The organism is Gardnerella sp. c17Ua_118, from assembly GCF_055804255.1.
In genome coordinates this window covers 865,073-1,095,758 of sequence record NZ_JANUYT010000001.1, presented here as the reverse complement: position 1 = coordinate 1,095,758, position 230,686 = coordinate 865,073, and the positions used below count along the sequence as shown (strand labels likewise).

The following is a 230,686-nucleotide window of genomic DNA, read 5'->3' as shown; positions in this document are numbered from 1 at the left end:
TTACTTGCGACTTTTTATCGTGTTTTGATCGTGTTTTCAACACGCCGATGTTTTGGCTTTGTTTCAATGGTTTTTGCTTGTTGGCTTGTGTGTGATTTGCTTTTGGGCTTGCTTTGGTGTAAGTTTATCTCTTGCTGCTCAGCGCGGCTGGTTCTCCTCGGTTGAGGTTGATGAGCTGGCTGGTGTGGTGGTGGTTTGAGAACTCAAGAGCGTGTCTGTACTACTTATTAGTTAATTATTGCCAGTTCATTGTCAGCCTCACAGATTGTGGGGTGCCTGAGAGATGGTTAAATGATGGTGAGGTTTTTTGTTGGGATGTTCTTTCCTTAAAGAATGTCTCGTCTTTTTCTTTTATATTGGAGCCTTTTGTTGGCTCTTCATTGAAGTTTTTCGTGGAGGGTTCGATTCTGGCTCAGGATGAACGCTGGCGGCGTGCTTAACACATGCAAGTCGAACGGGATCTGACCAGCTTGCTGGTTGGTGAGAGTGGCGAACGGGTGAGTAATGCGTGACCAACCTGCCCCATGCTCCAGAATAGCTCTTGGAAACGGGTGGTAATGCTGGATGCTCCAACTTGACGCATGTCTTGTTGGGAAAGTGTTTAGTGGCATGGGATGGGGTCGCGTCCTATCAGCTTGTAGGCGGGGTAATGGCCCACCTAGGCTTCGACGGGTAGCCGGCCTGAGAGGGCGGACGGCCACATTGGGACTGAGATACGGCCCAGACTCCTACGGGAGGCAGCAGTGGGGAATATTGCGCAATGGGGGAAACCCTGACGCAGCGACGCCGCGTGCGGGATGAAGGCCTTCGGGTTGTAAACCGCTTTTGATTGGGAGCAAGCTTTCGGGTGAGTGTACCTTTCGAATAAGCGCCGGCTAACTACGTGCCAGCAGCCGCGGTAATACGTAGGGCGCAAGCGTTATCCGGAATTATTGGGCGTAAAGAGCTTGTAGGCGGTTCGTCGCGTCTGGTGTGAAAGCCCATCGCTTAACGGTGGGTTTGCGCCGGGTACGGGCGGGCTAGAGTGCAGTAGGGGAGACTGGAATTCCCGGTGTAACGGTGGAATGTGTAGATATCGGGAAGAACACCAATGGCGAAGGCAGGTCTCTGGGCTGTTACTGACGCTGAGAAGCGAAAGCGTGGGGAGCGAACAGGATTAGATACCCTGGTAGTCCACGCCGTAAACGGTGGACGCTGGATGTGGGGCCCATTCCACGGGTTCTGTGTCGGAGCTAACGCGTTAAGCGTCCCGCCTGGGGAGTACGGCCGCAAGGCTAAAACTCAAAGAAATTGACGGGGGCCCGCACAAGCGGCGGAGCATGCGGATTAATTCGATGCAACGCGAAGAACCTTACCTGGGCTTGACATGTGCCTGTCGACTGCAGAGATGTGGTTTCCCTTCGGGGCAGGTTCACAGGTGGTGCATGGTCGTCGTCAGCTCGTGTCGTGAGATGTTGGGTTAAGTCCCGCAACGAGCGCAACCCTCGCCCTGTGTTGCCAGCGGGTTATGCCGGGAACTCACGGGGGACCGCCGGGGTTAACTCGGAGGAAGGTGGGGATGACGTCAGATCATCATGCCCCTTACGTCCAGGGCTTCACGCATGCTACAATGGCCGGTACAACGGGATGCGACATGGTGACATGGAGCGGATCCCTTAAAACCGGTCTCAGTTCGGATCGTAGTCTGCAACTCGACTACGTGAAGGCGGAGTCGCTAGTAATCGCGAATCAGCAACGTCGCGGTGAATGCGTTCCCGGGCCTTGTACACACCGCCCGTCAAGTCATGAAAGTGGGCAGCACCCGAAGCCGGTGGCCTAACCCTTTTGGGATGGAGCCGTCTAAGGTGAGGCTCGTGATTGGGACTAAGTCGTAACAAGGTAGCCGTACCGGAAGGTGCGGCTGGATCACCTCCTTTCTACGGAGTTTTTGTGCACGCTCAGTTGAGTGTGGTTACTGGTGTGGAAAACAATAGTTAACGTTTTGTGAGTGTGTTGGGCATGCTTTTGGGTTCCCGGATTGCCACCCCCCTTTTGTTTGGGGTTGCGGTCCTAGCCCTTGGATTACAGGTTGAGGCTTTTTGGTTTTTGGCTTGTGTTCTTGGTGTTTGGTGGTTTGAGAACTGGATAGTGGACGCGAGTAAGAATAGTGAGACTATTTTTGGTTTTGCTTGTTTTTACTTTTATCAATTTCAACCGGCTCCATTTTGGTGGAGTCGCTTGATCGTTTTGTGATCGTTTAGTGTGATGATTTATTGTCTAGAGAGTTAAGCGATAGGCTTTTTACTGGTGTATCACTGGTAAGGGCGTATGGTGGATGCCTTGGTAGACAGGACCGATGAAGGACGTGACGGGCTGCGATATGCCTCGGGGAGCTGCCGAGTGGGCTTTGATCCGAGGATTTCCGAATGGGGAGACCCGGCCACTGTTATGGGTGGTCACCACAGTTTTTGTGGGGGGTACGCAGGGAAGTGAAACATCTCAGTACCTGCAGGAAAGGATACTCCGTGAGTAGTGGCGAGCGAAAGCGGATCAGGCTAAACCGAGTACGTGTGATAACCGTCAGGTGTTGCGTATTCGGGGTCGTGGGATTGACTGTTCAGCCTCTGACGGGGTTGAGGAGAGTGATAAAACATCGTGTTATGTGAATGGGATTGAATTCCCAGCCGTAGAGGGTGATGGCCCCGTAGCAGGTCGTGCGATGTCTCTTTATGTTTATTCCCAAGTAGCGCGGGCCTCGTGGAATCCCGCGTGAATCTGCCCAGACCGTTGGGTAAGCCTAAGTATTCCTGTCTGACCGATAGTGTACTAGTACCGTGAGGGAAAGGTGAAAAGCACCCCGGGAGGGGAGTGAAATAGTTCCTGAAACCGTGCGCTTACAATCCGTCGGAGCCTTCTTGTGGGGTGACGGCGTGCCTATCGAAAAATGAGTCTGCGAGTCAGTGGTATGTGGCGAGGCTAACCCGGGTGGGGGAGCCGTAGCGAAAGCGAGTTTTAAAAGGCGTTTTAGTCGCATGTCCTGGACCCGAAGCGGGATGATCTAGCCCTGAGCAGGTTGAAGCGCGGGTAAGACCGTGTGGAGGACCGAACCCACCTAGGTTGAAAACTGGGGGGATGACTTGGGGTTAGGGGTGAAAGGCCAATCAAATTCCGTGATAGCTGGTTCTCTCCGAAATGCATTTAGGTGCAGCGTCATGTTATTGCTTACAGGGGGTAGAGCTACTGGATGCTTGCGGGCCCATACCGGGTACTAATAGCAGCCAAACTCCGAATACCTGTTAGGTTTATCATGGCAGTGAGTCGGCGGGGGATAAGCTCCGTCGTCAAAAGGGAAACAGCCCTGATCGTCGTCTAAGGTCCCGAAGCGCGTGCTAAGTGGGAAAGGATGTGGAGTCGCATAGACAGCCAGGAGGTTGGCTCAGAAGCAGCCATCCTTGAAAGAGTGCGTAACAGCTCACTGGTCTAGTGGTTCCGCGCCGACAATGTAGCGGGGCTTAAGCACGCCACCGAAGACGCGGCTGCGTGATTTTTTCACGCGGGGTAGGAGAGCGTCCTGTATGGGGTGAAGCGGCAGTGTGAACTTGTCGTGGACTATACGGGAGTGAGAATGCAGACATGAGTAGCGAGAGACAGGTGTGAATCCTGTCCGCTGAATGACTAAGGGTTCCGGGGCCACGTTCGTCGTCCCCGGGTGAGTCGAGTCCTAAGGCGAGGCCGACAGGCGTAGTCGAATGGATGAACGGGTTGATATTCCCGTACCGGTGTTACACCGTTCGAACTGAATCTGAGAGTACTAACCTTCGTTATTCTGGTTGATTGCCTTTCGGGGTTTTCTTCTGGTTTAGTGTTGGGAGCGTATCGGTAGTAGGTTAGCGTGGGAGTGACGCAGGTAGGTAGCCGGCTGCGGAGGTGGTTTTCCGTGGCTAAGCGTGTGGGCTGTCCTCTAGGTAAATCCGGGGGATGTTTAAGCTGAGGCGTGATGGGTAGGCCGTATGGCTGATTCCGGTGATCCTGCTTGCCGAGAAAAGCTTCAACGTGAGGTGTGATTCCGCTCGTACCCTAAACCGACACTGGTGGTCTGGTAGAGTATACCGAAGCGATCGGGCGAATCCTGGCCAAGGAACTCGGCAAATTACTCCCGTGCCTTCGGCATAAGGGAGACCCTTGATGGTGATGTTTTTTACAAGCGGAGCTGTTGGGGGTGGCACAAGCTAGGGGGTAGCGACTGTTTACCAAAAACACAGGAGCGTGCGAAGGCGTAAGCCGCTGTATACGCTCTGACGCCTGCCCGGTGCCGGAAGGTTAAGAGGATCCGTTAGCTTTGGCGAAGCGGTGAATTTAAGCCCCGGTAAACGGCGGTGGTAACTATAACCATCCTAAGGTAGCGAAATTCCTTGTCGGGTAAGTTCCGACCTGCACGAATGGCGTAACGACTTCCCCACTGTCTCGGCCAGGAGCCCGGCGAAATTGCAGTACGAGTAAAGATGCTCGTTAAGCGCAGAAGGACGAAAAGACCCCGGGACCTTTACTATACCTTGGTATTGTCGTTAGGTGTGGATCGTGTAGCATAGGCGGGAGGCTGTGAAGCGTGGGCGCTAGCTTGCGTGGAGTCAATAAGTGAAATACCGCTCTTTCCATATCTGGCGTCTAACCTCGACACGTTATCCGTGTTAGGGACAGTGCCTGGCGGGTAGTTTAACTGGGGCGGTTGCCTCCTAAAGAGTAACGGAGGCGCTCAATGGTCCGCTCAGCCCGGTTGGCAATCGGGTGTTGAGTGTAATCGCACAAGCGGGCTTGACTGTGAGACTGACGGGTCGAGCAGGGACGAAAGTCGGAGATAGTGATCCGGTGCCGGCGTACGGACGTGGCATCGCTCAACGGATAAAAGGTACCCCGGGGATAACAGGCTGATCATTCCCAAGAGTCCATATCGACGGGATGGTTTGGCACCTCGATGTCGGCTCGTCGCATCCTGGGGCTGGAGCAGGTCCCAAGGGTTCGGCTGTTCGCCGATTAAAGCGGCACGCGAGCTGGGTTCAGAACGTCGTGAGACAGTTTGGTCTCTATCCTCTGCGCTCGTTGGAATGTTGAGGAGACCTGCCCATAGTACGAGAGGACCTGGGTGGACGAACCTCTGGTATGCCGGTCGTCACGCCAGTGGCGCTGCCGGTTAGCTACGTTTGGAAGGGATAACCGCTGAAAGCATCTAAGCGGGAAGCCTGCTCCAAGATTAGCATTCCTTGCACTTTGTGTGTGAGCCCCCATGTAGAACACGTGGTTGATAGGCTGGATGTGGAAGCCCTGTAAGGGGTGGAGCTGACCAGTACTAATGGGCGATTGTGATACTACTTGTATTGCTTATCGTTTAATTCTCTTAACATTAGGGAGTGTTAAGCGATCATGATTATGGTTAAGTTGTTGATTTTGATGATTGTTTCTTCTGTTTGCTCGCGTTCATGTCCGGTTCCCAAACCGCCAGCTTGCCACTCGCTTAATGCGAGTGTATAATCTAGTTTTGCGGTGGTCATGGCTCAGGTGAGACGCCCGGTCCCATTCCGAACCCGGAAGCTAAGGCCTGACACGGTGAGGGTACTGCACTCGATAGGGTGTGGGAGACTAACACGCTGCCGCATTATTCTTTCTAGCGGGGAGTTTCGACTCCCCGCTTTTTTATTACTTAAAACCAAGTCGTCGCGCGTAAATAACGTCATAACGAACATATATAGTCAAATATGGGTTCGGGGTGCGCATAAGCGCTGAGATTATACCCGTTGAACCTGATCTAGTTAGTACTAGCGAAGGGAAAATCATGACTACTGTGTCGTGCTCTAAAAATAGTGAATTCTCAACTAATGCTCGTTGCAAGCAATTCATGCAAGATGTACGTGAATGCATCGAAGCTTTACGCGCAAAAAATCCGCTAACACATTGCGTAACGAATAATGTTGTTCAAGAAATAACTGCAAACGTTCTGCTAGCTGCTGGAGCATCGCCAGCAATGGTCGTAGACGCAGAAGAAGCTGAAGTATTTGCTCAAATCGCATCTGGTGTATTAGTAAACATTGGAACCTACAGGCCAGTAGACAAAGAATCTATGGATGCTGCAATTCGCGGAGCTGTAAAAGCACACACTCCATGGGTTCTTGACCCAGTTGCAGTTGGCGGTTTAGCTCCACGCACGCAATACGCGCGCGAAATCGTTAAAAGTCATCCTACTGTAATTCGTGCAAACGCTTCCGAAATCTTAGGTTTAGCTGGAGAAGAAAGCGGCGGTAAGGGAGTAGATGCTGGAGATTCGGTTGATTCGGCAGTTGCAGCAGCTAAGAAGCTAGTTAAACTTTATGGCTCGGTAGTGGCTATTTCTGGCGAAAAAGACGCTATTTATGGTCACGGATGCTCGGCACGAGTCTCGGGCGGTCACGAGATAATGACGAAAGTAGTCGGAACGGGCTGCTCTCTTGGCGCATTGGTGGCAGCATACGTTGGAGCAAATCGAAATCGACCTTTTGCAGCAACAGTTGCCGCTCACGTGCACGCTGCTGCAGCAGGAACTTGGGCAGCACAACGCTCAACATCGCCAGGTACATTTAGAACATTATGGATGGATGCGCTTATGGATTTGAGCGCAGACGAGATGCTGAAACTAGCGAATATTGAATTTGAACTCGACCCTGTTGATTGGTCTTTATACTTTATAACAGACCCAAAGATGAGCAATCGAGCAGAAGAAGATATTGCAGTTGATTGCGTTAAAGGCGGAGCAAGCGTAGTTCAATTGCGCGATAAGTACGCAAATAGCGAAACTTTTAATAATAAAGCTCAAAGCTTTCGAGACAAAATGCTTGCTAATGGTTGCGGAAACGTGCCGATTTTTGTTGACGATCGTATAGATTGCGCTAAAAGCTTAGGACTCAACTTGCATGTTGGGCAAACAGATACGCCTTATATTGAAGCGCGTAAGTCTATTCCTGCAGAATGGATGGTTGGGCTTTCTATAGAAAAGTTAGAACAGTTAGATTACGTTTATAACGAATGTGCTAAAGAAAATGTGGCATTGCCTGATGTTATTGGAATAGGTCCGATTTGGCCTACTGCCACTAAGCCAGACGCTGCTCCTGCTTTAGGTGTTGAAGGAGTAGAAAAGATTGCTAAACGCGCTAAAGAACTCGGCATTAGTACGCTCGGAATTGGCGGCGTTAACGAAAATACGGTATTCCCTATTAAAAGCACTTCAATAGATGGTTTATGCGTAGTATCTGCTCTAATGCTTGCGCAAAATCCTTGCGAAGAAGCGCGCAAATTACGCGATGCTATTACGAAGGAATAAAAATAATGAATAATCAATTTTCGCAAGCTCAAGCACCTTTGCAATCAATTTCTAAATTATATGATTCAAGCCTAAGGCCATCTTCTTTGCCATCTTTAGAAGACCCGATTATTCCACGCGTACTAAGTATTGCTGGAACTGATCCAACAGGCGGAGCTGGAATCCAAGCTGATCTAAAGTCAATCACGGCATCACATGGATTTGGAATGTGTGTAACAACTAATTTGGTTGCTCAAAACACTTGCGGTGTGCGCGAAGTTTATACTCCTCCAACCGACTTTTTGCAAGCGCAACTAGAAGCAGTATTTGATGACGTAACTATTGATGCTGTAAAAATCGGCATGCTTGGAGACAAATCATATATTAGCCTAGTTCAAAATTGGCTTAAAAATCATCCTGTTCCTGTTGTTGTGTTAGATCCAGTTATGGTAGCAACTTCGGGAGATAGGCTGCTTGAAAAGTCTGCAGAAGATGCAATGCGCGAGTTTGCGCCTCTTGCGGATGTTATTACGCCAAACATACCTGAACTCGCAGTATTATGCGATAAACAGCCTGCATCCAATTTTGAAGAAGCTTATGCTCAAGCAAGCGAGTGGAGTGCAAAAAACAATACTATTGTTATTGTTAAAGGTGGCCACTTAACAAGCGAAGATGCTGGAAATACTGTTGTGTTCCCAGATGGTCACAGAGTGCACGTTCCTTGCCCTAGAGTTGATACAACAACAACGCATGGCACTGGCTGCTCGCTATCTTCCTCGCTCGCTACGCGCATAGGATTAGCGTTGCGAGAAGGAAAGAAGCTAAGCGATTACAGTACTGTAGCGAATGCTTTAGCGTGGTCGTCAAGATGGCTTAACGAAGCTATTGCTTGCGGTAAAGATTTGCATGTTGGAAAAGGTCATGGGCCTGTGAACCATGCGGCTCGTAATTATCGTTTGGAATTAGATTCTTCGTCAACTCCTTGGGAGCATATGCAAGCGAATGGCTTAGATGGATTAACTCCGCAAAGCGTAGTCATAAAAGCTCATAGCAAGGCTAGAAAGCCAAATGTGGAGCCGTGTGGTCCTTGGACTCAAGCGTTATGGGATGCTAGTGCAGATGTTGATAACAACATTATGAAAATGCCATTTATTGAGGCTTTAGGCAATGGAACGCTTGACTCTGACTTGTTTGCTTTCTACATAAGTCAAGATTCTGAATACTTGAAGCGTTATTCGCGCGCGCTAGCTGCTGTTGGAGCTAAAACGCCAGATAATGAGGCTAGAGTGCATTGGGCTACGGGCGCAGCTATGTGCATAGAAGCGGAATCGCAGTTGCACAGAGATTGGCTTGGAAGCAGAAATATAAGCATTGATGCGCCTTGCTCGCCAGTAACATTAGCTTACGTAAATCACTTACTTGCTTCTACAATGGCAGAAGACTACGTGATTGGAGCTGCATCCATATTGCCATGCTATTGGCTTTATGAAGAAGTGGGGCAAATTTTAGTCAAAAATAATACTCCTGAAAACCCATATCATGATTGGATTTCAATGTATTCTTCTCATGATTTTGAGTCAGGTGTAAGAATGGCGGTTAAATTTGTTGAGAGAGCTTTTGAAGAAGCTGGCCCACAGGCTCGAATTCTTGCTGCTCAAGCATATATGACTTCATGCATTTACGAGTATGAATTCTTTAATCAAGCTCATAGAGCATTGAGGTAGATGGTTTGATAGCTTGATAACTTGATAGCGCTGATGCGTTGACTTCGTCTTTATTAACAAAATCTAGAAGATTTGAAGACGTGTCAAAGCGTCAGCGCATTTTTGTAATACGCATGTCTATTACTGTGCTATGTCTGTTATTGTTGATTTTCTGAGTAGCGCAAATGTGCAGGCGATTTGCTTAAGACTTAAATCGTGAGTAGTAAAAAGTTACCTAAATTCGCTAGCACTATCTTCCTATTTTTTCTATCTTATTATCTTCCTATCTTGCAAAACCCAAAGTACTTTGGAAAATATCAGATAGAAGTGTGTGCATTGCGGTTATGGATCTATTCGATTTTTGCTTAACGAGGATAGCCTTAAGCGGTGATTTAATAGAGTGATATTAGATCTCTGAGCAAGTCAATCACTCAGTAACGTATAAACTCTATGCAAAATAGATTATTCTCTGGTATTACGCAAGCTTCAAGAATCATAAATAAAAATCATCATTTAGTATGATGCAAACTCTTTACGGCGATTATAAGCTATTAAGCAAAAGCTGAAATTCTAAATAAAGTGGTAATCAGAAAAGCGTTAATCGTAGCATTATCAAGCACTTTATTTATTTTGGATTAGTTTGAGAGGCTCGTTTCAACGCATTCTATGCGTTTACGAGTTTGGTGAGTAAGGAGCTTTGTGTTATGCGTAAGTTTACGAAAGTATTCTTGTTGGCTGCTCTGCCGGCGTGTTTGCTTACTGCGTGCGCTGGTAGAGCAGTTGATGATAGTCAACAGCAGGCATCACATGATTCAGTTCCACTTATTTCAGTCAAAAAACAGCCTTTAACACAAGTTGTGTCGGGTAAAGCAACAATAGAACAATCGTCTACCTTTGTTATCACTGCTGTAAGTAGAGGGAATTTTTCTCCATCGGTAAAAGCAGGAAGTGCTGTAAAAGCTGGAAGTATTTTAGGCTACAATGCTGGTAACAAAGTTATTGCTCCCGTAGACGCTAAAGTTGTGTCAGTAGCTGAATCATCTGCGGACATGCCTAAATCTTTCCCGCTATTCACTCTTAAATATGAAGGTTTTTCAATAAGTCTTAACGCAAAAGCTTTACTTCGTTCTGCAGATATTGCAGATGTTAAAGGTCGCTTCCAAGTTGAAGATGGTGTTGGGCCAACCAATTGTTTGCAAATAGTACAAAGCGGTGGAACTTCTACAGATGTTGCAGCCTCGGGTAGTAGCAAGAATGATAATGCTGATTCAACTCAAACAGATGAGTCGAGTGCGCAAAGTACACCCAGTGTATCGTCAAAAGTTTTAACGTGTTTAATAGATAAAAGCACAGAAGTAGAATCAGGCCAAAATGCGACTCTTGTTTTTAATGGCAAGCATAAACAATCGGTTCTAACTCTGCCTGTTAGTGCGGTTGCTGGAAGAGTCCAAAAAGGTTTAGTCTCATACAAGAAAGGCGATAAATGGGAGCGTAAAGAAGTTGGTCTTGGAATCAGTGACGGCGCTAATATTGAAATTACGTCTGGTTTGCATGAGGGTGATGTTGTAGCAGGTGTTTCTCCTGATCTCATTCCAGGAGTGCAATGATTATGGAGAACAATCCTGTTCCACTGGTTGAATTACAAGACGTGTCAGCGCGTGTAAAACTAGGCAATGGCGAATGGCTTACCACTGTCAACTCTGTTTCTATGCTACTTAACCAAGGTGAAACATATGCGGTAGTTGGCAGGTCTGGATCTGGCAAAACGAGTCTTATTTCTATTATTGGATTTTTGAATAAAAATTTTACTGGAAAATACTATTATTCTGGCAAGTCAATCCAAAAGTGTAGTGATAGTACAGTATCGCATATGCGCGCTAGAAATATTGGTTTTGTTTTTCAAAACTATTCGCTTATTAAGCATTTAAGCATTAGAGAAAATGTTGAGTTGCCGCTTTTATACGCAGGACTACAACAAAGCAAGCAGACAAGAAGAAAAACGATAGAAGAAGCATTATGTGCTGTTGGATTGCAAGATAAACTAAACGAATACCCTGGAAGGCTATCAGGCGGTGAACAGCAGAGAGTCGCGATAGCGCGTGCCTTAGTTACTAATCCCGAATTACTTATTTGCGATGAGCCAACTGGCGCGCTCGATAGTAGTACGGGAGAAAAAGTGCTTCAAGTGTTGCATGATCGTGTTCAAGAATCTGGAACAACATTACTATTAGTCACTCATGATATGAAAGTGGCTCGTTCTTGCTCTCACATTTTTACTATGGAAGGCGGTGTTCTTTATGATTATGCTGCTTAAAGATTTGCGCCTGTCTCCTATGAGATCCTTCCTCACAGGTTTTTCAATGTTTATTGGCATCATTGCCGTTATTGCGTCAGTGCTTATCGGCACGGTTGGTAAGGACTATCTTATTGCAACTAACGAACAGCTAAACGGTCGTAGACCAACATACGAGATTACTTTTTCAGCACAAAATTTTGACGAATATTCAGTATTTAACAAATTCTTAAATCGCATTGAATCCGCAAATCGTAACGCTAACGTTATGCTACAACCAAACACTGGACTACTGTTTAGCGCTTCTATGCCAGCCTCGAAGAGTGTAAAAATAAGCGAAGAATATAAGACCAGCAATCTTCAATATGTTGATGCTGTTTACACTACGGCAGGATACAACAAAGTTTATAACTTACCTATTGTAAGTGGAAGATGGTTTAGTAATAGCGCTAAAAACAACGCATTAGAAATGGTAGTAAACCAATCTGCTAACAAAAGATACAAGATTGGTGAAGTAGCATTTATTACTTCTCGCAAAACAACACGAATGAGTCCTATAAGGATTGTTGGAGTTGTGAATGATGGCGTAGACTCGGCAAAAGTATACGTGAATATTCTAGGCTTGTTACGTTATGCTCCAACTCTTTGGGAATATTCTCAAAAAGAAGCTCAAGGCTCAATCTACTGGTTAAATAAAGAAAATCGTTCTCAAAAATCAATTAAATCTTATGTTTCAGATGCTCTTTATGACTGTTGTGGTGGGCAAGTAAACGAAATTAGAAGACATGATAATAGTGATAATTACGAGAATGTGATAACAGTATTGCAATTAAGTTTTGCTATCGTAGCAGCATTATTGCTTTTTGTTTCCGCGTTAGGTTTAATCAATATTGGTTTAGCATCGTTGGAACAGCGCACACATGAACTGCTTATACGTAGAGCCTTGGGTGCTACTAGATGGTCGATTGCTTCACTCGTGTTAGGCAGTGCGATTATTTTAGCACTAATAGTTTCGATTGCTGCCGTCGCTGTTTCTTTTGGTCTTGTGTCTATAGCATCAAGTTTTTGGGATGCATCAAGTCCAGTTAGTCCGCCAGTTTACCCATATGAAGCTGCTATTGGAGCTGTTATTGCGGCTTTTATAACAGCACTTGCTGGAAGTGTGGTGCCGGCAATAAAAGCATCGCGTTTACAGCCAGCATTAGCATTGCGTTAATTTTCAAAAAATAAGAAAGAAGGAATAATGAATAATCATACTATTGGTAAAGCAACTCTTATTGTTGGTGTGCTTAGTGCGATTCTTATGTTTAATGCGTGTGGAGGAGTAGGCAACAATAATGCGAGCGGTATGGGTGGCGCGCGCTCGCAAAATAGTTCACCTAGAGAGACTGTTGATTTTGCTCATATAGAGAAGGAATATCAGGAGTCCGTTGCAAAGCTTAGTTGGCCTGAAAAATATAAAGCTCCTGCAAACTTGGTTGGAGAAGAAAAAGACGCTCAGTTCCAGAGTGGATATGGCGATACACAAGCATCTAATTATTATCAGTGTGCTTGGGAGCGGCAATGGCTAGACACGTATGCTAGTGATGAACAAGCGGCAAGTAAAGCTTTGCGTGAGCTCGAAAAAGTGCCTAGCATGCCGTTTATGGGTCCAGACCGTTGTGATGATGCAACGAGAAACTTTTTCAAAGAGCACATGCGTAAAGCAAAACTAGGAGATCCGTCAGGATTCCAACAGGATGTGCAAACTAATTGTCCTGTGATGTAATTGCATTTGTATAACTTCATTGTGCTGATTTTGTATGCAATGCCTATTTACTTAATTGATAAATAGGCATATACTTATGTGTGTGAAGCGAAAAGAGTTGGAGAAAAGACTTAATCAATGAGTGCTACTGAGCATGATGATGCAACGACTTGTTTACAAATGGTGACCGCTATAGCTCGCAGATGCGATGGCTGGTGGGCTATAGAAGTGTCAGAAATACCAGGATTATTTACTCAAGTACGTAGACTTGATCAGGTTGCAGCAATGGTAAAAGACGCTGCTGCAACTTTAAATGTTAAAGTCAATGGCGTGAAAGTAACTCCGAAACTTAGTGAGCAAGATGAGCTTATGCTTCAGCGCATGTTAGATGCAAAATCTGCAGCTATAAAAACTCAAGAAGAAGCGTCTATGCTTATGCGTGAAACGGTCCGCTTATTAAGGAATCAGGGATTGACGGTTCGTGATGTTGCAGAGCTTACGGGAGTTACTCCGCAGCGAATAAGTTCGCTTAAAGCTTAGTAACTTAATGCAATGTGGTTGGGGCTATGCGCAAGTCAATCACTCAGTAACATATAAACTCTATGCAAAACAAATCATTAACAGATAAATAATCAAAGGCCAAGTCGTAGGATACATTGCTATAGCTTGGCCTTTGAAAATTGTGATATGTTTTTATATTAAAATTCGTAGTCTAATGCTTTTATTTATTCTTGGCAATTCCAAGAGCTTTTGAACTTTCATCCTTATCAAGGCCTATAAATAAAAGCACGATTATGCCAATAATCAGCGGAACATAACCGTATCCAGATCCGTGGATCATGCCGAATATTTCCATAAGTCCATTTGCTATTACAGCTAGTGAGGATACGATAAAATATAGTTGCGCGCACCACGGTTTTTTAATGAGAAATATGGTTGCAAGACCAAATAATCCAGCGATAATTTGAGGCACTCCCCATAGATAATCATTACGCATTACAATCAGCGCAATTCCGCTAGCAAGAAATACGCCATTGGCTATTGTCCAAAATACGGACGGAATTTGTGCTTTTGTATCTTCTAAATTACTCATATTCTTCTCCTTCTAATACAAGAAAATAATTGTGTATATAAAACCTTTACAATTTATAAATTAATGTCGCGCTAAAAGGTAAACAATATCTTGTATATGAAAACCTTTACAAATAATTACTAATTAAAACTACTCAAGATTCATTAATCTTTTAAACTGAATCAGTAAAGTATACTATTTATACGGTTATGTTCATTTTTGAAAGGGATAACTGCATTACATTCCCAATACTTGCCAAAGGCTCGAAAATAAAGTGAACCGCCTAAATGCTTTAGGGTATCGCGATGAAGCAGAAGCCCTTTTTGAGATACTGCGCGAATCACATCTTTACTTTTCTTGCCCAAAAATCGAACATTGAACTGTTTTATAACAATTTGTTTTTCGCGTATCGAAATTCTGATGTAATAAACTAAAGAAGCATATTTTCGAATGTTCAAATATAGTTCTTCGATTAATTCAATAACTTCACAGATGATTTCATCGCTAATGTCTTCAGGAATATCGTTACTAGATATATTGCATATGGATCTTCCTTTTAATCCACATGATTCATTGATTGAGTCGTTCATTTGTAGCGTATCTTCAATGCGCTGAATGAACTCGCTTCGAGCATCATGCTTAGCAGTATTTCCACGTAGAATGTCGATAATATTATGACCTTCTTCAAAAGCCTGATCTGCCAAATCATTTATTTCTTCAATAGCTTCTCGTTGCTTTTTAGAAATAGACTTGTCAAGTAATGCTATTTTACTTTGTAGTGCAATATCTGCAATCTTATTAGTTAATTTATCGTGCATTCGCACAGCCAAATTAAGATTATTAATTGTTTGCCTATCTTTTTCATAAAGAACCATTTTTTGGTGATAAATGCGCAAAATAATACCAGTGCAAACGCAAAATATATTTATTAAAAGGTAAGCAATAAGATACTTGAAAGACAAAGTTGATAGGTATCGGTATGCAACGTAGTGTAATGCATCTATTACTAAGAATAAAGGTAGTGTAAATTGAATCGGATATAAATATGAAATAAAAACAAATGATATGATGAGCCCGAAAGTTACTGGTGGGAGATTCAGACTAGGAATAACAAGAATGCTGAGGTGCACAAAAATATAGCACATGCTCATAAAATGCGGGAGCAAGCAAAGGAACAGATTCATAGCAGCAAGAATCATGTAAACTATAACAAGTTGTATTGTGCCATTGTCGCTATTTGAGTAAATATATGCATCCATTGCGCTCGACAAACATCCCAATAGTAAAAATGTTTTATTGTCAATAAGCTTTTCTCGCAAACGACGCATTAAGAAAATAATCATTGTGTATCATTTCCTAAATATTCATCATGCAGCCATGTGGTAATAAGTTGTGAACGATTCGTCACATTCAACTTTTTGAACACGCGACGAAGGATAGTTTCCACAGTACAAGTTTCAACAAATAAACGTTTAGCGATTTGCGCATTAGTCATTCCTTTACTGCACAACTTTACAATTTCAGTCTCATGATCCGTTAAAGCAAGGCGTCCCTTTTTTGGCTTATTTTGCAAACGTTGAAATGCTGTCATCGTGTCGTCAAAATGAAGATTGCCTATTATTTGCGGCTTGAACGCGCCTTGGATAATACTGCTAAGCATAGCGCAAATAGTTTCTGGGTGGTTTTTCCCAACAATGCCTTGCGCGCCTGCTGCCGATGCTTTTAATGCATAATCGTTGATAGGAAATGAAGTTATAGCAATTATTATTGGGAGCGAGTGTCTTCTTCGCAATTCGTATAATATTTTAATTCCCGAAACCCCAGACATATACATGTCAATTAGCAGCACGTCTGGGCATCGATTTTGACAAAACTGAATTGCTTGATCGGCACATGTTGACAACCAGCAAATATTGCAGGACGGAACAACCTGTTCAATATATGTTTTTAGGCCGTGTAGACAAAAACAATCATCATCAACAATGCCAACAGTAATATGCTTTGCTATCATATTGCTCCTTTAGAAAAGCATTATTTAAGTAATAATAATACTTGAATTTGTATGATGAATATCTTGTCTAGGAAAACCTTTACAAAGGGAATCTTATAAAGGTAGGTGCTGAGAGCCTAGGGGAGTTACTCCGCAGCGAATAAGTTCGCTTAAAGCTTAGTGATTCAAAGCAATGTGGTTGAGGCTTGGCAATGGCTGAGTGAATAATGCCGTGTGCATTTGTATAGCTTTATTGCGCTGTCGCGCTAAATGGCTTGTTATATGCTTCTTTTTACCCATGTTGATGGTGTCCAATAATCTTTGGTAAGCATTGATGGGTATGTTTGTTTACGAGTTTGAATAATCCATAAGGCTATACCTGTTGAAACAAGTATTACGCCAGCTGCAATCATTATGAATAATGATGAATTTAGATTTCCCCATGCTAGTACGCTTGCATACCCTACGATAATGCCGCATTGCTCCATAATGGAAGTAAAAGTAGTAGTCGCGCCGAGAATGCGTGTTGGTATGCCGTCGAGAAGAGCTGTTTGCCCATAGACAATAGTGGCGTCAAAAATAATACCTGCAATGAAAGCAGAGCAAAGAAAAAGAGCAATCCAATTATTAAGTGCGAAAATAAGTAAAGGAATAGAGAGGAATCCAGGTAATAAAATAGAGTATAAAATCTCATAATGAAGCACAATATATTTGCATAATACTGAACCTACAATCATGCCAATGTTAAATATGCTGACTATTGTTCCCCACGTGGATGCCGAATGAAAAAGTGTGAGACAATGGTGTGCTCCCATTAGTCTGAATGCGGCAAGCCATGATCCAGATTGTAATGCTGATGCTACTCCTAAGACTATTAACCATGGTGTAGATTTCATATAGTGTAGAGAAGCTGCAAAACCAGCGGTTTTATTGCTTCCTGTTCCTGTTTTCGTATTGTTTGCGCTATTTTGTGCTTGCTGGTTTAGATTAACTAACAGCAGAGGTAGCGCCGCTAGTATCATCACAATAGCAATGCTCGTAAAGAAAATGAGAGGATTGCATATATCAACAAATATGCCAGTAATCGCAGGTGCGGCAAGCCTGCTGAGATTAATCCACATGCGCATGCTTGCTAAAAACTTGGTTTTTTCGCCAGTTGGTACACTATACGCCATCAATACTTTTTGATTAGGTGAAGAAAATGCAGTAAAGAACCCGAATATTATGCCAAGTAGCGTAACCATAATAGTAATAAGATTATGCTGTGCTACTAAAGCAAAACCATATCCAGTGCACAACAAGGCAAAGCAGAACGTTAGCGCTATAAACAATTTAGTTGGTGGATATTTATCTGCAATAATTCCGCCAAGCGGTGCTGCTATGCAGGTCATAAGCGCTACTGATACCGCGTTAAGCGCTGCGTGAGATAAGTCAACATGCATTAAAAGATATAGACTCACGCCAAATCTACAGCTTGTTAAAAGAAAAGCATTAAGCGATAAAACGGCAATAATAAGAGTTGTGCGAATCCGTGCCGAAGCGTTCATTTCCTTCTCTTTTTTCTTTCATGTTATGAATGTCTTTCATATTCTGAATGATATATGCCTCTTGATATACACCTTTTTATGGACTGTGAGTGAAATGAGTGTTATAGGCAGGGGTTGCGGCTACTGGCGATAGTAGGAGAGGAAGTTAGAAAGTTTGCCCATTGCGTCGCGAAGCGTTTGCAAGCGCGGCAAGTAGATAACGTGTAATTATTTTAAGGGATTGACGTTTGTTTAACAATGTAGTAAATTGATTTACAAGAGTTTAGCATTGCAGTTCAAAGGAGACTGAAATGGAAAGAATACCTAAAGGTAAAAAGTTCCAATTTAAGGCATTGCTTGATGACAAACAGTGGGCATTTAAAGATAATGTCTTCGGAGTTGGAGGGGAGGAGGTAGAAACAAGCGTGCATTTTTGATTTGGTGTCTGTGTGAACATGACATGTAGATTTATATGAGCCAGTGTTTGCGGCAATTAAAAAACTGTTTGCTTGTTATGTAGTCATACAACAAAGAATAAAAAAATTACTAGTTTGTTTTCTGATGCTTTAGAGAATAGTTCGTCACCCATTTTCTAAATGCAAAATGAGTGCAAGTTAACATATGCAGATAAAAAGAAGGTTACAATGAAGAAACTTACAAAAATATGTGCATTAATCGGTGCTGCTGCAATGATTATTAGCGCAGGTGCGTGTGGTAGTGCAAAATCATCCGACGCTAATGGCTCAACACAGCTTACCATTTGGCATTATTGGGATGGCGCTAATGCCGATACCTTTGATGCAATGGTGAAGGATTTTAATGCTTCGCATAAAAATATTAAGATTAAGACTGCGAGCGTTCCGAATTCTGATTTTATGACGAAGCTTCGTGCATCGGCTTCGTCGAAGAGTTTGCCAGATATTTCTATAAGTGATTTGGTATGGGTGCCACAGATTGCAAAAATGGGCAATTTGACTGATCTTTCTAAGGTTATCAGCTCGAAAACGCTCGATGATGTGACTCCTGCATTGATTGACTATGGTCATATTGACGGCAAACAAGTTTCTGTGCCAGTTACTGCCAATAATCTTGCGTACATGTACAACAAGGACGTTTATAAAGCAGCTGGGTTAGATCCTAACAAACCACCACAAACATGGGATGAGTTGAAGAAAGTTGCCGAGACAATCAAGGAAAAGACAGGCAAGCCAGGGTATGATTTGCTTACTCAAGCAGGAGATAACGGCGAAGGTTTAACTTGGAACTTCCAGGTCAACTTGTGGCAAGCTGGCGGCGAATTCTTGACAAAGGATAATTCTAAGGCTGCATTCAATACGCCAGAAGGCAAGAAGGCTATGAACTTCTGGATGGATCTTATAAAGAGCGGCGTGAGCCCATATGCTAAGTGGGGCGAATTTGAAAAGGGCAAGGGTGGTTCTGCTCAGGAAGGTAGCTGGATGGTTGGCATCTGGGCGCCAGATCCACCATTTGATTTCGGTGTAGCGAAAGCTCCTCATCCAAAGGATGGCAAGGAAGCGACTAATCTCGGTGGTGAACAAGCAATCGTCTTCCATAATTCTGACGCTCGTGCCAAGGCTGCTGGCGAATTCTTGAACTGGTTCTTGCAGCCAGAACAGGTGATCAAGTGGTCGCAAAAGACTGGCATGCTTCCTGTAACGAAGAGTGTTGCAAAGTCTGATAAGTATTTGGATTGGGTTAAGAAGGAACAGCCTCGTTTAATTCCGTTTGTGGAACAAATGGAGATTGCTCATACGCGTCCAAATACGCCATTGTATCCAAAGATTTCCTTTGAATTTGCAAAGGCTGTGGAGAAGGCTTTCGCTGGAGAGCAGAGTGTTGACGAAGCGCTTGCGAATGCTGAAAAGGCAGTAAACGACGTGATTGCCAAAGGCTGATTGCATAAATACTGTGCCGATAGCTGGGTCAAAGGAAATGAAGTTGACTCAGCTATCGGAGTTCTTTGCATCAAGGAGTATGTAATGAAAAAACGTCATTTTCTCAAGTCTGCGCACAGGCACTACCAGAAAGATCAAGTAATATGTGCTGCGGTATTCTTGTTGCCAGCAGTGCTTATTATTGGTGGTTTCGTGCTGTACCCTGTGTTGTCTGCTGTATATATTTCACTAACATCGTGGGATGGATTCTCTCCAGAAAAGAAATTTATTGGCTTGGGAAACTATGTTCGTCTTTTCCAAGATCCTGAGTTTTTCAATAGCTTAATGGTAACGGTTATTTATGCTGCTGGTGTATGTGTATTAAGTGTGCTGACTGGATTGTTGCTCGCGCTTTTGCTTGATGCGCCTATACGAGGTAGGAGTATTTATCGTAGTATTTACTTCCTTCCAGTGGTTACATCTTCTGTGGCTGCAGCCATTGTGTGGAAATATATGCTCGATCCTTCTGGATTCGTGAACAGTGTGTTGATGAAATTCAATATACACGGACCAGATTGGTTACAAAATCGTTGGCTTGCGCTTATTGCATTAATTCTTTTGACCGTGTGGAAAAATATTGGTTTTAACGCTATTTTGTATTTAACTGCGTTACAAGCATTGCCAAAAAGCGTGTATGAAGCGGCTGCATTAGATGGAGCTACTGGGTGGCAAAAATTATGGAAGATTACTTTCCCATTGCTATCTCCAATGACGTTTTTTGTAGTAGTTCAGGCATTAGTAACGAGCTTCCAATCCTTCGACCTTGCATACATGCTCACTGGTGGCGGTCCTCGCGGAGGTACGGAAGTGCTTGGCATGATGATGTATCGTGATGCGTTCAAGCTCGGTGATTTTGGCTATGGAACAGCAATAGCGTTCATTACGCTTGCGCTAGTGCTAGGCGTGACGATGATTCAATGGAAAGTTTCTGGAGCACAAGGAGAAGAATAATGAAATCATCATTATGGTCGCGTTTGGCGCGTCATGCGATTCTGATTTTAGGTTCGGCAACAGTAATCATTCCATTTTTGTGGATGTTCACTACTTCTTTGCAAATGCGTGCTGAAACATACACGAATACTTCAATTTTTCCTACATCATGGCATTGGGAAAACTATATTCACGCGTGGCAAGCGGCACCGTTTGCGCAATATTATTGGAATACGCTATTGATGACGGTAGGAATTGTTGTAGGACATTTAATATTTGATGCCTTTGCCGCCTACGCTTTTGCGCGCTTAGAATTTCCTTTGAAGAAAACAATATTCATTCTGCTGCTTTCTGCATTGATGATTCCTAATTTTGTGATTGTTATTCCGTCTTATGAGATAGTCGCTAATTTGGGATGGGTTGATACGCTGTATGCTTTGATTGTTCCTAGGCTTGCAGATGTGTTTGGCATTATTTTACTTCGCCAATATTTTGCAACAATTCCTCGAGAGCTTGATGAGGCAGCGCGCATTGACGGTTGTGGCAGGTTTGGAATATTCTTCAAAGTAATCGTTCCATTGTCGTCTCCAGCGTTTGCGACGCTTGGTATTTTTAGTTTTCTCTTTGCGTGGAATGATTTCCTTTGGCCGTTATTAGTTACGAATACGGATGAAACTCGTACAATTCAGATTGGTTTAGCATCCTTCGTAGGGCGTTACGGAACCTCTTGGAATTATTTGATGGCAGGAACTTTGACTGCAACAATACCAAGTATTATTGTGTTCCTTTTCTTCCAACGTGCGCTTGTTAGAGGAATTGCCAATACTGGTATGAAAGATTAGAAATTGTAGAAAAATTAAGGATGGGGTTTATTATGTCTATACCACAGTGGTTACCTGATGCAAGATTTTATCAGATTTTTCCTGATCGTTTCTATCGTTGTGAAGGCTACGGTATGCTAACTGAAGGTCATGTGCCGCTTGATCCATGGGATGCTGAGCCTACGCGTGAGAATTTCTTAGGTGGTAATATTGCTGGAATTACAGAAAAACTTGATTATATTCATGATTTAGGGTGCAATGCGCTCTATTTGAATCCAATTTTTTCTGCTGCAACAAATCATCGTTATGATGCAAACGATTATTTTAAAATCGATCCACTTTTAGGAACTCTTGAAGATTTCCATACATTGGTAGATGAAGCGCATAAGCGGAATATACGTATAGTACTAGATGCAGTTTTAAATCATTGTGGTAAAACTCATTGGATGTTTCAAGATGTTGTTAAAAATGAAGAGAATTCAGAATATGTTAATTATTTTTCAGTGAAAAACTTTCCAGTTAAGTCATTGCCTGTACCTAATTATAAAACCTGTTCTGGTTGTGAATATCTACCGAAGTGGAATGTGTTTAATCCAAAGGTGCGTGAGCATCATTTTAATGTTGCGAGATATTGGATTGATCAAGGTATCGACGGTTATCGTCTTGACGTTCCATATTTTATTTATCCAGAATTTTGGCAGGATTTTAGGCAAGTTGTTAAAGCAAAAAATTCAGAATTATGTTTGATAGCTGAAGAATGGAGAGACCCCGCTCAATGGCTGCAAGGAGACACTACCGATAGCACAATGAATTATACTCTGCGTGATTTAGTTTTAGGTTTTACTGCAACGAAGCGGTTCAATGCATACGATTTTGTTAACGGTATTAACCGTTTGCAGGAGCGCATACCGTATGGATATCACCATGGGATGATGAATTTGTTGGGTAGTCACGATACTGAGCGTGTTTTAACTGCGCATCAAAATAATACTGAGGATTGCATAGCTGCCTACTGTTGCATGTTTGCCTGCGAAGGTGCTCCGATGATTTATTACGGTGATGAACTTGGTATGGTTGGCGATAATGATCCTGGGTGCCGTTCTGGTATGCAGTGGGATAGTCTTGATACAAATGCTGAAATATTCCGTACAATTGTTCAATTAAATGCATTGCGGCGTGATCATATTGCGTTGCGAAGGGGTACGCAAAGTTGTTACGCTGTTGACGAAGATACTGTCATTATTTCGCGAGAGCATAAGGAAGAATCTCTTTTGATGATTATTTCACGTAATAATTTGGTAGAATATAATTCATCGAAGCTACCTCAACAATTGCAAAATCATAATTGGCGAATTATAAATGGTGTAACTGTTGGAGATAGTTGGCGCCCTAATAAAGATAATTCTATGATCGTATTGCAGGCTCAACAGTAAAAATAATGTAGAAGTAAGAAGTGTGAAGCATGGGAAAGAAAATTACAATGCAGGATATTGCTGATGCAGCGCGTGTCTCTAAATCTGCTGTCTCCTTTGCGTATAATACTCCTGATCGCTTATCGTCAGAAACTGTAGAACACATATTTTCAGTTGCAAAGGAACTAGGATATGTGCGTAATCCTGTTGCTTATATGCTGAGAACTCAAAAGACAAATAGTTTGGGATTGTTACTACCGCAGCAATTAGGGCGAGTGCTAGAAAATCCATACTATTCGGAATTTATTCAGGGTATTGGGCAAATCTGTGAGCGAGAGGGATTGACGCTTCTTTTAGTGCCTCCACTTCGTAATTCTATGTTAAAAGCAATTCCTTATGCTGCAGTTGACGGTTTTATAGTAACTGGTTTAGAAGAAGATCGTGGTGAAGTTGAAGCTCTTATGCAGCAAGGAAAGCCATTTGTGATTGTTGACAGTGAGGTACATAGCCAGGCTCCGAGTATCAATATTGATGAGTCGCGCGCTATGAAAGAATTAACTGAGCATCTTATTTCATTAGGTCATCGCAATTTTGTGGTGATTTCTCCAGAATCAGGCAATGATGATGGGTATCTTTCTTGGCATGGAACAATTCGTCGCCGTATTGATGGTGTGATTTCTGCTTTAGAAGAGAATGGAATAGCTCCACTGGTCGATAAGAAAAATGTTATTGAAGTGCCATGTACTCGTACTGGAGGAGAAGAAGCTTTTGCGCAAATAAAACAAAATAATTCTGTATTACCAACTGCATTCATCTGTTTTAGTGATGTTATTGCGTTTGGAGTAATGGACGCTGCTAGACAGTCTGGTTTGCAAATTCCACGTGATATTTCTGTTACAGGATTTGATGATATAGATGAGTCTGCATGTAGTAATCCACCGTTGACAACAGTTAAACAGCCTGTTACAGCTAAAGGACGTTTAGCTGCTGAATATATAGTAGAAACTTTGAATGCTGGGTATGAACGCGCATCATCCCGTCACGTATGTCTACCTATTACTGTGCTGCTGCGTGAGTCGATTGGCCCAGTAGCATCTATAAGATAACAGGTTGCTTAGTAAATACTTTGATTCCTTCCTCCTATGAAAAATATAGTGCCACGTTAAGTTTTTTTAGCGTGGCACTATATGCATAATTTCTTGAATAGGGTCAGAATTAATCGTAATTTTTTGTTTATGCAAAAATTATGATTTCTACTGGCGATAGTAGGAGAGGAAGCTGGAGAGTTTGCTCATTGCGTCACGAAGCGTTTGCAAGCGCGGCAAGTAGACTACGCGGAAGTAGCCTGGAGTCTGCCAATTAAAGCCTTTGCCGTGCACAATCAGCAACTTCTGATCGCGCAGCAAATCAAGCGCAAACTGTTCATCGTCGTGAATGTTGTAGCGAGCAGGATCGAGTTTTACAAACATGTAGAAAGCAGCATCTGGCCGCTCAACGCTTACACCATCCATCTCTTGAAGTGCGTTATAGCAATACTCGCGCTGCTCATACACGCGTCCGCCTGGCTCCAAATACTTTTCAACGCTCTGGTATCCGCCCAAAGCAGTCTGAATAATCGACTGCGCAGGAACGTTCGAGCACAAGCGCATATTAGACAGCATGTTAAGTCCCATAATGTAGTCGCGAGCCTTGGATTTATCTCCCGAAAGACTCATCCAACCAATACGGAAGCCAGCAATCATATGCGACTTAGAAAGTCCGCTGAAAGTTACGCAGAATACGTCTGGAGCAAGAGAAGCAATCGAAATATGCTTCTTGCCATCCATAACAAGACGGTCGTAAATCTCGTCCGCAAAAATAATCAGATTAAACTCGCGCGCAATCTTAACAATCTCTTCCAAAACTTCGCGACTATACAGCACACCCGTAGGATTATTCGGGTTAATAATCACGATTGCTTTAGTGCGAGGGGTGATTTTAGAGCGAATGTCGGCAATATCTGGGTACCAATGCGACTTTTCGTCACACATGTAGTGCACAGGAGTACCTCCAGCCAGGCTAGCGCACGCAGTCCACAGCGGATAGTCTGGGCTTGGAATAAGAATCTCGTCGCCGCAATCAAGCAGTGCTTGCATAGAAAGGTTAATCAGCTCGGAAACGCCGTTTCCAGTGTAAATATCTTCCATTTGTACGCCTGGAATGCCCTTAAGCTGATCGTATTGCATAATCGCCTTGCGCGCGGAGAAAAGTCCGCGACTATCCGAGTAGCCTTCGCAGTCAATAAGCTGCTGCTGCATGTCGTAAATTACTTCGTCTGGAGCGCGGAAACCAAAAGGAGCAGGATTCCCAATGTTGAGCTTTAGAATATGCGTTCCGTTTGCTTCCATGCGGTTTGCTTCTTCAACAACTGGGCCGCGAACATCGTAAAGCACGTGCTCAAGTTTGGTGGATTTGTTGAAAGATCTATGTTTGAGTGTTTGGGAAAGTTGTTCTTCTGTAAGCTGTGGCTGATTTAATTGTGATTCTTCTGCAGACTGGCAGTTTTGCGCGGTTTTTGCGCAAGAATGCCCACCTTTGATTCCGTCGCTGCTAATTCCAAGAATTTGTGCAAGCATATCTCGCACGTCTTTGCGTGGCTCAGTTTTTCCGCTTAAATATTGACTTAACTGGCTTTTGCCAAGTTTATGGCCATCTTTTGCTGCAAGCTCGATTACGTCAATCTGCTTATATCCCTTGATTTTCATGGCCTTTTTAAGGTCGTTTGCAAAATTCTGTGCCATAATCCGTCTTTCTTATAGAAGCTTATAAAATCAGCATTCTTAAATTGAACAAACTTACAACAAAGTTCAAAATAGAAGATATAAATTGAACTTTGAGGCGATTAAAAGACAATTTTACGCGCCAAAACTCATTTTGCAAGCATAAAGTTGAATTTATTTTGAATTTTGACCAAATTCTGGCTGAGCAATAATTAAGAATTGAACTAAAAAGACATTAAATTGAACTTATTTTGATTTGCTGGAATACGATTTTGCGCAAGCCGCAATCTTGTAGTGTGTTTGTATTAAAAAGTGCCTAAATTGGGTACAATCGCACTACATAAAGTTGCGAATCAACGCAGTTTATTGCGGTGATACTATGGGTTACATGTATTTCTTTACTCCGCGCAGATGTGAATCTACTCAAAAAATAATGTACGCCAACAAAGGGCAGGCTCTTATTGCAGCGGATAAAAGTTTTACAGAACGTGGAGCAAAGCTGTGGGTTTATAAATGCGATTATTGCGGAAGTTGGCATTTAACGCATTCAAATCCTGCGATTCGTAAGTATTGCGATATGCGCTCGCGGTTTGAAACAACAAAACCCAAGTCTAGAAAACGCGGATATAAACCGCGTATTCGCTAAATAATTAACGCTAAATGCTTAACGCTAAAAAATCAGCAAATCAGTGAATCAGCAAATCAGTACTTAAAAGTAAATCCTTGCGCATTAAGCTGCGATTCGCAACTATGGTTTTTGGCTCCAGAATCTACAGCAAGCTTTGTGATTTGCGCACTGAATGCGTCCACTGGCCTATCTGCATTACGCAAATCGTAGTATTTATGCACTCTTTCGTCGAAGTCTGCAAGTTTTTCAATCAAAACATCATCGCTGCTAGGGTATTCATTTTCAAAGAATTGCATACTCGAGTCCATGCGTGGCTTTAATTCTGGGCTTTGGTCTGGCTTGCCGATTGCAATCCCAAGAACGGGATACGTGTATTTTGGCAACTTCAAAAGTTCAATTAAATCTGGAATATTATTCAAAATTGAACCAAGGATTACGCAACCGAGTCCAAGCGATTCTGCGGCTGTTTCCATTGCGTGTAGTGCAAGAACAGCGTCGTTTTGCGATTGAGAGAATCTGTAGCCTGTTTTAAGAGTAAAATCGCTTCCGTCTGCATCAATGCCGTTTTTGCGCGCTATAGCAGCATTTCTGTGCTGGTCAATAATAAAAACGTACAAAAGTGGCGCTGTTGCTATGTAAGTTTGATTGCCAAGTTTAGAAAGTTTTTGTTTAAGATCTTTGCTTGTGATTTTGATTGCAGACCAGTCGTTCAAAAACTGACTGCAAGCTGCGCGCTGTGCTGCTGTTTCCAACGTTTTTGCAATATCTTCGCTAATCGGCTCGTTTTTAAAAGCGCGTATAGATCTGCGATTAAGAAGCGTTTGAATAGTTTGATTCGCATATGCATTTTGCGCGTTGTTTTGCGCATTATTTTGCTCGCTGTTCTGTGCGTTGTTTTTAGTTGACGTCATATTTTTATGTTAATGGTAACGAAATACCAATTAGAAATTGGCATGTAGAAGTGTTATAAAAGTGTTATAAATGTACGAGTGAGCAAGTTGGCAGCGAAGCCGCTTGATAAATGCTTGCGTTAATGCACCAAGCGCAAGCTAAAAATGGTGGTGCTAAGGCGGCGTTGGGTATGCTGAACGGTTTGAACAATATTGACATTAAAGTTAATGGCGATTTGTGCACAACGGATACAACAGATACAACGGATTCATACGCGATTCAAGATGTTCCAGCAACATGTTCGGGAGCGCCCGAAGGGCGACTAGTGCTTTTGCGTCACGGCCAAACTGCTTGGAGCGAATCTGGCCAGCATACGGGTAGAACCGATATTCCACTAACACAAGTTGGACGCAATCAAGCTATAAGCGCAGGCGCCAGGATTCGTCAAGCTTTTCCAAACGGTTTTAGCGAGGATTGCCAATTTGTAAGCCCGCTTATTCGTGCGCGTCTTACAGCTCAGTTAGCAGGATTTACGCATTGCACGCCGCTAGAATACGCTGCTGAGTGGGATTACGGCTGCGCAGAGGGGCGCACTCGAAAAGATGTGTCCGCGCTAAGCGGTGTTGAGTCGTGGGACGTTTGGAAGGATGGCCCTAAAGCTCTTCCAGATTTTATGTCGGATTCTTGCCAAGAGGTTCTTCCAAGTGGCGAAACAGTAAAAGTCGTGCGTACTAATGGCGAATCTTTACAAGAAGTTTCTAATCGTACTCAAAAAATAATCGACTCTGTTTTACCAAAACTTAAAAGCGGCAAGGATGTGATTATTGTAGCTCACGCGCACATTCTTAGGATTTTAGCAACCAGATGGCTTGGTGTTGATGCTTCTTACGCGCGCTTACTTCGACTAGACACCGCGCATTACAGCGCTCTTGGAACTTATAAGGGCGATCGTGTAATCGTTCGCTGGAATTGCTGATTTTTGCTTGCTTTAGATATACGACACGCCACCATATCAACGCTGCTATCGTTTGCAATATTTTTGCATTTGAGGCATAATAAAAAATGTCGAAAGGGCACCTAGGGGTGCGGCGGCCAAAAGTTGGGCCGACGGCATAGGAGAAAGGTTCGATGATGAATCGTACAATTAAGTCAACAATTGCGCTTGTAGCTTGCTCCGCAATGGCATTCGGTGCGCTCGCTGCATGCGGTTCTAGCTCTTCGGATTCTTCCGATAAGGGCAAGGTTTACTTCCTTAACTTTAAGCCAGAATCTGCTGATCAGTGGAAGGAAGTTGCTAAGGAATACACCAAGAAGACTGGCATTCCTGTAAAGGTTCAGAACGCTGCTTCTGGCACTTACGAGCAGTCCCTTAAGAGCGAAATCAGCAAGGGCAACGAAGCGCCTACACTGTTCCAGGTGAATGGTCCTGTTGGCTACGCAAGCTGGAAGGATTACACTGCAGATCTTAAGGATACCGAGCTTTACAAGCAGCTTCAAAACAAGGATATTGCTCTTAAGGATGGAGACAAGGTTGTTGGCGTTCCATACGCAATGGAAACTTACGGCTTGATTTACAACAAGGCTTTGTTAAAGAAGTACACGGAGCTTAAGGATGCTAAGGTAAAGTCTGCTGAAGAGATTAATTCCTTCGATAAGCTCAAGGCTGTTGCGGACGATATTCAGGCTCGTAAGGGTGAGCTTGGTGTTGATGGTGCATTCACTTCTGCTGGCTTCGATTCCAGCTCTGATTGGCGCTTTAAGACTCACCTTGCAAACATTCCTCTGTACTACGAGTTTAAGGCAGACAAGGTTACCAAGCAGCCAGCAAAGATTAAGGGCACGTTCCTTGATGGCTACAAGAAGATCTTCGATCTTTACATTACTGATTCCACAACTCCTGCAACTCAGCTCAGCTCTAAGACTGGCGAGGATGCAAACTCCGAGTTCTCGCTTGGTAAGGCTGTGTTCTATCAGAATGGTACTTGGGCTTGGACCGACTTGCAGAAGGCTGGCATGAAGGCCGAAGATCTTGGCATGCTCCCAATCTACATTGGTGCTAAGGGCGAAGAGAAGCAAGGCTTGGCTACTGGCTCCGAGAACTACTGGTGCATTAACGAGAAGACTTCGGATGCTAACAAGAAGGCAACCAAGGACTTCTTGAAGTGGGTTCTTACCTCTGATTACGGCAAGGAAGCTATGTCTAAGAAGATGGGCTTCACCACTCCGTTCAAGAGCTTTGCAGATATGAAGTCTGAGAATCCTTTGACTGCTGCTGCTGTTGAAGACGCTCAGTCTGGCAAGACTCCTGTAAGCTGGAACTTCACTATGATGCCATCTGACAACTGGAAGAACGATCTTGGCTCTGCTTTGCTTGAGTATGCTCAGGGCACTGGCAAGTGGGATAAGGTTAAGAGCGCCTTCGTTGACAATTGGGCTAAGGAAGTTGCTCAAGCTCACGAAGATCAGGACTAATCCGATTAATCCTAAGAATTGGGTTAAAACTGGATTATTAAATTCATAATTTAATATATGTCATTTTTGTAATTGCATTAGCACAGTGCATTAGTGACAAGTAAAAGAGCTTCAAGCCTAATGGTTTGAGGCTCTTTTTATTTTAAGAATTATCTTTAGTAAGTTGTGGCTTTAGTGAGATGCGTCTTGAGTTAGGTGTGGCTTGAGTGAGATATAGCTTGAGTTAGGTATGGATCGAGTTAGATATAGCTTTATTGGAAGAATGACCTTAGTCTAATAATTGTCTTAATTGTTTTCAAGTTGACTTGTGCTTGATCTAACTATAAGCTGTGCTGGAATGGTAATATATTTGCATTCTTCGCTTAAATAATCGCCATTAATCAGAGACAAAGTTATTTTGGCTGCGTCTACTGCCATTTCTGCAGGGTCTTGGCGAATAGTCGTAAGCCCTGTTTCTCTAGCGTAAAAACTATCGTCAAAACCAATAATCGAAACGTCTCCAGGTGTGCTGTATCCGCTTCTAGAAAGCTGGAACATAAGCGGAATTGCTATGCCGTCTTCTTGGCAAGCAATCGCCGTAGGAACATTTACGTTGCTTAAAAGCGAAGAGACAATTGAGCTTATTCTGTCTAATCCTTCGGGGGCAACGATTTCTGTAGGCGTAATGCCGTTGATTTTGCATTCGTCAATAAAAGAGTGGTAGCGCTGCAAAACGCTAAAATGCAGTGAGATATCGCGGTTTGTGCGAATGTAGGCAATGTTTTTGTGGCCTAGCCCAATAAGATGGCGTGCCATAAGTCGCGCGCCTTGATCGTCGTCTATGTTAATCGTTGCGTCAAAATCGCAATCCATAGGATTCAAGCAGTTTATACCTAAGACTGGCACGCCAGTGGCCTTTAAGGAAGCTACTTCCGATTTGTTTACGTCGAAGGAGCAAACGATTACAGCGTCTGCGTTTCGGCGAGTTGGCAGCATGCTAAAGAACTCTGCGCGCTCTTGGCTACTAGATATTTGGAAGATTGAAAGGTCGTAGCCTGCGGGGTGAAGAACTTGATTTAGGCCTTGTATAATCGATGCGCTAAACCATAGTCGAATGCTGTCGCTAAGAAGCAGTGCAACTCTTAGTGTTCTGCCAGATTTTAGTGCTGCTGCGGATCTAGATATTGAAAAGTTTAGTTTTTCTGCAATAGCTAATACTTTGTTGCGCGTTGCTGCGGAAACCAAGTTTGGGCGTGTAAAAGATCTAGAAACAGTAGATACAGATACATGCGCCTGATCGGCCACGTCTTGAATATTAGCTGGCATTTGAACTCCTTTATTCGCGCAGCAAAATGTTTACTCAATATCTTCATTAATATTGTTAAAACATATGCAACGCTAGTATATGAGCAGTGTTGCATATGAGAATTTTCACGTGCTTATTTGCGCTCATTACACAAACGTTTGCAATACGAACAATAATAGCAGGTTTTACCGCAAAATCGCCAAAAATCGGTATTTTTTTCACATTTGATTTTTGCCTTCTTAAGTGGCGACATGCAAAAAATGACAACGTTTGACATTGTGGTTGCATGTAGTAAGATAAAAGTATTGGTTCGAGCGCGGCCGCTCGCACAGGCGCGTACTCAAGGAGGAGAAAGTGACGAATCATGATTAATATGAGTGGAAAAGCAATACGCAAATGGTGGGCGCTATTCGCGCTGCCAACGTTTGCTGCATTTGTAATTGGCTTCTTAGTGCCATTTGTAATGGGCGTGTATCTTAGCTTTACTAAGTTCCATACTGTTACTGACGGAAAGTTTGTTGGAATCCGCAATTATCGCAAGGCTTTGCGCGACCCACACTTCCTTCATTCGCTAGTATTTACAACAGCTTTTACGGTTGTAACAACAATTGTTATTAATGTTATTGCATTCGCAATCGCTTACATGCTTACAAAAAAGTTTAAAGGCTCCAACCTATTCCGTACGGTATTCTTTATGCCGAATTTGATTGGTGGCATTGTTCTGGGCTACGTTTGGCAGGTAGTGCTTAATGGCATCTTGGGCTACTTTGGCCGTGCTATTACGTATTCTGCAACGTACGGATTCTGGGGCATGGTTCTTTTGATATGCTGGCAGCAAATCGGCTACATGATGATTATTTACATTGCTGGCTTACAAGCGCTTCCAGGAGACGTTATTGAGGCAGCTGCCGTTGATGGTGCAAGCCCAACGCAGACGCTGTTTAAGATTACAATCCCGCTTATGATGCCGTCTATTACGGTTTGCACGTTCTTAACGGTTACAAACGGATTCAAGCTATTCGATCAGAACATGGCGTTGACTAATGGTGCTCCTTCTAGAAAGTCGGAGATGCTTGCATTAAACATCTTCAACACATTCTATGGAAGACTCAATGGTGAAGGCGTCGGTCAGGCAAAGGCAGTCATATTCTTCATCATTGTGGCTGTAATTGCTTTGATTCAGAACAGGTTGACAACTTCTAAGGAGGTGGCAGCATGAACGAGAAGACTAAGCATCCTGCGCTTTGGACCACGCTTTTTGCTGTAGTGAGTTTGCTGTGGATTTTCCCAATCGCGTTAGTGTTTATGAACTCCTTTAAGTCAAAGGTGTATATTGCTAGCGAGCCATTTTCGCTTACTCCAAAGTCGTTTATTGGTTTTGATAACTACGTTCTTGGCATTAACCGCACGAATTTGTTGATGAGCTTCTGGTGGACAATTGTTGTAACGATTGGCGCTGTGGCTTTGATTCTGCTTTGCACTTCTATGTGTGCTTGGTGGATTGTGCGAGTTAACAATTGGGCTGCAAAGCTTCTTTACGTGTTGTTCTTGTTCAACATGATTGTGCCATTCCAAATGGTTATGTTCACGCTTTCCAACATCACTACAAAGCTTGGATTGAACACCCCTTGGGGCTTGTGGATTATCTACCTTGGATTCGGCGCAGGTTTGGCTGTGTTTATTTTCACAGGCGTTGTAAAGGGCATTCCTCAAGAGTTGGAAGAGTCTGCAATGATTGATGGCGCTTCTGTGCCACGCATATTCTTCCAGATTATTGTGCCGATTATGAGGCCTGCAATTATATCCGTTTCTATATTGCAAACAATGTGGATTTGGAACGACTTCCTTCTTCCTTACCTCACTTTGGATTTGAACAAGTACAAGACGGTTTCTATTGCAGTTCAATATTTGAAGGGCGGCTATGGCTCTGTTGAAATGGGTGCAATGATGGGCTGCCTGGTTATGGCAATTGTTCCAATAATAGTCTTCTACCTAATCTGCCAGAAGTACATAATTAAAGGTGTTATGGCAGGTGCAGTAAAGGGCTGAGGTTTTTTCTCCTTCGAATCTCAGCATGCATGATGGTGGTTGCAAGTGTTTGCAGCCACCATCATTTGTGTTTAAGCGTATCTTTGTGTTTAAGCGTATCTTTGTGTTTAAGCGTATCTTATAGTGTATTGTTATTTTAGATTTGTTTAAGTTTGCTTAATTAGGCGGGAGTAGTTGTAATGATCTCTTTTGGAAGCCCTGATTCTAAGTTCGCTCAAGGAATGGAATCGTTTGCAGATGCGGTCTGGCTTACTGTTCTAATGATTATTACCAGCATTCCGCTTGTAACGGTTGGAGCGTCTATTACGGCCGCTCACGAGACAGCTAGACGTATTGAGCGTGGCGAGGCGCATACAACAGCAATCTACTTTAAGTCGTTTAAGAATAATTTTGTTAAGGCAACTATTATTTGGGCTATTTTAGGGCCACTTTTAGTTGTAATTATATGGTCTTGGATTTTTTTGCAACTTACTCCGCTTTTAATAATAAAGTTTGCGATTAGCATATTGTGGATCCTGGTTGCGCAGTGGGTGTTTGCATTGCAAGCGCGCTTTGAAAACTCGATTGGCAGAACTCTTATTAATTCGCTGATTTTTGGCGTTAGCTACGCTAGCACAACGCTTATAATGTTTTTGCTTGATTGCGTATTCTTTGCGCTTTTGTACCTTTCGCTAAGGTATTTTTTGCAAGGATTACCGCTGTTGCTTTTGCTTGGGTGGGGGTCTTTAATTATGCTCCACACGCCGCTTTTGGAGCGCGTGTTTGCTAAGTACGTTGCGGCTAATACGCAGTGAGGCGAACATCGCCATAGATGCTCGCCTCACTTAGGACATCAAAAACATAGCGCGTAAGCCGTGTCTACAGGCGACCTACGCGCTATGCGAGAGAGAAAGAAGTTACTACATGAGTAACAATCAATATTTATTATACTCTTGATTCAAGTGTTTGCAAGTATTTTTAACCTTTCTTTTTACATTTTTTGGTGGTAATTTTACAGTTATTTGTGCTTGTTAGCTAATTTTTTCGCCTCGCATAATGGCGGCTATATTGAGTACGCGTTGAGACTTAAAAACGTCGCCTGTATGAACAACGTTTCCATCTTTATCTGCAAGAGGAATACGCCAATTTGGATACTCAGTACTGGTTCCAGGCTGATTTTGCGAACGCTTCTCTCCAACTGCATCAACAAGCGCCACTTGCAAAAGCAAAGATGGGGAAGTGCGCATAATCGCGTGCATGGCCTCTACGATCTCTTGCACATGGTCTTCAACGTGTTCGGCAGCTTCCTTGCTAATCCATCCGCCATCCAAAAGCATCTTCATCATGGCGTCTCGCTCTGCGCTAGCAGCCTTTTGGAAGCTTTCTACGGAATCGGTAAGCAAGTGCAGCTCTTCGCGAATCTTAACATGCTCAAACGCAAGATAGCCTGCTGTAGGAGGCATGTCGTGAGTAGTAACAGATGCCAAAGCGTATTCGCGGTATGTAGAAGGATTTGCAAATATGATTTCCTTCTTTCCAGCCTTTTTAGCGGCTTTTTCGGCTTCGTCATTGTGCGTAAACCATTCAACAACAGTTCCAAGAATGCCGTGCGAAGCAAGCACCTTGGAAACGTACGCTGGAACAGTGCCAAGGTCTTCGCCGATCACTAATCCGCCTGCGCGAGTGGCCTCAATACTAAGAACTGCAAGCATTGCGTCCACATTGTAGTAAACGTAAGCGCCGTTCTTTGCGCCTTGGCCGCGCGGAATCCACCACAAGCGGAAAAGACCAAGCACATGGTCAATGCGAACTGCGCCAGCATGCAAGAACACGTTGTGAACCATGTCTCGGTATGCGATGTAGCCAGTTTCGTCTAAGTAATTAGGGTCAAATGGCGGCTGACCCCAATCCTGACCCTGCTGGTTGTAGAAGTCTGGAGGCGCGCCAACGCTAACGCCATTAGCAAAGCGCTCTGGGCTCCACCACACGTCTGCGCCGTATCCGTGTACGCCAACAGCCATGTCTTGCATAAGTCCAATCGCCATTCCTGCGGCCTTAGCTTCTGCGTGAGCGGCGGCAACTTGCTCGTCTGCAATCCATTGCAACCAGCGGTGGAACTCAAGCAAATCAGCGTGCTCGCGTCTAAGCACGTCGATCTGAGGCGTGCCTTTGCCAGTTGTATCAAACCAAAGATTATCTCCCCAAGGAGCACCCCAAACTTCAAAAGCTACACACCAAGTAGCAAAAGCGTCTAAATCTTCTCCAGAGCGCGCCTTAAAGTCTGCGAAATCCTGCTCGCGTTCGGCGCTTCTAGGCTGCTTAAAAATAATCTTTAAGGCTGGAAGTTTTGCGTTCCACGCGGCGTTAATGTCCATTGGATTTGGATTATTATTAAGCGCTTCCACGCCCTCGTGCAAAATCTCCACCTCTTTGCGCTGGCTATCGCTAAGCTGCGCGTACTCTGGAATATCTTGCGGACGAATGTATGTAACGTTTAAGAACCTGCGCGATTCTGGCAAGTAAGGAGAAGGCTCCAAAGGTGCTACTGGTGCGCACGCATGAATTGGGTTTATAAGCATAAAGTCGGCTTTGCCAATGCTGCCAGCGTCTTTAAGCAGTCTGCGCAAATCGCCATAATCGCCAACGCCCCAAGATTCCTTTGAGCGAACGGAATAAAGCTGAGTCATGTATCCCCAACGATGCCGTTCTTGAACGCTTTGCGGAAGTGGTATTTTTGCTGGTGCGCAAATCAAAGTTGATTGCGCGTGCGCAACAGTTTTGCCATTTTTATCTTCTACTTTTGCAAGAAGAGTGTGGTATCCCATTGGCAAGTCTTGCGGAAGTTCAAGAGTTAATCCGTCTTCTTCGCTTGTTTCAAAGTTGTTAAGAGGCTCTTCGTATTCCGACCCATCTTCTAGCGTAAGTGTTATATGTATTTTTTCTGGGCTGCTTGTGACTTCTTCAGCATGAATAGGAACAATCGTTTTTGCGCCAATAAAGCATACCACGGTTGGCGGCAGCAGCTCGCTATCGTGCTTTTCTTGAACGCGTTTTAGTGAGTTTTCAATGTTTTCGCTTGTGGTTGCAGGGTAGCCCAGCGCGTCTAGAACGCCTACAAGCGCTTCGTCCGTAATTTCCGTATAGTCACCTAGTTGGTCTATGTAGAAAGTTGCGACTCCGCATGCTTTTGCAAGTTTAACTAGTGGACGAGCAAGCCTTTCTGCGCTTTCTTCTACGGGCACAGTCGTGGCAGCCTTTGTTTTGCCATTAGTTGTGCCATTGTTTGTTGTGCTCATGATGCTCCTTTGTTAATCGTGGCACATGTACGAGCATCGAATTGATTGCAAACGATGCTAAAGGGTGCGGTTCTCAACACATCGCTGGATTGAGGCACGCTCTAGCTAACCATTATATTAAGTATTGATATCGTTTGCAATATTGGCGATTTTTGTGGTATTTAACAAAAACCGCAGAAAGCTAAATGCTAACTGCGGTTTTGTTATTTGCGATTATTCGCGCATGTTTGCTGCTAGTTGCTACTTACTTGCGACGGATTCGCATAAAGTGCCAACCAGCGCCGATTGCTGCGATTCCAGCAGTGATGCTGCCAGCAACAGCTGCGATTAGCGTTGTGTTGTTGCCTGCGGCGTGCTCACCGTTGTTTGCGCCAGATGCCTGAGCGCTCTTATCGCTGCTCTTTGCGTCTTCGCTCTTGGAGTCTTCGTTCTTGGAGTCTTCGGATTCCTTCTGGCTTTCATCTTTTGCGGAATCGGTAGATGTGTTCTTGGACTCTTCGCTCTTTGTTGCGTTTGCGGAGCTTGCTGCAGGAGTAGCGGCAGTAGCAGCAGATGCAGGGGCTGCAGGAGCTGCAGCACGATGCGTGCGTGCAGGAGTCTGTGCGGTTGCTTGCGACATAGCAGTAGCGTTTTCTACGAGTTCTTCTGCAGCTTTTGCGGTATGCGCAGGCTCCGTTTGATTTGCTGGAGCAGCACTGTGCTTAGGTGCAGACTGTGGCTCAACAGGAGCAGGCGCCGATTCCTTTGCCTCTGGAACAGATGGAGCTGGCTCTTTTGGTTCTGGAGCAGAAGGAGCTGCTTCCATAGAGCCTGCGCCTGGAACAACATTCAAATTGCCGCCATTTTGCTTAGCGGTGCTTCCTGCAAAGTCTCCTTGAGCAGAGCTATCGCTATCTTGCGCTTTGTTTTCTGGCTTTGCACCGTTTTCTGGCTTCTGATCCTGTGGATTTGAAGCCGCTGGAGGCACTGGAGGAGTAGGAGTAGTTTGTTTCTCTGGCTCTGCAGGATTTTGTGGATTAGCCTGTGGAGTCTGCTGATTCCCTTGTGGAGCGTTCGGCGCTGGAGCTTGATTCTGCTCTTGCTGCTCTGGCTCTGATGGTGCAGGAGCTGGAGCAGCCTGCTGTTCCTGCTTTGGTGGAACTTGCTCTTGTGGCTGCTTTGCATCAGGCTCGTCGGCAGATGGGAGACTAGAGCTAAGTGCTTCCTCTGCTTTCTTAGCAGCTGCAGCAAGCGATTCTTTGCGGTTGTTAAGATTGATAGTGGCAGTACCTAAGTCTTGCAGATATTTAGTGAGTCCCCTTTGTATTATTGTGAATGGAACTTCTGAGGCTCCGTATTGGCCAAAATTATCTGGATACTTACTTCTAAGATCTGTAAGAATATTCCTAACAGTATTACTCATTTCTGAGATTTTACCTGTTGCATCGTCAACCTTGGATTCTGCATCTTGAATTTTTTTCTGAGCATCTTTTACTTTTTTAGCAGCTGCTTCAATCTGGCTCATAGCATTTGAAGCGTCTTTAGCTGTTCTTTCTAAATCCTGCCTTGAATTTTGCAAATTTTCTTCAATAGTTTTTCTATTTTCACCTTGAGCGTCTTTAAGCTCTTGAGTTCTAGCAGTTATATCTTTTTTTGCTTTTTCGATTCCAGCTACAGCTTGTGTTTTCTTTTCTATTGCGCTATTTACGCTCTGAATAGCTTCATCAGCTTCTTCTTGAGCCTTTTTTACTTCTTCGTTTGCTGAATTGTATATTTTTTGGGCTTCAAGCATAGATTGGTTTGCTGTAGCAAACTTCTCTTGCACCTCTGCAGGCGGTGTTTTAGAATCCTTGCCGTTATCTTGTGCAACAGTGCTGCCTTCGGAGCCCTGATCTTCTTTCTTTTCGCTAGTTTTGCCTTGTGCGCTTGCGCTAGGGTCGGAGCTTGTCTGGCTACCGCCTGCTTGACTTGCAGCGTCAGCAACAGCACCAGGATTGCCTTGAGTCTGATCTTGCTGTGGTTGGCCAGCAGCAGCGTTTTGAGTTTGATCTGCCTGAGTCTTTCCAGATTCATTACCAGCAACAGGCGAGTTAACGGTTTGTGGTGTAGAGCTTTGCGGATCTATAGTTACAACATTGCTAACAGCATTAAAACCAGTGTCGGATATGCTTTCAACACGTGCTGCTGGATGATTGGACGTATCGGTTGTAGTCGTGGCAGCGTTTGCTGCGTTTGCAATGCTTATGCTTCCAATAAGAGCCAAAGAGCTTGCTCCCAAAGAGATAGCGGCTGCAATCTTAGCGTTCATATTTACCTCATTCTTCAAATCATTTAGGTTTGGGGGTGGGGATATTTGTTTAATTATCAAGTTGTAAGATCAAAGCGCTGCCATGCAATGTGTGCTTTAATAGCGTCTCTGTCTTGTTACTGAACTTTCTCCTCTCCACCATCGCGAATATACGCAAGGGGGGTATAAAGTCTAAAAATGATTCTAGCAGAACAGCAGGAATAATTCGCACATTTTGGCAAGTTATAAGGAACAATTAAGGAAATTACAAGGTTTTGCCTTGAAATATTAGTATTCGACCAAATATTCGGCTAAGTATTTGAAAATATTAGTATTTAACTATAAACCCAAAAATAATCCCGACTTTGTTTCCAAATCACAAGAATAAGGGAACAAAATCGGGATAAAATGCGATTCGAGCGCTAAAAAAACTCGAGCAATCAAGCGCGCTTGTTGCTTAACACAACGAATGTACGCGGCGGAATATGAACCGCGCGCGGATCGCCATTATCGTCGCAAAGCATTGATGCGCGGCTGCCGGAAGCGCTGCCAATCCATCTATCAAAGTACTCGCTGGAGTCCAGCACACAGCGCCATTTTTTGCGGCTTGCGCAAGGCTCAGGCAAATCAACCGTTGCAGACGCATCTTTCATAGGATTAGCGCACACAATCAAGTCGCTTTCAATTTGCTCCGCAAGAACAGAATTATCGGATGCATTAAGACGAGTGTGCTGAGCATCGTAAAACTCCGCATTCTTAGCGCGAAGTTTTATAAGCGCGCTATACCAGTCTACAAGCGGTTGGAATCGCTTAGCTCTAGACCAATCAAGCTGGTTCATAGCAACTCCGCGATTATAGGAGTTATCGCAACCATGCTTAGTGCGGCCAAACTCTTCGCCGCCAAGCATAAATGGCATTCCAGCGGAGCACAAAATTATGCCAGCGCTAAGAATGTTAGCGCTGAAGATGTCTGCAACGCTGTTTGGATCGCTTGCGTCAAAATCGCAGTTAGACGCATTGTCGCGCATAGAAATGCACAGCTTATCCCACAAAGTCAAATCGTCGTGAGCAGAAACATACTGCACAATCTGGCCAACACTCTTACCAGCACAAGGCATACCACGCCAGCCATTAAACGCATTGCGCACAGGATCTGCCGTCCAGAACTCGTTGCTATTTACATAGCCGCGGTCTCGATGATCCATAACATTGCCCTTAATCGTGTCACGAGACTCATCACTAAACCAGCCGATTCTAGAATCAAGGAAGTCGCGCCCAGCTTTATCTCCCATAGGGCAGTCATCGCCAACAGCTGCAGCATCCGCACCCCACGGCTCGCCATACATAAGAATATCTTTGCCGCCATCAAGCTTATCTAGTTCGGCACGAATCATATTCAAAGTTTGCGCATCCGTTAAGCCCATAAGGTCAAACCTAAAACCATCCACATGGTAGCAGCGCGCCCAATGCAAAATAGACTCAATCATAAAACGCCTAAACATTGGGTGGTTGGAAGCCATTTCGTTGCCGCAGCCCGATCCGTTTGCAAATCCGCCATCTTCTTTACGTCTGCAGAAGTAGCCAGGAGCAACGCTTTCAAACGCGTTCGATGCTGCTTCAAACATGTGGTTATAAACAACATCCATCACTACGCGCATGCCATTCTTGTGCAAAGCGCCAATCATTGCCTTGCACTCGCGGATTCTTGCCGTTCCGTCATATGGGTTGCTGGAATACGCGCCTTCTGGCACGTTGTACGCGTGAGGATCGTAGCCCCAATTGTAAAGCGAATCAACACTTTTTCCATCTTTGCGTGCAGACGAAATCGCAACCTCATCCACAGTCGCAAAATCGTAGATTGGCATTAGTTGAACGTGAGTTACGCCAAGTTTTTTAAGATAGTCGATTCCAGTAGGGAAGTTGCTATCTGAATCTAAAGTTGTATGCGAATCTGTAAAAGCAAGATACTGACCGCGGTGTTCTGGCTTAAATCCGCCATTTGCATTGCTGCTAAAGTCTTCAACGTGCATCTCCCACACAACAGTTGCATGGCGCACAAATTCTGGCGATTTGTCTTTGTGCCACCCTGCAGGAGCCACGCGATCTTCGTCAATAACAAGGCTGCGCTCGCCATTTACGCCGCTAGCAACACCCCAAGGGTCGCTTGTGCGATTCACTTTTCCATCTGCAAAAGTCACAAGAAAGTCGTAGTAAACGCCATCTAGTCTTTGCAAGATTGACGTTCTCCATGCTCCGTCGCGCAATGGCTTCAAATCACGTGTTTTAAAAGGTTCGCTGTTGTTTCCTGTTTCAAAAAGTCGCAGTGTTACGCTCGATGCTGTTGGCGCCCAAAGCGTAAATGTGGTCGATCTTTCGTTAAGCGAGAATCCGAGCTGCCCCGAATAAACTGGCCATTGTGTTGAAGGTGGGAACGTCATGAATATATCCTTTTGTATTTTATTAAATTATTTAGCATAAAATACGAAGGCCGAAACGCTTTTAACGCTCGACCCCCATATTTCACCAAACTCTACAATTAATGCAGAGCTTACTATCCCTTAACAGAGCCAGACATCGACTCTTCGTAGAATCGTTGCATAACAATGAACAGGATTGCGATTGGAATGGAAACGCACACAGCTCCAGCGGAGAATCGTGCGAACCAGTGATTAATGTATTCTCTCTGCAACATTTGGTACAAGCCCAAAGCCACAGTGTAATTATCTTGAGTACGAGCAATCGTCTTAACAAGAACGAAGTCAAGCCATGGACCCAAGAAGCTAACAATAGCCTGGAACACAATCATAGGCTTGCATATTGGAAGAATAATCTTATAGAATACTTGCCAAGTTGTGCAACCATCCAAGTAGGCGGCCTCGTCCAAAGACTTTGGAATCGTATCCATGTAGCCCTTCATAACGTAGAAGCCCATGCCGCTACCGGCAGAGTATACGATAATCAAGGAGATAAGAACAACAGAGCCATTCGTTAATCCAAAAGCCTTCAAAATGAAGTAGATAGCGATAACTGCCATGATTCCTGGGAACATGCCAAGAATCAAAGCAATATTCATGAATGTCTTACGACCGCGGAAACGCAAGCGAGACATGCAGAACGCTACTACAAGCACGAAGAACAGAGAGATAATGCACACGAAAATAGACACAATCAAGGTGTTCAAGAACATTCGTGGGAAGTCAAGAACTTCTCGCTCAGTAAACAGCTGAATGTAGTTGTTAAACGTGTACTTAGTTGGGAAGAACGTTGTCTGGTATGGAGCGGTGTTTTGGTTAAAGCTTTCCAAGAACACCCATACGATTGGCGCGAGCCAAATAATAGACATAATAATCAGGAAGATATGAGTGATGATATCTCCGATTATGCGGCGCACGCGCTGATCGCGCCAGAATGGAACGCTGCGTGTACTATGCACAGTTTGTTCGCTTTGCATAAGATCCTTCTTATTACTCACCGGAATCCCTCCTCATTCTTGTAGGAGCCAGAGTTGCGGTATGTTATCAAAGCAACAATCGCAAGCACAATGAATGTCATAATGCCGATTACCGCGCCCATGCTGTAGTTATCTTTATCAACCGTAAGCTTGTACAGCCATGTGATGAGCAAATCAGTCTTACCTGCCGAAGAGCCGATTGGTGTTGGCTCGCCGCCAGACAAGAGGTAAATAACGTTGAAGTTGTTAACATTGCCAGTGAACGTTGTAATTAAGTATGGAGTCATAACAAAGAAGATGTATGGCATAGTAACGTTCATAAAGCGCTGCCACCAGCTTGCGCCATCAAGTTCTGCTGCTTCGTAAAGCTCTGCTGGAACATTTTGCAAAATACCAGTGATTTGCATGATTGTGTAAGGAATACCAACCCAAAGGTTGATGAGAATAACGGTAACCCTTGCCCATGTAGCGTCCTGGAAGAATGGCAGTGGGGAATGAATCCATCCAGAAGAGATGAGAAGACGGTTAATAGCGCCATCTCTTTGCAGCATGCTGTGCATAACAAGCAAAGACACAAACTGTGGAACTGCGATTGTAAGCGAGAAGCAGATGCGCCACAAGCTCTTAAGGCGAGTAGTGCGCCTGTTAATAATCATTGCCATAAACATGCCAAAGAAGAAGTTCAAGAATGTAGCGAAGAAGGCCCAAACAAGGGTCCAAATCAAAACATCGAAGAAGATTCCAGCATTAATGGTTCCAGTTGTGTTTCCAAGAATCTTAACAAAGTTGTCTAAGCCAACCCAGTGGAACAGGAGCGTGTGATCACGGTCGTAATTTGTAAACGCCATTGAAATCATGAATGCTAATGGCAATACCGTAAACAGAACAATTCCAGCGGTTGGAAGAGTCATAAAACCAACGTGTGCGTGGCGATCTAGCAAAGACTCAACATCTTTTACAAAGGTTATAGGCTTTTCTCCGCGCTTTACAAAAGATTGAGCCTTGTATGCGCTACGCAAAGCCAAAGTAGCTAAATAAACTAAAACAATGATTGCTGCAATGCTCATAACGCCATACAGCAAAATCTCAACAGAATTATCTCCAGCAACGTAATGCCAGAAGCCGTTAATCTTTACTCTGCCTTGTTTTCTAGTGCCGAGTGTACCGAATTTTGGTAAATATTCCGCACCAGTTGTGGCCAAGAAGGCAAGAACTCCAGCCTCGCATAGAAGAAATACGAGACCTTTCACGTACTGTTTGCGAACGAAGTTACCAAAACCAAAGATAATTATCGAAACCCAAGACAGTGCGTCTGCGTGCTTTGCAGCCTCCTGTAGTGAGTATTGCGAAGGGGCCACAAATTCATCGGCAGAAGGTGCCTTCTTTCGCTTCCCTCGCTTGGTGGATGTCGTGCCAGTCATGACATGCCTTTCCGTAAAATTGTGGGGCTTATACAAGCAAAGAACGCCCCGCCCCGATTTACTATTCTTAGGGGAGCGGGGCGTCCTTGCCGTGTTTTTCTAAATTTAAATTCTTGTAAAAGAAAATAATATTTAGAAAATAGTTTGTAAGTTAATACTTACTTCTTAAGAGCTTCCTCAAAGCCCTTCTGGAAGTCTGCAATCTTTGCAGCGGCGTTGCCGTCGTTGACTTCCTTGTTGGCCAATGCAGTACCGAAGGTCTTCATTGGATCCCAGAAGGCACCCATTTCTGGAACGGTTGGCTGCAAGACAGAAGTCTTAGCAATGGTGTTCATCTGAGCAACAGCGGCTGGGTTATCCTTAACGAGATCGCTCAAAGCCTTAGCAACTGGGATGTCGCCGTGAAGCTTGTACATCTGCTCCTGGGATTCCTTAGAACCGAGGAATGCAGCGAACTTAGCGGCCATCTCTGGAGCCTTGGAGTTAGGGTTGTAAGCAACAGCCTTAGAGCCAGCGAAGGACTTCATCTGGTGCTCGCCATCTTCGGACTTAAACTTTGGAAGCTGAGCAGCAGCGTAGTTGTCGCCCAAAGCCTTCTTTACGTCGCCAGCATCCCAAGAGCCAGAGAAGTAAGCGTCAACAGTGTGGTTCTTAATGCCAGACAAGCCAGCGCCGTCGCCATCCATTACAAAGTTCTTGTTCTGAATGAGCTTTGCAACATACTTAGTGATTTCGGCAGCCTTATCACCAATCTTGATGCCGGCCTTGCCATCGTTGCTCTTCTCGCCGAAGAGGGTCATGTTGCCATCAAGGTAGAAGCCTGGAAGGTACCAAGCGTTGCTAATATCGAAAGCAACCTTGCCCTTTTCGAGCATCTTATCGAGGGACTTAACGTCTTCGTCGGAGAACTTGGACTTATCGTAGTACATGAACCAAGTGTTGCCCATGTATGGAACGCCATAAAGCTTGCCATCTTGAGCGGTTACAGACTGGATGATGGTCTCATCGTTGTCTCCCTTAACCTGCTTTGCAGCATCGTCGCTCAACTCGCCAATTGCGTTTGCCTTTACCAAGTCGCCGAGCTGATCGTTAGGGAACAGGTAAACATCGGCAGCGGCCTTAGCATCCTGCTTAACTGTCTTAGCAGCATCTGGTGGTGCAACAACAGCGTTCTTAAAAGTAACTTCTGGGTGATCCTTCTGGAAGGCTTTCTCCATAGCCTGAATCCAGCCGCCAGCCTTCTGATCTTCGGAAGAAGACCATACGGTGAGCTTTACTGGGTTCGACTTGCTGCTGGAGCCAGCGTTGGTGCTAGAACCGCATGCAGCAAATCCAAACATAGTGGCGATTGCGAGGCCTGCGCCCAGCACTTTCTTCATATTCGTCATCCTTGACCTCCTATATCATGCCAGCTTGGCATGTTCTTTGGTGGCATAGTAACAAATTTCATGTGACGCAACTTCGACGTTTCTCTGCGTTTTTGCAGCGTCACATTTGTTGTTGAAATCTGTTTATAAGCAATGTGTAGTATACACGTATATATTGTAGTTGGCAAATCATGTTGCGCGCTATTGGAAAAATTTCCGCTAAAGTTGTTTATTTTTGATAAAAAGTTATATTTTATTTTGTAAATCAGTAAATTTATCGGAATTTTATTATTGATTGTTTGACGCGAAGACAGGTCATGTCGCTCGCGCGGCGAAGACGTTCGCGCGCTTAGACCGCGTGCGAGTCGACGATTTCGAGCTGCATAATGCGCGAGAAATCACCTCGACTCGCTGAGCCGCTTAGCGTAGAAGCACGGTGTGCTTCTACGGCGGCGAAGACGTGAGCGCAGTTAATCTGCGCGAACGACAACCTGCCTTCGCGCTACGCTTTAAGCACTCAGGCAGGTCGTCGCGCCCGAGAATGTACGTGATTTAGGTCAAATCTGGTACAAAACCCGGGAAAAGCAAGAATGTTAATAGTAAAATAAAAGATAAGTCACGCCAACAAAACCAACAAAACGGGGGAAATATGCAAAACGAACATGCGCAATGGCTGCGCGACGCCGTATTCTACGAAATCTACCCACAAAGCTTCTACGATTCAAACGGCGACGGAATCGGCGACATTCCAGGCATAATCGAAAAACTCGACTACGTAAAATCGCTTGGTTGCAACGCGATTTGGCTAAATCCTTGCTACGATTCGCCATTTAAGGATGCAGGCTACGACGTGCGCGACTACAAAAAAGTGGCAGCGCGCTACGGCACAAACGAGGATTTGCAACGTCTTTTTAGCGAAGCGCATAATCGCGGAATGCACATTTTGCTAGACCTTGTTCCAGGTCACACAAGCGAAGAGCACGAGTGGTTTAAGCAAAGCTCGCGCGCGCAAGAAAACGAGTTTAGCAAGCGATATATATGGACAGACAGCGCGTTCAGTGGCTATTCCATGCCGTTTATTGGCGGCGAAAGTGAGCGAGATGCAACGTATATTCTTAACTTCTTTAAATGCCAGCCAGCGCTAAATTACGGCTTTGCGCAAAGGGATCGCGCGTGGCAATCCGCGCCAGATTCCGCGGAGGCGGCTCAAACGCGCGCTGCAATGGTTGATGTTATGCGATTCTGGCTTTCGCTTGGCGCAGACGGATTCCGCGTAGACATGGCGGATTCGCTTGTAAAAAACGACGACAACAATGGCCCTGGAAGCCTTGGCAAAGACAACACGATTCGCGCATGGCAAGAAATGCTGGGCGCTGTAAAAGCCGAGTATCCGCAGGCTGCTTTTGTTTCGGAGTGGGGCAGGCCTCGTCAGGCGCTGACTGCTGGGTTCGACATGGACTTCTATTTGAATTGGCGCTGGGATGGGAATCCTAACGGTTACGCGCGCTTGGCTCGCGATGTGGATAATGCGCTAGACAGCAATCCCGAGCACGACCACAGCTACTTTAATGCGCGCGGCGGTGGCAGTATTTGCCCATTTTTAGACGATTATTGCCCACAGTATGAGGCCACTTGCAACGAGGGTTATTTTAGCTTTATAACGTGCAATCATGATACTCCACGCCTGGCTCCGCGATTAAGCGAGCGCGAAAGGCGGATTGCGTTTGTCATGATTCTTACAATGCCAGGTGTGCCGTTTGTTTATTACGGCGACGAAATCGGCATGAAATATCGCGATATTCCTACAAAAGAGGGCGGTTATGCGCGCACGGGTACGCGTACGCCAATGCAGTGGGATGATTCTAAGAATTTTGGATTCTCCACGGCCGCAAAGTCGAAGTTGTATTTGCCTGTTGAAGCGCGCGCGGATGGAAGGACTTGCGCAAACTCGCGCAAGCAGGCCGTGCAAAGTGGCGAAATTCCAACGGTTTTGAGGCAGGAGCAGGATGGCGATTCGCTGCTTAACTGGGTGCGCGCGCTGATTTCTTTGCGTCACGAGTGCGCGGCGTTGCACGCGGATGCTACTTGGCGAGTGTTGCACGCGCCTGTGGATGGTCGCAGTTTTGCGTACGAGCGATGCGCGGCTGTGTCGGATGAGTCGGATGGGTCTAATGGCGAATCCTCTACAGAACGAATCATTGTTGTTATGAATCCTGGATTAAACGAGGAGACGATTGCGCTTAGTGCGCTTGCAGGGCTTACGCCAGAGGCGATTTTGCAGCCGCGGCTTTCGATTGGGGCGGTTGCTTGCGATTCTTCCGCGCTTAAACTCGGCGGGCAATCCTTTGCCCTGTTTGTTTTATAATCCGTTTCATCGTTTGGTGTTTTTTAATACAAACGCACTACATAAACACGCAGAACTGTAGTGCGATTGTATTTGATTTTGGTGTTTTTCGGTACAAATGCACTACATAGATTTCGTGCCACATAGATTTAAGTTAGGGTTTGATACAATTGCAATGATTATGCAATGATTATGCAATGATGGCAAAAGCTATACGCACTTAACGTTATACGCACTTAACGCCACGCATGCTAGCAAGAGGTGAATTATGGACGCGCTAAAACCAAAGATCCGCGCAGATAAGAACATAAAAATGGGGATTACGCTCAAAAAGTTCAAGCTGCTCGGCGCTGTAATGATGATGCTCAGCGCGTTCGGCACAACCGTGATTCCGCACCTTTTTGGCGGCCTTTCCAACTCCAACATGTGGAGCCTCACCGCTGCCGTAGTGTGCGAAGTTATAAGCTGGTCGGCCCTGCCGTGGTACGCGTGGCTGCTTGTTCGCGGCTATCAAAACACGCATAACCTCAACCTTTACACGCTCCGTCTGCTTGTGCTGGCTCTTATTTGCGAGGTTCCGTACGACTTTACAACCTTTGGCTGCGCTTTCGATATGCGCTCGCAAAATCCAGTGTTTGGGCTTGTTATTGCGCTTTTTGTGCTTTCGGGAATCGACATGGTTCGCGCGCGTTTTAAGGGCGCGCAAAAAGTGGCGTCAATCGTAGTAATCCTGGTTGCAGGAATATTGTGGAATCTTTTCGGCAAAGTCGGCTTTAGGCAGAATATTTTTTGGGGCGGAGCTTTACTTTTAGGATTTGTTCTTATCTTTAGATTCCTAGAAAACCACGAGATTCGCATGGAGCTGATTGCAGGCGCTTTCGGCGCTATGTCGCTTTTGGCGCCTGGCGTTGGCGTGGCTGTGCTGCACTATCGCAGTCCGTACGGCGACGGCCCTAAGCAAACTAAGCAATTCCGCTGGCTTATGTATGCGTGGTATCCGCTTATGCTTGTAATCGCAAGCGTGTTCACGATTCTGCTTTAGGTGCAGCCGTAGAATTTCTTATAATAAGTTGCACTGGAGCTGTAAGATGTCTTCGCGCTACAGCTTTACCTTCTATAAGAGATATCGCAATGTTCCCAGCTTGTTCTGCCATTGTTTTAGGATTTTGACGGATTGTGGTTAATCCAGCCTCTTTTGCATAAGTGCCATTGTCGAATCCTATAATCGATAAATCTTCAGGCACGCGAATTCCTAGTTTTTGCAATCTAAACAGAAAGGGCATTGCTGTTGAATCCTGGTGGAAGCATATTGCAGTAGGCGGATTTTCTTGTGTAAAAAGTTCAGAAAGAGTGGCATCTATAGGGTCATCTTTTATGTCTATTGGCAGTACTTTCCCTTGCATTCCGTCAATATTGTTGCACACGTTTTCAAAGCTTGTTATTCTTCTTGACGAGCTAAAGCGGAAAGATGAACAAAAATGCTCATACACGTATAAAAGACGCTTATGCCCTAATGTTGCTAAGTGTCGAATCGCAAGTTTTATACCCAGAGCATCGTCGATTCCGATTGATGCAGAAAGCACTTTAGAAGCTGTGCAGTTTATTCCAACAATTGGTACGTTTATGCGTTGTAATTGTTCGGCCTCGTTGCTGCTTATGTCAAATGACGATACGATTATTGCGTCTGTGTTTGCGCGTAAAGGCAGCTCTTTAAAGAAGTTTTTCCTTTGTTCAACTCCCTCTAAAAGGTGTATTACAAGGTCGTAGCCGTTTTTGTTAAGTACGCTATTTAATCCTTCTATAATTGCTGCGCTAAACCATTCGATTTTACTGCTTCCGATTAGCAGCGTTATGCGATACGATTTGCCTGTTTTAAGCTCTCCAGCGGTTCTAGAAACAGTGAAATCCATTTGTTCGGCTGCGCGCATGACTTTGGCGCGTGTAGATGCGGAGACTTTTTCTGGATGCGCGAATGTTCTGGAGACGGTTGCAATCGACACTCCTGCCAGTGTTGCTACATCGCAAATACTAGTTTTTGACAAGTCGCACCCCTTTTAAGCGTTTTAGCTGCAGCGTTTTAACCGCATCTCTTGTAATCACCCTGCTTCCAGTTATCATAAATGAAAAGGTTTACATTTTTAGACACGCCGCCTAAAAAGTATTTATTCATGCAAAAATAGCCTAGTATTAAGGATTCAAAATGAAAACCTTTACATTTACATTTTTAATGTTTGACCGAGCTAAACGTAAAGCAATATTATAAAGTTACCCATCAATTTCACGAGGAAGTGGAGTAGTAATGAAAATTAAAAAAATATGCATATCCTGCATAGCAGTTTTAGGAATGATTTCTACGCTTGCCGCATGTGGGAATAGTGGTGCAGCAGGAGTAACCGATACAAAGAAAGACAAAGGCCTAGCTGTTATGGGTCAAGCTTTAAAGTATGACCCGAATCATTTAGTAAATCAAGGAAAGCCAATCCAACTCGAGTATTGGAGCTGGGGAGATGCATCCACCGATCCAATTTACGAAATGATTAAGGATTATCAAAAGATTTATCCAAATGTGAAGTTTAAGACTAAGAACGTTGCCTGGGATGATTATTGGACAAAGCTTCCACTTGCTCTAAAAGGAACAAAAGGCCCAGCTTTGTTTAATATTCACAATTCCAAAGATGAGCTTATTCGCCCATACGCTGCTGACTACAAGATTGACAAAGCTGCTATGGAATCGGATTACGCAACGGCGAGTGCGCATGAAGATGCTAAAGGTAATGTAAAGTACATTGATTCTGTAATCAACACGGGAAACATCTACTACAATAAGAAGCTTTGGAAGGAAGCTGGTTTAACTCAGGCAGACATTCCTACGACTTGGGATGAGTTGCGCGAAGTGGCAAAGAAACTCACTAAGTGGAATGGTTCCAAGATGGAACAGGCTGGATTCAACGTGAATGGCGATGCTTATGCTGCAATCAATCAAGGATTGAACTATCAGCGTGGTGAACTTGCTTTTGATGAAAGTGGCAAGAAGCCTAATTTTGACAACAAAGTCACGCGTGAAAACATGAAGTTCTTGAAGAATTTGTACGACAAAGACAAGGTTATTTCTACTGACTTTGGCACGGATTACACGCAAAGCTTTGGAAACGGCCAATCTGGAATGGTTTATGCCTGGGGATGGCTCGAAGGTGTGCTAAAAGAAAAGTACCCAAATATTGAATATGGAGTCTTCCCAACTCCAACATTCACAAAAGAAAAGCCATTTGCGTACGATCGCTACAATGGAGAATCCACTCCAGGAATTAACGCGCATCAGTCGAAAGAGCAGCAAGAGGTTGCTCAAGACTTTATTAAGTTCATTCTTGCTAACGACGCGTTTATTCGCTCGGCAGTAAAGCATTTGAACTCGTTCCCAGCAAAGAAGTCTTTGCAAAACGATCCTGAGATTCTAAAGGCTCCAGTAATGGCTGCGATTCAGCCGCGTGCAAATCGCCTAATCTGGCCAGGAATCACGCCTTCTACCGTGGAAACAAGTAGCAAGGCTGCTTTCCAGAACGTTATGCAAAATGGTGAGTCTATTGATGATGCAATCAAAGAGGCTCAGGCAACAATGGTCAAAGATATGAAGAATTCTAAGTTTACGTCTGCAGAAAGTAAGTATGAGTTCTTCAAAGAGCACAAGTAAAAACAAAGCAGACTAGTTAGCTAGTTGTAAATCGTAATCACTGTGCTCAGTAGGTAAGGCAAGGAAAATCATGGAACAAGTTAATCAGGATTCTCATTTGAGCAAAATGAGAAAACATAATGGTGGTATGTTAAAAATAAGCACTGCTCTTTCTCGAACCTTCTCCTTTCGGAATATAGCAGTAGTGTTTCTGATTGTTTATTTTGTGATTTTTCTTGCCTATCCAATATATAAGGCTTTTGCAGGCAGCTTCCATGAATGGAATCCGCTTGTTGGAACATACAATTGGGTTGGGCTGGATAATTTTAAGCAGATTTTAGTAGATAAGTTATTCTGGAAGTCCATTGCAAACACTGCAATCTTTACGTTTGTATCTGTTGTATTCCGCGTTATTCTTGGCATTGGTTTTGCAATGTTGTTAAGCTCCAAGCTTGTTAAGTGCAAAGATACTCTGCGAGGTCTTTTCTACATGCCAACAATTACGCCGTTGGTGGCAGTGAGCTTTGTGTGGATGTGGATGTTTGACCCGCAGTTTGGCATGATCGATAGGGTTACAGGCTTAAATATCAACTGGTTGCACAGTTCCACTTGGGCTATGCCAGCAATCATAATAATGACAATTTGGAAAGATTTTGGTTACGCAACGGTGCTTTATTTGGCTGGATTAATGAATTTGCCAAAAGATGTTTACGAAGCGGCGGAAATCGACGGCGCTAATAGCGTGCAAAAATTCTTTAGAATAACAGTTCCATTGCTAAAGCCAACAACACTTTTTATAGTAATCACATCTATGATTGGCTATATTCAAGCGTATGTTCAGATTCTTGTTATGACCAATGGCGGCCCAGGAACATCAACGTACACAATCAGCTATCTGATTTTTGATCAAGCGTTCCAAAAGTATAACTTTGGAATCGCATCTGCAATGAGCGTCATTCTGTTTATAATCACTGGAATCCTAACATTCATAATGTTTAAAGCGTCTAAGGATAGTGAGTTAGTATGAAAAAACAAAATCTTAAAAAGAGCATTATTGGATGGTTTCTAACAATATTCCTATTCTTATTGTCTTTCTTAACAATCGTGCCATTTATTTGGATGTTTGTATCTTCCTTTGCTCCAAACAGCGACATTGTGCGCATAGATGGTGGGTTGTTCCCAAAGCCGAGTACGTTTGGGAATTACGTTGGGATTCAAGAGAAATTCGACTTTTTGAGGCTATTCTTTAACTCATTGTTTATATCGGTAGTTAAAACGGTAATAGCCATTTACACGAGTGCCGTTCTTGGATATGTGTTTGCAAAAATGAGATTCCGTGGCAGAAATCTGCTTTTTGGAATAGTAATAAGCACGATGATGGTACCGTGGGCAGTAACAATTATTCCTCAATACGACATGATGACTAGCTTTGGTTGGCAAGACACGTATCGCGCGCTTATAGTTCCAGGCTTAATAAGCGCATTTGGAATCTTCTTATTCCGACAATCAATAAGCGGAATATCCGACGAATTGATTGAAGCAGCAAAACTAGATGGAGCTTCGGATTCTAGAATATTCCACAGAATAATTCTGCCAATGAGCCACAATACTATTGCTGCGCTCGCGATATTTACGTTCTTGTGGAATTGGGAAGACTATTTGTGGCCATTCCTTATGATTACAGACGAGAAAAAGCAGCTTCTTGCAGTTGGATTGAAGACGTTTAGCGGAAGATTTGGAACTGACTACGGCGGTTTGTTTGCTGCGGCATCGCTTGCTATTATTCCTGTAGTAGTAGTGTACTTGGTGTTCCAAAAACAGTTTATTGCTGGAATTTCAACTGGTAGTGGCAAGTAGAAGTGGTAAGTAGAGAAGTCGCAAGTAGATGTTGCAAGTAGATGTTGCAAGTAGAAAAGGGCAAACCGAATGACTTTACAAGACGCACGCGGTGTTAAAGACGCGCACATTTTTTACGATTACGCTAAAAATCCGCTGTCTAAGGCAAAAGAATCGCAGGTTATAAGCGGCAAAAATTGGCGAATCACGTTAATCACGGATTCGCTTGTGCGCCTTGAGTGGAGCGAAAACGGCGAATTTGTAGACGCGCCTACGCAAACAGTTGTAAGACGAAACTTCGAGGCTGGCACGCAGTTTGCCGCGGAAAAGTCGCAAGCAACCGAAGATGAAGCATCGCGCGCTTTTAATCAAAAATCTTCTAATCCAAAATATAGTGTAAAAAACTTGGAAAATGGCTGGATAGAAGTCGAAACCGAAAAACTGTTGATTACGTACAACCAGCAGCCGTTTAGTAAAGAGGGCTTGAGCATTGTTGTGCGCGGAGTGCCAGGCTCGCAATTCAACACATGGCATTACGGCGACGAATGCCACGGCAATTTGCTCGGCACGGCGCGAACAGTGGACGAGGCGGATGGTGCTGTAAAGCTTGGAATGGGCGTAATATCTCGCGATGGGTGGGCCGTGTTAGACGATTCGCGCTCGGCACAAATCGCGTACGCGGCTGCTGTTGATGGAAAAGAAAACCCATACGGGGCATGGGTGGAGCCGCGCGCAAAGGCGAATGGCAGTGGGCTTGGCGAATCTGCCGAATCACCTAAATCAAACTCTAAAGACTTATACTTCTTTGGCTACGGTCACAACTATATAGGCGCAATTCGCGACTTTTACAAGCTTACGGGCGCGCAGCCGCTTCTTCCGCGATTCGCGCTAAGCAACTGGTGGAGCAGGTACTACAGGTACAGTCAAGACGAATATTTGCAGCTGATGAGCCGATTTAAGCGCGAAGGCATACCGTTTTCTACTGCCGTAATCGATATGGATTGGCACGTAACGGATGTTGACCCAAAGTACGGTTCGGGATGGACTGGCTACACGTGGAACCGCGATTTGTTCCCAGATCATCGCGCGTTTTTGCGCCAACTTGCCAGCGAAGGGCTTACTGTAACGCTTAATTTGCATCCGCGAGACGGCGTGCGCGCGTTTGAAGAAGACTATGCGCAAGTTGCGAGCGATATGGGAATTGACCCTGCAAGCGGCAAGGCAGTTGAGTTTGACCTTACAAATCCGCGCTTTTTGCGAGCATACCTAAACATGCATCGGCGCATGGAGAACGAGGGCGTTGGGTTTTGGTGGATTGATTGGCAGCAGGGCGGAGTTACAAAGCAGGCTGGCTTGGATCCGCTTTGGATGCTTAACCACGTGCATTACCAGGATTCGGGGCGCGGCGGCGCGTGGCCGCTTACGTTCTCGCGCTATGCGGGGCCAGGCTCGCACCGCTACCCAGTGGGATTTTCGGGAGATAGCGTAACAACGTGGGATTCGCTGGCTTTTCAAACTTACTTTACTTCTACGGCCTCCAACATTGGCTACGGCTGGTGGAGCCACGATATTGGCGGACACATGCTTGGTGTGCGATGCGATGAGCTGGAGGCGCGCTGGTATGCGTTCGGAGCGTTTAGCCCGATTAATCGACTTCACTCCAGCTGCTCGCCGTTTGCAGGCAAGGAGCCGTGGAACTTCCCTGCCGAGACGCGAAATGCGATGGTTAAAATGCTGCGACTTCGCGCGCAAATGCTGCCTTATTTGTATACGATGAACTATCGCGCGGCGGTTTGCGGCAGGCCGATTGTAGAGCCAATGTATTGGCAGTCGCCAGAAACGCTTGCAGCGTACGAGATGCCGAACGAGTACCGTTTTGGCAGCCAGCTTGTTGTTGCGCCAATCGTTAGCAAGGGATGCGCGCAAGTTGAGCGCGGGTGCACTGCCGTTTGGCTTCCAGAAGGCGATTGGTACGATTTCTTTGACGGAAGGCGCTACGTTTCGCGCGGCGGTGCGGGTCGCAGATTTGAGGTTTGGCGAGGAATCGACCGCGTGCCAGCGTTTGCGCGCGCTGGGGCTATTGTGCCAATGCAAGTTTTGCCGAGTGAAGCGGATTGTGCAAGTAGCGAGCAGGCTGCGGCGCATGTTAATAGCGTTGAAAATCCGCGATCTTTGCGCATTCTTGCATTCCCAGGGGATTGCGGCGAGTTTGTTATGCGTGAAGATAATGGCCGCTTTGAAGACGCGTGCGCTGGGAAAACTGCCGATACGCGCATGGAGTTGATTTGGCGAGATGGCAATGGATCTACACAGTTTGTGATTGATGCAGCAAAAGGATGCGCTAGTGCCGTTTCTTCGCTGCCTTCCAATCGCGATTGGAGCGTTGTGTTTAAGGGCGTTGCTTGCCCAGACTTTTCGCGTGTTCGCGTTTTTGTTGGGGAAAATCAGCTTGAATCTAAAGCTGTAGAAGTTTTATATGAAGGCGAAGAGGGCGACTTAAGCCTTACTGTTTCTGTGCGCGATGTGCCTGTTGGCGATTGCGTGCGCGTGATTGTTGATGGCGGACTGTGCATTGCGCAAGACCCTAAGATTGGCGATTGCTACAGGTTGCTTTTACAAGCGCAAATGCCGTACCGCGGCAAGGAGATTGCTTTTGATGCGATTCGCCAAGCTGATGGCAGCGCGAGTGCTATAAGTGAACTTTGCGCGCTTGAGTACACTAGCGAGAGCGATTTTGACCGCTACCAGCAAAGCGTTGACTTGACTAACGCGCATGCGCCGCAGCATCCAGAGGTTGCTAAGTGGGCGCAATGGAAGTGCACGCTGCCTGATTCGGTTAAGCGCGCGCTTGAGGAGATTTTAATTCGCAGCGCGCTTTGACAGAGCTTTAACTGAGCTTTGACGCTCGAACGATTTTCCGCTTTTTGTACCAAATTTGACCAAAAATGGTACAAAAAGCGGAAAACAACTCCGTATTTTTGATCTAAAACACGTACAAACTCGGGAAAAACCCTCCGCACTTTGTACCATATTTGGCCTAAATCACGTACAAAAAGCGGAGAAAACTTCCGCACTTTGTACCAAATTTGACCTAAATTACGTACAAAATGCGGAAAAAGTTGATGCTTGCGGCGAATTCATAAGCGCGCTACAGAGGGTCTAGAAATGCGAGTTGTCTTATATACAAATGTTTAGATAATTAAGCTAAAAATGGCGTCTGGCGTGTTAAAATCGCAAGTGTTTTCTAAAAAATCATCTCGCAAAAACCCTTGAAATAAAAGGCCTGGGGGGGGGGGGGTATGTACCCCCAAGAGCTATAAACATTTGTTTATGTAGTGTCAAAAATATTCTCTAAATGTTATAATGACTTGTTAAAGATTGCTGCTTCTTTATAGTTGCACGCTATTGAAAATTAAATAACTACCTTTAGAACTTATGACTTTTTGTCACTCATGGTTAGAGCGTTCAAAACTTTTTGACTATTTGTTCTAATAGAAAGAAGAGGAAAATGACTACAAAATCTGGTAAGCACGCAAACAAGATTGCAAAGAATGCATTTGATTCTGCAACCAACAATGGTGTTACAAAGGCTGTTGACATGCGTAAGGTGGCCGCTCTTTCTGCTGGAGCTGCTGGCGTGATTGCTGGCGCGGCGATTGCTTTTGGCGCAACTCCTGCAATGGCGGCGGATACTACTTCTACGCCTGTTGATACTTCTACGTCTGCAAATGCGCAGGATTTAACTGCTAAGAAGTCTGATGAAAAGCAGAAGTCTGATGAAGAGCAGCAGGCTGATGAGGCTAATAAGAAGACTACAGATAGCACTCCAGCACCTGATAACACTACTTCGAAAGCTAGCACTTATGCAGCAAGTAACACTCCTGCAGAAGCTTCAGCTGGCCCAAATTATGGCCAGGTGCGTGAAGCTGACCCTGCGCCAGCTCCAAAAGTTAACAGCACAATCGAACTTTCACAAGATAAAAAAGACACGCTCCCAAACATGTACGCATGGGGCTCTTCCGACAATGTGTACATTGAAAAGGGGCAAAACCAATCCGTTACCTTTAAATTTGCAAAACCTTCTGACGGTAGCACCATTACCAAAGTAGCAATTTTCCCATCTGATGGTAATACTGTTGATAATACTAAAAGTAGAAAGTTCCTTGAATATTATTCCGATGCTGCTGCTGTAAACGAGCATCAGCCATATTCAGGTACATACGAATTTAAAGTAGACACTGATGGTACAGCTACGCTTACCATGACCAAGCTTTATAGAGATGGCAATCTTAAGAGTGGAGAAAGCTACTCTGCAAACCGTTGCATTTATGTGTACGGTACAGATAAAGACGGTAAAACAGTAGTGCTGTACAAAACAAACATTGTTCGTGCAGCAACACTTATTCCACCTAAAACAGCTGGCTCAATTGTGCTGAAGTATAACGAAGAACTTACCGCACAACAAATTCAAGATAAGCTAAAGGCTGCCTTAGATGCTCCTACAGAAGCAACTGGTAAAAAATCAATTCGCGATCAAATTACAGCTGCAAGTACATCTAGAGGCGTGGGTGGACGCACTGGAGAGAATGGCGCATTTGTTCAGACGCCAGATACTGCTGAAAACAAGGTAATTATTACAGACCAGAATGCTTATGATGCTAATCAGTTAGCTACCGTTATTAACAAGGTAACTTCAAAGACGGGCGAGCCAACAACATATGTGACGGGCGTGAATAACCTCAAGACCTACCTGGTCTCTGACCTCGGCTACAAGTCCGAGGCGCTCGCCCTTACCGTTGCGCGCTATGACACGCGTATCGAAAAGCCGATTGTTGAGGACCCGACTAATGTTTCGACTGAAGTTAAGGAAGAAATCGCAAAGAAGCTTGCTCAGCTAAATCATGTGCCGCAAGACAAGGTTACCTTCAACGATAAGGGCGAAGCTGTAATCAACTTCGACGGAGTGGATGCTGCGGACGCTCCTAAGATTCCTTTGCGCGATCTTGTGTTGAAGAAGCTTGAAGAAAAGGATGTTACTGTTCCAACTGGCGATAAGGCAGTCTTTGTTGCTAATCCACTTGGCTACTCCAATGCCGAACTTGACCGAATTAAAACAGCTATTTTTGAAGCTAATAAAGGCAATAAAGAGCTTGGTCTTACCAGCACAGATCAGATTTCGCTTTCGTACCTTACTGGCGATCTTACTGCATCTGGTGATGCTAATAAGGGTATCTCTAATGGTCAGGCGGAAAACAAGATTACCGTTAAGATCAAGACTGACAAGTCAGTTGCTGAGTTTACATCTAATGTAAAAGAGAGCAAGCTCACCAAGCTTCCAGACATCCGCAAGGATTACGACGTTACTTGGACTAAGACTAAGATTGATGGTCGCGATACCGACGAAGGTATTTCTTGGAGTAATGATCAGAAGACCACTATTATCTACCGTTACGATCCAACTAAAGCAGAAGAATTTGATACAACAAAGATTCTTGGTTTGCTGAAAGCTAAACCAAAGGATCCAAAGTCTGGTTTGCGCGACCTTACAGGCGGCGAGACGCTTGCCTATGAAGGTACAAGTAATCATTCGCGCAAGTCGCACATGAACTATGCGTTGCAAAATGAAGAGCCAACGGGCGAGCTTACGCTTGGCAATATGGGTGGCGCTTATTGGTCTGGGAATCAGAAAGTTTCTAATTCTGACGTAGACCTCGGTGATAATTTATCAGATGCTGGTTCGTATTCATGGGATACAGAGGCTGGCTCTGTAACGGTGGCTGCTAAAAAGGGCAAGATTTTCAAGGCGCGCCTGTTTGTTGAGCCGTATGCAATGACATACTATAAGCATGTTTATCTGGAGCAAGGCCGCAATCCAGGCAATACAGCAAAAGCAATTAACGTTATCTTTGTGCCGCAGACGAATCATAAGAAGGATGACCTTTCTAAGTCGATTGACGAGCACAAGCTTGCTGACGATAAGAAGACTCCAACCGAGGCTAAGTACTACAACGCGTCTGCTGATAAGAAAGATGCGTATGAAAAGGCATTAAAGACTGCAACAGACTTGCTTGCAACTGTTAAGGACAAGCAAGAAAAAGACCTTACCGAAGAGCAGAAGGCGCAAATCGATAACGCTACGATTAACCTTAACAAGGCACGCGCCGAGCTTGATGGTGCTGACACCAACAAGGATAAGCTGAACGCCTCGATTGATGCTAATGGTAAGGCTGCCGAAGGCGCTACTGCTGAAAAACCTGGCACTGTAACTACTGACAGGTATAAGAACGTTACTGATCAAGCATTCCAGACCGACGATGGAAAGCCTGATGCTAAGAAGAATGAGGCTGCCAAGAAAGCCAAGGAAGATTACGACAAGGCTCTCGAAGAAGCCAATAAGGTAAAGGAAGACAAGAACGCCACACAAAAGGCCGTTGACGAAGCCAAGGCTAAGCTGGACGCTGCGCGCGCAAAGCTTAACGACTTTACCACTAGCAAAGACAAGCTGAACGCTGCCATTGCTGAGCATGGTCAGGTAAACACGGGCGATGCGACTAAGCAAGGTGACGAAAAACTCAAGACCGCCGACCCAACCTACCAGAACTCTACTCCTGAACAGCGCAAAGCCTACGACGATGCCGTAGCAGCAGCAGATAAGGTCTCCAAAGATCCTAACGCTTCTCAAAAGGAAGTAAACAAGGCTATTGATGATCTTAAGAAAGCTAAGGCAGCACTTGATGCCAACGCAACCGACAAGTCTCCTCTTGCCGCTGCGGTGCAAAAGAGCTTCGATAATCCTGATCCAAACGATGCTACCAAGCAAAGTGTGTTCTACAAGAACGCTAAGGCTAAGACTAACGATCCTGCTGCTCAGCAAGTTGTCACAAATTATGACAACGCGCTAAAGAAAGCTAAAGACGTCCTCGCAGACAAAAACGCTACCAAGAAAGACGTTGAGGACGCCAAGAAAGCGCTTGAAGACGCTGAAGCAGCACTTCATGCTGACAAGTACTCTACGGATAAAACCGATCTTGGTAAAGCACTTGCGGACAACTTCAGTGGTTATCTGATGCCGGCCTACTTCAACGCCTTTGATAAAGCGCAAGCAGGCGACGAGCAGGCTAAGAAAGACTTCAAAGCCTATAACGACGCTTATCACGCTGCAAAAGACTTGATGGATGAATTAAATAAGCCTGGGAGCACCGTAGATCAGAAAAAGGTTGATGCGGTTAAAGAGCAGCTAATCGCTGCTCGCAAGATTATTGACACCTACGCAACCGACACCAGCAGACTTTCGGCTGCTGCGCTTAATGACTTTGCAATACAACACAGCCCAGCCTACGCGAATTTGAAAGAACTTGCCGAAAAGCAAAATCCTAGTGAAGAAGAAAAAGCTAAGGTAGAAGCTGCTAAAAAGGCTAAGGAAGCGTATGAAAAGGCAGCAGCGAAACTAACAGCTGCGCTTACTAACACGCTTCCGAAGGATCAAGCAAATGGTCATGATATTCCTGATAACATTATCCCAAAGGAAGATGGCGACCCTAACGATAAGGACTACCTGAAAGACATTCAGGCGCACAAAAACGGTGAGCCGCTGAACAGGGATGTTGACACAATCCTTAAGGAAATGAACGAAGCAGCGAAGGCGCTGGATAAGTTTGCGACTAAGACCGACGAGCTGATTAAGTCGATTAACGAGGACGCAACCACTCATCCAAGCCCTGCGTTTAAGAACGCGTCGCAGCCAAGCTTCCAAAAGCCTGATGGCTCGGGACCGGATGATGCCAAGAACGCTGCTGCTAAAGCGGCAGCAGATGCCTACGGCAAAGCACTCAACGAAGCCAAAGACTTGCTCAAGAAGCCTGATGCTACGCAAAAGGAAGTCAATGATGCGTTGAAGAAGCTTGACGACGCTCGCAAAGAGCTTGACAAGTACAACACCGACACCACCAAGCTTGCGGAAAGCGTAAAAAAGCACGGTTCTACAGAGGGTCCTGCGCCTACGGAAGGCACGCAAACTTCTGATGCGTATCGCAATGCGTCTGATCCTCACTTCTTAACTGCTGATGGCAAGCCTGATACTAAGAAAAATGATGATGCCAAAGCGGCTAAGAAGGAGTATGATGAAGCTTTAACAAAAGCTCAGGAGCTTTTGAAGAAGCATGATGATAAAGACACGCCACTAGACGCGCAGCCAACTCAAAAAGAAATCGACGACGCACTGAAGACTCTTGACGAAGCTCGCAAGAAGCTTGAGGATAACTATAAGACTGTTACTACTGGTCTTGAGACAGAAATTAACAAGTCTACTGCTGAACATGCTCCTGCTGTTACTGAAGGCGACTTCGAGAATACGCCAGAGTTCAAGAATGCTCAAGCTAAGACAAGCGATGGTAATGAAAATGCAGACGTTACTGCTTACAAGAATGCTCTTGCAAATGCTCGCAAGTTAGTAAGTGATGCAAAGGATACAAACAAGAAGAACGGCGAACGTCCAACGCAACAGCAGATTAACGATGCGTTCGATGCTCTTACTGCAGCTAAGAAGCAAATTACTGACAACTACAAGACGAATTTTGAAGCGTTGACTTCTGCCAAAGACTTTGCAGATGATGGCTTCAAGAAGACGCCTGAGTACAAGAATGCTCTTGCTAAGAAGACTGCTGGTGATCCAGGTGCTACAAATGACTTGGGTGAAGATGGCAAAGACACTGGCTTTGAGAATGTTCTCAATCAAATCAAGCAGAAGCTTAATGATGATAACTGGAAGAAGACAGCAACTCAGAAGTCTGTAAACAACTTGCTAAAGAAACTGCAAGCAGCTCAAGACAAGATTGCTAACAACTACAAGACTGATGCAAAGCTTCTTGAAAACGAAGTCGGCGATAAGGACGCACAGGGTCAACCTGTAACACCTCCGTTCGAGGCGTCGGTTGAGTACAAGAACGCGCTTGAACAGGCAAAGACGGAAGATCCTGCTACAACGGATGCTAACTCAGCAACCAAGAGGCTTGCTGCTTATGTCGAGAAGCTTGCTAAAGCAAACGAGCTTATTGAAAAGGTGAATCACCCTGATCCAAACGCGAAGCCAGAAGATCGTCCAACTCAGAAGCAGGTTGATGATGCTCTTGCGGCTTTGAAGAAGGCCAAGAAGGATATCGACGACAACTTCAAGACCAAAGTCGATAAGCTCCAAAATGAAGTTGACGACAAAAACGAGGATGGTACTGCGCGTACTCCAAAGTTCGAAGAATCAACTGAGTTTGCAAACTTTAAAGGAAAGACTAAGGATGGCAAAGAACCTGAGGATCTAACTGCCTATAAGCAAGCTTTGGCTAAGGCTAAGGAACTCATCGACAAGAACGATGGTAAGGTCACGAAGGATGGCCAGGAAGTTGACGTTCCAAAGGATCAGCTCCCAACTCAGCAAGAAGTTGACGAGGCTAAGAAGGCTCTTAAGGAGATTAAGGACAAGATTCTTGCTAACTACAAGACCAATCCTGTTGAGCTTCAAAAAGAAGTCGACAAGTCTAAGGACGGCGACGACGACCAGCGTGACACCACGTTTGAGAATACGCCTGAGTTCAAGAATGCCGATGCTAAGAAGGGTGAAGACGGCAAAGACAATGCAGATATGGCGGCCTACAAGAAAGCTCTTGGCGATGCCAAGAATCTCCTTGATAAGTTTGACCGTACTACTGGCAAGCCAAAGACTGATCTCCCAACAGGCGAAAAGGCTCCAACCCAACAGGAGCTTGATAAGGCTCTAGACGCCTTGAAAGCCGCCAAGAAGAAGATTACTGACGGCTACAAGACTGATCCTTCTAAGCTGAAGTCTGAAGCGGATGCTGATCCTGACTTCACCAAGACGCCTGAGTACGTAAACGCTCAAGCTAAGGGTGATGACGCATCTAAGAAGGATCTTGAGGCTTATAAGAAGGCGCTTGAGGATGCGAATAAGGTTCTTGGCGATAAGAATGCTACGCAGAAGCAAGTTGATGATGCTTTGAAGAAACTCCAGGATGCTAAGTCTAAGCTTACGGATGGCTACAAGACGGATAAGAGCAAGCTCTACCAAGAGAAGGACAATGACCCTGAATTCCGCAAGTCTATTCCGTTCTTGATTGCAGATGGCAAGGATATAGCTGAGTACAACAAGGCGCTGAACGAAGCAAATGCTGTGCTCGCGGATCCGAATGCTACCCAGGCGCAGGTTGATGAAGCGCTCAGAAAGTTACAACGCATAAAGCAGAAGATGATCGACTTATACAACTCGCTCGGTTCGAGTAGTGATGGCGATTCCGATGGCGGCAGCACAGGCGCAAACAACGCGAATGCTAATGCGGTTGATAAGTCTATGTTGCATGCCGAAGTGAATGGCGCGCTTGCGGATGTTGCCAATGGCGCGGGCGCTGCTGGCGCGGCGAATGGCGCTAAGGGTTCTAAGGGCGCACTTGTAGACGCAAGCGTGATTAAGGAGTTTAATGATGCTCTAGAAAACGCTCGCCGCGTGCTCGCTGACCCGAATGCTACACAGGAGCAGGTTGAAGCTGCGACTATGCGACTTCGTGCGGCTCGTGCTGCGCTTAATGCAGCAAAGGCAAACAAGGGCAGCAACTTGCGCGGAAACATGGGAGTGCAAACTGGCGTTGATTCCGCAACGTTAAGCGCGTTCGCTGCTGTGTTTGTTGGGCTGGCAGGACTTGGAGTGTCTGCTAAGCGCCGTAAGCACGCTAGGTAGTTGGCTGTGATGCGCGCTTGCGCTGATGTCTGTTAGTAGCTAATAACCGATATAGCACAAAATGGCTTGCGCTCCGACCTGCCTTTTCGCTTAAAGCGTAGCGCGAAAAGGCAATTCGGAGCGCTGAGCTTGCTCAAGGTTGAAAGCACTGTGTGCTTTCAACGCAAGCGAAGACGTGAGCGCGCTGTAACGCGCGAGCGATATCTCCTATTTGGTATTGCGCGAGGTTTGAGTATTTCTCTCCTCGCAGGCGCGCCAACCTGCCTGAGCGCTAAAGAGCGTAGCGCGCGAAGGCAATTTGGCGCGCTGAGCCGCTTAGCGTAGAAGCACAGTGTGCTTCTACGGCGGCGAAGACGTGAGCGCGGCTAATCCGCGCGAGCGAAACACCTTTACGGATATCTTATGAACGTTAATATTCTAAGGCTTCAGGTTGGCGCTATTTATTGCTCGTAGAGAAATACATCAAACCTTCTGAATGCCTAGAACTTTTGCGTATCTTTCATCACCGAGATTCTCGATTTTTCTTGCTCTCTCGGCGAGTCACCATCTAGCGACGCTGAGGCTCGCCTCGCTAGCGGCGAAAAATCTCGAATCTCTACCCAATTTGGCCTAATCCATGCAACCTATGTAGTGCGATTGTACCTGATTTACGGCGTGTCGTCATACAAACGCACTACATAAACACGCAAAACTGTAGTGTGATTGTACTGAATTTTGGTGTTTTTTGATACAAACGCACTACAAGAAAAATCTCGAATCTCCACCGTGCTCGGCGTAATTTATATAAATAGGTTAAAAAGTTGAGTGGGGGAGTGTTAAGTTTTTGCGAAACGCGCACAAAAATGCTTGACTTTAATAACTTGAGTGTGTTAGACTCAAGTTTTGTAAAAAGAAAAAGCGGCTAGTCGCAAGGCTGGCTGCCAAGAATTTGAGTACATAGATTAAAAGGTACATAGATAAGATAGCTAGGAGATATTATGGGACGCGCAGTAGGTATTGATTTAGGAACAACGAACTCCTGCATTGCAACGCTTGAAGGCGGCAGCCCAACAGTTATTGTTAACGCAGAAGGTGCGCGTACAACACCGTCCGTGGTGGCTTTCAGCAAGTCGGGAGAAATCTTGGTTGGCGAAGTCGCTAAGCGTCAGGCTGTAACAAACGTTGACCGCACGATTAGCTCCGTAAAGCGCCACATGGGCACGGATTGGTCCGTTGAGATTGATGGCAAGAAGTGGACTCCGCAAGAGATTTCTGCTCAGGTTTTGATGAAGTTGAAGCGCGATGCAGAAGCTTACCTTGGCGAGCCTGTAACCGATGCCGTTATTACATGCCCAGCATACTTCAACGATGCTCAGCGTCAGGCAACTAAGGATGCAGGTAAGATTGCAGGCTTGAACGTGCTGCGTATTATTAACGAACCAACTGCTGCTGCATTGGCTTATGGCCTCGAAAAAGGCAAGGAAGACGAGCGCATTTTGGTGTTCGACTTGGGTGGCGGTACTTTCGATGTGTCGCTTCTTGAGATTGGTAAGGATGACGACGGCTTCTCCACAATCCAGGTACAGGCCACTAATGGAGATAACCACTTGGGTGGCGATGACTGGGATCAGAAGATTATTGACTGGCTTGTTGGCGAAGTTAAGAACAAGTACGGCGTTGATTTGAGCAAGGATAAGATTGCTTTGCAGCGCTTGAAGGAAGCTGCTGAGCAGGCAAAGAAGGAGCTTAGCTCTTCTACTTCCACATCAATTTCTATGCAGTACTTGGCAATGACTCCAGACGGCACTCCAGTGCATTTGGATGAGACTTTGACTCGCGCTCACTTTGAGGAGATGACTTCCGACTTGCTCGGTCGCTGCCGTACGCCATTTAACAACGTGCTTTCCGACGCTGGCATCTCCGTAAGCCAGATTGATCACGTGGTGCTTGTTGGTGGTTCAACTCGTATGCCAGCCGTCAAGGAGCTTGTAAAGGAACTTACGGGCGGTAAGGAAGCTAACCAGTCCGTGAATCCAGATGAGGTTGTGGCTGTTGGTGCAGCTGTGCAGTCGGGCGTTATTAAGGGAGACCGTAAAGACGTTCTGCTTATTGACGTAACTCCACTTTCTTTGGGCATTGAAACCAAGGGTGGAATTATGACGAAGCTTATTGAGCGTAATACCGCAATCCCAACTAAGCGATCTGAGGTGTTCTCTACTGCAGAAGACAATCAGCCATCCGTGTTGATTCAGGTATACCAGGGCGAACGCGAGTTTGCGCGCGATAACAAGCCTCTTGGCACTTTTGAGCTGACGGGTATTGCTCCAGCTCCTCGTGGCGTTCCACAAATCGAAGTGACTTTCGACATTGATGCTAACGGCATTGTGCACGTTTCTGCTAAAGATAAGGGCACGGGCAAGGAACAGTCCATGACGATTACGGGCGGTTCTGGTTTGCCAAAGGACGAGATTGACCGCATGGTTAAAGAGGCGGAAGCTCACGAAGCGGAAGATAAGAAGCGCAAGGAAGAAGCGGATACTCGCAACCAGGCAGAATCCTTTGCTTACCAGACTGAAAAGCTTGTGAACGACAATAAGGATAAGCTTTCCGACGAAATCTCTAAGGAAGTTACCGAAAAGGTGAATGCTTTGAAGGAAGCTTTGAAGGGTGATGACGTTGAGAAGATTAAGAGTGCGCAAAGCGAGCTTATGACGTCTGCGCAAAAGATTGGTCAGCAGCTTTACGCTCAGCAGGGTGCGGCTGGCGCTGCAGGTGCTGCGGGAGCTCAGGCTGGCGCTGGTGCTGCTGGTGCTGCATCTGATGCAAATGCAGATGCCTCTAAGGATGACGACGTGGTTGACGCCGAAGTGGTGGACGACGACAAGGACGATAAGGATAACAAGTAATGTCCGAGTTTAACGCCAACGACTACTTGAGTGGTTTGGAAGACGTGCCTTCGGATTCTGGCGATTCGCGTGCGGCGTCTGCTAGCGCGGCCGATAATGCGGCCTATAGCGCTGCAGATGGCGCTGCGGCGCAGGGTGCAGTGCATGAGGAAGCTCATGAGGCAAAGCACGAAGCGAAGCACGCTGCAGCTGCTAGCGATGCGTCGGTGAATGACGCGGCGAGTGATGCGGCGGCGGATTGTGCTGCGGATTGTGCAACGCAAGACGCGGCCGCTAGCGCAGACGCCGCAACGGAAAAGTCGCAAGCAACCGCAGATGAATCTAACGCGCGTAAATCTAAAGAAAATAACAATTCTGCAGATACTCAAAGCAGCGAAGAAGATTCCTTAACGCCTCTTGGCAAAGCCAAAAAAGAGGCGGCGGAGTATTTGGAAGCGTTGCAACGCGAGCGAGCAGAGTTCATTAACTTCCGCAATCGCGCAGCCAAGGAGCAAGATCGGTTCAGGCAGCATGGAATAACAGACGTGCTTACGGCTTTATTGCCAGCTTTAGACGACATTGATAGGATTCGCGAACACGGCGCAATGGACGATTCGTTCAAAGCCGTGGCCGCAAAATTAGACAAGGCGTTTGAAAAGTTTGGCGTAGAAAAGTTTGGCGAAAAGGGCGAAGACTTTGACCCAACAAAGCACGATGCGATTCTACACAAGCCAGATGCAAATGCTACGAAGGAAACGGTTGACGTTGTTGTGGAGTCGGGCTACAGGATTGGCGATCGCGTTATACGCGCGGCGAGAGTCGTAGTGGCGTCTCCAAGCAATGCATAGCAGTGTGCGCAGAATGAAACATCGTGAAACAATGCGTGAAACATCGCTAATGTCAGCGCTTGTTTGGATTGTTTAGCTCACTCGCTGCAATCAAACGTCTACTTGCAAATCCCATGCCTACTCGTGTTGTCGGTTTAGATTCTAAACAGTCAGCGCGAGTAGGTTATTTAGATATAAGTTGTTTAGATAAATGCCAGTGGCTCAAAGAAAAAGGAGCTTAAATGGCTGAGAATGAATGGCTAGCCAAAGATTTTTACAAGATTCTCGGAGTCTCCAAAGACGTCGACGAAGCCACAATTACAAAAGCGTACAGAAAACTCGCTAGAAAATATCACCCAGACTTAAACAAAACTAAAGAAGCAGAAGAAAAATTCAAAGACGTATCCGAAGCGTACGACGTTTTGAAAGATAAGCAGATGCGCGCTCGCTACGATGCGATTCGCCAATTCGGCGCAGGCGGAGCAAGATTCGCTGGCGGAACGGGCGCAGGCGGATTCGACGCAAGCGGATTCAGCGACATTTTCTCATCAATGTTTGGCGGATCGCCAATGGGAGGCGGCTCACGAGTGCGATTCTCCACAAGCGGCGCGGGTCCAGACATGGGAAACATATTCTCCATGTTTACGGGCGGCGCTGGAGCGCAATCATCCGCAGGATTTGGCGGTGCAGACTACGGCCAGTATGGCCAGTATGCTCAATCTGCCCAATCTGCTCCACAAAACACGCCTGAACGCGGCGAAGACATTACAACGGCTATAAAACTAACCTTTAAGCAGGCGTTCAAAGGCGCTACTGTTTCGCTTCGATCGGGCGGAGAATCGTTCAAAACTCATATTCCTGCAGGCGTAAAAGATGGGCAAAAAATCCGCCTAAAGTCAAAGGGAAAGCCAGGAAAGTTTGGCGGCGCTTCTGGAGACATGTACTTGCAAGTGCAAGTGGAAAAGTCGGAGCAATTCTCGATTGAAGGATGCGATTTAGTGGCCACTTTGCCGCTCACTTTAAGCGAAGCTGTGCACGGAGCAAAAGTCACGCTTAAAAACGTAGACGGCGAGTCGATTGTGTTTAAGGTGCCATCTGGAACTTCGAGCGGCAGCAGAATACGCGTAGAAGGCGCAGGCGTGCCAGGCAAAAATGGCGCGTTTGTTGGAATTGCGCAAATACATGTTCCAAAAAAGCCAACAATGGCGGTAAAACATGCTGCAAAAGAGTTTGAAAAGGCGTGTGGCGAAGATTACGAGCAAGAAGTGAAGGATTTGCGCGCATAGCAACAAATCGCTTAGCGTTTGTGTTTGCGTATGCGATTGCTCGTAGTCGTAGCAATTGCTCGTGGGAATAGCGTTTGCGTGTAGAAAGGAAAGTAATGGCTAGGTTGGATCGCCAAATTAGGGCGCTGTATGAGATGTGTGCAGTGGCGCTAGTGCGCGGAAATGCAACGCTTGACGGCGCGGACGAAGTGGGCTTTAAAATCGACATGCCGATTTTTACCGTGAGTCACGTAGCCAACCTAACCGACACGCATCCGCAAACGCTTAGGCAATACGATAGATTGCGCTTGATTATGCCGCAGCGCACAGAAGGCGGAGCCAGAAGATACTCGCTTAGAGACATAGATAGGCTTGTGCAAACGCAAAAGCTGAGCCAAGAAAACGGCGTGAATCTTGCTGGGATTATGCGGATTTTGGAGCTTCAAGAAGAAAATCGCCAGCTTAAAAGGCAAGTGAGGCGCTTAGTTGACGAGGCGGCGAGTGCGGAGCGAAACATTTTTGCGGCGAGTGCAGACGGAAACATTGTAGAGGTTCAGCGCTCGCAGCGCGCAAAGGATTGGCGCCGAGATATTCGCGTGCCTCAGCGCGAGTTGCCGTCGTCTTATGCAAGAGGCAATAATGGCGATTCGCAATATAATGATTATGCGAGCAATGATTTAGAAGACGATAGGTCGATTGTTTTGTGGCGCGCGTTTGGGCTATAGCGACTACGCTAACAAGTGCCTGTATAAACATTAGTTTAGATTTTTCTAAATACTAGTCAAATGCTTAAATATAAATGTAAATGTAAATATTATAAATATTGCGTATGTAAAGCGACAAAATAAAGGGTATTAATGGCACTAAACACAACAGCAGCGCAAAACGCCACAAATCGCAAGTTGGCAGCAGTTTTTTGGGATATGGACGGCACGCTAATCGACTCAGAGCCGTATTGGCACGAGTCCGAAATCCAAATCGCAAAGAAACACGGCGGCGAGTGGAGCGAAGAGCTTGCATGGCAATACTCGGGCGGCTCTCTAAAAGACGTTGCCGAAGCTATGATTGCGCGCGGAACAAAGATGGGCGTTGAAGAGATTGGCAACGCAATGGTGGACTATGTTGCCGAGCGCGAAAGCGTGGAAGTTCCATGGGTGCCAGATGTTCTAGATCTTTTGCAAAAGCTTGCCGATGCAAAAATCCCTTCGATTTTAGTAAGCAATTCACCAAGGCGACTTGTTGAAAACATTGTGAACCATGCGCCAAAAGGTGCGTTTGCTGGTTTTGTTTGCGGAGACGATGGGTATGCTACAAAGCCAAGCCCTGAGCCGTATTTGGCTGCAGGTAGGCTGCTTGGCATTAGCGCGCAAAACATGAAGTATTGCATTGCGATTGAGGATTCGTTTGCAGGGCTAAAGTCGGCAGCGGCTTCGGGAGCAACCACTCTTGCGCAAAGAGCGTATTCTAACTTAGACGTTAGCGGCGGGCCGCAGTTTGCAGACTTAGACGGCTACAAAGACCTTACGCCGCAAGCGCTTGAGCGCTACATTATTGATCGCATTGCTCAGTAACTAATACGGATTTTCCCGATTTTGTACCATATTTGGCCTAAATCACGTACAAAAAGCGGAACATAACTCCGCACTTTGTACCAAATTTGACCCAATTTACGTATATTCTCGGGAAAATACAGCTTAATCGCCGCCACTTTGCGTTTGGTTAGCTCCGCCGCTTCCAGAAGATGATGCTGCGCCAGACCCATCGCCAGCGCTTCCGCCACTAGTAGTGCCACTGCCAGCCGAGCCGTTGTTACCATTCGCCCCAGAACCATTCGCGCCATTCGCACGATCTTCACTACTAGAACTATCTTCCTTATTAGCGCCACTTGCGCCACTTGCACTATTTTCTTTATCTTTATCTTTGCTACTCGAACTATCTTCTTTATTTTCGCCATTCGCAACTTCGCTATCGTCGTCAGCAAAGTCGCGTTTGCTTCCGCCAAGCCCCCAAGTGCCGTCAACACCTCCAATTTTGCCGTTATCTTTAGCCTCTGGGAACTTTTCCGCAGCCGTTCCAGCCAGAGCCGCGCGCATGTATCGCGTAAACAAATGCGCCGAATATCCGATTCCTCCAGGGTATCCGCGGAAAGTTGGCACAGGCAAAGGATTTCCTTGCGCATCTGGATTCCAAATAGCAAACACGGTCAAAACGCTTGGCGTAAATCCAACAAAACTACACGCCGAAGCATCGTTAGCGGTTCCCGACTTTCCAGCAATCGGCTTTCCAACGCCTCTAACCTCTGGCGAAGTACCGTATTGTACAACGCCTTGCATGGCCTTAATAGCAAGCGCCATGTCTGCCGCCGCAAACACCTGTTTTCCAACGGTCGGCGCCCTATAAAACTCTTTGCCGTCTGGGTTCTTAACGCTAGAAACAATGTGCAAATCTGGCCTGCGCCCCTGGTTTGCAATCGTCGAATACGCGCGCGCAATCTCACTAATATGCACGGGGTCGTTTCCAAGAACAGTAAACGGATTCTTGCCGTTAACGCGCTGCGCGTTTAGACCAGCCATAACAGCCGTATTTGCCACGCCTTTTTGCCCAAGCTTTTCTTGCAAAGCCATAAATGGCGTGTTCACAGAGTTTGCTGTTGCTTTATAAAGGTTGATTATTCCCCAATTTGTGTTTGCAAAGTTGTTTACTGGCTTGTCGATTCCCTTAAACTTTAGCCCTGTATTTCCATTAAACAGCGTGTTTAGGTTTGTTCCAGCCTGAATCGCGCCAATCAGCGCAAACGGCTTCATTGTACTTCCAGGCTCGTAAAGCGCTTGAGTGGCGTTATTTAGCGGCTTAGAAAGGTAGTCGTCGCCTGCATACACAGATATAATCGACCCATCTTTAGGATTTACGCTCATTGCGCCCGTTTGCACTCCTTGCGGCGTAATTCCGCGCGCGCCAGCAGTCGGGCTTGCAACGTTAAACATTAAATCCTGCTTAGCTTTGTCGATTGTTGTAATAATGCGGTATCCGCCTGTGTCTAGGTCTTCTTTTGTAAACGCGCCGCCGCTTGTAAGCTCGCTGCGAACCATTTGCAAAAGGTATCCTTGCGGCCCTGCGTACATGTTTTGCTTGGTTTGATTAATGGTTTGCGGCATTTTTGCGTTTTTGTATTCTTCGCTTGTAATGTACTTGTCTTTAAGCATGATTCTTAGCACGCGCTTGAATCGCATATTCGCCTCTTTAGGCATGATTGCAGGATCCCAGCTGCTTGGCGCAGGGATTATTCCAGCCAGCATTGCCGCTTGAGATAGCGTAAGATCCTTCGCTTCCACGCCAAAGTACGCTTTTGCTGCCGCCTGGATTCCGTACGCTCCGCGGCCCAGATAAATCGTGTTCATGTAATTGCACAGCACGGTGTTTTTGTCTTGTGTTTGCGCGATTTTTAGCGCAAGAATGGCCTCGTGCAGCTTGCCTAAATACGTTTTTGTTTCGCCAAGATAGTAGCGTTCCGCGTATTGTTGCGTAATCGTAGAGCCGCCCCATCTGCCTTTAGACGTTACGTTGTGGATTATTGCGCGCCCAATTCCCTTAAGATCAATTCCGCCGTCTTTGTAGAATGACCTGTTTTCGCTTGCGATTATTGCGTTTCCAACATATGGTTTTAGAATGGAGCAATTTATGATTTCGCGATTTTGCTCTGCAAAGCTGCCGATTTCCGTTTTTCCATCCGCGTAGTAAACCTTTGTTTTATCCGCCATTGCGATTTTGTCTGGCTGCGGAATGTCTGTTGTTACGTACATCCACGCAACCGTTAAAATTCCAAGGATTATTGGCGTAAAAATTACGATTAGCGCCCAAAAAATAATCGGATGTTTTGTTCTAAAGTTTTTTTGGATTCTTCTGTGGCTTCTGCGATTGTATTGTTGATTGTATGAGCGGTTGTGTGGTCGCCTTGTGCGCGCGCCAGCGCCAGCGCCAGCTCCAGTGCCATCGCCCGCGCTTCTTATAGTGCGCCTTTGGCTAGAAGAGTGCGAATTTCGTCCATTACTATTTGCAACCATACAATCCAAGTTAGCGCTTGGCGAGGAATTTTAACCATATGTAATCGTGCGTAATCATGCGTAATGAGGAATTTTAGCCATATGTAATCATATGTAATATCGTTTCAATCATATGCAATATCGTATGTAATATTTGTAAAAGCTAGTATTATAAAAGTGTATTAGTGCGGCGTTTTTGTGCCGATGATTTTTGTTAAGGAGTTTATATGAGTATCCGCGTTGCCATTGCCGGTGTTGGCAATTGTGCTTCGTCGTTAGTTCAGGGCGTTGAATACTACAAGAATGCCAATGATGGCGATAAAATTCCAGGATTAATGCATGCTGTTTTTGGGCAATATCGCGTGCGAGACATTGAGTTTGTAGCCGCTTTCGATGTTGACTCGTTAAAAGTTGGTCATGACTTAAGCGAGGCGATTTATGCTTCGCAAAACAACACGATTCGCTTTGCAGACGTGCCTAATCTTGGCGTTACAGTGCAGCGCGGCCCTACTTACGATGGCTTGGGCGACTACTACAAGCAAATGATTGACGAATCTAAAGAAGAGCCTGTAAATGTTGCCGAAGTTTTGCGCGATTTGCATGTAGACGTGCTTGTGTCTTACTTGCCAGTTGGCTCCGAGCAGGCAGACAAGGCGTATGCTACGGCAGCTATGGAAGCTGGATGCGCGTTTGTAAATTGCCTTCCTGTTTTTATTGCTTCCGACCCAGTTTGGGCGCAAAAATTCCGCGATGCAGGAGTTCCGATTATTGGCGACGATATTAAAAGCCAGGTTGGCGCTACGATTACGCACCGCGTTATGGCACGACTTTTTGAAGATAGAGGAGTGCGTTTAGACCGCACTTATCAGCTTAATGTTGGCGGAAATATGGACTTTATGAACATGTTGCAGCGCTCTAGGCTTGAGTCGAAGAAGATTTCTAAGACGCGCGCGGTTACTTCGATTGTTCCGCACGATATGGATGACCACAACGTGCACATTGGCCCTTCGGACTATGTTGCTTGGCTTGACGACCGCAAGTTTGCGTTTGTGCGCTTGGAGGGCACCACTTTTGGCGATGTTCCGCTTAGCTTGGAGTACAAGCTTGAGGTGTGGGATTCGCCTAATTCCGCAGGCATTGTTATAGATGCTGTGCGCGCGGCGAAGATTGCGTTGGATCGCAAGCTTTCGGGGCCGATTTTGGCTCCTAGCTCTTACTTTATGAAGTCGCCAGCTGTTCAGCATGAAGATGGCGAGGCGCGCGAACTTGTTGAGCGCTATATTAATGGAGATGTTGAGGCAGATGAGTCTCAGCTTAATGCAGATGTTGAGGATGCAAAGAAGAGCGGCAAAAGCGTGTGGCGCGCTTAGCGATGCGCCTAATGTTGCGGAAGCTTCCGACTTGTGATTGTGTCTAATTATGCGTATTGTTGCGCGCTCCATCTTCGGCTGCTTGCGACTTGTGATTGACTTGCGTTAGGCATTCGCTTGGCTTTTCGTCGGTTGCTTGCGATTCGCGCTCGACTTTTATACAGAATCGTGTAATATAGGTAGAGCCTCCGCGTGGCACTACGTCACCCAATCCCCCCAGGGCAGGAATGCAGCAAGGGTAAGTGGCCTCTGGTGGGTGCGCGGGGGTTTTCTGTATTCTGCGCTCCGAATTGCCTTCGCGCTACGCTTTAAGCGCTCAGGCAGGTCGTCGCGCAAACGCACTACATAAACACGCAAAATTGTAGTGTGTTTGTACTTAAAATATGTCGTGTCTATATTGACTCTTGAAAAATTCCATGGGAAAATCGTCTTGACAGAACCTCTCCACGCTTAATGTATTTTTACATGCGGACCACGGAGAGGGCTTTTCTGTTGTTTATGTTGACTTTTGTTCAATGTTTTGTTCATTTTTTGTAGTGCGTTTGTACTGAATTTCGGCGTTTTTTGATACAAAAGCACTACATAAACACGCAAAACTGTAGTGCGATTGTACTTGATTTACGGCGTGACGTGCCTTCGCACTTAGACCTCGCAAGCGACGCGACACGCGCGAAAAGTCTTTCCTTAAAAAAACCTGGGAAAATTCTTCAAAAACCTTGAAATGCGTATTTTTACGGTTTAAGTGTTGTTTATCCACAAATTTTACGGCAATGTAGCCTTTATTGCGGATTAGTTTGTGTATATCATCATTTTTTTCGGTTTAGCATGTGTGGCTGGTGCTTGACTTTTTCAAACGGGGGGGGGGTATGTTAATAGCAACATCACACGGTGGATAACCGTTGGTGGAATGCGCGGATGCGCGTTTTATGTTTTCCTCGCCGCATTGCGATTTGTTCGCTTTGCGAGTGGGGGAGAAGAAGAAAGGAAATAAAATGATGAATAAGAAGGCTATCGCCGCTTTCGCTGCTGGCGCAACTTTGCTTGCTGGCTTCGCAATGGCAACCCCAGCATTCGCTGCTGACAAGACTGAAGCTCCTAAGAAGGAAGCTGAAAAGAAGCTTACTCCTCTCGAGGAGAAGCAGGCTGCTGTTAAGACCGCTGAAGAGGGTCTTAAGAAGGCTGAGGAAGCTAAGACTGCTGCTGATGATGCTGCTACGAAGGCTTCCAATGCTTGGGAAGCTGCTAAGAAGTCTGCTCCAACTAAGGGCGTTGAAACCAAGGATCAAGGCAAGACTTACGTTAAAAAAGACGAATCAATGAATGATACTGAGCGCGATACAGCACAGAAGTTCTTGGATGCGCAGACTGCTGTTACGACTACAGCCGCTGATGCTGCTAAGGCTGCTGAGAATGTAGAGACTGCTAAGGCTACTCTTAAGAAGGCTCAGGATGCTCTTACCAACTACAAGCCAGAAGAAAAAGTTGAAGTAGCTGTGTCCACTCTTAAGGCTGCTTTGCTAAAGACCAGCGCTGATTTCGACGAAGCTAACGGCAATCTCGAGAAGGCTTACGCCAAGTACGATGCTGCATACGCTGAAGTCAAGGCTGCTCAGGCCAAGCTTGATGGCGCAAATGCTGCTCTTGCAAGTTTCAAGACTGCTCATGACGAGCTTACCAAGGCTGATAGGGTTGAGCTTGCTCAGCTTGAGAAGGCTGTTAAGGACGCTAAGGAAGATTTGGCCGACGCTGTTAAGGCTTTCAACGATGCTAAGACCGAGTTTACTAAGGCCTTTACTGGTGCTAAGAAGGCTTGGGCTGCTTACAAGGGTGCATTCAAGGCTGCTAAGGCTAAGGACGCCGGATTGGTTGCTGGCTACGCTTTGCCAGATGACTTAGAGCCACTTGCTGCTAACTACCAGCCAGGTGTTTCTCACGTTACCCCAGGTTCTGTAAAGCCAGGCCAGGCTGGCAAGCCAGGTGCTGCTAAGCCAGGTCAGGCTGGTGCCAATGGCGCCGCTGCTGGTGCTAAGACCACTGTGGTTGAGAAGAAGAAGGATGGCGGTAAGAAGTTGCCTGGTACTGGTGTTGGCGTAACTTTGACCGCTTTGGCTGCCACTATGCTTGCTGGCATGGGTGCTGCTGTTCGCAAGGCTCGTCACTAAGCTAAAAGCGTAAAAACTAAATTTGTCTAGCTGCGTAGTTTAAGCATTGCGATTGATGCGCATAATTTCTTAAATCGCTTTATCGCATTATTAATCGCGTTGCTAATTGCGCAGCTAGATAAATACCCTCGGCTCGAAATTTAAGAGCGTTTATACTTGCGCTCAACGGTTGGTAAGGGGTTTTGTAGGGAAGCGCCTTGCTGATATGCCAATTGCGTGCTTACTAATTGCTTAAACTCTGATTTGCTATTAATTTTCTTTCTTCTTGGAGTTTTAACGTTAGATAGTGTGTTTTAGGTGTTGAGCGTGTTGCTTTCGGTTTTGTTTGCTACTAGGGGCATTCAAAGCCGAAAGCTTTTTTGTTATTTGTCTCTGTAGCAAAGGCTTATAGTAAAAGCCTATAGCGGAGGTCTTATAGCAAAGGCCTATAGTAAACCCCTATAGTAAAAGAGAGAATCCATGAAAAAGCAAACTCCAAAATCTGCCGAAAAAGTGGCTTTCAATTCATTTTCTAATAACTCTTTCAGTTCATTTTCTAAAAAATTCACCGCTGCAACCGTAGCCGCAATTCTGGCTGGTTCAGCGGTTTCTATGTTTGGAGCTACTGCAAACACCGCTTTTGCTAGCGATGTAACAGTATCTAGCTACGCTCACCCAGCAACCAGTTACGATAGCACCAGCGCAAAAAGCACTGCTAGTGGGCTTTTTGCAAGCGTAATGAATAATCAATCCCTTACGCAAGCTCAGCGCGATGATGCAGCTAAAGCTCTTGAAATATTGTATGGTCGTACAGAAAAGCCAGACTGGTACGATTCAAAAGTAAAGCTTAATAGCGGCGAAGAATCCCCTGATTACATTACGCGCTTGAATAATTCAATATCGTATATGCGCGCGATTAACGAGTATCGCAAGAGTCGTGGGCTTAATCCTCTTGGCGTAAGTCTTTATACGACGGCAGTAGCAATAAATGACGCGTTCTATTCTGCCAATATTTTTGACCACGCAAGACACTATAAGACTTTTGAGAATTTGGCTTGGGGTTCATATGGTGATGGAACCTACGACGGCGGAACCACCACGGATACCATGACTGGTGCAATGCAAATGTGGGTTACTAACGAAAAAGCCAAGTACGATGATTTTATAGCTAAGGGCGTGTCTGATAAAGAAATAAGATCGAAGCATTATCTTGAGGTTGGCCACTACCTAAACTTTATACATCCAACGCTTACGGCAATGGGTCTTACTAGCGGAAACATTAGCAACGAGTACGGCACTGTTATATCTTGGGAAGCTGTTCCAGCTAGCTACTTGGAAGGAAATAAGGCGCCATTTACGCTGGACGAGTACCAAAAGCTTATTAATGTATACATTAATGGGCAGCCTTATGATGTGACGCCAAGCGAGGAGACGCCTTCGGACGTAACGCCAAGTGATGTTACGCCTGCGCCTGCGCCTGTTCCTTCGGAGGAGCCAGGTGTTGAACATGACGTTACGCCTTCATTCGATGTGACTCCTGATGTGACTCCTGATGTAACGCCAAGTGAGGATACTCCTTCAGACTTCGATTTCACGCCAAGCTTTGACGTAACTCCTAGCGAGGATGTGACCCCTTCGGACTTTGACTTCTCGCCAAACTTTGACGTGACTCCTTCGGAGGATGCTTATACTCCGTCTGATTTTGATTTCACTCCAAGTTTTGACGTGACGCCAAGTGAGGAGACTCCGTCTGATTTTGATTTCACTCCAAGTTTTGACGTGACGCCAAGTGAGGATACTTATACTCCGTCTGACTTTGACTTCACGCCAAACTTTGATGAAGCGCCTTCTAGTGATTCTGATTCAAACGTAACGCCAAGTGACTTTACGTTTGATTACAACTTCGACGCTGTAGACGCTCGGCGCTTTGACTGAGCTTGAAATTGCATAACGCATTTCAAGCTCCTTCAAAGCGCTGAGCCGCTTAAGCGTAAAGTCCAGTGGACTTTACGCGCGGCGAAGTCGTTAGCGCGCTTAGACCGCGCTAACGACATAATCATCTATTCCGCTTTTTGTTGTTAGACACGCCGTTTAGAGCTAAAAAGCGTTATCGTATCAAAAATCGTAAGTAAGAAAAAGGAAGAATATTATGAAAAATAAAACTTTAGTCGCAAAAAAGATTGCGTTAGTGGTAGCAGGCCTTTCGATGGCAGCTCCTTGCTTTATTGCGGGCGCGCCTGCGTTTGCTGACTCGTACGCAAGCGTTCAAAGAAGCACGAATGTTAATCTTGCAAAGCTTTATGGCACAACGGATGGCGTTGGTCTTATCTATAAGCATGGCAATGTGGATAAGAATCCATTGGGAGAGGGAAAGTTTGCATTTCAGCTGTATTACGACATGTTAATGGCGTCTAACAATACGCGAATGGCAAGTAAAACTGGCAAGCTTGATGCTGCTAGCGAAAAGCTTCTTAATTCAATAAAAGAGGAAATTAGAAGATACGAATATCATTTTCATTCTTTTACTAAGGAAGATGGCGAAGATTCGTATTTGCTTGAAAAACACTGGAAGCGTATTGATGCAGCTAAAAGCCAAGAAGAGTTGAAGAAAGCATACAAAGATCTTGCAGAGGCTATGCGCTTTTCTATTAGGAATTACAGTGCTCATTATGGTTTAAATAATGTTACGAATGGCATGCAAAATCCAAAGTCAAATAGTTTTGTAGACCCAACTCCTACAAAATCTAAGTTTGGCAATTATGATCTTTCGTACTTAGATAACTTTTCGCCAGTAGTCTCTAGAGACGATTCCTATCCGCATGCTCCAGCACCTGCGTCGTTGAGTGACGTTGATCCAAACTTAAAAGGCAACTTAGTCTTAGATAAAAGCATTGGTGCAGAAGCTGGAATGCCTAGCTATGTTAGGATTAAAACAAGAAGAATATATCCTAACGCAGATATGAACAAGATTATAAGTGATCCTCTTTTGGTTCTATCTCGCGCATACCTCTATAAGGGCAGTGTAGACGATTTTGGGGATGCGTACGGCGAGAAACCAGTGCTGCTGACTTCGTCAAGTTATAAAGATGACGATATCCTTATTGCTAAGGACTATTCAGGCGATCCTAATAATGACGATCTGGCCTTTGATGTTTCAATTCCAGAAGGCTGCCACGGCTTATATACGCTTTTGCTTGTAGGTGAGAACGGAAGGCAGCTTGGATGGACCACAATAAATGTTGATAAAGAGGGCGAGAGCGTTGGAGATATTTCACGTGGCGCCGCGATTGCTGCGTCTGACGATGAGAGCACGCCTTCGGATGTTACGCCTGATGTGACTCCTGACGTTACACCTGATGTGACGCCTGATGTGACGCCTTCGGACTTTGACTTTACGCCAAGCTTCGACGTGACTCCTTCTGATTTTGACTTCACGCCGAGCTTCGACGTGACGCCAAGTGAAGATACTCCTTCTGATTTTGACTTCTCGCCAAGCTTTGACGTGACCCCATCTGATGAGACTCCTTCTGACTTTGACTTCACTCCTTCGTTTGATGTGACTCCGTCTGAGGAGACTTATACTCCTTCTGATTTTGACTTCTCGCCAAGCTTTGACGTGACTCCGTCTGAGGGGACTCCTTCTGACTTTGACTTCTCGCCAAGTTTTGATGTGACGCCAAGTGAGGATGTAACTCCTTCGGACTTTGACTTCACGCCTTCATTCGATGTGACGCCTAGTGAGGGGACTCCTTCTGATTTCGATTTCACTCCAAGCTTTGACGTGACGCCGTCTGAGGATACTCCTTCTGATTTCGATTTCACTCCAAGTTTTGACGTGACGCCAAGTGAGGATACTTATACTCCGTCTGATTTTGACTTTACGCCAAGTTTTGATGAAGCGCCTTCTAGTGATTCTGATTCAAACGTGATGCCAAGTGATTTTACGTTTGATTACAACTTCGATGCTGTAGACGCTCGGCGCTTTGACTGAGCTTGAAATTGCATAACGCATTTCAAGCTCCTTCAAAGCGCTGAGCCGCTTAAGCGTAAAGTCCAGTGGACTTTACGCGCGGCGAAGACGTGAGCGCGGCTAATCCGCGCGAGCGACATGACCTGTCTGTGCGCTTAGAGCGTGCTATTCCTCACGGCTTAATAGTCGTGAGGAATAGCGCTATGGAGCGCATGGAGTGTTGTTTGATAAAATATTGAGTATGGGTCAATTTGAAGGCAGCAAAGTTAATCAAGATATTTCTAAGCTCGATCCATTGATGAATCGTCCTAGAATATCAACAATCGTGTTATGCGCTATATTCGCATTGATCTTTGCTGCATCTGCTAGTGCTGTGTGGTTTCTAGCTGTTAGAACGCCAATCGGCCAATCGTACGAAGAAATGGTAATCAGCACTTTTGGATATAGTGCCATTCCGCCAACATTCGCCGCGATCTTAGCGCCGCTTAGAAGTTCTATAATCGTTATAGTTTTATCTGCACTAATTTGCGTTGCGGCATTAATAATATCAATCATAAGAAAACGATGGTTGCTGCTTGCGCAGTGCTGCGCAATATTCGTGCTATCGCTTGCTGCAGAGCCATTAAAACGCATTCTTCCTAGGCAAATGCTTGTAAACATTGCTACTCTTGCAAAAAATTCCGCACCTTCTGGCCACACTCTTTTAATGGCGGCTGCTTGCGCAATACTTGTTTGCGCGGCGTCTCGCGCGTTTAGAGCATGGGCTGCAGCTGGAGCAGCGTTAATAACGTTTTTGCTGGCTGTGGCACTTATGGGAGGCCACTGGCATAGGCCTGCAGACGTTGTAATGTCGGTACTAATAGTGGGCGCAATCTCTTGTGCTGTAATGGCTTTTACGCGCGGTTCTGCAATGGATTTGCCTGGTCGCAGAAAGTCGTCTATAAGCGTGCAAATTGTTGGAAGCGCAATGATTACAATGGGCGTTATTTGCATAGCGTATTTTGCATACATGTTTTATCAAATCATGCCAGGCATTGAGCTGGGCGCAAAATGGGCGATTGGCATTTCGCACGTTTTAACATATTGGGCTGTTGCAGGTGCGTGTAGCCTAACCTTCGGCGTTTTAATGGTTATTAAGCAATGCGCGGCCGCTCCTTTAAGCAGACTCGGATTAGTGGGAGCGCCTCCTATTCCTCCTGCTGCACCATCAAAAAGCGATGAGCAAAGTCAGTCTAATGAAAGCGATTTGTTAAAAATGCTATCGTCTAATTAAATAAAAAAATAAGTAAAATTGAATAAAAAATAATTAAAGTGGTATATATAGGAGTATATGCTGATATTTCGCAAAGTTTGATTTTGTTGATTTTGCAGAATTTGCAACGCGTATTGCGTTAGAGTTGGCGTGGATTTTAGTAATAAAAGCGCGGAATTGCATATAGAATGCATCTGAATGAAAGGAGAGAGTATGACAGAGCAGAACAAGCTTGTCATTGTGGAGTCTCCCACTAAAGCGCGTAAAATAGGCGGATATCTTGGAAGCGGATACACGGTTATGGCGTCTGTAGGCCATATTCGCGATTTAGCACAGCCAAGCCAGGTGCCAGCCGCTAAAAAGGCGGAATTTGGCAAGTTTGGCGTAGATGTAAACAATGGTTTTGAGCCGTACTACGTTGTTGGCGCGGATAAAAAGAAAACGGTTTCGGACTTAAAAGCTGCGCTCGCAAAGTCGGGCGAATTATTCCTCGCAACTGATGAGGACCGCGAAGGAGAAGCGATTGCGTGGCATCTTGTGCAAGCACTTAAGCCAAAAGTGCCAGTAAAGCGCATGGTGTTTCACGAGATTACAAAAGATGCGATTCAAGCTTCTCTTGCTAACACGCGAGATGTTGATGACCACATGGTTGATGCGCAAGAAACGCGCCGCGTGTTGGATAGATTGTACGGCTACGAGCTTTCGCCAGTTTTGTGGCGTAAAGTTGGGCCAGGTCTTTCGGCTGGTCGAGTGCAATCTGTTGCAACGCGTTTGATTGTTGAGCGCGAGCGCGAGCGAATGGCGTTTAGAAAAGCAAGCTACTGGGATGTTTGCGCGGATTTGAGTGCAAACGGCGTTGATTTTACGGCGCGAATGGCGGCTCTAAACGGAGCGCGTTTGGCTGGTTCTAAAGATTTTAACTCGCTTGGCGAGCTTCAAAAAGCTAAGGGCGAATCTGCTTTAGCGCACTATTTAAGCGAGGCAGACGCTTGCGCGATTGCACAAAGCCTTGGCACGGCTGATTTTGTTGTAAACTCAATGGACACTAAGCCGTATCGCCGCCGCCCGTTGCCTCCGTTTACAACGTCTACTCTTCAACAGACTGCTGGAAACCGCTTGTCGATGAGCTCTCGCCAAACTATGCGCGCGGCTCAATCTTTGTACGAAAACGGTTATATAACCTACATGCGTACGGATTCTGTAACGCTTTCTAAAGAGGCGATTTTTGCGGCTCGAGATTGCGTTAAGTCTAATTTTGGAGACGAGTATTTAGCGGATTCTCCAAAACAGTATGCTACGACTTCTGCAGGCGCTCAAGAAGCGCACGAGTGTATTCGTCCTGCTGGATCTACGTTTAGGAATCCTGCGGATTTGGCTGGCGTTCTGCCTGCCGATCAGCTTAAGCTTTACACGCTTATTTGGCAGCGCACGCTTGCATCTCAAATGGCGGATGCTACTGGTTTTACGGCTACAGTTAAGCTGGACGCTTCGGCTGGTAGCTTTGGAACGGCTAATTTCCAGGCTTCTGGAACCGTTATCGAGTTTGCTGGATTTATGAAGGTGTTTGGCGGATTTAGCGAAGACGAGCAGTCTAAGGCTTTGCCGCCTATGGCTAATGGCGATGTTCTTAAAGCTTTGCAAGTTAGTGCGGATGGTCATGAAACTCAGCCGCCAGCTCGCTATACGGAAGCGTCTTTAGTTAAAACGCTTGAAGCTAAAGAGATTGGTAGGCCGTCTACTTACGCTAGCATTATTTCTACGATTATTGACCGCGGATATGTGTATGAGCGTGGGCGCGCGTTGATTCCAAGTTGGCTTGCTTTTGCTGTTATTAAGCTTTTGGAATCTAATTTCCCAACTTACGTTGACTATGCGTTTACGGCAGACATGGAAAATGGCTTGGATCGCATTGCGCATGGCGAGGAAGCTGGTAAAGATTGGCTTTACAAGTTTTACTTTGGAGATGACGAGGCGGCGGCTAACGATTCTGCGGTTGCTGGCGACTTTGCAATGCGTGAAGGCTTGCAAAAGCAAGTTGATCAGCTTGGCGAGATTGACGCTCGAGAAATCAACACGATTGATATTGGCGGCGGATTGCATGTGCGCGTAGGCAGATACGGCCCATATTTGGAAGATACTAAGAATCTAGACGAAGAGGGCAATGCGCGCAGAGCTTCGATTCCAAGCACTTTGGCTCCAGACGAGTTGAGCGAGCAGGTTGCTAGAGATTTGATTGAAAACAACTCCGACGGCCCGCGCGTTTTGGGTACGGATCCGCAAACTGGCGGAAGTGTAGAAGTTAGGAACGGGCGTTTTGGAGCGTACGTTGCGCTTGTTGAGTCTGCGGATGAGGGCGAATCGCAAGCAGCCGACGATTCCGCTAAAACTGGCGCAAAGTCTTCTGCAAAATCCAAGAAGACTGCTAAAGCTAAGCCAAAAATGGCGTCTTTGTTCAAAACTATGGATCCTGCAACAATAACTTTGCAAGACGCTTTGAAGCTTTTGAGCTTGCCGCGATTAGTTGGCGTTGTAGAAGAAGTTGACGAGCAAGGCGAAGTAAAGCGCGCAAGGATTGAGGCGAATAATGGGCGATACGGCCCGTATTTGACTAAGACTTACGAGCGAACGGATTCTGGCGATTCGGCTGCGGATTCTAAGCCAGATAATCGCTCACTTGCAAGCGAAGACGCGATTTTTAGCGTGACTTTAGACGAAGCTAAGGAGCTGTTTGCGCAACCAAAGTACGGCAAGCGCACGCGTGGAGCTGCAAAACCGCCACTTAGGGAGCTTGGAGAAGACCCAGAAAGCGGCAAGCCAGTGGTTATTAAAGACGGCTTCTACGGAGCTTATATTACGGATGGCGTTACGAATCGCACGCTGCCAAAGCAGTACACGCCTGAGTCGATTGAGCCGCAAGTTGCGTTTGAGCTTTTGGCGCAAAAGCGAGCGGCAGGGCCTGTAAAGCGCAAGCGAGCGGCCGCTAAGAAGACTGCTGCTAAAAAGACTACGACTAAAAAAACAGCAGCTAAAAAAACGGCAGCTAAAAAGTCTACTGTAAAAAAGTCTACGACTAAATCCGAGTAAACCCGTAAGAGGTATGCGAAAATGGCTATATGTCTTAAAAAAAGCGGGATTAGCGGCTTAAACAAAGGTCTTAAGGGGCTTTTTATATCTTTTGAAGGTATAGACGGCGTTGGGAAAACCACGCAGGTCGAAGCTTTGCGTGATTTTTTGCAAGCGCGTGGGCTTGAGGTTGTTGTTACGAGAGAGCCTGGCGGCACGCAATTGGGAAAACAGTTGCGAGATATTCTTTTGCACGGAGATTCGATTTGTGTGCGCGCCGAAGCTCTGCTTTTTGCGGCGGATCGCGCTCAACACGCTGCGCAAATCATTATTCCAGCATTGCAGCGCGGTGCGGTGGTTATAACGGATCGCTACATTGATTCTTCGCTAGCATACCAATCGGGTGGGCGCGAGCTCACTATGCAAGATGTGCGCGATTTAAGCGAGTGGGCGTCTAATTGCCTTTGGCCAAATCGCACGTATTTGCTAGATATGAGCGAGAAGGACGCTGCTGTGCGATTGCATGGGCAGGCGGATCGCATGGAAAGTGCAGGGCTTGATTTTGCGAAGCGCACGCGTGAATCGTTTTTGGATCTTGCTAAACAAAACGCGCAAAGATTTTGCGTTTTAGACGCCACTTTGCCAGCTTGCGATTTATCGAAGTTGATTGCTAAAGACGTGTGCGAGTTGATGGATAATGCTGGCGTGCGTTACTGTTGCGAAAAATCGTCAGAATCGCCAGAAAATCAAGGATTTTAGGACTTTAGGACTCTAGGATTTTAGCAATGGACGTTTGGGAATCGGTAGTTGGTCAATCGCAAGTTGTTGAGCGTCTTAAAAAAGTAGCGCAAGGCGATTCAAGCAAAATCGCGCAATCGTGGCTTATTTGCGGTGCAGCTGGATTTGGGTGCGCAAAAGTAGCAAGAGCGTTTGCAGCAGCATTGCAATCGCGCGGAAAAGTCGCCAGCAACCGTACTGCCGAAAATTCCGCAACTCAAATAAATGCTCAAATAAATACTCAAATAAATCCAGATAAAATCGCAAGTGAAGTATTGGCTGGAACAAGCCCAGACGTAAACATTTTAAGCACAGACAAAGTTACAGTAAGCATTGACGAAGTGCGCGAAATAGTGTCCATGTCGGAGCAAATGCCAAGTGTTGCACCGTGGCGAATCATAATAATCGAAGACGTTGGGCGCATGCTTGAGCGCACAACAAACGTTTTGCTAAAAGAAATCGAAGAGCCAGCACCTCGCACAATCTGGATTCTTTGCGCAGCAAGTGCAGCAGATGTTTTGCCAACAATTAGGTCTAGGTCTCAAATAGTGAATTTGGTGCAACCAAACGACCAAGATGTGCAAGAATACGTGCAAAAACGCTCTAACGTGGATGCAAAAACAGCGGAAAATGTGGCTCGCATAGCGCAAGGAAACGTTGATTTGGCAATGCTTTATGCTACAAGCGAGCGTGCTAGAAGCGGGCGGGAAGAGCTTGTTGCTAGCGTTTTGCGCATTAGCAGCGCAATAGATGCGATTATGCTTGCGCAAACGCTAATCGAAGATGCTAAAGCGCAGGCAGAAGACGAAGTGCAAAAGTGCGTGGAAGAAGAGCAAAGCGAGTTTTTGCGCATAAATGGCATTAAGCCAACAGATAAAATTCCGCCTAAAATTCGTAGCGCATACAATGCGATTGGCAAAAAAGACGACGTTAAGCGCAAAGTGACTCGCGTAAGCAGAGATGTTCTAAACCGCGCAATAGACGCGATTTGCAGCATTTATAGAGATGTGCTTGTTGTGCTAAACAATGCGCAATTACAAACGCCGCTTGTGAATCAAGAATTTAAAGCAGAGATTATGCAGCTTTCTAAAAAAATTACAGCAGAGCGCGCGCTTAAATGCCTTGATGCGCTTGCGGTGGCAAAAAAGCGGCTTGCTGGCAATGGAAACGCAACGCTTGTTTTTGAAGCGCTTTTCTGCTCGCTTTAACGCGCGCGAGTGATTCTCCTATTTGGTGTTGCGCGAGGTTTGAGTATTTCTCTCCTCGCAAGTGACGCGCACTTTTGCGTATAGTTTATGAACGTTAATATTCTAAGGTTTTAGGTTTTAGTACGGCGCTATTTATTGCTCGTAGAGAAATACATCAAACCTTCTGGATATCTAGGACTTTTGCGTAGCTTTTATCGCCGAGATTCTCGATTTTTCTTGCTACTTCAGCGAATCACCACCTTCGGCGCTGAGGTTCGCTTCATCCGCTGCAAAAAATCTCGAATCTCTACCTAGCTTGGCGTAACCGCGCTCGAACGATTTTCCGGGTTTTGTACCAAATTTGTGTGGATTTTGGTACAAAGTGCGGAAAATAATTCCGGGTTTTGTACCATTTTTAGGTCAAATTTGGTACAAAGTGCGGAAAATAACTCCGCTTTTTGTACGTGATTTAGGTCAAATATGGTACAAAGTGCGGAAGTGCATTTGTGTAAAAATGAATTATTTCGTATAGTCACAGCGGTAGTAGATACTTAAATTATGAATATTTCTACAGATTTCACCACTATTCCAGACAACTTTGCAAAAGCTGCGCCGGAAGAAAACAAGATTAACGGCGTTCCAGTCGTATCTTTTCCATTTTATGTAGACAAGTTGCCTGATTTTGTGCACTACTTGCATTGGCGATTTGTAGACGACGACGCTATACCAGTGTGCGGATTCCAGTGGATTCATTGGGTTGTAGCAAATGTTCCAGTGGAAGCGCTTATGTTTGACTTTAACGACTCGCGCGCTTTGCAAATTCCGCAAGACTTTTCTCGCACAATGCCAACCATGATTCCAGAAGTTGTACAAGGGCGAAACTCGCAAGCTAGCCGATTTGTGGGATGCACGGACCCTGCGATTACAATGCGCTACAATGGCCCGCAGCCGCCAGACAAGGATCACGACTACATGCTAGAAGTGTTCGGCACGCAAAAGCCTCTTGCAAATCTTAAAGAGGGCTTTTACCTTAACGAAATGATGAATGAAATCAGGCATTATGATTCGTATGTAGACGTTAACGGATTATATTTGCGAGGAAAAGCTTAGAGCTTAAGATTTAGAGTTTAGAGTTTAGGTTTAGGATTTATATGACTTCGCGCTGGCAAGTCGCAAGCAGCTTACGACTAGATGCGCGTGTGTAAAATAGTCAAAACTAAGCAAAACTAAGCAAAACAAACAAAATTATCTAAAATAATCAAATAACCAAAATAATCAAAAATTAGAAAAATGAGGATGCAAATATGGCATGCACAACAATTTTAGTAGGACGCAAAGCGAGCTACGACGGCTCCACGCTTATTGCGCGTAACGAAGACTCCGCAAATGGAGAGTTTAACCCAAAGCGCTTAGTGGTAGTAAAGCCACAAGACCAGCCTCGTGTTTATAAGTCTGTGCTTAGCCACGTAACAGTAGAGCTTCCAGATAATCCAATGCAATACACAAGCGTTCCAAACGCAGACTTGCGCGAAGGAATTTGGGGAGAAGCTGGCGTTAACGAAGCAAACGTGGCAATGAGCGCTACCGAAACGCTTACATCCAACGAGCGCGTGCTGGGCGCAGACCCAATGGTGGAGCTTCAAAAAGCGCAAGGCAAAGAAGGCGACGCTGATTATAAGCCAGAAGTGCCTGGCGGAATTGGCGAAGAAGACTTCTTAACGCTTGTTTTGCCTTATATTCGTAGCGCTCGCGAAGGCGTTGAGCGTTTGGGTGCGTTGCTAGAAAAGTACGGCACTTACGAGATGAACGGCGTTGCGTTCTCGGATGTAAACGAGATTTGGTGGATGGAAACTGTTGGCGGACACCACTGGATTGCTAAGCGCGTGCCAGACGAGGCGTATGTTGTTATGCCAAACCAGCTTGGAATTGATGAGTTTGATTTGGAAGACGCTTTGGGAAATCAAGAAGAGCACATGTGCTCGGCTGATTTGCTTGAGTTTATTGAAGAAAATCACTTGGATTTGGCGGTGGAAAACGCTTCGCCGTTTAATCCTCGAGATGCTTTTGGATCCCATTCAGATGCGGACCACGTGTATAACACGCCTCGTGCATGGTTTATGGAGCGTTTCTTGAATCCGTATGACGAAGTGTGGGATGGTAAAGACGCGGATCATAAGCCAGATAGCAACGACATTCCGTGGGCGCGTCAGCCTGAGCGCAAAGTGACTGTTGAAGACGTTAAGTATGTGCTTAGCTCGCACTATCAGGGAACCGAGTACGATCCTTACGGCAAGCTTGGCGATGAGCATACGCGTCATCTTTTCCGCCCAATCGGCATTAATCGCCAAAGCCAGCTTGCTGTTATGCAAATCCGCCCTTACATGCCAGAGCCAATGCGCGCAATTCAGTGGATGGCGTATGGCTCTAACCCGTTTAATGCTTTAGTTCCGTTCTACGCAAATGTAAACGAAACTCCAAAGTATTTGGAAGATACAACTACTCGCGTAACAAGCGAAAACTTCTATTGGGAAAATCGCATTATTGCAGCTCTTGCGGATGCCGCATTTAACGACACTGCAAATGCAATTGAGCGCTACCAAGAAGTTGTTGGTTCGCTTGGTCACGCAATGGTTAAGGCTACGGATGCTGCTGTAGCAGAGCTTCTTGGCGTTGATTTGGCTGATTACGAGCCAGAGCGCGAAGGTGATGAAGGCGATGATTGCGATGATTTAGTTCGCGATCCTGAAGCTATTATTGCAGAGCTTCGTAACGACAAAGTGCGCGCGACTTTGGCTAAAGCAAACGAAGATATGGCTGCAAAGTTGAAGAAAGAAACCGATTCTTTGCTCGATACAGTTCTGTACATAACTAGCATGCGTATGAAGAATGGTTTTAATCGCTCCGATCACTAATCGCAAGCCGTTATAGACGTTACTAATAACGCGCATAGTTTTAATGTAATATTGCTATACCACGCCTATGCAATCGTATAGTATAAAAATTGTTCATTTACATTAGCTATGCGCGTTTTATTATTGAACGTCTGTTATTGAACACTATCGGCATCAACTAGGCTTTTCGCTTATGAAAGTGGGGAATATGAGCATTCTTGATTCGTTTACTGCACAATTTGGATTGGTTAAAAAAATCGACGCTTTTGGATTTATGGATTATCTAAAGAAGAATCCAAGCGAGCAAAAAAAGCACGGTAAAGTGTTGCTCGTTACAGCTGATACTCCTCTTAAGGCTTCTAGAGGAGAGGGCAAAACAACCACCACTATTGCGCTTGTAGACGCGTTGCGCGAACGTGGAGTAGATGCTGCGGCTGTTTTGAGGCAGCCAAGCATGGGCATTACTGCAGCTGGTTCAAAAGGCGGCGCTAGCGGCGGCGGAAAGTCCTCGCTTTCGCACCCAGAGTTGATTGACTGGGGATTGTGCGGAGAAATGGCGGCTATTGAATGCGCGCAAAATTTGCTTGTTTCTTTTGCAGAAAAGGCGATTGACGAGGGTATTTTAGACACGATTTTAGTGCCACGTGTAAGCGAAGTGCCTTCAAGGTCTTTGCGTAGTATTGCTGTTGACTTTGGCAAGGGCACGGTTGCGGAGCGCGTTGTGTTAACGCCAACTTGTGAGCTTATGCAAATCGTAGTGCTTTCTAGAAGCATGGAAGAGATTGCAAATCGCGTTGCTGCAATGATTGCTGGTACAAAAGACGGGAATCCTGTTAAATTTGGTGATTTTGTTGACTTGTGGCGAATCACAAATATTCTTGCAGATGCTGTAAAGCCTGCAAAAACTGAGACGATTAATGGTTCTCCGATTTACGTTCATTGCGGGCCATTTGCCAACGTTTCGCTTGGTATTCCAAGCCTTGTGAGCGTTGAGATGGCTTGCGCGCTACACGATGTTGTTGTTGTGGAGGCAGGGTATGGAACGGATGCTGGTGCGCAAAAGTGGCTAGATATTGCTGCTCGCGAGTTTGGCGCAAAGTGGCCTGCTGCTGCGGTTGTTGTTACTCGAGCAACTACTTGGCAAGATGACGAAACTCTTGCATGGCGTTACCCGTTCCACGTTTCGCGCCTTGAGTCGCTTAATATTCCTACGTTCCCTCTTATTAATTTGTGGGAAGGTGAAGATGGGCAGGTTCCAGATTTGCTTGAGCAGGCTAAGACTTTGGGATTCCGTAAGCCGATTGTTGGCAATCTTTTCCGAGACGGCGGAGATGGATTGGCAGATCAGCTAGACGATTTTGTGTCTGTAATCACTGCGGATGCTGAAACGAAAGTTCCGCAAAGCCGCCGCGGAAAGTCGCTTCGCGAGCGTATTAATCTGCTTTGCTCCGAGGCGTATGGTGTGCCTGTTGAGCGCGTAATCGACAAAGCAGGTTTTGCTGATTCGTTGAAGGAAGCGCAGGATTTGTGCAATAAGGCTGGTGTTGATTTTGATAGCTTAGCTCTTGTTGCTGTAAAGTCGCCAGCAACCATGACAGATGACGATCACGCGCCTGCGGATTCTCGCACTGTAACGCTTAAAAAAGTAGAAGTTCATGCTGGAGCTGGGGTTGTGCAAGTCAACCTTACAGCTTCACTAACAACTCCTATGCCAAAAATCGTGTGATTAAAATTTCTGTAGTGCGTTTGTATCAAAAAACATCAAAATCAAATACAAACACACTACAGTTTTGTGTGTTTGTGTAGTGTGTTTGTATCGCGACACGCCGTAAATTAGGTACAAACGCACTACATGGCAGGTAATCGTTTGCGCGGTCTAAGCGCGCATCGAAGTTAGATTATGCAAAAGTGCGATTCAGCCAATCGCAAGCAAGATCAATCCATTGCTGAACTTCTGGCTGAACAAACTCAGGCAGCACTGCGCCATTTTCATCGCGCTTAGCTGTTTCTTTAACCGCCAAAGCCAAGCCATGCGGACCCTTAGGGAACAAATGTGCTTCCACGCTTACGCCAGCTTTAACGCAAGCATTAATAAACATAATCGAGTTTTGAACTGGAACCGTCTGGTCTGTAATCGTTTGCCAAACGAACACAGGTGGAGTCTTAGAATCAACGTGATTTTCAAGCGAAAGCTGCTCCACGAGTTGCGCGCGAGTGCTGGAATCTACGTCTCCAAAAAGACGGTCGAAAGTTGGCTTATGCGCGTATTCGCCAGCAGAAATCACAGGGTAAGCAAGCATAAGAGCGTTTGGGCGAACGCTATTTGCGTTATATCCATTTGCTTCTTCAACATCGTCGCTAACGCTAGTGGCAAGATTTGCTGCAACATGGCCGCCTGCAGAGAATCCAATAATCGCCACTTTTTGCGCATCTACATGCCATTCTTTTGCGTTTTCGCGAATTAAGCTCATCGCTTCTGCGGCTTCCAAAAGCTGAGTAGGGTGCGCGCTAGGCACAAGCGAGTATCGCAAAACAAAAGCGTGGAATCCAGCGGCAGCAAACTTCATAGCAATAGGCTCTGCTTCTCGATTAGAAACGCGCAAGAATCCGCCGCCTGGCAAAATCAGCACTGCTGGTCGCGTTTGATCTCCTTCGCTATCTAAATTATCGTCTAAAACGTATGCAGTTAGAAGCGCGTTACTGCCATCAATGCCTTTAATTTGGCGTTCTATAATCTTCATGGTATCTCTTTTCGTTTTGCGCGATTGCAATTTATGTTAAGCATAATTACTGAGCATAAACTTAAGCATTACTAAGCATAAACTTAAGCATAATTCTAATCAAATATCTTATTTTTAGTGTGCATTATGTGCGTTATTTTATAAATTCGTGTAGAGTCTTAAGAGGTTTTATAAGGAGATTTAAGATGAGCAGTGAAGAAGATAATTTAGGAAAAGTTGTTCTTGCGGCCACTCCGATTGGAAATATGGGAGATGCTTCTGCGCGCTTAATTAATCTTCTAGAAACTGCGGATATTGTTGCAGCAGAAGATACGCGTAGGCTTTACGACCTTGCAAATCGCCTTGGCGTGCACGTTTCTGGGCAAGTTGTTGCGTATCACGATCACAATGAGCGCAATAAGGCAGATGGTTTACTAGACAAGGTTGAGCAAGGCAGCACTGTTCTTGTTGTTTCCGACGCTGGCATGCCTACGATTAACGACCCAGGGCTTGCGATTGTTCGCCGCGCAATAGAGCGCGATTTGCCTGTTACTTGCGCGCCTGGACCGAGTGCCGTGTTGGATGCTTTGGCGCTTTCTGGCCTGCCAACAGACCGTTTTTGCTACGAAGGCTTTTTGCCGCGCAAGTCGGGGGAGCGCATGCAGCATTTGCGCTCGCTTCTTTTAGAGAGGCGAACAATCGTGTTTTACGAGGCGCCGCACAGGATTGCGGAGTCAATGGCAGCTCTTCTTGCAGTTTTTGGAGCAGATCGCAAAATGGCGTTGTGCCGCGAGCTTACTAAGGATTTTGAAGAAGTGCGTCGTGGAACTATTGAGCAGATTGCAAAAAGCGTAGAAAATGATCCTCCTCGTGGCGAGATTGTGCTTGTACTTTCGGGCGCTAGCGAAAGTGATGTTGCGCAACAAAGCGTCGATTTAAGCGTGGATCAGCTTGCTAAAATGGCTTGCGATCTTTCACAAAACGAGGGCTTGCGAATCAAAGATGCTATAACTCGAGTTGTTTCACAAAATCCTCTTTCAGACGGCTCTTTTGCTAATCGTAAAGAAGTTTATGCAGCTTGCTTAAAAATCAAGGAAAATGTGGACAACTAAATAGGAAATTAAGCAAAAAATGTGCAAATGTGCAAAAGTTGTATCAATAAAAGCAAAAAATGTGCAAATGTGGAAAATTAAGCAGCAATTAATCCCCATTTTTTGCATATTCGTATGCTTCTAAAAGCACATCTAGACTTTGTTTAACGCCTGGCCCTCCTTGCTGAGATATGTATTCCAGCATTTTTGCGTCCGCGACTGGGTTTGCAACAACCCATTTTCTTAATTCAGGCACGTTCTTAGCAATATGCCATAGCACGTCTTTGCTTGTGTTTTCACAGCACGCGACTTGCGCAGTGAGCACAATTGGCGGTTTTGGCGGCATTGCGCTCGCTTTATAATTCTTAATATTTTCTCTAATAGTCATAAAGAATATTGTCCTTGTCTATTATGTATTTAATCCACTCTTTTGCCTTCGCAGCTCCTGGAAAATAAGGATTGCTGTCTATGATTTTTTCGCAATCTTTAAAACTGGTGTTGTATTTTTGCGCCAATTCGCACACAGTATCTACTCTTCTTATTTCTTCGTAAATGTTTTTTGATGGCGTTAGTGCAATGTCGCAAATAGTTCGCGCTGGAGAAGTTACGTGCAAGTCTTTAATCACCCTTTGTTCTTTTTTCATTAGTTTTCTTCTAAACACTTGTAGTCGGTGATCGTACGGCTTTATTCGATAATGACTTTTGGATATTATCTCTAGTATGTTTGGGATTTTTCCGCCAAGCCAAATCCAAGATGCTGTAAATGCGCATGCCACCGTTCCGTTTGGAAGCAGATTTTTTAGCACGTTGCATCGTCCTTCTGGGGTTTTTGCGGTAGATTGCGTAAATCCAGTGCGTATTGAAACGTTGTTGAATGCTCCAAAATTGCACAGTTTCTTCATGCTTAGTGGCCCTGGTAGGTGTTTTGTGTCTATAAGAATAGGCAGCTCCTCGTTTTGTTTTTCCGAAAATAAAATCATCTCTTCGTTTTTGTAGTCTTTGTAGTCTTTGTAGTTTTTGTAGTCTTCGTATTCTTCGCGAGTTTTGTATTCTTTGCGTCTTTTGTAGTCTTTTATTGCTTTTTTATTTTTTTCGTCATTGTGTATTGTGCGTTTTTTGTTCAACGTTGAAGTGCTCATGTTTCTCCTTTCTGTGTAATGTGCTTAATGTGCCAACTCTTTAGTGCTGTAATGTTTTAGTGCTGTAATTCTGTAGTGTTCTGCTGCTCTAGGTTTTAATTTTCTAAGTTTTATACACAATATCGTGTTTTACTTTTTTGTCTACTCGATTTTTTGTAATTGTGGAAAAGTGGATTTTTAGTTTTTTACATAAAAAAATGTGACTATATGTGACTAAATCATATGTGATTAAATGTGGCTTGCGATTGTGTGTAGTTGTGATTGATTACACGTGATTATTCTTGATTTATCTACTTTGCTATGTGATTTTTATAGCGATTTTTTAGTGTGATTTTTCTGTGTATTATTTAATGTGTCCTCGCTGAACAAGATAATATTTGGCTATGAGTCATATTTTGGTGAATGTTGCATGGCCTTACGCAAATGGCCCTCGTCATATTGGTCACGTTGCAGGATTTGGTGTACCTTCCGACGTATACGCGCGTTACGAGCGCATGAAGGGAAACAGCGTGCTTATGGTTTCTGGAACAGACGAACACGGCACGCCGATTTTGGTTGAGGCAGATAAAGAAGGCGTGAGTGCGCAAGAGCTTGCAAACCGATATAATCGCGTGATTACTAAAGATTTGTGCGATTTAGGCTTAAGCTATGATTTATTTACGCGCACAACAACGGCAAATCATGAGCATGTTGTTCAAGAGATGTTCCGCCAGTGCCTTAAGAATGGTTATATTTACAAGGGGACTCAAAAGGTTGCGATTTCGCCTTCTACAGGCCGCACTCTTCCAGACCGCTATATTGAGGGCACTTGCCCGATTTGTGGAGCGGACGGCGCGCGAGGCGATCAGTGCGATGCTTGCGGGAACGAGCTAGACCCAGACGAGCTTATTAATCCTGTTTCTAAGATTAACGGCGAAACTCCGCGATTTGAAGAAACAGAGCATTACTTCCTCGATTTGCCTGCTTTAGCAAACGCAAACTTGGAGTGGCTTAATTCCAGGGATGGTTGGCGTACAAATGTTATTAACTTCTCAATTGGTCTGTTTAAGGAAGTTAAGCCTCGAGCAATTACGCGAGACATTGATTGGGGCATTCCAGTTCCTGTAGAAGGCTGGATTGATAACCCAAATAAGCGCTTGTACGTGTGGTTTGACGCCGTTATTGGCTACTTGTCTGCATCCATTGAGTGGGCGCGTAGGCAGGGCAAGCCAGACGCTTGGCGCGATTGGTGGTGCGATCCTAAGTCTCCTGGCTACTACTTTATGGGCAAAGATAACATTACTTTCCATTCTCAAATTTGGCCTTCAGAGATGCTTGCGTATAACGGCGCTGGCTCTAAAGGTGGCGAGGCTGGCGTTTATGGCCCACTTAACATGCCAGAGCAGGTTGTTGCTTCCGAGTTTATGACCATGGAAGGCAAGAAGTTCAGCTCTTCGCGCGGAATCGTGATTTATGTTAAAGACATTTTGGCGCGCTACCCAGTGGATGCTGTGCGCTACTACATTTCCGTTGCGGGTCCAGAAAATTCTGACGCCGACTTTACTTGGGCAGAGTTCGTTCGTCACAATAACGAGGAGCTTGCAGCAAGTTGGGGCAATCTTGTTAATCGTGTTGCAAATTTGATTAATAAGAATTTTGGAGAGATTCCGCCGTTGGATGAAAATTCAATGACAGATATGGACCGTGCGCTTTTGGATCAAACTTCTAATGCTTTTGAGATTGTTGGTGGTTTGATTGAGCGTCATCATCAAAAGAATGCTCTTAATGAGGCTATGCGCGTTGTGTCGGATATCAACAAGTATATTTCTGCTACGGAGCCTTGGAAGATTAAGGATGACGAGTCTCGTCTTGGAACGGTTTTGCATGTTGCTGCACAAGCTGTTTCGGACGCTAATCATTTGCTTGCTCCATTCTTGCCTCATTCTGCGCAAAAAGTTTGGGAAGCTCTTGGTGGAACGGGAGTGTTCTCGCCGCTTCCAAGAATCGAAGAGGTGAGCGACTTAGATAATCCAGATTTTAAGTACCCGATTATTACTGGCGACTATGAGCTTGGAAAAACTGTTCATCCATGGGAAAGTGAGCCGTTGGTTACTGGTACTCCTGTTGCTAAGCCAACTCCGATTTTTGCCAAGATTCCTAAAGAGGCGATTGATGAGGAGCTTGAGCGTTTTGAGTCTGCTCTTGCTGCTCGTCGTAAAGCTGACGAAGAAAGATTGGCTGCAGCTAAAAAATCGTTGGAATCTGAGTGATTTTAGCGGAAAATTTTAAGGCATAGTGACGTATGTAACAAAAAATTGGCATACTGCCAGGAATACGAAAAAATTTTCAGGAAATTTTTAGTTTATATGCGTGTTTTGCGAGAAAAATGTGGTTATAATGAATATTGCTGATGGTTCTTCCATCAGTGAGGTTCGTTCGCGAACCCCATAACTGAAACCTTCTTCTCTCTTTCTCTCTGCCCCGGTGGGTTTTCTCTTTCCCACCGGGCTTCTTTTTATCTTTTTCAAGCTCTTGCTGCTTACTCACACTTCCCGAAAATGTTGCTCAAAACTCTGTGAATCAGCTACAAACGCACTACATGATTACGCAAAGCTAGGTGGAGATTCGAGATTTTTCGCACTGAATGAGATGAACCTCAGCATCTTTGATGGTGATTCATCGAATGAAGAAGAAAAATCGAGAATCTCGGTGATAAAAACCACGCAAAAGTTCTAGACATTCAGAAGGTTTGATGTATTTCTCTACGAGCAATAAAAGAGGAGCGTAGCGACGGGATTTGCGAGGAGAGAAATACTCAAACCTCGCGCAATACCAGGTAAGGAATTGTATTCAGGCAGGCAATCGTTCGCGCGGTCTAAGCGCGCGAACGTCTTCGCCGCGCAGAAGCAGTGCTTCTGCCTTGAGCGGCTCAGCGAATCGAAGTGCATTCGCGCGCTACGCTATTCCTCACGGCTATTAGTAGCCGTTCGGCTGATTTGGCATGTAAAGTCCAGTGGACTTTACATTTGAGCCAAATCACGCTTTGAAGGAGCTTGAAATGCGTTATGCAATTTCAAGCTCAGTCAAAGCGCCCATGCAAGTCGATTCGCAGCCCTCCTACACACCAAATAGGGAAGCGCACAACCCCAAATATGGAAGCGAATAAAACAAAAAACGCAGATTGCATTTGTAATTTGCGAATGCAATCTACGTTTGTAAATCAGCGTGTGCTAAATAAAGTTTAGCGGCAGCGCTTTGTAAGTGGCGTCCATGGGTCAAGCATTACAGGCTCTTGATCCAGTATGGCTCGCGTTGCTTCATCAAGATACTTCTTGTTAATAATGATTTCGGTAACGTAGCGGTCAAACCACTGAGCGGATCCAACGTAGTATCCGTCTTCGCCGTTATCTTTGCCCCAGCTGTTTTCAATCTTCCAGCGGTCTGGCTCGCCATCTTTGTTAAGATTTACGCCAGTAAAGGTCATTGCGTGGTTGCCTGGGCAATCCATATACTCCAAACCTTTAGCTTTGTCGAATGTAAACTCTACATCGAATAGCTCGTCTACGCGCACAACTGCTGGGTCAAAGAAGCCCTCTTGCCTTAGCGAGAATTGCGTGCAATCGCAAGCGAACCAAATTGGGTGTCCGTCTTTTAGCTGATCCACAGCGGCTTTGCGGAACACTTCTAGCGCAACGTTTGCAAACTCCATTTCCTTAGTCTCCGCAACGTTTGTTGTGTACTTGAGTTGGTAGAGCTTGTTGAACGGAGTGCGTTCCATTGGGGAGTTGCACAAGCTTACAAAGTCGTTTACGTCTACCGGCACGTACTTCTTTGCAAACTCGAGGGGTGTAATGCCGTATTCGCAAATCATTGGGCGATCGTCTTTGCCGCTCTTTGGCTTATCGTCCTTCTTTTCGCCGCCCTTAGATTCACTATTTTCGCCGCTCTTTTTATCGTCCTTCTTGTCGTCGTCATCTTTAGTGCGCGCAAAGAAGTCAAAACGCTCTGGTGGCTCGCCTAGTGCGATTGCAGTCATGCGGTATACGGTTTCCAAGTCGCGAATCTTCATTTTTCGCAACTCTTCCATAGAAGTGCCATTCTTGTGTGCCTCGCGCAATTCGCATGCAAACTCGCGAAGCTTGCTATTAATGTATTGCACGAATGCTTCGGAATCGGTAGCGTTTTGCGAATCTGGGTATGCGCTCTTTGGCATAAGTCCGTACTTGTTTACCAAGTTAACGAACATTTGCCACCATCCGCCGTCGTCAATCGGACCGTAGTTAATGCTCTCAAAAATTCGGCTATCTAATGTCTCATCTAAAGTCGCCAAAACGTTTTCCAAGTATGCGTTTGCTTTTTCAATCTTGTCCCAGAAGAACAAGTAGCTTTCGGAAAACTCAAAGTCTTCTAGATTCCACTTATGCATAAGCTCGTAGCGCAAAGTGTTAAGCGATGCAAACATCCAGCAACGTCCAGAATGCTGTTGGTTTGTTATTGTTCCTTGCTTTAGTTCTACAGAAAATTCGCGTGGAAGCTCGCGCTGACCCTGGTAGCTTGTTGCTGCTTTAAGAACGCCGCTCGATACCGAAGCGTTTGCTGCTACTCGATTTGCGCGCTGTTCGTTAAAATGCTTAGAATATTCGCGCACGTCGTTTAGTGTAACGGCTTTTACGTTTTCAGACATATATCTCCTTTATTTTGTTAAAAACAGTGAATAAGCGTTATTGTAGCTTGCTCAATGCACGAGTCGCGTTTTGCGCGGCTCCAATTGTTCGCGAGTGTTTGTGAGTGTTCGCTAGTTTTCGTGAGTTTTCGCGTTTCGTTTATGTAAAACATGCTATTTTTATGCGTTTATGGCGATTTGCGCGACTAATTTTCGTAAATTTTAAGTAATTTCGTTAAATATTTTGATATTTTGCTAATTTTATGTATTAATTTTGGTTAAGATTACTATTTATTACGTGTTATTACATGTTTATTTTAAGCAATGTACATAGGTTAGCTAAAAATATACTAATTACACGTCCAAATTATTAGGGCTTGCTTAAGTGTGCCTTAAACGCTTATGATTTGCCTTTTTAATTAGTGATTAAATGATGGCAGTGTGCAAGCGTAAGTTTGCAGTTACCAGATGGAGGTAACAATGTTTAGACGTAGAAAAGAGTCACAATGATACGATACATCGTTAAACGATGCCTGAATTATGTTGTGATGCTGTTTGTATCCGTATCCATGACGTATTTCTTGGCAAGTGCATTTATGGATCCGAGATCGAACTATATGTCTAGGCATCCGCATCCACCAATTCCTTCAATTAACCGTTCTTTGGATTTGGCAAACATTAATGACCAAACTCCAGTTATTACAAGGTATTTGCGTTGGATTACTGGTGTTCTTACTCGTTGGGATTGGGGATTAAGCCCAGAACAAGCACCTGTTGGTCCTGCGATTGCAGCGCGAATCGGCGCATCGGTGCAGCTGGTTACTTGCGCAACTGTTCTTGGCATTGTTTTAGGCGTTAGCGTTGGCGTTTATACTGCTATTCGCCAATATAAGTGGCAAGACAGGGTTCTTAACTCTATTGCTACGTTCTTGCTTGTTGTTCCAGCCGCCGTGTTTGGATTACTTATTGTTTTAGCTGCGATTAGCATTAACAACGCTGCTGGTTCTCGTTTATTCTTTGTTACTGGATTACATTCCTACCAGGGTTCTAATCCTGTTGCTTTTATTCTTGACTTCTTGCAACATTTGATTTTGCCAACAATTGTTATGACTGTTCCTGGCATGGTTGGCTACCATCTTACGCAGCGCACCTATTTGCTCGACACTATGAATGCTGATTACGTTCGTACTGCTCGCGCTAAGGGTTTGCCTCTAAATGTGGCTATTCGTCGTCACGCTTTGCGTACTTCTTTGATTCCTACTGCCGTAGACGTTGCCTTCTCTATTGCAGGCGTGTTTACGGGCGCTGTGATTACCGAAACCGTGTTTGCAATTAACGGTTTGGGTAGCTACTTCGTACAAACTATTTCTAATAACGACATTAATGGTTCTGTTGCTATTGCTGCGTTCGGAGCCGTGTGTACTTTGGCCGGGGCCTTGTTGGCAGATATCTTCTCCGCTTGGCTTGATCCTCGTATTCGTTTGAGCTAATTGCGCAATAGTGTAGGTGTATTGATATGAGTAAAAAAGATGTATCTTCAAAGGCTCAAGAGTCTGCTGCTGATAAGAAGGCAACTGCTAATTCTTGGGGTAATTTTAAGCGCACAGGCAAAATAACGCTTTATACGCGCCGCTTCTTTAGGCGTCCATCCGCTGTTGTTGGCTTAGTTTTACTTGTTCTCTTGATTCTTCTTGCTTTGTTTGGCTCTAAGATTAGCAAGTGGGGCTACGACGAGCCTGATTTTACAGCTCTTGCAACTCCTCCTAGCGCCGAACATTGGCTTGGCACAACGCCTGGCGGATCAGACATGTATGCAATGGTTGTTCGCGGACTTGGTCGCTCGCTTTCTATTGGTATTGTAAGCTCCATTTCGATTACGATTATTGCTGCTTTGGTTGGTACTGCTATCTCTTACTTTGAAGGTTGGTTTGAGCAGGTTGGCATGTGGCTTCTAGACATGCTTTTGATTGTTCCATCCTTCTTGCTTATTGCTTTGATTGTTAGCTCTGCTACTGGCGGCAACGATTGGTTGTGGCTTGCGTTTGGCATGACTTCCTTTGGCTGGATTGGTTACGCTCGTACGCTTAGAACTTTGACTTTGAGCTTGCGCGAACGCGAATATGTGCGTGCCGCTAAGTTTGAAGGCGTTTCTTCGTTCCGCATTATTGTTCGCCATCTTGTTCCAAATCTTGGTTCCGTTTTGATTATTAACACGGTTCTTGGTGTTATCGGCGCAATCAATGGCGAAACAGCATTGAGCTTCTTGGGTCTTGGTATTAAGGCTCCAGATACTTCTTTGGGTACTCTTCTTAACGTTGGTCAAAGTAGCGTTATGACATCTCCTTGGGTTCTTTTGGTTCCTTCTGCGGTTTTGGTTGTTTTGACTTTCTCCGTTCAGCTTATTGGAGATGGCTTGCGCGATGCGATTGATCCATATTCTAGGTCTGTTGGTAAGGCCGAGTAAGGCTTGTGGAGGTTTAAACATGACTGATATGGGTAATAACGCAATTAAGGAAGACTTTGCAATGGAAAATCAGAACAACGAACCACTTCTTTCTGTACGCAACTTGCAAATTAGCTTTGCTTCGGAAGCTGGTACAGTCCACGCTGTTCGCAATATGAACTTTGATTTGTATCGCGGCAAAACAATTGGTATTGTTGGCGAATCTGGATCTGGTAAGTCTGTTACTTCTTTGGCTGTTATGGGCTTGCTAGATAAGAATGCTTCTGTTAAGGGTTCTGTTGTTTATAAGGGCGAAGAGCTTTTAACAAAGTCTGATGCAGAGATGAGTAAGATTCGCGGTAAGAACATTGCAATGGTGTTCCAGGATCCTCTTTCTGCTTTAACTCCAGTGTTCTCTATTGGAGATCAGCTTAAGGAAGCTTTGGTTATTCATAATCCAAATATGACCGAAGAGCAGATTCGCGATCGCTCTATTGAGCTTCTTAACTTGGTTGGTATTACTAAGCCAGCTGAGCGCTTAAAGGCGTTCCCTCATGAGTTTTCTGGCGGCATGCGTCAGCGCGTTATGATTGCAATGGCAATTGCTAACAACCCAGATATTATTATTGCTGATGAGCCTACTACCGCTTTGGATGTTACGATTCAGGCTCAGGTTTTGGATGTTTTGAAGAAGGCTCAGAAAGAAACTGGCGCCGCAATGATCTTCATTACTCACGATTTGGGCGTTATTGCTGGCGTTGCAGACGAAGTTATTGTTATGTATGCGGGTCATTTGGTTGAGCATAATAGCGTTGAGGAGATTTTTGCTCACCCAACTCAGCCATACACAATCGGTTTGCTTGGCGCTGTTCCGCGCGTTGATCAAAAGCGTACTCGCCGCTTAACTCCAATCTCTAAGCCAACAATGGATATGTTGATTGCAGAAGAAAAGAGTGGAGATACCAGCGATATGATGGGCCTTGAGGCAGAAAGCGAAACTGTTCGCGCGATGCTTCATGCAGAAACCGAAAAAACGATTAAGCCAATGTTTGAGGGCATTCCTCGCGAGGATCGCAAGGTTGTTTTGGATGTTAAGGGATTAGTTAAAACATTCCCAATTACAGGTGGCGGTTTCTTGCGACGCAAGGTTGGCGAAGTTCGCGCTGTTGATGGCATCGACCTTGAGATTCGCGAAGGCGAAACTGTAGCTCTTGTTGGAGAATCTGGTTCTGGTAAGTCAACTACTTTGATGGAAATCATGAGCTTAAAGAAGCCAGAAGCTGGCTCTATTACCGTCTTCGGCACCGAGCTTAACGATAAGTTGACTAAAGAGCAGCGTCGCGAGCTTCGTTCTAAGATTCAATACGTGTTCCAGGATCCTATGAGCTCTCTTGATCCTCGTATGCTTGTTTACGATATTTTGGCAGAGCCTCTTCATGTTCAAAAGAAGTCGAAGGAAGAGATTCGTCAGCGTATTGCGGAGCTTATGCAGCTTGTTGAGCTGAATCCAGATCAGGTTGATCGCTTCCCAACGCAGTTCTCTGGTGGTCAGCGTCAGCGTATTGCTATTGCTCGCGCTTTGGCTGTAAACCCTAAGCTTCTTCTTCTTGATGAGCCTGTTTCGGCTTTGGATGTTTCTATTCAGGCTGGAATTATCAACTTGCTTGAAGATTTGCAAGATAAGCTGGGCGTTGCCTACTTGTTTGTGGCTCACAACATGGCGGTTGTTCGTCATATTTCTAGCCGAATTGCTGTTATGTACCACGGACGCATTGTTGAATCTGGCGAAACGGATGAGGTATTCGATAATCCTAAGCATCCGTACACTAAGGCTTTGATTAGCGCTGTGCCAATTCCAGATCCTGTTATTGAGAAGAATCGCAAGCGTATTATTCTCAACGAAGAAGATTCGTTTGATGACGTTGCAAGCGTCTGATTCTAATCTTTTGTGAATACGCCTAAACTTTTGTTTAGGGCAAGTTTGATCGCGTGTGTTATGCAAGACACACGCGATTTTTTGTTACAGGCGCATAAATTCTAAAAAAAGTAATATATTTTGTTTTTTAATCAAAATAAACTAAAAAATTTTCTGTTTTGCGGTTTTCTGTGTTTAATTTTCTTTTTTCTGGATTAAATCTTAAGTAACAAAAGTTTAAATTCAGCATTTGTTAAAAAAGTCGTAACACAAAATGTCAAAAGATTAGATATACTCTACACACATACCAGAAAGTGGACATCATTTCTGGGGAATGAGAGGAATCATGAAAAAAACTAATGCAGGTAAATTAACTGTATTCGCCGCAGCTGCACTTTCTGTTGCAATGCTGCTCGGCGCTTGTGGTGGTACAACCGCCACTACGGCAGATAAAGCTAAGGGCGGAATGACCGAAGAGCCAGCCGCAGGTGTAGATACTTCCTACACTGGCGCTCTTCCAATGCCTAAGGTTGACAAGCGTTACGACAATCCACAACCTCGTGACAATGTTAAGGATGGCGGTACTTACACGTTCTCGCTTTCCGACATGGGTCCAAACTGGAACTACGCTTCCAACGATGGTAACACTGCTTACATGGCTACTTTGTGGGGCTTCTACCAGCCATCGCTTCCTTATTACGATACCGTTAAGGGCGAGAAGGTTAAGTACAACCCTGATTACATTACTTCTGTTAAGAAGGTTAGCGACAAGCCACTCGTAGTTCAGTACGATTTGAACCCAAAGGCTAAGTGGAACGATGGCACAGACATTGATTACACTGCTTTCAAGGCCACTTGGGAAGTTATGAATGGCAAGAACGAAGCATACTCCGTTCCATCTCACGAAGGCTATGATTGCATTGAGTCCGTTGAGCAGGGCGCAAATCCTAAGCAAGTAATCGTTAAGTACAATAAGCCATGCGCAACTTGGGAATTGCTTTTCGCTCCATTGGTTCATCCAAAGGCAACCGATCCAACCGTATTCAACCAGGGTTGGGTAGGTAATCCTCACAACGAGTGGGGCGCAGGTCCATTCGAGATTCAGTCCGCAACCGAAGATCAGGTTGTTTTCGTGCGCAATCCAAAGTGGTGGGGCAAGAAGGCAAAGCTTGACAAGGTTGTTGTAAAGCGTATGGAAGATACCGCTGCAATGAACGCCTTCCAGAACGGCGAAATCGATTCCGTGGATTCCATCTCCACCAAGGATAAGGTTAAGGCTGCTCGTAGCGTTAAGGGCGCTCAGCTCCGTTACGGCTACAGCACCAAGATTCGTGTTATTAACTTAAACGCAAAGGCTGGCGCATTCAAAGACAAGGCCGTGCGTAAGGCCGTTGTCCAGGCATTCGACGTTGCCACCTACAACAAGATTCAGTTCCAGGGTATGAACTGGAAGAGCGAGCAGCCAGGTTCGGAGCTTCTCTCCATGTTCCAGGCTGGCTACAAGAACAACCTCCCAGCTGATGGTAAGTTCAACGTAGAAAACGCTAAGAAGACTCTTGAGGCCGCTGGCTACAAGATGGGCAAAGACGGTTACTACGCTAAGAATGGTAAGACCGTTCAGTTCACATTTACCTTCTTCGGCGATGACTCCACTCAGGCAGCTCTTGCTAACGCATTCCAGGCCATGATGAAGAAGGCTGGAATGAAGTGCAAGACTGTAAACAAGCCTGCATCTAAGTTCTCTAAGACTGTTGCTTCCTTCGACTTCCAGGTTCTTCCAATGGCTTGGGTTTCCCAATCTCCATTGAGCTTCTTGGCATCCGCTTCCCAGGTATACGATTCTAAGAGCGATTCCAACTTTACTGGCACTGGCAGCAAGAAGATTGATGCCGTTCTAGCCAAGATTGGCAAGACCTACGATTACAAGGAACAGACTGCATTGGCCAACAAGGGTGAGTCCATGGCTTTCGCCGAGTATGGTACACTCCCAGTTTCTGCTCCTCCAACCTATCAGGCATACAAGAAGGGCTTCGCTAACGGCGGTCCTGCTGGATATGCTAACGTTTTTGTTGAAAACATTGGTTGGCAGAAGTGAGTAAATTTGTAGCGATAACTCGCGCAAGTTTACTAAGCTGATTGCTTAACTTATAGCATGTGGCGTGTGGTCTTTGGGCTGCACGCCACATGCTTTTGCGCGTAGTCGCGTGCGTGTAATCCGCAGCAAATAATCGCGCAAAAATAGTCGCGCAAAAATAAACTCAGAAAAATAGTATAAACTTAATAAAACTTAATAAAAAAAATAAATCGCAAAGTCAAAAATAAGGGAGAATCTAGCGCATGTATGTAAATCCAAGTAAACGCAAAGACGCGAGCAATGTGCGCTGGGTTTTACAATATTGTAAGCCAGATATGTGGAGAGTAGGCGTATCGCTAGTTCTTTTTACTATCAACGACACAATGGCAATGACAATGCCTCTGCTTTCTGGCTTTATTGTAGACAAAGTCATTATTGGAAAACAGCATGACTTGCTTCTTAACGTATGCGTGCTAATGGTTGCAATGATGATTGTTCGCGTAGGTTCAAGATATATTTACCAGCTTCAAATGGAAAGATTCGGCCAAAACGCCGTGTATCGCCTTGTAAGCGACGAATACGAGAAGCTACATTCACTTGACTTTACGTACTTTAATCACACGCGCACAGGCGACATTATGAGCCGCATGACTTCGGATACGGATGCGATTCGCCACATTTTAAGCTGGGTATCTTATATGGCGCTGGATTGCGTAGTGATGTTTGTGTTTGCGCTAATTATAATGTTTTCAATCCAATGGCAGCTAGCTCTAGCGCTTATGGCGATTACGCCATTTTTGTTCTGGCTTGCAAAGCTTATGGGCAAGAATGCTAGGCCGAAGTTCCTTGCGATTCGCGAATCGTTTGCGCGCATGAATTCAATGGTAGAAGAAAACATTGAAGGCAATCGCGTTGTAAAAGCTTTTGTTCGCGAACCTTTTGAAACAAAGAAATTCGACGATTGCAACGAAGACTACTTTAATCGCAATATTACGCTTGCAAAAAACACGCAAAAATACATGCCATGGCTGGACGGTATGGGCTTTGCGCTGGAGCTTGTAACAGTAGGATTTGGCGGATGGCTTGTGCTTAATGGAAGCATGACTTTAGGCGCGTTTGTAACGTTTAACAGTTTTCTTTGGATGCTCCACATGCCAGTAAGAATGGTTGGGTGGCTTATTAATGATTGGCAGCGATTCAACGCAGGATGCGTAAATATTCGTAAGCTTCTTACGCAAGAATCGCATATTGATTTGCCATCTACATCTGCAAAAAACGTTAAAGTTAAGGGGCGCGTAACTTTTGAACACGTTGATTTTGCGTTCCCAGACGATCTTGATTCGCCAATTTTAAGCGATATTGATTTAGATGTTCCAGCAGGCACAAAGCTTGGAATCTTAGGAGAAACAGGGTCTGGAAAGTCAACGCTTGTAAGTCTTATAGCAAGATTCTATGATCCTACGCGCGGCCGCGTTTTAATTGATGGAAAAGACGTGCGCGAATGGCCTCTAGAAATTGTTAGAAATCAAGTTAGCATAGTTGCGCAAGAAACATTCCTGTTTTCCGATACGATTGCAGGAAATATTGGCTTTGGTTTGCCTCAAAACGAGGAAAATTGCAAAGAATTAGATAGCACGATTAGGCGTATGGCAAGAATCGCAGATGCAGACGATTTTATTATGAGCATGCCAGAAGGCTACGAAACTGTTGTAGGAGAACGAGGAGTTGGCCTTTCGGGCGGTCAAAAGCAGCGCTTAAGTCTTGCTCGCGCGCTAGCAAACAATCCTGCAATCTTGATTATGGACGATACAACTTCTGCAGTAGACATGGAAACTGAGGAGCATATTCAAAAAGAGCTAAAAAAGCTAGACGGCTTGCGAACAGTAATCACAATTGCGCACAGAATCTCATCTGTTAAAGACGCAGACATGATTGTTGTGCTAGATCACGGCAAAATTGTAGAGCGCGGAACGCATGAGCAGCTTGTTGCGTCGCATGGAAGATATTGGGAAATCTATAAAAAGCAGCTTGGTATGCAAACAGGCAAAGCTTTGGGATTTGAAGATTCACACGAGGCTAAGGGGGAGTAGAATGGCGCAGCGCAACACTTATAGAGAAGACGAAAGCCAAGAAGAGCACGTAAATTTACACGAGCTTATGCGCGTTCGCAAATACATAAAGCCGTACGCATGGCAATTAGTCAAAATAGTTTTAGTTGTTATTAGCGGAAGCTGCATTATGACAGTAACTCCAATGATTACAAAAACACTTATAGACGTAGTTTTGCCTAATAAAAACGTTTCTTATTTGTACGCGCTTATTGCATTGTTTGGCGTGCTTATTGTGCTGTATGAGCTTGGGCTAGCCTACAGAACGCTTGCTATTACGCGACTTGGTCAAATGGTAATTAAAGATATGCGTCGCGATATTTTTACGCACGTGCAATCGTTATCGTTTGATTACTTCGATTCGCGCCCACACGGCAAGATTTTGATTCGCATAGTAAATTACATTAATACGCTTTCCGACACGCTTTCGTCTGGTTTAATCAACGTATTTTCCGATGTTTTTGTGCTAATCATTACGTTAATCGCAATGTTTTCTATAGATTGGCGAATGGCGTTGTGGAGTCTTGTATTATTCCCAGTTTTTATAATCTGGACTCGCACTTTACAGATTTTGCAACGAAAAGCGTCTAAAAAATTGTCGAATAAGCAAAGCAATCTTAACGCATATTTGCACGAATCAATCGCAGGCGTAAAAACCACTCAGACTTTTGCGCGCGAATCAGAACAATACGCTACATTCCAAGATCAGCAGTCGGGAGTTAGAAAAGCGTGGATGCGAAACGTTAGAGTGCAAATGCTTCTTTGGCCAGGAGCTTCGATTATTGAAAGTGCAGCAATTTCGCTGCTCTACTATGTTGGCATAACAAACGCAAGCAGTATGAACATAAGCACGGGTACGCTTATAGCATTTGTGTGGTATTCGAGCACTTTTTGGGAGCCAGTTGTAAACATTGGTAACTTCTACACGCAACTTGTAACATGCTCAGTGTATTTGGAGCGTATTTTTGAGACTCTAAGCATTAAGCCAAATATTGTAGATAAGCCAGATGCAAAAGAATTGCCGCAGATTAAAGGCAAGGTTGACGTAAACGATGTTGTTTTTCGCTACGAAGAGGGTGGAAAGCCGATTTTGAATTTAGTTGACTTGCATGTTGAGCCTGGAACAACGGTTGCGCTTGTAGGCCCTACTGGAGCAGGTAAAACAACGCTTGTAAGCCTGCTTTCTAGATTCTACGACGTTTCCGAAGGCTCAATCACCATTGATGGCTACGATGTGCGTTCAATAACGTTAGCATCTTTGCGAAAGCAAATGGGAGTTATGCTTCAAGATAGCTTTATATTTAGCGGAACTGTTAAAGAAAACATTCGATACGGCAAGCTTGACGCAACGGACGAAGAGATTGAGGCTGCGGCTCGAGTAGTTAACGCTCACGAGTTTATTGAAGAATTGCCTAATGGCTACGATACGGAAATTGAGGAGCGAGGAGCCACTCTTTCTGCAGGACAAAGGCAGCTTATATCGTTTGCGCGCGTTCTTTTAGCAGACCCGCGAATTTTAATCCTAGACGAAGCAACAAGCAATATAGATACGCGTACAGAAGAAGCTTTGCAAGCAGGATTAGCTCAATTGCTTAAAAATCGCACTTCTTTTGTGATTGCACACAGGCTTTCTACAATCGAGAATGCGGATTTGATTTGCGTGATTGACCATGGGCAAATCGTGGAGCGCGGAAGCCATGAGCAACTTATGGCGCAAAAAGGTGCGTATTACAGGCTTGTGGAATCGCAATACGCTGCGATTAGTGCGGCGATTCAATAAGCGCAAAAAGTCACATTGTAAGTCGCGTTAAATATGCGACTACACTTGTAAATCATGAGTAAGCATCATCGCGAGCACAATTGGGCGCCTTCTTTAACAGAGCAGTCTGAAATATGGCAGAATCTAATTAAAGAAGGCATAACAATTGCAGACGACCACACGCATATGCTAAGCGTAGTGGATTTTGCAAAAAATCTTAATCAAGAATTAGAGCAAAAAGGTCGAGATTTAATAGCTGAGCCTAGCGCAAGCGATTTAGTAAATAGTGCAAAAGCATCAGGCGTTTTCAAAATGATTGAAGTTGGATGCGAATACCCAGATTGGCAATCAACAATAGACTTTGCGGCAGATCACGCGGATTGCGTACGTGCTGCAATAGCGATTCACCCAAACGAAGCGCCTTTACATGGCCATAGAGGAGCAGAAGGGCCAGACGGCTTGCCAGTAGTTTATAAGCCGTATCACGATATTCCATTTGACGAAGCAATGCAACGCTTGCGCTCGCTAGTAATGGAGCATCCAAAAGAAGTAGTGGCGATTGGAGAGACAGGATTAGACTATTTCCGCACAGGCGAACGCGCAAGAATTTACCAACGTGACTCGTTCCGCGCGCATATAGCGCTTGCAAAAGAGCTTAATTTGCCGCTTCAAATTCACGATAGAGATGCGCATAGCGATGTTGTAGAAATTTTGCTAAAAGACGGAGCGCCAGAGCGCACAGTTTTCCACAGCTATTCTGGCGGAAAAGACTTAGCTCAAGTGCTAAAAGAAAACGGATGGTACGCCAGCTTTTCTGGAACGATTAGCTATAAGGGTAACGAGGATTTGCAAGAATCTGCGCGAATCATTGGAAAAGACCACATAACTGTTGAAACGGATGCTCCGTACCTTACTCCAATGCCTTACCGCGGGCGGCCTAACGCGCCTTATATGGTGCCTTACACTCTTGAGTCGTTAGCAAATGTGCTTGACTGTTCTTTGAAGGAAGTAGCAGAATCAACCTTAAAAACAACGAAAGAAATCTACGGTTTTTAGACGATTTAGTCTTATATTCTTTCTTTGATTAAGCCTTATTTTCCAAGGATTCTACGCTTATTTTGCTTTATATATCTGTTGTTGTATACAATATTTAGGTACAAATAAATAAAACTGTAAGCAGTAAGACCGTATGCGACTTCTTATTATGGCAGATTATTGCAAAGAAGAGGTCTTACTTTTTGGAGGAAAAATCAAGCATGACTAAGTCACGCGTTTCAGCGCTATCTAACGATAACGCTAAGGATCTTCGCAACGGGGCGAAGGAGTCTGAGAAGGCTGCTAAGGGAGTAACGAACCCTAAAGAGGCGATTCTAAAGGCCGCTTCTTTTACAAAAGCGCCAAAAGTTTCTCAGAAAACCACCACTCGCGAAGAACGAGAGGCGTTGGCGTATCAGCAGGCTAAAGAGGTTAAAGAGGCCGAAAAGCTTGCGGATAGTGCGGTTAGAGGCCCGCTTGGAAGATGGTGGGCAAAGATACAAACCAGCTCCGATAAATTTACTTTGGGTATGTCAATTGTGGCATTGGGCGTTGTTTATGGAGATATTGGAACGTCTCCTTTGTACACTGCTCAAACATTCTTGGCAGGTCAAGGCGGATTACAAAACATTAGTCGCGAAGCGGTTTATGGCATGCTTTCCCTTGTGTTTTGGTCAATTACGCTAATCACAACAGTAAAATACGTATTTGTTGCAATGCGAACAGACAACAAGGGCGAAGGCGGAATTTTTGCTCTCTACTCGCTTATTAGGCGAAAAGGCGCATGGCTTGCGATTCCAGCAATGATTGGTGGCGCAGCGTTCCTTGCGGATTCTGTTCTAACTCCAGCAGTTTCAATATCTTCCGCAGTGGAAGGCTTGCGCACAATATCTGCGTTTAGGCCTATCTTCTTAGAAAACGACAATCTTTCTTTAATGATCACGGTAATTATTATTGTGATTCTGTTTTCTGTTCAACAGCGCGGAACCGAAAGAATTGGAAAAGTTTTCGGCATAGTCGTTATGATTTGGTTCGGATTCCTAGCGCTTGTTGGAATCATGAATATTGGCGAGAATCTGGCGATTTTTGAAGCTTTGAACCCAATTTACGGCCTAAAGTTCTTGTTTAGCTCGCACAATATGCAAGGAATGGCCTTAATGGGCATTATCTTCCTTTCTACAACTGGTGCGGAAGCTTTGTACTCCGATATGGGTCACGTTGGTCGCGGAAACGTTTATGTTACGTGGCCGTTTATTAAAGTTGCGCTTATTCTAAACTACTTCGGTCAAGGCAGTTGGATGCTTCAGCATCAAAACAATAAAGCATTGTGGTCTATAGAAGGCTTAAACCCGTTCTTCCAGATGCTTGGCCCAAACTTGCGCTACGTTGCTGTTGTGCTTTCTGTAACAGCGGGCATTATTGCATCCCAGGCTTTGATTACTGGTGCTTTTACTATGGTTTCGGAAGCTACCAGCCTTAACTGGATGCCTCATCTTCAAGTGCGATACCCTGCGCGAACTCGCGGCCAGCTTTATATTCCTGTTGTTAATTTTGTGCTCTGTCTTGCAACTCTTACAGTTTTGGCTGTGTTTAAGGATTCTGAGCATATATCTGGAGCGTACGGTCTTGCGCTTACGCTTACCATGATTGCAACAACAATACTTCTTACGGTTCACATGTGGTATCAAAATAAGAAGCTTGGCGCTTTAGTATTTGCTGTAGTCTTCCTGATTATTGAGATTTTGTTCTTTATAGCATCTATGGCAAAGTTTATGCACGGCGGCTGGTTTACCATGCTTCTTGGCGCTTCGATTTTGATTATTATGCTCACTTGGAAAGATGGCACTAAGATTGAGCGCTCGCAGCGATTGCACATGAAGCCTAAGGACTTTTTGCCTGTTCTAGATAAGTTGCACAGTGATTTTAGAATCCCTTATTTTGCAGATAACATTGTTTATTTGACTTCCGATAAGGAGATGAAGCGCCTAGATACTGGCATTTTCTTCTCGATTTTTGCGGATCATCCTAAGCGCGCTCGCGCGTGGTGGGCTGTTTCTGTAGAAACGGATGATGCTCCGTTTACTCGCGAATATTGCGTGGAGAATTTTGGAACGGATTATTTGTTCCGCGTTAAAATCAAGCTTGGATTTAAGGTTTCTCCTTCGATTCCTGCATATTTGCATCAAATTATGCACGATTTGTCGCACACGGGCGAGCTTCCGCAGCAGCAGTCTGTGTATCCTAAGGTAGATGCGGATCCAGATATTGGCCCAATTCGTTACGTTCTTTTGCACAAGGCGTTAATGCCGGAGTCGAATATTTCTTTGCGTGGCGCATTGTCGCTAAAAATGAAGTATGCGATTCGCCATATTGCTGGAACGCCAGTTAAGTGGTTTGGCTTAGCTCCGTATAATCCTGTTGTAGAAGTTCAGCCGTTGTTTGTTTCCACTCGTAGACCTCCTCGATTAAAGCGAGAAGAGGTTGCTTCTTCTAGAGCTGTTCAGTCTTTGCAAGGCAACGATGTTGCTGCACAAGCTTCGGTTGATGCCGAGCAAACTGCGATTATGAACGCTAGAGATATTGCTGCAGCGAATGTTTCTGCAGAAGTAAAGTCTGAAAATAAGTCTGGAAGCAAGTCCGAAAATAAGGAGACTAAAATATCTAATACTGGCAAAATCGCTAGAATAGATACTGGTCAGATTAAAGCAGTTAAAAAATAGCTAAAATCCATATTATTGCTTTATTGCTAATCGGCCGTTTGCGTTGGCTTGCGCATGTGCTTATGTTTGCTTGTGTGCTTGCTTGCAATAACGGCCGTTTTGTGATTGATGGGATTTAAGGAGTGCGATTGTTATGCTTGCAAATATTCCTGATTTTAATACGATTGAAAAGTTGCATCGCGCTGCCTCGCCTAGCGAAGACGCTTATAATCTTATTCATTGCCATTGTGTTGTTATTGCTACGATTTCTTGGATGATCGCAAGACACCAAAATCAGATGTTGGCTTTTAAGCAGCTTAATTTGAATAATGATTTTGAGAATTTTGCGGATTTTGCTGATTTTGCGGATAAGTCGCAAGCAGATGTTGAGCAAATTATGCTTAGTCAAATGTCTAAAATCAATGAAGATTTAAAAAACAGGTGTGATTTAGCAAAGTCGTGTCTTAAAAAGTTGATTGACGCAAATCTGCTTGAGCTTCCTAAAGTTAGTGGCGGAATCGCGCCGAAAGATTATGTAGACGAGTATGCGGCGTTTGCTGGCGGATTGTTGCACGATATTGGAACGTATTTTGTTTTAGCTAAAGACGGTTCAAAAGCAGCGAATGGCAAGTTGGAGTTTGACGGGCCGAATTATATTTTGCACGGTTTGCGCGGCTACAACTATTTGATTGATAACGGCTTTAGCGAAGATACTGCGCAATTTGCGCGTAATCATACGGGCGTTGGACTAACTCGCGAGCAAGTTGTTGCGCAAAATTTGCCGCTTCCTGCTGGCGATTATGTTCCGCGTACAGTTGAGCAAGAAATTGTGATGGTTGCTGATAAATACAACAGTAAGTCGATTCCGCCGCGATTTTTAACTGTAGATACGTATAGGCGTAAGGCTGCGCGCTTTGGTGAAGAGAACGCAAAGCGATGGATGTGCTTGGTTAATAAATACGGCAGGCCGAGTGTTTGCAAGCTTGCAGATTTCTTTGGGCTTAAGGTTGATTAAGCAAGGTTGATTAAGCAAGGTTGATTAAGCAAGGTTGATTAAGCTTTGCTTTTATGGCTATAAAGCCGCTAATCCAAGTGCAGTGTTTACTTCGGCTACAATATCGTGCATAGCAGCGCTTGCTGCAGCTGCGTCACCTTCCATAATTGCCTGCGTTACCTTTTTATGGTTTAATATCGCTTTTTTATTTGGTTTTTGCGGATAAAGATTTAGCTCAACCCTGCCGCGTAATACGCTTTCGACTATTGAACTAAGTTTTGCAAAAATCGGGTTACCGCTATTTGCAAGCAAAAGAGTATGGAACTGGATATCTAATTCATGAAAATCTGCCAGTCTATTTTCTTCTACCGCTTTTACCATATCGTGACCAATTACGCCCAATTTATAGCGTATTTCTACATCTCCGCGTAATGCACATCCAGCTGCTGCGGCAGGTTCTACAACAAGACGAAGTTCTGTTAATGCTCGTAGTTCATTTTCTCTGTATGGTGAATGTAGTTTCCATGTGATTACTCGTGTATTTAAATCGTCCCAATTTTCTGGATTGCAAGCTATTACGCCTGTTCCGCGTTGAAATTGTACGCAACCCAAAGATGCTAATAGTCTTGTTGCTTCTCGAGCTACTGTTCTAGATATTCCATATTGTTTTTGAATATCTTCTAGTTTTCGATTAGTTTTTGGCTCCCATTTGTTATTTACTATTTCATCTGCGAGAGAATCTGCTATAGATAGATGTAAAGGAGCGTTTTCGGTCACTAAGTCACTAGAAATTTGACTTTGTGTGGTATTAGACACCATATTTGCCTCGCAGTTTTATGTATATTTATGGTTTCATCCTAGCAAATAGAAAATGAAAATATAGTTATGCTCAAAAAATAACACATTAAAGACTCTTAATTCTTTGACAAAGAGTCTTTGTGTGGTATTCTTATAGTGTTGTCAATAACAAAGGAGCTATTATGGCGATTCACATTGTAGTGATGGGCGTTGCTGGTTGCGGCAAGTCTACTGTTTCTGAGGCAATTCGTGATCAACTTGGTTACACTCTGGCAGAAGGTGATGATTTTCATCCAAAAGCTAATATAGATAAAATGTCCGCAGGAATTGCGCTAACAGATGAAGATCGTTGGCCTTGGTTGGATCTTATTAACAAATGGATGGTTGCGCGTGAAAGTCTTGGAGAAAACACAGTTGTTTCAAGCTCTGCATTAAAACGGTCATATCGCGAAGTTCTTTCTAAAAATCTAAACGTGTACTTCTTGCATTTAAACGGAAGCCATGAGTTAATAGCGCAGAGGCTAAAAGATCGTAAAGGACACTTTATGCCACCATCTTTATTGCCAAGTCAGTTCGCAATTTTGGAGCCTCTAGGTAAAGAAGAAAACGGAACCGTTATATCGATTGAAGGTTCTGTTGAAGATATGGTTCATAGAGCTATCAAAGCAGTGAAAACATATGAACAATCGCAGCTGCAAAAACAATTGTAAATGTAAAAATAGTCGCAATTGTAAAGCATAACAATTGTAAAGCAGCACAAAAAATATACATTCAAAAATTACTAACGCAAATAACAAAGTTGTTAGCGTATTGATCGTAAACAAAAGATCACAAGGAATTATAAATAAAGCATCACAATAATTAAAACAATTCACAAAATCATGGAGGATTTATGAGTGGGTTAATTCTTGCGGCAATATTAGGTATAGCGCTTATTGTCGTACTTATTGCAGTGGTAAAAGTACATCCTTTCCTATCGTTAATGATTGGTTCGATTGCAACTGCAATCATTGCAGGAGTTCCATATGATAAAAGTCTTACAAGCTTTACTAATGGAGTTGGTTCCACAGCATCAGGAGTTGGATTACTCATTGCTTTAGGCGGAATTATTGGAATTCTTCTTACGCGTTCTGGTGGAGCAGACGTGATTTGTGACACCATACTTAAGAAAGCTCCAGAACATAAGCTTCCATGGGCCATGGCTCTGAGCGCATTTATTGTTGGAATTCCACTGTTCTTTGAAGTTGGTGTAGTGATACTTATACCAATTATTCTTCTTGTTGCTCGTCGTACAAAAATGCCAGTAATTGCTCTCGGCATACCAGCGCTCGCAGGCTTATCGGCTTTGCATGCTTTTGTACCGCCACATCCTGGACCACTTGTTGCTATTGATGCTTTGCATGCAAACCTTGGATTGACTTTGGCTTTTGGTTTGATTATCGCCATACCAACTGTAGCAATCGCAGGACCTCTAATGGTTCATTGGATGGTAAAAATGGTTCCTATTCAAGCTAAGCAAGAAGAAGACAATAAGAAGGAAGATAAGCCACAAAATCGTCCTACATTCGCGGAAGCGTCTAGCGTAATTTTACTTCCAGTAATTCTTATGCTTGCAGCCAGTGTTGTTGATATTACGGGGCAATCAAAATCTACATTTGGTAGTGTAATCGCATGGATTGGAACACCACTTGAAGCTCTTACAATCACTACTATTTTTGCGATGATATTATTTGCTATTCGCGCAAAGTGGAGTAGGGATACATTAAATTCTCTGGTAGGCCTTTCGTTCTCCTCAATTGCAAGTATCTTGTTGATCGTTGCTGCTGGAGGTGGATTCAAGCAAACTCTTGTAGATTCTGGAATTGGTAAAGTTATTGCTACGGGCATTGTTCAGGCAAATCTTAATCCTCTTCTTGCTGGATGGATTGTCGCTGTACTAATTAGATTGGCAACTGGATCTGCAACCGTTGCAACCGTAACGGCATCTGGAATTGTTGCACCTTTGGCTGCAAATCTAAATCAAGTACAATTAGCGTTACTCGTACTAGCTATTGGTGCTGGATCAATCTTCTTATCTCATGTAAATGATGCTGGATTCTGGTTGGTTAAAGAATATTTCGGTATGAGCGTAGGACAAACATTTAAAACATGGTCATTAATGGAAACGGTATTGTCTGTTGTTGGGCTTGCAATTATTATGCTAGTTTCTGCTGTTGTTCCTGTGTTCATATGAAATTAAAAAGATTATCTGAATAAGTTTTGTGTAGGAACAGATGGTTTGTACAAATATTTTTTGCAGATATTTGTAGCAGATATCTTTGAAAATTCTTTATAAGAACCATTAGATACAAAAGATACAGACGTCAGAATTATTTTATAAAAATTTTATAAGACAGTTTTGCAAAAGTTATTAAAAGTTATCAAAAAATTTGAAAGAAGGAATTTATTATGCAATTAGGTGTTATCGGTTTAGGACGCATGGGTGGAAACATGGTTAAGCGCTTGCGCGAAGGAGGTCATGAAGTTGTTGGATACGATGTTAGTGCCGAATCAAATCGAGATGTTGACTCTTTAGAAAAATTGGTACAAAGACTTTCTAGTCCGCGTATTGTATGGGTTATGGTTCCAGCTGGTTCTCCTACAGACACAACTATCGAAAAATTAAGCAATCTTCTCGAAGATAATGACCTAGTAATTGATGGAGGCAATACTAGGTATGTTGATGATCAGCGTCATTCTGCTGAATTAAAAGCAAAAGGAATCCATTTTATGGATGTTGGAGTTTCAGGAGGAGTTTGGGGCTCGACTCGTGGATACGCATTGATGGCTGGCGGCTCCGATGAAGATTATCAGAGAATGCTACCAATTTTCGAGACTTTGAAGCCTGAAGGCCCTGACGGACTCGTTCACGCTGGTGCTGTTGGCGGTGGTCATTTTGCCAAGATGGTTCACAATGGAATTGAATATGGCATGATGCAGGCTTTTGGTGAAGGCTTTGCAACAATGATGCGTTCAGAATTAATAGATGATCCAGCTAAGGTTATGTCTTCATGGCGCCAAGGTTCTGTTGTTCAGTCTTGGCTTCTTGACTTATTCGCGCGCGCTGCAAAAGACGATCCAACATTAGAATCTATGCCTCCTGTTGCTAATGAGTCTGGTGAAGCAAAGTGGATGGTTGAAGCTGCACTTGAACTTGGTGTTCCAACCCCAGTTACCGCATGCTCATTGTGGGCTCGCCAAGTATCTCGCGGAGGTGGAGATGACACTTTGCGAGTAGTTTCATCGTTGCGTGCGCAGTTTGGTGGCCATGTGACTAAAAAATAGTCAAAGTAAGTAGAAAATATCTAAGGTAAAAATAGGTAAAATAGGTAAAAAATAGATAAAGATTGTATAGATGGGCAGTTATGTGTTAATTGCCCATCTATTTTTGTTTGCGACACTCCCGGGTTTTGGTTTTTGGGGTGTTTTTCTTGTTTTTTTGGATTATTTTTGTTGTGTTTTTGTTGGTGTGTGGTTACTTGCGACTTTTTATCGTGTTTTGATCGTGTTTTCAACACGCCGATGTTTTGGCTTTGTTTCAATGGTTTTGGCTTGTTGGCTTGTGTGTGATTTGCTTTTGGGCTTGCTTTGGTGTAAGTTTATCTCTTGCTGCTCAGCGCGGCTGGTTCTCCTCGGTTGAGGTTGATGAGCTGGCTGGTGTGGTGGTGGTTTGAGAACTCAAGAGCGTGTCTGTACTACTTATTAGTTAATTATTGCCAGTTCATTGTCAGCCTCACAGATTGTGGGGTGCCTGAGAGATGGTTAAATGATGGTGAGGTTTTTTGTTGGGATGTTCTTTCCTTAAAGAATGTCTCGTCTTTTTCTTTTATATTGGAGCCTTTTGTTGGCTCTTCATTGAAGTTTTTCGTGGAGGGTTCGATTCTGGCTCAGGATGAACGCTGGCGGCGTGCTTAACACATGCAAGTCGAACGGGATCTGACCAGCTTGCTGGTTGGTGAGAGTGGCGAACGGGTGAGTAATGCGTGACCAACCTGCCCCATGCTCCAGAATAGCTCTTGGAAACGGGTGGTAATGCTGGATGCTCCAACTTGACGCATGTCTTGTTGGGAAAGTGTTTAGTGGCATGGGATGGGGTCGCGTCCTATCAGCTTGTAGGCGGGGTAATGGCCCACCTAGGCTTCGACGGGTAGCCGGCCTGAGAGGGCGGACGGCCACATTGGGACTGAGATACGGCCCAGACTCCTACGGGAGGCAGCAGTGGGGAATATTGCGCAATGGGGGAAACCCTGACGCAGCGACGCCGCGTGCGGGATGAAGGCCTTCGGGTTGTAAACCGCTTTTGATTGGGAGCAAGCTTTCGGGTGAGTGTACCTTTCGAATAAGCGCCGGCTAACTACGTGCCAGCAGCCGCGGTAATACGTAGGGCGCAAGCGTTATCCGGAATTATTGGGCGTAAAGAGCTTGTAGGCGGTTCGTCGCGTCTGGTGTGAAAGCCCATCGCTTAACGGTGGGTTTGCGCCGGGTACGGGCGGGCTAGAGTGCAGTAGGGGAGACTGGAATTCCCGGTGTAACGGTGGAATGTGTAGATATCGGGAAGAACACCAATGGCGAAGGCAGGTCTCTGGGCTGTTACTGACGCTGAGAAGCGAAAGCGTGGGGAGCGAACAGGATTAGATACCCTGGTAGTCCACGCCGTAAACGGTGGACGCTGGATGTGGGGCCCATTCCACGGGTTCTGTGTCGGAGCTAACGCGTTAAGCGTCCCGCCTGGGGAGTACGGCCGCAAGGCTAAAACTCAAAGAAATTGACGGGGGCCCGCACAAGCGGCGGAGCATGCGGATTAATTCGATGCAACGCGAAGAACCTTACCTGGGCTTGACATGTGCCTGTCGACTGCAGAGATGTGGTTTCCCTTCGGGGCAGGTTCACAGGTGGTGCATGGTCGTCGTCAGCTCGTGTCGTGAGATGTTGGGTTAAGTCCCGCAACGAGCGCAACCCTCGCCCTGTGTTGCCAGCGGGTTATGCCGGGAACTCACGGGGGACCGCCGGGGTTAACTCGGAGGAAGGTGGGGATGACGTCAGATCATCATGCCCCTTACGTCCAGGGCTTCACGCATGCTACAATGGCCGGTACAACGGGATGCGACATGGTGACATGGAGCGGATCCCTTAAAACCGGTCTCAGTTCGGATCGTAGTCTGCAACTCGACTACGTGAAGGCGGAGTCGCTAGTAATCGCGAATCAGCAACGTCGCGGTGAATGCGTTCCCGGGCCTTGTACACACCGCCCGTCAAGTCATGAAAGTGGGCAGCACCCGAAGCCGGTGGCCTAACCCTTTTGGGATGGAGCCGTCTAAGGTGAGGCTCGTGATTGGGACTAAGTCGTAACAAGGTAGCCGTACCGGAAGGTGCGGCTGGATCACCTCCTTTCTACGGAGTTTTTGTGCACGCTCAGTTGAGTGTGGTTACTGGTGTGGAAAACAATAGTTAACGTTTTGTGAGTGTGTTGGGCATGCTTTTGGGTTCCCGGATTGCCACCCCCCTTTTGTTTGGGGTTGCGGTCCTAGCCCTTGGATTACAGGTTGAGGCTTTTTGGTTTTTGGCTTGTGTTCTTGGTGTTTGGTGGTTTGAGAACTGGATAGTGGACGCGAGTAAGAATAGTGAGACTATTTTTGGTTTTGCTTGTTTTTACTTTTATCAATTTCAACCGGCTCCATTTTGGTGGAGTCGCTTGATCGTTTTGTGATCGTTTAGTGTGATGATTTATTGTCTAGAGAGTTAAGCGATAGGCTTTTTACTGGTGTATCACTGGTAAGGGCGTATGGTGGATGCCTTGGTAGACAGGACCGATGAAGGACGTGACGGGCTGCGATATGCCTCGGGGAGCTGCCGAGTGGGCTTTGATCCGAGGATTTCCGAATGGGGAGACCCGGCCACTGTTATGGGTGGTCACCACAGTTTTTGTGGGGGGTACGCAGGGAAGTGAAACATCTCAGTACCTGCAGGAAAGGATACTCCGTGAGTAGTGGCGAGCGAAAGCGGATCAGGCTAAACCGAGTACGTGTGATAACCGTCAGGTGTTGCGTATTCGGGGTCGTGGGATTGACTGTTCAGCCTCTGACGGGGTTGAGGAGAGTGATAAAACATCGTGTTATGTGAATGGGATTGAATTCCCAGCCGTAGAGGGTGATGGCCCCGTAGCAGGTCGTGCGATGTCTCTTTATGTTTATTCCCAAGTAGCGCGGGCCTCGTGGAATCCCGCGTGAATCTGCCCAGACCGTTGGGTAAGCCTAAGTATTCCTGTCTGACCGATAGTGTACTAGTACCGTGAGGGAAAGGTGAAAAGCACCCCGGGAGGGGAGTGAAATAGTTCCTGAAACCGTGCGCTTACAATCCGTCGGAGCCTTCTTGTGGGGTGACGGCGTGCCTATCGAAAAATGAGTCTGCGAGTCAGTGGTATGTGGCGAGGCTAACCCGGGTGGGGGAGCCGTAGCGAAAGCGAGTTTTAAAAGGCGTTTTAGTCGCATGTCCTGGACCCGAAGCGGGATGATCTAGCCCTGAGCAGGTTGAAGCGCGGGTAAGACCGTGTGGAGGACCGAACCCACCTAGGTTGAAAACTGGGGGGATGACTTGGGGTTAGGGGTGAAAGGCCAATCAAATTCCGTGATAGCTGGTTCTCTCCGAAATGCATTTAGGTGCAGCGTCATGTTATTGCTTACAGGGGGTAGAGCTACTGGATGCTTGCGGGCCCATACCGGGTACTAATAGCAGCCAAACTCCGAATACCTGTTAGGTTTATCATGGCAGTGAGTCGGCGGGGGATAAGCTCCGTCGTCAAAAGGGAAACAGCCCTGATCGTCGTCTAAGGTCCCGAAGCGCGTGCTAAGTGGGAAAGGATGTGGAGTCGCATAGACAGCCAGGAGGTTGGCTCAGAAGCAGCCATCCTTGAAAGAGTGCGTAACAGCTCACTGGTCTAGTGGTTCCGCGCCGACAATGTAGCGGGGCTTAAGCACGCCACCGAAGACGCGGCTGCGTGATTTTTTCACGCGGGGTAGGAGAGCGTCCTGTATGGGGTGAAGCGGCAGTGTGAACTTGTCGTGGACTATACGGGAGTGAGAATGCAGACATGAGTAGCGAGAGACAGGTGTGAATCCTGTCCGCTGAATGACTAAGGGTTCCGGGGCCACGTTCGTCGTCCCCGGGTGAGTCGAGTCCTAAGGCGAGGCCGACAGGCGTAGTCGAATGGATGAACGGGTTGATATTCCCGTACCGGTGTTACACCGTTCGAACTGAATCTGAGAGTACTAACCTTCGTTATTCTGGTTGATTGCCTTTCGGGGTTTTCTTCTGGTTTAGTGTTGGGAGCGTATCGGTAGTAGGTTAGCGTGGGAGTGACGCAGGTAGGTAGCCGGCTGCGGAGGTGGTTTTCCGTGGCTAAGCGTGTGGGCTGTCCTCTAGGTAAATCCGGGGGATGTTTAAGCTGAGGCGTGATGGGTAGGCCGTATGGCTGATTCCGGTGATCCTGCTTGCCGAGAAAAGCTTCAACGTGAGGTGTGATTCCGCTCGTACCCTAAACCGACACTGGTGGTCTGGTAGAGTATACCGAAGCGATCGGGCGAATCCTGGCCAAGGAACTCGGCAAATTACTCCCGTGCCTTCGGCATAAGGGAGACCCTTGATGGTGATGTTTTTTACAAGCGGAGCTGTTGGGGGTGGCACAAGCTAGGGGGTAGCGACTGTTTACCAAAAACACAGGAGCGTGCGAAGGCGTAAGCCGCTGTATACGCTCTGACGCCTGCCCGGTGCCGGAAGGTTAAGAGGATCCGTTAGCTTTGGCGAAGCGGTGAATTTAAGCCCCGGTAAACGGCGGTGGTAACTATAACCATCCTAAGGTAGCGAAATTCCTTGTCGGGTAAGTTCCGACCTGCACGAATGGCGTAACGACTTCCCCACTGTCTCGGCCAGGAGCCCGGCGAAATTGCAGTACGAGTAAAGATGCTCGTTAAGCGCAGAAGGACGAAAAGACCCCGGGACCTTTACTATACCTTGGTATTGTCGTTAGGTGTGGATCGTGTAGCATAGGCGGGAGGCTGTGAAGCGTGGGCGCTAGCTTGCGTGGAGTCAATAAGTGAAATACCGCTCTTTCCATATCTGGCGTCTAACCTCGACACGTTATCCGTGTTAGGGACAGTGCCTGGCGGGTAGTTTAACTGGGGCGGTTGCCTCCTAAAGAGTAACGGAGGCGCTCAATGGTCCGCTCAGCCCGGTTGGCAATCGGGTGTTGAGTGTAATCGCACAAGCGGGCTTGACTGTGAGACTGACGGGTCGAGCAGGGACGAAAGTCGGAGATAGTGATCCGGTGCCGGCGTACGGACGTGGCATCGCTCAACGGATAAAAGGTACCCCGGGGATAACAGGCTGATCATTCCCAAGAGTCCATATCGACGGGATGGTTTGGCACCTCGATGTCGGCTCGTCGCATCCTGGGGCTGGAGCAGGTCCCAAGGGTTCGGCTGTTCGCCGATTAAAGCGGCACGCGAGCTGGGTTCAGAACGTCGTGAGACAGTTTGGTCTCTATCCTCTGCGCTCGTTGGAATGTTGAGGAGACCTGCCCATAGTACGAGAGGACCTGGGTGGACGAACCTCTGGTATGCCGGTCGTCACGCCAGTGGCGCTGCCGGTTAGCTACGTTTGGAAGGGATAACCGCTGAAAGCATCTAAGCGGGAAGCCTGCTCCAAGATTAGCATTCCTTGCACTTTGTGTGTGAGCCCCCATGTAGAACACGTGGTTGATAGGCTGGATGTGGAAGCCCTGTAAGGGGTGGAGCTGACCAGTACTAATGGGCGATTGTGATACTACTTGTATTGCTTATCGTTTAATTCTCTTAGATAGTATGGAGTGTTAAACGGTCATTTTATGGTTAAGTTGTTGATTTTGATGATTGTTCTTCTTGTTGCTCGCGTTCATGTCCGGTTCCCAAACCGCCAGCTTGCCGCTCGCTTATAGTGAGTGTATAATCTAGTTTTGCGGTGGTCATGGCTCAGGTGAGACGCCCGGTCCCATTCCGAACCCGGAAGCTAAGGCCTGATACGGTGAGGGTACTGCACTCGATAGGGTGTGGGAGACTAACACGCTGCCGCATTATTCTTCTAGCGGGGAGTTTCAACTCCCCGCTTTTTTATTATTTAAAACCAGGTCGTCGCGCGCGTGATGCAAATATAACAAATCTGTAGTGCGATTGCGCTGAAACATGTTAGTGTAAAGAATCTTGTTAGCGTAAAGAGTAGTGTGTAAGTGTAGCTTTAATACAATTAAACTGATTAAACGGAAGTATGTATGAAAAAGGCTCTTATTAACATTGATTACACGAATGATTTCGTTGCAAATGACGGCTCGCTTACAGTAGGAGAGCCTGCACAAAAGCTCGAGAAGCGCATTACAGAGATATCACAAGAATTTCTTGATGCTGGTGAATTCGTGGTTTTTGCAATCGACACGCATCATCTAAACGACCCGTATCATCCAGAAACTAAGCTTTTCCCACCTCACAATATTGCTGGAACACATGGCCAGGAGCTCTATGGAACTCTTGGTGATTTTTATGAGGCAAATAAAGATAAAAGCAACGTGTATTACATTCACAAGACTCGCTACTCTTCGTTTAATGGCACGGATTTGCTGATTAAGCTTCGCGAGCGTCATATTGAGGAGCTGCACTTGGTGGGAGTTTGCACGGATATTTGCGTGCTTCACACTGCTGTTGACGCGTATAATCTTGGCTTCAAAATCGTAGTTCACAAAGATGCAGTCGCAAGCTTTGATCCGCAAGGTCACGAGTGGGCGCTTCGTCATTTTAAGACTTGCCTTAATGCGGATATTGTAGAAGGCTAAGATCTTAGCTAAAAATATAAATAATTATTAAATAGCTATTAAGAACAATTGCGCTGGTTGCTTTGAGCTGCCAGCGTTTTTGTTTATCGGAGTGTCGACTTGACTATTAATGAGAATCATTATTATTATTGTTAGACGTTGTATGGATATCTTCAATAGTCATTCGTGAAAGAAGAGCGCGAATAGGCGAAATAGAGAAGATGAAGTGTAGAGAGCGAAACAGTAATATGACTAAGGTCATTAAGAATATGGTAAAACGCGCGTTCGCGATGTGCGGCGTTGGAATACTTGCGTTTGCGGTGCTGGTATCGGGGTTCAGTGCTGCAAATCCTGCGGTTGCAGATGAAGGCGAACCTGAACATGTGTGGGTTGGCAGTGACGAAATTAAGGGCGATTCATATTTGCCTAACGAGAGCATAACGGTTAAATCTGGTCACGTAGATGCTTTTTATGCGTTTCAAACAAGCGCAAGCAGTGAGCTTAAAATGGGCTTTAGCTACGGAAACGTAATTTACAATCCAAAAAACGTAACTATGACAGTTGATAATTCGTCATACTACACAGAAAATCTTCCTTATAAAAACGCTAGTAATATTCCTTTTGACGCTTCAAAAGGCTATTGGCGTTTGAACGGATCTGGAAATAATCAAAGTAGTGAAGTATTCCCTGGCTGGGATTCGTCTAATGCGCGTTTTTCTGTAGGAGTAAAAGATCCAGTAAACGCTTGCGCTGATATTGTAATCGACAAAATTGTAGGCCCTAAAGATGGGCGCGTTCTTGCGTGGGTGCAAAAAACCGACAGCAATAATGCTACTTTTGCAAAATCTTTAGAAGCGCACGATAAAGACGACGAGAATACTGCCGGAAGCCGATTTGTAATGCCTGGTATTATTCACCAGTCAATGGTCGGCCATGAGCATGCTGATTGGGTATTTACAAAACCTGGAACCTATAAAATTAGTGCTTACACAATAGTAAAAAATAAAGAAAACGGAAAAACTGTTACTTCCGAGCACGCAACATACACTTTTAACGTAAATCCTAACGCTGTTCACTCAGTTGAAAGCGAAACAGAAACGCTGCAAATGGATCCTGATCGCGTGCCTCCAACAAAAGATCCTAAATTTGTTGAAGAATCGTTGTCTGGCAGCACACATTGCAGAGAGGACGACAGTAATATTTGCATTGTTGGCGTGAGAAATACCGGTTCGCACCCGCATTACCACTCGTATGAGCCTGGTGGAGAAGTCACTCTTTCGGTGTATTTGCCCAAATCAATACGTGGTAAAAAAGGTACGACCCCATCTTGGACGTATATTCGCGAAGACGAAATGGGCGCTAATTTTTCATACGATTTTGGCAGCAATCCGCCAGTAGGGGATAGAGAACCAGATTTTAAGGAAACATTCACCATTCCGGCAGAGCCTGCATTAAATGGGATGCTTGTTAATGCAACAATAACCGGTGGAACAGAGCTTGGGTTGGGCTTTGGTGACGACAGAGATACAGTAAGAATTGATGTAGACGATCATGGTGCTGATGGAAGGCCTGTGGTTGCCGCGGTTGGTAGGATGAAGCCTCTTGAAGTTGGAGATACGTTAAATCTTCGTTCTGTGCTTTATAGTCCACGAGTATCTGTTATTAAAGGCGAAAAACAGGATCCAGACGTTCAGGTTACTTCTATAGTAAAAAGGCATGTTTGGCTTATTAAAAAAGCAGGCGAAACAAAATTTAAGTACTTGTCTAAAGAAGAAGGTAAGAAATTAAATTTGAAGATTGACGAAACTATGGATGGTGCCATTATTCGTTCGTCGCTTGTGCTTGATAATGGCGAATTGTATAGAAATGAAGAATTCAATGATTTTACAGATTATCAAATCTGGTTGAAGTCTTCTGGGAAAGAATCTCCTGATAATAAGAACGGCAATAAGAATAATAAAAATAAAAATAATAAAAATAAGAAACGTAATAAAAATAATAAGAAGAACAAAAAGCATAAGAAAAATAAAAACCATAAGTCTGAAGAAGATTCGTCTGAAGGAGATTCGGGAGAAGATTCAGAAGTAGGAAATTCGTCTGAAGAATCCGGAGAAAATCTAGGTGCGGAGAATCAGTCTAAAAATGAAAATTCCGAAAGTAATAATTCGGAATCTTCTGGCGCTGAGCAGAATAATCTTCATAAAGCTGGCAGCACTCCATTGGCTGGTAAAACTCAATCAAAAGGCGGACTCGCAAATTCTGGTGGTGGTTTTACAAAATCAGCTTCTGGAACCGTGGGTGGGTTGCGTCATAGTAGATCTTCTTCAAAGAATGCTAAAAAGCTGAAAAAAGTTAAGCTTCTTAGAAAAAAGAGTAAAAAATCTATTAAGAGTGCCTCATATGAGTCTGAAAAAAACAACGATGGGTATTCAGAAAACTTAACCGACGGAGAAGAATCCCAAGAAGAAAAAGATTATAAAACAAAGTGGGTGGCAGCAGCCGTTGGAACTGCAAGCGTGAGTTTATGCACAATAACGGGTGCTGGGGCGTTCTTGATAAAGCCACGCGTAAAGCTGTTGTAGAAAGCTGATTGCACAACTTTAGAAAAACATAATATACAAAATCAAATTTAGGACTTAAGGATTAAAAATGAGTAGAAATAAGAATTACATAGCAACCGCATTGATTGCTGCAATATGCTCGGCGATTACGTTGATTGCAACAGCTTTGGTGCCATCTGCACTCGTTGGGTCGGCGAATGCTGTAACAAGCAACCAACCAGTTATGATTCAAGCGGGTCATGCTGATTTTGGCCCAACGCTTGCGGGTGGAAATTGGAAAATACAAATCCGCGATGATACTGGCGATGAGCCAGTGTGGCGAGATCCAGAAAATGTGGTATTTAAGCTTGGCAGCAACTCGATTATTCCAATGCCAAACGATTCGACTTACAGCTTTATTGGCGAAAAGCCTGGAACGAAGCTTTATGTGATTCCACAAACTCAAAATCCTGATGTGCCTTGGCTTGGGTGGAACACTCAAGAAGGCGGAGTGCTAAACGAGCTTGATCGCGGGGCGAACCTTTCGCTTGATGGCGTAAGTGGCCCTGGAAAATTGCACGTTTACTTAGAGAATGGAAATAATAATCCACAGCAACTTTGGGATAGCACTAAAGGATATCCGCAAAACAGCTGGATTGAAGCTAACGCACACACGCACGTAAATTGGGTGTTCTCTAAGCCTGGAATTTACCACGTAAAGCTCACTTTTTCTGGAAAGCTAAAGAATGGTCGCGCAGTAAGCGATACGCGTGTTCTTAATTTTGCGGTTGGAGATAAAACGGACGCGCAAGCTGCTTTGCCAAGCGCTGGTAGTGCAGGCCAAGGCGGAGCTTCGCAAACTGATGCGCAAGATGAGGCTAATGGCAGCGAAGACGCGGATGGTAATGGCGACGGAAACGCAGCTAATAGCGAAAACAATAATGGCAATAAATCCGCAAATAATTCGAGAAAAAATCATAAGTCTAGCTCCGACGACGCTATAGCAATCGCGCAAATTGTGATGATTGTATTTGCGATTTTAACAATCATAATTATTGCGTTTATTGCATTCGCTGTAGTAAAGAGCAAGCGTGCGCGCCAAAAGGCGATTAATCAGCATGATTCCAACTCACACCAAAACACCTCGATTTTTAATAATTTAGGACAAAACAATGCGTAATAAAACATTAATTTGCTTTAGACTAATAAGTGCGATTATAAGCGCAATAATATCTTTTGGATTCTTGGCGTCGATGTGCTGCTGCAATTGTGGTAGTGCGTATGCGGACGAGGTTGTTGCAGGCTCTGAATTGGATAATGCTAACGCCTGTCTTGCGGCTCAACTTAAAAACGATGCTCCTAAACCAACCAGTAGCTCAACTTCCGGCGCAAAGCTTTGCCGTGTAAAAAAAGGCCATACTGACGTTTTTGCAACTTATAAAGATGCCAACGGAAATCTTGTGCTTGGTACAAGAGGCGATTCCTTCCCAGGTAGCGACGCAAATAGTATTCGATACAATTCTTCGCTTATTCGTTTTGTTGTTGGCAAGAAAAGTCGCGTAAGAAAAAATACAGTATTTTCTTTCGTAAAACAGAATGTGGAACATGTGTATCATCTTCCTTCTCAATTTGAAGTAGGTAAATTGTATGCAGGCGTTTCTACTGAAACTTTGGGGCAAAATTCGGGAATTAGACAAGTGACTTTTAGCTTTGACCACGCAACTATGCCTAAAAATGGCGCAGTTTACATGGCTGGAAAAGATGACGGAAAAAGGCTAGAGTATCTTGGTACTGATGGAACTGGCTTCCCAAATGAGTACACTGTGAATGGTAATGCTCACGTGCATATGGATTGGGTTTTTACAGCTCCTGGAAAGTATGTGTTACCTGTAAAAGCAGTTGCTGAAACTAATGACGGTAAAAAACTTACTGCTACGCAAGATTACACTTTTGAAGTAGATCTTAAGAGCGCTGAAGAATCTTCTCAGTACGATACAGGCGAAGTCGACTCGCAGTCTGAAGATTCTGGTAATCAGAATGGAACTTCGCCTAGTGTTAAGAAAAATAAAGGCTCTGAAGGCAATGATTCAAATGATGATTCAGATGAGGATTCAGAGGATGACGAGAATGACGAAGATTCTGAAGATGAGAATAATGAAGAACCCTCTACGTCAATTGTTATAAAAGGCAATAACAACAGAGTCTACGTAACGCCATGGCCTGGTGCAAAGCCAAAAGGTGGATTGACAAATCATGGCTCCAATGAGAGTGGCGATGAAGATGGCGAAAGCAGTGGTGGCAGCGAGTCTGAAGTTGAATCTAAAGGTAAAAACAAAAAGCAAAAGTCAAGTAAAAAATGCTCCAAATTTAAGGATTTACAAGGAAACAAGCTGATTATTAAACATGGCCACGTTGATTTAGCAACATATTCGACGAGCAACGGAATCGGCTTTGCGGTGCAAGAAGATGTGACTGGATCTCATGTCAAGCGTGACCCAAGTAAAGTTGTATTCTACACAGGAAACGAAGCAAAAAACGGTAACGTTTGGCGTTTTCCGCAAACCCAGAATCAAAATGTGCCGTGGCTTGGCTGGAATAACCAAAACTTGCATCCGCACAAATCTAGCAAAATCAGCCTTAAATCTGTAAAAGGGCCAGGTAGCGTGCGCATTTGGCTGCAAGGCTCGTTAGGTGAAAAAGCGAAAACTATCATGTCTAGTAACGGAAAACGCTCTTACACGATTCCTGCAAACACGCATATGCACTTGAATTGGGATTTTTCAAAAGCTGGATACTACACGATTCGTCTTGCTGTAAGCGCGAATGGCAAAACTCTTGCAAAGGACTTCCATTTTGCGATTGGTGTGGATCCATTGGAAACGCCTATGAGCTGTAGTGCAGGAAGCGATGAAGATGGCGATGATGTAGATGATGGCGACGAAGGCGACGGAAAAGACGTGCAGAATGATGGCCAAAATGATGGCCAGAATGATGGGAATGCCAATAACACCAATGCAAATGCAGGTAATGCATGTAATGGCAATAATGGCAGCTCAACTGCGCTAGCTGGATCTTATTCTGGCGGAGGATCGTCGTTCTTTGGCGGTGGATCTAGGTCTGCATCTAGTCTTGCAAAGTCTGCTAAATCGGGCAAAACTGGCAGGTCTGTAAGCATTTCTGGTGGAACTTTGGGTAAGTCAAAAGGCTTGCAATCAAAGTACAGCGCAAAGCGAATTAAAGGATTAAGCCAAAGCCTTAGAAGCGGCGTTAAAAGCGAAGAACCTAGTGGAATTATAGGCTTGTTCCAACGCAAGCCAGTAGTTGCATACACTGCTTTAAGCCTTGGAATTGCAACGATTTCTGGAACTTGCGCAGCTGGATTGTTTGTTCTACGCAAACGCGGACTAATACCTGCAGGGGGCTTATTTAGCGCGCTTATGGGTTTGAAATAGTGCGTAGAAAACGTTGGTAAAATTAATGAAATTCGTTGATTTAGTAGGTAAAAAGAGCGCGATGCGTGCTGTTGCGGCTGCTTTAGCTGTTTTGACAGCGCTGCCGATGGGCGCGTGCGGTGCGCCTAATAGTGTACTTCACGCAAATAGCGCAAAATCTGGCAAAATTAACGTTGTAACAACAACGGGCGTTTTGCGAGATATGGTTGCGAATGTTGCAGGAGACGCAGCAAATGTGAGTGCGATTGTGCCAGACAACGCGGATCCGCATTCGTACGAGCCGCGTTTGCGATCAATTAGAGACGTTGTGTACGCGGATGTTGCTTTTAGCAATTACATGATGCTGGAAGAACACGGCGTAATTACAGCTTTGGACGCGAACTTGCGAAAAGGCGTGCCAAATGTGCAACTTGCGGAAGAAAGCGTTAAGCACGCGGCAGATATTATTCCGATGATAGAAGACGTGTCTTTAGACACGATTTGGCTAGGGCTTGCTACAGAACGCATGGCTGCGCAGCCAAGCGAGGAAGCGCATAGCGCGCAAGGCGCTACAAGTGCAAATACGCAAAAGCGTGCGGAAGAATCGCCCTCGGCGGCGGCTGGTGGACTAGCTTCGCTAAACAATCTCAATAAAACAAAAACAAATTCAAAACAAGCTAGCCAACTAGAAAAGTCAGGTCAATCTTTGCAATCAAATGCGCCTTCTACTGCAACAAAAGAAGGTCGCGCAACTGTAATAAAGCCTAACTCATACAACATGAAGCGCTCCGACAGAATACGCTTAACAGCAACGAAAGTAAGCGGACCAGGCGCGCTATTCGCATACTTGACTGGCACTTTTGGAAGCGTAGAAACATACTTTAACAGCGCAAACGGAATAAGCGCCAACGACCACATAGACTTGCCAGCAGACGCACACACGCATTTAAGCTGGGCGTTTAGTAAGCCAGGCGAATACACGCTTGACTTGCACGCCGACATGCTAAACGCGCAAAACGAGGTAGTTTCTAGCCTTGGAAACACTAAAATGCGATTTGCTGTAGGCGTAAACGCGCAAAAAATAGCCAAAAAGCGTGGAGCTAGCGTAGTACTGAACAAAGGTCATGCAGATTTAGCTTACGACTTAGCAAAACGCGGATTTGTGTACCGCGTAGACACTTTGCAAGAAAAACGCTCAGCTGCGCCAAAACGCGTGTATTATGCGCCTCGCGATGTTGTTGTAGAAGTTCCAACTAACGCGCTAAAAGAGATACCAGCCGAACAAGGATACAGGTTTTTGGGAGCTGCAAGGCAGAAGATCTATCAGCTGCCGCAAGCAGTTTTAGGAAAGCACGTTCATGGAGACATTGACCCGCATTTGTGGCAATCCGTAAAAAATGGCATAGCATACGTGCGCACAATCGCAGATCGCCTTTGCGAAGTGGACCCTAAAAATGCTCGTAAATATCGCGAAAATGCGGATAGATACATTAACAAGTTGTTAGATGTAGACGCGTATATGCGAAAAAAAGTTGCGTCAATACCAAAAGAGAAGCGCAATTTGGTTACAACGCACGATGCTTTTGCGTACTTGGGTAAGACTTACGGCGTGAATATTGCAGGATTTGTAACGATTAATCCTTCGAGCGAGCCGAGTGTGCAAGATAGGCGTAGATTGCAGCAGATTTTGCGCGATTTAGAGATTCCAGCTGTGTTTTTGGAGCCAAATTTGATCTCGCGTTCGTCTGTGCTTAAAGAGTTGGCAGCGCAAGCGCACGTAAAAGTTTGCCCGATTTATGGAGATGCTTTCGATTCTAAAGTGCGAACTTATGCGGATATGATGCGAGCGAATGCGGATTCTTTAGCGAAGTGCTTGAAGTGAGATTTAAGTGAGATTGATGTTGGATTTAAGTTGGATTTAAGTGATGAGGATTGACGAGGGAAATATGGATGCGAATATAGACGCGAATACTGTTATAAACGCGCAAAACTTAAGCGTAAGTTACGGCAGTCGCACGATTGTAAAAGACGTTTCGTTTACGATTAAAAGTGGCGAATTTGTGGGACTTCTTGGCGCAAATGGAGCTGGTAAAACAACGCTTTTCCGCGCGATTATGGGGCTAATACCGCATTCTGGAAAACTCGAAGTGCACGCTAATAAAAGCGGTGAATCTTTGATTAATTCGCGAGTAAACAACGTTGGATACGTGCCACAACGCCACGATATTGCGTGGGATTTTCCACTTTCTGTACTAGACGTAGTAATGATGTGTCGCATTCGTCACATTGGCTACGTTCGTCGCGCAAAAACAGAAGACTACGAGATAGCGCTTGCTTCTCTTGAGCGCACAGGAATGGCGGATTTTAGGGATCGCACAATCGGCGAGCTTTCGGGCGGTCAAAGGCAGCGCGTACTTGTTGCGCGTGCTCTTGCTGGGCAGCCGCGATTGCTTCTTTTAGATGAGCCATTTACAGGCTTAGATATGCCTACGCAAGAGCTGCTTACGAGTCTTTTTTTGGATTTAGCAAAGTCGGGAGAAGCTATTTTGATGAGCTCGCACGACATAATCGGATCTATAAACTCGTGTTCTAGAATCATGCTTTTTGACGGAAGCATAGTAGGAGATGGCGCTCCAGAATCGTTAAACGCAAATCAATGGGTGCAAACATTCCATGTGGATGCGCAAAATCCACTAATCAAAGCTGTAGAGCGCGTTATGGCGCATGAAAGTGGGGCAGAAAAATAATGCTATCTCCAATCGACTTTATACAAGACCTTACAAACCCAGACCTTTGGTTTTTGCTCAAAGCGCTTATAGTGGCGTGCCTTTCTAGCGTAATTTGCGGCGTAGTTGGATGCTACGTGGTGCTACGCGGAATGGCGTTTATTGGAGACGCAGTGGCGCACTCCGTGTTTCCAGGACTTGCAATCGCGTTTGTTCTGCAAGGAAACTTGCTGTTTGGCGGCGCGCTCGCAGGAGTTGCAACCGCGCTAATCGTATCAATCTTTAGCCAAAATCGCAGGCTTCGCGAAGACTCGTTTATAGGCGTATTTTTTGTGTCTGCCTTTGCGCTGGGAATCGTAGTAATATCAAAAGCTTCGGGCTATGCAGGATCCCTAGAATCGTTCCTATTTGGCTCCATTACGGGAATCCCAGACTCCGACATTGCTGTAGTAGCAATAACAGGGCTAATAATTGTAACGCTTTTAATGATGTTCCACAAAGAGCTAGTATGCGTTTCGATGGACCGAGAAACAAGCCGCGCAATGGGGTTGCCAGTAGCGTGGTTGGATGGAATGCTATACGTTTTAGTTGCGATTGCTGTAGTAGTATCTGTGCAAATAATTGGAAACGTGCTTGTTTTAGCGCTTTTGATTACGCCTGCGGCGACTGCGCGATTGCTTACTGACCGACTTGGAAAGATGATGATTTTAGCGCCTGCTATTGGGTGCGCTTCTTCGATTCTTGGAATGTACTTGTCTTGGAGTTTAGACACTGCTGCTGGCGGAACAATCGTTTTGGTTGCGACTTTTATGTTTGTTCTAGCGTGGGTGTTCTCGCCTAAACACGGGTTGGTAGCGAGAATTGTGCCGAAACTACGATCAGTTGTTGCACGATTTGACTGAGCTTGAAATTGCATAATGCATTTCAAGCTCCTTCAAAGCGCTGAGCCGCTCAAGGCAGAAGCATTGCTTCTGCGCGGCGAAGACGTGAGCGCGGCTAATCCGCGCGAGCGATTTTCTCTATTTGCTGTTGCGCGAGGTTTGAGTATTTCTCTCCTCGCAGGCGCGCCAACCTGCCTTCGAGCTTAGAGCGTAGCGCGAGAAGGCAATTTGGCGCGCTGAGCCGCTCAAACGTAAAGTCCAGTGGACTTTACGTGCGGCGAAGACGTTCGCGCGCTTAGACCGCGCGAACGAAACACTTTTACGGATGGTTTATGAACGTTAATATTCTAAGGTTTTAGGTTTTAGTACGGCGCTATTTATTGCTCGTAGAGAAATACATCAAACCTTCTGGATATCTAGGACTTTTGCGTGGCTTTTATCACCGAGATTCTCGATTTTTCTTGCTACTTCAGCGAATCACCATCGGAGGACTGCGAATCGACTTGCATGAGCGCTTAAAGCGTAGCGCGCGAATGCACTTCGATTCGCTGAGCCGCTCAAACGTAAAGTCCAGTGGACTTTACGTGCGGCGAAGACGTTCGCGCGCTTAGACCGCGCGAACGAAACGCTTCATCCGCTGCGAAAAATCTCGAATCTCTACAGCGCCTGGCGTAATCATGTAGTGTGCTTATGGAAGATTTTGCGGTTTATACTTTGCGGCACAATAGACGTATGGTATCTAAAGGAAAACCTTCGCCTAGAAGCGCAGTTAAGCCGCTCAGCGATGAGCAAGTAGAACGCTTAGCGCGCGCACACAAGTTAGTTGATCCTACTTATTACTACCCAACTGGCGCGCGTACGCCAAACGCAGCAGAAATCAACGCGCAAAATCCAAAGGCAACCGAGCGCCTGCTCGAAGGAACGTCTAGAGTGCTTAGATCTCGTTGTAAAGTGCGCGCATGGGGACTAGAAAACGTGCCAGAAGAAGGCGTGTTTATAACCGCTTGCACGCACGTTACAATGTTCGACGTTTTTGTGCCAATGACGTCTCTATTCCACCAAGGTCGCCGTCCGCGATACATGGCAAAAGCAGAACTCGCGCATTGGCCAATCTTAGGAAAATGGTTCCAGCTTGTTGGCATGCAACCAGTTCCACGCAGAAGCGGAAAAGCGCGCGAAATCGAAGAAGAATCGATTAAAATCCTTACAAACGGCAGGCCGCTTAGCGTATGGCCAGAAGGAACAGTTACGCGCGACCCTCAAAAATGGCCTATGAGCATGAAGCCAGGAATTGGCATTATTGCGCTCGAAGCATCGCGCAGGTTGGGGCATCAAATTCCGCTATTTTGCGCTGTTACGTGGGGTGCTGCAAGCATTAATCATTGGTGGCCGTGGCCAAGGAAGAATGTTGTAATGTGCTACGATGCGCGTCTTGATTATTCGGATCTTCTAAAAGATATGGAAAATTGGGGCGATTTGCCGCCTATGGAGTCTGCTGCCGAATTGGCTCGTCGCGTACGCGTGCGCATGACGGAAATTATGGAAGAGATTCGCGGCGAAAAATCGCCAGAAGGATACTTCGATTACAAGCTTATGAAAAGAGTCAAAGAATAGTTGATAAATTGCGATTCGATAAGTCGTAAATTGTTGACAAGTCGTAAGTAAATCGTTGATAAATCAGTGATAAGTTATTAGAAAATCGTAAGCAAGTCACCGATAAATCACTAATAAAGTCTTCACAAAATGCCCGTAAAGCGCACTGTGTAGAATTATGTAATAGTGTGATTAAAAGTTGACTAAGTTGACTATAAACTAACTAAGTTTGCTACGAGTTGACTAAGTTGACTATAGCTTGACTAGTTGTAAATCGCTACAAATGGCTTAAAGCCAAAGTGGTTTACAAACTCATAAATCGAAAGGCTAGGCGTAAACATGAACGTTACGGTGTTGGGTGCTGGAGCTTGGGGTACGGCGTTTGGGCAGGTGCTTGCAGACGCGGGAAATCAAGTGACAATGTGGGCAATAGAGCCGCAAATTGTTGAAGGCATTCGAGATAATCACCGCAACGAAGTGAGGCTGCCAATCGTAGAGCGTTTGCCAGAAAACATGACGGCTACGGGGAATCGTGAAGAAGCTGTAGCAAACGCAGACATTGTAGTAGTTGCGATTGCAGCACAATTTGCGCGCGTTGCACTCGAAGAATTTGCTGGCAAAATTCCGCAAAATGCGATTGTTGTTTCGCTTATGAAAGGCATTGAGCGAGCTACAGGCAAGCGCATGGACGAAGTTGTGTGCGAGGCCTTGAACTTACCGCGCAACCGTTTTGCGGCACTATCTGGGCCAAACTTAAGCAAAGAAGTGGCATTAAGGCAGCATGCTGCGGCTGTAGTTGCGTGCGAGAATCGCGAGAATGCCGAAGTTGTAGCAAAAGCTTGCTCAAACAGCTATTTTAAGGCGTTTGTTTCCACCGACGTAATCGGCGTAGAAATGTGCGGATCGCTTAAAAATGTTGTTGCGCTTGCAGTTGGCATGGCTCGAGGAGCTGGTTACGGCGAAAACACGGCTGCGATGATTGAAACTCGCGGTCTTGCAGAGTTGACGGCATTGGGCGTTGCGGAAGGCGCAGATTCGCGCACATTTGCAGGACTTGCAGGCTTTGGCGATTTAGTTGCAACTTGTGGGTCTCCGCTAAGTCGAAACTACACTTTCGGCGCCAATCTTGGAAAAGGCATGAGCGTTGAAGAAGCAACCGCTGTGAGCAATGGCGTTGCGGAAGGCGTTCCAACTACTAGCGCGGTTGTAGCAATGGGCAAGCGTTTGGGAGTTGCGACTCCGCTTGCAAGCGCAATGGCTTGCGTGTTAGAAGAAGGAATCTCGTGCCAAGAGATGCTTGCAATGCTTTTTGATAACGATGTTTGCGAGGAGTAGTGAAGCGCGAAAGTTGTGCGCTTAGATAATTCAAAATATATAGATAATTCAAAATAACTAAAATAATTCAAAATATAAAAGGAAAAAAATGACGAAAAAGCGTGTAGTGTTCTTGTACGGCGGTAAAGCAGACGAACATTCGATTTCTTGCATATCGGCTGCTGGAGTGCTTAGTGCTGTAGACGAAAGTCGATTTGAAATCGTGCGCATTGCAATTACAAAGCAAGGCGAGTGGATTGTTGGCGGCGAAGATCCGCGAAACTTCCGCATGGAGCAAGGTGAGCTGCCAGTAATCACGAAAACCGCAGAAACGCGCGATGTTGTGCTTGACCCAGCAAAGGGCGCCGACGGATTTTTGGTGCGAGAGGAGGATGGCACGCTTACAAGCTTAGGTCATATTGACGCTGTTTTCCCAGTTCTTCACGGCCCGAATGGCGAAGACGGCACTTTGCAAGGCTTGCTAGAAATGATGCAAGTTCCGTACGTTGGTTGCGGAGTTTTGGCCTCAGCTGCGTGCATGGATAAATACTACGCAAAGCAGCTTTTTAAGGCGGCGGGAATTGCTGTGGCTCCTGGGATTGCGCTGGATGCACGCAAGTTTGCAAGCGATTCAACGAATCACTTTAATGCGTACGCAAACGAAATTCTTGAGCAAGTTGAAGAAGCAAAACTAGAGTATCCGCTTTTTGTAAAGCCAAGCCGTGCAGGGTCTAGTTTTGGAGTTACAAAAATAGAAACGCGCGATGCTAAGGCCTTAGCAGATGCCGTTTATGAGGCCTCAAAGCACGATTGGCGAGTATTGGTAGAGCAGGGAATTGATGCGCGCGAGATTGAGTGCGCTGTTCTTGCAGCGCGTGATGGAGAAGAGCCAAAAGCCAGCTGGCCTGGAGAGGTTGTGCTCGACAAGCGCCAGGCTGGCGAAGACCAGTTCTACGATTTTGACAGCAAATACATGGATTCTGCGGCTTCGCACGTTGAAGTTCCAGCGGATTTGCCAGAAGAGACTTTGCAACGCGTGCGAAAAACTGCGCTCGCAGCGTTCAAAGCGGCAGATGGAAGAGGGCTAAGTCGTGTGGACTCTTTTGTAACTAAAGACGGCCGCGTAATCCTTAACGAGATCAACACAATGCCTGGTTTTACGCCAATTTCCATGTATCCAAAAGCTTGGGAAGCAACAGGAATAAGCTACAGCGATTTAATCACAAAGCTTATTGAAGGCGTGATTTTAGACTAGTCGGAGGTAAAAATGCGTAAACAGCGTAAGCTTGCAAACAAACAGCATCCAGACGCGTACACGATTGCGCGCAGACGTCAAGGATCTGTAGGAGTGTCGCTGTGCGTGTTCCTATTTACGTGGATTCTTGCAACGCTTTTAATTGGCGAGTTGATTAGCATTTTTGTTCCAAAAGGTGTTTTAACACCTTCGCTAAGCTCATTTGTCTCTTCGGATGTTGCGCAATACCTAATAGCGTTGCCGCTTGCAATGCTTGTTCTAAGGCGTACACCAGCGGTAGAAACTCGCAAGTTTACTATGTCTTTGCGCCAATTTGGCGGATTCTTTGCTGTTAGTGTGCCAATAATGTATGCAGGAAGTTACATTGGGCTTGTGGCTTCTGCGCTTATTTCTGGTGGAAAAGCCGAGAACAGAATTGCAGATATTGTAGCAGGTGGAAACGTGTGGGAAACGCTGCTTTTTGTGGTATTTTTAGCTCCAGTTGTGGAAGAATGGCTGTTTAGAAAGCAAATTATAGACAGGTTGCGCGTGTATGGCGAAAAGCGCGCGATTGTGTTCTCTGCATTGGCGTTTGCGCTTTTCCACATGAATATGTTCCAATTCTTCTACGCTTTTGGGCTTGGTCTTGTGTTTGGATACATGTACGTTCGTACATCGCAGCTTAGATACAGCGTGTTTTTGCACATGATTGTAAACTTCCAAGGCAGCGTTATAGCAATGTGGATTTCAAACAACATGATGGATTCAAATGGAGATCTTATTAAGGTTGAAAACTTGAACACTCAAGAGATTGCGGATTTGGCTCCTGGATTTATGTTTATAGGCCTTTATGCAATGTTTATGATTGTTATGTTTGTGTTTGGAATTGTGCTACTTGCTCGTCGCAAGAGGTATCTTGAATTCTACGATTCGCCGCTAGAGATTCGTGGGAGCGCTGGAACAAAAGCACTTTACGGAACCGTTGGCGTTATGGGATTCTTGATTGCGTCCGTTTTGCTAAATTTGCTTATGCTGTTTGTGTAGGGTGAATCTGTTTGTGCAAGCTGAATCTGTTCGTACAAATTGAATTGATTTAATTGATATTTGATTTAAGTTAGGAGGCGTCTATGTTAGACCAAAACAATTTAGAAAGCGCTCAATGTGCAAATGACGATTGCTTTGCCGCAGATCCAATCCGCGTGGGTCTTTTAGGCGCTGGAACAGTAGGATCGCAAACAGCGCGTCTAATAGTGGAAGAAAACGCTGACTTATCGGCGAGAATCGGCGCTCCGCTAGAGCTTGCGGCAGTTGCGTGCTTGCATCCAGAAGAAGTGGACGCGCCATGGATTGCCAAAGATCTTTTAAGCGCAGACGCAGGAGCGATTTGTAAACGCGAAGATATAGACATAATTGTTGAGCTAATTGGCGGCTTAGAGCCAGCGCACACATTTGTAAAAACTGCGCTAGAATGCGGAAAATCGGTTGTAACAGCAAACAAAGCGTTGCTTGCAAAGTTTGGCCCAGAACTCTACGAGTGCGCGCAAAAAAACGGAGTGGATTTAAGCTTTGAGGCGTCTGTGGCAGGTGCAATCCCGATTTTGCGTCCACTTAGAGAGTCGCTTGTGGGCGACAAAATCACGCAAATTTTTGGAATCGTAAACGGAACTACAAACTACATTCTTGACGAGATGACGGTTCGCGGGCTTGATTTTGATTCGGCTTTGCGCGCAGCTCAAGAAAAAGGGTATGCGGAGGCGGACCCTACAGGAGACGTTGAAGGATTTGATGCAGCAAACAAGGCTGCGATTTTGGCAACACTTGCATTCCAAATGCCAATAAGCATTGATGACGTTAGTGTTGAAGGAATTAGCGCGATTACGGCTGAAGATATTGCTGCAGCAAGTGCGCAAAATCGCGTGATTAAGTTGCTTGCGGCGGTTGCTTGCGATTCGAGTGGCGCAGTGAGCGCAAGCGTTTACCCAGCGTTGGTTAGCAAAGAGCATCCACTGGCTTCCGTTCATGGCAGCTTTAACGCCGTTTTTGTTAAAGCGCAAGCGGCGGACGATCTTATGTTCTACGGCCGCGGCGCTGGTGGCGCGCCAACAGCAAGCGCGGTTGTTGGAGATATTGTTGGAGCTGCTAGAAACATAGCGCGCGGCTGCAACGATGCTAGCGTGCCAATGTATAACGCCAAATCTTTGGCTTCTACGCGCTCGATTCGTGCGGATTTTGTTGTGCGATGCAGCATGGAGGATACTTCGCTTGCTCTTTGCAGCGAAGTGATGGACGTGTTTGCGGAGCACGGAGTTAACGCGGAACGATTGCCTATGCTTTGCCAAACTCAATACGATGGTGAAGGCGATTGCCCAGCTTGCGGAATCGGCGGCCCTGGCGATTTGCGCGTGCTTGTAAAAGATTGCACAGAGGCGGATTTGAGCGCAATTCTTGCTGATTTGCAAAAGGTGGATGCTGTGTGTGCAAAGCCTCTTGCATTGCGAATTATTGAGTAATTTAGTAATCGAATAATTTAGTAATCGAATAGTTAAGTAATTAAGTAATTTAGTAGGCTGCTCGAGTGGAAAAGGTGCGAAATGAAACCAGTATGCAATAGTGTGTCAGTTTGCGTGCCAGCAACAAGCGCAAATCTTGGGTCTGGATTTGACGTTGCAGGAATTGCGCTTGATTATTCGGATTCGCTAGTTTTTACGCTTGATGATTCGGTTGATGATTCGTTTGATGATTCGCAAGATGTTCGCGTGATTATTAGCGGCGAAGGCGAAGATACGTTGCCAAAAGACGAGACGCATCTTGTTGTTCGCGCGTTTCGCAAAGCGTGCGAAGCATTTGGCTTGCCGCGTTTGCGCTTTACTCTAGAAGCGCATAATCGCATTCCGCAAGCGCGCGGAATGGGGTCTTCTGCCAGTGCGATTGTTTCGGGCGTGGCTGCAGCTTGGGCTTTTGCACATAATGGGGATCTTAATAAGCAAGCTATTTTTGAGCTTGCATCTTCGATTGAAGGCCACCCAGATAATGTTGCTCCGGCAGTTTTTGGCGGATTAACAACCAGTTGGAAGAGTGGCAGTGAGTTCCACACTGTTCGATACGGCGTTTCTAAGCAAATTCGTGCAACGATTTTTGTGCCGAACTTTACTCTTTCAACGCAAATGGCTCGTCAAGCTCTTCCAGAAAAAGTGCCATATGCAGATGCTGTGTTTAACGTTTCGCGCGCTTGCTTATTGCCGATTGCGTTTGGTGATTTTGGTTATGCTTGCGATTCTGCCGATTCTGCTGATTCTGCCGATGCTTGCGATTTTTGCGTAAAATCCACTCTTTCTAGAAACGATTTGCTTTTTACAGCTACTCAAGACGCTATTCACCAGCAATACCGAGCAAGTCTTATGCAACCAACTTGGGATTTGGTAAAAGCTTTGCGAGACAAGGGGTTTGCGGCTGCAATATCGGGAGCTGGATCTTGCGCAGCGGTGTTCTACGAGGAAAAGTCGGAAGCTTCCGAAGAGGGAAATAACGCCACTAATATAAACGAAAAAATAGAAAAAATTGCAAAGCCGCTTTTAGATGGCTGCGATTGGAAAGTTTTGCACGTGCATGTTGATTCTACAGGCGTTGCAATAACTCGCGAATAATTTGTGTGAAGTTGTAAGTGAAGTTGTAAGTGAAGTTATGAGTGAAATCGCAAAAAGAGGGAATATGAAAGTTTCATTGATTTTGGCTTCTCAGTCTCCTGCAAGAAGAGCGGTGTTGGCAGCTGCAGGCGTGATTCCTGTGATTCACGTGAGCGAGGTAGATGAGCCAGCGGCGTTGCGTAATGCTGCAAATGCGCAAGGTGTTGGCGTAGAGCAGATGAGCGCCGAGGAGCGCGTTTCGATTTTGGCGCGAGCAAAGGCTTTTGCGGTGTATGAGTCGTGGAAGCTTGTGGCAGATGCAGCAGCTTCGGCTAGTGGCGATTTGGTTGTGGGGTATCCGCTGGAGGCTGAGGATGAGGCTGAGAATGCAGAATCTGAATCTTCTGAATCTGAATCTTCTGAAACTGCTAGTAGCGCTTTGGCAGACGATTCGCAATCAGACGTAACGCATAACGTAGATACTGCGCAAACTCGCGATTTTTCTGGCGTAAAAGTGCCTACCAAGACTTTTGATATTCACGATTTTGCGCATACGAATGAATCTTGTAACGATTGCAACAGCGTGCTTATTGTTGGCTGCGACTCCATGTTTTTGCTAGACGGCGAATGCTACGGCAAGCCGCATACTCCTGAAGCGGCATTCGAGCGTATTAAGCGAATGAGCGGAAAAACTGGAGAATTGTTTACTGGCCATTGCTTAATCGACGCAAAAAGCGGCAAAACCGTGTGCAAAGTGAGCCGCGCAAGCGTGACTTTTGCACATATGAGCGATGAGGAAATCCGCGCGTACGTAGAAACTGGCGAGCCGCTGGAAGTGGCAGGATCCTTTACGCTAGAAGGCTTTGGTGGTGCGTTTATTGAGGGAATTCAGGGCGATCCGCATGGAGTTCTTGGAATCAGCTTGCCTCTGCTAAGGCAGATGGTTTGCGATCTTGGGTACGCTTGGCCAGATTTGTGGAATAGTCGCAAGCTAGAGGGCGAGGCGATTAAAGACGATCCAGCTTCCGAAGAAGTGCCTAAAGAAAACGTGCATCAGCCAGGAGATGGATGGGTTATGTGCGATTGTGGGCGCAAGCATTGGGGCCATAATGGTGCGGCTGGCGTGCTGCTTGCTAGGCGAGACGATGCCACTGGGTGCGTGACTCATGTTGTTATGCAACATCGCGCGCTTTGGAGCGCGGAAGGCGGCACGTGGGGGATTCCTGGCGGCGCAATATCTGATGGCGAAACTGCGATTGAGGGCGCGTTGCGCGAGTCGTTTGAAGAAGCGAACATAACGTCTCAAGACATTGATGTTGTTGGAGCGTATTGCGAAAATCACGGGAATTGGCGTTATACAACGGTTTTTGCGTTTGAAAAGCCAGGGCATAGCGTGAATCCGTGCGCGCACGACGACGAGAGCATGGAAATCAAGTGGGTGCCGATTGACGATGTTCCGAAGCTAAAGCTGCTTACGGCAATGCGCACGGATTGGCCGTCTTTCCGCGCTCGCCTTGATTCTCTAGCATCGACTCGCTAGCTGCGCGACGACCTGCCTTTCCTCTTAGAGCGTAGCGCGAATCGACGATTTCGAGCTGCATAATGCGCGAGAAATCACCTCGATTCGCTGAGCCGCTCAAACGTAAAGTCCAGTGGACTTTACGTGCGGCGAAGACGTGAGCGCAGCTAACCTGCGCGAACGATGACCTGCCTTGTAGTGCGTTTGTATTAAAAAACGCCAAAATTCAGTACAATCGCACTACGGTTTTGTGTGTTTGTGTAGTGTGTTTGTATCATAATCCGAGTTTGTTGATTCTTATCTATGAAATCTTATAAAATCGTATTTATGCGCTGATGCATGCTAGTTTTCTGCTAGTTGTTAGATGTTTTGTGGTTTGTGCTTGATTTTTGTAATTTTGCTTGTGATTCATGGGTTTTGTGTTAAGCGCATAGAAATAAAGTAAACAAATCAAATAAAGCAATTAATTGCGTAAATTTGCGTAAAAATTAGGGGGCAATTATGTCTAATGCGTCAAATATTAAAAAAGATACTATTACAGCAAAAGGCTTTGCAATTCAGGTTTATACGGAAGATTTTAGGAATGATTACGTTAGTTTAACCGATATTGCGAGATATAAAAACAAAGAAGAGCCTAATGTGGTTGTTGCAAACTGGATGAGAAATTACAGTACAATAGAGTATTTAGGCATATGGGAGAGACTAAACAATCCGAATTTTAAACCCATCGAATTCGAGGGGTTTTTGAAAGAAGCTGGTAGCAATGCTTTTACGCTATCTCCTAAAAAATGGTCAGAAATCACGAATGCAATAGGTTTACTTGTAAAATCCGGTAGAGGTGGTGGAACTTATGCTCATAAAGATATAGCATTTAAGTTTGCAGCTTGGATTTCAGCAGAATTTGAACTATATATTATCAAAGATTATCAAAGACTTAAATCTGATGAGAACTCAAGGCTTTCTCTGAATTGGAATTTGAACCGTGAGATTTCGAAGATTAATTACAAGATTCATACGGATGCTATTAAAGAATATTTGTTGAAGGATTTGACTCCTGAGCAGTTGATGTATAAGTATGCAAATGAAGCAGATTTGTTAAATGTTGCACTGTTTAATAAGACTGCTAAACAATGGAGAGATGCAAATCCTAAGTCAAAAGGCAACATTCGAGACGAGGCGAGTATTAATGAACTTCTGGTATTGGCGAATATGGAAAGCTATAATGCTGTTTTGATTTCTAAGGGTTTGCCACAGGCGGATCGAATGGTTGAACTTAGAAATTTGGCGCGAACACAGATTTTATCTCTTGAGAATTTGAATAATTCTGGAATAAAGAGTTTGGATTCCGTGCTAAAAAATTGAGTTTAATCACTTTTTAATTCTGCGCTTAATACTGATATTTACCTTGTTTTTGTGCGCTCCGACCTGCCTTTTAGCTTGAGAAGCGTAGCGCGAAAAGGCAATTCGGAGCGCTGAGCCGCTTAAAGGCAGAAGCAGTGCTTCTGCTGCGCGCTTTGACTGAGCTTGAAATTGCATAACGCATTTCAAGCTCCTTCAAAGCGTGATTTGGCTTAAACATAAAGTCCAGTGGACTTTATGTGCCAAATCAGCCGAACGGCTACTAATAGCCGTGAGGAATAGAGCGCGCTTAGACCGCGCGAACGACAGGACCTGCTTTTCCGCTTTTTGCTGTTGATTTTGCGGTTTTGAGCTACAAAATGCGGAAAATGATCTTGCTTTGTAGAATTATACTTATGCGCTGATGCATGCTTTGATTAGTTTGATTAGCATATTTTGATAATTTCTGGCGCAATGTGATAACATTTCGTATACGAAATATTAGGAGTGGGAGATAATATTTATGAAGGTTTTAGTACATACTAGAGTCATTCGTAAAAGACCCTGGCTCGATGAAACTGAAGTAATAAATATGTGGAACTCATCATGTAGAGAGCTTCCCAGACAAGGCGAGTATGAGCCCAGTCAGATGCTTTCACTTGCTTGGGATTCGCGTGGTGTTATTACGGAACTTATTGCTTATAAAGGTGAAGATGGGGAATGGATTATTTTTCACGTAGCGCCTGCAACTAAAAAGTTTCTTGCTGAAATGGGATTTAGCCAAGAAGAAATTAGACAAATTTTTGGTAGAAGATAAGTAGGATATAGTTAAGAGATATTAGGAGTGATTATGGCTAATTTTCGTGGTGAAGGTGGCGTTGACGTTACCGATGAAATGCTTGATAAATGGGAAAGTGATGCTGAAAAAGGCATATATCATGGAAAAGCTGGTAATTTGCATATTAAAAAGCCGCTTGGTAGACCGCCTATTTATAAAGAAGCTATGCTACCTATAACTTTCCGCATATCTGCTGAAGATGCGGAGGCTCTAAAAGCTTCTGCCGATAAGCAGGGTGTGAAAGTTGGGGATGTTGTGCGAGAAGCGTGCAAACTGCTTCTTGCTCAAAAAGCAAGATGATTGCAAAGTGTTGTTATTGCAAAATGCTACGATTGCGCGCGGATTAGTCACCCTAAAACTGCTGCGATTAGCGCAATAAAAATCGGACTTGTAGTGGTAGAAAACAGGATTCCGTCGCGCGCAAAACTCAAGCCAACATTGTATCTTGCAGCGTAATTGTATACGTTTTGGCCAGTCGGAAGAGCCGCCAGCACAACGCATGCGTAAAGAGTGGCGCCTCGAAACCCCATAACAAAATAAGCCAGTAAAAACGCAACAATTGGCATAATCAAGTTTTTTAGAATCGCAACTGTAGCAATCGCAGCTCGGTTAGAATCTTTTTGCAGAGGCTTACTGCCGTAAAGCGACATGCCAAACGCCATTAAAATCATAGGAACCGCGGAATCGCCAATCATCTTAATCGGGTCATAAAGAAAATTCGGAACAGGGAAATAGCCAACTTTTGCAGAAATTGCCGAAATAATAATTCCTCCAAGCGATCCGATTAAAAGCGGCTGCTTAAGTGGCTGCTGAGCAATGCGCTTAAGCGAGCACTTTCCAGTGGTTGTAACGTCTAAAACCGTTAGTCCAACAGGCGTAAAAACAGCTTGTTGCATAACTAAAATCGGGGCTACAAGCGCGGGATTTCCAAGAATATAGGTTGCAACGGGCAAGCCAATGTTGTTTGAGTTTAAGTAAAGCGAGTTAAGCGCGCCAATTGTGCAATCTGCCGCAGGAAGGTGGAAAAACAGGCGATTAAGCAGAATAAACGCAACGCCAACAATCATTGCGGAGAAAAACGCAACAAAAATTGACGAGTGGAAAATCTCAAAAATTGGCTCTTTTGCGAGGATTGCAAACATTAAACAAGGACTAGAAACAAAAAAGCTTACGCGATTAAGCACCATTTGTGCTTGCGATCCGCCGATGCGAAGACGCGCAGTTACGTAGCCAGCGGCAATCACGATACCGATTACGCAAAAGCCTTGCATAGCGCTGATTAAACCCATGTAAACGATTCTAGCGCTGATTTTTGCAAATGGGGTAATGTGTGGCTCCGCGCATACGCAACGATTCGCAGCGCTATGATTCGCACGCGTATGTTGTTTGACGCTGCAATATGGCATACTAGAGAACGGTGGCGCTGCAAGCCGCCAAAGCATTCGACGGCGTCGATCCCCTCGCGCGTTTTATCGCATGATTTTTAATCGAGGCAGGTGTCCGCTGTCGCGCAGCTAGACTTTATTAACAGCCCGAGGGGTGGCTCGCACAAGCGTGCCCATTCCAGGCTAAGAGCGCGAGACGATTGCAGCGTTTCGCTAGGAGCATTGTGCCCAGAGTAACGCGAGAAAGCTTCAACGTATTTGAAGCAGACGATAATAAAAAAGATAAAAATGAAAATGCTAATTCTAGTGCTAGCGAGAATGCTGGTGCTAATGTTAGCGTAAATCCTAATGCTACTTCCGCTAGAGTTGGCGGCGTTGTTAATGTTGTTTCTGGCGCTAACGATGCTGCTAACGGAGTTCGTCGCAGGCGCACTGGAAGGCGTGTAGTCAGAGTTGCAGGAGCTGCTGGCGAATCGATGAAGTTGCACGTTGAAGGCGGAGATAATCAGGATTTGCGCAATGGCGTAGCGGCGGCGGATTCTGCTCCTTTTGTTGCGGATTCTGCGGCAGATAGTTCTTATGCACAGCAGCAATCTCAAGCACATTTACGCCCAATAACATCGCTTTTGTTCCAAGAGCCAGTTTTGCCTCAGCGCGAGCATTCTGCTGAAAGCCGTGAGACGGATTCGGATTACGAAGATTCAAGCAGTAGTAAGCGCGATTCGCGCAGCCGTCGTGATTCGCGTGATTCTCGTGATTCTCGTGATTTGCGCAGCAAAGACGAGAGTAGGCGAAATAGCCGAGAGTCACGCAATAATCGCAAGTCAACAGACAACAGTTTAGACTTTAGCGAATCACTTGAAAACAAAGACGATTTTAGTGAAGACACAAATCGCAATTCTAAAAAATCGCGTAAAACTCGCTCGAACAAGTCTTATGCCAAAGCTAAAAGCGGCCGCGAAACTTTTGACGATAATTATGATTTGCAAGACGACGATACGCAATTGATTCGTGTGCGTTCTAGAGCAAATCGAGACGAGAAAAACGCGCAAATTGAGCGAGATAAAAATGCGAATCAAGATGAATCGCAAGCAAGTGAGCGCGGCGAGTATGGAAGCCAGAACGCCCGAAAATCGCGCAAAAATCGCAGACTTAACGCTGCAGAGCGCAGAGCTGCTGCCGAGGTTGAGCAAATCGAAGAAGACCTTGAATACGACGACATAACTTACGCGCCAATAGAAAATCGTAAAGCTGGAAAAGCCTCTAGAAGACTTGACTATAGCGATTTTGAGGATGATTTTAGTGGAGATTTTGCCCGAAATCGCGTTGATAACTTTGATAGCGTTGACGATGCTTATAGCGCAGATAACGCAGATAACGCAGATAGCGCAGATTCAAATGAAGTCTACGCAAAAGAATCCGATTTGCAAGACGACGAGGATGGCGTTGTAACAAGGCGCAGGCGTCGCAGGCGCTCCTCTAGAGTAGATAGGGCAGATAGAGCAGATAATGCCAATAAATCTGCCGAATCCGAAGAATCTTCTTCCTTTAATTCAACGTCTAGCAAGTACAGCGTAGACGAAATTGAGGTTTCTCAAGAAGACCGCGATTTGATTCCAGACCCAGAAGAATTGCGATCTCAAGACGAAGAAGTTTACACGCGTAGGCGCAGGCGTCGCAGATCCAAGATTGCAGATGACTCAAGCGCTAGTGAATCGCGATTTGACTCTGCAGAGACGGATTCGCAAAGTCGAAGGTCTAGAAAACAGCAATATATTGACGAAATCACAGATATTGAAGGCTCCACAAGGCTGGAAGCCAAAAAGCAGCGCCGCCGCGATAATCGCAGAGAGCGCAACCGCCAGAACTTGCTTATGGAGCAAGATTTTTTGGCAAGGCGAGAAAACGTTGACAGACTTATGGTTGTGCGCGAACGCGATCGTCACACGCAAATATCTGTAATCGAAGACAACATTCTTGTAGAGCATTACGTTTCCGACATTCAAGAAGTTGCAACCGTTGGGAACATTTACCTTGGCCGCGTGCAAAACGTTTTGCCAAGCATGGAGGCTGCGTTCGTAGACATTGGTCAAGCTAGAAACGGCGTGCTTTACGCTGGCGAAGTCAACTGGGATACAACCAGGCTAGAAGGTCAGCCGCGAAGAATGGAGCTTGCGTTTAAGGCGGGAGACCCTGTTTTAGTGCAGGTTACTAAGGACCCTATAGGCCATAAGGGTGCGCGATTAACATCGCAAGTAACGCTTGCTGGAAGGTTCTTGGTGCTGGTGCCGTCTGGAGCGATGACGGGCGTAAGTCGCAAGCTATCCGACCGCGAGCGAAGCCGACTTCGCGCAATCGTAAGCAAAATCGCGCCTAAAGACATGGGCATAATCATTAGAACTGCTGCCGATGGTGCTAGTGAAGATGCGATTGAAAAAGACCTTGAGTCGCTTGTAAAACAGTGGGATCGCATAGAAGCAAAGCGCCAGGAATTCTTGCACGGAAAGCGTCCAAAGCTGTTGCAAGGCGAGCCAGACGTGGCGATTCGCGTTGTGCGAGACATATTTAACGACGACTTCCAAAAGATGATTGTGGAAGGCAAGGGCGCGTACGACCGCATTTGCGAATACTTGGAGATGATGGCGCCTGATTTGCAAAGCAAGATTGAGTACTGGGATCCTGCAGAGCATGAAGGTAAAGACGTGTTTGACAAGTGGCAAATCGACAGCCAGCTTAGAAAAGGCATGGAGCGCCAGGTTTATCTTCCTGCAGGCGGGTCGATTGTTATTGACCGAACGGAAGCAATGACAACGATTGACGTGAACACGGGTCGTTTTATTGGCCGCGGAAAGTCGCTGGAAGAGACTGTGACTCGTTGCAATTTGGAAGCTTCCGAAGAGATTGCGCGCCAGCTGCGACTTCGCGATATTGGCGGCATGGTTATGATCGACTACGTAGACATGGTTATGCCAGCAAACCGCGATCTTGTTTTGCGCCGTCTTGTTGAGTGTCTTGCGCGCGACCGCACAAAGCATCAAGTTGCGGAGGTTACGTCTCTTGGTCTTGTGCAAATGACGCGTAAGCGAGTTGGGCAGGGGCTTGTTGAAGCGTTTTCGGAGGAGTGCCCAACGTGCAAAGGCCGCGGGTTTATTCTTCACGACGAGCCGACTGTGTCTTCGGAATACGCCGATCCGTACGCGCTTAAGGGCGGAGATCCGTTTATTAAGACCAATAAGCACGGCCACGGAAGCATTGCGGAAACCGCGCCTACAGTTAAGCAGGAGTCTAGTGCGGATGTTCGCGCTAAGTTGGCGAAGATTGCGGCTGCTGCTGCGTCTTCGGCGTTCTTTGAGGAGTCTTTGCGCAGAAGTTTGGACGGCGGTAAGGATGATGCGGATTCTGCGGATGTTGCGGATTCTGCGATTAGTGTGGATTCTGAGGATGCTGCGAATGCGGCGTTTGCTGGCGATTTTTCAGTAGATGAGCCAGTAGATAAGCCAGCGGAAGAGTCGCAAGCAACCGTTGAATCGCAAGAAGCAGAAACAGACGAGTCGCAAGAAAAAGACGAGTCGCAAGAAAAAACAGACGAATCAGAAAACTAAAAACGCCCAAAGTATAAGGCTTGAGTACAATAGTTTCTACTGTTTAGCTCGACTTTATAGATTAGCTCTTGACGTTAGTACAGGGGTAGGTGTATTTTTGATAGTCGGTGTCTTGCCGCATGTTCAATGCTGCGCGCGAGGCAAAAGTAAAGCTTTCAATTTAGCTAAGGAACGAATTATGTACGCGATTGTGAAGGCCGGTGGCCATCAAGAGAAGGTTGAGGTTGGAGACGCCATCCTCGTAAACCGTCTCGATGCAAAGAAGGGCGATACCGTGGAATTCCCGGTCGCGCTCGTTGTTGACGGTGCTAAGGTGACCTTAAGCGCTAAGGATCTTGCAAAGATCACAGTTAAGGCAGAAGTTCTTAACGACGAAGCTAAGGGTCCAAAGATTAGCATTATGAAGTATAAGAACAAGACTGGCGTGGCTCGCCGCAAGGGTCATCGTCAGAAGTTGACTCTCGTCAAGATCACGGCCATCGCCTGATTGACGGTGTTATAAACCTGAAAGGACAGCAAGATGGCACATAAGAAGGGTGCGTCCAGCTCGCGCAACGGTCGCGACTCACAGGCGCAATATCTTGGCGTTAAGAAGTTCGGTGGAGAAGCTGTTGTGGCTGGAAACATTATTGTTCGCCAGCGCGGCACAAAGTTCCATGCAGGACAGAACGTTGCTTTGGGCAAGGATCACACGCTGTATGCTTTGGTAGACGGCAATGTGAAGTTTGGCATTCGTCGCGATCGCAAGGTTGTAGACGTAGTTACCGCCTGAGTAACCAATAATCTTCTAGCCGCACCCCGTTCGGTGCGGCTTTTTTGTTTGTTAGCGCGCGAATTCATAGGGCAAATCTTGCGAGTATTGAGCATCAAGTAAGGTAAAAGTTATGAGCGATTTTGTAGATCGAGTAACAGTACATGTTAAAGGCGGCGACGGCGGCAACGGTTCCGCAGGCGTGCGTAGAGAAAAATACAAGCCACTTGCAGGGCCAAATGGCGGCAATGGCGGCAATGGCGGAAGCGTTATATTCGTAGCCGATCGCAATGCAAATAGCTTGCTTGATTACCGATTTATGCCACATCGAGTAGCGCAAAGTGGCACAATGGGCTTGGGAGATACAAAAGACGGCTCCAAAGGAGAAGACCTTATACTTCCAGTGCCAGTTGGAACCGTGATTTTTGAGGCAAAGGGCGCATCGGGCGCGCAAAAAAAGCCAGGCAACGTTTTGGCGGATTTGCAACACGTAGGAGACACGTTCGTAGTCGCAGCAGGAGGTGCTGGCGGCCTTGGAAACGCAGCTCTTGCAAACAAGGTGCGTCGCGCTCCAGGATTTGCGCTGCTTGGCGAGCCTGGCGAAGAGCGAGACGTAATCCTAGAGCTAAAGTCGATAGCAGACGTGGCGCTAGTTGGATTCCCATCTGCAGGAAAGTCAAGTCTTGTAGCATCAATCAGCGCTGCAAAGCCAAAAATCGCAGATTACCCGTTTACAACTCTTGTTCCAAATCTTGGTGTAGTCAGCTTTGGCGAATACCGCTACACAATCGCAGACGTGCCAGGGCTTATTCCAGGTGCTTCCGAAGGAAAAGGACTTGGTCTAGAATTTTTGCGTCACATTGAGCGCACGGAAATAATCGCGCACGTAATCGACTGTGCAACGCTGGAGCCAAATCGCGACCCAATCAGCGATTATAAGGCTTTGGAACATGAGCTTTCTCAATACGCAAACAAGCTTGATTTGCCGCTTGGAGCGATTCCAATTCCCGAGCGTCCGCGAATTATTGTGCTCAACAAGATTGATGTGCCAGAAGCAAAAGAGTTGGCAGAATTTGTGCGAAGCGACTTTGAAAAAATGGGCATGCCAGTTTTTGAGATTTCTACTGCTTCTCACGAAGGCTTGAAAGAGCTTGGTTTTGCGCTTGGAAAGATGGTGGCTAGTATGCGCGAAAAGCTTGCCGAGCAAGAGGCTGCGCGAGAAGAAGAACGTGTTGTTATTCAGCCGCTTGAGCAGCCAGCATTACGACGCCGCAGAGATGATGGGCGCGGAAGTGCTAGCGACTTTACAATCGAGCGAGAAGAAGACAAAAATGGCGACTTTTGGTTTACTGTTACAGGCGCTAAGCCAGAGCGTTGGGTTGTGCAAACAAACTTCGACAACGACGAGGCAGTGGGCTATTTGGCGGATCGCTTAGCGAAGCTTGGCGTAGAAGACGAGTTGCGCAAGAAGGGCGCGCGACCAGGAGACGAGATTAGGATTGGCCGCGGAAACCGCATGGTTTGCTTCGACTGGGATCCAAGCATTGCAGCAGGCGCGGAAGGTTTGGATGGCGCAAGCCTTGGTGCGCGCGGAAAAGACTTGCGACTTGAGGCAAATGACCCGCGTGGCGCAAGGCGCACTAATGCGGAGCGCCGCCGCGACTACCACACAATGATGGATGCAAAGAGTGCCGTGCGAGACGCTATGATGGCGGAACGCAAGCAAGGGCATTGGGCAGATCCATCGGTAGATGACGATAAACACGATGAGCAGAGCCTATTTGGGCGTGGAGAGTAATTGATTAATAATGGTTAATAAAGCAATTGAGCCTACCGAAAACGGGGTTCGGCGTTCAATTAGCAATGCGCGCACAATAGTCGTAAAAGTGGGGTCTAGCTCGCTAACTTCGCAAAATGGTCACTTAGATGTGCAAAAGTTGCGCTCGCTAGTAGATGCCATTAGTCGCACGCAAATTAACGGCGCGCATGTTGTGCTTGTGTCTTCTGGCGCAATCGCAGCAGGATTTGGGCTGCTCGGCTTTGATTCTAGGCCAAAAGACGTTCCAACGCAGCAAGCTACGGCTTCGGTTGGTCAGGGTTTGCTTATGGCGCAATACGAGCAAGCATTTGCAAAATATGGTCTAAAAGTAGGGCAAATGCTGCTAACGGCAGACGTTACTATAAGTCCTTCGCGCTACCGCAATGCTCAACGCACAATGCTTAGGCTGCTGGAATTAGGCGTTGTGCCAATCGTAAACGAAAACGATGCTTTGTCTAGTAACGAAATACGTTTTGGAGATAACGATAGGCTGGCTGCGCTTGTTGCAAACATTGTTCGTGCAGATGCGCTGGTGCTTTTAACAGACGTAGACGCGCTTTATACGGCTCCGCCCAGCGAGCCAGGTGCCAAGCGGGTTAGCTTTGTTGCAGATGTTACGCGCGCGCTAGACGATATTAAAGTTGGCGAAAGCGGATCGGGCGTTGGTACAGGCGGAATGGTAACCAAGATGGATGCGGCGCATATTGCTGCTGTTTCTGGAATCCCAACGCTTTTGACGTGTGCGAGTAGCGCGGAGAGTGCGCTAGCTGGCGATTCGGTTGGAACCGTTTTTGCGCCACTAAACTCGCGCGCGTCTTCTAGAAGACTTTGGATTGGTTTTGCGTCTAATCCGCATGGTGCGATTATTGTAGATTCTGGTGCTGCTGCAGCAGTTTGCGCAGGGCGAGCAAGCCTGTTGGCTGCTGGAATCGTAGGAGTTACTGGCGATTTTTGTGCGAGCGATCCAGTGTGGATTGATGATGAGCATGGAAACCACTTAGCTAAAGGGCTAGTTGCATTCGATTCAGACGAGATACCGCAGGTAATGGGTCTTACTACGGACGATTTAGAGGCCACTTTGGGGCGGCAATACGCGCATCCTGTGGTTCATCGCGACAATCTTGTGCTTTTATAATCTTCTAATTGCAATCGATTTGCGCTTTCCTTGTTTTGGGGTTGCGCGACGACCTGCCTTGTAGTGCGATTGTACTTGATTTCGGTGTTTTTTAATACAATCGCACTACATAAACAAACAAAACTGTAGTGTGATTGTACCAAATTCTACCCAATTTATGCGCAAAATCGGGAAATAACGTGTAATGGCTAAACTGTAAGTATGGCAGAAAATATCGCAGCAAACAAGTCGCAAATCGCAGAAGGTTTGCAGCAAATCGCAGCAAATACATCAAACTCCCAATGGCGCTCTATGAGCAATCGCATTAACAAAGTGGCACCGAGTGCAACCCTTGCTGTAGATGGCAGAGCAAAAGCAATGAAAGCCGCAGGAATCGACGTTATTAGCTTCGGCGCAGGCGAGCCTGATTTTCCAACGCCACTCTACATTGTGGAAGCCGCAGCCGCCGCATGCAAAGACCCAAAAAACTACAAGTACACAGCTACGGCTGGCCTTCCAGAATTGCGCGAGGCGATTGCGCGCAAAGTTAAGCGCGATTCTGGCTACGATGTTTCCCCAAATCAAGTTGTTGTAACGAATGGCGGCAAACAGGCTGTTTACGAAGCATGCCAGATTTTGCTAAACGACGGCGACGAAGTTATAATCCCAGCGCCATATTGGACAAGCTACCCAGAGGCAGTAAAACTTGCAGGAGGCGTTCCTGTGCCTGTTATGTCTGGAGCGGATCGCGGTTTTGAGCCAGATATTGAGGCGATTGAGGCGGCTCGCACACCGCGCACGCGTGCGATTATTGTAACTTCGCCTTCTAATCCAACAGGCGCTATTTGGAGCGCGCAAACAATTCGCGCGATTGGCGAATGGGCCGTAAAGCATCATATTTGGGTGCTTTCCGACGAAATCTACGAGCATTTGCATTACGATGGCGTAAAAACTTCGTACATTGGCGTGGAAGTGCCAGAAGTGCGCGATCAGCTTCTTGTTTTGAATGGCGTTGCAAAAACTTACGCAATGCCAGGTTGGCGTGTTGGATGGATGGTTGCGCCACTTGAGGTCACAAAAGCCGCGGTTAAGCTTCAAAGCCACATGACGTCTAACGTTTCTAATATTTCGCAGCGCGCAGCTCTTGCAGCAGTTGGCGGACCATTAGATGAAGTTGCAAAAATGCGTGATTCCTTCGACGCTCGTCGCAAGGCGATTGTGCAAGCGTTAAACAGTATGGAAGGCGTAACTTGCCCTCTTTCGCACGGAGCTTTCTACGCGTTTGCAAACGTTGAGGCGCTGCTTGAGCGCCCACTTGGCAAGGATTCTAAGATTCCAGGCACGTCGTCTGTGTTTGCACAAATGCTTCTTGACGAAGCGCATGTTGCTGCTGTTCCTGGCGAGGCTTTTGGCGCGCCTGGTTACTTGCGATTCTCGTGCGCTTTGGCGGATAGTCAGCTTGCTGAGGGCATGAGGCGCATGAAGCAGTGGATTGAAAGCGGCAGCGCGTTTTAAGTGTGGTTGTGCGTTTTAGTGCGGATGCGCGTTTTTACGCGCGCAATAATCGCCAGCAACCGCGCGTTTAGCGACACTCGCTAATCATAATAAAACCCCTTAAATCTTGCCCTTCCGCTATCATGAATATTCGGCGGTTTTGCCAAGTCAATCTTTTTAAGGTATGATTAGCAAGTTCACCTAGGGATGTGGCGCAATTGGTAGCGCAACGGTCTCCAAAACCGTAGGTTGTGGGTTCGAGTCCCGCCGTCCCTGCCAGTTTTATTGTTAACAATTTTCAAACGAAGGATTCAAGCATGGCCAAGGCAAAAGAGAAGAAGCCAAATTTGTTCATGCGTATTGGCATGTTCATTAAGCAAACTATTGACGAAACGCGCAAAGTCGTAGCTCCACACGGCAAAGAGTTGTTTGCTTGGTCTGCTTCCGTGTTTATTTTTGTTATTTTCTTGATGGTTTTTGTCACTGTTATGGACTTCGGTTTAGGCAAGTCCGTTATGTGGCTGTTTGGCTGATTTAAACGAATTTTGAGGGTGTGCAAATATGACTGACGAGTTGAATCTCGAAAATGTTGAGTCTGTAGAGAATTTTGCTGATTTAGATGCAGCTTCTGCTGCTGCAGATGCGCCTGAGCAGGCTGAATCTACGGTTGCTGGCGATTCGCCAGTGGAAAATAGCGCTGATTCTGCCGACAATTCTGCTGATTCTGCTGAAGATTCCGAAGATTCTGCAGACGTAAATCCTACAGACGCTGGCGCCGCTGCAGTCGCCGAGTTTTCCAAGACTTTGCGAACTCTTGAAGGCAAGTGGTACGTTCTTCACACCTACTCTGGCTACGAGAAGCGCGTTAAAACTAACGTTGAATCTCGCGTTCAAAGCTTTGGTTTGGAAGATAAGATTTTCCAGATTGAAGTTCCAATGGAAGAGGTTGAAAAGCACACAGACAAGGGCAAGAAGGTTATTACCCGTGTGCGCGTTCCAGGATATGTGCTTATTCGCATGTGGCCAGACGAGAATGCTCGCCGCATTGTGCGCGAAACTGAAGGCGTTACTGGTTTTGTTGGCCCATCTAAGGATCCAGCGCCTCTTAGCCGCAAGGAAGTTATTGATATGATGGCTCCTATGATTGCGTCTGAGGCGTTGAAGAAGGCTGGAGATAAGCCAGCTGCTGCTCGCAAGCGCAAGGTGGAAGTTGCTTACAAGGTTGGCGATCAAGTTACAGTTACAGACGGCCCATTTGCAACTATGGCTGCTGTAGTTTCGGACGTAGATCCTACAACGCAAAAGCTTACAGTTCTTGTTTCTATCTTTGGCAGAGAGACCCCTGTGGAGCTTGGCTTTGACCAGGTAGAGCCTATTGTTTGATAGTTGTTGTTTAAATAGCTATTAAATAGGTTTAGGCTTTTAGGCGATTTTATGGATTTTAAGGGATTTAATTCTCGATGAATTTTATCTTTTTAGACTCTGTTGATTCTACGCAAAATATTGCGCGAAAAGAGCTTCTTAATTGCGATTTTGAAAGCTCTTCAATTTTGAATCCGCTTGTTTGTGCGATTATTGCAAACAATCAAAGTGCTGGCAGAGGCCGTCTTGGTCGCAAGTGGGTTAGCGAATCGGGGCAAAGCTTTCTAGCATCTTATGGTGCTATTTTGCCAAAAAGCGTTGTTATGGATTCAAAATACAACGGTTGGCTGCCTATGATTGCAGGGCTTTGCGCAAGAGACGCGTTGATTGGCGCGCTTAAAGAAGTTGGTGCGCGCAAAATCTGCGAAGTCGGCGAAATCGGCGATTGCGAAAATAAAATTTGCGATTTTGGTCAAGAAATAAAAATCAAATGGCCAAATGACATTTTTATTGGCGATTGCAAAGAAGGCGGAATTTTAACCGAAATCGCAGCTATTGCAAATAATAGCTATGTTGAAAATCATGAATCTTCGCAACAAAATATTGGCGTTATTTTTGGAATCGGCCTTAATCTTAATGTGTCTAAAGAGTCGCTTCCAATTGAGCAGGCAACATCTTTACAAATGCATTACGCGAATCTTCCAGACGCTATGGAGTTAAGGGATATTATTGCTAAGCGTTTAGCGAAAAACTTAAACAATAGACTAGCGAGTTTTGTTCAAAATCCTGCACAAAGCGCATTGTGCTTGCGTAAGGAAATTAGCGCAGTTTGCTGGACTCTTGGGCGCAAAGTTAGCGTGTATGCGCCAGAAGTTAATAGCGAGTTAAACAACAGCGAATGCGTTAAAGGCATTGCTCAGAGCGTTACTGATGATGCTTCGCTTTTGATTCTTAAAGACTCGGGAGAATCTGCGATTGTGCACACGGGCGATGTTCACGCGCTTAGTGTTTGATACAAACGTGGGCGCGACAACCTACCTGAGCGCGCTGTAACGCGCGAACGGTTTTCCTCGCCTAGTGTTGTAGGAGGGCTGGGTGTTTCTTGTCTCACAACGCTCCGCCTCTTGCGTGTTGTCTGCTGTTGCGGTTGTTCCGATTTGGCTTTGATTTTTTGTTTTTGGTTTAAGTTTGTTTGTATGTGTGTGTCATTGGGTTGTCTAATATCGGCTGCCGCTCTTATACTGTTCGACCAAGAATCACCCAGCCCTCTTACGTGCTTGAACAATTACGTATTGCTTAATCGCCTGAGATTCTCGATTTTTCTTGCTGCTTCAGCGAATCACCATTTCATGCTGAGGTTCGCTTCATCCGCTGCGAAAAATCTCGAATCTCTACCTAGCTTGCGCGACGACCTGCCTGAGCGCTTGAAGCGTAGCGCGCGAAGGCAATTTGGCGCGCTGAGCTTGCTCAAAGTTGAAAGCACAGTGTGCTTTCAACGCAGGCGAAGACGTTAGCGCGTTTAGACCGCGCTAACGACATGACCTGCCTGAGCGCGAAAATGAGTCAAAGTGATCTTGCTTTTGGATGCAAAAAAGACCGCAGCGACGAGACTGCGGTCTTGGAATAGTTAGCGCGTTGCGCTTGCGATTAATCACGCATAATCACGCATAATCACGCTTCACGATCACGCGTTGTGCTTAAACGCGCCATACAATCCTGCGCAAACTGCGCTAGCGATTGCAGCCTTAATAATATCGCCCACAATAAAGCCAGTAGAAGCCACGGCGATTGCCCAAACAGGCAAGTGCATCATAAGCGATTGGCCTACAAATCCAAATGCGTAAATCACAAGAGAACCAACAACAGACGCTGCAAAATACGCGCCAAATCGTGCAAATTTCTTAGCAACAGAATCCTCTGGCATAGCAGCATTAACAACACCTTCGAGAGCAGACTTTACAAGCGCAATCGCAGCCACGCCGAATACGAATCCAACAAGGAATCCAACGCTAGGACCTGCAAAAGCCACAACGCCACTCTTTCCGCCTGCAAACACTGGCATTCCAGCAGCACCAATCGCAAGGTACATAAGCACAGAGCTAACGGCTTGGCGCCAAGTCAAAGTAAGACCTGCCAAAGCCAAAACCAAAGTTTGCAAAGTTACAGGAACAGGAGTTCCAGGAATTGGCAATGCGCCAGCCATAGTGGCAGCGCTAATAAGAACAGTAAACAAAAATGCCTTAGCAAATGGAACAGCTAAACGATTAATGTCAAATGCCTTAGATGCAACTGCATTAGAGTTTGCGCCAGAGTTTGATTCAAAATTAGCCACGATATCCTTCTTTCGTATTGTTTTTCGTTGCTGAATCAAAGATTAGACAAGAATCGGGCAGCGCGCGTTGGAGAAGTTTACAAAAAATCGCATAATGTTTTGTTCAAATTCACGGATACTATAAGCCAAATTTCCTATAACTTGTAACGTATGGTTACGAATATCAAAAAAATACTTGTGGCAAATCGCGGCGAAATCGCGCTTAGAGTGATTCGCACTGCCCAAGAAATGGGAATCCCAACTGTGGCTATTTATGCGGCATCCGACCGTCAAGCACAGTATGTTGAAATGGCAGACGAAGCGTACGCGCTTTCCGGAGACACGTACAGAGACACTTATTTAAACGAAGACGCGATTATAGACATTTTGCATAAAAGCGGCGCGGATGCTGTACACCCTGGCTACGGATTTTTATCGGAAGTAGCGAGTTTTGCGCAAAAGGTGATTGATGCTGGCGCTGTGTGGATTGGTCCGAAGCCAGAAGCGCTTATTGATTTGGGGGATAAAATAACCGCGCGGCGCGTTGCAACTCGCGCTAAAGTGCCGCCCGTTCCAGGAATATCGGAGCCAGTAAAAGACATTCGAGAATTGCTGACTTTTGCGCAAACGCACGGCTACCCAGTTATGATGAAGCGCACGGATGGCGGCGGCGGCCGCGGAATAACCGTTGTGCACAACGATGATGAGCTTCGCGGATTCTACATGAACCACGACGCTTTGCAAGGCGGCGACCTTGACGAGTACTTTATTGAGCGTTTTATAGACAAGGCCAGGCATGTGGAAACGCAGGTTGGCCGCGATTCACATGGAAACTTCACCATATATTCCACGCGCGACTGCTCGGTGCAGCGCCGAAACCAAAAGTTGGTTGAGGAAGCACCAGCGCCATTCCTTACCGATGACGAGGACGCGCAGCTTCACCGATATTCTCGTAACCTATTTGAAGCTGTTGACTACGTTGGTTTGGGCACGTGCGAATATATGGTGACATCTCAACACAAAGTTTACTTCTTGGAAGTGAACCCACGATTGCAAGTTGAGCACACAGTTAGTGAGGAAGTTAGCGGACTAGATCTTGTGCGCGAACAGCTTACGATTGCTGACGGCGGCGAGCTTACGCAAAATCACCCTTCGCGCGGGCACAGTTTTGAGCTTAGAATCACTTCGGAAGACCCAGCAACGAATCTTACGCCTAGCGCAGGTACGCTAACAAAAATAGAGTGGCCATCTGGTCCTGGAATTCGTGTGGATTCTGGCGTAGAAGTTGGAGATAGCGTGTCTCCAAAATTCGATTCCATGATGGGCAAGCTTATTGTTACGGCGCAAAATCGCGATGCGGCAATTGCTCGCGTAAGGCGCGCGCTTAAGGAGCTTTGCATTGAGGGAGTGCCTACTCCTGCTAAGCTTTTTGATCAGATTTTTAACGACCCTGATTTTACAGCGCAAGATCACGATTTTGATATTTCTACAAAATGGCTTGAGCGCAAGTATTTGAACCGCACTGCTGCAGCGGCAAATGGCGGACAGCCTGCTTCTTTGGATTCCAATAAGTCTGGTGAAGACGCGCAAAATAAGCCAACTAAAATGGAGTCTTTTGTAATAGAAGTAGATAATAAGCGCGTAAAACTTACGATTCCGCAAGATATTGTAGACAATCTTACTGGTTCTGCACGAGTTAGAAGCACGGTTCGCGCATCGCAGCCGCTTAGAGGGCGAGGCTTAAGAGGAGATACTCACAAGTCGGAAATGCCAAAGGACGCTCCTGGCGTGATTTCTGCTCCAATGCAAGCTGTGATTACGCGCGTGAATGTTGCGGAAGGTCAGAGCGTAGCTAAAGGCGACCTACTTGCTGTTCTTGAATCCATGAAAATGGAAAACTACGTTTATGCACCTGCAGCTGGTGTAGTTACGGGCATTTTTGTAGGGCCTGGAGATGGTGTAGAAGCAGGCGAAAAGCTTGTAACAATTGACGTGACTAAAGGCGGTAGTGCAAAATGAGTGCGCTTACTAAAGATGATACGCAAGTTGCAAAAGATGTTAATAGAGATGATACGCAAGTTAATAAAGATGCGCAGTCTACTCAGTCTACTCAAACTACGCAGCCTCAGCGCGGAAAAGCAGCCGTAGAACACGCGGCTCGCCTTGCTAGAGATGCCGAGCAGAATGCTTTAGAACGCCAGCATGCAAAGGGAAAATCCACTGCCAGAGAGCGTTTGGATTTGCTTTTTGATACGGGCACGTTTGAAGAAATCGGCCGCTTTAACGGCGGAGACATAAATAACGATGTTGCAGGATGCGCTGTAATCACTGGCTTTGGCGAAGTGTACGGCAAAAAAGTGGCCGTGTATGCGCAGGATTTTTCCGTTCGTGGCGGCACGCTTGGACGCGCTGAAGGCCAGAAGATTTGTCATCTTCTAGACATGGCGTTGCAGCTTGCAGTTCCAGTTGTTGCGCTAATCGACTCGGGCGGCGCTCGCATTCAAGAAGGCGTTAACGCGCTTACGCAATATGGCAGAATCTTCAAAAAAACTTGTGAAGCAAGCGGTTTAATTCCGCAAATTTCCTTGATTTTAGGACCTTGTGCTGGTGGCGCAGCTTATTGCCCTGCTCTTACGGATTTTATAATCATGACTCGCGAGCATTCCAACATGTTTGTAACTGGTCCAGATGTTGTTAAGGCAGCTACTGGCGAGTCGATTAGCATGGACGATTTGGGTGGTGGGTATGTGCATAACTCCACTTCGGGCGTTGCTCACTATTTGGGCGAAGACGAGGCAGACGCCATTGACTACGCGCGCACAATCCTTGCTTATTTGCCGCAAAATTGCAATCAAAATCCACCAACATTTGCATACGCTGCCACTCGCGCAGACAGAGAAACTGCTAAGCAGCTTGCGACTATTGTTCCGAGCAATGATCGCCAGCCGTACGACGTTTTAGACGTTATTCGCGCAATCGTAGATTATGGCGAATTTGTGCAAGTTCAAGAGCTTTATGCTGCATCTGCGGTTGTTGGTTTTGCTTGCATAGACGGGCATCCTGTTGGAATAGTGGTAAATCAGCCTAAGGTAAACGCGGGAATTTTAGACGTTAATTCTTCCGAAAAAGTAGCGCGATTTGTGCGATTGTGCGACGCGTTTAATCTTCCTGTTGTAACTCTTGTAGACACTCCTGGATACAAGCCAGGATCGGATCAGGAGCACGCTGGAATTATTCGCAGAGGCGCAAAAGTGATTTACGCGTACGCAAACGCGCAAGTTCCGCTTGTTACCGTGATTTTACGCAAGGCTTTTGGTGGAGCATACATTGTAATGGGCTCAAAGTCTATGGGCGCAGACTTTAACTATGCTTGGCCTACCAGCCAGATAGCGGTTTTGGGTGCTCAAGGAGCTGTGAACATTATTCATCGCAAGGATTTGCAAAAAGCAAAAGAGCGCGGACAAGATGTTGACGCTTTAAGAAAAAAGCTTGTTGAAGATTACGAAAATACCACTGTAAACGCGAATCTTTCGCTGGAAACTGGCCAGATTGACGCAATGATAGATCCTGAGCAAACAAGAGATGTTATTGCTAATTCTTTGAAGATTTTAAGAAGTAAAAAACGCGTTTCGAGAACGGGGAAACATCATGGAAACCAGCCAATGTGATTTTAGGGTGATTTTAGGGTGATTTGAGAATGATTTGGCAGCCGCGCAAAAGTCGCAAGCAGCCGCGGACGCGACTAGCAACAAGTTCAAATAATCAAAGTCACAAATAATCAAAGTCACAAATAATCAAAGTCACAAATAATCAAAGTCACAAATAATCAAAGTCACAAATAAATCAAAACACAAAACACAAATCTTAAAACTAAAACGTAAACCCACAAACAAAGGAAATAAAATGACAAAATACTTATTTGATGAGCTTGCACAAAATCCACATATTTTAGTTTTTGCAGGGCAATCCACGCCGTGGGTTCAAGCGTTAAAAGACGCGCAAAAAGATGAAGACTTAAACGCGCAGCTTCGCGAGTATAACAATTGCGCCAAAAAACTTCTAAACAACATATATGCGCAGCTTTTAGCAAACGCAGGAAAAGACATAAACGTATTTGACGCTTTAGAATCTGCAAACGATCGAACGCAAGACGCGCAAATAAGCGTTCCAGGAATCACATTGGCGCAGCTTGCATCTGTTAGCGATTTTACAAATCTTGGGTACAATTTTGAAGTTTGCAAGCCAATCGCAAGTCTTGGGCATTCTCAAGGCGTGATTGCTGCAAAAATGGTAGAAGCGCGATTAGAGGCTGGCTCTTGGCAGGCAGCGCAAAGCAAAATCGCGGAACTTTTGGCGATTGCATACATAATCGGAGCGGCTGCAGATCGCGAAGCGCGTCTTTTGGAAATAAGCGCAAACGTCAATGCTACTCCAATGCTTTCCTTAAAAGGCGTAACTCAAAAACAGGCAGAAGTTTTGATTTCGCGCGTGGATCGTAAGCGTGCCGAAGTTTCGATAGCAGTTAAAAATTCGCGAAATCACATGGTGTTATCGGGCTATCCGCAAGACATGGAGGCCGTTTTAAGCGAAGCGCAAAAAGAAGCGGCTCATTCTAAAAAATTACGAGATATGAAGATGCGCGGCGGATCGGTTTTTGCGCCAATCGCAGAGTACTTAGACGTTACAGTGCCATTCCATTCGCCAATGATGAGCAAAGCGTTAGATAACGCTGAAAAATGGGCAAAAGAAGCTGGATTAAATGCCGAGCTTACTAGAAGTCTTGCAAATCAAGTTTTAGTAGAACAAGTGGATTGGGCAAGTCAAATCAAAAAGACTTTGGCAAATCTGGGCAAATCTGCTAAAGATTTGTGGATAATCGACATGGGCCCTGGAGAAGTGCTTGGAAAGCTTACAAGCGTGCTAGTTCAGGGAAGTGGCGCTGGAATTGTAGAAGCGGGAACAATGGCGTATCGCGCTAATGCGTCTACAATGGATGCTTCTTCCGCAAATTCTCTGCGAACGGGGTGCTGGGCGGATTTTGCACCACGCGTAGTGGAAACGCCATTAGGGCGCAAAGTAGTTACAAAGTTTAGCAAGCTAACAGGCAAGGCTCCTGTTCTTCTTGCAGGCATGACTCCAACAACCGTAGACCCGCAAATCGTTGCGGCTGCTGCAAACGCGGGATACTGGGCGGAGCTTGCAGGCGGTGGCCAAGTAACAGAAGAAGTGTTTAACAAGCATGTTGAAATGCTCCAAAAGCAGCTAAAAGAGGGAGCAACTGTAGAATTCAACGCAATGTTTATGGACCGCTATTTGTGGAATTTGCAATTTGGCGCCAAGCGTATAGTTCCAAAAAAGCGCGCTTCGGGAGCGCCAATCGACGGCGTTGTTATTTCTGCAGGAATCCCAGAGCTAGACGAAGCGAAGGAACTTGTTAAAACTCTTCAAGAAGACGGATTCCCGTATGTTGCTTTTAAGCCAGGAACAGTAGAGCAGATTCGTCAAGTTATTCGCATTGCAAAAGCTGTTAAGCCAGCAACGATTATTGCGCAAGTAGAAGGCGGATCTGCAGGCGGGCACCACTCTTGGGAGTCGCTAGACGATTTGCTTATTAGCACTTATGCTCAAGTGCGCGAATGCAATAATTTGGTGCTTGTAGCAGGTGGCGGAATCGGCACTCCTTCGCGAGCTGCCGACTACATTAGTGGCGAATGGTCCAATAAGTACGACTTGCCAAATATGCCAGTAGATGCTGTGATGATTGGCACTGCAGCAATGACGGCAAAGGAAGCGCACACAAGCGCGCAAGTTAAGCGCATGTTGGTGGAGACGCCTGGAATTACAGAAGCAAATGATGCGTGTGTGGAAGGTCTTGGCGCAAGTGAAGATCCGTTTGCTCCGATTGGCGAGCGCTGGGTGCCTTCTGGAAAGGTTGTTGGCGGAGTAACAAGCGGATTAAGCCATTTGCACGCAGATATTTACGAGATTGAGAATGCGTCTGCGCGCTGTGGAAGGCTTCTTGTGCACATGATGAAGCATCCAGAAGAGCTTGAATTACGTAAAGACGAGGTTATTGCTGCTCTTAACACAACAGCAAAGCCATATTTTGGCAATGTTGAAAGCATGACATACCAGCAATTTGCCCAGCGATTCCTCGACTTATGCTACCCGTGGGCAGATTCCACGTATGCGGATCGATACGCTCATTTGCTTAAAAGAATCGAAGCGCGTTTTGCGTTGCAAGATTCTGGCGAATTTGAGTCAAGCTTGCCTTCTTCTAAAATCATTTTTGAAAATCCTCAAGAAGCTTTGAACAATCTTATTGAAAAGTTCCCAGATGCAGCGCAAACAAACGTTATTCCAATGGATGCAGCATGGTTCCCAACTTTGGTGCGCGAATACCCTAAGCCAATGCCGTTTGTGCCAGTAATCGACAACGATTTGCTTCGCTGGTGGGGCCAAGATCAGCTTTGGCAGTCGGAAGATTCGCGCTACTCGGCAGATGCTGTTCGCGTAATTCCAGGGCCGATTTCTGTTGCTGGAATAACAACAATGGATGAGCCAATCGCAGATATTTTGGGAAGATTTGAAGATGCGGTTATAAAACGTTCGGTTGCTGGCGATTCTAGAGTTTCTCTTGCGCAAAGCGCGTTTAGTCAAAGCGCGTTTAGTCAAATCGCGTGCGCAAAAAATGTTGAAGAATACGTGCGCGCATGCCCGAATATATCTTGGATTGGTCACCTAACTTCTAATCCTGCTTATAAAACGCAAAATAATAGCGAAAACTACGTTATAAGCGTTGTTAGTGAAGAAGATAGCGTAATTAAGCTTGATTTAGATATTAAATTAGACACATTCTGGGATGATTTAAGCGGCAACGATTCAAGTGCTAACGATTCAAGCGCTAACGATTCAAGTAAGGCTGATAATAGCAATAAGAATCATGCTGTGCGAAGCATTGTGATTCCGCTTATTGTAGATGCAAATCGCGCAGGGGGCGTGCCAGTAGTAGATAGAGATCGCTTGCCAAAGCACGTTTATAAGATGCTTGCAGCTACAGCAGGCATTGGAAACGTTGCGATTACGGGAGATGCTTTAAGCGAAATGCCTAAAGTAGATGAAAGCAGCAAATCGCAAGAAGCGCCATTTGGCGTAGTAAAGTCTTCGTACACGCTTTCTAGAAATCTTGGAATCGATCACGAATCTGCTACAGCTGGGCGACTTTCGGGCGGATTGCAGCCGTCTAGAATTGTTCCAGACGCGCTAGTTGGTCCTGCTTGGCCAACAATTTATTCTGCTTTGGGGTCCGTAATGGTAGACGGGTACCCAGTAATCGAAGGCTTGCTTAACGCAGTTCATTTAGATCACCTAATAGAACTAGATGTATCTACAGACGACCTGCAAAAATATGTTGGAACACGCATAAACCTCACTGGTTGGGCAGAAGATTACGCCGAATCAGCTTCTGGGCGAGTAGTGACAATACACATAATTCACAATGCGCAAGACGGAACGCATCTAGCTCACGAAACAGAACGATTTGCGATTCGCGGTCGCAGCTACAGTGCAGCGCTGCCAAAGCCTGCTGCGCAATACGGAGCTGCCGCGGATTTGCACGAATATGATGTAGATGCAACTCCTAGAAGAATGCTTAGAAGAGTTGTTTTGAGCGCGCCTAAAGACATGACGGCGTTTGCGCGCACTTCTGGCGATTTTAACCCAATTCACACTTCTTACAGAGGCGCTGCAATATCTGGGCTTAAAGCGCCGCTTGTGCACGGAATGTGGCTTTCGGCGGCAGCTCAGCACGTTGCGCAAGCCTTGGATGAAAAAGGCGCGCGCTACGAGTTGATTGGCTGGACGTACAACATGTACGGCATGGTGCAGCTTAACGATAAGGTTGAGATAACTGTTGAGCGCGTAGGAAAAGTTCGACGTGCAGGACTTGCGCTAGAAGTAACATGCCGCGTAAATGGGCAAGTTGTGTCTAAGGCCAGCGCTCTTACAGGCTCGCCGCGCGCCGCCTTTGTATACCCGGGTCAGGGTATTCAAAAGCAAGGTATGTCGCTAGATGAGCGCGCAAAATCGCCAGCTGTGCGCGAAACTTGGCAGCGCGCCGATAAGCTTACTCGCGAAAAGCTCGGATTCTCAATTCTTGCTGTTGTTCGAGATAATCCTAAGGAACTAACAGCAAATGGCGTAACGTATCGTCACCCAGAAGGCTTGCTTAACTTAACGCAATTTACGCAAGTTGCGCTCGCTACTGTTGCTTTTGCACAAACTGCTCGCTTGCGTGAAGCTGGATGCGATATTTGGCCTGCCTACTTTGCTGGCCATTCGCTTGGTGAATACAATGCGCTAAGCTCTTTCGCTCAAATTATTCCGCTAGAAACCGTGTTGGAGCTCGTGTTTCACCGCGGATCTACAATGCATCATTTGATTGAGCGAGATGCGCAAGGCCGATCCAACTATAGAATGGGAGCTTTGCGTCCAAACCAGTTTGGCGTAGGAGACGATGGCGTAAACGCGTATGTTGAAGGAATCTCTAAGCAAACTGGCGAATTCTTGCAAATCGTAAACTACAATTTGGCAGGTCAGCAGTATGCGATTGCAGGAACAATAAAAGGTCTTAAAGCTTTGGCCGAAGATTCCGCTAAGCGTGCTAAAGAATATGGTGGAAAGCCGCCGTTTATTTTGGTTCCAGGAATTGACGTGCCATTCCATTCCAAGCTGCTTAGAAAAGGTGTGCCAGAGTTCCGCGATAAGCTGGATTCGCTTCTTCCAAAGCATATTGATTACTCTGTGCTTGTTGGACGCTACATTCCAAACTTGGTTGCATGCCCGTTTGAGCTTACGCGCGAATTTGCGCAAAAGATTCTAGACGTTGTGCCTTCAGAGCGAATTGAAGCGGCTTTACAAGATGATGCAACTTGGGATTCTTATGCTGCAGACGAGCAAAAGCTTGGCAGATTGCTTCTTACGGAGCTTCTTTCTTGGCAGTTTGCTTCCCCTGTTCGCTGGATTGAAACGCAAGCGCTTATGTTCTCTAGCACTTCTTGCGGCGGATTAGGCGTAGAAGAATACGTTGAAGTTGGTTTAGCGAATGCTCCAACTTTGGCAAATCTTGGTGCAAAAACGCTTGCATTGCCAGAGTTTAGTAGTCAGCGTGTTGCTGTTTATAACGTTGGACGAGACGAGAGTCGTGTTTATAAAACAGACACAGATTCGCTTGTGCCAGAAGTTTTTGAAGACGATGAAAGCGCGGTTAATGAGCAGGCGGCTGCTGGCGATTCTTCCCAAGAGGCCGCACAAAAGTCACAAGCAACCGCAACGGCAAGTGCTGCGTCTGCTCAAATAAATGCAAATAATAATGCAAATAATTCTGCGCAAAATGTGCAAAATGCATCAAATGCAGTGCCAAATGTGCCATCTGATTCTGTTGCAGATATTGCATTTAAGGCGTCGGACGCTATTGAAATGCTGATTGCATACAGTGCTAAGATTCGCGCTGACCAAATTGGCGCTGCCGACACAACGGATACGCTAACAAACGGCGTATCTTCTAGGCGAAACCAGCTTTTAATGGACATAAGCTCCGAGCTTGGCGTGCCTAGCGTGGACGGTGCTGCGGAAGCTCCAATGAGCGCTCTTAGCAAGCTAGTAAACTCTGCAGCTCCTCGCTACAAGGCTTTTGGTGCCGTTCTTAGCGACATTGTAAGGCAAAGTTTGAGGTCGCTTTTTGGTGCAGCTGGTGTAAAGCCTGCTCAAGTAGATAAGCGAATTACGGAAGTCTATAAGCTTGGCGAAGGCTGGCGTGCGCACGTTTTGGCGGCGCTTGTTTTGCAAACGCGCTCTGGTGCAAGCGTTCGCGGAGGCGATTTGGCGCAGCTTTCTACGCAGCCAGCAAAGAACGCTTCTGCAGCTCAAGCATTGATTGATTCTGCGATTAATCAAGTTGCTAAACAGCACGGAATTACTCTTGCTCAGCCAGGTTCTGCAGGATCTGGCGCTGCAGGTGGCGCGGTTGTTGATTCTGCAGCGCTTGACGCTTTTGCACAGCAGGTTGTTGGCGCGGATGGCGTTTTGGCTGCCACTGCTAAGTTTGTGCTAGCAAAGCTTGGTGTTGAGACTCCTCAAGTAAAAGATGAAGCGGATGAAAATGCGGCTGTTGTTGCAGCGGTAGAAGCTGAGCTTGGAGCGGATTGGCCAAAGCAGGTGGAGCCTCGATTTGATGAGCGCAAGGCGATTCTTTTCGACGACCGCTGGGCTAGTGCTCGCGAAGATTTGGCGCGTATCTACTACAATTCTGGCTATGATTCTTGCGCAAATAATTCCGAAGATCTTGAGCACGTTAGCGAAATTTTGAACCGCTACGGTAGCTTTGTTGGATTAGGGAGCGCAACCGCTCGCGAAGCTGAGTGGTTTGCTAAAAAGTGCAAAGATAATAAATTCAACGGTAATAATCGCAACGATAATAAGTTCAGCGTATTGTCTTCTATTTTTGAGCAAGTTGCAAAAGATGCGCTAAAGTCTACTGGCGATTTGCCAAAGTCGCGCAATCATGAGCATTATGGAGACGATTCGCCAATCTTCTCGAATTGCTTTGAAGGAGACGTTGCTGTTGTAACAGGCGTTGCGCCAAATTCGATTGCAGCACGAGTTGTGACTGGTCTTCTAGAAGGCGGAGCTACGGTTATTGCCACTTCTCACAGCTTTAAGCCGAGTGTAAAAAAGTGGGCTAAAGAAGCCTACAGACTTCACGCAACAGCTTCGGCTAAATTGTGGCTTGTTCCAGCAAACTTGTCTAGTTATAGAGATGTTGACGCTCTTGTAAAGTGGGTTGGCACAGTTTCTAAGAAGGTTAGTGGCGCTACAACTACCATTTTGAAGCCTGCTTACAATCCAACTCTGTTCTTCCCATTTGCAGCTCCGCCAGTTAGTGGAACTTTGGCGGATTCTGGTGCGCTTTTTGAATCGCAATCCAGGCTTATGCTTTGGGGTGTTGAGCGCGCAATCGCAGGATTTGCTCAAATCGGAGCAGATACAGATGTAAAGCATTGTATGCACGTTGTGTTGCCAGGATCGCCTAATCGCGGTATTTTTGGCGGCGACGGAGCTTATGGCGAAGTCAAGAGCGCATTTGACGCCATTGTTAACCGCGCGCATGCAGAAAAAGTGTGGTCGAATCGCGTAACTTTTGCTCATCCAAAGATTGGCTGGGTGCGTGGAACTGGCTTAATGGGTGCAAATGATCCTCTTGTGGAAGCTGTTGAAAGCCGTGGCTTAAAAACATTTACAACAAGCCAGATGGCGAATCTTTTGCTTGATTTGTGCACTAAAGATGCGCGTAATCTTGCTGCAAAGGCGCCTCTAGACGTTGATTTAACAGGTGGATTAGGCTCGGAGCCTCTTGATTTGAACGAACTTAAAGCTCAAGCTTTGCAAGAGAATAGTCGTAAGCAGGCTAATCAGGATGCTTCAAACGATTCTTCAATCAAGTCTGAAGTCAAGTCTCTAAACAAGGCGCTTCCATCTCCAAATATTCCAACTCAAGCAAGCGTTAACTTGGAAGATTGGAAGAACGTAACAGCAAAGCCGCAAGACCAAATCGTTATAGTTTCTGTTGGCGAGATTGGCCCTTGGGGTTCTGGTCGTACGCGCTTTGGTGCCGAGCAGTCAATCCAAGATGACGGAACGGTTTCGCTTTGTGCAGGCGCTGTTTTGGAATTGGCTTGGAGCATGGGCTTGCTAACTTGGCAAGATTCGCCAAAGCCAGGATGGTACGATGCGGAAGGCATGCTTGTGCCAGAAGAAGACATTGCAGAAAAGTATCGCGATGAGGTAGTGGCTCGCTCGGGAATAAGGCCGTTTGAGACTGGTATGGGCAGCGACTACAAAGACGGAGCAAACGAAGAAGAAGCCGAAATCTTCCTCGACCACGATGTATCTTTCAACGTTGCTACAGAGCAAATTGCGCGCGAATACGTGGCGCTAGACGAAGAGCACACAGAGATTTCTAGCGACCCAGAGTCTGGCGAATGGATTGTTACGCGCAAAGCTGGATCCATGATTCGCGTGCCAAGGCGAGCAGCCATGACGCGCACTGTTGGTGGGCAATTGCCTAAGGGCTTCGACCCATTAAAGTGGGGTATTCCAGCTTCGATGGTTGGAAGCGTAGATCCGATTGCGCTTTGGAACATAGTCTCTACTGTTGATGCCTACATTTGCGCAGGATTTACGCCTTCGGAAATTTTGCAAGCTGTGCATCCATCTCTTGTTGCATCGACTCAAGGCACAGGATTTGGCGGAATGACGTCTATGCGAAAGCTGTATTTGGATAGATTCCTAAATCACGAAATTCCTACAGACGTGCTTCAAGAAGCATTGCCAAATGTTGTTGCAGCGCACGTAATGCAAACGTATATTGGCGGCTATGGAAACATGATTCAGCCAGTATCGGCATGCGCCACTGCTGCAGTTTCGCTAGAAGAAGGCGTTGATAAGATTGCGCTTGGCAAAGCCGACTTTGTTGTAACAGGCGCGATTGACGATATTGGCGTTGAATCTGTGGTTGGCTTTGGCAATATGAACGCTACTGCAAACAGCGAGGAAATGTACGAAAAGGGCATAAATCCGCGATTCTTCTCGCGTGCCAACGATCGCAGGCGCGGAGGATTCCTGGAAGCGCAAGGCGGCGGCACGATTCTTATTACGCGAGGAGATATTGCGCTTAAGCTTGGATTGCCTGTTGCTGGTGTAGTTGGATTTATTCACTCGTACGCGGATGGTATTCACACTTCGATTCCAGCTCCAGGATTGGGTGCGCTCGCTGCAGGATTGGGCGGCCGCGATTCCAAGCTTGTGCACGATTTGGCGGCTCTTGGCGTTACACCAGACGATATTGCTGTTGTTTCTAAGCACGATACGTCTACAAACGCAAACGACCCTAACGAGTCCGAGTTGCATAATACGCTTGCACACGCGATTGGGCGCACAAGCGGAAATCCGCTATTTGTGATTAGCCAAAAGTCGCTTACTGGCCACGCAAAGGGTGGCGCATGCGTGTTCCAGATTAATGGCTTGACTCAGCTGTTTAGAAGTGGTTGGGTCCCAATCAACGCTTCTCTTGATTGCGTGGATCCTAAGCTTGCGCGCGACGACCACATGGTTTGGTTGCGAAAGAGGATTCACATTGGCTCTGTTAAAGCGGCTCTTGCTACATCGCTTGGATTCGGGCACGTTAGCGGATTCGTGGCGCTTGTGCATCCTGGTGCGTTTGAGGCGGCTGTAGCGTCTAGCGCTGGCGTGGATGCGCTTAACGAGTGGCGAGCAAAGGCAAATGCGCGTTTGGCTGCGGGCCATCGACTTTTGCAAGAGGGCATGATGGGTCATGTGCAACTGTTTGAGCCTGTGGAAAATCGCCGTTTGCTTAAAGACGGCACGCGCATGCCAGATGGATCTCGCTACGATGGGCATGAAGCAGAAAAAGCTATGCTGCTAAACCCAGATGCTCGCCTAGATGCAAGCGGCTATTATTGCTGACGAATCGACGATTTCGCGTTTAGAGCGTAGTGCGGTTTCCTTACTTGGTATTGCGCGAGGTTTGAGTATTTCTCTCCTCGCAGGCGCGCCAACCTGCCAGAGCGCTTAAAGCGTAGCGCGCGAAGGCAATTTGGCGCGCTGAGCCGCTCAAACGTAAAGTCCAGTGGACTTTACGTGCGGCGAAGACGTTAGCGCGCTTAGACCGCGCGAGCGAAACGCCTCGCTCGCTGCGAAAAATCTCGAATCTCCACATAGCCTGGTGAAATCTGCGTAATCTTGTAGTGCGTTTGTATGGCAACACGCCGTAAATTAGGTACAAACGCACTACAAGTTTGTGCGGGTTCGCACTATATGTGTGACTAATATCGCAGTTATATTTTTGACTTTTGTAAAAATTGCAAAAGTGTTATAATGGCTCCTTACGTGCAAAATTGCGAAAAATTCAAGGTGCTTATGGCAATTTGCGTTCAAAATAAGCAATCTTATGTGTAAACCAAAGTTGGTTGTAATAAGAAGTGAAACATAGTTGTGTCACCTATAGTTTTCATGTTTTGCATGGCAATAAAACAATATAGAAGCATGTTTGTGCCAACGGAGGAAAGGATATGCAGATGGTCGCTCATCGCCACCTTGCGTCGAAAATAGTTTCTATGATTGCAGCGAGTGCAATGTTAATAACAGGTTTTGCTGTTGTTGGCAATGCAAGCGCTAGTAGTGAGTCTAGTAATTCTCAATCTAGCAATCTAACTCTTAACCGTAAGGGTGTTATTGTTACTGCGTTCCAGCAAACTTGGAATAGTATTGCTCAAGAATGCAAAACAACTTATGGTCCTGAGGGCGTGAGTTATGTGCAAGTGTCTCCTCCAAATGAGCATGTAAAGGGTACTCAGTGGTGGACTTCTTATCAGCCTGTGAGCTATAAATTAAAGTCAAAACTCGGCGATGAATATGGCTTTAAGAAGATGATTACTGCTTGCAATGCTGCAGGTGTTGGAATCATTGCAGATGCTGTTATTAATCACATGACTGGTGCTGGTGACACTCATACAGAGGGTGTTGGTGGAAGTAAATATAGCGCTAAAGATCAGTCTTTCCCAGATGCTGGATATAAAAAGGATGATTTCCATCAAGATGCTAGTAATATTGAGCACTATAACAATGCGGAGGAAGTGTGGAATCGCAGGCTTGTTGGCTTGCTTGATTTGGATACATCAAAGCAGAATGTGCGCGAGACTTTAGGTAAGTACTTTGCTCATTTGCTAAAGCTAGGTGTTGCTGGCTTCCGTATTGACGCAGTAAAACATATTTCTCCAACAGATATGGCTGCGATTAAAGCTGAAGCTGCAAAACAATCTGGTAAAAATGCGGATGAGATTTGGTGGATGCAGGAGACGATTGGTGATCCTTCTGAAGCTAAAGAAATACAGCCAGATCAGCATTTGAATGAAGGTGAAGTCAACGAATTCCAATATTCGTACCGATTAAAGAGTGATTTTTATGGCTCAATATCGAATCTAAAAAATATTACCAATGGACTTGTTCCAAGCGATAAAGCTTCAATTTTTGTAACTAATTGGGATACTCCTCGCGAAAATTATGTGCGCACGCTTACCTATAAGGATGGTCCTCGCTACGAGCTTGCAAACGCATTTATGCTTGGCTACCCGTATGGAAATCCAAACATTTACTCGGGGTATAGGTTTGAGAATGGTCATAAGGATGATGGTGCGCCTGGAGCGACTGAAGATAAAGTTGAAGATGTAGATTGTTCCCCAACAACTGGTTGGCAGTGCACTCAGCGTTGGACTTCTATTCGTGGAATGGTCGGTTTCTTTAAGGCTGTAAATGGTGCTCAAGTCACTAATTGGCAAGATGACGGCAATAATAACATTGCTTTTAGTCGTGCAGGCAAGGGATTCTTAGCAATAAACAATACGCCAAACGCAAAGAAAGTTTTGTATAAGACTGATTTGCCTGATGGTGAGTATTGCAACGTTTATGAGGCTGGAAATTGCTCTAAGACTGTTAAAGTTACAGATGGCAAAGTTGCTGCGACTATTGCTCCTTATTCTGCAATTGCTTTGCATGTGGATGCGCTTAAGGACAATATTTATGAAAAAGTAAAATCTAATACAGCACGTGACGAATCTGATCCAAAATACAATGTTGACGATGCTAAAGACCAGTCAACAACTGTCTATTTTAATGCTAAAAATAAAGCAGGTAATCCAAGCTCAGTAAATATTCATTATCAAATCGGCAATGATTCTTGGACTGCAGTTCCCGGTAGACCAATGCGCAAAGTTTGCGATGATTGGTTTGCAAGAACAATTCCTAATAATGGAAAACAAATTACTGCTGTATTTAACGACGGTGGAGATAGGTGGTATCACTTAAATAATTCAAATAATGGTAATTTTACTATTCCAGCTGGCGCAAAGAATTATGTAGTAGATGCAGATTTGAAAGGTTCTGAATCTGCTGAAATTCCTTGCAAAGCAGAATCTTCAAAACCTTCTGCATTAAAGACGAAGATTGTTATTCACTACAATCAAAAAAACACGAATAAAGGTGTCTATATTTGGGGTCTTAAAGATGCTCAAGGTAATGAAATAGATGGTGCTTGGCATAAGTTCAATGGTCAAGACGCTTTTGGTAAGACTTACACAGTTGAGGCTGATGGCACTTACGAGGGTGGAAAAGTTGGATTTATTATTACCACTAATCCAGGATCTGATAATAAAAATTGGCATAAGGACGGAGACAAAGATCGTAAGATTTGGCAAATTGAAGATGGTGTTGGCGAAGCTTGGGTTGTAAGCGGGAATGAAGATACTTTTGCTGAACCGCCATCTGAAGTTGCTAACAAGCTTAATAACATTAAAACGTTAAACGTTACTGTTCACTATCGCAGAACAAACAAGGATTACGCTGGTTGGAATCTTTGGACTTGGTACGGTAGTGAGAAGGGCGTAAAGCAAGATTTTACGGCCCATGATGATTTCGGAAAGATTGCAGAATATACGTTCCACAATGATTCTGGCGTAAAAGATCCAAAGTTTATTGTGCGCTATTCCATGCAAGGAAACGATTGGGTTTATAAAGATCCTGGCGAAGGCGATCGCCCAATTCCTGCAAAAGCAATCACTTTAAGCCAAGATGGTAACACTGGCAACGCTGAAATCTGGCTTATGCAGGGAGATAGTAGAGTTTACTTAAGTCCAAACGTAATCAACACAAAGGCTAATGCTTTTAACGCTGATATTACGTCTTTTAAGGAATTTACTGTAAATGTGAGCGGCGACCCTTCGGAAGTTAAGAATGGTGATGTTACTGTAACTGATGTTACAGATTCAAAGAAAAATCAACACAAGACAATAGATATTTCGCAAGTTGCTGTTGTGGATAATAGGATCGTAATCACTGCAAAGAACGAATTAGATCTTAAGAAAATGTATGAAATCAACATTAAGGGTGTTGGTGGAATGCCTAAGACAGTTTCTGCTTCAACTGTTAAAGGCTCTAAGATTGTTCGCACTGATGAGTTTGATCAAAAGTATGCGTACATAGGCGATGACTTGGGTGCTGTTGTAAAAGATGGTTCTACGACTTTCAAGCTTTGGGCTCCAACTGCTACAAAAGTGGAGTTAGTAACTTATAAGTCAACTGATGAAAAAGCACAAGAAGATAAAACACAAGATCTGACTCTTGGTACAGAAGCTGGAAAGCTTGGCGTGTGGAGTATTACTACGAGTGATGCAAAAGTTGGCACTGCTTACACTTACAAGGTTCATTTTGCAGATGGCACTGTTAATAATTCTCCAGATCCTTATGCAAAAGCTGCTGTGAGAAACGGAATGAGATCCGTTGTATTCGGTAAAGATACTGGTAAGCCTGTACCTCGTATGGCATCGTTTGATAAGCGCCCAACTGATGCGACTATTGCAGAGATGAATATTCGCGACTTCTCAATTCACGAAAGTTCTGGCATAGATGGTGCAAAGCGCGGCAAATATCTCGGTGTAATCGAGTCTGATGCTAAAAAAGATGGAAAGCCAACTGGCTTTGATTATTTGAAGTCTCTTGGAATCACTCACGTACAAATCATGCCAATGTATGATTTTGGTTCTGTGAATGAAGCAGGAGATTTGAGTTATGTTGCTACTAACGACAAAAATAGTCCTCACCAAAACTGGGGCTACGATCCAATTAATTACAATGTTCCAGAAGGATCGTATGCATCTGATTCAGCAAATCCTGCTACTCGTATTACGGAGCTAAAGCAAATGGTTAAAGGCCTGCATGATGCTGGCTTGCGTGTGATTATGGACGTGGTTTATAACCATGTTTATAACGCGCAAAAGAACGCTTTTGGCCAAACTGTGCCAGGTTACTACTTCCGTTACAACGATGACGGCAGCTTGTCTAATAGATCTGGTTGCGGAAACGATACTGCTTCAGAGCGCAAAATGATGCGAAAGTATATTGTTGACTCTGTAAAGTATTGGGCTAAAGAGTACGGTATTGACGGCTTCCGTTTTGATTTGATGGGATTGATTGACCTTGAAACCATTAAGGAAGTGCGTGAAGCTGTTTATGCAATTGACCCGAACTCGATTATTCTTGGCGAAGGCTGGGATATGAGCCAATTGCCTTATGGAAACCGCACTATTCAGCCTAATGCGTATAAGCTTGCTGGCAATAATGGCGTTGCGTTCTTTAACGATTCCTTCCGTGATGCTGTAAAAGGCCAGGGAGATGATGGTGTTACTGGATTCGTGTCTGGAAACAGATATAGCGACAATCTGGTAATGCAAAATCTTTACGGCTGCCAGCCTGGAAATGCAAGCTGCACTGGTAGGCGCTACGCGAATGCTGGTCAGACTGTGCAATATGTTGAAGCTCACGACAATCTTAATCTTTATGATAAGTTGAAGAAATCCTTGACTAATGAGACAGAAGAGAATCTTAAGAAGCGAGTAATGCTTGCTAATTCGCTTGTAATGTTTGCGCATGGCATGCCATTCTTTGAGCTTGGTCAAGAGTTCTTACGAAGCAAGAATGGTAATGCTAATAGTTACAATGCTGGCGACGGCAACAATTCCGTTAAGTGGGATTTGGTTAATAAGAATTCCGATGCTGTTGAGTACTTCAAAGAGTTGATAAAGCTAAGAAACGAGATTCCAGCGTTACGCGATTCCGAATATTCTGATGTTAATAAGAATATGCATTGGATTAAGAGCAGTGATGGAATTAATGCGTTTAGTGTTGATAGCAACAATAAAACGTATGTGTTTATTTTCAATGCTAATAGTAGTGAATCTACTGTGAATATTGGCAAAGGAAAGTATCATGTGCGCATTGCCGATGGAAAAGCTAACAGCGATGAAGTATCAAAGTGTCCTGAAATTACTGTAGATGACAATGGAAATTACAAGGTTTCTGCTCTTTCGACTGCTGTGCTTGTGAAGGATGCTGAAAAGAAGGACGATAATCCTTTTGCAAATCTTAAGGCTGATGATGTTCTCAAATATAAGATGAATCCTTTAGATATTAATAAGTTGAAGGATGAATCTAAGCCTGGTACTCAGCCTGGTACGCAGAATTCAAATCCATCTACGCCTGGGCATGAACAAACTCCTGGCACTGTAACTCCTACACCGCAGCCACCTGCTCCTGGCCCTGTAGTGCCAAATCCAGCTCCAGCGCCTGGGCATGAGCAAACTCCTGGTCAAGTGACGCCTGCTCCGTCTCCGTCACCAGCTCCTCGGCCTAAGCCATCTGATCATGAAACTCCAGATAAGCCAGGTCAGACTAAGCCAGGTCAGTCTAAGACTGAAACTCCATCTGAGCATTCTGCACCAGCTAAACCAGCAGAATCTGCTCCAGTGCCTGTTGCTCCACGAACAGTTCAGCAGCTTAATCCAGAATTAAGGGGAACTCTCAGTGTTAGTAACAATAACGTTGCAACTGCAGGTGTTGTGAATAGTGTGAGAATTAATGTTGTAAACAGAGAGTTCACCGAGCGTTTGCAGCGTGACGGAGTAGTTTATGCTTACGCGTACATTTACTCGTCTCCACGCTTGCTTAAGGGCGCCGATGGCTCCAAGTTTGTTACTATTCGCATGGAGAATGGTACGCCTCAATTTGATGCTCAATTCCCATCTGGATACTCTGGTAAACACACTGTTTTGCTTGTAGACGAACATGGAAAGCAGCTAGCATGGACGGATATTACTGTTGTTAACAATAGTGATTCGAGACGTGATAGTTTCCATTTGCAAACTGGCAGTAGTGTTATTGCTGTATTTGCGGTATTCATTGTGCTTGCTTTTGCTGCAATTATTGTTCGCTATAAAGTTGCATTTAGATAGATTTGTGACTTTGGGTTTTAGAGCAAAGCGCTTTGACTGCGTTTCCGCACTTTGTACCAAATTTAGGGCAAATTTGGTACAAAGTGCGGAAAATCGTTCGCGCAGATTAGCTGCGCTCTAGAGTAGTTAGGAAGTGAGTTCAATGATTGCAGGCATTGGTTGCGATGTTGTTAATGTTGCGGATTTTGCGCAACAAATGCAAGATGGCAATGGGTGGCGATCGCTATTTTCTACGCGTGAGCTTAGGCAGTGCGCCATGCGAGCACACTTAAAAAACGACGCTGAGGCGATTCATATTGCTGCTCACTGGGCTGGTAAAGAGGCGGTTATAAAAGCGTGGTGCGAAGCGATGAGCACTCTTGGTTTGCAATATCCGTATACTTTAGACAACACACCATGGGCAAGCATTGAGGTTTTAGATGATTCTCGTGGATGCCCGAGTGTTCGACTTAGTGAAGACGTTAATCAAAAGCTTCTAGAGTCATTACACGCGCCAGAGGCGACTAATCCGCATGAATCCGACAGCGCTAATGTAAGCGTTAATGGTGTAAATCGCGTAAATCACCCTAATTGGCGTGTGTCTTTAAGTCACGATGGATTAGTGCAAAATTCTTCTGCTATTGCACTTGCGTTTGTTGTTTTAGAGTTACGCGAGTCTTAATCATAAAACCTTAATCATGCGAACATGCAGCGAATTTTACGCATGAATGTGTATTCAATGTGCACTAAATGTGCAAATTTTCCGAGAATTGTACAATTTAGCGCGAGTGTCGAAAGTTGCTTTAGTTCTAAACAGTCTGTATAATTAATCGAGTTGCTGTTTTGCAAGGCAATTAATAGCTTGCAAAATTCGCATATTGCGGATGTAGCTCAATGGTAGAGTATCAGTCTTCCAAACTGATGACGCGGGTCCGATTCCCGTCATCCGCTCCATTTTTTACATTTTCATTCGCTTTTCATTCCTGTTTTATTTCGTTCTTGCTTTAGTACACACATGTTTTAAGCTGTTTGCGCATGTTGGTATTGTTGTAACAGTTAAACACGTAAAACATGTGTCTGGAGGGATTTTGGGACAGTTTATTGTACGTGTAATTGCAAGTTTAGTTTCTATAGCAACAGCTCTTGTTGTAAATTCTGCTCCTGCGTTTAAAGTAGAAAATCGTTTGGATTTTAAGAATGTTGCTTCCAAAGTCGCAAATATTGCAGATAGCGCAGATGGTGAAAATAGTGCGGAATTGTCAGATAATGGCACTAACACTGTTGAAGAAGATCAATTAAATGCGTTTTCTAATGGCGATTCACGCAATGATTCTAAGTTGCCTAAAAAAGTGGCATCTTCCTTTACAAACAAAGACGAAGTTGTGTCTTCAAAGTATGCGATTGCAGATAATGGAGAATTAAAGTCACTTAAAACTGGCCAAACTGTTACCGACTCTAAGCTTGTTGGAACTAAAGATAAGCAGCCAGATCCACTCGCTAAAAGTAACGGTGAACGTTTTACGCCTATAACTGTTGGCGATTTGCGAAAAGAGATAAAGCGCGAAAATTCGAGCAGTGCTAATTCAGATGTAACTAATTCAGATAGTACTAATGCTGATTCTTCTACCACCAATAACACTCAGATTTCTAGCAAAAAGCATGTTGAAAATAAGCGTTCTCTTAGAAAAAACAAGGTTGTTCTTATAAGCTCTAATCAAAAAAATCCCCAAGAAACTGACTCAAACGAAAAGAGCCAGGAGTCACAAGCTTTAGAATCTAGAACATCCACGTATACAACTTATGGCTCGGTGCGTAAGATTTCTTTGCCAACAAACGGCTTTGGCACTAGGTGGGGAGACTACAACGGAACTCAGGCATTCTATGATGGCAATGGAAGCCTGTTTGCGTACAACGCCAGTGGTGTGATTGATGTTTCCGAATATCAAAAAGAAATTAACTGGGCTGCAGCTAAGGCAGCTGGCGTAGAAGGCGCGATTATACGAATTAGCTACGGATGGGAAAACGGCTACGATAAATACGCTTTGCGAAATATTAGAGAATGCAAGCGTTTAGGCATTCCATTTGGAATTTACATGTATTCTTACGCCGAAAAACCAGAAGATGGCGCTAACGAGGGCGCAGACGTTGCAAGTCTTCTTAGGCGCGCAGGCGTTAGTCCAGGCGACCTTTCTTATCCTGTTTACTACGATCTTGAAAAATGGGTTTGGGCTGGCCACACTGCTCCAACTAGCCCATACGTTTACCAAAACATTGTTTCGTCTTGGTGGAATCAGCTGTATAGCGCAGGATACACAAATCTTGGCATTTACTCATATGCAAACTATTTGAGAGGCCCGCTTAATTCGCAATACATTCACGATCGAGCAAGTTGGGTTGCTAGCTACGGCGCAACTCCGCTATTTAACATTAGAACGGCGTTGCGCGGATGGCAGTACACGTCTAAGGCTCGCATATCTGGTATTGATGGAAATGTTGATGTTAGCGCGTTTGGAAATATGGATCCTAATGCCTATGGAGAATATGAAAATGTAGGCAGAGTGTGGAAAGTTAGAAGAGTTCCAAATCGCGATTTTTGGACTGATGGCACTCAAAACCATGTTCTTCAATATCAGTTGCGCGAATCTTATTATATGCATGGTGGTTTTGCGCGTCTTGGTGCTCCTGTTGCCGATGAGGAGAACATTGGTGGCGGCTGGTGGCGTCAGCGTTGTCAGAATGGTGATGTTTGGACGCATGGAACAGACACTAAGCTTGTGATTCAGTTTGAACTTAGAGGCTCCTATTACAAGCATGGCGATGTTGCTCGTCTTGGTGCTCCTGTTGCCGAAGAAGAGAATATGGGTGGCGGCTGGTGGCGTCAGCGTTGCCAGAACGGCGATGTTTGGACGCATGGAACAGACACTAAGCTTGTGATTCAGTTTGAACTTAGAGGCTCTTACTACTCGCACGGCGGTGCTGGCTGGCTTGGCGCTCCTGTTGCCGATGAGGAGAACATTGGCGGCGGCTGGTGGCGTCAGCGCTGCAAGAATGGCGATGTTTGGACTTACGGAAGTGGCACTAAACTCGCTATGATGTTCAACTTGCGTGATGCCTACTACAAGAATGGCGATGCTAATGGCATTGGCGTGCCTGTTGCCGAAGAAGAAAATATGGGTGGCGGCTGGTGGCGTCAGCGCTGCAAGAATGGCGATGTTTGGACTCAAGGAACAGACAAAAAGCTTGTGATTCAGTATGAGCTTAGAAGTTCATATTATAATCACGGCGGCGCTGGATGGCTTGGTGCTCCTGTTGCTTCCGAGGAGAATATGGGAGACGGCTGGTGGCGTCAGCGCTGCAAGAATGGCGATGTTTGGACTCAAGGTCGAAACACTAAGCTAGTGGTAATGTTCAATCTTCGCAAGGATTACTACAAGCGTGGCGGCTTCGAAAAGCTTGGCGCGCCTGTAGAAGACGAACATAATGATGGCAATGGCTTATGGCATCAAAAGTGCCAGAAGGGTGTTCTAGAAGCCCACTGATAGCCTTTGGCTCCATTCAACAAAAGCATCTGGATTCGTGTATTGTATTTCGTTTGCTGATTCTGTGTGATTTGCAAATACAAGCAAGAATCCAAATACGATTGTTACTGTAGTGCATGCAACGATTAGAGTTTGAATAGACTTTTGACCATTCAACTCATTGTTGCATGCATTTTCTTTATTTAATTGCAACTGCGCATTTTGATTATCCGAGCAATTTCTTCTAGCAAACCCAATCGAAGCAATAATCATAAGAATTATTATTGAATCGCAATAATAACGGTAAAGACTACCGCCTAAGCAGTAGTTTACGTAGATTAACATAATAGAGAATGTTATTCCGCTTAAGCACATTATGTATTCGATTTTTTGCATGTACTTGCGTCTTATTAAGAAAATGCCACAAATAAGTGGTATTGATAGCAGACCAAATGTCATGTGATTAAAGAAACTATTTCCATAATCCGAAATGTTTGAGCTGGTTATTGTAATATACGGGAAGTCCGTATCTACGCTTGGTGGCTTTATAAAGAAGTTTATTAACATGTCTTTGATTCTTAGAGGGTCAAAGGTTATACGATTAAATCGCAAGTCAAAGTTTGTTAATTGTTCTTCGTTGCCAAAGTTAAAGAATGAACCAAAACGCAAGTAGTTATATACTAAGATTCCAGCAAATCCAGCTATTGCAGGCACCAAGAAGCTTATTGCGGCGCAAGCTCTATTGATTATGCTCCTAGAGTTGTTAAGTAGTAGCGCAATAAAAAGTGGTGCTATAAATGCAACTGTGGAAATGCAAGAATTTGGTCTAGATCCGCATTGCAAAGCTAAACTTAATCCAGATAAAACAAATAGGGCGTATTGTGTAAAGCTGTTTTTAAGTCTTACAGCTTTTAGTGACGAATACACAAATAGTGCTCCAAATAGCATTGCGCTTACCATAGGCATGTAGTAGATTGATGCAGATGCTTGCAGATAGAAAATAAGACATGCGAATGGCAATGCTGCAGCTATAAGAAGCATTGAACAATAATTTACTTTTATGCTAAAGAATATTATTAATTCTTTCCAAAGTGCAAACAGTACTGGTATTGTAATTGCCGCAAACGCGGTTGTTACCATTATTGCGCTCGGCATCCAAGCTGGGAACAAGGCGTTAAATGGCAAATAGGTTAAAATAAACGGTACTATTCCAAAGTAGCAATAATATTTTCCATTATGCAGCACAACATCCCATATTGCAGGAGTTCCCTCGCGCACTAATTGCATTCTTTTGCCAATGCTAAATGGGTTTGTTGAATGCAACAAGCCCTTTGGCGGGTCTTGTAGCAAAGATAGCGATCCTTGTTTCCAAGCCTTTAATTGTTCTGTATATGGGTTTCCGTCTATAAAATCGTATGTATTGTAGGCGAATGGAACACGTATTCGATTATAAGTGTTTAATCGGAGCCAAATATACAGGGAGAATCCAGTTACTATTGCGCATACAATCCAAAAGATTATGTTTTGAACTCTATTGCTTTGATTGTAGGCTATTTTATGCCATTTTTTCTTACGTATTGTTATTATTGCAGATCCAAATATAAACAATATTGCCCATTTTGCGTAATTTACATGCAGATTGTACTTTGGGTTGATTGTTATTTTTTGAACTACGATTCCACTTTGGGTTGTGTTAAAGTGTAGCTTTATTTTATTTAGTTTTCCGTGACTTTCTAAGCGAACTTGAGTGGTGTTAAATTTGCCAGTTGTTATTTTGAATCGGCTTGCCAAGGCATATCCAGGCGCTACGACAAAGTCTTCTAGCTCTACGGTTCCAGTTACATAGCTTACAGGTTTTGTGCGTTTTAGTGAAAATTCCAATATTTTGCTATGCGCATTTAGGTTTGTAAATTCTATGTCTGCGCCATTTTTAGGTATGTGTATGCCGTCTTTATTGTATTTTGCGCGTTCAAGCGATTGGTTTTCGCTTTCCGTTTTTGCTATTTTTACCGTGCTTAAGCTTATGTTTTGTGTTTTAAACCCTGGGCCGTAAGCTTGGAATACATTGCTAAAGAATGCTAGCGTTATTAGCCCGCTTACAATAAAACACACTATATATGGAAAATAATTTTTTAGCTTAGGATTGCCATTTATAAAGCTTTGCACTCTTATTACTTTCTATTTATTTTCTATTTACTTTCTATTTACTTTTTATTTCTTTTTAGATAATCAAATAGGTTAACTTGTTCAATAAATTGCTTGCGATCATTCTTAGCAAGAATGTCTAGTATTATTCCTGCAATAAACAGAAGCAATCCAGCTATAATCAGCATTACCGCGCCAATTAGCGTAGGGAAGCGTGTTACTAAATGTGTGCGCCAAAACTCTATAAATGGCAGCATGCATGCCCCTAATCCGCATAATGTGATTAGCACGCCTAGAGTGCCAAAAAATGGCATTGGTTTGTATTCGCGAATCATGTGGAAGATTGTGGAAAGTACGCGGATTCCGTCTCCAACAGTATCTAATTTGCTAACCGAGCCTTGCGGGCGATCCCTATATTGGATTGGCATTTCGTACAGCTTTAGATTGTTGTTAAGAGAATGAATTGTCATTTCTGTTTCAACTTCAAATCCTCGCGAAAGCACTGGGTATGTTTTTACAAATGTAAACGAAAAAGCGCGATATCCCGTCATTATATCTGTGACTTTTGCGCTAAAAAGTGTGTTGATTGCACCGCGCACTAGGCGATTTCCAAAGTTGTGGAATGGTCGCTTGTTTTCTTGAAAATATGTTGAGCTTAAGCGGTCTCCAATAACCATATCGTAGCCCTCAACGATTTTTGCAACCATTTTTGGAGCAGCTTCTGCTGGGTATGTGTCGTCGCCATCTGCCATTACGTATACGTCTGCATCTATGTCTTGGAACATTGCGCGTATAACATTGCCTTTACCTTGTCTTGGCTCTTTACGAACTACCGCTCCTGCTTTTTTGGCAATGCTAGCGGTTTCGTCTGTTGAATTATTGTCGTATACGTATATTGTTGCTTCTGGAAGTGCCGCCTTAAAGTCTTTAACAACTTTTTCAATGGTGATTGCCTCGTTATAGCACGGCAGCAACACTGCGACAGAAGTCATAATATATCCCTTCATAACGGTAAATGGCGTGTGCTTTGGGTTTTTAAACAACCTTTTTAGTTACTGGCACATCAATGTTATTTTACTCATTATTGTGGATTGTGCGCTTGTTTACAAAAGTTGCATGCTGCAAATAGTGTCAAATGTTCAAAATAAACTAATAATAATTATTTTTGAACACCTTTGTGCATGCTATACTAATGCAACAAAATGTATAGAGCCATCAGTATGCACATCGACTAGTGCATGGAGACACTGTTATGGAAGCATATTCAGCATTAACTCATAACGAATTTGCTGTAATATCAGCATTGCAACGTTTGCCAGGAAGTAATCAACGTACTATAGCTGAGCATACGAAGCTTTCATTAGGCACAGTCAATAGTGCGTTACGCGATGCTATTCAGCATGGGTTTGTTGTTAATGGTGAAGTTACAGCAAAAGGTCTTACAGTACTTGAACCGTATCGTGTACACAATGCTGTTATTATGGCAGCAGGGCTTTCATCACGTTTTTCTCCGATTTCTTACGAATTGCCAAAAGGTTTACTCACTGTGCGCGGCGAAGTACTTATTGAACGACAAATTCGTCAATTACAAGAGGCGGGAATTAACGATATTAGCGTAGTAGTTGGCTACAAGCAGGAACGATTCTTCTATTTGGAAGACAAGTTCACCAAGGGGCATTTTTCCGTAAAAATCGTGCCCAATAAGGAATATCGTTATCGCAACAACAACAGTTCAATCATGGCTGTTGCTCATCTTTTAAGTAACACGTATATTTGTTCTTCCGACAATTATTTTGACGAAAATCCTTTTGAACCATACGTGTGGAAGGCTTACTATTCTGCGCAATATCAGCAGGGCTGCACTAAAGAGTGGTGTATGAGTGTGGGTGCGCACGATCGCATTACTTCGGTAACTATTGGTGGCAGCGATGCGTGGTACATGATTGGTCACGTGTATTTTGACAGTGAATTTTCGGCTAAGTTTGTGCGAATTTTGCGTGCGGAATATGATTTGCCGCAGACTGCTGGCAAGCTGTGGGAAGATATTTTGATTGAGCATTTAGATGAGCTTGATATGCGCATGCGCCGCTACGATCCTCCGATTATTCACGAGTTCGATTCGTTAGATGAGCTTCGCGAGTTTGATCCGCTGTTTTTGGAAAATGTTGACAGTGAAGTTTTTGACCGCATCGTTAAGGTGCTTGGTTGTAAGAAGACGGATATTCGCGACGTGTACCCGTTGAAAAATGGTTTGACGAATCTTTCTTGTCATTTTACGGTTGGCTCTAGCGAGTATGTGTACCGTCATCCAGGGGTTGGCACGGATGTGTTGGTGAATCGCAAGGCTGAGTATGAGGCTTTGCATGCGGCGCAGCGTCTCGGTTTGGATGGTACGTTGGTTATGGCTGATCCGAAGTGTGGTTGGAAAATTTCGCATTTTTTGAAAGACTGTCGTATTGCTGATTTTCACGATTCTTGCGATTTGCGCGAAGGTATGCGCCTGATTCGTAAGCTTCACAACAGTGGTGCTACGGTGAGTAGACGCTTCGATTTTTATAAGGAGTCTCAGCGTTATTTGCGCGATTTGTGCGCTTGTAGTGTTACATTGCCTGAGGGTGCTGACGCCTTGCTTAATAAGGTCGATTGGTTGTATGAGTGTGTGAGTAAAGATGCTTGTCAAAAAATTTGCTTGGCACACAACGATGTGTTGGGTGCGAATGTGCTTGTGGATGTTGCTGGATGCTACCATCTGATTGATTGGGAGTATGCTGGGATGTCAGATTATGCACAGGATTTAGGTACGTTGTGCGTGTCTGACGAACTTAATGAGCATGAGTTTGACGCGGTTTTAGTGGAGTATTTTGGGCGCAATCCTACTTGTGATGAGCGGCGTCATTGCATAGCATACGTTGGTTTTGCGGGGTGGTGTTGGTATTTGTGGTCGCTGGTAAAAGAGGCTGAGGGGGAGCCTGTAGGCGACTGTCGTTATTTGTATTACAGTTATGCGAAACGTTACATTAATCGCGCTTCGAGTGAATACGGTGCCAGATTTGCTAGTTCTGCCGAATCCTCAGGCTCTGTAGAAAAGGTGTGATTTATGAAATATTCCTTAATAAGCGGACTGTTTTGGGGAGTCGACACTGCTCTACTTGCGGTATTGGTTGCGTTATCTGTACACGGCTTAACGCCTTCTGCAGTATGGTATGTGGGTGTTGTTGGTGCTTGCGTTCACGACGTTGTGTGTGCTGTAATATTGTGGATTTATATGGTTTGTCGTTCAAAGTTGCGCGAAACTGTTGCTCTTTGTAAGCGCGTGAAATTGATTGTGCCTATTGTTTTGAGTTCGCTTCTTGGAGGCCCAATCGGTATGACTGGTTATGCTATTGCGGCAAGTAATATTGGCGCTGGTTACACTGCTGCGATTTCCGCACTGTATCCAGCTTTTGGCATAGTACTTTCTTCTATTGTGTTGCATGAACGTTTAAGTGCGTTGAAATACTGTGCTTTTACTGTAACACTTATTGCGGTAGGAGTGCTCGGATACTGTTCTTACGCGGAATCTTCAACCGCAACTATCTTCTCTCCGGGCAGCATAGTCTTAGGTTTGATTGCGGCTATTTTTAGCGTTATCGGTTGGGGGAGTGAAGCTGTTGTTTGTGCTTGGGCTACAAGAAAGCAAAGCGTTGACGACGAAGTGATGCTGCACGTGCGCGAAACTGTTTCCGCGTTGTCGTACACTATAGTAATCATGCCTTTATGCACTTTGCTACCAGTTTTTCGCGTGTGTATAGATTCAATGTATTTGCTTGCGCTAGCGCTTTTTATCTCACTATTAGGCACAGCATCATACTTATGCTACTATCGCGGTATTGCAGAAGTTGGAGCAACCCGAGCTATGGCTGGAAATATTACTTATGCTGTGTGGAGCATGATTGCGGCAGCGTTGCTTTCTCAAACGATTCCTCCGCTTATTGCGTGGGCTTGTTGTGTAGTAATCATCGTTTGTACAATAGTTATTTCTTCTAAAAGTTGAACGACATATGTATTACTTATGTATTAAAAATATGCATTTTATATAAGAAAAATTTATTTGCATAGTAGAGATTCGCGTAACTTGCTTTTAGTAATATATTCGGAAAGTTTGCGGTAACATCAAGAGAGAGTATACCATATTGTTATATCGTGACTTACGTTGTGATAACGAGGAGCAGAAGATATGATTTCACAACTGCGTTGGCTAATAAGCAGACTTCCGGCATCAAGACGTTCTGTTGCTGATCTTCACATGCAGATTGTTACCATGCAAAATCAGTTGAACCAATTACAGCAGTGCGCAAATCAACAGTACTCAACGTTAGAAGATAACCAACACAAGATGCTGCAATCATTAGTCAATGAAATACGCACTAATCGTGAGCATGCGTCAACGATGTTTTGGGCGAATTATCAACAAGAAAATGAAGATGCATTAAGTGCACGTAAACGATTCTTTCTCAATCTGCCCAAAGCTACTGGCTCCATGCGACTAATACAGCGTGGTTGCGCAGCGTTATTTAATGAGTTTACGCAGATTGCAAACCAACATCATCTTCAATATTGGGCTGATTTTGGTACTCTACTCGGTTGTGTGCGTCATCGTGGGTTTATACCTTGGGACGACGATGTTGACTTAGGTATGACACGAGAGGATATTGATAAGCTGCTAATAATCTTGCGTGAGGATGACGCGTTGTGCGCGCGATACCGTGCGGTGCTCGTGTATGATCCGTACGCCTGTTGCCGTCAGCTGAGGTTCCGTTACGCGAATAATAGTAATCCTTGTTTTTTGGATATTTTCTTCTATGATTACGCGCCAAAATACACTGTTGAGCAGCAAGAATCTTTCGTGAAACTCCGCAATAATTTGCAGCAAACATTACAATCTCAACCATATTTCCAAGATTGGAAAAAACACGGTTATATAGAAAACGGCAATGAGCATACGCAAGATATTGAGCAAATATTCCAGCGCTACCAGCAACAAGCTGTACAACAAGGACTTATTGTAAATAAATCCGATGCCACAAGCATGGTGTACGGTCTTGATAATGTTGAAGCAGAAAACCTATATGCGATGCAATATAATGAAGTTTTTCCAACAAAAACAACAACATTTGAAAACTTTTCTGTAAATGTGCCGCAATGTGCAGAAAAAATCTTAGAACGTGCTTATGGCAATATTTATCAACTGCCGTCGGATATTATTACACACTTCCGTCATGTTGATTGTGAATCGTTGCATAGCAGCCATACTGACGATGTGATTGAGCAGGATATTCGTTCAAATCCGTATGTTGTCGATTGTGACAGACTTGAATAAGTTATGTAATGCTACAAAATGGTAACGCTAAGAATGGCAATAGTACGAAGGAATTAACAGGTGTGCATATGAGCGATACGAGCAATAGTAACGGTAATGCGACTGCTGTAAATGATGTGACGGCAGAAAGAGACGTAACGATGGCTGGTAGTGCAATAAGTAGTGTGCTACAGTGCGGTTGCAATTGTGCTCGCGCTACGCGTTCCATTTTACGACGTATATCGCTAATTATGCCGCTTATTATTGTGCTTCTTCTGGAGCTTGTATGGTTCAACTTTCCGGCAATCGAATCGGCAGGATTTAATCCAACTCCTGTTCAGAGCGTTTCACCTGGTGCTGGTTTGATTCGTCACGGCGACATGTACACAGTTACCAGCAAAAATAATCAATACATACAATTGCATTACGCTCAACCTTCTCAAATAAACAATATTTATGTCGATATGCGCTCGCCTCACACTCGCACACTCGATATTGCTGTGTATGTGTTGGATGGTGGCAACAGTACTTCCTATATTCAAGTTGCGTCTCAGCCAGTTACGTCGAATGTGAACGATACGAAATATGTGCGCGTGCATGCGGTTGATAAAGTTGCGGGCTTGCGTTTGAGCACGAAGCTTCAGAAAGGTGATTCTTTTACAATTGCTAACCTTGCGTTGAATCAGCGTAGACCGTTACATATTTCACTTGTTCGCGTCGTGATTTTGTTGCTGATCGCTTACGTTATATACGTGTTGGCTCCGCGTTCGCGCATTTATAAAGAAGCGCTTGATTTGCGCGTGCGCAAACAGCAGTTGTGGCTTGTTGCGTTAGTGCTAGTGCAGTGCGCAATACTTATTGGAGTAACGAAAGTTACTGGTACTCAACACATGTTTACTGCGGGGGTGTGTAATAACGGCGGCTTTATATGTGACGCAAACCAATACAATCACCTCGCCAACAGTCTGCTCAAAGGTCACCTGTACTTGGATCTGCCAGTTCCTGACTGGCTGCCAAATATGAGCAACCCTTACGACGCAGGCGCGCGCTATGCTATGTCAATAAAAACTGGTCAACCAACTTACTGGGACTATGCGTTCCACGGAAGCCACTACTTTACTTACTTCGGCGCAGTTCCCGCACTGTTACTTTTTGTGCCGTTCAAAGTACTTACTGGCCATGATTTGCGCACAGATTATGCCGTCGCCTTCTTTGCCGTCGCTTTCGCAATTGCTTCACTGTATCTTATGGTGCAATTACTTCGACGCTTCTTCCCAAAGCGATCCTTCGGTTTCCTCGTGCTGTCGCATCTCATTATGCTCATGTCTAGCGGAGTGCTAATCCAGGCGTATCTGCCGCAAATCTACTCGCTTCCTATGCTGTCATCATTGTGTTTCACCTGCTTAGGACTGGGATTGTGGCTACAAGCGAGAACTACTCAAGATATTCTTTCTGAAACCCCGTACTTACGGAAGTCGCTACTCATTCTGGGAGCAGTATGTATTGCGCTGAACCTAGGGTGTAGGCCGCAATTTATTCTGTCATCGCTGTTTGCTTTCGTAATTTTTAAGGAAGAAATCGTAAAGTATCGTCTATTTTTTGCTTTCAAACGAAGCAGCTTAATCAATACGATATGCGTAATCGCACCAATGATTCTTATAGGCTTATCCGCCTGCTGGTACAACTACGCGCGTTTCGGTTCGCCACTAGATTTTGGTGCAACCTACAATCTCACTGGTTTTGACATGGTTCACCGCTCCTACTCTTGGGCGCGAATCCCATGGGGAGTATGGATGTACCTGTTCCAGCCGATTACTATTACGCCAGTCTTTCCGTTTATGGAACAATCCGTGCTGCCATCAATGTTCCACGGGCAAATCATTATGGAGCCATTCTTTGGCGGCTTACTCGCTTACTCTCCTGTATGTGCAGCCGTAGTGTTGTACCCTGCGGTAAAGCAACAATTACGTAAAAAGCAGCTCGCTGGATTCTTTACGCTCGGCTTAACGTTAGCAATACTGCTTATGGTATTAGACGCGGAAGTAGTAGGAATTTCCAGCAGGTACTTTAGTGATTTTGGATGGCTGCTAGCGTTGTGTGCAATTATGGTGATTGCAAGTCTTGTAGACAAAGTCTCGTCTTGCGTACACATGGTTGACGCTCATTCTGGTTGTGTCAACGAACCAGACGAGGAGTTTACTTCGCAAACCAACTTTAAATTAATGCATAAAGTATTGATTATTCTGGTGATTTCCAGCGTTGGCTTGTGTTCATTAAACCTACTTGCCAACGGACGATACTCGGACCTTCAAGGCACTAGGCCTAGTATATACAGAAGTATTGAATCCTGGTTCTCGCCACTTATGTAAAAAACGAATAAGTTGCAATTTAGTTACTATTGGTAAATTACAATTTAAATAATTTGAAGAAGAAAATTTTGAAGAAGAAAATATGGTAGTAGAACAAAAACAACCAGTGCAAGAAGTAGTGTCTTCTGCACAAGCTCAAGTGACATTACAATCGAGCAAAGGATCGCAAAATTGCTTGCAAAAAGACCTGCAAGTTGAAGTTTTGCGAATTATTGCAATGCTTATGATTGTGGCCTGCCACATGATCATACATTTGAACATTCGCGCGCACAGTTTCAATATGGAACTTTTGCCAGCTCCAGGCTTGCGTTCAGCACTTAAATTCTTAGTCGTACAATATGGTCAAGTTGGTGTCTCAATCTTCTTTATTATTTCCGGCTACTTTTTATGTCGCAAAACCTTCCGCTACCGACGCGTTTTTGCAGCGTGGGCGCAAATGTTCTTATACTGCATTATCGTGCTGGCGGTAACCTTCATAGCGGACTGCTTTGGCTTACTTCCAGAAAATTTAAGCAACTTACTTCACGGAAAAGAACTTGCCTACACGCTGTTGTGGAATGTGACGCCATTTACCTATCGAAGCTACTGGTTCATGAGTGCGTACTTAATCATGCTTATGTTCATGCCTTTTATAAACATTCTTATAAGTCATATGACTCAGCGCGATCATGCTATGCTGCTGGTACTTCTTGCGTCAATCTCACTTATTCCGCTATATTTTGGCAAAAATTATACTTGGAATGACATTATTTACGCAATTTTTGGATATTTAGCCGGAGCTTTTATTGCGCAGTACGGTAGCGGAATAAAAAAACTTACTACAAAGCGACTTTGTGCTTGCGTAGTAATATCTACCGCCCTTATGCTCGCTTTCGACTATGTTGCTTCGTCCGGGAATAAGTTTGTGCGAGTTCTTACGTGGGATCAGCAGGTTCACGGCGGCATTGGAATACTGCCAATGATTATTGCAATGTGTATTTTCATTCTTGTACACCGAATGAATATGCTGCGAATTAAAGGACTAGCAAGAACCGTAATTTTGCGCGTTTCCAGAGCAACTTTCGGAGTGTACCTTCTTCACGAGCACATGTTTATTTTTGTAGCGTTGTGGACGTTTGTGGCGTGGATGCTTCCTACAACTTCCTCAAGCGCACTCATAGTGCTACTTTACGCGATTACTTTAATTTGTACGTACGCAGCACTTTCAGTTGTGGCAGTTGTAATAGATCTTGTTATTAAACCACTTTCTAACAGAATTGCGCTAACGTTGGAGCATGTCGCCAATTGCGTATGTTCTGTGTACAAAACGGATTCACAATCCAAAATGGAGTAACTAACTGATAAAATATATATCTTGTGAAAAACATTGTAGATAAGTTGCGCGCAAGATACCACTATTCGTGGGTGGTTCTTAAAGAATTGGTAAAAACAGACTTTAAGTTGCGCTATCAAGGCTCCTTCTTGGGTGTTGCGTGGTCGGTTTTGCGCCCACTCATGCTGTTTTGTGTAATGTATGCAGTTTTTGCAAAGTATTTGCGAATGTCGGATGGCACGCCAACCTATCCAGTTGTGCTTTTGCTTGGCATTAGCGCATGGCAGTTCTTTGGTGAGGCCACTTCGATTGGTTTGCGTGCGGTGGTAGACCGTGGAGATTTGCTGCGTAAAATCCATTTTCCTAACTACATTGTGGTGGTTTCGGCAACTGTTGGAGCGTTAATCAGCTTTGCAATAAATCTTGTTGTTGTTATTATTTTTGCAATATGCTCGGGTGTTCAATTTACATGGTGGTTGCTGCTAGTGCCGCTTAATTGTATTCAACTTTACGTGCTTGCGCTAGGAATAACCCTGCTTCTTTCTACAATGTACGTGTATTTTAGAGATATTGCACATTTGTGGGATGTTGTTCAACAAGTGCTGTTTTACTCAATGCCAATTATTTACCCTCTAAGCATGGTGATTGGTAATAACTCTTTAGGAAGATGGGGAACGGTTATTGCAAAAGTGCAGTTACTTAACCCTATTGCACAATGTATTCAAGATTTGCGCCACAATCTTGTAGCTCCTTTAACCCAGCCTACTGTTTGGAATCTTGTTGGATCTCCGCTATTAATGATGGTTCCAGTAGTGCTAACTGTACTTTTGTGCGTACTTGGCGTATACACGTTCCGCAAGTGCAATCGCAAGTTTGCTGAGGTGATGTAATGAGCGAAGTCAATTTAGAAAATACTAAAGAAGACGATTCTCGTCCAGTTGTGCTTTCTGTTGATCATGTTGGAAAATATTTTAAGCTGCCAACCGAGCAGGCAAGTGGTCTAAAGCAGGCGTTTATTAATTGGACGCGCGGAATTAAAGGATACAAAGAACAGCATGTTCTGCGCGATATTAATTTTAAAGTGCGCAAAGGCGACTTCTTTGGCATAGTTGGCCGCAATGGAAGCGGAAAGTCCACTTTGCTTAAGCTTATTTCTGGAATCTACGTTTCAGATTCTGGCAGAATAAGCGTAAATGGCAAATTAGTGCCATTTATTGAGCTTGGAGTGGGATTTAATCCAGAATTAACTGGTCGCGAAAACGTGTTTTTAAACGGCGCATTGCTAGGATTTACAAGCGCGCAAATTGAAAACATGTATGACGATATTGTTCGTTTTGCAGAACTCGAAGAGTTTATGGATCAAAAACTTAAAAACTATTCTTCGGGCATGCAGGTGCGTTTAGCTTTTTCTGTAGCAATTCAAGCTCAGGGAGATATTCTTGTTCTAGACGAAGTTCTTGCAGTTGGAGATGAGGCTTTCCAGCGCAAATGTGATGCGTATTTTGCAAAAGTCAAAAAAGATGCTAACAAAACAGTTATTCTTGTTACTCACGATATGAATGCTGTAAAGAAATATTGCAATAAAGCAGTTCTTATTAAAGATGGCGAAGTTATTGTTAGCGGAGATAAAGACGACGTTGCAAATCGTTATACTCTGGAAAATCTTTCCAACAAAAAGAACAACAATAGTGCTGACGGATATTCTATCGGCTTAAACAAGCGTGTACCGTTTATGCGCATTGTACCAATTAGCAAGCAGCTGCTCAACTGTAATGAAACATTCCGTTTTGCTGTAGAATACGAGTTCAACGAACCTGGAAAATACTTTATAGCTGTGGCAATGCACGATATAAAGCGTGGTGGAATTGCGTATGACACTGGTGGAGACACCATTGAGTTAGAAGGTGAAGGTCGTCAGCGTGCTGAATTTGAAGTGCCGCTTAAAATCTTAAATAATGGCGAATTTAAGCTCGTAGCCTCCTTGCGCACAAGGAGCGCGACGGATCCAGACGACACCGACATGATCGCGTTTACTAACGACAATAATTCGTGCATGTTTGCTGTAAGAGATAGTCGAAACCGTGAGTATGCGCTCTTAAATGACAATGCTATGACTTTCACTTGCTTAAAGCATTATAAATGTTAGCCTTATTTGTAGTTAGCTTACACGTATTTAACAAAGACTTATAACAAAAAACAAGCTAAAATTAAGGGTATTTGGGAATGAATCTTTTTAAAGTAGATGAAAAAGCAAAGCAGTTTATAGACTCTTTAAGCGAGCGCCAACGCAGGCTTATTGTGGGCGCTATAAACTATCATTCACTAACTGCACCGTCTAGAACTTTGCAATATCAAGTTTACATGGGTCAAAAATGGCAGTATCCGCGATTGGCTGATTTTTCAGTTTTTAATGGCGTTTGTACAAAAAGCGCTGGATTAAAGCCGATTTTTACTTTTAGCGCTCAGTCAACTGTTACAACGCAAAGCGAATATACAAAAGAAATCTGGAATGAAGGAAAACTTATACAAGACAATGACATTAGGTATCTTTTGCTAACTCCAGATGATGCAACAGACGACGATGTTATGAATTATTGCAAATCCGATACTTTAAAGCAGAGGATTTATAAAGAGTGCGAGCTTTACGCGCCTTCAGCCTTTGACATTGTTAGAGAGGCGTTGCGAAGAAAGCGTGAGTATGATTCAAAAAAGTCTGTTTTAGCGTACAATCCTTGGAATCAAAAGCTGTTTGAAGGAGTTGCAAATAGTAGTCAGCGAAGTGCTGCTAAGAGTGGAAAAGATTGCTTTAAAAATCTAGATAATAAAAATCTAAATAATGCTAGCAAAACTAATGGTGTTCCTAATTTTCTAGAGTGTGTTCCGCCTGCTAAAAGAGTTGAAGGCGCTAAAAAGGCTGTTATTATTGGCGTGCACTGGCTTCAGGCTGGCGGCGCAGAAAGATGGGCTGTAGAAACTATAAGAATAGCCAAAAAAGCTGGTTTCTTGCCGATTGTTATTGCGGATCGAGATAGTCACCATCCGTGGATTACAAAAGATTTTTGTGATGATGCTCTTATCTTGCCGCTTACTCCTCCTGCTAAAGAATGTTGGGGAGATGTTCCACTTTTAAGATCATTGTTTGAACAGTTTGATATTAGGGGCATTGCAATCCACCATTGCCAGTGGATTTATGACCACATTTGGTGGGTTAAAAAATTCTTCCCAAATACGCATATTGTTGATTCTCTTCATATTGTGGAATATATAAATCGAGGCGGTTATCCTCATGAGGCTTTAACTCACGATAATTGGATTGACTTGCATCATGTTATTTCTCCGCAACTAGAAAATTGGCTGCATAATGTGCATGGAATTGAATCGTCCAAGATTATAGACGCTCCTCTTATTGGTCTTACTACTAGCAAGAGCTGCAGTTGCGTATCGTCTAGAAAAAATAAGAATACTATAAACGTTGCGTTTGTGGGAAGAGTCGCAAGGCAAAAGCGCCCTGAGGCATTTGTTCTTGTTGCAAAAGCTTTAAACAAAAAGTATCCAGGAAAATTCCACTTTATTTTGCATGGAGATGGCGATTTAGATACTTTTGTAACAGAGCTTATATCTAGATATCATCTTGAAAATGTTATTGAGCGCAGGTCTATGAGTGTCCCAGCGCAAAAAACTTACGATGATGCCGACGTGCTTTTAATAAGTTCGGTAAACGAAGGGATTACTCTTACAACCATTGAGGCGTTGTCTTGCGGAGTCCCAGTTCTTTCAACAAACGTTGGCTCGCAAAAAACGGTTATTCCGTCTTACGCGCTATTGCCAAGAATGACGTCTAGTTTTGTTAAAGCATCTGTAAAAGAATTGTGCAAAATACTAGAAGACGATTCGTATCGTTCACTATTGTGGAAGGAAGAAGTTAATAATTTGAGTCTGTTTGCAAAACTCGAATCTGCCGAAACGTTATTCACTAAGTTATTCGAAGAATGGAGCAAGTAATGTTGGACGCCAGCAAAACAAAAGATAGCATCAATGTTGCGGCTGTTGTAGTGACTTTTAACAGGTTAGAAAAATTAAAAACGGTATTAGAGTCGTTGCAGTCCCAAACGCGTGTTCCAGATCAGTTGATTATTGTTAACAATGCTTCCACAGACGGCACTGCAAAATATTTGGAAGAATTTGCTCGCGATTTTTCTATGAAAGATAGGATTAATCTTAATGTTGTTACTCTGCCAGAAAACGTTGGCGGAGCGGGTGGATTTTCTGCAGGCATGCGCAAGGGCTATGAGTTGGGCGCCGATTTTGTTTGGATTTTTGACGATGACGGCTACCCACAGCCTAAAGCTCTAGAGAATTTACTTAATGGCTTTAACAGTGCGGTTGATCAGCTTGGCCCAGATGTTCCATACGCCTGCTCAATGGTTAAGTTTGTGGATGGGTCAATCTGCGAAATGAACAATCCTGTTCCAACTTGGGATTGGGGTAGACTTATTGCTAAGGGCTTTAATAATCTTGTTATGGTAACAAGCTGCTCGTTTGTTTCCGTTCTTATACCTCGTTGGGTTATGGAAAAGTATGGATTGCCATTTAAAGAGTACTTTATTTGGTTTGACGATGCGGAATATACTTTGCGCATAACTCGCGTATGCCCAGGCGTGCAAGTGCTAGATAGCGTGATTGTACACGATATGGGAGCAAACAAGGGCGTAAACTTTACGATGATTGATCAAAAAAACGCGTGGAAATTTGCATACGGAGTGCGAAATCAGGCGTCTTACAGGCTTCACCACGAAGGCAAAGCAAAGTATTTGCTGTTCTGCGCAAATGTGATTAGGCAAATGAGGCGTGGCCGTGTTGAGCGCAATCTTAAGATTAGAATGATTAAGCAAATGCTTAAAGCAATCAGTTTTAATCCAAAAGTGGATTTTCCGCAAAATAAACAAGCCAATTAAACAGAATAAATAAGCCAAGCAAAACGTATTACAGGAAAGCAACTTATTACAGGAAAGCAAAATGAGCGAAAATAATAATGCAAAGTCTAATGCAAATTCTAATGCAAAGTCGCAAGAATACCCAGATTTAGTAGTTGTTGGAGCAGGATTGTTCGGCTTAACCGTAGCGCAGCAAGCGGCAGAACGCGCTGGCGCTCGCGTTGAGATTATTGACGTGCGTAATCACATTGGCGGCAACGCTTACTCGTATTTTGACGAGCGCACGGGAATTGAAATTCACAAGTATGGCGCGCATCTTTTCCACACAAGCAACAAGCGCGTGTGGGACTATGTGAACCGCTTTACAACGTTTACTAACTACGTGCATCGCGTTTATGCAACTCACAATGGCGAAGTGTATTCGTTGCCAATCAACTTGGGTACAATTAACCAATTTTTCCACGCGCACTACACTCCAGAAGAAGCAAAGGCGCTTATTGCAAGCCAAGCAGGGGAGTTTGCTGGTAAAGATCCGCAAAATCTAAACGATAAAGGTATTAGCCTAATTGGGCGCCCGCTTTACGAGGCGTTTATTAAGAATTACACGGCAAAACAGTGGCAAACGGATCCTTCTAAGCTGCCTGCTGGAATTATTAAGCGCTTGCCTGTGCGATTTAACTACAATAATCGCTACTTTAAAGACACTTGGGAAGGCTTGCCAACGGATGGCTACACGGCTTGGATGCAGCGCATGATTGATAATCCGCTAATTCATGTTTCGCTTGGCGTGGACTTTTTCGACGAGTCTCAGCTGTTTAACAAGCGCGCGCTGGCGGAAGCTGGAGTGCCAGTGGTTTATACGGGGCCAGTGGATAGGTATTTTGACTACGCGCTTGGCGAGTTAAAGTGGCGTACTGTTGACTTTAAAGAGGTGCGTTATAAGGAGAATGACCACTTTGGCTGCCCTGTTATGAACTATTCAGATGCGGATGTTCCGTTTACGCGCGCGATTGAGTTTAAAAACTTTAATCCAGAGCGTGGGGAAGTTGGCGTGGATGCTGGCGATGCTGGCGTGGATGCTAGCGGAAATGCTGATTTTGTGCCAGGCAAAAGCGTTAAATCAGGGGAAACTGTTGTTTGGCAAGAGTATTCGCGCGCTGCAACTCGCGATGATGAGCCTTATTACCCTGTAAACACCGAGGAAGATAAGGCTTTGTATGCGCAATATTCTCAGCTTGCTGCAGCAGAGGCGCGCACTGTTTTTGGCGGAAGGCTTGGTACGTACAGCTACTACGACATGCACAATGTAATTGACATGGCGTTAAACGCTTACGAATCGCAAGTTGCGCCTTTGCTTGATTCTTCTGCCAATTTGTAATATTCGTTTTTATAATAGGAATATGTTACATGATTCTAAGAAAGCAGATGAGTCTAAAGAGCTGATACAAAAAACTCGTATGACAACTGTTTCTAATTTTGATTCCACAGAGCAAGCAACTGTGTGGAGCGATATTGTAAAACAGATTAATTCTGATTCTTGGAATAATAAAGATATTAGTGAATCTAAAAATAATGTAGTTAGTTTTGACAATTTGTGGATTGGCAATAAAACAAACTACAAAGTGCATTCACTTTTACATAGATACCCTAAAATACGTAATTATTTTGCTGGAATAATTCGCACTGCTTATTTGTATTCTCCGCATATTCTAATTACTGACGCAGAGCTTTTTGATGGCATATTTTTCCTACTCTTTGGTCCAAAAGATATTGCAGATATGTTGACTAATGTAGTAGAGCAAGATGATTCTAACGATTCTAGTGGGTTTAATGATTCATTTTCGTATAGCCGTAATCCTTCAATAATTATTCGAGGAAGAGGAAATAATATATTTGAATCATTCCTCAGTTTTTTCACTGTTAAAAATGTTAAAAATGTTAAAGAAGACAATGGCTTGGAAAATGGCTTGGAAAATGGCTTGGAAAATGGCTTGGAAAATGGCTTGGAAAATGGTGAAAATTCTTATAGGCTAAGACCGTTAAAATATTGCATTTTTGGTAAAACATTATCAAAAGAGACTGTAGAAAATAATCCAGATATTTGTAAAAAACTAACCCATAATCTAAATATTGCTAAAGGTGATGTTTCTTTAGATTGCGTTAAAAAACAAGTGCAATCGGTAGCGGATGCGTTTGAGGAAATTTTTGAAAAACATGATTTAGGTAAAGATGGATCAAAATCCTGTGGTAAATATGATTTTCTTGCGCAAAGATGGTATGAGTGGATTGAGGCTTGTGAAAATGGCTTAGTAAAATACGAGAAGAACGAAAATTTTGAAAAATTTAAAGGTATTTTTGTATCTCTTGCTGAAAAAAATTCAAAAATCATATTAAACGCATGTAAAGAAGAAGCCATAAGGCTTAGTGCATTGCAAAAGATTAGTGCGAATAAAGGTCATTCTAAAAGTAGTAATACCTTGATGGAGCAGTATAAGTTTTTTGAAGATATTATTTTAAAACTTGTAAATCCTGAATACTGTGGTCGTTCAAAAGCTTTTAATTTTATTGATGAGGAAAGTAAAAGATTAGAAGATTTTAATAAAGTCATACTTGAATCTACTGCTAAAAATAATGCGGTGGAAGATGAATCATTAGATTCTAATTCCAAAACGAATAAATATTGCACTCAAAAAATGCTTAAAGATTGGTATCAGTTTGTTTATTTAAGAGCAATATCAATGACGCTTGATGCATATATGACAACTGTAAATGCTAAAGAAAATTCATATGCTCAAGTTGCATACAAATATGATGCCAATAGCGGTAAAAAATTGGCAGATGGCCATAAATCGATTTTTAATTTTTATTGCAAATGTAATCCAAAAGAATCAATTGCGTTAGCTGGAGAAATTACATCTGTTATAGGCGGAATGCCTAATTCTGTATTTGCTAATTTTTGTTATAAGTCGCAAACGGCTATAAAAAAGTGGCGCGCATGTGGCCCGCAAACATCATTTAAAAAACAGAAGAAATATGGATTAAACATTGCTTATTTAGTTGATAAAGCTAAAGAAGATGATGATATTGAAAAAGATAGAAAAGACATTTTTAAAGGCTTTATCGGCGTTGTTTTGTTTGCTTTTATATCTGTATTATGCGACAAGGCTTTGTTTAACGATAGTTCGATTCCAGTGTATTTTATTATTTTGATTAGCTGGATTGTTTCAATCCTTCCAGAAGCGTTAAATATGTTTAACTGGATAAAGCGTACTCATACAGCGTGTAAAACAATCGTGTTCTTTGCGTCTTAATGATTATGCGCTGTTGGAATCGAATTTGTATTGTAAGTGGTTTATATCTGCTGCTAGAAAAATAAGAAAGTAATTATCAATTAGTTGGTGATAAATATGAGTGAGAATATTGACTCGTTAATTAATGGTAAAAATATTATTGACGATGAGCCTCCGCTTATACTAGAAGGTGATCAAAAAGTTATATATCGAGATGAAAAAAGTGCTGATTTTACAGTTAATTGCCAAAATGTAACTGTGCGCAAAGGCGGCAAAAAGCTTCGCATGTATACTGTTTCTACGGCTAATAAAGTTACTGGTGCGGTTTGTGTTGTTAGCAGAAAATCCAAAGATAAATGTTCTACGAGCAATGATGTTTTACAAAGTTCTAGTGACGTTAATCAAAGTGCGCACAATAGTTTAATAAACAATAATGAATATTTGCTTGCGCGTCATTGGCGTATTAGCACAAAAAAATGGCATTGGGAATTTCCTCGTGGAATGGGAATGTTGGGCGAAAATCCTGTGGAAACTGCATTGCGTGAATTGCGTGAAGAAACGGGTATAAAAAATTATTCACATGTTACTATTTTGCAGAAAATTTATGCCGATACGGGAATTATTTGTGGAGATATTGCTGTTGCGGATATTTCAATTCCTTGCGCTAAAGAAGAGGCTGGGGAAGTCTCTGGCGAAGGTGCGAAAATAGACGCCGAAAAAAACTTCGAAACCGATTGGGAATTAAGTAATTTATACTGGTTTTCTTTCGATGAGATTGTAAATATGATTAAAAATAACAAAATCGACGATGGGATTACTTTAGCTGCGTGGTGTATTTACTGCAACAATAATTTGCCGCAATAATAAACGGTAATTTTATTAGGCTGATTGTTGATTTAAAGATTGTTGATTTAAAGTTTAAACGTGGCTAAAAGGTGTTGTAGAGATGTGTGCCAACAGTAAAAAGCATAGTGAATTTTGCCCGTCACACATACTGGTTACGGGCGGTGCTGGATTTATAGGATCAAATTTTGTGCATTATATTGCAAAATATCATCCAGATGTTGCTGTTAGCGTGCTTGATTCACTTACATATGCTGGCAATATAAATAATTTGCGCGGGCTGCCTGGTGATTTTAAAAACAAGCGTTATGCTTTTATCCATGGCGATGTTCGTGATTCTAATTTAGTTGATCAATTGCTTAATCCTAGTTCTTTGCATAAAACTGATTCGGGTAATGCTTTGCCTGCAATAGATGCGATTGTGCATTTTGCTGCAGAATCACACAACGATAATGCGATTGAATACTTTGATCCTTTTATGAGCACAAACATTTATGGCACATACGTGTTGCTTAATTCTGCTCGAAAATATGATATTCGTTTTCATCATGTAAGCACAGACGAAGTGTATGGAGATTTGCTGCTAAATAGTCGCGAGCGTTTTAACGAAAATAGTCCGTACAGGCCATCAAGTCCATATTCTGCAAGTAAAGCAGCTAGTGATCATTTAGTTCGCGCATGGTGCAGAACGTACGGATTGAGAGCAACTATTTCTAACAGTGGCAATAATTATGGCCCTCGTCAGCATATTGAAAAGTTTATTCCTCGTCAAATTACAAACATAATCTGCAATATGCCTGTAAAACTTTATGGTAAAGGCGATTCTGTGCGAGATTGGATTTATGTTGAAGATAATTGCGATGCGATTTGGCAAGTGCTGGTTCGTGGAACAATTTGTGAAACATACATTATTGGAGCGCAGTGCGAGATGAATAATATAAGTCTGTTAAAAATGCTGCTAACAATAATGGGTAAGACTGAGTCGTGCATAATGAATGTTAATGAGCGACCTGGGGAAGATAAGCGTTATGCGCTTGATGCGTCTAAAATACGCACGCAACTTGGGTGGAGCGCTAAGCATTTAGATATGCGGCAGAATCTACAAGAGACAATTGACTGGTATGCTGCAAACGTTGATTTGTGGGAGCCAATAAAAAACCAGGTTGAGCAGCATTACGCCGCTTCTGGGCATTAAGACGAGGCCGGGGCGTTTTTGGGTAATCGGCATGAAAAAAGGGCTTCTAGCGATTGGCTAGAAACCCTACTCGCGGAGAATACGAGATTCGAACTCGTGAGGCTGTTACACCAACACGCTTTCCAAGCGTGCGCCATAGACCACTAGGCGAATTCTCCACATCAATCATTGCGCTAAACACACAACGAAAGACAACTTAAATAAGATAACATAGTGTGCGGATAATGCAAAATCGCGCGTTGCGCGACGACCTGCCTTTTCGCTTAAAGCGTAGCGCGAATCGACGATTTCGAGCTGCATAATGCGCGAGAAATCACCTCGATTCGCTGAGCCGCTCAAACGTAAAGTCCAGTGGACTTTACATGCCAAATCAGCCGAGCGGCTACTAATAGCTGCGCGCGCCAACCTGCCGGAGCGCTTGAAGCGTAGCGCGCGAAGGCAATTTTGCGCGCTGAGCAGCTCAAGACAGAAGCACTGCTTCTGCGCTGCGAAGACGTGAGCGCAGCTAATCTGCGCGAGCGACATAGCGCGCTGTAACGCGCGAGCGACATTTTTAACGTTTTTGCGATTCTTAAATCACCTCAATAGATTTATTGCACATACAATCCTTGCAATTGCGTGTTGTCGATTATGTGCGTGTTGTTGATTATATGATAGTGTAGATTTTTCATATGTAGTAAGCGATTTGCGATTTGTGATTTGCGACTTACTACAGATGTGCAAAACTACAGGATTATTATCAAATACAGGATTTAAGTTTAGAAGGTGTTTAGCATGGATGTTGGTTTTGTAAAGAATATCCAAAAAATAAAGCCTAAAAAGACAAATCCTGCAGTTGATCATAGTCCGCGCACAATGATGATTGGCATAATCTTAACAATTCTTGGCGGAGCGCTTTGGGGCACAAACGCTACAGTTTCTAAGATTCTAATGTCTAAATACCTTGTAAGTCCGCTGCAAATCGCGTGCGTTCGTCAGCTTGCTGCAGGCGTGCTATTCGTAATTGTTGCCTCAATTGTTAATCGCAAGCAACTCGTTGGCGCATTAAGCACAAAAAAATCATGGCCAATGCTAGTCGTAACAGGTATTGTGTGCGTGCTTTTAACGCAAGTTGCGTATCTTTTTACAATCGACTGGACTAACTCTGGAACAGCTACCGTTTTGCAAAGCCTCAATCTTCTTTTTGTGCTTGTTTACGTGTGTTTGCGGTCAAAAAGAACTCCGACTTTGCGCGAAAACATTGGTGTTTTGCTTGCGTTTGCAGGAACTGCGCTTATGGCAACGGGTGGCAATTTTAGCTCGCTTTCACTGCCGTTGATGGGACTTTTGTGGGGATTAGCGGATGCTGCGAGTACGGCGGCGCTTGCGATTATGCCAGTCAAATTGATTGCAAAATGGGGAAATCTTACTGTAAACGGAATCACGTTTATTATTGCAGGTCTTATTATGCTGCCATTTGTGAAGCCATGGCAAACAATGCCTCCTTTGGATTTGAGCGCGTATTTGCTGTTTACTTTTACTATTGTTGGCGGAACTTTTGGCGCATATTGGATGTTTTTGGCTGGCATTATGCGAGTTGGATCTGTGCGCGGAACGCTTTTGGGCGCGAGCGAGCCTGTTATGGCTGCAATCACGGCTGTTGTATTTACTGGAGCTGTGTTCTCGTGGGCTGATTTTGCAGGATTTGCGCTTATTTTTATTATGATGATTTTATTGAGGTGATTATGACGAATATGCAAGATGCACAAAACACGGATTTACAAAATCCAGATGCGCAAAACCCAGTCAATCGAGTAGAGCAGATGTATGAGTACGGCTACCGAAAGTCAAACTACGGCCCAGACGAGCTTGTAACAGACGCGCACGGAAATCCAATCAGCGTTATGGATGCCATGCTAAGCGCGCAAGATGCAAGCACTGCGCAAACTCAAACTCCGCACTTGTGCTTCTATTCGCCTAGAATCCCAGGAAACACAGGATCTGCGATTCGCCTTTGCGCTGTAACGGGCACAATTTTGCATCTTGTAGAGCCGCTTGGATTTAATCTTCAAGACACAAAGCTTCGTCGCGCGGGTCTTGATTATCACGATATGGCACACGTTGTTATGCATCCGAATTTTGAAAACCTTGTTGAGTCAATGCCAAATTCTCGCATAATTGCGTTTACTGCAAACGCCACAAAACTTTACACAGATGTTGAGTATAAGCCGAACGATATTTTGCTTTTTGGACCAGAGCCAGGAGATATTCCAGACCCAATGGATATTATGGCAGGCTCGCATGTTGCGGAACAGGTTCGCTTGCCAATGCGACCTTCGCTTAGAAGCTTAAATCTTACGAATTGCGCATCAATCGCCATTTATGAGGCGTGGCGTCAGCTTGGATTTGAGGGCGGAAAATAGTAATAAATAGCTAGAAATCGCCATAAATAGCCAAAAATAGTCTTAAAACTACTCATGCATTACAATGGTTAATATGCCTGTGTTAAAACGTAAACCTAAGCGGAAGATTAGTGCTGCGCGCCGCCGCATGTACATTCGCCGCCGAATCGTAGTTTGCGTGGGGCTGCTGGCTGTTTTAGCATTCTGCATTTTTTGCATAGTCAGCATTTTTAAGGGCATTAGCGCAATCGGAACCGCTATAAACAAACATTCAGACGTTACTCTATCTAAACAGCTTGTGCCAGATCCAAGGCCTGTTGGAGTCATAAAAAAATGCAGTGCAAAAGACGTTAGAATTGAGCTATCTGCTGCATCTCAGGCGGTTCCAATGGGTGGAACTTTAGAGTTTAATGCTCACATTGTTTACGAAGGCGACGATTCGTGCAGGATTGACGCTTCGAGCGGAAGAATGGTGTTGAATATAGGCCAAAGTGCAGGCGATTCATCGCAAGCTGCTGGCGATTCTTCTGGCGCAAAAGGCGATAAGTCAAATAAGTCAAATAAGCAAAATAAGTCGAATCAGTCGAATAAGTCGAAAGACAAGTCTGCACAAACAGTTGTTCCGCAATGGCAATCAGATATGTGCGTAATTCCACTCAAGCCGCTACTTATGGCAAAAGGCGATTCGTACGATAAAAAGTTTACTTGGAATGCAAACGCTACGATTGGCACGCCAAGTGGAGAAAATTGCGCGAATGACTCCGATTTGCCTAAAGTTTCGCGCGGAACGTATATTGCGCAAATAGAGCATAAAGACGTAGCAGGGTTGCAAAGCAATCCCGTGGTTATTTCTGTTCGCTAGTGCCTACATAAATGACGATAAAAAGTCGAAGCGAAGGGGTAAAATCGTTTCTTTGTACACGGTGTGTCATATAGCGGGCATACTCAAGGAACCGAAGAAGGCGCCCGCAAACCCAAAATCGTTGATTTTAAGCGCGTTTGCTGCGATTTTCTAAAGCTCCCAAGGATTAATAAAACTAGCTAGCGATAAAGGAACGTCCATTGGCTGCTGAACAAGCTACGACGAACACCACCAAAGTCATCGCGCGTGCCGACGAGCACAGCATTAAGTTGCACAAAGCGTCGGATCGTGTGAATTTCGGCTCCATTTGTGAGCCAATCGATGTGCCATACCTCCTCGGTGTGCAAACCGACAGCTTTGACTGGCTGATCGGCTCCGAGCGTTGGAAGAAGCGCGTCGAAGAAGATGAGGCAAATGGCACTCACACGGTGCCACACGTCTCTGGTCTGGAAGAAGTGTTCCAAGAGATTTCTCCAATCGAGAATTTTGCTGAGACAATGAGCCTCACATTCTCGGATCCATATTTTGAAGAGCCACGTCACACTGTGCTTGAGTGCAAAGAGAAGGATTACACGTATTCCGCTCCTTTGTACGTAAATGCAGAGTTTGAAAATGGCGAAACTGGCGAGATTAAGAGCCAGACTGTTTTTATGGGTGATTTCCCATTACAAACCCCACACGGAACATTCATTATTGGCGGCACTGAGCGCGTAATCGTGTCTCAGCTTGTGCGTTCCCCAGGCGTGTACTTCGATCGCACGCAAGATCGCACTTCCGATAAAGACGTTTTTGGCGCAAAAATCATTCCAAGTCGCGGAGCGTGGCTTGAGTTCGAGATTGATAAGCGCGATGTTCTTGGCGTGCGCGTAGATCGCAAGCGCAAGCAGTCTGCAATCGTATTCTTAATGGCAATCGGCATGACTAAGCCAGAAATTGCCGAAGCATTCCAGGGTTATCCTCTTGTTCTCGACGCTCTAGAAAAAGAGCCAATCGATACTCAAGACGATGCTCTTACAGACTTGTACAGAAAGATTCGTCCAGCAGATACTGCCACTCCAGACGCGGGTCGCAATTTGCTCGAATCCTTCTACTTCAACACAAAGCGCTACGATTTGGCGCGCGTTGGTCGCTACAAGATTAATCGCAAGCTTGGTTTGGAAGCGGATTACAACGATCGCAGCTTGAATCGCGAAGACATTATTGCAACAATCAAGTATTTGGTTACTTTGCATGCTGGCGAAAAGACTTTCCCAGGAAAGCGCGATGGCGAAGATGTGCAGTTGCGTGTAGACGTAGACGATATTGATCACTTTGGAAATCGCCGAATCCGTCAGGTTGGCGAGCTTGTACAGAATCAGATTCGTACTGGCTTAAGCCGCATGGAGCGCGTTGTGCGCGAGCGCATGACAACGCAAGACGCTGAGGCGATTACACCACAGTCGCTGATTAACATTCGACCAGTTAACGCTACGATTAAGGAGTTCTTCGGAACTTCCCAGCTTAGCCAGTTTATGGATCAGAATAATCCTTTGGCAGGCGTTACAAACAAGCGTCGTCTCTCTGCGCTTGGTCCTGGTGGTCTTTCTAGAGACCGCGCATCTATGGAAGTTCGAGACGTGCACCCATCCCACTTTGGTCGTATGTGCCCAATCGAATCCCCAGAAGGTCCAAACATCGGTCTTATCGGCTCTCTTGCAACCTTTGGTCGCATCAACCCATTCGGCTTTATTGAAACGCCTTATCGCAAGGTTGTTAATGGTCATGTGACTAACGAAGTCGAATATATGACTGCAGATCGCGAAGCCGAGCACGTTATTGCTCAGGCAAACCAGGAGCTCGACGAAAATGGCAACTTTGTTGGCACTCAGGCTCTTGCTCGCGTGGACGAAGAAGAGGCAGTCGATGTGCCTGTTAGCACTGTTGACTACATGGATGTTTCTCCACGTCAGATGGTTTCTCTTGGCGCAAGCTTGATTCCATTCTTGGAGCACGATGAAGGACACCGTGCATTGATGGGTACCAACATGCAGCGCCAGGCCGTGCCTCTTATTAAGTCGGAGCGTCCACTTGTTGGTACGGGTTCCGAATGGCGTGCTGCAGTTGATTCTGGAGACGTGATTCTTTCCGAAAAGCCAGGCGTTGTAACCTACGTTTCTGCAGATATTATTCGCGTTATGAACGATGACGGAACTCAATCTAGCTACAAGCTTTCTAAGTTCCAGCGTTCCAACCAGACTACTTGCTACAACCAGGTGCCGCTTATTAAAGATGGCGAGCGCGTTGAAGCAGGAACTGTTTTGGCTGATGGCCCTGCAACAGATAAGGGTGAGCTTGCACTCGGTAAGAATTTGCTTGTTGCGTTTATGCCTTGGAACGGCTACAACTACGAGGATGCTGTGATTATTTCTCAGCGACTCGTGCAAGACGATACGCTTTCTTCGATTCACATTGAAGAGTACGAGATTGACGCGCGCGAAACCAAGCTTGGTGCCGAAGAGATTACTCGCGACCTTCCAAACGTTGGCGAAGACGCTATTGCAAACCTCGACGAGCGCGGTATTATTCGCATTGGTGCCGAGGTAGAAGCTGGCGACATTTTGGTTGGTAAGGTAACACCTAAGGGCGAGACCGAGCTTACTCCAGAAGAGCGCTTGCTTCGCGCAATCTTTGGCGAAAAGAGCCGCGAAGTTCGAGACACTTCTTTGCGCGTGCCACACGGCGAAACTGGTACTGTGATTGCTGTTAAGGAAATCACTCGTGAAGACGCTGAAGACGATGGCGATGAGCTTCCAAATGGCGTAAACCAGATGATTCGCGTGTACATTGCTCAGCATCGCAAGATTACGCAGGGCGATAAGCTTTCTGGTCGTCACGGCAACAAGGGTGTTATTTCCCGCATTTTGCCAGAAGAGGATATGCCATTCTTGGAGGATGGTACTCCAGTAGACATTATGCTTAACCCGCTGGGCGTGCCTTCTCGAATGAACTTGGGCCAGGTGCTCGAGCTTCACTTGGGTTGGATTGCTCACGCAGGCTGGGATATTAATTTGGATCCAGACCTTGAGGCTGCTTGGAAGAAGTATGTGCCACAAGGCGCCGAGCACGGCGATCCATGCACTCCTGTTGCAACTCCAGTGTTCGACGGCGTGCGCCCAGAGACTTTGAAGGGTCTTTTGAGCACTACGCTTGCGGACCGCGACGGCAATAAGCTTGTTGGTTCCGACGGTAAGGCAACTCTGTTTGACGGCCGCACTGGTGAGCCATTCCCTAAGCCAATTTCTGTTGGCTACATGTACATCTTGAAGCTGCATCACTTGGTTGATGATAAGATTCACGCTCGTTCCACTGGTCCTTACTCTATGATTACCCAGCAGCCGTTGGGTGGTAAGGCTCAGTTCGGCGGCCAGCGCTTTGGCGAGATGGAAGTGTGGGCCCTTGAGGCTTATGGCGCTGCGTACACATTGCACGAAATGATGACCACAAAGTCTGATGACGTTGACGGTCGCGTGCGCGTGTATGGCGCTATTGTTAAGGGCGATAATCTTCCACCTGCTGGTATTCCTGAGTCCTTTAAGGTGTTGCTCAAGGAAATGCAGTCGCTCTCCTTGAATGTTGAGGTGCTTAACTCCGAAGGAGTGGCAATCGACATGAAGGATGAAGATGATGATCCGGTGTCGTCTTCTGAAAATTTGGGCTTTAATATTGGTGCACGACCAGATTCGTCTGCCAAAGAAGACCAAGTTATTCAAGAACCTGAATACCAGTGATACAAGTGTTACAAGTGTTTTAATCACTAATCACTAATCACTAATCACTTTAAGAAACTTAGAAAAACAATTTCATGAGACAGGACGATAATAGTGCTGGACGTCAACGCATTTGACAAACTGAGGATTGGACTGGCCACTGCCGAAGACATCCGTAGCTGGAGCCACGGCGAAGTTAAGAAGCCAGAAACCATTAATTACCGTACCCTTAAGCCAGAGAAGGATGGTCTGTTCGGTGAGCAGATTTTTGGTCCTACTCGCGATTGGGAGTGCGCGTGCGGCAAGTATAAGCGCGTACGCTTTAAGGGAATCGTGTGCGAGCGATGCGGCGTGGAAGTTACACGCAGCCGCGTTCGCCGTGAACGCATGGGTCATATTGAGCTTGCGGCTCCTGTAACACACATTTGGTTCTTCAAGGGTGTGCCAAGCCGCTTGGGATATTTGCTCGATATTGCTCCAAAAGACTTGGAAAAAGTCATCTACTTTGCAGCTTACATGGTTACTAAGGTAGACGAAGAGCAGCGTCACCAAGATCTTCCAGACTTGCAAGACGAGTTTGATACCGAAATTGGCAATCTTCGTAAGCGCCGCGACAACGAGATTGATGCGCGCGCAAAGAAGGCAGAAGAAGATTTTCACGAGCTAGAAGAATCGGGCGAGGCAAAAGGTAGCGCAAAGTCTAAGTTGCGTGCTGGAGCTGAGCGCGAAATGTCTGCTATCCGTACTCGCTACGACGAGCAAATTCAGCGTTTGAACGCAGTTTTCGATCGCTTTAAGGGCTTGCGTGCAGGAGATATGGAAGGCGATGTTGATCTTTGGCGAGAGATGGAAGATCGCTATGGCGACTACTTTGAAGGATGCATGGGCGCGGAAGCAATCAAGAAGCGCTTGCAAGACTTCGATCTTAAGTCTGCTGCAGTAGAACTTCGCGAAGAAATCGACAATGGTACTGGTCAGCGCAAGGCGCGCGCTTTGAAGCGACTTAAGGTTGTGAACGCGTTCTTGACTACTGGAAACAAGCCAGAAGCAATGGTTTTGGACGTTATTCCAGTAATCCCACCAGACTTGCGACCAATGGTTCAGCTTGATGGTGGCCGCTTTGCAACATCTGATTTGAACGATTTGTACCGTCGTGTAATCAACCGTAACAATCGTTTGAAGAGGCTGATTGAGCTTGGCGCTCCTGAAATCATGCTTAATAACGAAAAGCGCATGCTTCAGGAAGCTGTTGATTCACTCTTCGACAACGGTCGTCGTGGACGCCCAGTAACTGGCGCATCCAATAGGCCATTAAAGTCGCTTTCCGACATGCTTAAGGGTAAGCAGGGTCGATTCCGTCAGAACTTGCTCGGTAAGCGAGTTGATTACTCTGGCCGTTCCGTAATCGTTGTTGGCCCAAGCCTTCGCATGCATCAATGCGGCTTGCCTAAGCCAATGGCGTTGGAGCTGTTTAAGCCATTCGTTATTAAGCGTTTGGTAGATCAGGGCTTTGCTCAGAATATGAAGAGCGCAAAGCGCCTTGTGGATCGCGGAGATTCCGAGGTTTGGGGCGTGCTCGAGGAAGTTATTTCCGAGCATCCTGTTCTTCTTAACCGCGCACCTACGCTTCACCGCTTGGGTATTCAGGCATTTGAGCCAATCTTGGTTGAAGGTAAGGCAATTCACTTGCCACCACTTGCTTGCGCAGCATTCAACGCCGACTTCGATGGTGACCAGATGGCAGTGCATTTGCCACTTTCCGCCGAAGCTCAAGCAGAAGCTCGCAGCTTGATGATGGCATCCGACAACATCTTAAAGCCAGCAGATGGTCACACCGTTACAATGCCATCTCAGGATATGATTTTGGGCTTGTACTACTTGTCTACCGTAATCGACGGTGCAAAGGGTCAAGGCCGAATCTTCTCCTCGCTTGCAGAAGCTCAAATGGCGCTAGACAAGCACGAGATTGACATGCAAGCTAAGGTGTTAATCCGCGTTCCTGCAGACTTTGTTTTGCCAAAGGATTGGGAACCTTCCGAGCTTAAGGTTGTAGACCCAGAGCCAGGCAGCCCAGATGTTGTTCACGAAGAGCGCTTTAAGGATGGAACTGTTCTGTTTGCAACGTCTTGCGGTCGCGTGCTGTTTAATAGCACTCTTCCAGAGGACTATCCGTTTGTAAACCAGCAGGTTCCAAAGGGCGTGCTTTCTAAGATTGTTGACGACATTGCTACGCGTTATTCCACCGCGCAAGTGGCGGCAAGCCTTGATGCTTTGAAGGATCTTGGCTTTACGCGTGCACCTTGGTCTGGCGTTACAATGGCATTCTCGGATATTGTGCTTCCTCCAAATCGCGAGCAGATTGCGCAAGATTACGAGGATCAGGCTGCAAAGATCAACTCCCAGTACGATATGGGTCTTCTTACAGACGAAGAGCGTCGTCAAGAGTTGATTAACTTGTGGACAGAATGCACCGATAAGGTTGCAGACGCAATGCGCGAGAACTTCCACGACGACAACAACGTGAACATTATGGTTCAGTCTGGCGCGCGTGGTAACTGGATGCAGATTCGTCAGATTGCTGGTATGCGAGGCTTGGTGGCAAATCCTAAGGGTGAGATTATTCCTCGTCCTGTTAAGTCAAACTACCGCGATGGCCTTTCCGTGTTGGAGTACTTCATCTCGCAGCACGGTGCTCGTAAGGGCTTGGCAGATACCGCACTTCGTACAGCAGAATCTGGCTACTTGACTCGTCGTCTTGTGGACGTTTCGCAGGAAGTTATTGTTCGCGAAGAAGATTGCGGCACGAAACGTGGCCTTATGATGAAGATTGCGGACCGCGACGAAAACGGCAATTTGACGCTTGTTAAGGCTGCTGATGGTGGCCCATACTCTCGCTTGCTTGCTGCAGACGTGCTCGATCCTGCAGACGGTACAACAGTTTTGGCAAAGTGTGGAGACGCGCTTTCTATGGACGTTTTGCGCAGTTTGGTTGCGCACGGCGTTGAAGAGGTTAAGGCTCGCTCTGTGCTTACTTGCGAGTCTAAGCGCGGCGTTTGCGCAAAGTGCTACGGCTGGTCTTTGGCTACAAGCCGACTCGTGGATGTTGGCGAGGCTGTTGGTATTGTTGCAGCACAGTCCATTGGTGAGCCTGGTACGCAGCTTACGCTTCGTTCCTTCCACTCTGGTGGCGTTGCTTCTGCAAGCGATATTACGCAGGGTCTTCCTCGTGTTACCGAGCTTTTTGAGGCTCGTACTCCTAAGGGCGAGGCTCCAATCGCAGAGTTCCCAGGCGTTGTAAAGGTAGAAGATACGGATCACGGCCGTCAAGTCACTTTGACTCCAGACGATACAACCGTTGAGCCAATCGTTTATCCAGTAACTCGCCGCGCTCCAATGCTTGTTAAGGATGGCGACCACGTTGAGGTTGGCACGCAGCTTATTGAGGGTTCTGTGGATCCTAAGAAGATTTTGCGAATCCTTGGTCCGCGCGCTGCTCAGGTGAATATTGTGGAAGAAGTTCACAACGTTTACCGTTCTCAGGGCGTTGATATTCACGATAAGCACATTGAGGTTATTGTTCACCAGATGCTTCGCCGTATTACGGTGATTGATTCTGGAGACACAGAGTTGCTTCCAGGTGAGCTTGTGGATCAGGCAAAGTTCCGCGAGGCAAATCTTGCTGCCGTTAAGAATGGCGGTAAGCCTGCTGCTGGTCGACCAGAGCTTATGGGTATTACCAAAGCTTCTTTGGCTACGGATTCTTGGCTTTCTGCTGCATCCTTCCAGGAGACTACACGCGTGCTTACTGAGGCTGCTTTGAGTCAGAAGGAAGATGATCTTAAGGGTCTAAAGGAGAACGTGATTATTGGTAAGCTCATCCCAGCTGGTACTGGTTTGGCGCGCTACCGTAATGCGGATGTGTCTGCGGATCCAGAAGTTCGTGACGCTATGTATCCAAACCTTGCTGTGACTGCTGAAAATAGCACTCCATCAAACTTTGGTGAAAGCGACATGACAGATGTTGACTTCTCTAACATTGATTTTGGAGACATGAAGCTCGGTGATGATTTTAATCCAGATGATTACCTTGACGATCAAGGTGGTCAGAGTGATTACGATGATGACATTGAGTAATCATGTGATTGATTGATTGTGTGATTGCTTAATCAAGCAAATCCACTTCGACTAGCCGTTGCAAGTTGTTTTACGCATCTTGCAGCGGCTTTTTGTTTTTTGCATTTTTGCCGAAAATGTTGCTCTAATCGGCGTGTCGAGCAACAAAATGCGGAAAATCGCGCGCTACGCTTTAAGCGAAAAGGTAGGTACTGTCGTTCGCGCGGTCTAAGCGCGCGAACGTCTTCGCCGCGCAGAAGCAGTGCTTCTGCTCTAAGCGGCTCAGCGCTCCGAATTGCCTTTTCGCGCTACGCTTCTCAAGCGAAAAGGCAGGTCGTCGCGCGTTGCGGCAGATTGTTTGGCATTATCTACAAAAATCGCCATTGAATTTTGCACGTTTTGCTATTTATAGATCGGAGTCAAGTATAGTAAATCTTATTTATGTAAAACGAAATGTGTTTATGCGAAAAATCGAAGAACATAAATAATCGAAGAACATAAATAAGAATTAAAACTTATTTGAAAGCGAGCTTAAAATGAGCGAAACACTAGTCCTAACGCGCAAAGATTACGTTACAAGAACCATAATTCGAGTTATTGCAATCGTATGCTCTATTTACGGAATGGCAATGTCTTGGGATTCAATGGCGCTAACGTATTTTACGAATCTTTCTAACTTGATGATTTGCGCGGCGCTGCTTGGCTCGCTGATTCTAGACACGCGAAGTGCTCTTAAGTCTAAAAGCGATGAGCAGGTTGAGCAGGCTGAGCAGGCTGGCGGTTGGGTAGATTCAAAACCAAACGCATGGTACGTTTTTAAATTTATGATGACGATTTCAATCGCTGTCACTTTTACGCTATATCTTTGCTTCTTGGCTCCTACAAACAAGCTCGGATTTGTTGGCGCGTACATGAACAATGGGTGCTCAAGCTTATGTGTGCATTTTATAACGCCGTTGCTTGCGATTTTTGACTTTATTCTTTTTGATTACAAGTACAAGTCCAGCCGTGCGCACGTTTATTTTGCTACGATTCCGCCGCTCACTTACGTTGCGTACGCTGTTGCTCTAAGCGAGTTTGCTGGCGTGCGTTGGGGGGATCATGCTATGGCAGCGCCGTACAATTTTTTGAACTACAAAGCGCCTGCAGGATGGTTTGGATTTGCGCCAAACACGTTTAATTCCACAACGCTTGGAGTGGGTGTTGTTTATTTGCTTGCAATCTTTACGCTGATTTTTATTGGCATTGGAATAGCATTTCTTGCGATTAAAAACGCTCGCGCTAAGCGCTTTTCTAGTCAGCAATAGTGAGCGCGACTAACAACACACACCAATTTCCCGCATTTGTTCCCAAAATTGGCTGAAACGTAAACAAACGCGGGGAAAAATAAACAAACACAAGAAAGTGTTCTTGCTTTTGTTCCCAAAATAGGCCGAAACGTAAACAAACGTGGGCAAAAAGAAACAAACGCGGGCAAAAATAAACAGACGCGGGAATAGCTCGCGCCAGTTGGTAGAATTGTGTTTATGTGTACGGAAGATTCTGCGCTGGCTGCTGTTCAATCGTTGCTAAATGGCACTCTTAAAAACGCGCATGAACGCAACACCAATGTTTTGCTTGTTTTTGGAGCACCAAACGCTGGCAAGTCAAGTTTTGCGCTTAGCGCGTTGCTTTTGGGTTTGCGTTTTGATTGGAGCGCGGCATCTGATTCGCCTTGCTCGCTCAATAATCGCGCTGCGCAGCTTTTGCTAAAAAACGCTATTCGTGGTGATATAGCTGTTGCTGCTGCTCAAAATCGCTCTACAGCTGCACGAATGTCGGATTACGTGATTCAAAACTTGGGTGTTTCGCATCAATCGCGCCCAGTTGGCACACTTTCCGCGCTTGCGTTTAGTTTGATTTCCGCGCGAAACAAGCTTTTTGGCATGCCTGCACCTAAGTTGCTTAATGGCGCTGAGCAAGATGCTCTTCTTCGCGAAGTTGTGCGCGTACACGTTAATCACGTTTTGCAAGGCGATAGTGGCAATTGCAAAGTTTGCGCTCTTTTTAGTGAGTATTTTGCTAGCGACTATTCCAAAGATTCTTCGTCTAAAGATTCTTCTAGTGATTCTTCTAGTGATTCTTCTAGTGATTCTTGGATTTACACAATTTCTAAATTACAAAACGCGCAAAATAGCGAGGATTCGTATGATTCGCATGATTTTAGTGATTCACATGATTCGCTCGATTCTAATTACATCTCTAACATCTCTGTAAATAGCGCTTTTATTCACCAACTTCGAGATATGCTCGCGCGCTTAGACGAGATGGGCATTGTAAGCGACTTTGCGGAAAAAAATATGCTGAACAGTTTGGACTCGCAGCTTAGCGTTAACTCAGATTTTGTATCGTCTATTATTGTTAGCCGCATTAGAACTCAATGGAATTTGGCTTTTGCTCTTAGAAGCGAGTATGCGGATTGCGTGCGCAAAAAGTATCCGAACGCTTTTAGGCTTGATTCTTCTAGGCTTTTGGCAAGTGGCGTTCAAATTTTGAACGATATTTTTAATAATTTACATTGCGATAGTGCTAATGAATCTTCGGCGGCTTGCGATTCTTCACTTGAGTTTTACGCTCTTAAACTCTTCCTTCCGCACATGCTGGTTGTTGACGATTTTCACGATGTAACGCTTGCTGGTTTGGCTTTTCTTGAGTCGCTAGCGCGCTTGGGCGTGAGAATTATTTTAACGGCAAATCCCGACGAATCCGTGCAATCATTCCGCGGATCGTACCCAGATTACGTTGTTGAATCAGCGCAAAATGGCGTTATGCAAGCTGCTGTTTCTAAAATTTGCGATTATAAGGTCGAAGGATTTGGCGAAGATTTTGCAACACAGGCGTCGCAAGATGTAAAGCGCCAAGAATCGCATAATCTCCCTGATTTTCTAAATCAGCCTAATCGCTCAATTGCGCTAAATCTTTTTTCTGCGCGCGTTTCTCTTTCGATTGCTTCGCTTATGCCAACGCAAACGCCTATCGCCCGCAGGGCTTGGAAAATGGCCAATATTCAAGGTGCTTTTCCTATAGAAAAAATCGAATTAAATTCGCAAAAAACAGAAAATTCTTCGGTTTCTGGCGATTTGTACAGAACTCCTAGCCAAGAGATGGATTGCGTTATTTGGCAAATAAAGCGCGCTCATCTAGACAATAAGATTCCGTGGAAAAACATGGCAATAATTGCGCACGATAATGCAACAGTTCGCGCGTTTGGCGAGCGTCTTAGAAAAGACGGAGTTCCTGTGCGCTACTCGAGCGTCACGCGCGCGCTTAGAGACGAGCCGTTTATTAAAGCGCTTTTTGCGATTATTGAGTTAGCGCAATTTAGCCAAAAAAGCGTTGACGATTTAGCAAAAAGCGTGCATTCGGGCAATTACACGCTTTATTCGATTGCGCATTTTGTTCGTTCTAGAATAAAGACCGTTTTGGAAAGTCCGCTTGTGGATTCTGGTGACTACAATTGCGCAAGTTTGGCTGCTGTTGACTCGCTTATGCGCTCAATTTGTTCTCTTAGCGAAGTGATTTTAGGCGCGAATGCAAATGGTGCAAAGGCGAACGGTGCAAAGGCGAACGGTGCAAATGCAAGCGGAGAAAATTCGCCATTACACGGTCTTATAGAGCAATGGAAAGCGCTTAGCAATCGCCTTTTAGGCGCAAACGAGCCATCTGCGATTGAAAGCGCAAGCGTTACGGTTGACAATCGCGTTTTTAGCGCGCAACCAAACGCAAATAGCACGCAATTTAGCATTGAGTCGTGTTATCTTTTGATTCTTAAGGCGCTTATTGACGGCTGCTCTGCGGATTCTGGCGATTTAGGTGATTCAGAAAACGAAGAGAATCAAGGCGTAAAATCTACAGAAATCTTTTCTGTTTTGCAAAAAATGCGCCCAAACAGTGTTCATATGCGTGCGTTGATGCGCGTGTTTAATATTGTTCTAAGACTTTCTAAAAATCTAAAAAATAACCTTGAAAAAGTTAAAAACAGCGGAGAAAATCAAGTTAGCTACGTTTTAAGCAAGGCTTGGAATCTTTGCAATTGCGCTAAAAAGTGGCAAATTCAAGCGCTTAGTAATAGTGATGAAGGCCGCGCGGCAAACGATAGGCTAGATGCTGCAATGCGTCTTTTTGAGTACGCGGATTCGTTCTCGTATACAGTCTCACAAGGCCAGCAGACGCCTAATGGAGTCTCGGCTGCTCCAACAATCGTGGAGTTTATTGATCAAGTTCGCCAAATGGAAATCGAAGCGGATTCGCTTGCAAGCGTGGCGCCTCTTCCAGACGCTGTGACTCTTACAACGCCTTCTGGCTCGGTTGGAAGAACGTGGGATTACGTGTGGATTCCTGCGGTTCAGCAGCGAGTTTGGCCGAATACTGCCGCTAGAAGCACTATGTTTGCTTCGGAAACGCTTGTTGATATTGTGCTAAATAGCAGGATTTTAAGTGGAGAAAGTGGAGAAAGTGGAGATATAACGTACTTTTTTGACGCGTATTCTAAAAATCCTAATGGCATTTGCGTAAGTGATAAGCAAGCGATTTTTACTGGCGAACAGCGCAGCTTGCTAATGGCAATTACGCGCGCTCGCAAGCATCTTTGCATAAGTGCGGTTAATAGTGATGATTGCGTTCCTTCGGACTTTTTGTACTACTATTTGCCAGAGATTTATTGGAGAAATCAAGACGGAAGCTGCGATTACACAGATTTTTGTGGCGATTTTGCGGCGGTTGATGCCGATGCAAGAGGTCTTGTTTGTGCGTCTAGAATCACGCTTGCTAAAGAGGAGTGTGGCTCTAATGATGGCCATAAAATGGCAAAAAATTCTACGATTCAAGATGCGTTAGATGCGTTAAATCTGCTCAAAAACAACGGAGTTGATGCAGCAAATCCAGATAATTGGGATTTTATGCGTAAAAATTACGATTCTGCGATTGGTTCTGCGAAGCCAGAATCGCAAGCAACCGAAGAATCGCAAGCAACCGCTGAATCGCAAGAAGAATCGCCACTAAAGTCACAAGAAAAGTCACAAGAAAAAATCTCCACTAATAAAAATCTTGTAACTCTATCTCCTTCAATGGTAGATAAACTTTGGTCTTGCCCAGTTTGTTGCCTTTTGGAGAGTAAATTTGCTGGCCCGACTGTAGGAAGTACGGCAGCGCAATTCGGCACGCTTATTCACGAAACTGCAAGGTGGGCAAGTCAAGATGAGCATTTAGACAACGATTATTTGCGCAAAAACTACCCACAGCTTCAAGCTTTTGTTAGTGGGTTTGTTGGCGCTCGCGCGCAGGAATTTTCGGACTTTGATTTTTCGTTTGAATCGTTTAGTGCTTTGCAAAAAAAGGCGATTGAAGATGTTGCGAATAAGATGATTGAGCATTATTATTCGATTTGCCCAAGTGATTCTAGTATTTCTAATGTAAAAGACCGCTACCGTTTTATAAAAAACGATTTGAATGTTCGCCGCGCGCTTTACACGATTGCTCAATATTTTGTAGGCTCGCTAAACGGGCAGAATTACCCGATTCTTGCGCAAAAAGACGAAGATGGTGTTGTAACAAAGATTCTGCCTGCTCCAGAAAAGTCAAAAACAGCAAAGCCGACTATTGCAGATGTTCCTTTGGGTAGTCTCGAGGAAGCTTATTGCGAGTGCAAAATAAACGCCACTTTTGGCTTTGACGATATTCTAAACGCGTACAATCTTGCTGCTAAATCGCAAATAAGCTTGGAAGATCTTTATTCAATAATGGGATTTTTGGTAGGCGGATGGCCTAATGGCGGCTCATGCGATTTGCGCGTTAGAATCCAGGGGCGAATCGACCGCATGGAACTTAGAAAGTTAAACGACAACACGCAACAAATTCGCCTAATCGACTATAAAACAGGAAAAGTTCCTAAAACACAGCAAGTTTTTAATGATTTGCAGCTTATTTGCTATCAACTGGGAATTGTTTTTTGCTCCGAAAACAATAAAGACTATGAGCAATTGCTAAAGCTTAAGCACACAAAAATCGCGCGAAGTGCGCTGTTCCACGTTGTGTACAAGGATTCTCCTGCGCAAGATAATGGCGTTGCAGAGAACATTTGTCAGCCTTCGCTGTTTGATGAGGATGGCTCGTTAAGCGCTAGTGAAATCATAAGTCGTTACAGATATTCTAACAATAATCGCCTTTACGATCTTCCAAATATTGATGCTCAAAATCCTGCGCAAGGCGTAAGTCAAAGTGCGTGGGCGGATTTTGTAGGCTTGCCAATGCGCGCAAAATGGTCGCTTATGATGATATCTCGCGTATTTTTTGCCGCTGCTGCTGTTAAATCAACGAGTTTTGCTGTAGAGCCAAAAGCGGATCATAAAAATTATTGTAGATGTTTAGACGTTTGCCCTGCGTGTGCGGAAAAAGTGGACACTGTTTACGAAGTGATTGAAGGTAAAAATGAGCAATAACAACGTTAGCGCCATAAAGTCCACACATAATAGTGGTCCAAGCTTAGAGCAAAAAAACGTTATAGAAGCGCCGATTAATCAAGACGTGCTAATAGTTGCTGGAGCTGGAAGCGGCAAAACGTACACCATGACTCGTCGCGTAATACATTTAATTAAAAGCAAAGTTCCGCCAGAGTCTATATTGGGTTTAACGTTTACAAACAAAGCTGCTGCAGAATTGCTAAGTCGCGTTTCGGCGGAGGTTAGTGCAAGCGGAGCAAAGTCATTCTTAAAGCCAGAAGTTATGACGTATGACGCGTTCTTTCAATCAATCGTAAGAAGATACGGCCTTTTGGTTGGCTTTAATCAAAACACAATGCCATTAAGCGACGCTGGCGCGATGGAAATCATAAAAAGTATAATCGGAAAATATTTAGATAATCCACAAAATAACGCTAAAAATTTAAGTAAGCTATATAATTTTGACACTTTGTGTGCTGATGTTATTAATCTTTGTGCCGAAATATCGTGCTCGATGATTGGAGTAGATAGTATAGGCGAAACGTGCTCAAGCGTGTCTCAAGCTGTTCAAAAAATACGCGAGTGGAATAATGAGTTTGCAAAACACTTAAAAAATGTTATTGCAGATAGAAAAGTAGAATCGCCGCTAAGCGCAAAAGCTCCAGCGATTCCAAAATACAAAAAAGTCAAAAAAACAGCTGGAATGAGTGAGCAAGACGTGGAGAAAGCGTCTGCGGAAAAATTTAAGAATGCGTGCAAAAATTACGAAAAATATTGGAATGATTCGTGCTTGCAATTTTGCATAAATCTATACAACGCTTGCCTAAAACGAGACATTTTGCTAGATCTTGTTTTACAATTTGACGCCGAAAAAAAGCGCGTAAACATGGCGCAATTTAGCGATTTTACGATTGCAGCTTATTATTTGGTTACGCATTTTCCTTCGATTTGCGCGCAATACAGGAATCAATATTCGCAAGTTCTTTTAGACGAGTATCAAGATACTTCTACAACGCAAGCAATGCTTATAAATACGCTGTTTTATGGTAATGCTGCTGCAGAAGGGAATCGCACGCATGTTATGGCAGTAGGTGACCCGTTCCAAGCAATCTATTCGTTTAGAGGTGCTTCGACTGGAGCTTTTTGCAAGTTTGAACAAGACTTTAACATAAGCGCGCAAAACAAGTATTCGCTAACTGTTACGCGCAGAAATTCGCTGTTTATACTAAAAGTTGCAAACGCGCTAACCGAGCCGATGCGCGCGGAAAATGGCGATAATTCAACGCAAAACGCAAGTCGTAGATTTAGCAGCATTGACGATCGCGAAGTGCAAGTGGAAACTTTAAAGCCAAAAGATGATGCGCCAAATGGAACTGTTTGCGCGTTGTTTATGCCAAATCAAGGCGAAGAAATTGATGCAGTTGTGCAATTCGCTAAGAAAATCGTTGAAAAATATGGCGAAAATCCACTGGAACCACAACTTGCGATTCTTTTTAGAAGTAAAGCAAAAATGCCGCAATATGCTCAAAAGCTGGAGGATGCTGGTATTCGCACGAGCATAGTTGGCTACTCTTCGCTTATTGAAAAGCCTGCTGTTAAAGATGTTTTGAGTTTGCTAAGAGTGATTCAAGACCATAGCGACTCCAATTCGCTTATGCGTCTTCTTGCCACTCCTCGTTTTGCGCTATCTACCGCGGATTTGGGTGTGTTGGCATCAATCGCAAATAGTGCGAATACGGAATATCTTTACAACGTGTATGCATCGGCTGGGCTTGTTGAGGATGGATTGCCTAGAAGCCAGTGGGATTCTGCCGTTCGCAATCTTAGAAATAAGGCGAATAGTGGGGAAATATCGGCGCAAGTCATAAATATTTATGGCGGAGTGTATTTAGCGGATTTGATTATGCGCGATTTTGGCGATTTTGGGGCGAGTGGGGATTCTGGCGATTCTGGTAAGTCTGCGGTTGCTGGCGATTATTGGGTTAGCCAAATGCGAGAAAAGCTGAGCGCACATGCATTTGCTGCAGTAAGTCGACTTAGTAAAATCCTAAATAAAGTTGATCGCGTGCAAAGAAATTCTCTAACAAGCGTTATGCAATCGGCTGTTGAAGCGCTTAACGTAGATATTGATAGCGCTGTTGGAGCGGCCTTAAAATACAAGGATTTTAGCAATCAAACAATGCTTAACGACATGCACAATGTTCTAGATTCGCTAAACGCGATTGTAGAAACGTATGTGCAAGAGATGGGCGAGTGGCAAGATGTTAGTTTGCGCGGACTAATCAATTGGATTGACTCAGCAAAAACGCTTGATTTGCAAGCTTCTGGAACAGAGCAAAATAGTGCGCAAGTTGTTTTAATGACAGTTCACCAATCAAAGGGTTTGCAATGGCCAGCAGTTGCTGTAGTTGGGCTAAACGAGGGCGCTTTTCCAAGCAATCAAGGCGATTCGCTAAAAGTTGATGATAATGGGCAAGCCAGCGCTCGCATACCGATTGAGTTTGCTACAAGCGTGCCTTCTGCGTTGCGCGTGGATGCCAATATTTTGCCGCATTTTCCGCATACAGTAACGCGTGCCGAGGCAATGCATCCGCAAAAATCCATGCAAAGTTTAGATAGTGTGCAAAAGATTTTTGACGAGATTAAACCAGATAGAATCAAAGCTTTGTGTGATTTTGCGGCTGCTGTTCAAGAGGTGGATGCTGGCTCTGAGGATTGTGGTTCTGCGGATTCTGGCGATTTTTTGAGCGAAGAAACTCGCCGTGTGTATAATGCGTATAAATCCCAGCAAAGCGTTGATTTTATGCCATTTACGCAAAGTGAGGAGCGCGGAATCCAGCTTCACATGGACGAGCGCCACCTTATGTACGTTGCTCTTACGCGCGCAAAGTTTGCAGCGCTTTTAACTGGTTCAGCAAATTCGGGAGATTCGGAAGAAAATGGGCGTAAGCGTGCAGCTTCGGTGTTTCTTAAGGAGTCGATGGAAGCTATAAAGTCGCTTAATGGTGTGATTGAAGTTAAAAAATGCGAGGCGGAAAATTCTGGCGATTCTGTCTCTGGTGATGCTGCGAATCCTAGTAATTCTGCGGATTCTGGCGATTCCGGCGAAGACGTTTTTGGCTTTATTGCAGGCGATTTTGCAGGTGAGCTTTCTAAAGAGTTTGGAAAAATTAAAGTTCAAAGCGATTCGCGTGCTAAAGAAAGCGTGCTTGAATGGCCTTGTGCTTTGAGTGAAGATGTAGAAAATGCGCTTCAAGAATCTGCAAAGCTTGTTAAGGGTGAAGATGTTAAAAGTGAAGATTTTAATGGTGATTTTAGTGGCAATGCCGATGGCGAATCTTCCTTAATATCACATCAAAAATCGCTTTATTACCGCGCAAAAGCGTTTGTTCAAGACGCCGATTTAACATCGCAAAACGCTGGCGATTATTCTCTAGAAGACTTAGCAAAAAAGGTGGAAAAGATTTCCAACGGATCTAGGCTTAACGTAACGTCTTTGCAAAAAATAAGCAAAGTTGCGCCTGATGTAAACGCAAACGCAAACGCTAGCGCGCGCGCAAACGATCGAGTTTACAACAATCTATTGGCTTGCATTCGCCCAATTCCGTCCGTTTCGTCGATGGATGCAAATCTCGGTACAAAATTCCACGCGTGGGCGCAGCAATTTGTGGATTCGGCAGTGTCTTCTAGTGCATCCGAGTGCGCTAAGTGGCGTACTATTGTAAAAAATGGCACTTTGCTGGATGAGCAATTTATTCCTCAAGATCGCAAAGATTTGCTTTACGAGTTTAATCAGAATCGCAAGGATTCGGATTCTCAAAGTTGCGCACTAAATCAATGGAAGCAACGGCTTATAGAATCGCGTTGGGCAAAACGAGTGCCGCTTGCTGCAGAAATGCCGATTTTAATGCAAGTCGATAATACGGAGTTTGCAAATAGAATCATCAACGGCACTTTGGATGCTGTTTTTGCAGGAGGATTAGACGCTAACGACGAATCAAAACTCTACACAATCGTTGATTGGAAGACGGGTAAGCGGCCAAAAAGTGCGGAAGATATTCGCCTAAAACTTGAGCAGCTTGACTGGTATAGGCTACTGCTTGCGCGCGCTACAAACGTTGATTTAAGCTGCATTGACGCCACTCTTTACTACGTTAGCGAGGCGCGTGCGGAAAATCGCGAGATTCACGCGCTGTGCAAAACTCGTGACGAGATTTTGAGCGAGGCATCTTTTTAGAATCAACGTATTTGGTAATCTAAAAGTAGAGCATAAGCCGATTTAAGTTAGTAAAAGTAAAGTTAGTAAAAGTAAAAGAAGGACAAAATGACGGTTGAGTTTCGTCCAGTTAAAATTAACGACATTGACGCAATCGTAGAAGAATACGAGCGCACATGGGGGATTGCGAATGCTGTTGGAGCAGACGCTTCGCGCAATCTTTCTAGGCGATTCGTGCTGCACTATTTGGAGCCTTCTACTTACGGAACTGTTGCAACAATAAACGGCAAATTTATGGGGCTGCTTCTTGCGCGCGTGTACGGAGATAAAGTGCTGTTTAAGCAAGTTCAGAAGATGCTAGAAGAGCAAGAAGCAAAGATGTCTAGCAAAGACGATTCTTTGCACGTAAAAGCGCTGGATTCTGCGATTTCAATGGGTCAGATTGAGCGCAAGTTGGAGGCGATGAGCCATATAAACGACTTGACTCAGGCAGAGTTGGAGCTTTTTATTGTTTCTCCAGACGCTCGCGGGCACGGAGTCGGCGGCGGATTGTGGAAGCGCACAATGCAACATTTGCGCAGCCGCGGAGTGAACCGCTACTTTTTGCACACAGACACGGCTTGCGATGTTAGTTTTTACGATTATCACGGGCTTAGGCGAGATGCTACGTGGGCTAAAAAAGATCACGAAAAGTATGCGGATCGCGTAAAAGACCTTGTTGAGGACTTGTACATATACTCGGGCGAGCCGTTTGTAAACCGCACCAGACGCACGCATCAATCGCGTTGATTAACTCCGCTTTTTGTACCAAATTTGGCCAATCGTTCGCGCGGTCTAAGCGCGCGAACGTCTTCGCCGCGCAGAAGCAATGCTTCTGCCTTGAGCGGCTCAGCGCTCCGAATTGCCCTCGCACGCTACGCTCTAAGTGCTCAGGCAGGTCGTCGCGCGTACAAAATACGGAAGAATGCTTGCGCGTATTAGCTGCGCTTGCGCGTTACAATAATCCACCCAATTGACGCGATTGGAATCGCAACAAGCGTAGAAATCCACGGAACCATCATTCCGCCGTGCGAACTCCACGCGTCAATCGCAAAGCCTGCAACCATGGATCCAAGCGAAGCGCCAGTAGCCGATGCTGTTGGCAGCCAAGATAATCCTTCGGTAAGCGAATGCTCTGGAATCGTGTCTTTAACAATAAGGTTTCCAGTTGCAAAAATCGGCGAAACGCATAATCCACTTAAAAGCTCAAAAATGCTTAGAAGCACAAGTCTATCTATGTTAATGTTCATAAGAATAAAGCCAATGGTAAGCAGGCTTAGAAACACGATTAGATGAGACCAATTAGAACCGCGGAATTTATGCGAGCCAAAAATAACGGCTCCAACTAAAGACCCGCATGCAAACAGCGCAAGTTGCAAGCCGATCAGTTTGTCTAATCCTTGTGCGCGCATTGCTGCTGTAACAGATACGTCAAAGGCGCTAAAACTCATGTTAAAAACAAGGAACATAACAACAAGCGGTATAATTCCGCGGTATAGAAGCACGTTTTTTGACTTGTTTTTGCGATTTGTGTTCCTCAGCTGTTTTAGTGAAAGCCTATCTCTAAGATTTTTTGCGATTAGTTTCTTGCCATTTTTTGACGAGTCTTCCGCCGAGTCTTCCGATGTACGGTAAGGGCCATTTTCCAGCGCAGCTCGCACATCTTCATCATTTGCGGGTGCGCTTTCTACTTGCACAATTTTAACAACCGCAGGTTGCGTGTTTTTAAGTGACAAGAACCATGCTCCGCCTAGTCCGCTTGCCAAAACTGGCACAAAAAGCTGAGATACAGGGTGAACGCTAGTGGCAAGCCACGCTGCAAGAATTGGTCCGAATATAAACACAATCTCGTCGATTCCAGATTCCAGCGCGTATGCAACGTTTAGCAGCGTGTCGTCAGTTTGACTTTTAAGAGTGTATGCCCAGCGAGTTCTAACAAGCGCGCCGAACGCAAATTGTGTAACACCCATTAAAATTGCAAGCGCAAACAGTATTGGCAAAGGTATGTGGAAAAGTGCGGCGGTTGCAAACGACAGCATGCAAACAACTTGCGCACTTAGGGCGATTACACCCACTTTTCGCTGGCCGAATCTATCAAAAAGCTTTGCATATAATGGCGTTACGGCTGCTTGCGATAGCACGTATGCGGCGCTCATAGTGCCTGCAATTGTCCAATTATTATAAATGTGGTTTAAGGCTAGAACAATTCCTAAGCCCATCATCGAAATAGGCAGCCTTGCTATTGCTCCAGATATGCAAAACGCTCGTGTTCCTTCAAAAGAGAACAATTTTGCGTAGTTTGACATAGGCGAAGACTTTTGCTGCGCCGATTGCGATGACATATTCACTTCCCTTAAATTTGTACGCGCTTAGCATGTTTAGCATGTTTAGCATGATTGATTTTTGAGTGTCTTTCTAGTCTACATTATGGCGTCAAAGTTTGCCGATGTTGTTTTGTTTTCCCGTGTTTGTACGTGTTTTGGGTCAAATGTGGTACAAAGTGCGGAAAAGTTTTCGCGCAGATTAGTCGCGTCTATTGCGATGTGATTGTTTTTACGATTTTTTGCGATTGTATATAGAGATTATCTTTTGAAGAAAAGTATTGTAGAATTAGAGATAATTGATTTTCTCTAATAAAAATGAGAAACAAGAATTTTAGAAGGTGCGTAATGTTTGGTTCACTTATTTGCTCGGCATCTGGATTTGCTAACATTCAATCAGGTTCTGCAATACTTGGCTCCATGATTTTTGCAATCGTGGTTGTTCTTGTTGGTATTGGAATTAAGATTTGGAAAAAATACGGCAAGCACTAGAGTGCATTAGAGTATTTGATTGCTAGAGCATTAGATTTAGCTTAATATTTTCGACTTTTATTTTTTACGGCATTTTTGTGATTGCCGCTTTTGTTGACGTGCGAAGTCGCAGTTTTGTAAATCCGTTGAGGCTTAACGCTACAATAGAGCAGATGAGTGATACAACGATGCAATCGACGGATGAGATTCTTGCAGAGATTGTAGACTCTGTAAAAATTCCTCAATCCTCAGATATAAACAATAAAAAGTCAACAAAAACTGTGAAAAAAGAAAATAAAACTACAAATAAAAATACAAAAACTAAAAAAACTAAAGACTCTGAATCGAATAAGGTGAGTAGGGCATCTAAAGGATTTAAGTCTCCTAAAAGCTCTAAAGCCACTTACAATGCGCTTCCGCCAGTGGTAAATGATCAGCGAGAGGGCGCGCTTGTTGCGCCTCCAAAGTATCGCAAGGGGTCAATGCGAATCGTTCCGCTTGGTGGATTGGGTGAAATTGGCCGAAATATGAACGTTATTGAATATAACGGCCATATTTTGCTTATAGATTGCGGAGTGCTTTTCCCAGAAGAAGAGCAGCCAGGCGTGGATCTGATTTTGCCAGACTTCCACTACATTCAAAACAGACTAGATAAAGTAGACGCGCTAGTTTTAACTCACGGCCACGAAGACCACATTGGCGGCGTGCCGTATTTGCTTAAAATGCGCCCAGATATTCCGCTAATCGGGTCTAAGCTCACTCTTGCGTTTGTTGAAGCAAAGTGCGAAGAACACAAGATTAAGCCAAAAACAATTCAGGTAGAAGGCCGCTCAAAGCTAAAAGTTGGCCCATACAATTTGGAGTTTATTAGCGTAACGCACTCGATTCCAGACGCTCTTGCTGTATGCGTAAAAACGCCAGCGGGAACGATTATAGACACTGGAGATATAAAGTTAGATCAGCTTCCACTAGACCATAGGCTTACTGATTTAGTTGAATTCGGAAAGCTTGGCGAGCAAGGAATTGACCTATTAATGGCTGATTCCACAAACGCTGAGATTCCAGGATTTGTTAAGCCAGAAACCACTATTGGACCGGCTTTGGATCAAGCGTTTGCTAACGCATCGCGCAAGATAATCGTAGCAAGCTTCTCTAGCCACGTTCACCGCGTTCAGCAAGTCGTAGATGCTGCGCACAAGTATGGTCGAAAAGTGGTGTTTGTTGGGCGATCAATGGTTAGAAATATGTCGATTGCGGCCGATCTTGGCTACTTGCATATTCCAGAAAATACTGTTGTAGATCTAAAGCAAGCAAAAGATATTCAAGACGATAAGCTTGTTTATATGTGCACAGGATCTCAAGGCGAGCCAATGGCAGCACTTGGACGAATCGCAGACGGAATACACAAAGATATTACAGTTAACGAGTTCGATACCGTTATTCTTGCAAGCTCTCTAATTCCAGGAAACGAGCACGAAGTTTATAAGGTTATTAACAAGCTTGTGCAAATGGGCGCTCGCGTAATCAACAAAGACAATGCTGCAATCCACGTATCTGGTCATTGCAACGAGGGTGAGTTGCTCTATTTGTACAACATTGTTAAGCCAAAGTGCGCTATGCCAATCCACGGAGAACACAGGCATCTTGTTGCAAACGGTTTGATTGCTGTTAAAACGGGCGTGGACCCTAAGAATGTTGTTTTGGCAGAAGATGGCGATGTTGTGGACTTGTACCACGGAAATGCTGCTGTTGTTGGCTCTGTTCCATGCGGATACGTGTACGTTGACGGCGATTCCGTTGGAGAGCTTACAGACGAAGAGCTGGAAAAGCGCAGAATCCTTGGTACGGAAGGCTTTGTGTCTAGTTTTGTAGTTGTAAATACAGATAGCGCAGACGTTGTAGCAGGTCCAAAGATTTACTTGAATGCTGTTGCAGAAGACGAATCTGATTTTGAAAAGGTTCGATCTCAGATTGTTTTCCAGCTTCAAGATGCCATGATGCACGGCGAGAAAGACACGCACAAGCTTCAGCAGATTATGCGAAGAACGCTTGGAAGTTGGATTGCGCGCGCGTTGCGTAGAAAGCCAATGATTGTGCCTGTTGTTGCGGATCTTGCGCAAAAGGATTAGTCAAGTGATTAGTCAAGGACTAGTCAAGCGATAAGAGCCACGTAAAAATCATAAATAAAGTAAAATCACCATAAATACACAA

The 230,686-nt window shown here is 45.0% G+C and carries 138 protein-coding genes, 3 tRNA genes, 6 rRNA genes, 1 other RNA gene, 1 pseudogene and 1 riboswitch; of the genes and pseudogenes, 123 read left to right on the top strand and 26 right to left on the bottom strand.

What is annotated here, in order from left to right; all coding sequences use genetic code 11:
• Positions 1-52: 52 nt before the first annotated feature.
• The 11 genes from NYP69_RS04300 (at position 53) to NYP69_RS04250 (ending at position 13,586) form a co-directional block, all read left to right on the top strand.
• Positions 53-199, top strand: a complete 147-nt coding sequence (locus tag NYP69_RS04300) for a hypothetical protein (protein WP_473412967.1) — start codon at positions 53-55, stop codon at positions 197-199.
• Between the two features lie 190 nt (positions 200-389).
• A 16S ribosomal RNA gene (locus NYP69_RS04295) occupies positions 390-1,916 on the top strand.
• A gap of 371 nt (positions 1,917-2,287) precedes the next feature.
• A 23S ribosomal RNA gene (locus NYP69_RS04290) occupies positions 2,288-5,346 on the top strand.
• Positions 5,347-5,513: 167 nt separating this feature from the next.
• Positions 5,514-5,630 (top strand): 5S ribosomal RNA (gene rrf / locus NYP69_RS04285).
• Together the 16S, 23S and 5S rRNA genes form the textbook arrangement of a ribosomal RNA operon.
• A 96-nt stretch (positions 5,631-5,726) precedes the next feature.
• A riboswitch (TPP riboswitch) is annotated at positions 5,727-5,818 on the top strand.
• Complete coding sequence (gene thiM / locus NYP69_RS04280) at positions 5,807-7,324, top strand: hydroxyethylthiazole kinase (RefSeq protein WP_473410644.1); 1,518 nt, start codon at positions 5,807-5,809, stop codon at positions 7,322-7,324. It overlaps the preceding riboswitch by 12 nt.
• A 5-nt stretch (positions 7,325-7,329) precedes the next feature.
• A complete protein-coding gene (locus tag NYP69_RS04275; protein ID WP_415702257.1) occupies positions 7,330-9,027 on the top strand; it encodes a bifunctional hydroxymethylpyrimidine kinase/phosphomethylpyrimidine kinase in 1,698 nt (565 codons plus the stop codon).
• Between the two features lie 683 nt (positions 9,028-9,710).
• A complete protein-coding gene (locus NYP69_RS04270; RefSeq protein ID WP_101889842.1) occupies positions 9,711-10,613 on the top strand; it encodes an efflux RND transporter periplasmic adaptor subunit in 903 nt (300 codons plus the stop codon).
• Positions 10,610-11,320, top strand: coding sequence for an ABC transporter ATP-binding protein (locus NYP69_RS04265; protein WP_004131316.1), 711 nt, complete (start codon positions 10,610-10,612; stop codon positions 11,318-11,320). The genes NYP69_RS04270 and NYP69_RS04265 overlap by 4 nt, the downstream gene beginning before the upstream one ends.
• Positions 11,304-12,515: an ABC transporter permease gene (locus tag NYP69_RS04260; protein ID WP_101896702.1), complete on the top strand. Its 1,212-nt coding sequence runs from the start codon at positions 11,304-11,306 to the stop codon at positions 12,513-12,515. The genes NYP69_RS04265 and NYP69_RS04260 overlap by 17 nt, the downstream gene beginning before the upstream one ends.
• A gap of 27 nt (positions 12,516-12,542) precedes the next feature.
• Entirely contained in the window at positions 12,543-13,067 is a 525-nt protein-coding gene (locus tag NYP69_RS04255) for a hypothetical protein (protein ID WP_115761998.1), read from the top strand.
• Between the two features lie 117 nt (positions 13,068-13,184).
• Positions 13,185-13,586 carry a transcriptional regulator gene (locus NYP69_RS04250; RefSeq protein ID WP_004131321.1) on the top strand — a complete coding sequence of 134 codons (402 nt, stop codon included), beginning with the start codon at positions 13,185-13,187 and terminating at the stop codon, positions 13,584-13,586.
• Between the two features lie 181 nt (positions 13,587-13,767).
• Here NYP69_RS04250 and NYP69_RS04245 read toward each other — a convergent pair whose 3' ends face one another.
• From NYP69_RS04245 to NYP69_RS04230, 4 genes are all read right to left on the bottom strand, one after another.
• Positions 13,768-14,139, bottom strand: a complete 372-nt coding sequence (locus tag NYP69_RS04245) for a hypothetical protein (protein WP_115761997.1) — start codon at positions 14,137-14,139, stop codon at positions 13,768-13,770.
• 161 nt (positions 14,140-14,300) lie between these two features.
• The gene (locus NYP69_RS04240) at positions 14,301-15,461 is read right to left on the bottom strand and encodes a hypothetical protein (RefSeq protein ID WP_060785710.1); all 1,161 of its coding nucleotides are present in this window, start codon (positions 15,459-15,461) and stop codon (positions 14,301-14,303) included.
• The gene (locus NYP69_RS04235; RefSeq protein ID WP_115761996.1) at positions 15,458-16,129 is read right to left on the bottom strand and encodes a response regulator transcription factor; all 672 of its coding nucleotides are present in this window, start codon (positions 16,127-16,129) and stop codon (positions 15,458-15,460) included. The genes NYP69_RS04240 and NYP69_RS04235 overlap by 4 nt, the downstream gene beginning before the upstream one ends.
• 257 nt (positions 16,130-16,386) lie before the next feature.
• Complete coding sequence (locus tag NYP69_RS04230; protein ID WP_032819544.1) at positions 16,387-17,655, bottom strand: MFS transporter; 1,269 nt, start codon at positions 17,653-17,655, stop codon at positions 16,387-16,389.
• 290 nt (positions 17,656-17,945) lie between these two features.
• On the opposite strand from NYP69_RS04230, the gene NYP69_RS04225 reads away from it, so the two are divergent.
• The 6 genes from NYP69_RS04225 (at position 17,946) to NYP69_RS04200 (ending at position 23,858) form a co-directional block, all read left to right on the top strand.
• Entirely contained in the window at positions 17,946-18,071 is a 126-nt protein-coding gene (locus NYP69_RS04225; protein ID WP_020758047.1) for a hypothetical protein, read from the top strand.
• 207 nt (positions 18,072-18,278) lie between these two features.
• On the top strand, positions 18,279-19,550 hold the full coding sequence (locus NYP69_RS04220) for an ABC transporter substrate-binding protein (RefSeq protein WP_004131339.1): 1,272 nt from the start codon (positions 18,279-18,281) through the stop codon (positions 19,548-19,550).
• A gap of 84 nt (positions 19,551-19,634) precedes the next feature.
• On the top strand, positions 19,635-20,540 hold the full coding sequence (locus tag NYP69_RS04215; RefSeq protein WP_004118115.1) for a carbohydrate ABC transporter permease: 906 nt from the start codon (positions 19,635-19,637) through the stop codon (positions 20,538-20,540).
• Positions 20,540-21,361 carry a carbohydrate ABC transporter permease gene (locus tag NYP69_RS04210; RefSeq protein WP_004112888.1) on the top strand — a complete coding sequence of 274 codons (822 nt, stop codon included), beginning with the start codon at positions 20,540-20,542 and terminating at the stop codon, positions 21,359-21,361. The genes NYP69_RS04215 and NYP69_RS04210 overlap by 1 nt, the downstream gene beginning before the upstream one ends.
• 32 nt (positions 21,362-21,393) lie before the next feature.
• Positions 21,394-22,773 (top strand): glycoside hydrolase family 13 protein, encoded by a 1,380-nt coding sequence (locus NYP69_RS04205; RefSeq protein WP_410294424.1) that lies wholly within the window; start codon positions 21,394-21,396, stop codon positions 22,771-22,773.
• 29 nt (positions 22,774-22,802) lie between these two features.
• Positions 22,803-23,858, top strand: a complete 1,056-nt coding sequence (locus NYP69_RS04200; RefSeq protein WP_004131343.1) for a LacI family DNA-binding transcriptional regulator — start codon at positions 22,803-22,805, stop codon at positions 23,856-23,858.
• A 147-nt stretch (positions 23,859-24,005) separates the two neighbouring features.
• On the opposite strand, the gene NYP69_RS04195 is transcribed toward NYP69_RS04200, so the two are convergent.
• A complete protein-coding gene (locus tag NYP69_RS04195) occupies positions 24,006-25,532 on the bottom strand; it encodes an aminotransferase class I/II-fold pyridoxal phosphate-dependent enzyme (protein ID WP_473412966.1) in 1,527 nt (508 codons plus the stop codon).
• Positions 25,533-25,890: 358 nt separating this feature from the next.
• Between NYP69_RS04195 and NYP69_RS04190 the strand changes: the two genes are divergently transcribed.
• Positions 25,891-26,157, top strand: a complete 267-nt coding sequence (locus tag NYP69_RS04190; protein ID WP_016797389.1) for a hypothetical protein — start codon at positions 25,891-25,893, stop codon at positions 26,155-26,157.
• Between the two features lie 56 nt (positions 26,158-26,213).
• On the opposite strand, the gene NYP69_RS04185 is transcribed toward NYP69_RS04190, so the two are convergent.
• Positions 26,214-27,050 carry a nitroreductase family protein gene (locus tag NYP69_RS04185; RefSeq protein WP_473412965.1) on the bottom strand — a complete coding sequence of 279 codons (837 nt, stop codon included), beginning with the start codon at positions 27,048-27,050 and terminating at the stop codon, positions 26,214-26,216.
• A 170-nt stretch (positions 27,051-27,220) separates the two neighbouring features.
• On the opposite strand from NYP69_RS04185, the gene NYP69_RS04180 reads away from it, so the two are divergent.
• A complete protein-coding gene (locus NYP69_RS04180; RefSeq protein ID WP_116689849.1) occupies positions 27,221-28,006 on the top strand; it encodes a histidine phosphatase family protein in 786 nt (261 codons plus the stop codon).
• Positions 28,007-28,158: 152 nt separating this feature from the next.
• Positions 28,159-29,502, top strand: coding sequence for an ABC transporter substrate-binding protein (locus NYP69_RS04175; RefSeq protein WP_004131351.1), 1,344 nt, complete (start codon positions 28,159-28,161; stop codon positions 29,500-29,502).
• 285 nt (positions 29,503-29,787) lie between these two features.
• On the opposite strand, the gene NYP69_RS04170 is transcribed toward NYP69_RS04175, so the two are convergent.
• The gene (locus tag NYP69_RS04170) at positions 29,788-30,807 is read right to left on the bottom strand and encodes a LacI family DNA-binding transcriptional regulator (RefSeq protein ID WP_016805907.1); all 1,020 of its coding nucleotides are present in this window, start codon (positions 30,805-30,807) and stop codon (positions 29,788-29,790) included.
• A gap of 344 nt (positions 30,808-31,151) precedes the next feature.
• Here NYP69_RS04170 and NYP69_RS04165 point away from each other — a divergent pair, with 344 nt between their 5' ends.
• The 3 genes from NYP69_RS04165 (at position 31,152) to NYP69_RS04155 (ending at position 33,630) form a co-directional block, all read left to right on the top strand.
• Positions 31,152-32,006 (top strand): carbohydrate ABC transporter permease, encoded by an 855-nt coding sequence (locus NYP69_RS04165; RefSeq protein WP_473412964.1) that lies wholly within the window; start codon positions 31,152-31,154, stop codon positions 32,004-32,006.
• Positions 32,003-32,836: a carbohydrate ABC transporter permease gene (locus tag NYP69_RS04160; protein ID WP_004131359.1), complete on the top strand. Its 834-nt coding sequence runs from the start codon at positions 32,003-32,005 to the stop codon at positions 32,834-32,836. The genes NYP69_RS04165 and NYP69_RS04160 overlap by 4 nt, the downstream gene beginning before the upstream one ends.
• A gap of 179 nt (positions 32,837-33,015) precedes the next feature.
• A complete protein-coding gene (locus NYP69_RS04155) occupies positions 33,016-33,630 on the top strand; it encodes a DUF624 domain-containing protein (RefSeq protein WP_004131361.1) in 615 nt (204 codons plus the stop codon).
• 216 nt (positions 33,631-33,846) lie between these two features.
• Here NYP69_RS04155 and malQ read toward each other — a convergent pair whose 3' ends face one another.
• The 6 genes from malQ to NYP69_RS04125 all read right to left on the bottom strand — a co-directional run bounded on the left by malQ (position 33,847) and on the right by NYP69_RS04125 (position 44,637).
• A complete protein-coding gene (gene malQ, locus NYP69_RS04150; protein ID WP_473412963.1) occupies positions 33,847-36,111 on the bottom strand; it encodes a 4-alpha-glucanotransferase in 2,265 nt (754 codons plus the stop codon).
• A gap of 244 nt (positions 36,112-36,355) precedes the next feature.
• Positions 36,356-38,398, bottom strand: a complete 2,043-nt coding sequence (locus NYP69_RS04145) for a zinc ribbon domain-containing protein (RefSeq protein WP_473410639.1) — start codon at positions 38,396-38,398, stop codon at positions 36,356-36,358.
• A gap of 419 nt (positions 38,399-38,817) precedes the next feature.
• Positions 38,818-40,815 carry a type I pullulanase gene (gene pulA / locus NYP69_RS04140; protein WP_415688321.1) on the bottom strand — a complete coding sequence of 666 codons (1,998 nt, stop codon included), beginning with the start codon at positions 40,813-40,815 and terminating at the stop codon, positions 38,818-38,820.
• 113 nt (positions 40,816-40,928) lie between these two features.
• Positions 40,929-41,849: a sugar ABC transporter permease gene (locus NYP69_RS04135; RefSeq protein WP_004131368.1), complete on the bottom strand. Its 921-nt coding sequence runs from the start codon at positions 41,847-41,849 to the stop codon at positions 40,929-40,931.
• Positions 41,846-43,249, bottom strand: coding sequence for a carbohydrate ABC transporter permease (locus NYP69_RS04130; RefSeq protein WP_004131369.1), 1,404 nt, complete (start codon positions 43,247-43,249; stop codon positions 41,846-41,848). Before NYP69_RS04130 ends, NYP69_RS04135 begins: the two co-directional genes overlap by 4 nt.
• A 158-nt stretch (positions 43,250-43,407) precedes the next feature.
• A complete protein-coding gene (locus NYP69_RS04125) occupies positions 43,408-44,637 on the bottom strand; it encodes an extracellular solute-binding protein (RefSeq protein WP_016798848.1) in 1,230 nt (409 codons plus the stop codon).
• A 628-nt stretch (positions 44,638-45,265) separates the two neighbouring features.
• On the opposite strand from NYP69_RS04125, the gene NYP69_RS04120 reads away from it, so the two are divergent.
• Together NYP69_RS04120 and NYP69_RS04115 are read left to right on the top strand one after the other, a co-directional pair.
• The gene (locus NYP69_RS04120) at positions 45,266-46,981 is read left to right on the top strand and encodes an alpha-amylase family glycosyl hydrolase (protein ID WP_473410638.1); all 1,716 of its coding nucleotides are present in this window, start codon (positions 45,266-45,268) and stop codon (positions 46,979-46,981) included.
• Between the two features lie 247 nt (positions 46,982-47,228).
• Entirely contained in the window at positions 47,229-48,002 is a 774-nt protein-coding gene (locus NYP69_RS04115; RefSeq protein ID WP_415704767.1) for a TraX family protein, read from the top strand.
• Here NYP69_RS04115 and NYP69_RS04110 read toward each other — a convergent pair.
• Positions 47,986-49,002 carry a LacI family DNA-binding transcriptional regulator gene (locus NYP69_RS04110; protein ID WP_415704768.1) on the bottom strand — a complete coding sequence of 339 codons (1,017 nt, stop codon included), beginning with the start codon at positions 49,000-49,002 and terminating at the stop codon, positions 47,986-47,988. The two genes, NYP69_RS04115 and NYP69_RS04110, sit on opposite strands and share 17 nt — an antisense overlap.
• A 257-nt stretch (positions 49,003-49,259) precedes the next feature.
• Between NYP69_RS04110 and NYP69_RS04105 the strand changes: the two genes are divergently transcribed.
• The 10 genes from NYP69_RS04105 to NYP69_RS04060 all read left to right on the top strand — a co-directional run bounded on the left by NYP69_RS04105 (position 49,260) and on the right by NYP69_RS04060 (position 69,728).
• Positions 49,260-50,648: an extracellular solute-binding protein gene (locus NYP69_RS04105; RefSeq protein WP_004133338.1), complete on the top strand. Its 1,389-nt coding sequence runs from the start codon at positions 49,260-49,262 to the stop codon at positions 50,646-50,648.
• 70 nt (positions 50,649-50,718) lie between these two features.
• Positions 50,719-51,654 (top strand): carbohydrate ABC transporter permease, encoded by a 936-nt coding sequence (locus NYP69_RS04100; protein WP_016798349.1) that lies wholly within the window; start codon positions 50,719-50,721, stop codon positions 51,652-51,654.
• On the top strand, positions 51,651-52,484 hold the full coding sequence (locus NYP69_RS04095; RefSeq protein WP_004113800.1) for a carbohydrate ABC transporter permease: 834 nt from the start codon (positions 51,651-51,653) through the stop codon (positions 52,482-52,484). The genes NYP69_RS04100 and NYP69_RS04095 overlap by 4 nt, the downstream gene beginning before the upstream one ends.
• 69 nt (positions 52,485-52,553) lie before the next feature.
• A complete protein-coding gene (locus NYP69_RS04090) occupies positions 52,554-55,343 on the top strand; it encodes a glycoside hydrolase family 31 protein (RefSeq protein ID WP_473410637.1) in 2,790 nt (929 codons plus the stop codon).
• 628 nt (positions 55,344-55,971) lie between these two features.
• Positions 55,972-63,201, top strand: coding sequence for a peptidase (locus NYP69_RS04085; RefSeq protein ID WP_473412962.1), 7,230 nt, complete (start codon positions 55,972-55,974; stop codon positions 63,199-63,201).
• A 977-nt stretch (positions 63,202-64,178) separates the two neighbouring features.
• Positions 64,179-66,086, top strand: a complete 1,908-nt coding sequence (gene dnaK, locus NYP69_RS04080; RefSeq protein ID WP_473412961.1) for a molecular chaperone DnaK — start codon at positions 64,179-64,181, stop codon at positions 66,084-66,086.
• A complete protein-coding gene (grpE, locus tag NYP69_RS04075; protein ID WP_473412960.1) occupies positions 66,086-66,913 on the top strand; it encodes a nucleotide exchange factor GrpE in 828 nt (275 codons plus the stop codon). Before dnaK ends, grpE begins: the two co-directional genes overlap by 1 nt.
• Before the next feature lie 221 nt (positions 66,914-67,134).
• The gene (locus NYP69_RS04070) at positions 67,135-68,178 is read left to right on the top strand and encodes a DnaJ C-terminal domain-containing protein (protein ID WP_353938661.1); all 1,044 of its coding nucleotides are present in this window, start codon (positions 67,135-67,137) and stop codon (positions 68,176-68,178) included.
• 95 nt (positions 68,179-68,273) lie between these two features.
• The gene (locus NYP69_RS04065; RefSeq protein ID WP_016806621.1) at positions 68,274-68,882 is read left to right on the top strand and encodes a heat shock protein transcriptional repressor HspR; all 609 of its coding nucleotides are present in this window, start codon (positions 68,274-68,276) and stop codon (positions 68,880-68,882) included.
• Positions 68,883-69,014: 132 nt separating this feature from the next.
• Positions 69,015-69,728: an HAD family hydrolase gene (locus NYP69_RS04060; protein WP_473412959.1), complete on the top strand. Its 714-nt coding sequence runs from the start codon at positions 69,015-69,017 to the stop codon at positions 69,726-69,728.
• 123 nt (positions 69,729-69,851) lie between these two features.
• Here the strand turns inward: NYP69_RS04060 and NYP69_RS04055 are convergent, their stop codons facing one another.
• Positions 69,852-72,218, bottom strand: coding sequence for a transglycosylase domain-containing protein (locus tag NYP69_RS04055; protein ID WP_473412958.1), 2,367 nt, complete (start codon positions 72,216-72,218; stop codon positions 69,852-69,854).
• 206 nt (positions 72,219-72,424) lie between these two features.
• Between NYP69_RS04055 and NYP69_RS04050 the strand changes: the two genes are divergently transcribed.
• The 12 genes from NYP69_RS04050 (at position 72,425) to NYP69_RS03995 (ending at position 90,574) form a co-directional block, all read left to right on the top strand.
• Positions 72,425-73,567 carry an inositol-3-phosphate synthase gene (locus NYP69_RS04050; protein WP_060785727.1) on the top strand — a complete coding sequence of 381 codons (1,143 nt, stop codon included), beginning with the start codon at positions 72,425-72,427 and terminating at the stop codon, positions 73,565-73,567.
• A gap of 179 nt (positions 73,568-73,746) precedes the next feature.
• An RNA gene (gene ffs, locus NYP69_RS04045) (signal recognition particle sRNA small type) lies at positions 73,747-73,843 on the top strand.
• Positions 73,844-74,559: 716 nt separating this feature from the next.
• A complete protein-coding gene (locus NYP69_RS04040; protein ID WP_415697346.1) occupies positions 74,560-75,729 on the top strand; it encodes a hypothetical protein in 1,170 nt (389 codons plus the stop codon).
• A 459-nt stretch (positions 75,730-76,188) separates the two neighbouring features.
• Positions 76,189-77,643, top strand: coding sequence for a CAP domain-containing protein (locus tag NYP69_RS04035; RefSeq protein WP_473412957.1), 1,455 nt, complete (start codon positions 76,189-76,191; stop codon positions 77,641-77,643).
• Between the two features lie 214 nt (positions 77,644-77,857).
• Positions 77,858-79,699, top strand: a complete 1,842-nt coding sequence (locus tag NYP69_RS04030) for a cellulosome anchor protein (RefSeq protein ID WP_473412956.1) — start codon at positions 77,858-77,860, stop codon at positions 79,697-79,699.
• Positions 79,700-79,919: 220 nt separating this feature from the next.
• Positions 79,920-80,951 (top strand): phosphatase PAP2 family protein, encoded by a 1,032-nt coding sequence (locus NYP69_RS04025; protein WP_473412955.1) that lies wholly within the window; start codon positions 79,920-79,922, stop codon positions 80,949-80,951.
• Positions 80,952-81,143: 192 nt separating this feature from the next.
• Positions 81,144-84,014, top strand: a complete 2,871-nt coding sequence (topA, locus tag NYP69_RS04020; protein ID WP_473412954.1) for a type I DNA topoisomerase — start codon at positions 81,144-81,146, stop codon at positions 84,012-84,014.
• Positions 84,015-84,035: 21 nt separating this feature from the next.
• A complete protein-coding gene (gene tmk / locus NYP69_RS04015) occupies positions 84,036-84,752 on the top strand; it encodes a dTMP kinase (protein WP_473412953.1) in 717 nt (238 codons plus the stop codon).
• A 26-nt stretch (positions 84,753-84,778) separates the two neighbouring features.
• Positions 84,779-85,978 carry a DNA polymerase III subunit delta' gene (locus NYP69_RS04010; RefSeq protein ID WP_473410630.1) on the top strand — a complete coding sequence of 400 codons (1,200 nt, stop codon included), beginning with the start codon at positions 84,779-84,781 and terminating at the stop codon, positions 85,976-85,978.
• A 537-nt stretch (positions 85,979-86,515) separates the two neighbouring features.
• Positions 86,516-87,067: a YbhB/YbcL family Raf kinase inhibitor-like protein gene (locus tag NYP69_RS04005; protein ID WP_004574553.1), complete on the top strand. Its 552-nt coding sequence runs from the start codon at positions 86,516-86,518 to the stop codon at positions 87,065-87,067.
• A 194-nt stretch (positions 87,068-87,261) separates the two neighbouring features.
• Positions 87,262-88,869, top strand: a complete 1,608-nt coding sequence (locus tag NYP69_RS04000) for a C69 family dipeptidase (RefSeq protein WP_473410629.1) — start codon at positions 87,262-87,264, stop codon at positions 88,867-88,869.
• A gap of 187 nt (positions 88,870-89,056) precedes the next feature.
• Positions 89,057-90,574: a formate--tetrahydrofolate ligase gene (locus NYP69_RS03995; RefSeq protein WP_473410628.1), complete on the top strand. Its 1,518-nt coding sequence runs from the start codon at positions 89,057-89,059 to the stop codon at positions 90,572-90,574.
• Between the two features lie 172 nt (positions 90,575-90,746).
• Here the strand turns inward: NYP69_RS03995 and NYP69_RS03990 are convergent, their stop codons facing one another.
• Positions 90,747-91,589 carry an alpha/beta hydrolase gene (locus tag NYP69_RS03990; protein ID WP_473410627.1) on the bottom strand — a complete coding sequence of 281 codons (843 nt, stop codon included), beginning with the start codon at positions 91,587-91,589 and terminating at the stop codon, positions 90,747-90,749.
• A gap of 185 nt (positions 91,590-91,774) precedes the next feature.
• Between NYP69_RS03990 and rsmI the strand changes: the two genes are divergently transcribed.
• Positions 91,775-92,680 carry a 16S rRNA (cytidine(1402)-2'-O)-methyltransferase gene (rsmI, locus tag NYP69_RS03985; protein ID WP_020757443.1) on the top strand — a complete coding sequence of 302 codons (906 nt, stop codon included), beginning with the start codon at positions 91,775-91,777 and terminating at the stop codon, positions 92,678-92,680.
• Between the two features lie 88 nt (positions 92,681-92,768).
• Here the strand turns inward: rsmI and NYP69_RS03980 are convergent, their stop codons facing one another.
• Together NYP69_RS03980 and NYP69_RS03975 are read right to left on the bottom strand one after the other, a co-directional pair.
• Positions 92,769-93,047: a variant leucine-rich repeat-containing protein gene (locus tag NYP69_RS03980; RefSeq protein ID WP_020757442.1), complete on the bottom strand. Its 279-nt coding sequence runs from the start codon at positions 93,045-93,047 to the stop codon at positions 92,769-92,771.
• The gene (locus NYP69_RS03975; protein WP_128832168.1) at positions 93,037-93,798 is read right to left on the bottom strand and encodes a hypothetical protein; all 762 of its coding nucleotides are present in this window, start codon (positions 93,796-93,798) and stop codon (positions 93,037-93,039) included. Before NYP69_RS03975 ends, NYP69_RS03980 begins: the two co-directional genes overlap by 11 nt.
• 383 nt (positions 93,799-94,181) lie before the next feature.
• Here NYP69_RS03975 and metG point away from each other — a divergent pair, with 383 nt between their 5' ends.
• Complete coding sequence (gene metG / locus NYP69_RS03970; protein ID WP_020757829.1) at positions 94,182-96,047, top strand: methionine--tRNA ligase; 1,866 nt, start codon at positions 94,182-94,184, stop codon at positions 96,045-96,047.
• A gap of 971 nt (positions 96,048-97,018) precedes the next feature.
• On the opposite strand, the gene NYP69_RS03965 is transcribed toward metG, so the two are convergent.
• Positions 97,019-98,461, bottom strand: coding sequence for a C1 family peptidase (locus NYP69_RS03965; RefSeq protein WP_473410626.1), 1,443 nt, complete (start codon positions 98,459-98,461; stop codon positions 97,019-97,021).
• Positions 98,462-98,946: 485 nt separating this feature from the next.
• Between NYP69_RS03965 and NYP69_RS03960 the strand changes: the two genes are divergently transcribed.
• From NYP69_RS03960 to NYP69_RS03920, 9 genes are all read left to right on the top strand, one after another.
• Positions 98,947-99,930 carry an ABC transporter permease gene (locus tag NYP69_RS03960; protein WP_415694886.1) on the top strand — a complete coding sequence of 328 codons (984 nt, stop codon included), beginning with the start codon at positions 98,947-98,949 and terminating at the stop codon, positions 99,928-99,930.
• 26 nt (positions 99,931-99,956) lie between these two features.
• Entirely contained in the window at positions 99,957-100,904 is a 948-nt protein-coding gene (locus NYP69_RS03955) for an ABC transporter permease (RefSeq protein WP_004132192.1), read from the top strand.
• Between the two features lie 19 nt (positions 100,905-100,923).
• Complete coding sequence (locus NYP69_RS03950; RefSeq protein WP_115757710.1) at positions 100,924-102,819, top strand: ABC transporter ATP-binding protein; 1,896 nt, start codon at positions 100,924-100,926, stop codon at positions 102,817-102,819.
• A gap of 325 nt (positions 102,820-103,144) precedes the next feature.
• On the top strand, positions 103,145-104,893 hold the full coding sequence (locus NYP69_RS03945) for an ABC transporter family substrate-binding protein (protein ID WP_415694887.1): 1,749 nt from the start codon (positions 103,145-103,147) through the stop codon (positions 104,891-104,893).
• A 242-nt stretch (positions 104,894-105,135) separates the two neighbouring features.
• Positions 105,136-106,962: an ABC transporter ATP-binding protein gene (locus tag NYP69_RS03940; RefSeq protein ID WP_473410624.1), complete on the top strand. Its 1,827-nt coding sequence runs from the start codon at positions 105,136-105,138 to the stop codon at positions 106,960-106,962.
• Position 106,963: 1 nt separating this feature from the next.
• A complete protein-coding gene (locus NYP69_RS03935; protein WP_473410623.1) occupies positions 106,964-108,760 on the top strand; it encodes an ABC transporter ATP-binding protein in 1,797 nt (598 codons plus the stop codon).
• Positions 108,761-108,814: 54 nt separating this feature from the next.
• Positions 108,815-109,795 (top strand): TatD family hydrolase, encoded by a 981-nt coding sequence (locus NYP69_RS03930; protein ID WP_473410622.1) that lies wholly within the window; start codon positions 108,815-108,817, stop codon positions 109,793-109,795.
• Positions 109,796-109,995: 200 nt separating this feature from the next.
• Positions 109,996-112,494: a KUP/HAK/KT family potassium transporter gene (locus NYP69_RS03925; protein WP_102705147.1), complete on the top strand. Its 2,499-nt coding sequence runs from the start codon at positions 109,996-109,998 to the stop codon at positions 112,492-112,494.
• Positions 112,495-112,627: 133 nt separating this feature from the next.
• On the top strand, positions 112,628-113,488 hold the full coding sequence (locus NYP69_RS03920) for an HD domain-containing protein (RefSeq protein WP_415694893.1): 861 nt from the start codon (positions 112,628-112,630) through the stop codon (positions 113,486-113,488).
• A 57-nt stretch (positions 113,489-113,545) separates the two neighbouring features.
• On the opposite strand, the gene NYP69_RS03915 is transcribed toward NYP69_RS03920, so the two are convergent.
• Positions 113,546-114,286 (bottom strand): FadR/GntR family transcriptional regulator, encoded by a 741-nt coding sequence (locus NYP69_RS03915; protein ID WP_016795326.1) that lies wholly within the window; start codon positions 114,284-114,286, stop codon positions 113,546-113,548.
• A gap of 161 nt (positions 114,287-114,447) precedes the next feature.
• Here NYP69_RS03915 and NYP69_RS03910 point away from each other — a divergent pair, with 161 nt between their 5' ends.
• The 24 genes from NYP69_RS03910 to NYP69_RS03795 all read left to right on the top strand — a co-directional run bounded on the left by NYP69_RS03910 (position 114,448) and on the right by NYP69_RS03795 (position 145,473).
• Entirely contained in the window at positions 114,448-114,975 is a 528-nt protein-coding gene (locus NYP69_RS03910; RefSeq protein WP_004132207.1) for a gluconokinase, read from the top strand.
• A 182-nt stretch (positions 114,976-115,157) separates the two neighbouring features.
• Complete coding sequence (locus tag NYP69_RS03905; RefSeq protein WP_004112718.1) at positions 115,158-116,498, top strand: GntP family permease; 1,341 nt, start codon at positions 115,158-115,160, stop codon at positions 116,496-116,498.
• A 215-nt stretch (positions 116,499-116,713) separates the two neighbouring features.
• Positions 116,714-117,589, top strand: a complete 876-nt coding sequence (gene gnd / locus NYP69_RS03900; protein WP_004138455.1) for a phosphogluconate dehydrogenase (NAD(+)-dependent, decarboxylating) — start codon at positions 116,714-116,716, stop codon at positions 117,587-117,589.
• Positions 117,590-117,831: 242 nt separating this feature from the next.
• Complete coding sequence (locus tag NYP69_RS03895; RefSeq protein WP_473412952.1) at positions 117,832-117,978, top strand: hypothetical protein; 147 nt, start codon at positions 117,832-117,834, stop codon at positions 117,976-117,978.
• Positions 117,979-118,168: 190 nt separating this feature from the next.
• Positions 118,169-119,695: ribosomal RNA gene (locus NYP69_RS03890) — 16S ribosomal RNA — on the top strand.
• 371 nt (positions 119,696-120,066) lie between these two features.
• Positions 120,067-123,125: ribosomal RNA gene (locus NYP69_RS03885) — 23S ribosomal RNA — on the top strand.
• A gap of 166 nt (positions 123,126-123,291) precedes the next feature.
• Positions 123,292-123,408, top strand: a 5S ribosomal RNA gene (gene rrf / locus NYP69_RS03880).
• Positions 123,409-123,602: 194 nt separating this feature from the next.
• Positions 123,603-124,157, top strand: a complete 555-nt coding sequence (locus NYP69_RS03875; RefSeq protein WP_116286115.1) for a cysteine hydrolase family protein — start codon at positions 123,603-123,605, stop codon at positions 124,155-124,157.
• A 227-nt stretch (positions 124,158-124,384) separates the two neighbouring features.
• The gene (locus NYP69_RS03870) at positions 124,385-126,718 is read left to right on the top strand and encodes a choice-of-anchor M domain-containing protein (RefSeq protein ID WP_473412951.1); all 2,334 of its coding nucleotides are present in this window, start codon (positions 124,385-124,387) and stop codon (positions 126,716-126,718) included.
• Positions 126,719-126,785: 67 nt separating this feature from the next.
• On the top strand, positions 126,786-127,856 hold the full coding sequence (locus tag NYP69_RS03865) for a choice-of-anchor M domain-containing protein (protein ID WP_464410962.1): 1,071 nt from the start codon (positions 126,786-126,788) through the stop codon (positions 127,854-127,856).
• Positions 127,849-130,128 carry a choice-of-anchor M domain-containing protein gene (locus NYP69_RS03860; protein ID WP_473412949.1) on the top strand — a complete coding sequence of 760 codons (2,280 nt, stop codon included), beginning with the start codon at positions 127,849-127,851 and terminating at the stop codon, positions 130,126-130,128. The genes NYP69_RS03865 and NYP69_RS03860 overlap by 8 nt, the downstream gene beginning before the upstream one ends.
• Positions 130,129-130,153: 25 nt before the next feature.
• On the top strand, positions 130,154-131,989 hold the full coding sequence (locus NYP69_RS03855; RefSeq protein WP_473412948.1) for an anchored repeat ABC transporter, substrate-binding protein: 1,836 nt from the start codon (positions 130,154-130,156) through the stop codon (positions 131,987-131,989).
• A gap of 43 nt (positions 131,990-132,032) precedes the next feature.
• Complete coding sequence (locus NYP69_RS03850) at positions 132,033-132,854, top strand: anchored repeat-type ABC transporter ATP-binding subunit (protein ID WP_473412947.1); 822 nt, start codon at positions 132,033-132,035, stop codon at positions 132,852-132,854.
• Positions 132,854-133,735 carry an anchored repeat-type ABC transporter permease subunit gene (locus NYP69_RS03845; RefSeq protein WP_473412946.1) on the top strand — a complete coding sequence of 294 codons (882 nt, stop codon included), beginning with the start codon at positions 132,854-132,856 and terminating at the stop codon, positions 133,733-133,735. Before NYP69_RS03850 ends, NYP69_RS03845 begins: the two co-directional genes overlap by 1 nt.
• A gap of 711 nt (positions 133,736-134,446) precedes the next feature.
• Positions 134,447-135,328: a lysophospholipid acyltransferase family protein gene (locus NYP69_RS03840; RefSeq protein WP_473412945.1), complete on the top strand. Its 882-nt coding sequence runs from the start codon at positions 134,447-134,449 to the stop codon at positions 135,326-135,328.
• A 318-nt stretch (positions 135,329-135,646) separates the two neighbouring features.
• Positions 135,647-136,642, top strand: coding sequence for an NAD(P)H-dependent glycerol-3-phosphate dehydrogenase (locus tag NYP69_RS03835; RefSeq protein ID WP_473412944.1), 996 nt, complete (start codon positions 135,647-135,649; stop codon positions 136,640-136,642).
• 88 nt (positions 136,643-136,730) lie between these two features.
• Positions 136,731-137,876 (top strand): D-alanine--D-alanine ligase family protein, encoded by a 1,146-nt coding sequence (locus NYP69_RS03830; protein ID WP_116286108.1) that lies wholly within the window; start codon positions 136,731-136,733, stop codon positions 137,874-137,876.
• A 12-nt stretch (positions 137,877-137,888) separates the two neighbouring features.
• Positions 137,889-138,899, top strand: a complete 1,011-nt coding sequence (locus NYP69_RS03825) for a CPBP family intramembrane glutamic endopeptidase (protein WP_016785279.1) — start codon at positions 137,889-137,891, stop codon at positions 138,897-138,899.
• Positions 138,900-138,982: 83 nt separating this feature from the next.
• Complete coding sequence (locus tag NYP69_RS03820) at positions 138,983-140,365, top strand: homoserine dehydrogenase (RefSeq protein ID WP_473412943.1); 1,383 nt, start codon at positions 138,983-138,985, stop codon at positions 140,363-140,365.
• Positions 140,366-140,446: 81 nt separating this feature from the next.
• Complete coding sequence (gene thrB, locus NYP69_RS03815; RefSeq protein ID WP_473412942.1) at positions 140,447-141,499, top strand: homoserine kinase; 1,053 nt, start codon at positions 140,447-140,449, stop codon at positions 141,497-141,499.
• A 64-nt stretch (positions 141,500-141,563) separates the two neighbouring features.
• Positions 141,564-143,018: a Maf family nucleotide pyrophosphatase gene (locus NYP69_RS03810; protein ID WP_473412941.1), complete on the top strand. Its 1,455-nt coding sequence runs from the start codon at positions 141,564-141,566 to the stop codon at positions 143,016-143,018.
• Positions 143,019-143,498: 480 nt separating this feature from the next.
• Positions 143,499-144,359: a KilA-N domain-containing protein gene (locus NYP69_RS03805; protein WP_016785663.1), complete on the top strand. Its 861-nt coding sequence runs from the start codon at positions 143,499-143,501 to the stop codon at positions 144,357-144,359.
• Positions 144,360-144,858: 499 nt separating this feature from the next.
• Complete coding sequence (locus tag NYP69_RS03800) at positions 144,859-145,152, top strand: hypothetical protein (protein WP_119529353.1); 294 nt, start codon at positions 144,859-144,861, stop codon at positions 145,150-145,152.
• Positions 145,153-145,185: 33 nt separating this feature from the next.
• Complete coding sequence (locus NYP69_RS03795) at positions 145,186-145,473, top strand: hypothetical protein (RefSeq protein ID WP_016636161.1); 288 nt, start codon at positions 145,186-145,188, stop codon at positions 145,471-145,473.
• 47 nt (positions 145,474-145,520) lie between these two features.
• Here NYP69_RS03795 and NYP69_RS03790 read toward each other — a convergent pair whose 3' ends face one another.
• Positions 145,521-146,462: an AEC family transporter gene (locus tag NYP69_RS03790; protein ID WP_016636162.1), complete on the bottom strand. Its 942-nt coding sequence runs from the start codon at positions 146,460-146,462 to the stop codon at positions 145,521-145,523.
• Positions 146,463-146,782: 320 nt separating this feature from the next.
• Between NYP69_RS03790 and NYP69_RS03785 the strand changes: the two genes are divergently transcribed.
• The 10 genes from NYP69_RS03785 to NYP69_RS03740 all read left to right on the top strand — a co-directional run bounded on the left by NYP69_RS03785 (position 146,783) and on the right by NYP69_RS03740 (position 157,713).
• Positions 146,783-150,160: an Rne/Rng family ribonuclease gene (locus NYP69_RS03785; RefSeq protein ID WP_473412940.1), complete on the top strand. Its 3,378-nt coding sequence runs from the start codon at positions 146,783-146,785 to the stop codon at positions 150,158-150,160.
• 178 nt (positions 150,161-150,338) lie between these two features.
• Positions 150,339-150,647 carry a 50S ribosomal protein L21 gene (gene rplU / locus NYP69_RS03780; RefSeq protein ID WP_004111933.1) on the top strand — a complete coding sequence of 103 codons (309 nt, stop codon included), beginning with the start codon at positions 150,339-150,341 and terminating at the stop codon, positions 150,645-150,647.
• 33 nt (positions 150,648-150,680) lie between these two features.
• Entirely contained in the window at positions 150,681-150,932 is a 252-nt protein-coding gene (gene rpmA, locus NYP69_RS03775) for a 50S ribosomal protein L27 (protein WP_004106248.1), read from the top strand.
• 112 nt (positions 150,933-151,044) lie between these two features.
• Positions 151,045-152,709, top strand: coding sequence for a GTPase ObgE (obgE, locus tag NYP69_RS03770; RefSeq protein ID WP_115761708.1), 1,665 nt, complete (start codon positions 151,045-151,047; stop codon positions 152,707-152,709).
• A gap of 10 nt (positions 152,710-152,719) precedes the next feature.
• Positions 152,720-153,865 (top strand): glutamate 5-kinase, encoded by a 1,146-nt coding sequence (gene proB / locus NYP69_RS03765; RefSeq protein ID WP_116286100.1) that lies wholly within the window; start codon positions 152,720-152,722, stop codon positions 153,863-153,865.
• A gap of 201 nt (positions 153,866-154,066) precedes the next feature.
• Positions 154,067-155,359, top strand: coding sequence for a pyridoxal phosphate-dependent aminotransferase (locus NYP69_RS03760; protein WP_473412939.1), 1,293 nt, complete (start codon positions 154,067-154,069; stop codon positions 155,357-155,359).
• Positions 155,360-155,541: 182 nt separating this feature from the next.
• A tRNA-Trp gene (locus NYP69_RS03755) sits at positions 155,542-155,617 on the top strand.
• A 38-nt stretch (positions 155,618-155,655) separates the two neighbouring features.
• The gene (gene secE, locus NYP69_RS03750; RefSeq protein ID WP_004111941.1) at positions 155,656-155,871 is read left to right on the top strand and encodes a preprotein translocase subunit SecE; all 216 of its coding nucleotides are present in this window, start codon (positions 155,656-155,658) and stop codon (positions 155,869-155,871) included.
• Between the two features lie 28 nt (positions 155,872-155,899).
• Positions 155,900-156,721: a transcription termination/antitermination protein NusG gene (gene nusG, locus NYP69_RS03745; protein WP_116438677.1), complete on the top strand. Its 822-nt coding sequence runs from the start codon at positions 155,900-155,902 to the stop codon at positions 156,719-156,721.
• Between the two features lie 77 nt (positions 156,722-156,798).
• The gene (locus NYP69_RS03740) at positions 156,799-157,713 is read left to right on the top strand and encodes a biotin--[acetyl-CoA-carboxylase] ligase (protein WP_473412938.1); all 915 of its coding nucleotides are present in this window, start codon (positions 156,799-156,801) and stop codon (positions 157,711-157,713) included.
• A 671-nt stretch (positions 157,714-158,384) separates the two neighbouring features.
• Here NYP69_RS03740 and NYP69_RS03735 read toward each other — a convergent pair.
• Complete coding sequence (locus NYP69_RS03735) at positions 158,385-159,032, bottom strand: biotin transporter BioY (RefSeq protein ID WP_172539708.1); 648 nt, start codon at positions 159,030-159,032, stop codon at positions 158,385-158,387.
• 150 nt (positions 159,033-159,182) lie between these two features.
• On the opposite strand from NYP69_RS03735, the gene NYP69_RS03730 reads away from it, so the two are divergent.
• The 7 genes and pseudogenes from NYP69_RS03730 to NYP69_RS03700 form a co-directional block, all read left to right on the top strand.
• A complete protein-coding gene (locus tag NYP69_RS03730; RefSeq protein ID WP_473412937.1) occupies positions 159,183-161,030 on the top strand; it encodes an acetyl/propionyl/methylcrotonyl-CoA carboxylase subunit alpha in 1,848 nt (615 codons plus the stop codon).
• A complete protein-coding gene (locus NYP69_RS03725) occupies positions 161,027-162,679 on the top strand; it encodes an acyl-CoA carboxylase subunit beta (protein WP_473412936.1) in 1,653 nt (550 codons plus the stop codon). The genes NYP69_RS03730 and NYP69_RS03725 overlap by 4 nt, the downstream gene beginning before the upstream one ends.
• A gap of 235 nt (positions 162,680-162,914) precedes the next feature.
• Entirely contained in the window at positions 162,915-172,553 is a 9,639-nt protein-coding gene (locus tag NYP69_RS03720) for a fatty acid synthase subunit beta domain-containing protein (protein WP_473412935.1), read from the top strand.
• 611 nt (positions 172,554-173,164) lie between these two features.
• The gene (gene pulA / locus NYP69_RS03715; protein ID WP_473412934.1) at positions 173,165-178,927 is read left to right on the top strand and encodes a type I pullulanase; all 5,763 of its coding nucleotides are present in this window, start codon (positions 173,165-173,167) and stop codon (positions 178,925-178,927) included.
• Between the two features lie 142 nt (positions 178,928-179,069).
• The gene (locus tag NYP69_RS03710) at positions 179,070-179,588 is read left to right on the top strand and encodes a holo-ACP synthase (RefSeq protein ID WP_473413078.1); all 519 of its coding nucleotides are present in this window, start codon (positions 179,070-179,072) and stop codon (positions 179,586-179,588) included.
• Positions 179,589-179,786: 198 nt separating this feature from the next.
• Positions 179,787-179,860: transfer RNA gene (locus tag NYP69_RS03705), tRNA-Gly, on the top strand.
• 134 nt (positions 179,861-179,994) lie between these two features.
• Positions 179,995-181,479, top strand: a pseudogene (locus NYP69_RS03700) (GH25 family lysozyme); the annotation flags it as partial.
• Between the two features lie 951 nt (positions 181,480-182,430).
• Here the strand turns inward: NYP69_RS03700 and NYP69_RS03695 are convergent.
• Together NYP69_RS03695 and NYP69_RS03690 are read right to left on the bottom strand one after the other, a co-directional pair.
• Positions 182,431-184,590 (bottom strand): hypothetical protein, encoded by a 2,160-nt coding sequence (locus NYP69_RS03695; RefSeq protein ID WP_473412933.1) that lies wholly within the window; start codon positions 184,588-184,590, stop codon positions 182,431-182,433.
• A gap of 38 nt (positions 184,591-184,628) precedes the next feature.
• Complete coding sequence (locus tag NYP69_RS03690; RefSeq protein WP_115761722.1) at positions 184,629-185,561, bottom strand: glycosyltransferase family 2 protein; 933 nt, start codon at positions 185,559-185,561, stop codon at positions 184,629-184,631.
• 260 nt (positions 185,562-185,821) lie between these two features.
• On the opposite strand from NYP69_RS03690, the gene NYP69_RS03685 reads away from it, so the two are divergent.
• From NYP69_RS03685 to rfbB, 13 genes are all read left to right on the top strand, one after another.
• Positions 185,822-187,663 (top strand): phosphotransferase, encoded by a 1,842-nt coding sequence (locus NYP69_RS03685; protein ID WP_473412932.1) that lies wholly within the window; start codon positions 185,822-185,824, stop codon positions 187,661-187,663.
• Positions 187,664-187,666: 3 nt separating this feature from the next.
• On the top strand, positions 187,667-188,602 hold the full coding sequence (locus tag NYP69_RS03680; RefSeq protein WP_101889737.1) for a DMT family transporter: 936 nt from the start codon (positions 187,667-187,669) through the stop codon (positions 188,600-188,602).
• Positions 188,603-188,785: 183 nt separating this feature from the next.
• Complete coding sequence (locus NYP69_RS03675; protein ID WP_473412931.1) at positions 188,786-189,928, top strand: LicD family protein; 1,143 nt, start codon at positions 188,786-188,788, stop codon at positions 189,926-189,928.
• Between the two features lie 68 nt (positions 189,929-189,996).
• Complete coding sequence (locus tag NYP69_RS03670) at positions 189,997-192,276, top strand: hypothetical protein (RefSeq protein ID WP_115761724.1); 2,280 nt, start codon at positions 189,997-189,999, stop codon at positions 192,274-192,276.
• An 82-nt stretch (positions 192,277-192,358) separates the two neighbouring features.
• A complete protein-coding gene (locus NYP69_RS03665; protein ID WP_101889735.1) occupies positions 192,359-193,609 on the top strand; it encodes an acyltransferase family protein in 1,251 nt (416 codons plus the stop codon).
• 23 nt (positions 193,610-193,632) lie between these two features.
• Positions 193,633-194,478, top strand: a complete 846-nt coding sequence (locus tag NYP69_RS03660; RefSeq protein ID WP_473412930.1) for an ABC transporter permease — start codon at positions 193,633-193,635, stop codon at positions 194,476-194,478.
• Entirely contained in the window at positions 194,478-195,734 is a 1,257-nt protein-coding gene (locus tag NYP69_RS03655; RefSeq protein ID WP_115761725.1) for an ABC transporter ATP-binding protein, read from the top strand. The genes NYP69_RS03660 and NYP69_RS03655 overlap by 1 nt, the downstream gene beginning before the upstream one ends.
• Positions 195,735-195,811: 77 nt before the next feature.
• Positions 195,812-197,590, top strand: coding sequence for a glycosyltransferase (locus tag NYP69_RS03650; RefSeq protein WP_473410607.1), 1,779 nt, complete (start codon positions 195,812-195,814; stop codon positions 197,588-197,590).
• Positions 197,578-198,543: a glycosyltransferase family 2 protein gene (locus NYP69_RS03645; RefSeq protein ID WP_101889731.1), complete on the top strand. Its 966-nt coding sequence runs from the start codon at positions 197,578-197,580 to the stop codon at positions 198,541-198,543. The genes NYP69_RS03650 and NYP69_RS03645 overlap by 13 nt, the downstream gene beginning before the upstream one ends.
• Before the next feature lie 61 nt (positions 198,544-198,604).
• Positions 198,605-199,900, top strand: coding sequence for a UDP-galactopyranose/dTDP-fucopyranose mutase family protein (locus NYP69_RS03640; protein WP_473410605.1), 1,296 nt, complete (start codon positions 198,605-198,607; stop codon positions 199,898-199,900).
• Between the two features lie 22 nt (positions 199,901-199,922).
• Complete coding sequence (locus NYP69_RS03635) at positions 199,923-201,833, top strand: hypothetical protein (protein WP_473412929.1); 1,911 nt, start codon at positions 199,923-199,925, stop codon at positions 201,831-201,833.
• Between the two features lie 96 nt (positions 201,834-201,929).
• A complete protein-coding gene (locus NYP69_RS03630) occupies positions 201,930-202,676 on the top strand; it encodes an NUDIX hydrolase (protein ID WP_101889728.1) in 747 nt (248 codons plus the stop codon).
• An 82-nt stretch (positions 202,677-202,758) separates the two neighbouring features.
• Positions 202,759-203,850 (top strand): dTDP-glucose 4,6-dehydratase, encoded by a 1,092-nt coding sequence (gene rfbB, locus NYP69_RS03625; protein WP_101889727.1) that lies wholly within the window; start codon positions 202,759-202,761, stop codon positions 203,848-203,850.
• Positions 203,851-203,923: 73 nt separating this feature from the next.
• On the opposite strand, the gene NYP69_RS03620 is transcribed toward rfbB, so the two are convergent.
• Positions 203,924-204,008 (bottom strand) — tRNA-Ser (locus tag NYP69_RS03620).
• A gap of 616 nt (positions 204,009-204,624) precedes the next feature.
• Here NYP69_RS03620 and NYP69_RS03615 point away from each other — a divergent pair.
• The 9 genes from NYP69_RS03615 (at position 204,625) to NYP69_RS03575 (ending at position 226,433) form a co-directional block, all read left to right on the top strand.
• A complete protein-coding gene (locus NYP69_RS03615) occupies positions 204,625-205,572 on the top strand; it encodes a DMT family transporter (RefSeq protein WP_004129941.1) in 948 nt (315 codons plus the stop codon).
• An 11-nt stretch (positions 205,573-205,583) separates the two neighbouring features.
• A complete protein-coding gene (locus NYP69_RS03610; protein WP_473410781.1) occupies positions 205,584-206,252 on the top strand; it encodes a tRNA (cytidine(34)-2'-O)-methyltransferase in 669 nt (222 codons plus the stop codon).
• Positions 206,253-206,316: 64 nt separating this feature from the next.
• Positions 206,317-207,093, top strand: coding sequence for a peptide ABC transporter permease (locus NYP69_RS03605; protein WP_473410603.1), 777 nt, complete (start codon positions 206,317-206,319; stop codon positions 207,091-207,093).
• A gap of 200 nt (positions 207,094-207,293) precedes the next feature.
• Positions 207,294-210,860, top strand: a complete 3,567-nt coding sequence (rpoB, locus tag NYP69_RS03600) for a DNA-directed RNA polymerase subunit beta (protein ID WP_415691321.1) — start codon at positions 207,294-207,296, stop codon at positions 210,858-210,860.
• A gap of 93 nt (positions 210,861-210,953) precedes the next feature.
• On the top strand, positions 210,954-214,973 hold the full coding sequence (locus tag NYP69_RS03595) for a DNA-directed RNA polymerase subunit beta' (RefSeq protein WP_473410602.1): 4,020 nt from the start codon (positions 210,954-210,956) through the stop codon (positions 214,971-214,973).
• A 515-nt stretch (positions 214,974-215,488) separates the two neighbouring features.
• Entirely contained in the window at positions 215,489-216,259 is a 771-nt protein-coding gene (locus NYP69_RS03590) for a hypothetical protein (protein WP_101889710.1), read from the top strand.
• 219 nt (positions 216,260-216,478) lie between these two features.
• Positions 216,479-221,428: a PD-(D/E)XK nuclease family protein gene (locus tag NYP69_RS03585; protein WP_473412928.1), complete on the top strand. Its 4,950-nt coding sequence runs from the start codon at positions 216,479-216,481 to the stop codon at positions 221,426-221,428.
• On the top strand, positions 221,418-225,665 hold the full coding sequence (locus tag NYP69_RS03580; RefSeq protein WP_473412927.1) for an ATP-dependent DNA helicase: 4,248 nt from the start codon (positions 221,418-221,420) through the stop codon (positions 225,663-225,665). The genes NYP69_RS03585 and NYP69_RS03580 overlap by 11 nt, the downstream gene beginning before the upstream one ends.
• An 87-nt stretch (positions 225,666-225,752) precedes the next feature.
• The gene (locus tag NYP69_RS03575) at positions 225,753-226,433 is read left to right on the top strand and encodes a GNAT family N-acetyltransferase (protein WP_472781484.1); all 681 of its coding nucleotides are present in this window, start codon (positions 225,753-225,755) and stop codon (positions 226,431-226,433) included.
• A 188-nt stretch (positions 226,434-226,621) separates the two neighbouring features.
• Here NYP69_RS03575 and NYP69_RS03570 read toward each other — a convergent pair whose 3' ends face one another.
• On the bottom strand, positions 226,622-228,025 hold the full coding sequence (locus tag NYP69_RS03570; protein ID WP_102704921.1) for an MFS transporter: 1,404 nt from the start codon (positions 228,023-228,025) through the stop codon (positions 226,622-226,624).
• A gap of 327 nt (positions 228,026-228,352) precedes the next feature.
• Between NYP69_RS03570 and NYP69_RS03565 the strand changes: the two genes are divergently transcribed.
• Complete coding sequence (locus tag NYP69_RS03565) at positions 228,353-228,496, top strand: hypothetical protein (RefSeq protein ID WP_004132738.1); 144 nt, start codon at positions 228,353-228,355, stop codon at positions 228,494-228,496.
• A 152-nt stretch (positions 228,497-228,648) separates the two neighbouring features.
• Entirely contained in the window at positions 228,649-230,604 is a 1,956-nt protein-coding gene (locus tag NYP69_RS03560; protein ID WP_032843039.1) for a ribonuclease J, read from the top strand.
• Positions 230,605-230,686 lie beyond the last annotated feature (82 nt).

What these genes read in the sequence shown, in the direction of transcription:
- NYP69_RS03845 (WP_473412946.1), top strand. Translation starts at nt 132,854, where the DNA reads ATGCTATCTCCAATCGACTTTATACAAGACCTTACAAACCCAGACCTT.
- NYP69_RS03980 (WP_020757442.1), bottom strand. Translation starts at nt 93,047, where the DNA reads ATGACTATTAGAGAAAATATTAAGAATTATAAAGCGAGCGCAATGCCG.
- NYP69_RS03675 (WP_473412931.1), top strand. Translation starts at nt 188,786, where the DNA reads ATGATTTCACAACTGCGTTGGCTAATAAGCAGACTTCCGGCATCAAGA.
- NYP69_RS03565 (WP_004132738.1), top strand. Translation starts at nt 228,353, where the DNA reads ATGTTTGGTTCACTTATTTGCTCGGCATCTGGATTTGCTAACATTCAA.
- NYP69_RS04225 (WP_020758047.1), top strand. Translation starts at nt 17,946, where the DNA reads ATGGAAAGAATACCTAAAGGTAAAAAGTTCCAATTTAAGGCATTGCTT.
- NYP69_RS04120 (WP_473410638.1), top strand. Translation starts at nt 45,266, where the DNA reads ATGCAAAACGAACATGCGCAATGGCTGCGCGACGCCGTATTCTACGAA.
- NYP69_RS04215 (WP_004118115.1), top strand. Translation starts at nt 19,635, where the DNA reads ATGAAAAAACGTCATTTTCTCAAGTCTGCGCACAGGCACTACCAGAAA.
- NYP69_RS04035 (WP_473412957.1), top strand. Translation starts at nt 76,189, where the DNA reads ATGAAAAAGCAAACTCCAAAATCTGCCGAAAAAGTGGCTTTCAATTCA.
- NYP69_RS03920 (WP_415694893.1), top strand. Translation starts at nt 112,628, where the DNA reads ATGCTTGCAAATATTCCTGATTTTAATACGATTGAAAAGTTGCATCGC.
- NYP69_RS03680 (WP_101889737.1), top strand. Translation starts at nt 187,667, where the DNA reads ATGAAATATTCCTTAATAAGCGGACTGTTTTGGGGAGTCGACACTGCT.
- NYP69_RS04070 (WP_353938661.1), top strand. Translation starts at nt 67,135, where the DNA reads ATGGCTGAGAATGAATGGCTAGCCAAAGATTTTTACAAGATTCTCGGA.
- NYP69_RS03640 (WP_473410605.1), top strand. Translation starts at nt 198,605, where the DNA reads ATGAGCGAAAATAATAATGCAAAGTCTAATGCAAATTCTAATGCAAAG.
- NYP69_RS04085 (WP_473412962.1), top strand. Translation starts at nt 55,972, where the DNA reads ATGACTACAAAATCTGGTAAGCACGCAAACAAGATTGCAAAGAATGCA.
- NYP69_RS03870 (WP_473412951.1), top strand. Translation starts at nt 124,385, where the DNA reads ATGACTAAGGTCATTAAGAATATGGTAAAACGCGCGTTCGCGATGTGC.
- NYP69_RS03810 (WP_473412941.1), top strand. Translation starts at nt 141,564, where the DNA reads ATGAAAGTTTCATTGATTTTGGCTTCTCAGTCTCCTGCAAGAAGAGCG.
- NYP69_RS04040 (WP_415697346.1), top strand. Translation starts at nt 74,560, where the DNA reads ATGATGAATAAGAAGGCTATCGCCGCTTTCGCTGCTGGCGCAACTTTG.
- NYP69_RS03905 (WP_004112718.1), top strand. Translation starts at nt 115,158, where the DNA reads ATGAGTGGGTTAATTCTTGCGGCAATATTAGGTATAGCGCTTATTGTC.
- NYP69_RS03790 (WP_016636162.1), bottom strand. Translation starts at nt 146,462, where the DNA reads ATGGGTTTAATCAGCGCTATGCAAGGCTTTTGCGTAATCGGTATCGTG.
- NYP69_RS03740 (WP_473412938.1), top strand. Translation starts at nt 156,799, where the DNA reads ATGAATTTTATCTTTTTAGACTCTGTTGATTCTACGCAAAATATTGCG.
- NYP69_RS03685 (WP_473412932.1), top strand. Translation starts at nt 185,822, where the DNA reads ATGGAAGCATATTCAGCATTAACTCATAACGAATTTGCTGTAATATCA.
- rsmI (WP_020757443.1), top strand. Translation starts at nt 91,775, where the DNA reads ATGAGCAGTGAAGAAGATAATTTAGGAAAAGTTGTTCTTGCGGCCACT.
- NYP69_RS03990 (WP_473410627.1), bottom strand. Translation starts at nt 91,589, where the DNA reads ATGAAGATTATAGAACGCCAAATTAAAGGCATTGATGGCAGTAACGCG.
- NYP69_RS03805 (WP_016785663.1), top strand. Translation starts at nt 143,499, where the DNA reads ATGTCTAATGCGTCAAATATTAAAAAAGATACTATTACAGCAAAAGGC.
- NYP69_RS04030 (WP_473412956.1), top strand. Translation starts at nt 77,858, where the DNA reads ATGAAAAATAAAACTTTAGTCGCAAAAAAGATTGCGTTAGTGGTAGCA.
- rplU (WP_004111933.1), top strand. Translation starts at nt 150,339, where the DNA reads ATGTACGCGATTGTGAAGGCCGGTGGCCATCAAGAGAAGGTTGAGGTT.
- NYP69_RS03690 (WP_115761722.1), bottom strand. Translation starts at nt 185,561, where the DNA reads ATGACTTCTGTCGCAGTGTTGCTGCCGTGCTATAACGAGGCAATCACC.
- NYP69_RS04165 (WP_473412964.1), top strand. Translation starts at nt 31,152, where the DNA reads ATGATTAATATGAGTGGAAAAGCAATACGCAAATGGTGGGCGCTATTC.
- nusG (WP_116438677.1), top strand. Translation starts at nt 155,900, where the DNA reads ATGACTGACGAGTTGAATCTCGAAAATGTTGAGTCTGTAGAGAATTTT.
- NYP69_RS03830 (WP_116286108.1), top strand. Translation starts at nt 136,731, where the DNA reads ATGACGAAAAAGCGTGTAGTGTTCTTGTACGGCGGTAAAGCAGACGAA.
- NYP69_RS04175 (WP_004131351.1), top strand. Translation starts at nt 28,159, where the DNA reads ATGATGAATCGTACAATTAAGTCAACAATTGCGCTTGTAGCTTGCTCC.
- NYP69_RS03995 (WP_473410628.1), top strand. Translation starts at nt 89,057, where the DNA reads ATGAGCATTCTTGATTCGTTTACTGCACAATTTGGATTGGTTAAAAAA.
- NYP69_RS03800 (WP_119529353.1), top strand. Translation starts at nt 144,859, where the DNA reads ATGAAGGTTTTAGTACATACTAGAGTCATTCGTAAAAGACCCTGGCTC.
- NYP69_RS03650 (WP_473410607.1), top strand. Translation starts at nt 195,812, where the DNA reads ATGAATCTTTTTAAAGTAGATGAAAAAGCAAAGCAGTTTATAGACTCT.
- NYP69_RS04245 (WP_115761997.1), bottom strand. Translation starts at nt 14,139, where the DNA reads ATGAGTAATTTAGAAGATACAAAAGCACAAATTCCGTCCGTATTTTGG.
- NYP69_RS04100 (WP_016798349.1), top strand. Translation starts at nt 50,719, where the DNA reads ATGGAACAAGTTAATCAGGATTCTCATTTGAGCAAAATGAGAAAACAT.
- NYP69_RS03730 (WP_473412937.1), top strand. Translation starts at nt 159,183, where the DNA reads ATGGTTACGAATATCAAAAAAATACTTGTGGCAAATCGCGGCGAAATC.
- tmk (WP_473412953.1), top strand. Translation starts at nt 84,036, where the DNA reads ATGGCTATATGTCTTAAAAAAAGCGGGATTAGCGGCTTAAACAAAGGT.
- pulA (WP_473412934.1), top strand. Translation starts at nt 173,165, where the DNA reads ATGGTCGCTCATCGCCACCTTGCGTCGAAAATAGTTTCTATGATTGCA.
- NYP69_RS04050 (WP_060785727.1), top strand. Translation starts at nt 72,425, where the DNA reads ATGAGTATCCGCGTTGCCATTGCCGGTGTTGGCAATTGTGCTTCGTCG.
- NYP69_RS04230 (WP_032819544.1), bottom strand. Translation starts at nt 17,655, where the DNA reads ATGAACGCTTCGGCACGGATTCGCACAACTCTTATTATTGCCGTTTTA.
- NYP69_RS03960 (WP_415694886.1), top strand. Translation starts at nt 98,947, where the DNA reads ATGATACGATACATCGTTAAACGATGCCTGAATTATGTTGTGATGCTG.
- NYP69_RS04105 (WP_004133338.1), top strand. Translation starts at nt 49,260, where the DNA reads ATGAAAATTAAAAAAATATGCATATCCTGCATAGCAGTTTTAGGAATG.
- NYP69_RS03560 (WP_032843039.1), top strand. Translation starts at nt 228,649, where the DNA reads ATGAGTGATACAACGATGCAATCGACGGATGAGATTCTTGCAGAGATT.
- NYP69_RS03725 (WP_473412936.1), top strand. Translation starts at nt 161,027, where the DNA reads ATGAGTGCGCTTACTAAAGATGATACGCAAGTTGCAAAAGATGTTAAT.
- NYP69_RS04235 (WP_115761996.1), bottom strand. Translation starts at nt 16,129, where the DNA reads ATGATAGCAAAGCATATTACTGTTGGCATTGTTGATGATGATTGTTTT.
- NYP69_RS04180 (WP_116689849.1), top strand. Translation starts at nt 27,221, where the DNA reads ATGCTGAACGGTTTGAACAATATTGACATTAAAGTTAATGGCGATTTG.
- NYP69_RS03945 (WP_415694887.1), top strand. Translation starts at nt 103,145, where the DNA reads ATGAAAAAAACTAATGCAGGTAAATTAACTGTATTCGCCGCAGCTGCA.
- thiM (WP_473410644.1), top strand. Translation starts at nt 5,807, where the DNA reads ATGACTACTGTGTCGTGCTCTAAAAATAGTGAATTCTCAACTAATGCT.
- NYP69_RS04095 (WP_004113800.1), top strand. Translation starts at nt 51,651, where the DNA reads ATGAAAAAACAAAATCTTAAAAAGAGCATTATTGGATGGTTTCTAACA.
- grpE (WP_473412960.1), top strand. Translation starts at nt 66,086, where the DNA reads ATGTCCGAGTTTAACGCCAACGACTACTTGAGTGGTTTGGAAGACGTG.
- NYP69_RS03575 (WP_472781484.1), top strand. Translation starts at nt 225,753, where the DNA reads ATGACGGTTGAGTTTCGTCCAGTTAAAATTAACGACATTGACGCAATC.
- obgE (WP_115761708.1), top strand. Translation starts at nt 151,045, where the DNA reads ATGAGCGATTTTGTAGATCGAGTAACAGTACATGTTAAAGGCGGCGAC.
- NYP69_RS03610 (WP_473410781.1), top strand. Translation starts at nt 205,584, where the DNA reads ATGCAAGATGCACAAAACACGGATTTACAAAATCCAGATGCGCAAAAC.
- NYP69_RS03710 (WP_473413078.1), top strand. Translation starts at nt 179,070, where the DNA reads ATGATTGCAGGCATTGGTTGCGATGTTGTTAATGTTGCGGATTTTGCG.
- dnaK (WP_473412961.1), top strand. Translation starts at nt 64,179, where the DNA reads ATGGGACGCGCAGTAGGTATTGATTTAGGAACAACGAACTCCTGCATT.
- NYP69_RS03860 (WP_473412949.1), top strand. Translation starts at nt 127,849, where the DNA reads ATGCGTAATAAAACATTAATTTGCTTTAGACTAATAAGTGCGATTATA.
- NYP69_RS04200 (WP_004131343.1), top strand. Translation starts at nt 22,803, where the DNA reads ATGGGAAAGAAAATTACAATGCAGGATATTGCTGATGCAGCGCGTGTC.
- NYP69_RS03855 (WP_473412948.1), top strand. Translation starts at nt 130,154, where the DNA reads ATGAAATTCGTTGATTTAGTAGGTAAAAAGAGCGCGATGCGTGCTGTT.
- NYP69_RS03930 (WP_473410622.1), top strand. Translation starts at nt 108,815, where the DNA reads ATGAGTAAGCATCATCGCGAGCACAATTGGGCGCCTTCTTTAACAGAG.
- NYP69_RS03570 (WP_102704921.1), bottom strand. Translation starts at nt 228,025, where the DNA reads ATGTCATCGCAATCGGCGCAGCAAAAGTCTTCGCCTATGTCAAACTAC.
- rpmA (WP_004106248.1), top strand. Translation starts at nt 150,681, where the DNA reads ATGGCACATAAGAAGGGTGCGTCCAGCTCGCGCAACGGTCGCGACTCA.
- NYP69_RS04060 (WP_473412959.1), top strand. Translation starts at nt 69,015, where the DNA reads ATGGCACTAAACACAACAGCAGCGCAAAACGCCACAAATCGCAAGTTG.
- pulA (WP_415688321.1), bottom strand. Translation starts at nt 40,815, where the DNA reads ATGACGTTCCCACCTTCAACACAATGGCCAGTTTATTCGGGGCAGCTC.
- rfbB (WP_101889727.1), top strand. Translation starts at nt 202,759, where the DNA reads ATGTGTGCCAACAGTAAAAAGCATAGTGAATTTTGCCCGTCACACATA.
- NYP69_RS03820 (WP_473412943.1), top strand. Translation starts at nt 138,983, where the DNA reads ATGTTAGACCAAAACAATTTAGAAAGCGCTCAATGTGCAAATGACGAT.
- NYP69_RS03760 (WP_473412939.1), top strand. Translation starts at nt 154,067, where the DNA reads ATGGCAGAAAATATCGCAGCAAACAAGTCGCAAATCGCAGAAGGTTTG.
- NYP69_RS04260 (WP_101896702.1), top strand. Translation starts at nt 11,304, where the DNA reads ATGATTATGCTGCTTAAAGATTTGCGCCTGTCTCCTATGAGATCCTTC.
- topA (WP_473412954.1), top strand. Translation starts at nt 81,144, where the DNA reads ATGACAGAGCAGAACAAGCTTGTCATTGTGGAGTCTCCCACTAAAGCG.
- secE (WP_004111941.1), top strand. Translation starts at nt 155,656, where the DNA reads ATGGCCAAGGCAAAAGAGAAGAAGCCAAATTTGTTCATGCGTATTGGC.
- NYP69_RS03665 (WP_101889735.1), top strand. Translation starts at nt 192,359, where the DNA reads ATGGTAGTAGAACAAAAACAACCAGTGCAAGAAGTAGTGTCTTCTGCA.
- NYP69_RS04155 (WP_004131361.1), top strand. Translation starts at nt 33,016, where the DNA reads ATGATCTCTTTTGGAAGCCCTGATTCTAAGTTCGCTCAAGGAATGGAA.
- NYP69_RS03615 (WP_004129941.1), top strand. Translation starts at nt 204,625, where the DNA reads ATGGATGTTGGTTTTGTAAAGAATATCCAAAAAATAAAGCCTAAAAAG.
- NYP69_RS03630 (WP_101889728.1), top strand. Translation starts at nt 201,930, where the DNA reads ATGAGTGAGAATATTGACTCGTTAATTAATGGTAAAAATATTATTGAC.
- NYP69_RS04240 (WP_060785710.1), bottom strand. Translation starts at nt 15,461, where the DNA reads ATGATTATTTTCTTAATGCGTCGTTTGCGAGAAAAGCTTATTGACAAT.
- NYP69_RS03865 (WP_464410962.1), top strand. Translation starts at nt 126,786, where the DNA reads ATGAGTAGAAATAAGAATTACATAGCAACCGCATTGATTGCTGCAATA.
- NYP69_RS04065 (WP_016806621.1), top strand. Translation starts at nt 68,274, where the DNA reads ATGGCTAGGTTGGATCGCCAAATTAGGGCGCTGTATGAGATGTGTGCA.
- NYP69_RS04115 (WP_415704767.1), top strand. Translation starts at nt 47,229, where the DNA reads ATGGACGCGCTAAAACCAAAGATCCGCGCAGATAAGAACATAAAAATG.
- NYP69_RS04145 (WP_473410639.1), bottom strand. Translation starts at nt 38,398, where the DNA reads ATGAACGCTAAGATTGCAGCCGCTATCTCTTTGGGAGCAAGCTCTTTG.
- NYP69_RS03585 (WP_473412928.1), top strand. Translation starts at nt 216,479, where the DNA reads ATGTGTACGGAAGATTCTGCGCTGGCTGCTGTTCAATCGTTGCTAAAT.
- NYP69_RS03850 (WP_473412947.1), top strand. Translation starts at nt 132,033, where the DNA reads ATGAGGATTGACGAGGGAAATATGGATGCGAATATAGACGCGAATACT.
- NYP69_RS03965 (WP_473410626.1), bottom strand. Translation starts at nt 98,461, where the DNA reads ATGTCTGAAAACGTAAAAGCCGTTACACTAAACGACGTGCGCGAATAT.
- NYP69_RS03875 (WP_116286115.1), top strand. Translation starts at nt 123,603, where the DNA reads ATGAAAAAGGCTCTTATTAACATTGATTACACGAATGATTTCGTTGCA.
- NYP69_RS04265 (WP_004131316.1), top strand. Translation starts at nt 10,610, where the DNA reads ATGATTATGGAGAACAATCCTGTTCCACTGGTTGAATTACAAGACGTG.
- NYP69_RS03635 (WP_473412929.1), top strand. Translation starts at nt 199,923, where the DNA reads ATGTTACATGATTCTAAGAAAGCAGATGAGTCTAAAGAGCTGATACAA.
- NYP69_RS03605 (WP_473410603.1), top strand. Translation starts at nt 206,317, where the DNA reads ATGGTTAATATGCCTGTGTTAAAACGTAAACCTAAGCGGAAGATTAGT.
- NYP69_RS04025 (WP_473412955.1), top strand. Translation starts at nt 79,920, where the DNA reads ATGGGTCAATTTGAAGGCAGCAAAGTTAATCAAGATATTTCTAAGCTC.
- NYP69_RS04210 (WP_004112888.1), top strand. Translation starts at nt 20,540, where the DNA reads ATGAAATCATCATTATGGTCGCGTTTGGCGCGTCATGCGATTCTGATT.
- NYP69_RS04275 (WP_415702257.1), top strand. Translation starts at nt 7,330, where the DNA reads ATGAATAATCAATTTTCGCAAGCTCAAGCACCTTTGCAATCAATTTCT.
- NYP69_RS03915 (WP_016795326.1), bottom strand. Translation starts at nt 114,286, where the DNA reads ATGGTGTCTAATACCACACAAAGTCAAATTTCTAGTGACTTAGTGACC.
- NYP69_RS04185 (WP_473412965.1), bottom strand. Translation starts at nt 27,050, where the DNA reads ATGACGTCAACTAAAAACAACGCACAGAACAGCGAGCAAAATAATGCG.
- NYP69_RS04220 (WP_004131339.1), top strand. Translation starts at nt 18,279, where the DNA reads ATGAAGAAACTTACAAAAATATGTGCATTAATCGGTGCTGCTGCAATG.
- NYP69_RS04195 (WP_473412966.1), bottom strand. Translation starts at nt 25,532, where the DNA reads ATGGCACAGAATTTTGCAAACGACCTTAAAAAGGCCATGAAAATCAAG.
- NYP69_RS04000 (WP_473410629.1), top strand. Translation starts at nt 87,262, where the DNA reads ATGGCATGCACAACAATTTTAGTAGGACGCAAAGCGAGCTACGACGGC.
- NYP69_RS03910 (WP_004132207.1), top strand. Translation starts at nt 114,448, where the DNA reads ATGGCGATTCACATTGTAGTGATGGGCGTTGCTGGTTGCGGCAAGTCT.
- NYP69_RS03795 (WP_016636161.1), top strand. Translation starts at nt 145,186, where the DNA reads ATGGCTAATTTTCGTGGTGAAGGTGGCGTTGACGTTACCGATGAAATG.
- NYP69_RS04010 (WP_473410630.1), top strand. Translation starts at nt 84,779, where the DNA reads ATGGACGTTTGGGAATCGGTAGTTGGTCAATCGCAAGTTGTTGAGCGT.
- NYP69_RS04190 (WP_016797389.1), top strand. Translation starts at nt 25,891, where the DNA reads ATGGGTTACATGTATTTCTTTACTCCGCGCAGATGTGAATCTACTCAA.
- NYP69_RS04130 (WP_004131369.1), bottom strand. Translation starts at nt 43,249, where the DNA reads ATGACTGGCACGACATCCACCAAGCGAGGGAAGCGAAAGAAGGCACCT.
- NYP69_RS04160 (WP_004131359.1), top strand. Translation starts at nt 32,003, where the DNA reads ATGAACGAGAAGACTAAGCATCCTGCGCTTTGGACCACGCTTTTTGCT.
- gnd (WP_004138455.1), top strand. Translation starts at nt 116,714, where the DNA reads ATGCAATTAGGTGTTATCGGTTTAGGACGCATGGGTGGAAACATGGTT.
- NYP69_RS03955 (WP_004132192.1), top strand. Translation starts at nt 99,957, where the DNA reads ATGAGTAAAAAAGATGTATCTTCAAAGGCTCAAGAGTCTGCTGCTGAT.
- NYP69_RS04255 (WP_115761998.1), top strand. Translation starts at nt 12,543, where the DNA reads ATGAATAATCATACTATTGGTAAAGCAACTCTTATTGTTGGTGTGCTT.
- malQ (WP_473412963.1), bottom strand. Translation starts at nt 36,111, where the DNA reads ATGAGCACAACAAACAATGGCACAACTAATGGCAAAACAAAGGCTGCC.
- NYP69_RS04270 (WP_101889842.1), top strand. Translation starts at nt 9,711, where the DNA reads ATGCGTAAGTTTACGAAAGTATTCTTGTTGGCTGCTCTGCCGGCGTGT.
- NYP69_RS04250 (WP_004131321.1), top strand. Translation starts at nt 13,185, where the DNA reads ATGAGTGCTACTGAGCATGATGATGCAACGACTTGTTTACAAATGGTG.
- metG (WP_020757829.1), top strand. Translation starts at nt 94,182, where the DNA reads ATGAGTCATATTTTGGTGAATGTTGCATGGCCTTACGCAAATGGCCCT.
- NYP69_RS04005 (WP_004574553.1), top strand. Translation starts at nt 86,516, where the DNA reads ATGAATATTTCTACAGATTTCACCACTATTCCAGACAACTTTGCAAAA.
- NYP69_RS03835 (WP_473412944.1), top strand. Translation starts at nt 135,647, where the DNA reads ATGAACGTTACGGTGTTGGGTGCTGGAGCTTGGGGTACGGCGTTTGGG.
- NYP69_RS04090 (WP_473410637.1), top strand. Translation starts at nt 52,554, where the DNA reads ATGACTTTACAAGACGCACGCGGTGTTAAAGACGCGCACATTTTTTAC.
- NYP69_RS03925 (WP_102705147.1), top strand. Translation starts at nt 109,996, where the DNA reads ATGACTAAGTCACGCGTTTCAGCGCTATCTAACGATAACGCTAAGGAT.
- NYP69_RS03825 (WP_016785279.1), top strand. Translation starts at nt 137,889, where the DNA reads ATGCGTAAACAGCGTAAGCTTGCAAACAAACAGCATCCAGACGCGTAC.
- proB (WP_116286100.1), top strand. Translation starts at nt 152,720, where the DNA reads ATGGTTAATAAAGCAATTGAGCCTACCGAAAACGGGGTTCGGCGTTCA.
- NYP69_RS04205 (WP_410294424.1), top strand. Translation starts at nt 21,394, where the DNA reads ATGTCTATACCACAGTGGTTACCTGATGCAAGATTTTATCAGATTTTT.
- NYP69_RS03655 (WP_115761725.1), top strand. Translation starts at nt 194,478, where the DNA reads ATGAGCGAAGTCAATTTAGAAAATACTAAAGAAGACGATTCTCGTCCA.
- NYP69_RS03645 (WP_101889731.1), top strand. Translation starts at nt 197,578, where the DNA reads ATGGAGCAAGTAATGTTGGACGCCAGCAAAACAAAAGATAGCATCAAT.
- NYP69_RS03590 (WP_101889710.1), top strand. Translation starts at nt 215,489, where the DNA reads ATGAGCGAAACACTAGTCCTAACGCGCAAAGATTACGTTACAAGAACC.
- thrB (WP_473412942.1), top strand. Translation starts at nt 140,447, where the DNA reads ATGAAACCAGTATGCAATAGTGTGTCAGTTTGCGTGCCAGCAACAAGC.
- NYP69_RS03840 (WP_473412945.1), top strand. Translation starts at nt 134,447, where the DNA reads ATGGTATCTAAAGGAAAACCTTCGCCTAGAAGCGCAGTTAAGCCGCTC.
- NYP69_RS03975 (WP_128832168.1), bottom strand. Translation starts at nt 93,798, where the DNA reads ATGAGCACTTCAACGTTGAACAAAAAACGCACAATACACAATGACGAA.
- NYP69_RS04055 (WP_473412958.1), bottom strand. Translation starts at nt 72,218, where the DNA reads ATGGTTGCAAATAGTAATGGACGAAATTCGCACTCTTCTAGCCAAAGG.
- NYP69_RS03670 (WP_115761724.1), top strand. Translation starts at nt 189,997, where the DNA reads ATGAGCGATACGAGCAATAGTAACGGTAATGCGACTGCTGTAAATGAT.
- NYP69_RS03940 (WP_473410624.1), top strand. Translation starts at nt 105,136, where the DNA reads ATGTATGTAAATCCAAGTAAACGCAAAGACGCGAGCAATGTGCGCTGG.
- NYP69_RS04125 (WP_016798848.1), bottom strand. Translation starts at nt 44,637, where the DNA reads ATGACGAATATGAAGAAAGTGCTGGGCGCAGGCCTCGCAATCGCCACT.
- NYP69_RS03950 (WP_115757710.1), top strand. Translation starts at nt 100,924, where the DNA reads ATGACTGATATGGGTAATAACGCAATTAAGGAAGACTTTGCAATGGAA.
- NYP69_RS03720 (WP_473412935.1), top strand. Translation starts at nt 162,915, where the DNA reads ATGACAAAATACTTATTTGATGAGCTTGCACAAAATCCACATATTTTA.
- NYP69_RS03935 (WP_473410623.1), top strand. Translation starts at nt 106,964, where the DNA reads ATGGCGCAGCGCAACACTTATAGAGAAGACGAAAGCCAAGAAGAGCAC.
- NYP69_RS03580 (WP_473412927.1), top strand. Translation starts at nt 221,418, where the DNA reads ATGAGCAATAACAACGTTAGCGCCATAAAGTCCACACATAATAGTGGT.
- NYP69_RS04170 (WP_016805907.1), bottom strand. Translation starts at nt 30,807, where the DNA reads ATGCCAGCTAATATTCAAGACGTGGCCGATCAGGCGCATGTATCTGTA.